This is a genomic window from Aestuariivirga litoralis, from assembly GCF_015714715.1.
Lineage (GTDB): Bacteria > Pseudomonadota > Alphaproteobacteria > Rhizobiales > Aestuariivirgaceae > Aestuariivirga > Aestuariivirga litoralis_A.
In genome coordinates this window covers 1,005,404-1,236,089 of sequence record NZ_WAHS01000001.1, presented here as the reverse complement: position 1 = coordinate 1,236,089, position 230,686 = coordinate 1,005,404, and the positions used below count along the sequence as shown (strand labels likewise).

The 230,686-nt window shown below is 57.8% G+C and carries 219 protein-coding genes, 5 tRNA genes and 1 pseudogene (2 of these 225 cut by a window edge); 133 read left to right on the top strand and 92 right to left on the bottom strand.

Features of this window, described 5'->3' with window-relative positions:
* The 3 genes from ftsA to F8B91_RS06390 form a co-directional block, all read left to right on the top strand.
* On the top strand, positions 1–1,096 hold the 3' portion of the coding sequence (gene ftsA / locus F8B91_RS06400; RefSeq protein WP_196502848.1) for a cell division protein FtsA. 191 nt of this gene lie to the left of the window's left edge; only the last 1,096 of its 1,287 coding nucleotides appear in the window; its start codon lies beyond the left edge, outside the window; the stop codon is at positions 1,094–1,096.
* Positions 1,097–1,219: 123 nt separating this feature from the next.
* Positions 1,220–2,737 carry a cell division protein FtsZ gene (gene ftsZ / locus F8B91_RS06395; RefSeq protein ID WP_196502847.1) on the top strand — a complete coding sequence of 506 codons (1,518 nt, stop codon included), beginning with the start codon at positions 1,220–1,222 and terminating at the stop codon, positions 2,735–2,737.
* Positions 2,738–2,870: 133 nt separating this feature from the next.
* Positions 2,871–3,746 (top strand): outer membrane protein assembly factor BamD, encoded by an 876-nt coding sequence (locus F8B91_RS06390; RefSeq protein ID WP_196502846.1) that lies wholly within the window; start codon positions 2,871–2,873, stop codon positions 3,744–3,746.
* A gap of 160 nt (positions 3,747–3,906) precedes the next feature.
* On the opposite strand, the gene F8B91_RS06385 is transcribed toward F8B91_RS06390, so the two are convergent.
* From F8B91_RS06385 to F8B91_RS06360, 6 genes are all read right to left on the bottom strand, one after another.
* Entirely contained in the window at positions 3,907–5,022 is a 1,116-nt protein-coding gene (locus F8B91_RS06385; RefSeq protein WP_196502845.1) for a branched-chain amino acid ABC transporter substrate-binding protein, read from the bottom strand.
* A gap of 131 nt (positions 5,023–5,153) precedes the next feature.
* On the bottom strand, positions 5,154–5,495 hold the full coding sequence (locus F8B91_RS06380) for a DUF6867 family protein (RefSeq protein WP_196502844.1): 342 nt from the start codon (positions 5,493–5,495) through the stop codon (positions 5,154–5,156).
* Positions 5,495–6,214 carry an ABC transporter ATP-binding protein gene (locus tag F8B91_RS06375; protein WP_196502843.1) on the bottom strand — a complete coding sequence of 240 codons (720 nt, stop codon included), beginning with the start codon at positions 6,212–6,214 and terminating at the stop codon, positions 5,495–5,497. The genes F8B91_RS06380 and F8B91_RS06375 overlap by 1 nt, the downstream gene beginning before the upstream one ends.
* Positions 6,211–7,236: an ABC transporter ATP-binding protein gene (locus tag F8B91_RS06370; RefSeq protein ID WP_246714979.1), complete on the bottom strand. Its 1,026-nt coding sequence runs from the start codon at positions 7,234–7,236 to the stop codon at positions 6,211–6,213. Before F8B91_RS06370 ends, F8B91_RS06375 begins: the two co-directional genes overlap by 4 nt.
* A complete protein-coding gene (gene livM / locus F8B91_RS06365; RefSeq protein ID WP_246714978.1) occupies positions 7,236–8,876 on the bottom strand; it encodes a high-affinity branched-chain amino acid ABC transporter permease LivM in 1,641 nt (546 codons plus the stop codon). The genes F8B91_RS06370 and livM overlap by 1 nt, the downstream gene beginning before the upstream one ends.
* A 3-nt stretch (positions 8,877–8,879) precedes the next feature.
* Complete coding sequence (locus tag F8B91_RS06360; RefSeq protein ID WP_196502842.1) at positions 8,880–9,815, bottom strand: ABC transporter permease subunit; 936 nt, start codon at positions 9,813–9,815, stop codon at positions 8,880–8,882.
* Between the two features lie 237 nt (positions 9,816–10,052).
* On the opposite strand from F8B91_RS06360, the gene F8B91_RS06355 reads away from it, so the two are divergent.
* From F8B91_RS06355 to F8B91_RS06345, 3 genes are read left to right on the top strand one after another with little or no spacing between them, the layout of a single operon-like run.
* A complete protein-coding gene (locus tag F8B91_RS06355; RefSeq protein ID WP_196502841.1) occupies positions 10,053–10,598 on the top strand; it encodes a PadR family transcriptional regulator in 546 nt (181 codons plus the stop codon).
* 10 nt (positions 10,599–10,608) lie between these two features.
* Complete coding sequence (locus F8B91_RS06350) at positions 10,609–11,649, top strand: efflux RND transporter periplasmic adaptor subunit (protein ID WP_196502840.1); 1,041 nt, start codon at positions 10,609–10,611, stop codon at positions 11,647–11,649.
* A gap of 11 nt (positions 11,650–11,660) precedes the next feature.
* The gene (locus F8B91_RS06345) at positions 11,661–15,002 is read left to right on the top strand and encodes an efflux RND transporter permease subunit (protein WP_196502839.1); all 3,342 of its coding nucleotides are present in this window, start codon (positions 11,661–11,663) and stop codon (positions 15,000–15,002) included.
* An 81-nt stretch (positions 15,003–15,083) separates the two neighbouring features.
* On the opposite strand, the gene F8B91_RS06340 is transcribed toward F8B91_RS06345, so the two are convergent.
* On the bottom strand, positions 15,084–15,920 hold the full coding sequence (locus tag F8B91_RS06340) for a L,D-transpeptidase (RefSeq protein WP_246714977.1): 837 nt from the start codon (positions 15,918–15,920) through the stop codon (positions 15,084–15,086).
* A gap of 99 nt (positions 15,921–16,019) precedes the next feature.
* On the opposite strand from F8B91_RS06340, the gene F8B91_RS06335 reads away from it, so the two are divergent.
* Positions 16,020–17,327 (top strand): NAD(P)/FAD-dependent oxidoreductase, encoded by a 1,308-nt coding sequence (locus F8B91_RS06335; RefSeq protein WP_196502838.1) that lies wholly within the window; start codon positions 16,020–16,022, stop codon positions 17,325–17,327.
* On the opposite strand, the gene F8B91_RS06330 is transcribed toward F8B91_RS06335, so the two are convergent.
* From F8B91_RS06330 to F8B91_RS06315, 4 genes are all read right to left on the bottom strand, one after another.
* Positions 17,324–18,634, bottom strand: coding sequence for an SAM-dependent methyltransferase (locus F8B91_RS06330; protein ID WP_196502837.1), 1,311 nt, complete (start codon positions 18,632–18,634; stop codon positions 17,324–17,326). The two genes, F8B91_RS06335 and F8B91_RS06330, sit on opposite strands and share 4 nt — an antisense overlap.
* A gap of 51 nt (positions 18,635–18,685) precedes the next feature.
* Positions 18,686–19,945 (bottom strand): SAM-dependent methyltransferase, encoded by a 1,260-nt coding sequence (locus F8B91_RS06325; RefSeq protein ID WP_196502836.1) that lies wholly within the window; start codon positions 19,943–19,945, stop codon positions 18,686–18,688.
* A gap of 69 nt (positions 19,946–20,014) precedes the next feature.
* A complete protein-coding gene (locus F8B91_RS06320; RefSeq protein WP_196503908.1) occupies positions 20,015–21,352 on the bottom strand; it encodes an SAM-dependent methyltransferase in 1,338 nt (445 codons plus the stop codon).
* 120 nt (positions 21,353–21,472) lie between these two features.
* Entirely contained in the window at positions 21,473–21,826 is a 354-nt protein-coding gene (locus tag F8B91_RS06315) for a hypothetical protein (RefSeq protein ID WP_196502835.1), read from the bottom strand.
* A 59-nt stretch (positions 21,827–21,885) separates the two neighbouring features.
* Between F8B91_RS06315 and F8B91_RS06310 the strand changes: the two genes are divergently transcribed.
* Genes F8B91_RS06310 through F8B91_RS06300 form a run of 3 tightly spaced genes read left to right on the top strand, consistent with a single transcriptional unit; the run spans position 21,886 to position 25,679 of the window.
* A complete protein-coding gene (locus tag F8B91_RS06310) occupies positions 21,886–23,109 on the top strand; it encodes a pyridoxal phosphate-dependent aminotransferase (protein ID WP_196502834.1) in 1,224 nt (407 codons plus the stop codon).
* Positions 23,110–23,159: 50 nt separating this feature from the next.
* On the top strand, positions 23,160–24,965 hold the full coding sequence (gene aspS, locus F8B91_RS06305; protein WP_196502833.1) for an aspartate--tRNA ligase: 1,806 nt from the start codon (positions 23,160–23,162) through the stop codon (positions 24,963–24,965).
* Between the two features lie 42 nt (positions 24,966–25,007).
* Positions 25,008–25,679, top strand: coding sequence for a L,D-transpeptidase (locus F8B91_RS06300; protein WP_196502832.1), 672 nt, complete (start codon positions 25,008–25,010; stop codon positions 25,677–25,679).
* A 605-nt stretch (positions 25,680–26,284) separates the two neighbouring features.
* Here the strand turns inward: F8B91_RS06300 and F8B91_RS06295 are convergent.
* The 7 genes from F8B91_RS06295 to F8B91_RS06265 form a co-directional block, all read right to left on the bottom strand.
* Positions 26,285–27,814, bottom strand: coding sequence for a glycosyltransferase (locus F8B91_RS06295; protein ID WP_196502831.1), 1,530 nt, complete (start codon positions 27,812–27,814; stop codon positions 26,285–26,287).
* Positions 27,815–27,999: 185 nt separating this feature from the next.
* The gene (locus tag F8B91_RS06290) at positions 28,000–31,707 is read right to left on the bottom strand and encodes a vitamin B12-dependent ribonucleotide reductase (protein WP_196502830.1); all 3,708 of its coding nucleotides are present in this window, start codon (positions 31,705–31,707) and stop codon (positions 28,000–28,002) included.
* A 482-nt stretch (positions 31,708–32,189) separates the two neighbouring features.
* Positions 32,190–33,743, bottom strand: coding sequence for a DHA2 family efflux MFS transporter permease subunit (locus tag F8B91_RS06285; RefSeq protein WP_196502829.1), 1,554 nt, complete (start codon positions 33,741–33,743; stop codon positions 32,190–32,192).
* Between the two features lie 151 nt (positions 33,744–33,894).
* A complete protein-coding gene (locus F8B91_RS06280; protein WP_210324332.1) occupies positions 33,895–34,272 on the bottom strand; it encodes a GFA family protein in 378 nt (125 codons plus the stop codon).
* Positions 34,269–35,180, bottom strand: a complete 912-nt coding sequence (locus tag F8B91_RS06275; RefSeq protein ID WP_196502828.1) for a homocysteine S-methyltransferase family protein — start codon at positions 35,178–35,180, stop codon at positions 34,269–34,271. Before F8B91_RS06275 ends, F8B91_RS06280 begins: the two co-directional genes overlap by 4 nt.
* On the bottom strand, positions 35,177–35,803 hold the full coding sequence (locus tag F8B91_RS06270) for a hypothetical protein (RefSeq protein WP_196502827.1): 627 nt from the start codon (positions 35,801–35,803) through the stop codon (positions 35,177–35,179). Before F8B91_RS06270 ends, F8B91_RS06275 begins: the two co-directional genes overlap by 4 nt.
* Positions 35,804–35,819: 16 nt before the next feature.
* On the bottom strand, positions 35,820–37,382 hold the full coding sequence (locus tag F8B91_RS06265; protein WP_196502826.1) for a trimethylamine methyltransferase family protein: 1,563 nt from the start codon (positions 37,380–37,382) through the stop codon (positions 35,820–35,822).
* Between the two features lie 164 nt (positions 37,383–37,546).
* On the opposite strand from F8B91_RS06265, the gene F8B91_RS06260 reads away from it, so the two are divergent.
* From F8B91_RS06260 to F8B91_RS06245, 4 genes are all read left to right on the top strand, one after another.
* The gene (locus F8B91_RS06260) at positions 37,547–38,449 is read left to right on the top strand and encodes a LysR substrate-binding domain-containing protein (protein WP_196502825.1); all 903 of its coding nucleotides are present in this window, start codon (positions 37,547–37,549) and stop codon (positions 38,447–38,449) included.
* Positions 38,446–39,999 carry a trimethylamine methyltransferase family protein gene (locus tag F8B91_RS06255; RefSeq protein ID WP_196502824.1) on the top strand — a complete coding sequence of 518 codons (1,554 nt, stop codon included), beginning with the start codon at positions 38,446–38,448 and terminating at the stop codon, positions 39,997–39,999. Before F8B91_RS06260 ends, F8B91_RS06255 begins: the two co-directional genes overlap by 4 nt.
* A gap of 77 nt (positions 40,000–40,076) precedes the next feature.
* The gene (locus F8B91_RS06250) at positions 40,077–40,943 is read left to right on the top strand and encodes a carbohydrate kinase family protein (RefSeq protein WP_196502823.1); all 867 of its coding nucleotides are present in this window, start codon (positions 40,077–40,079) and stop codon (positions 40,941–40,943) included.
* Positions 40,940–41,851 carry a pseudouridine-5'-phosphate glycosidase gene (locus tag F8B91_RS06245; RefSeq protein WP_196502822.1) on the top strand — a complete coding sequence of 304 codons (912 nt, stop codon included), beginning with the start codon at positions 40,940–40,942 and terminating at the stop codon, positions 41,849–41,851. The genes F8B91_RS06250 and F8B91_RS06245 overlap by 4 nt, the downstream gene beginning before the upstream one ends.
* Here the strand turns inward: F8B91_RS06245 and F8B91_RS06240 are convergent.
* Positions 41,833–42,591, bottom strand: a complete 759-nt coding sequence (locus tag F8B91_RS06240; protein ID WP_196502821.1) for a TSUP family transporter — start codon at positions 42,589–42,591, stop codon at positions 41,833–41,835. The genes F8B91_RS06245 and F8B91_RS06240 overlap by 19 nt on opposite strands.
* A 104-nt stretch (positions 42,592–42,695) precedes the next feature.
* Here F8B91_RS06240 and F8B91_RS06235 point away from each other — a divergent pair, with 104 nt between their 5' ends.
* From F8B91_RS06235 to F8B91_RS06220, 4 genes are read left to right on the top strand one after another with little or no spacing between them, the layout of a single operon-like run.
* Entirely contained in the window at positions 42,696–44,699 is a 2,004-nt protein-coding gene (locus F8B91_RS06235; RefSeq protein ID WP_196502820.1) for a VTT domain-containing protein, read from the top strand.
* A gap of 55 nt (positions 44,700–44,754) precedes the next feature.
* Positions 44,755–45,153 carry an NADH:ubiquinone oxidoreductase subunit NDUFA12 gene (locus F8B91_RS06230; protein ID WP_196502819.1) on the top strand — a complete coding sequence of 133 codons (399 nt, stop codon included), beginning with the start codon at positions 44,755–44,757 and terminating at the stop codon, positions 45,151–45,153.
* Entirely contained in the window at positions 45,150–45,767 is a 618-nt protein-coding gene (mlaD, locus tag F8B91_RS06225) for an outer membrane lipid asymmetry maintenance protein MlaD (RefSeq protein WP_196502818.1), read from the top strand. The genes F8B91_RS06230 and mlaD overlap by 4 nt, the downstream gene beginning before the upstream one ends.
* Positions 45,764–46,216, top strand: coding sequence for a DUF2155 domain-containing protein (locus F8B91_RS06220; protein WP_196502817.1), 453 nt, complete (start codon positions 45,764–45,766; stop codon positions 46,214–46,216). The genes mlaD and F8B91_RS06220 overlap by 4 nt, the downstream gene beginning before the upstream one ends.
* Here F8B91_RS06220 and aat read toward each other — a convergent pair.
* From aat to F8B91_RS06185, 7 genes are all read right to left on the bottom strand, one after another.
* Positions 46,213–46,869: a leucyl/phenylalanyl-tRNA--protein transferase gene (aat, locus tag F8B91_RS06215; protein ID WP_196502816.1), complete on the bottom strand. Its 657-nt coding sequence runs from the start codon at positions 46,867–46,869 to the stop codon at positions 46,213–46,215. The two genes, F8B91_RS06220 and aat, sit on opposite strands and share 4 nt — an antisense overlap.
* Positions 46,870–46,881: 12 nt before the next feature.
* Complete coding sequence (accC, locus tag F8B91_RS06210) at positions 46,882–48,228, bottom strand: acetyl-CoA carboxylase biotin carboxylase subunit (protein ID WP_196502815.1); 1,347 nt, start codon at positions 48,226–48,228, stop codon at positions 46,882–46,884.
* 3 nt (positions 48,229–48,231) lie between these two features.
* On the bottom strand, positions 48,232–48,729 hold the full coding sequence (gene accB, locus F8B91_RS06205) for an acetyl-CoA carboxylase biotin carboxyl carrier protein (protein ID WP_196502814.1): 498 nt from the start codon (positions 48,727–48,729) through the stop codon (positions 48,232–48,234).
* Positions 48,729–49,178 carry a type II 3-dehydroquinate dehydratase gene (aroQ, locus tag F8B91_RS06200; RefSeq protein ID WP_196502813.1) on the bottom strand — a complete coding sequence of 150 codons (450 nt, stop codon included), beginning with the start codon at positions 49,176–49,178 and terminating at the stop codon, positions 48,729–48,731. Before aroQ ends, accB begins: the two co-directional genes overlap by 1 nt.
* Before the next feature lie 71 nt (positions 49,179–49,249).
* Positions 49,250–50,005 (bottom strand): DsbA family protein, encoded by a 756-nt coding sequence (locus F8B91_RS06195; protein WP_196502812.1) that lies wholly within the window; start codon positions 50,003–50,005, stop codon positions 49,250–49,252.
* Positions 50,006–50,084: 79 nt separating this feature from the next.
* Positions 50,085–51,467, bottom strand: a complete 1,383-nt coding sequence (locus tag F8B91_RS06190) for a M48 family metalloprotease (RefSeq protein WP_196502811.1) — start codon at positions 51,465–51,467, stop codon at positions 50,085–50,087.
* A gap of 56 nt (positions 51,468–51,523) precedes the next feature.
* Positions 51,524–54,277 (bottom strand): Rne/Rng family ribonuclease, encoded by a 2,754-nt coding sequence (locus F8B91_RS06185; protein ID WP_196502810.1) that lies wholly within the window; start codon positions 54,275–54,277, stop codon positions 51,524–51,526.
* A 623-nt stretch (positions 54,278–54,900) separates the two neighbouring features.
* Here F8B91_RS06185 and F8B91_RS06180 point away from each other — a divergent pair.
* The 3 genes from F8B91_RS06180 to prfB all read left to right on the top strand — a co-directional run bounded on the left by F8B91_RS06180 (position 54,901) and on the right by prfB (position 59,848).
* On the top strand, positions 54,901–56,022 hold the full coding sequence (locus tag F8B91_RS06180; protein WP_196502809.1) for an N-acetylmuramoyl-L-alanine amidase family protein: 1,122 nt from the start codon (positions 54,901–54,903) through the stop codon (positions 56,020–56,022).
* 124 nt (positions 56,023–56,146) lie between these two features.
* Positions 56,147–58,681 (top strand): penicillin-binding protein 1A, encoded by a 2,535-nt coding sequence (locus tag F8B91_RS06175; RefSeq protein WP_196502808.1) that lies wholly within the window; start codon positions 56,147–56,149, stop codon positions 58,679–58,681.
* A gap of 38 nt (positions 58,682–58,719) precedes the next feature.
* Positions 58,720–59,848 (top strand): peptide chain release factor 2 gene (gene prfB / locus F8B91_RS06170; RefSeq protein WP_196502807.1). Its coding sequence is split into 2 segments (ribosomal slippage): positions 58,720–58,788 and positions 58,790–59,848, totalling 1,128 coding nucleotides; the frame shifts between segments, so codons are not numbered across the junction.
* A gap of 2 nt (positions 59,849–59,850) precedes the next feature.
* Here the strand turns inward: prfB and F8B91_RS06165 are convergent.
* Entirely contained in the window at positions 59,851–60,312 is a 462-nt protein-coding gene (locus F8B91_RS06165) for a bactofilin family protein (RefSeq protein ID WP_196502806.1), read from the bottom strand.
* 222 nt (positions 60,313–60,534) lie between these two features.
* Between F8B91_RS06165 and F8B91_RS06160 the strand changes: the two genes are divergently transcribed.
* Entirely contained in the window at positions 60,535–63,903 is a 3,369-nt protein-coding gene (locus F8B91_RS06160; RefSeq protein ID WP_210324331.1) for a DUF3971 domain-containing protein, read from the top strand.
* Between the two features lie 59 nt (positions 63,904–63,962).
* On the opposite strand, the gene tyrS is transcribed toward F8B91_RS06160, so the two are convergent.
* A complete protein-coding gene (gene tyrS / locus F8B91_RS06155; protein WP_196502804.1) occupies positions 63,963–65,207 on the bottom strand; it encodes a tyrosine--tRNA ligase in 1,245 nt (414 codons plus the stop codon).
* A 21-nt stretch (positions 65,208–65,228) separates the two neighbouring features.
* Here tyrS and F8B91_RS06150 point away from each other — a divergent pair, with 21 nt between their 5' ends.
* Entirely contained in the window at positions 65,229–66,329 is a 1,101-nt protein-coding gene (locus tag F8B91_RS06150; RefSeq protein ID WP_348641719.1) for an anhydro-N-acetylmuramic acid kinase, read from the top strand.
* Here F8B91_RS06150 and F8B91_RS06145 read toward each other — a convergent pair.
* Together F8B91_RS06145 and F8B91_RS06140 are read right to left on the bottom strand one after the other, a co-directional pair.
* On the bottom strand, positions 66,326–67,231 hold the full coding sequence (locus tag F8B91_RS06145; protein WP_196502802.1) for a DMT family transporter: 906 nt from the start codon (positions 67,229–67,231) through the stop codon (positions 66,326–66,328). The genes F8B91_RS06150 and F8B91_RS06145 overlap by 4 nt on opposite strands.
* 91 nt (positions 67,232–67,322) lie before the next feature.
* Positions 67,323–67,967: an alpha/beta hydrolase gene (locus F8B91_RS06140; RefSeq protein ID WP_196502801.1), complete on the bottom strand. Its 645-nt coding sequence runs from the start codon at positions 67,965–67,967 to the stop codon at positions 67,323–67,325.
* A gap of 180 nt (positions 67,968–68,147) precedes the next feature.
* Here F8B91_RS06140 and F8B91_RS06135 point away from each other — a divergent pair, with 180 nt between their 5' ends.
* Genes F8B91_RS06135 through F8B91_RS06090 form a run of 10 tightly spaced genes read left to right on the top strand, consistent with a single transcriptional unit; the run spans position 68,148 to position 75,837 of the window.
* Complete coding sequence (locus F8B91_RS06135; RefSeq protein ID WP_196502800.1) at positions 68,148–68,615, top strand: Rrf2 family transcriptional regulator; 468 nt, start codon at positions 68,148–68,150, stop codon at positions 68,613–68,615.
* Positions 68,616–68,634: 19 nt separating this feature from the next.
* Positions 68,635–69,717 carry a cysteine desulfurase family protein gene (locus F8B91_RS06130; protein ID WP_196502799.1) on the top strand — a complete coding sequence of 361 codons (1,083 nt, stop codon included), beginning with the start codon at positions 68,635–68,637 and terminating at the stop codon, positions 69,715–69,717.
* Positions 69,714–71,231, top strand: a complete 1,518-nt coding sequence (gene sufB / locus F8B91_RS06125; protein ID WP_196503906.1) for a Fe-S cluster assembly protein SufB — start codon at positions 69,714–69,716, stop codon at positions 71,229–71,231. The genes F8B91_RS06130 and sufB overlap by 4 nt, the downstream gene beginning before the upstream one ends.
* On the top strand, positions 71,228–71,551 hold the full coding sequence (locus F8B91_RS06120) for a hypothetical protein (protein ID WP_196502798.1): 324 nt from the start codon (positions 71,228–71,230) through the stop codon (positions 71,549–71,551). The genes sufB and F8B91_RS06120 overlap by 4 nt, the downstream gene beginning before the upstream one ends.
* On the top strand, positions 71,551–72,306 hold the full coding sequence (sufC, locus tag F8B91_RS06115; protein WP_196502797.1) for a Fe-S cluster assembly ATPase SufC: 756 nt from the start codon (positions 71,551–71,553) through the stop codon (positions 72,304–72,306). The genes F8B91_RS06120 and sufC overlap by 1 nt, the downstream gene beginning before the upstream one ends.
* On the top strand, positions 72,303–73,469 hold the full coding sequence (gene sufD, locus F8B91_RS06110) for a Fe-S cluster assembly protein SufD (protein WP_196502796.1): 1,167 nt from the start codon (positions 72,303–72,305) through the stop codon (positions 73,467–73,469). The genes sufC and sufD overlap by 4 nt, the downstream gene beginning before the upstream one ends.
* Positions 73,451–74,686: a cysteine desulfurase gene (locus tag F8B91_RS06105; RefSeq protein ID WP_196502795.1), complete on the top strand. Its 1,236-nt coding sequence runs from the start codon at positions 73,451–73,453 to the stop codon at positions 74,684–74,686. The genes sufD and F8B91_RS06105 overlap by 19 nt, the downstream gene beginning before the upstream one ends.
* A 15-nt stretch (positions 74,687–74,701) precedes the next feature.
* The gene (locus F8B91_RS06100; protein WP_196502794.1) at positions 74,702–75,097 is read left to right on the top strand and encodes an SUF system Fe-S cluster assembly protein; all 396 of its coding nucleotides are present in this window, start codon (positions 74,702–74,704) and stop codon (positions 75,095–75,097) included.
* Positions 75,098–75,106: 9 nt separating this feature from the next.
* A complete protein-coding gene (locus F8B91_RS06095) occupies positions 75,107–75,472 on the top strand; it encodes a HesB/IscA family protein (RefSeq protein ID WP_196502793.1) in 366 nt (121 codons plus the stop codon).
* Between the two features lie 38 nt (positions 75,473–75,510).
* Positions 75,511–75,837, top strand: coding sequence for a TfoX/Sxy family protein (locus F8B91_RS06090; protein WP_196502792.1), 327 nt, complete (start codon positions 75,511–75,513; stop codon positions 75,835–75,837).
* A 1-nt stretch (position 75,838) separates the two neighbouring features.
* On the opposite strand, the gene F8B91_RS06085 is transcribed toward F8B91_RS06090, so the two are convergent.
* From F8B91_RS06085 to katG, 3 genes are all read right to left on the bottom strand, one after another.
* The gene (locus tag F8B91_RS06085) at positions 75,839–76,132 is read right to left on the bottom strand and encodes a PilZ domain-containing protein (protein WP_196502791.1); all 294 of its coding nucleotides are present in this window, start codon (positions 76,130–76,132) and stop codon (positions 75,839–75,841) included.
* Positions 76,133–76,257: 125 nt separating this feature from the next.
* Entirely contained in the window at positions 76,258–77,736 is a 1,479-nt protein-coding gene (locus F8B91_RS06080; protein WP_196502790.1) for a DEAD/DEAH box helicase, read from the bottom strand.
* Positions 77,737–77,960: 224 nt separating this feature from the next.
* On the bottom strand, positions 77,961–80,150 hold the full coding sequence (katG, locus tag F8B91_RS06075; RefSeq protein ID WP_196502789.1) for a catalase/peroxidase HPI: 2,190 nt from the start codon (positions 80,148–80,150) through the stop codon (positions 77,961–77,963).
* 156 nt (positions 80,151–80,306) lie between these two features.
* Between katG and F8B91_RS06070 the strand changes: the two genes are divergently transcribed.
* Genes F8B91_RS06070 through F8B91_RS06060 form a run of 3 tightly spaced genes read left to right on the top strand, consistent with a single transcriptional unit; the run spans position 80,307 to position 82,499 of the window.
* The gene (locus F8B91_RS06070; RefSeq protein ID WP_196502788.1) at positions 80,307–80,867 is read left to right on the top strand and encodes a GNAT family N-acetyltransferase; all 561 of its coding nucleotides are present in this window, start codon (positions 80,307–80,309) and stop codon (positions 80,865–80,867) included.
* Positions 80,868–80,873: 6 nt separating this feature from the next.
* A complete protein-coding gene (locus tag F8B91_RS06065; RefSeq protein WP_196502787.1) occupies positions 80,874–82,007 on the top strand; it encodes an NAD(P)/FAD-dependent oxidoreductase in 1,134 nt (377 codons plus the stop codon).
* Between the two features lie 21 nt (positions 82,008–82,028).
* Entirely contained in the window at positions 82,029–82,499 is a 471-nt protein-coding gene (locus F8B91_RS06060) for a BA14K family protein (protein ID WP_196502786.1), read from the top strand.
* Here F8B91_RS06060 and F8B91_RS06055 read toward each other — a convergent pair.
* The gene (locus tag F8B91_RS06055; RefSeq protein WP_432432024.1) at positions 82,496–84,124 is read right to left on the bottom strand and encodes a GMC family oxidoreductase; all 1,629 of its coding nucleotides are present in this window, start codon (positions 84,122–84,124) and stop codon (positions 82,496–82,498) included. The two genes, F8B91_RS06060 and F8B91_RS06055, sit on opposite strands and share 4 nt — an antisense overlap.
* A 121-nt stretch (positions 84,125–84,245) precedes the next feature.
* On the opposite strand from F8B91_RS06055, the gene F8B91_RS06050 reads away from it, so the two are divergent.
* The 5 genes from F8B91_RS06050 (at position 84,246) to F8B91_RS06030 (ending at position 88,469) form a co-directional block, all read left to right on the top strand.
* On the top strand, positions 84,246–85,442 hold the full coding sequence (locus tag F8B91_RS06050; RefSeq protein ID WP_196502785.1) for a mandelate racemase/muconate lactonizing enzyme family protein: 1,197 nt from the start codon (positions 84,246–84,248) through the stop codon (positions 85,440–85,442).
* Positions 85,439–86,338 carry an NAD(P)-dependent oxidoreductase gene (locus F8B91_RS06045; RefSeq protein WP_196502784.1) on the top strand — a complete coding sequence of 300 codons (900 nt, stop codon included), beginning with the start codon at positions 85,439–85,441 and terminating at the stop codon, positions 86,336–86,338. The genes F8B91_RS06050 and F8B91_RS06045 overlap by 4 nt, the downstream gene beginning before the upstream one ends.
* Before the next feature lie 86 nt (positions 86,339–86,424).
* Positions 86,425–86,769: a hypothetical protein gene (locus tag F8B91_RS06040; protein ID WP_196502783.1), complete on the top strand. Its 345-nt coding sequence runs from the start codon at positions 86,425–86,427 to the stop codon at positions 86,767–86,769.
* A gap of 291 nt (positions 86,770–87,060) precedes the next feature.
* Entirely contained in the window at positions 87,061–87,366 is a 306-nt protein-coding gene (locus F8B91_RS06035; RefSeq protein ID WP_196502782.1) for a hypothetical protein, read from the top strand.
* A gap of 86 nt (positions 87,367–87,452) precedes the next feature.
* A complete protein-coding gene (locus tag F8B91_RS06030; protein WP_196502781.1) occupies positions 87,453–88,469 on the top strand; it encodes a sterol desaturase family protein in 1,017 nt (338 codons plus the stop codon).
* On the opposite strand, the gene F8B91_RS06025 is transcribed toward F8B91_RS06030, so the two are convergent.
* Positions 88,428–89,075 (bottom strand): LysE family translocator, encoded by a 648-nt coding sequence (locus tag F8B91_RS06025; RefSeq protein WP_196502780.1) that lies wholly within the window; start codon positions 89,073–89,075, stop codon positions 88,428–88,430. The genes F8B91_RS06030 and F8B91_RS06025 overlap by 42 nt on opposite strands.
* Positions 89,076–89,116: 41 nt before the next feature.
* On the opposite strand from F8B91_RS06025, the gene F8B91_RS06020 reads away from it, so the two are divergent.
* Positions 89,117–89,192: transfer RNA gene (locus F8B91_RS06020), tRNA-Val, on the top strand.
* A 19-nt stretch (positions 89,193–89,211) separates the two neighbouring features.
* Entirely contained in the window at positions 89,212–90,171 is a 960-nt protein-coding gene (locus tag F8B91_RS06015; RefSeq protein ID WP_196502779.1) for a DMT family transporter, read from the top strand.
* Here the strand turns inward: F8B91_RS06015 and F8B91_RS06010 are convergent.
* The 4 genes from F8B91_RS06010 to sbmA all read right to left on the bottom strand — a co-directional run bounded on the left by F8B91_RS06010 (position 90,164) and on the right by sbmA (position 93,238).
* Complete coding sequence (locus F8B91_RS06010) at positions 90,164–91,084, bottom strand: DMT family transporter (protein ID WP_196502778.1); 921 nt, start codon at positions 91,082–91,084, stop codon at positions 90,164–90,166. The genes F8B91_RS06015 and F8B91_RS06010 overlap by 8 nt on opposite strands.
* Positions 91,085–91,154: 70 nt before the next feature.
* Entirely contained in the window at positions 91,155–91,394 is a 240-nt protein-coding gene (locus tag F8B91_RS06005; protein ID WP_196502777.1) for a hypothetical protein, read from the bottom strand.
* Positions 91,395–91,559: 165 nt separating this feature from the next.
* Positions 91,560–91,766 (bottom strand): cold-shock protein, encoded by a 207-nt coding sequence (locus F8B91_RS06000; RefSeq protein ID WP_196502776.1) that lies wholly within the window; start codon positions 91,764–91,766, stop codon positions 91,560–91,562.
* A 227-nt stretch (positions 91,767–91,993) separates the two neighbouring features.
* On the bottom strand, positions 91,994–93,238 hold the full coding sequence (sbmA, locus tag F8B91_RS05995) for a peptide antibiotic transporter SbmA (protein ID WP_196502775.1): 1,245 nt from the start codon (positions 93,236–93,238) through the stop codon (positions 91,994–91,996).
* 84 nt (positions 93,239–93,322) lie between these two features.
* On the opposite strand from sbmA, the gene F8B91_RS05990 reads away from it, so the two are divergent.
* From F8B91_RS05990 to dnaE, 9 genes are all read left to right on the top strand, one after another.
* Entirely contained in the window at positions 93,323–94,279 is a 957-nt protein-coding gene (locus F8B91_RS05990) for a small ribosomal subunit Rsm22 family protein (protein ID WP_196502774.1), read from the top strand.
* Positions 94,273–95,625: a mechanosensitive ion channel family protein gene (locus F8B91_RS05985; protein WP_196502773.1), complete on the top strand. Its 1,353-nt coding sequence runs from the start codon at positions 94,273–94,275 to the stop codon at positions 95,623–95,625. Before F8B91_RS05990 ends, F8B91_RS05985 begins: the two co-directional genes overlap by 7 nt.
* Entirely contained in the window at positions 95,622–96,002 is a 381-nt protein-coding gene (locus F8B91_RS05980) for a RidA family protein (RefSeq protein ID WP_196502772.1), read from the top strand. Before F8B91_RS05985 ends, F8B91_RS05980 begins: the two co-directional genes overlap by 4 nt.
* A complete protein-coding gene (locus tag F8B91_RS05975; protein WP_196502771.1) occupies positions 95,999–96,898 on the top strand; it encodes an EamA family transporter in 900 nt (299 codons plus the stop codon). The genes F8B91_RS05980 and F8B91_RS05975 overlap by 4 nt, the downstream gene beginning before the upstream one ends.
* 247 nt (positions 96,899–97,145) lie before the next feature.
* Positions 97,146–98,471 (top strand): proline--tRNA ligase, encoded by a 1,326-nt coding sequence (proS, locus tag F8B91_RS05970; RefSeq protein WP_196502770.1) that lies wholly within the window; start codon positions 97,146–97,148, stop codon positions 98,469–98,471.
* Positions 98,472–98,479: 8 nt separating this feature from the next.
* Positions 98,480–99,787: a lipoprotein-releasing ABC transporter permease subunit gene (locus F8B91_RS05965; protein WP_196502769.1), complete on the top strand. Its 1,308-nt coding sequence runs from the start codon at positions 98,480–98,482 to the stop codon at positions 99,785–99,787.
* Positions 99,784–100,467, top strand: coding sequence for an ABC transporter ATP-binding protein (locus F8B91_RS05960; RefSeq protein WP_196502768.1), 684 nt, complete (start codon positions 99,784–99,786; stop codon positions 100,465–100,467). Before F8B91_RS05965 ends, F8B91_RS05960 begins: the two co-directional genes overlap by 4 nt.
* Positions 100,445–101,299, top strand: coding sequence for a lytic transglycosylase domain-containing protein (locus F8B91_RS05955; RefSeq protein WP_196502767.1), 855 nt, complete (start codon positions 100,445–100,447; stop codon positions 101,297–101,299). Before F8B91_RS05960 ends, F8B91_RS05955 begins: the two co-directional genes overlap by 23 nt.
* 44 nt (positions 101,300–101,343) lie before the next feature.
* Positions 101,344–104,775, top strand: coding sequence for a DNA polymerase III subunit alpha (gene dnaE, locus F8B91_RS05950; RefSeq protein ID WP_196502766.1), 3,432 nt, complete (start codon positions 101,344–101,346; stop codon positions 104,773–104,775).
* 4 nt (positions 104,776–104,779) lie between these two features.
* Here dnaE and F8B91_RS05945 read toward each other — a convergent pair whose 3' ends face one another.
* Both F8B91_RS05945 and F8B91_RS05940 read right to left on the bottom strand, forming a co-directional pair.
* Positions 104,780–105,376 carry a PilZ domain-containing protein gene (locus tag F8B91_RS05945; protein WP_196502765.1) on the bottom strand — a complete coding sequence of 199 codons (597 nt, stop codon included), beginning with the start codon at positions 105,374–105,376 and terminating at the stop codon, positions 104,780–104,782.
* Between the two features lie 94 nt (positions 105,377–105,470).
* Positions 105,471–106,082, bottom strand: coding sequence for a PAS domain-containing protein (locus tag F8B91_RS05940; protein ID WP_196502764.1), 612 nt, complete (start codon positions 106,080–106,082; stop codon positions 105,471–105,473).
* A 105-nt stretch (positions 106,083–106,187) separates the two neighbouring features.
* On the opposite strand from F8B91_RS05940, the gene F8B91_RS05935 reads away from it, so the two are divergent.
* The 3 genes from F8B91_RS05935 to F8B91_RS05925 all read left to right on the top strand — a co-directional run bounded on the left by F8B91_RS05935 (position 106,188) and on the right by F8B91_RS05925 (position 109,158).
* The gene (locus tag F8B91_RS05935) at positions 106,188–106,943 is read left to right on the top strand and encodes a rhomboid family intramembrane serine protease (protein WP_196502763.1); all 756 of its coding nucleotides are present in this window, start codon (positions 106,188–106,190) and stop codon (positions 106,941–106,943) included.
* 96 nt (positions 106,944–107,039) lie between these two features.
* Positions 107,040–107,474, top strand: a complete 435-nt coding sequence (locus F8B91_RS05930) for a CBS domain-containing protein (RefSeq protein WP_196502762.1) — start codon at positions 107,040–107,042, stop codon at positions 107,472–107,474.
* Positions 107,475–107,553: 79 nt separating this feature from the next.
* On the top strand, positions 107,554–109,158 hold the full coding sequence (locus F8B91_RS05925) for a hypothetical protein (protein ID WP_196502761.1): 1,605 nt from the start codon (positions 107,554–107,556) through the stop codon (positions 109,156–109,158).
* Between the two features lies 1 nt (position 109,159).
* Here F8B91_RS05925 and hisI read toward each other — a convergent pair whose 3' ends face one another.
* Entirely contained in the window at positions 109,160–109,531 is a 372-nt protein-coding gene (gene hisI / locus F8B91_RS05920; RefSeq protein WP_196502760.1) for a phosphoribosyl-AMP cyclohydrolase, read from the bottom strand.
* A 72-nt stretch (positions 109,532–109,603) separates the two neighbouring features.
* On the opposite strand from hisI, the gene F8B91_RS05915 reads away from it, so the two are divergent.
* Complete coding sequence (locus tag F8B91_RS05915) at positions 109,604–110,074, top strand: iron-sulfur cluster assembly scaffold protein (protein WP_196502759.1); 471 nt, start codon at positions 109,604–109,606, stop codon at positions 110,072–110,074.
* A gap of 52 nt (positions 110,075–110,126) precedes the next feature.
* Entirely contained in the window at positions 110,127–110,510 is a 384-nt protein-coding gene (locus tag F8B91_RS05910; RefSeq protein ID WP_246714974.1) for a cupin domain-containing protein, read from the top strand.
* On the opposite strand, the gene F8B91_RS05905 is transcribed toward F8B91_RS05910, so the two are convergent.
* Positions 110,480–111,634: an MFS transporter gene (locus F8B91_RS05905; RefSeq protein WP_196502757.1), complete on the bottom strand. Its 1,155-nt coding sequence runs from the start codon at positions 111,632–111,634 to the stop codon at positions 110,480–110,482. The genes F8B91_RS05910 and F8B91_RS05905 overlap by 31 nt on opposite strands.
* A 123-nt stretch (positions 111,635–111,757) precedes the next feature.
* On the opposite strand from F8B91_RS05905, the gene F8B91_RS05900 reads away from it, so the two are divergent.
* The 3 genes from F8B91_RS05900 (at position 111,758) to F8B91_RS05890 (ending at position 113,953) form a co-directional block, all read left to right on the top strand.
* Positions 111,758–111,834 (top strand) — tRNA-Asp (locus tag F8B91_RS05900).
* A gap of 684 nt (positions 111,835–112,518) precedes the next feature.
* A complete protein-coding gene (locus tag F8B91_RS05895; protein ID WP_196502756.1) occupies positions 112,519–113,487 on the top strand; it encodes a hypothetical protein in 969 nt (322 codons plus the stop codon).
* Between the two features lie 154 nt (positions 113,488–113,641).
* Positions 113,642–113,953 carry a hypothetical protein gene (locus F8B91_RS05890; RefSeq protein ID WP_196502755.1) on the top strand — a complete coding sequence of 104 codons (312 nt, stop codon included), beginning with the start codon at positions 113,642–113,644 and terminating at the stop codon, positions 113,951–113,953.
* Positions 113,954–114,202: 249 nt separating this feature from the next.
* On the opposite strand, the gene F8B91_RS05885 is transcribed toward F8B91_RS05890, so the two are convergent.
* Positions 114,203–114,496: an HdeA/HdeB family chaperone gene (locus F8B91_RS05885; protein ID WP_196502754.1), complete on the bottom strand. Its 294-nt coding sequence runs from the start codon at positions 114,494–114,496 to the stop codon at positions 114,203–114,205.
* Positions 114,497–114,732: 236 nt separating this feature from the next.
* Between F8B91_RS05885 and F8B91_RS05880 the strand changes: the two genes are divergently transcribed.
* From F8B91_RS05880 to parC, 21 genes and pseudogenes are all read left to right on the top strand, one after another.
* Entirely contained in the window at positions 114,733–115,098 is a 366-nt protein-coding gene (locus tag F8B91_RS05880; protein WP_196502753.1) for an NADH-quinone oxidoreductase subunit A, read from the top strand.
* A gap of 23 nt (positions 115,099–115,121) precedes the next feature.
* Positions 115,122–115,613, top strand: a pseudogene (locus F8B91_RS05875) (NuoB/complex I 20 kDa subunit family protein); the annotation flags it as partial.
* Between the two features lie 4 nt (positions 115,614–115,617).
* On the top strand, positions 115,618–116,220 hold the full coding sequence (locus tag F8B91_RS05870) for an NADH-quinone oxidoreductase subunit C (RefSeq protein WP_196502751.1): 603 nt from the start codon (positions 115,618–115,620) through the stop codon (positions 116,218–116,220).
* 38 nt (positions 116,221–116,258) lie between these two features.
* Positions 116,259–116,630, top strand: coding sequence for a four helix bundle protein (locus F8B91_RS05865; RefSeq protein WP_281432902.1), 372 nt, complete (start codon positions 116,259–116,261; stop codon positions 116,628–116,630).
* A 54-nt stretch (positions 116,631–116,684) separates the two neighbouring features.
* Positions 116,685–117,875, top strand: a complete 1,191-nt coding sequence (locus F8B91_RS05860; RefSeq protein WP_196502750.1) for an NADH-quinone oxidoreductase subunit D — start codon at positions 116,685–116,687, stop codon at positions 117,873–117,875.
* Entirely contained in the window at positions 117,872–119,041 is a 1,170-nt protein-coding gene (gene nuoE / locus F8B91_RS05855) for an NADH-quinone oxidoreductase subunit NuoE (protein ID WP_196502749.1), read from the top strand. Before F8B91_RS05860 ends, nuoE begins: the two co-directional genes overlap by 4 nt.
* A gap of 3 nt (positions 119,042–119,044) precedes the next feature.
* Entirely contained in the window at positions 119,045–120,361 is a 1,317-nt protein-coding gene (nuoF, locus tag F8B91_RS05850) for an NADH-quinone oxidoreductase subunit NuoF (protein ID WP_196502748.1), read from the top strand.
* A 2-nt stretch (positions 120,362–120,363) separates the two neighbouring features.
* The gene (locus tag F8B91_RS05845; protein WP_196502747.1) at positions 120,364–120,819 is read left to right on the top strand and encodes a DUF3291 domain-containing protein; all 456 of its coding nucleotides are present in this window, start codon (positions 120,364–120,366) and stop codon (positions 120,817–120,819) included.
* A gap of 12 nt (positions 120,820–120,831) precedes the next feature.
* The gene (nuoG, locus tag F8B91_RS05840) at positions 120,832–122,913 is read left to right on the top strand and encodes an NADH-quinone oxidoreductase subunit NuoG (RefSeq protein WP_196502746.1); all 2,082 of its coding nucleotides are present in this window, start codon (positions 120,832–120,834) and stop codon (positions 122,911–122,913) included.
* Between the two features lie 3 nt (positions 122,914–122,916).
* Entirely contained in the window at positions 122,917–123,954 is a 1,038-nt protein-coding gene (gene nuoH / locus F8B91_RS05835) for an NADH-quinone oxidoreductase subunit NuoH (RefSeq protein WP_196502745.1), read from the top strand.
* Positions 123,955–123,987: 33 nt separating this feature from the next.
* Positions 123,988–124,482, top strand: coding sequence for an NADH-quinone oxidoreductase subunit NuoI (nuoI, locus tag F8B91_RS05830; protein ID WP_196502744.1), 495 nt, complete (start codon positions 123,988–123,990; stop codon positions 124,480–124,482).
* A 12-nt stretch (positions 124,483–124,494) separates the two neighbouring features.
* Positions 124,495–125,130 (top strand): NADH-quinone oxidoreductase subunit J, encoded by a 636-nt coding sequence (locus F8B91_RS05825; RefSeq protein ID WP_196502743.1) that lies wholly within the window; start codon positions 124,495–124,497, stop codon positions 125,128–125,130.
* Complete coding sequence (locus F8B91_RS05820) at positions 125,127–125,438, top strand: hypothetical protein (RefSeq protein ID WP_196502742.1); 312 nt, start codon at positions 125,127–125,129, stop codon at positions 125,436–125,438. Before F8B91_RS05825 ends, F8B91_RS05820 begins: the two co-directional genes overlap by 4 nt.
* Positions 125,435–125,740 (top strand): NADH-quinone oxidoreductase subunit NuoK, encoded by a 306-nt coding sequence (nuoK, locus tag F8B91_RS05815; protein ID WP_196502741.1) that lies wholly within the window; start codon positions 125,435–125,437, stop codon positions 125,738–125,740. Before F8B91_RS05820 ends, nuoK begins: the two co-directional genes overlap by 4 nt.
* Positions 125,741–125,742: 2 nt before the next feature.
* Positions 125,743–127,788, top strand: a complete 2,046-nt coding sequence (gene nuoL, locus F8B91_RS05810; protein ID WP_196502740.1) for an NADH-quinone oxidoreductase subunit L — start codon at positions 125,743–125,745, stop codon at positions 127,786–127,788.
* Positions 127,788–129,302, top strand: coding sequence for an NADH-quinone oxidoreductase subunit M (locus tag F8B91_RS05805; protein WP_196502739.1), 1,515 nt, complete (start codon positions 127,788–127,790; stop codon positions 129,300–129,302). The genes nuoL and F8B91_RS05805 overlap by 1 nt, the downstream gene beginning before the upstream one ends.
* 5 nt (positions 129,303–129,307) lie before the next feature.
* Complete coding sequence (gene nuoN / locus F8B91_RS05800) at positions 129,308–130,750, top strand: NADH-quinone oxidoreductase subunit NuoN (RefSeq protein ID WP_196502738.1); 1,443 nt, start codon at positions 129,308–129,310, stop codon at positions 130,748–130,750.
* Between the two features lie 3 nt (positions 130,751–130,753).
* Complete coding sequence (locus tag F8B91_RS05795; RefSeq protein ID WP_196502737.1) at positions 130,754–131,449, top strand: biotin--[acetyl-CoA-carboxylase] ligase; 696 nt, start codon at positions 130,754–130,756, stop codon at positions 131,447–131,449.
* Complete coding sequence (locus F8B91_RS05790; protein WP_196502736.1) at positions 131,446–133,110, top strand: ribonuclease J; 1,665 nt, start codon at positions 131,446–131,448, stop codon at positions 133,108–133,110. The genes F8B91_RS05795 and F8B91_RS05790 overlap by 4 nt, the downstream gene beginning before the upstream one ends.
* Before the next feature lie 34 nt (positions 133,111–133,144).
* Positions 133,145–133,954: a class I SAM-dependent methyltransferase gene (locus tag F8B91_RS05785; protein WP_196502735.1), complete on the top strand. Its 810-nt coding sequence runs from the start codon at positions 133,145–133,147 to the stop codon at positions 133,952–133,954.
* Positions 133,955–134,004: 50 nt separating this feature from the next.
* Positions 134,005–136,248, top strand: a complete 2,244-nt coding sequence (parC, locus tag F8B91_RS05780; RefSeq protein ID WP_196502734.1) for a DNA topoisomerase IV subunit A — start codon at positions 134,005–134,007, stop codon at positions 136,246–136,248.
* A 52-nt stretch (positions 136,249–136,300) separates the two neighbouring features.
* Here parC and F8B91_RS05775 read toward each other — a convergent pair whose 3' ends face one another.
* The 3 genes from F8B91_RS05775 to F8B91_RS05765 all read right to left on the bottom strand — a co-directional run bounded on the left by F8B91_RS05775 (position 136,301) and on the right by F8B91_RS05765 (position 138,243).
* Positions 136,301–136,519, bottom strand: a complete 219-nt coding sequence (locus F8B91_RS05775) for a hypothetical protein (RefSeq protein WP_196502733.1) — start codon at positions 136,517–136,519, stop codon at positions 136,301–136,303.
* A gap of 125 nt (positions 136,520–136,644) precedes the next feature.
* A complete protein-coding gene (locus F8B91_RS05770) occupies positions 136,645–137,376 on the bottom strand; it encodes a hypothetical protein (protein WP_196502732.1) in 732 nt (243 codons plus the stop codon).
* A 135-nt stretch (positions 137,377–137,511) separates the two neighbouring features.
* Positions 137,512–138,243: an arginyltransferase gene (locus tag F8B91_RS05765; protein WP_196502731.1), complete on the bottom strand. Its 732-nt coding sequence runs from the start codon at positions 138,241–138,243 to the stop codon at positions 137,512–137,514.
* Between the two features lie 96 nt (positions 138,244–138,339).
* On the opposite strand from F8B91_RS05765, the gene F8B91_RS05760 reads away from it, so the two are divergent.
* On the top strand, positions 138,340–139,212 hold the full coding sequence (locus F8B91_RS05760; protein WP_196502730.1) for an NAD(P)-dependent oxidoreductase: 873 nt from the start codon (positions 138,340–138,342) through the stop codon (positions 139,210–139,212).
* On the opposite strand, the gene hemB is transcribed toward F8B91_RS05760, so the two are convergent.
* Complete coding sequence (gene hemB, locus F8B91_RS05755) at positions 139,202–140,200, bottom strand: porphobilinogen synthase (protein ID WP_246714973.1); 999 nt, start codon at positions 140,198–140,200, stop codon at positions 139,202–139,204. The genes F8B91_RS05760 and hemB overlap by 11 nt on opposite strands.
* Before the next feature lie 142 nt (positions 140,201–140,342).
* On the opposite strand from hemB, the gene F8B91_RS05750 reads away from it, so the two are divergent.
* The 3 genes from F8B91_RS05750 to F8B91_RS05740 all read left to right on the top strand — a co-directional run bounded on the left by F8B91_RS05750 (position 140,343) and on the right by F8B91_RS05740 (position 142,006).
* Positions 140,343–141,077, top strand: coding sequence for a hypothetical protein (locus tag F8B91_RS05750; RefSeq protein WP_196502728.1), 735 nt, complete (start codon positions 140,343–140,345; stop codon positions 141,075–141,077).
* A gap of 212 nt (positions 141,078–141,289) precedes the next feature.
* Entirely contained in the window at positions 141,290–141,805 is a 516-nt protein-coding gene (gene ldtR, locus F8B91_RS05745; RefSeq protein ID WP_196502727.1) for a transcriptional regulator LdtR, read from the top strand.
* 111 nt (positions 141,806–141,916) lie between these two features.
* A tRNA-Ser gene (locus F8B91_RS05740) sits at positions 141,917–142,006 on the top strand.
* 383 nt (positions 142,007–142,389) lie between these two features.
* Here the strand turns inward: F8B91_RS05740 and F8B91_RS05735 are convergent.
* Positions 142,390–146,925 (bottom strand): IPT/TIG domain-containing protein, encoded by a 4,536-nt coding sequence (locus F8B91_RS05735; RefSeq protein ID WP_196502726.1) that lies wholly within the window; start codon positions 146,923–146,925, stop codon positions 142,390–142,392.
* Positions 146,926–147,309: 384 nt separating this feature from the next.
* On the opposite strand from F8B91_RS05735, the gene F8B91_RS05730 reads away from it, so the two are divergent.
* Together F8B91_RS05730 and F8B91_RS05725 are read left to right on the top strand one after the other, a co-directional pair.
* On the top strand, positions 147,310–148,359 hold the full coding sequence (locus F8B91_RS05730; protein ID WP_196502725.1) for a helix-turn-helix domain-containing protein: 1,050 nt from the start codon (positions 147,310–147,312) through the stop codon (positions 148,357–148,359).
* Between the two features lie 54 nt (positions 148,360–148,413).
* On the top strand, positions 148,414–148,674 hold the full coding sequence (locus tag F8B91_RS05725; protein ID WP_348641786.1) for a heme-binding protein: 261 nt from the start codon (positions 148,414–148,416) through the stop codon (positions 148,672–148,674).
* Between the two features lie 8 nt (positions 148,675–148,682).
* Here the strand turns inward: F8B91_RS05725 and F8B91_RS05720 are convergent, their stop codons facing one another.
* The 5 genes from F8B91_RS05720 to F8B91_RS05700 all read right to left on the bottom strand — a co-directional run bounded on the left by F8B91_RS05720 (position 148,683) and on the right by F8B91_RS05700 (position 153,762).
* Positions 148,683–149,093, bottom strand: a complete 411-nt coding sequence (locus F8B91_RS05720; RefSeq protein ID WP_196502723.1) for a thiol-disulfide oxidoreductase DCC family protein — start codon at positions 149,091–149,093, stop codon at positions 148,683–148,685.
* Between the two features lie 175 nt (positions 149,094–149,268).
* Positions 149,269–150,558, bottom strand: a complete 1,290-nt coding sequence (locus F8B91_RS05715) for an ATP-grasp domain-containing protein (protein WP_196502722.1) — start codon at positions 150,556–150,558, stop codon at positions 149,269–149,271.
* A 257-nt stretch (positions 150,559–150,815) separates the two neighbouring features.
* Entirely contained in the window at positions 150,816–151,277 is a 462-nt protein-coding gene (locus tag F8B91_RS05710) for a tripartite tricarboxylate transporter TctB family protein (protein WP_196502721.1), read from the bottom strand.
* The gene (locus F8B91_RS05705) at positions 151,274–152,773 is read right to left on the bottom strand and encodes a tripartite tricarboxylate transporter permease (protein WP_196502720.1); all 1,500 of its coding nucleotides are present in this window, start codon (positions 152,771–152,773) and stop codon (positions 151,274–151,276) included. The genes F8B91_RS05710 and F8B91_RS05705 overlap by 4 nt, the downstream gene beginning before the upstream one ends.
* A complete protein-coding gene (locus F8B91_RS05700) occupies positions 152,770–153,762 on the bottom strand; it encodes a Bug family tripartite tricarboxylate transporter substrate binding protein (protein ID WP_196502719.1) in 993 nt (330 codons plus the stop codon). The genes F8B91_RS05705 and F8B91_RS05700 overlap by 4 nt, the downstream gene beginning before the upstream one ends.
* Before the next feature lie 70 nt (positions 153,763–153,832).
* Between F8B91_RS05700 and F8B91_RS05695 the strand changes: the two genes are divergently transcribed.
* The gene (locus tag F8B91_RS05695) at positions 153,833–154,750 is read left to right on the top strand and encodes a class I SAM-dependent methyltransferase (protein ID WP_196502718.1); all 918 of its coding nucleotides are present in this window, start codon (positions 153,833–153,835) and stop codon (positions 154,748–154,750) included.
* A 56-nt stretch (positions 154,751–154,806) separates the two neighbouring features.
* Complete coding sequence (locus F8B91_RS05690) at positions 154,807–155,406, top strand: outer membrane protein (RefSeq protein ID WP_196502717.1); 600 nt, start codon at positions 154,807–154,809, stop codon at positions 155,404–155,406.
* A 648-nt stretch (positions 155,407–156,054) separates the two neighbouring features.
* Here F8B91_RS05690 and F8B91_RS05685 read toward each other — a convergent pair.
* The 6 genes from F8B91_RS05685 to F8B91_RS05660 form a co-directional block, all read right to left on the bottom strand.
* Positions 156,055–157,146, bottom strand: a complete 1,092-nt coding sequence (locus F8B91_RS05685; RefSeq protein WP_196502716.1) for a tyrosine-type recombinase/integrase — start codon at positions 157,144–157,146, stop codon at positions 156,055–156,057.
* Positions 157,127–157,630: a helix-turn-helix domain-containing protein gene (locus F8B91_RS05680; RefSeq protein ID WP_196502715.1), complete on the bottom strand. Its 504-nt coding sequence runs from the start codon at positions 157,628–157,630 to the stop codon at positions 157,127–157,129. The genes F8B91_RS05685 and F8B91_RS05680 overlap by 20 nt, the downstream gene beginning before the upstream one ends.
* Positions 157,631–157,846, bottom strand: a complete 216-nt coding sequence (locus tag F8B91_RS05675; RefSeq protein ID WP_196502714.1) for an AlpA family phage regulatory protein — start codon at positions 157,844–157,846, stop codon at positions 157,631–157,633.
* A gap of 109 nt (positions 157,847–157,955) precedes the next feature.
* Positions 157,956–158,768 (bottom strand): hypothetical protein, encoded by an 813-nt coding sequence (locus F8B91_RS05670; RefSeq protein WP_196502713.1) that lies wholly within the window; start codon positions 158,766–158,768, stop codon positions 157,956–157,958.
* Positions 158,769–158,919: 151 nt separating this feature from the next.
* Positions 158,920–160,032 (bottom strand): tyrosine-type recombinase/integrase, encoded by a 1,113-nt coding sequence (locus tag F8B91_RS17065; RefSeq protein ID WP_348641785.1) that lies wholly within the window; start codon positions 160,030–160,032, stop codon positions 158,920–158,922.
* Positions 160,033–160,308: 276 nt separating this feature from the next.
* Entirely contained in the window at positions 160,309–161,100 is a 792-nt protein-coding gene (locus F8B91_RS05660; RefSeq protein WP_196502712.1) for an SDR family NAD(P)-dependent oxidoreductase, read from the bottom strand.
* A gap of 96 nt (positions 161,101–161,196) precedes the next feature.
* Between F8B91_RS05660 and F8B91_RS05655 the strand changes: the two genes are divergently transcribed.
* The 5 genes from F8B91_RS05655 (at position 161,197) to nrdR (ending at position 167,268) form a co-directional block, all read left to right on the top strand.
* Positions 161,197–162,105 (top strand): LysR family transcriptional regulator, encoded by a 909-nt coding sequence (locus F8B91_RS05655; RefSeq protein ID WP_196502711.1) that lies wholly within the window; start codon positions 161,197–161,199, stop codon positions 162,103–162,105.
* 84 nt (positions 162,106–162,189) lie between these two features.
* Positions 162,190–163,143, top strand: a complete 954-nt coding sequence (locus tag F8B91_RS05650) for a hypothetical protein (RefSeq protein WP_196502710.1) — start codon at positions 162,190–162,192, stop codon at positions 163,141–163,143.
* A gap of 242 nt (positions 163,144–163,385) precedes the next feature.
* Entirely contained in the window at positions 163,386–165,338 is a 1,953-nt protein-coding gene (locus tag F8B91_RS05645) for a L,D-transpeptidase family protein (protein ID WP_196502709.1), read from the top strand.
* A 94-nt stretch (positions 165,339–165,432) separates the two neighbouring features.
* Positions 165,433–166,797 carry a serine hydroxymethyltransferase gene (gene glyA / locus F8B91_RS05640; RefSeq protein ID WP_196502708.1) on the top strand — a complete coding sequence of 455 codons (1,365 nt, stop codon included), beginning with the start codon at positions 165,433–165,435 and terminating at the stop codon, positions 166,795–166,797.
* 9 nt (positions 166,798–166,806) lie between these two features.
* Positions 166,807–167,268, top strand: a complete 462-nt coding sequence (nrdR, locus tag F8B91_RS05635; protein ID WP_196502707.1) for a transcriptional regulator NrdR — start codon at positions 166,807–166,809, stop codon at positions 167,266–167,268.
* 1 nt (position 167,269) lies between these two features.
* Here nrdR and F8B91_RS05630 read toward each other — a convergent pair whose 3' ends face one another.
* The gene (locus F8B91_RS05630; RefSeq protein WP_196502706.1) at positions 167,270–168,172 is read right to left on the bottom strand and encodes a DMT family transporter; all 903 of its coding nucleotides are present in this window, start codon (positions 168,170–168,172) and stop codon (positions 167,270–167,272) included.
* A gap of 98 nt (positions 168,173–168,270) precedes the next feature.
* Here F8B91_RS05630 and nusB point away from each other — a divergent pair, with 98 nt between their 5' ends.
* From nusB to F8B91_RS05600, 6 genes are all read left to right on the top strand, one after another.
* Positions 168,271–168,741, top strand: coding sequence for a transcription antitermination factor NusB (nusB, locus tag F8B91_RS05625; RefSeq protein WP_196502705.1), 471 nt, complete (start codon positions 168,271–168,273; stop codon positions 168,739–168,741).
* Entirely contained in the window at positions 168,738–169,925 is a 1,188-nt protein-coding gene (locus tag F8B91_RS05620; protein ID WP_196502704.1) for an MFS transporter, read from the top strand. The genes nusB and F8B91_RS05620 overlap by 4 nt, the downstream gene beginning before the upstream one ends.
* Entirely contained in the window at positions 169,922–171,130 is a 1,209-nt protein-coding gene (locus tag F8B91_RS05615; protein ID WP_196502703.1) for an MFS transporter, read from the top strand. The genes F8B91_RS05620 and F8B91_RS05615 overlap by 4 nt, the downstream gene beginning before the upstream one ends.
* A 187-nt stretch (positions 171,131–171,317) precedes the next feature.
* Complete coding sequence (locus F8B91_RS05610; RefSeq protein ID WP_196502702.1) at positions 171,318–173,429, top strand: sodium-translocating pyrophosphatase; 2,112 nt, start codon at positions 171,318–171,320, stop codon at positions 173,427–173,429.
* Between the two features lie 272 nt (positions 173,430–173,701).
* On the top strand, positions 173,702–175,597 hold the full coding sequence (locus F8B91_RS05605; RefSeq protein ID WP_196502701.1) for a methyl-accepting chemotaxis protein: 1,896 nt from the start codon (positions 173,702–173,704) through the stop codon (positions 175,595–175,597).
* 49 nt (positions 175,598–175,646) lie between these two features.
* On the top strand, positions 175,647–176,108 hold the full coding sequence (locus tag F8B91_RS05600) for a chemotaxis protein CheW (RefSeq protein ID WP_196502700.1): 462 nt from the start codon (positions 175,647–175,649) through the stop codon (positions 176,106–176,108).
* 19 nt (positions 176,109–176,127) lie between these two features.
* On the opposite strand, the gene F8B91_RS05595 is transcribed toward F8B91_RS05600, so the two are convergent.
* Positions 176,128–176,580, bottom strand: a complete 453-nt coding sequence (locus F8B91_RS05595) for an outer membrane protein assembly factor BamE (RefSeq protein ID WP_196502699.1) — start codon at positions 176,578–176,580, stop codon at positions 176,128–176,130.
* 195 nt (positions 176,581–176,775) lie between these two features.
* Here F8B91_RS05595 and F8B91_RS05590 point away from each other — a divergent pair, with 195 nt between their 5' ends.
* The 7 genes from F8B91_RS05590 (at position 176,776) to F8B91_RS05560 (ending at position 180,846) form a co-directional block, all read left to right on the top strand.
* Positions 176,776–177,168, top strand: coding sequence for a ubiquinol-cytochrome C chaperone family protein (locus F8B91_RS05590; protein WP_196502698.1), 393 nt, complete (start codon positions 176,776–176,778; stop codon positions 177,166–177,168).
* The gene (locus F8B91_RS05585) at positions 177,165–177,623 is read left to right on the top strand and encodes a YceD family protein (protein ID WP_196502697.1); all 459 of its coding nucleotides are present in this window, start codon (positions 177,165–177,167) and stop codon (positions 177,621–177,623) included. Before F8B91_RS05590 ends, F8B91_RS05585 begins: the two co-directional genes overlap by 4 nt.
* Before the next feature lie 69 nt (positions 177,624–177,692).
* Complete coding sequence (gene plsX, locus F8B91_RS05580; protein WP_196502696.1) at positions 177,693–178,751, top strand: phosphate acyltransferase PlsX; 1,059 nt, start codon at positions 177,693–177,695, stop codon at positions 178,749–178,751.
* Entirely contained in the window at positions 178,748–179,707 is a 960-nt protein-coding gene (locus tag F8B91_RS05575) for a beta-ketoacyl-ACP synthase III (protein WP_196502695.1), read from the top strand. The genes plsX and F8B91_RS05575 overlap by 4 nt, the downstream gene beginning before the upstream one ends.
* Positions 179,708–179,817: 110 nt before the next feature.
* On the top strand, positions 179,818–180,129 hold the full coding sequence (locus F8B91_RS05570; RefSeq protein WP_196502694.1) for an integration host factor subunit alpha: 312 nt from the start codon (positions 179,818–179,820) through the stop codon (positions 180,127–180,129).
* 50 nt (positions 180,130–180,179) lie between these two features.
* Positions 180,180–180,671, top strand: a complete 492-nt coding sequence (locus F8B91_RS05565; protein WP_196502693.1) for a MerR family transcriptional regulator — start codon at positions 180,180–180,182, stop codon at positions 180,669–180,671.
* Positions 180,672–180,769: 98 nt separating this feature from the next.
* Positions 180,770–180,846, top strand: a tRNA-Pro gene (locus F8B91_RS05560).
* Positions 180,847–180,878: 32 nt separating this feature from the next.
* Here F8B91_RS05560 and F8B91_RS05555 read toward each other — a convergent pair.
* The 4 genes from F8B91_RS05555 to F8B91_RS05540 all read right to left on the bottom strand — a co-directional run bounded on the left by F8B91_RS05555 (position 180,879) and on the right by F8B91_RS05540 (position 185,777).
* Positions 180,879–182,276 (bottom strand): lipopolysaccharide biosynthesis protein, encoded by a 1,398-nt coding sequence (locus F8B91_RS05555; protein WP_196502692.1) that lies wholly within the window; start codon positions 182,274–182,276, stop codon positions 180,879–180,881.
* A 42-nt stretch (positions 182,277–182,318) separates the two neighbouring features.
* Positions 182,319–183,845, bottom strand: coding sequence for an undecaprenyl-phosphate glucose phosphotransferase (locus F8B91_RS05550; protein WP_246714972.1), 1,527 nt, complete (start codon positions 183,843–183,845; stop codon positions 182,319–182,321).
* Between the two features lie 136 nt (positions 183,846–183,981).
* Positions 183,982–185,067 (bottom strand): glycosyltransferase family 4 protein, encoded by a 1,086-nt coding sequence (locus tag F8B91_RS05545; RefSeq protein WP_196502691.1) that lies wholly within the window; start codon positions 185,065–185,067, stop codon positions 183,982–183,984.
* Between the two features lie 8 nt (positions 185,068–185,075).
* Positions 185,076–185,777: a polysaccharide biosynthesis/export family protein gene (locus tag F8B91_RS05540; RefSeq protein WP_196502690.1), complete on the bottom strand. Its 702-nt coding sequence runs from the start codon at positions 185,775–185,777 to the stop codon at positions 185,076–185,078.
* 141 nt (positions 185,778–185,918) lie between these two features.
* Here F8B91_RS05540 and F8B91_RS05535 point away from each other — a divergent pair, with 141 nt between their 5' ends.
* Positions 185,919–188,249 carry a GumC family protein gene (locus F8B91_RS05535; protein ID WP_196502689.1) on the top strand — a complete coding sequence of 777 codons (2,331 nt, stop codon included), beginning with the start codon at positions 185,919–185,921 and terminating at the stop codon, positions 188,247–188,249.
* 17 nt (positions 188,250–188,266) lie between these two features.
* The gene (locus tag F8B91_RS05530) at positions 188,267–189,319 is read left to right on the top strand and encodes a polysaccharide deacetylase family protein (protein ID WP_196502688.1); all 1,053 of its coding nucleotides are present in this window, start codon (positions 188,267–188,269) and stop codon (positions 189,317–189,319) included.
* Here the strand turns inward: F8B91_RS05530 and F8B91_RS05525 are convergent.
* On the bottom strand, positions 189,316–189,534 hold the full coding sequence (locus tag F8B91_RS05525; RefSeq protein ID WP_196502687.1) for a DUF2842 domain-containing protein: 219 nt from the start codon (positions 189,532–189,534) through the stop codon (positions 189,316–189,318). The two genes, F8B91_RS05530 and F8B91_RS05525, sit on opposite strands and share 4 nt — an antisense overlap.
* Positions 189,535–189,602: 68 nt before the next feature.
* Between F8B91_RS05525 and F8B91_RS05520 the strand changes: the two genes are divergently transcribed.
* On the top strand, positions 189,603–190,604 hold the full coding sequence (locus F8B91_RS05520) for a COX15/CtaA family protein (protein WP_196502686.1): 1,002 nt from the start codon (positions 189,603–189,605) through the stop codon (positions 190,602–190,604).
* Here F8B91_RS05520 and F8B91_RS05515 read toward each other — a convergent pair.
* From F8B91_RS05515 to F8B91_RS05500, 4 genes are read right to left on the bottom strand one after another with little or no spacing between them, the layout of a single operon-like run.
* Positions 190,593–191,129 (bottom strand): cytochrome b, encoded by a 537-nt coding sequence (locus tag F8B91_RS05515; protein ID WP_196502685.1) that lies wholly within the window; start codon positions 191,127–191,129, stop codon positions 190,593–190,595. The genes F8B91_RS05520 and F8B91_RS05515 overlap by 12 nt on opposite strands.
* Positions 191,130–191,187: 58 nt before the next feature.
* On the bottom strand, positions 191,188–191,616 hold the full coding sequence (locus tag F8B91_RS05510) for a CoA-binding protein (RefSeq protein ID WP_196502684.1): 429 nt from the start codon (positions 191,614–191,616) through the stop codon (positions 191,188–191,190).
* Positions 191,613–192,041, bottom strand: coding sequence for a VOC family protein (locus F8B91_RS05505; RefSeq protein WP_196502683.1), 429 nt, complete (start codon positions 192,039–192,041; stop codon positions 191,613–191,615). The genes F8B91_RS05510 and F8B91_RS05505 overlap by 4 nt, the downstream gene beginning before the upstream one ends.
* A complete protein-coding gene (locus tag F8B91_RS05500) occupies positions 192,038–192,823 on the bottom strand; it encodes a hypothetical protein (RefSeq protein ID WP_196502682.1) in 786 nt (261 codons plus the stop codon). Before F8B91_RS05500 ends, F8B91_RS05505 begins: the two co-directional genes overlap by 4 nt.
* A 255-nt stretch (positions 192,824–193,078) precedes the next feature.
* Between F8B91_RS05500 and rplM the strand changes: the two genes are divergently transcribed.
* A complete protein-coding gene (gene rplM / locus F8B91_RS05495; protein ID WP_196502681.1) occupies positions 193,079–193,543 on the top strand; it encodes a 50S ribosomal protein L13 in 465 nt (154 codons plus the stop codon).
* A gap of 2 nt (positions 193,544–193,545) precedes the next feature.
* Positions 193,546–194,034, top strand: coding sequence for a 30S ribosomal protein S9 (rpsI, locus tag F8B91_RS05490; RefSeq protein WP_196502680.1), 489 nt, complete (start codon positions 193,546–193,548; stop codon positions 194,032–194,034).
* Between the two features lie 58 nt (positions 194,035–194,092).
* On the opposite strand, the gene F8B91_RS05485 is transcribed toward rpsI, so the two are convergent.
* The gene (locus F8B91_RS05485; RefSeq protein WP_246714971.1) at positions 194,093–195,919 is read right to left on the bottom strand and encodes a PHA/PHB synthase family protein; all 1,827 of its coding nucleotides are present in this window, start codon (positions 195,917–195,919) and stop codon (positions 194,093–194,095) included.
* Positions 195,920–195,985: 66 nt separating this feature from the next.
* Between F8B91_RS05485 and F8B91_RS05480 the strand changes: the two genes are divergently transcribed.
* The 6 genes from F8B91_RS05480 to F8B91_RS05455 all read left to right on the top strand — a co-directional run bounded on the left by F8B91_RS05480 (position 195,986) and on the right by F8B91_RS05455 (position 201,035).
* A complete protein-coding gene (locus tag F8B91_RS05480; RefSeq protein WP_196502679.1) occupies positions 195,986–197,293 on the top strand; it encodes a homoserine dehydrogenase in 1,308 nt (435 codons plus the stop codon).
* Complete coding sequence (recJ, locus tag F8B91_RS05475) at positions 197,280–199,067, top strand: single-stranded-DNA-specific exonuclease RecJ (protein ID WP_196502678.1); 1,788 nt, start codon at positions 197,280–197,282, stop codon at positions 199,065–199,067. The genes F8B91_RS05480 and recJ overlap by 14 nt, the downstream gene beginning before the upstream one ends.
* A 47-nt stretch (positions 199,068–199,114) precedes the next feature.
* Positions 199,115–199,189, top strand: a tRNA-Glu gene (locus F8B91_RS05470).
* 217 nt (positions 199,190–199,406) lie between these two features.
* Positions 199,407–200,414 (top strand): sensor histidine kinase, encoded by a 1,008-nt coding sequence (locus tag F8B91_RS05465; RefSeq protein ID WP_196502677.1) that lies wholly within the window; start codon positions 199,407–199,409, stop codon positions 200,412–200,414.
* Positions 200,414–200,821: a response regulator gene (locus F8B91_RS05460; RefSeq protein ID WP_196502676.1), complete on the top strand. Its 408-nt coding sequence runs from the start codon at positions 200,414–200,416 to the stop codon at positions 200,819–200,821. Before F8B91_RS05465 ends, F8B91_RS05460 begins: the two co-directional genes overlap by 1 nt.
* 43 nt (positions 200,822–200,864) lie before the next feature.
* Positions 200,865–201,035, top strand: a complete 171-nt coding sequence (locus F8B91_RS05455) for a hypothetical protein (RefSeq protein WP_196502675.1) — start codon at positions 200,865–200,867, stop codon at positions 201,033–201,035.
* Between the two features lie 61 nt (positions 201,036–201,096).
* On the opposite strand, the gene F8B91_RS05450 is transcribed toward F8B91_RS05455, so the two are convergent.
* Positions 201,097–201,684, bottom strand: a complete 588-nt coding sequence (locus tag F8B91_RS05450) for an NADPH-dependent FMN reductase (protein WP_196502674.1) — start codon at positions 201,682–201,684, stop codon at positions 201,097–201,099.
* Between the two features lie 174 nt (positions 201,685–201,858).
* Between F8B91_RS05450 and F8B91_RS05445 the strand changes: the two genes are divergently transcribed.
* Genes F8B91_RS05445 through F8B91_RS05435 form a run of 3 tightly spaced genes read left to right on the top strand, consistent with a single transcriptional unit; the run spans position 201,859 to position 203,799 of the window.
* The gene (locus tag F8B91_RS05445) at positions 201,859–202,812 is read left to right on the top strand and encodes a glycosyltransferase (RefSeq protein ID WP_196502673.1); all 954 of its coding nucleotides are present in this window, start codon (positions 201,859–201,861) and stop codon (positions 202,810–202,812) included.
* A gap of 1 nt (position 202,813) precedes the next feature.
* Positions 202,814–203,200 (top strand): GtrA family protein, encoded by a 387-nt coding sequence (locus tag F8B91_RS05440; protein WP_196502672.1) that lies wholly within the window; start codon positions 202,814–202,816, stop codon positions 203,198–203,200.
* On the top strand, positions 203,197–203,799 hold the full coding sequence (locus F8B91_RS05435; RefSeq protein WP_196502671.1) for a hypothetical protein: 603 nt from the start codon (positions 203,197–203,199) through the stop codon (positions 203,797–203,799). The genes F8B91_RS05440 and F8B91_RS05435 overlap by 4 nt, the downstream gene beginning before the upstream one ends.
* Positions 203,800–203,850: 51 nt before the next feature.
* On the opposite strand, the gene F8B91_RS05430 is transcribed toward F8B91_RS05435, so the two are convergent.
* The 9 genes from F8B91_RS05430 to F8B91_RS05390 form a co-directional block, all read right to left on the bottom strand.
* Entirely contained in the window at positions 203,851–205,452 is a 1,602-nt protein-coding gene (locus F8B91_RS05430) for an ABC transporter substrate-binding protein (RefSeq protein WP_246714970.1), read from the bottom strand.
* A gap of 117 nt (positions 205,453–205,569) precedes the next feature.
* Positions 205,570–206,319 (bottom strand): ABC transporter ATP-binding protein, encoded by a 750-nt coding sequence (locus F8B91_RS05425; RefSeq protein ID WP_196503900.1) that lies wholly within the window; start codon positions 206,317–206,319, stop codon positions 205,570–205,572.
* Positions 206,320–206,336: 17 nt separating this feature from the next.
* Entirely contained in the window at positions 206,337–207,173 is an 837-nt protein-coding gene (locus F8B91_RS05420) for an ABC transporter ATP-binding protein (protein ID WP_196502669.1), read from the bottom strand.
* Positions 207,170–208,087 carry an ABC transporter permease gene (locus F8B91_RS05415; RefSeq protein WP_196502668.1) on the bottom strand — a complete coding sequence of 306 codons (918 nt, stop codon included), beginning with the start codon at positions 208,085–208,087 and terminating at the stop codon, positions 207,170–207,172. The genes F8B91_RS05420 and F8B91_RS05415 overlap by 4 nt, the downstream gene beginning before the upstream one ends.
* Complete coding sequence (locus F8B91_RS05410) at positions 208,084–209,157, bottom strand: ABC transporter permease (protein WP_210324328.1); 1,074 nt, start codon at positions 209,155–209,157, stop codon at positions 208,084–208,086. Before F8B91_RS05410 ends, F8B91_RS05415 begins: the two co-directional genes overlap by 4 nt.
* Position 209,158: 1 nt before the next feature.
* Positions 209,159–209,650: a GAF domain-containing protein gene (locus tag F8B91_RS05405; RefSeq protein WP_210324327.1), complete on the bottom strand. Its 492-nt coding sequence runs from the start codon at positions 209,648–209,650 to the stop codon at positions 209,159–209,161.
* Positions 209,651–209,717: 67 nt separating this feature from the next.
* Positions 209,718–209,948: a tautomerase family protein gene (locus F8B91_RS05400; protein WP_196502667.1), complete on the bottom strand. Its 231-nt coding sequence runs from the start codon at positions 209,946–209,948 to the stop codon at positions 209,718–209,720.
* Positions 209,949–209,957: 9 nt separating this feature from the next.
* Entirely contained in the window at positions 209,958–210,695 is a 738-nt protein-coding gene (locus tag F8B91_RS05395) for an SDR family oxidoreductase (RefSeq protein ID WP_196502666.1), read from the bottom strand.
* A gap of 13 nt (positions 210,696–210,708) precedes the next feature.
* The gene (locus F8B91_RS05390; RefSeq protein ID WP_196502665.1) at positions 210,709–211,116 is read right to left on the bottom strand and encodes a (R)-mandelonitrile lyase; all 408 of its coding nucleotides are present in this window, start codon (positions 211,114–211,116) and stop codon (positions 210,709–210,711) included.
* A 113-nt stretch (positions 211,117–211,229) separates the two neighbouring features.
* Between F8B91_RS05390 and F8B91_RS05385 the strand changes: the two genes are divergently transcribed.
* From F8B91_RS05385 to F8B91_RS05370, 4 genes are all read left to right on the top strand, one after another.
* A complete protein-coding gene (locus F8B91_RS05385) occupies positions 211,230–211,976 on the top strand; it encodes an SDR family NAD(P)-dependent oxidoreductase (protein WP_246714969.1) in 747 nt (248 codons plus the stop codon).
* Positions 211,973–212,362: a cupin domain-containing protein gene (locus F8B91_RS05380; RefSeq protein WP_196502663.1), complete on the top strand. Its 390-nt coding sequence runs from the start codon at positions 211,973–211,975 to the stop codon at positions 212,360–212,362. The genes F8B91_RS05385 and F8B91_RS05380 overlap by 4 nt, the downstream gene beginning before the upstream one ends.
* A 77-nt stretch (positions 212,363–212,439) precedes the next feature.
* Entirely contained in the window at positions 212,440–212,754 is a 315-nt protein-coding gene (locus tag F8B91_RS05375; protein ID WP_196502662.1) for an SH3 domain-containing protein, read from the top strand.
* A 7-nt stretch (positions 212,755–212,761) separates the two neighbouring features.
* Positions 212,762–213,604, top strand: coding sequence for a DUF4344 domain-containing metallopeptidase (locus F8B91_RS05370; protein WP_196502661.1), 843 nt, complete (start codon positions 212,762–212,764; stop codon positions 213,602–213,604).
* 21 nt (positions 213,605–213,625) lie between these two features.
* Here F8B91_RS05370 and F8B91_RS05365 read toward each other — a convergent pair whose 3' ends face one another.
* Together F8B91_RS05365 and F8B91_RS05360 are read right to left on the bottom strand one after the other, a co-directional pair.
* The gene (locus tag F8B91_RS05365) at positions 213,626–213,964 is read right to left on the bottom strand and encodes a hypothetical protein (RefSeq protein WP_196502660.1); all 339 of its coding nucleotides are present in this window, start codon (positions 213,962–213,964) and stop codon (positions 213,626–213,628) included.
* A 114-nt stretch (positions 213,965–214,078) separates the two neighbouring features.
* Positions 214,079–214,483 (bottom strand): Crp/Fnr family transcriptional regulator, encoded by a 405-nt coding sequence (locus F8B91_RS05360; RefSeq protein ID WP_196502659.1) that lies wholly within the window; start codon positions 214,481–214,483, stop codon positions 214,079–214,081.
* Between the two features lie 31 nt (positions 214,484–214,514).
* Between F8B91_RS05360 and F8B91_RS05355 the strand changes: the two genes are divergently transcribed.
* From F8B91_RS05355 to F8B91_RS05345, 3 genes are read left to right on the top strand one after another with little or no spacing between them, the layout of a single operon-like run.
* Positions 214,515–215,456, top strand: a complete 942-nt coding sequence (locus F8B91_RS05355; protein ID WP_246714968.1) for a hypothetical protein — start codon at positions 214,515–214,517, stop codon at positions 215,454–215,456.
* A 26-nt stretch (positions 215,457–215,482) separates the two neighbouring features.
* Complete coding sequence (locus tag F8B91_RS05350; RefSeq protein WP_196502658.1) at positions 215,483–216,472, top strand: diacylglycerol/lipid kinase family protein; 990 nt, start codon at positions 215,483–215,485, stop codon at positions 216,470–216,472.
* Complete coding sequence (locus F8B91_RS05345) at positions 216,459–217,124, top strand: phosphatase PAP2 family protein (RefSeq protein ID WP_196502657.1); 666 nt, start codon at positions 216,459–216,461, stop codon at positions 217,122–217,124. Before F8B91_RS05350 ends, F8B91_RS05345 begins: the two co-directional genes overlap by 14 nt.
* A gap of 85 nt (positions 217,125–217,209) precedes the next feature.
* Here F8B91_RS05345 and F8B91_RS05340 read toward each other — a convergent pair whose 3' ends face one another.
* From F8B91_RS05340 to F8B91_RS05320, 5 genes are all read right to left on the bottom strand, one after another.
* A complete protein-coding gene (locus tag F8B91_RS05340) occupies positions 217,210–217,878 on the bottom strand; it encodes a hypothetical protein (protein WP_196502656.1) in 669 nt (222 codons plus the stop codon).
* Between the two features lie 105 nt (positions 217,879–217,983).
* Positions 217,984–218,607 (bottom strand): sulfotransferase family protein, encoded by a 624-nt coding sequence (locus F8B91_RS05335; RefSeq protein ID WP_196502655.1) that lies wholly within the window; start codon positions 218,605–218,607, stop codon positions 217,984–217,986.
* Between the two features lie 313 nt (positions 218,608–218,920).
* Positions 218,921–220,117, bottom strand: a complete 1,197-nt coding sequence (locus tag F8B91_RS05330; RefSeq protein ID WP_196502654.1) for a hypothetical protein — start codon at positions 220,115–220,117, stop codon at positions 218,921–218,923.
* Between the two features lie 294 nt (positions 220,118–220,411).
* Positions 220,412–222,709, bottom strand: a complete 2,298-nt coding sequence (uvrB, locus tag F8B91_RS05325; protein ID WP_432432023.1) for an excinuclease ABC subunit UvrB — start codon at positions 222,707–222,709, stop codon at positions 220,412–220,414.
* A gap of 78 nt (positions 222,710–222,787) precedes the next feature.
* On the bottom strand, positions 222,788–223,135 hold the full coding sequence (locus F8B91_RS05320) for a hypothetical protein (protein ID WP_196502653.1): 348 nt from the start codon (positions 223,133–223,135) through the stop codon (positions 222,788–222,790).
* A gap of 191 nt (positions 223,136–223,326) precedes the next feature.
* On the opposite strand from F8B91_RS05320, the gene F8B91_RS05315 reads away from it, so the two are divergent.
* Both F8B91_RS05315 and F8B91_RS05310 read left to right on the top strand, forming a co-directional pair.
* A complete protein-coding gene (locus F8B91_RS05315) occupies positions 223,327–224,757 on the top strand; it encodes an NCS1 family nucleobase:cation symporter-1 (RefSeq protein ID WP_196502652.1) in 1,431 nt (476 codons plus the stop codon).
* 97 nt (positions 224,758–224,854) lie between these two features.
* Positions 224,855–225,196 (top strand): DMT family protein, encoded by a 342-nt coding sequence (locus tag F8B91_RS05310; RefSeq protein WP_196502651.1) that lies wholly within the window; start codon positions 224,855–224,857, stop codon positions 225,194–225,196.
* Position 225,197: 1 nt separating this feature from the next.
* Here the strand turns inward: F8B91_RS05310 and F8B91_RS05305 are convergent, their stop codons facing one another.
* Both F8B91_RS05305 and serB read right to left on the bottom strand, forming a co-directional pair.
* Positions 225,198–226,352, bottom strand: coding sequence for an MFS transporter (locus F8B91_RS05305; protein ID WP_196502650.1), 1,155 nt, complete (start codon positions 226,350–226,352; stop codon positions 225,198–225,200).
* 7 nt (positions 226,353–226,359) lie between these two features.
* The gene (gene serB, locus F8B91_RS05300; protein WP_196502649.1) at positions 226,360–227,214 is read right to left on the bottom strand and encodes a phosphoserine phosphatase SerB; all 855 of its coding nucleotides are present in this window, start codon (positions 227,212–227,214) and stop codon (positions 226,360–226,362) included.
* 1 nt (position 227,215) lies between these two features.
* On the opposite strand from serB, the gene miaA reads away from it, so the two are divergent.
* From miaA to ilvN, 3 genes are all read left to right on the top strand, one after another.
* Positions 227,216–228,094 carry a tRNA (adenosine(37)-N6)-dimethylallyltransferase MiaA gene (gene miaA / locus F8B91_RS05295; protein ID WP_246714967.1) on the top strand — a complete coding sequence of 293 codons (879 nt, stop codon included), beginning with the start codon at positions 227,216–227,218 and terminating at the stop codon, positions 228,092–228,094.
* A 225-nt stretch (positions 228,095–228,319) separates the two neighbouring features.
* A complete protein-coding gene (locus tag F8B91_RS05290; RefSeq protein WP_246715121.1) occupies positions 228,320–230,074 on the top strand; it encodes an acetolactate synthase 3 large subunit in 1,755 nt (584 codons plus the stop codon).
* Positions 230,075–230,097: 23 nt separating this feature from the next.
* A complete protein-coding gene (gene ilvN / locus F8B91_RS05285; RefSeq protein WP_196502646.1) occupies positions 230,098–230,661 on the top strand; it encodes an acetolactate synthase small subunit in 564 nt (187 codons plus the stop codon).
* Between the two features lie 2 nt (positions 230,662–230,663).
* Here ilvN and F8B91_RS05280 read toward each other — a convergent pair whose 3' ends face one another.
* A protein-coding gene (locus F8B91_RS05280) for a hypothetical protein (protein ID WP_196502645.1) crosses the window boundary here: on the bottom strand, positions 230,664–230,686 show its 3' portion. 361 nt of this gene lie beyond the right edge of the window; only the last 23 of its 384 coding nucleotides appear in the window; its start codon lies off the right edge, out of view — the gene reads right to left on this strand; it ends in the stop codon at positions 230,664–230,666.

Sequence of the window (230,686 nt, the reverse complement as noted above, 5' to 3'; positions counted from 1 at the left end):
CAATGAAGCCGAATGCGCCATTCGCATCGCCGTAGATGCCGCTGAACGTGGCGCGCAAACTTCGATCTCGGAAGTCATCGTTGCGATCTCTGGCGGCCGGCCATCATCCGCCACCATTTCCGGCCGCGTGCGCACCCAGACAGGTGTGGTCGGCCCCTTCGATCTCGATTTCGCCGTCGCCGAGGCTCTGGCCTCAGTGCATATGGGCAACCGTAAGATCCTGCATTTGAGCCCGGTCGATCACGCGCTCGATGGCGTATCAGGCATCGGCCAGCCACTTGGCCTGCATGGCGAAGAGCTGCAGATCGATGTCGGCGTCACCACCGTGGCACCCGCCTATCTGCGCAACATCTGCCATGCCGTGGAACGTGCCCATCTGGGTATCTCCGGCTTTGTCCTGGCTCCCTATGCAGCTGGCAAATCTGCCTTGACGCCGGACGAGCGCGCTTTGGGCGCCGTCGTCATCGACATGGGCGGTGCTGTCACCTCCTGCGCCTTCATTCGCGGCGACCGTTTGGTTGCGGCCAGGTCGACAAATCTCGGCGGCCACCACCTGACCAACGACGTTGCGCAAGGCCTTGCGACCTCTGTGGCACATGCCGAACGCATGAAAACCCTCTGGGGCTCCTGCATTCCAGGTGGCCATGGCGACCGTGAAATGCTGGCGGTTCCACTGCTCGGCGAACGCGGCACCGATGCCGTTACCCGGGTCCCAAAAGCCCATCTGACCAATATCTTGCGGGCGCGTCTTGAGGAAATCCTTGAACATTGCGCCAAGGATCTGGCGCAGGGCCCATTTGCCGCCAGCGCTGGCATGCGCGTGGTGTTGACCGGCGGCACCAGCCAACTGCATGGCGTGGCCGATCTCGCCTCGCATATCCTCCAGCGCCAGGTGCGGGTGGGGGCCAGCGCATCGCTGAACGGTATTAATGAATACCAGCGCCATGGCGGCTTTGCCGTGGCCACCGGAGCTCTGGTTCATGCTGCAAAACCCGATGTAAATTATGCCGTCCCACAGGAAACCCAAGATGCCTTGGCGCGCCAACAGGTGGGCTTTGCCCGCCGCATGGGCCGATGGTTGAAAGAGGCTCTTTAACCCGCTGATTCAATTCGGAACAAATTTCGTCGAATCGCGAGTGTAATGGTTAGCTTTCGTTAACCAGTTTTTAAGGTTTGGGTAAGAAAGTCGGGCAATCTCAACTCAGCGTTTGGATTGACCATGACAATCAAGCTCACCGTGCCCAACCTCTCAGAATTGAAGCCGCGGATCACCGTTTTTGGTGTCGGCGGGGCCGGTGGCAACGCAGTCAACAACATGATCGAAAGCCGCCTTGAAGGGGTGGAATTCGTCGTCGCCAACACTGATGCACAAGCCCTGCTGCAAAACGCAGCCACCCGGCGCATCCAGATGGGAACTGCGCTGACGCAAGGCCTCGGCGCTGGCTCGCATCCGCAAATTGGTGCTGCTGCCGCTGAAGAAGCACTGCAGGAAATTGTCGATCACCTTGCTGGCTCACATATGGCTTTCATCACCGCCGGCATGGGCGGTGGCACCGGCACGGGTGCTGCACCTGTCATCGCGCGCGCCGCGAAAGAGCAGGGCATCCTGACTGTCGGTGTCGTCACCAAGCCGTTCCATTTTGAAGGCGTGCGCCGTCAATCCACCGCTGAAGCCGGCATCGAAGAACTGGCCCGTTATGTCGATACGCTGATCGTCATTCCGAACCAGAACCTGTTCCGCGTCGCCAACGAAAAAACCACCTTCGCCGCCGCCTTCGCGATGGCTGACCAGGTGCTCTATTCGGGCGTTGCATCGATCACTGAATTGATGACCAAGGAAGGCCTGATCAATCTCGACTTCGCCGACGTCCGCGCCATCATGAGCGAAATGGGCAAGGCAATGATGGGCACCGGTGAAGCCTCGGGCGACCGCCGTGCCATCGAAGCTGCGGAAGCAGCGATCTCCAACCCTCTGCTTGATGATGTGTCGATGCGCGGCGCACGCGGCCTGCTGATCTCGATCTGTGGCGGACCTGATCTCACCCTTTATGAAGTGGATGAAGCCGCAACGCGCATCCGCGAAGAAGTTGACCCCAACGCCAACATCATCCTCGGTGCTACTTTCGATGAAACGCTGGAAGGCACGATGCGGGTTTCCGTGGTCGCCACCGGCCTCAATATCGAAGCCATGGCCCATGCTCCGGTGCGCGAAGAAATCGCTGAGCCGGTGAAGGCCGAGCGCAAGACCTACAGCATTCCGCAGCCATCCTCACAGGCCCGCGCCAACATGCGCGCCAATCCCATTCCGCCGATGATGGAACTGGAAGAAGCGGCGATGGAAGAGACCCACGAAGCCGAAATGGAGCAGGAAGAAGCACCTGTCGCCCATGTGCCAGCATCGCGCGCCAATCCGCGCATTCCGCCGATTGAACAATTTCCGCGCATCGCCCAGGAGCAGGTGGCCGCCCAACAGCAGCGCATCAGCGAGATTGCCACCCAGGCCAACAAGAAGCGCAGCATTTTTGACCGCCTTGCCAATGTTGGCCTTGGCCGCCGCAGCGAGCCGCAGATTGAAACCGAAGCCGCACCGCAAGCGCCCAGCCGCCGCGCCGAACCCCGCATCCAGCGCACTCCGGCACCTGCCTATCAGGAACCGGCACCCATGCAGCCGGAAGCCAGCTACGATGACGATCAATTGGCCATTCCCGCTTTCCTGCGCCGCCAGGCAGCAGGTTGATTTCCCCACTGATACAAGTGGATCGACAAGACGCCCGGCAGCCACAGTTCTGCCGGGTTTTTGTTTGAATCGGGGGCTACCTGCCTCCGGGGCCTAGTGCTATGAGGCTGACGAATTAAGGGTCAATCGTTCCGTGCTGAAACTGTCTGTTCCCAAAGCTTTCGTTACAACTGCGCTTGCCGCTGTCATGGTATTTTCTGCCGTGCCAGCCCAGGCTGGCATGTTTGACTTCTTGGGTCTTGGCAAGAAGAAACAGGATGATGCGCTCTCGCCTGATCTCGGCCGCTCTGACGATCAGCAGGTTGCCGCCCTTTATAACGGCGCCCTCGATCAGATGACCAAGGGCAATTACAACAATGCTGCCAAAAAGTTCGCTGAAGTGGAGCGTCTGCATCCCTATTCAAAATGGGCCACCAAGGCCATTCTGATGCAGGGTTTTTCCTTCTATCAGTCCAACAAATATGCCGATGCGATTGATGCCTGCCAGCGCTTTATCACGCTGCATCCGGGCCACGAGAATATCGACTATGCTTATTACATGGTCGCCCTCTCGCAATATGAGCAGATCAACGACATCACCCGCGACCAGAAGCCGACGCAGGAAGCGCTTGATGCATTGGAAGAAGTGCAGCGCCGCTTCCCGCAATCACGTTATGCCGCCGATGCCGGGCAAAAGGCATTGCTGGCGCGTGACCATCTGGCCGGCAAGGAAATGGAAATCGGCCGTTACTATTTCAAAAAGGGCGACTGGATGGCCGGCATCAACCGCTTCAAGACGGTGATCACTGGCTATCAGCAAACCTCGCAGGCACCAGAAGCGCTCTACCGTTTGACGGAAGGCTACATGGCGCTGGGTATTCGCTCGGAAGCGCAAACGGCGGCCGCCGTGCTGGGCCACAACTTCCCGCGCTCAAGCTGGTACAAGGACGCCTACCAGCTGGTCTCCACTGACGGCCAGGCACCAGTGGGCAACAACACCAGCTGGATCTGGAAAGCGTTCGGGCTGTAGTTCCAAAAGCACTTTTTCGTTTTCATTGCCCACGTCGTTTTCGCTAGACGACGATGGGGAGGGGAATGAGCATTCTTCCCCAACTTCGCGCACCAGCCACAAACAAAGACCCCCGCGAAGTTTCCTTCGCGGGGGCTCATTTCAACCGAAGTTGAAAATCTTAGTTGATTGAATCGTCTTCGGCATAGTTGCCGCCGTGGAACTTGTACCAGACATACTTGGCGCCAACGAGGTCGCCCTTCTTGTCCAGCGTGATGTCGCCCAGCACCGTCTTGGTGGTGTTGCCTGCGCGCAGCCACTCAGCCAGCTTCTTCGGGTCAGTGGACTTGGTGCCTTCAGCGGCAGCCTTGTACATCTGGAAAGCAGCATAGGTGTAGAGCGTGTAGCCTTCTGGGTCATAACCAGCAGCCTTGAACTTGGCCACGATTTCCTTGGCGGCCGGGTTCGTGCGGGGTTCCGGAGCGAAGGTGAAGATCATGCCATCGGCAGCTTCGCCAGCGATCGTCCAGAATTCGACGTTGTTCATCGAGTCACCCGAGAGCATCTGAGCCTTCGAGCCCTGCTCACGCAGCTGCTTCAGGATCAGGGCGCCTTCCGGATGATAGCCACCGAAATAGATGGCTTCGATGCCGGCTTCCTTCAGCTTCGAAACGAGAGCTGAGTAGTCCTTTTCACCGGGGTTGATCGATTCAACAACGGCAGCTTCAAGGCCAGCGGCCTTGGCAGCAGCGTTGGTGGCATCAGCCAGACCCTTGCCGTAAGCCGACTTGTCGTCAACGATGGCGATCTTCTTGCCGGCGTAATGCTTGGCGAGGAAGCTGCCAGCCACGAGGCCTTGAGCGTCGTCACGGCCGCAAACGCGAGCCACGTTCCAGCCACCTTCATCGGTGAACTTGGGGTTGGTCGAAGCAGGCGAGATCTGCAGGATGCCTTCTTCTTCGTAAACCTTGGAAGCAGGAATCGAGGAGCCCGAGCACAGATGGCCAGCAACGAACTGGACCTTCTTGGAAGCGAGCTGGTTGGCAACGGCCACAGCCTGCTTCGGATCGCAAGCGTCGTCGCCGATTTCAAGGACGAGCTTTTCGCCATTGACGCCGCCGGCAGCGTTGATGTCATTCACTGCCATCGTTGCGCCTTGCTTGTACTGTTCACCCAGAGCAGCGAGCTGGCCGGTGATCGGGCCGGCGGTGGCTACTGTGATGTCGGCCAGGGCCGAGTGTGCCGAGAGGGCAGCAGCAAAGCTGAATGCAATCCCGGTGAGGATGAGTTTCTTCATAGATGATGTCTCCCTTACTGTGACAATGGCCAGGTTTATGGCCGGGGGTTCGCTACCCCTTGGGCAAATACTGCCCAAAAGGGATAGGATTGGAAAGGAAAAATCGACATTCCCTCCGCCAATTTCGATAATTATGCTTTCTGCCGCCAGCTCAGTGGGCTGGTCCGCTCATAGAGCCAGGGGTACTTTTCGGTCATCTGCTTGGCCAGCGTCGTGCGGTAACCGACAAAGGCGAAGATCATCACGACCAGGCCGTGGCTCAGGTAATAATGCAACGAAGTAAGCTGGGCCTGGAACAGCGCAAAATGCAGGAAGCGGATGCCAGCTGTAAAGATCAGCATGTAGAAGAACAGCAGGATCGGCGATTTCCACCCGCGAGCCAGCGAGCGCCCGGCCAGGAAGGCTGCGCCCCCGCCCAGGATGATGGTGATGCACAGGAATACGTAGGGGCTTCCTTCGATAAACAACGACATTAGTGGCCCCCTTCCAGATAGGCAGCGCGCACTTCAGGCCGCTTCAGCAATTCCTGGCCTGTGCCCGACATGGTGATCTTGCCGTTGACCATCACATAGGCGCGGTGCGCCAGCTTCAGGGCATGGAAAGCGTTCTGTTCAACCAGCAGTACGGTTGTGCCTTCTTCCTTGTTGAGCATCTTGATGGCCGAGAAAATCTGCGACACGATGATCGGTGCGAGACCCAATGACGGCTCATCCAGCAGGAGGAGGCGCGGGCGGGCCATCATGGCGCGGCCAATGGCCAGCATTTGTTGTTCGCCGCCCGACAATGTGCCGGCGCGCTGGTCCTTGCGTTCTTCAAGGCGCGGGAACAGCTTGAAGATCTTTGGCAGGTCTTCCGCGAAATTCTTCAGCTGGTTGACGGTGGCACCCATCTGCAGATTTTCATAAACCGTCATGCGCGGGAAAATGCGACGGCCTTCAGGTGACTGCGCGATGCCCAGATGCGCGATTTCATAAGTCGGTTTCTGGGTAATGTCTTTGCCGTCGAAAATGATCTTGCCTGCGCGCGCGCGGGGCGTGCCAAATATAGTCATCATCAAGGTAGATTTGCCGGCACCGTTGGAGCCGATCACCGTGGCGATTTCGCCCTGATGCACTTCGAAGTCGATACCCTTCAGCGCCTGGATTTTGCCATAGAAGGTTTCAACGCCTTGGCCTTGCAGGAGGATGCTCATTTACGGCCTCCTTTTTTAACAGCCTTTTTAGCGGCCTTCTTCGGCGGCGGAGGCGGCGCTTTCTTGGGCGCAGCCTTTTTGGTTGCAGCAGCCTTCTTCAAGCCGGGTGTTTCCATGGCGGCATCAAGCGCAGCTGCGGACACCGGCTTATGGTCAATGGCTTCCTTCACCACGGCCTCTGCCGCAGCACCTTCAGCCACGTCTTCATCATCTTCATCCACGCCGAGATAGGCGCGGATCACCGCCGGGTCAGCCCGCACTTCGGCAGGTGTACCGTCGGCAATTTTGCGGCCGTAATCGAGAACGACCACATGGTCGGAAATGCCCATCACCACGCTCATGTCATGCTCGATCAGCAGGATGGCCACGTTGTGATCATCGCGGATCGACAGCAGCAATTTGTTGAGTTCGTCTGATTCACGCGGGTTCAAACCAGCTGCCGGCTCGTCGAGGCAGAGCAGGCGTGGATTGGTGCACATGGCACGCGCAATCTCCAGGCGGCGCTGGGCACCGTAAGGAAGATCACCAGCCGGATCATCAGCACGATCAGTAAGGCCCACCTTGTCGAGCCAGTATTTGGCAGTCTCAAGGGCACTCGCAGCGGCGCGCTTGTAACCGGCCATGCCGAGCAGGGCGCCGAAGGTCATGCCGGAGGCACGCATCAGCTCGTTGTGCTGGGCCACCATCAGGTTTTCCACCACCGTCATGCCGGAGAACAGGCGGATGTTCTGGAAGGTACGCGCCACCTTGGCATCACGGTTCACCAGAAAGTCGGCCATGCGTTCCAGCAGGAACGTCTTGCCGTCTTCGTGCGTGAGCTTCAGCATGCCTTCCGTAGGCTTGTAGAAACCTGTGATGCAGTTGAACACCGTGGTCTTGCCGGCACCGTTAGGACCGATCAGTGCGGTGATCTGTTTCCGCGCCGCATTGAAAGAGAGATCGCCGATGGCGGTCAAGCCGCCAAAGCGCATGGTGAGGTGCTGAACTTCCAGCTCAGCGTTGCTGTCCCACATAGTTGCCATCAGCCGTGACCCTGCGCAACGAGATCGCCCGAGATGGACTTCTTCTCTTTGAGGAACACAGTCGGTTCACGCTTGGTGACGAAGCCGCGCGGACGGAAGCGCATCATCAGCACCATCGCAAGGCCCACGGCCAGCATGCGGAACTGCACGGGCTCGGTGCCATCCGGCAATATGTAGGTAAGGAAATTCATTTCACGGAACAACTCGAAAGCGCCAATGATGGCGAGGGCAGAGAACACAATGCCGATCTGTGAACCAAGGCCGCCCAGCACCACGATGGCGAGGATCAGCGCAGACTCGATATAGACAAAGCTTTCCGGCGAGACGAAGCCCTGGCGGGCGGCGAAGAATGAACCAGCCAGACCGCCGAAGGATGCGCCGATGGAGAAGGCTGTCAGCTTCGTCGAGGTGGTGTTGATACCCAACGAACGGCAGGCAATTTCATCTTCACGCAAAGCTTCCCAAGCGCGGCCAATGGGCAGCCGGCGCAGCTTGCGCGTCACGAAATAAGTGAGGAGCGCGAGGGCAAGGATCACGAAATAGAGAAAGATGTAAGAGTGAATACGATTGTATTCGAGACCGAAGAATGACGAGAAGCTACCTTCACCATCCTTGAACGGCAGGCCGAAGAAAGTGATCTTCGGCACATTGATGCCCTGTGGACCATTGGTAAAAGAGAACCAGTTGATCAGCACCAGGCGGATGATTTCACCGAAAGCCAGCGTCACGATGGCGAGATAGTCACCACGCAATCGTAGTACCGGGAATCCAAGTATGATCCCCCATGTCGCCGCCAGCAAACCAGCCACCGGCAAGGTGATATAGAAGGCCCAGGGCACAATGCCGGGGCCGAACCACATTGGGAAATAGACCGTCGAGAGCAGGGCGTAGGCATAGGCACCCACGGCGTAGAAGGCGACGTAGCCCAGATCGAGCAGGCCGGCGAGGCCCACCACGACGTTAAGACCCCAACCCAACATGACGTAAATCAGGATGGTGATCGCGAAGTCGATGCCGCGCTTGTCCCAGCCAGGGAAGAGACCCGACTTGTTGCCGATCAGCAGCAGGATGAACGGGAGCGCCAAAGCTAAAATCAGCAGCGTTGATGCAACACGCTGTTCGCCGTCTTTGCCCTGGCTTCCGGTCAGGCGAGAATACTTCTGGCCCAGCGAGAAATGCCCGGCAAGCCATTCTGCGGCAATAGCAAGGGGAATGACAGCCAGCGCTTCATAAGAAACATCAATTTCCGGAAGCAGGGGGCGGATGATTGGCAAGACGATGAAGAAAAGCAGCGCGAACCAGAAAGCCACGCGGCCCATCCACCGGAATACCGGAACGAGGGTCGTCCAGATGGATTTGACGACGTCTGAAACGCCCTTGGCAGCAGGCGAGGGGCTCCACACAAAGACGTGCATGAACCCGCGGAACAGCAAGACGCCGGCTAGAATGAGGGCGGCCTTGTCCACGCGCCAATGCCAGGTCAACGAACCCTGGTCGAGCTTGGTGCGGATGATCACGATGGGGGTCAGAATGAGAAGTGTGATGATGGCGGTGAAGAACAGGTCCTTCAAGATTCCGAAGGTATCAAGTGGCTTCTTCTCGGAATCGACCGACGATGAATTTTTGACGGGTGCGGACATGGATCAGACTTTCTCGGTTTCGGGCTTGCCCAGAAGGCCTTGCGGCATGAAAATCAGCACCAATACGAGGATGCCGAATGAGGCAACGTCCTTGTATTCCACTGAAAAATAGGCTGACCACATCACTTCGATAAGGCCGATCATCATTCCTCCCAGCATTGCGCCGGGGATGGAACCGATGCCGCCCAGAACCGCAGCCGTGAATGCCTTGATGCCGGCTGCAAAGCCGATGAAGAAGTCCGTCACGTTATAATAAAGGAAGAACATCATGCCGGCGAAAGCCGCAAGAGCCGCACCGAGAATGAAGGTGATGGCAATCGTGCGGTCCACATTGATGCCCAGCAGCGAGGCCATCTTGGTGTCCTGTTCGCAAGCGCGTTGGGCGCGGCCCAACGAAGTGCGCTGGATGATCAGGGTAAAGACGGTCATCAGGGCCAGCGTGGACAGGATGATCATGATCTGCATGTAAGAGAGAGTGACGACGAATTGCTGGTCGCCCACCATTTTCGACATGATTGGAATATTGCCCGTAATGATCGGCTGGATGGGCTTCGGGCGGCCTTCCTGCGCAATACGCACGAATTCCTGCAGCACGATGGACATGCCGATGGCTGAAATCAGCGGTGCCAAGCGGAACGAACCGCGCAAGGGCCGGTAGGCCAGCCGCTCAATGGTCCAATTGTAGGTCGCGGCGATAAACATCGCGATTACGACGACCAGAGCCAGGGCCAGGATGATCCAGAACACACCTGAGCCCCCGGTCAGGCCCAGCATCAGGACCACAATGAATGAAGTGACACTACCCACCATGAACACGTCACCATGGGCAAAGTTGATCATGCCGATGATGCCGTAAACCATCGTATAGCCGATGGCGATCAATCCATAAATGGAACCGAGAGTTAACCCGTTAATCAGCTGCTGGAGGAAATACTCCAATGCGGCCCCCTTTTACTCTGTTAGTTGCCCACGTATTTTCGTCCCTGTTATGCTCAGGGCTCATACTAGGCATAACCAAGGATCGGGGTGATGACAAGTGGTACATTGTTGATCGCGCTGCGTTCCATGCCCAACTTTTGAGCCTGACTGCCTCTTGACGCAGCGCAACATAGCCTATAACAATCCGGCATATATCGATTTAGCATATATCAAGTTGGAATAGGCTGATCCTTTAAGATGAACATCCGCACGCTGTGCCTCGGCATCCTCTCGATGAGGGAAGCCTCTGGCTATGAAATCAAAAAAGAACTCGAAGACGGCAAATTCAGCCACTTCGTGGAGGCCAGTTTCGGCTCGATTTACCCGGCCCTTACCCAGATGAATGCGGAAGGCCTGCTGTCGGTGCGCGCTGAGGAACAATCAGGCAGACCCGACAAAAAAGTTTATGCGATCACCGAAGCTGGCAAGGCTGCACTGGCCAAAAACCTTTCGGTGATTCCGGCCCGCGACAAATTCAAAAGCGAATTTCTCTTTGAAATGCTGTTCCAGGAAATTTTGACTCCGGACCATGTCGACCTTGCAATCGACAAACAGCATGCCGATTTGACCGAGGATCTGGCGCGCATTGCGGAAAAGCGGGTGCTCAAGGGCGGCTGCGACCAGATCGGGGAAGGGCCGAGATTCGTAATGGGTTACGCCGAGAGCATTTTGCGCGCGGCGGTGGAATTTCTCGAGGCGCAATGCCCTCGTTTGAAGAAATCAAAAATCAAGGCTGCGGAATAGGGGTATGCAGATGAAACAGAAATTGATCACCGGCCTTTTTGCTGCAGCCTTGTTGGCCAGCACGAGCAAGGCCTTCGCTGAAGATGCGGCACCGGCGCCTGCCGCGGCACCGCCTTCGATCTCGGTCCTCGTGGCCCAGAAGCAGGCGATTGCTGAAGACCTGGACGTGACGGGAAGCATCGCCGCTGGCGAAATGGTTTTGGTCAGCAACGAGACCGAAGGTCTCGCCATTACTGACTTTCAGGCCGAGGAAGGCGACGATGTGAAGAAGGGCCAGGTTCTGGTTCATCTCAACGCCGCCGCCATTGATATTCAGATCAGGCAACAGCAGGCCAATGTGGACAAAGCCAAGGCCGATCTGGCCCGTGCCAACACATTGATTGAAACCGGCATCGCCACCAAGGCCACCATCGACCAGCTCAAGGCCGCCAATGACGTGGCCCAGGCGCAGCTTGATGCGTTGAAGCTCACCAAGGCCCGCACCGAAATCAAGTCTCCGGTCGATGGCTATATCGCCTCGCGCACCTTGCAGATCGGCCAGATCGCTTCGGCTGCCAAGGGCCCGCTCTATCAGATCGTGCTCGATGGCAAGGTTGAACTCGTGGCCGAAGTGCCGGAAGCAGACTTGCCACGCGTAAAGCTGGGGCAGAAGGCTGACATCACCATCAATGGCTACAACGAACCCATTACCGGCGAAGTGAAATTGATTTCTCCGGAAGTGAATCAGCAGACCCGCATTGGTCTGGCTCATATTGAAGTGACCAGTGGCCAGCGCCTGCCCATCGGTGCCTTTGGCCGCGCTAAGGTGGCGCTGGCTGCCGCTGAAGGCATTGCTTTGCCGATGACCGCTGTGACCTTTGGAGACGGCGGCCCCTCTGTGCAGGTCGTCAAGGACGGCAAGGTTGAAGAACGCAAGGTCAAGACCGGCCTTGTTGGCGTCAGCACGATTCAGATCGTCTCCGGCGTCGCCGAGGGCGAAACTTTCGTGGCCCGCGCCGGCTCATTCGTTCGCAACGGTGACCCTGTCACCCCCGTTCCGCTCACACAGTAAGGCCGAACCCCATGTTCAATTTCTCTGCCTTCTCAATCAGAAATCCGGTGCCCGCCGTTCTCGGATTCATCGTGCTGTTTCTTTTGGGCCTGGTGAGCTTCCGCTCCATGGCTATCGAGCAGTTCCCCAATATTGACGTGCCGGTGATCGCCGTCACCGTCTCTGAAGCGGGTGCTACACCTGCTGAGCTTGAATCCCAGGTCACGAAAATCATTGAGGATTCCATTGCGGGTGTCTCGGGTGTGAAACACATCACGTCCACCATGTCGGACGGCAGATCGGTCACGGCCATTGAATTCCGTCTCGAAGTGCCCACCGCCAAGGCGCTGCAGGACACCAAAGACGCCGTCACCAAGGTCAGAAGCCAGCTTCCCGCTGGCGTTGATGAACCAGTGATCTCCAGCGTTGATGTGGAAAACCAGGCCATTCAGACCTACGCCGTGAAAGCCCCGGGCATGACGCTCGAGCAGCTGTCATGGTTTGTCGATGACACCGTGAAGCGTGGGCTGCAGGGCACCGCCGGCGTGGGCCGGGTAGAACGCTACGGCGGCGTTGAGCGCGAAATCCGTATCAACCTTGATCCATTGAAACTGCGCGCCTTTGGCGTGACGGCAGCCCAGGTCAACGCGCAGATTGCTGCCACCAACACCGATACGGGTGCGGGCAAAAGCAATGTTGGCGGCCAGGAACAGGCCATCCGCACTTTGGGTGGTGCACGCGGCCTTGAAAATCTCAAGGCCACGAAAATCCTGCTCTCCAATGGCCAGGCTGTAAAACTGTCTGACCTCGGTGATGTGGTGGATAGCGCCGCCGAGCAGCGCACCTTCGCACGCGCCGATGGCCAGAGCGTTGTGTCCTTCTCGGTGTTCCGTGCCAAGGGTGCGAGCTCCACCGACACCGCCACCCGTGTGCAGAACAAGATTGCCGAAATCACCGCAGCCTCGAAAGGTGCGGCCAGCTTTACGCTGGTCGATGACACGGTCTATTTCATCTACGGCAACTACAAGGCTGCGATGGAAGGCCTGATCGAGGGTGCCGTCCTGGCCGTGATCGTGGTGTTTGTGTTCCTGCGCAATTTCCGCGCCACCATGATTTCCGCGATATCCCTTCCGCTCTCGGCTTTCCCGGCTTTCTGGATCATGTATCAGTTGGGCTTTTCACTCAACCTCGTGTCCTTCCTCGCCATCACGTTGGCGACGGGTATTCTCGTCGATGACGCGATTGTGGAAATCGAAAACATTGCGCGCCACATGCGCATGGGCAAAACGCCATACCGGGCCGCGATGGAAGCAGCTGACGAAATCGGCCTCGCCGTGATTGCCATCTCCTTCTCGATTATCGCGATCTTTGCGCCCGTGTCCTTCATGAGCGGCATCGCCGGACAATATTTCAAGCAGTTCGGCATGACGGTGGCGATCGCGGTCTTTTTCTCATTGATCGTCGCGCGCCTCATCACCCCGATGATGGCCGCCTATCTGATGAAGCCCATCCCGCATGAAGAACATGTGCCGGGCTTCCTGATGCGCACTTATATCGGGCTGCTGCATATCCTCAACCACACCATCAAGATCGGCAAGTTCCGTCCGAACTTGATGAGCTATGTGACGGTCTTTGGTTCGTTTGCCATTGTGGCTCTGTCGGTGTTCGGCTTCGGCTTCCTGCCATCGGGCTTCATACCGAAGGATGATAGCTCGCGCTTTGTGCTGTCGGTGGAGTTGCCGCCGGGTGCCACGCTTGATCAAACGCGTGTGGCCACCGATACGATGGCAGACATCATCCGCGACAATAAGGAAGTGACCCAGGTTTTCGTGCTTGGCGGTTCATCGCCCACCGGCACGGTGGAGGCGCGCCGCGCCGCCATCTTCGTGAACCTGCGCCACCGCGACGTGGAGCTGACGCATAATCTGTGGAACCCGCTTGCCAGCCTGCTGCATCTGCCGCAATTCGCGTGGCATGGCCGCATCCTGCCGCAGTCTGCGGTGGAAGGTGAAATCTTGCCCAAGCTCTCCGGCATTGCCGATGTGCAATGGGCCAAGATCAATCCGCGCGGTGACCGCGAGGTGCAGTTCAACATGCTGTCCAATGACGGCGTGGCGCTGACCAATGCCGCCGCTGACCTTGTGGCCGAATTGCGCAAGAACCCCAAACTCCGTGCGCCGGAAGCGCAGGGTGCCTTGAATCGCCCGGAAATCCAGATCACGCCAAAGACGGCTGAGGCTTCTGCCCTCGGCATCACTGCGGCGCAAATCTCGCAAGCCGTGCGTGTGGCCACCATTGGTGACTTTGACCCGCTGCTGGCCAAATTCTCGGTGGATGGGCGCCAGGTGCCGATCCGCGTGCAGATTCCGGAAAGCGAACGCTCCTCCTTCTCGCAACTCGCCAATCTGCGCATTCCGGTGCAGGGCGGACTCACCGCAGCGCCGACAACCGTGCCCTTGAGCTCGGTTGCGGAAGTGAAACTGTCGGAAGGCCCGGCTTCGATCCGCCGCTATGATCGCCAACGCCAGGCCACCATCGGTGCCGATTTGCCCGAAGGCGTGGAACTGGGCGACGGTACCAAGATCATCGAAGACACCGCGTTGAAAATGAACTTCCCCAAATCGGTGAAGATTCAGGCCGGTGCCGACGCTGAAATCCAGGCCGAAGTGGGTGCTGGCTTTGCGCAAGCCGGTGGCTTTGGCGTGTTGCTGATGCTGGTGATCCTGATCCTTCTGCTCGGCAACTTCTTCGTGCCATTGTCGATCGTGCTCTCGCTGCCGCTGTCTTTGGGTGGCGTGGTGCTGGCACTTTTGCTCACGCACCAGGCCTTCTCCATGCCGGTATTCATCGGCATGCTGATGCTCATCGGCATCGTGGCCAAGAACGCCATCATGCTGGTGGACTTCGCGGTAGAGCGCAAAAAGCACGGCATGGAACGCGTGGAGGCGGTGATTGACGCTGGCCTCAAGCGCGCCCGGCCCATTGTGATGACCACCATCGCCATGGGTGCCGGTATGTTGCCGACAGCGCTTGGCATCGGTGAGGGTGGTTCATTCCGCTCGCCCATGGCAACGGCCGTGATCGGCGGCCTGATCGTGTCCACCTTCCTCAGCCTGATCTTTGTTCCGTCTTATTATATCGTGATGGACGACATAGCCCGCTTGTTCGGTTGGATCTTCGGCCGATTCGTCGGCAAGACGGACGAGCCAGCGATCCAGGACCCGGCACTGGCCGCGGTGGATGCCAAGGTCGAGCATGTCGGCACCGAGGTCGATGGCCTGGCTGCCAAGATCGACACGCTGGAAGAAAAGCTGCAGAAACTCATATCGAAGCCATCAGGCAGTGTGACCAAGTTCAAGACAGCGGCAGAGTAGGGCGAAGCGCTCTCATCGACTTCTACAAATAAAAAGGGCGGGAGAAATCCCGCCCTTGAACTTTTCAAACCAGACTGAAACTCAGCCTTCGGCTCCGCCAGTTGCGGGGACCAATTTCTTCTTCTTCACGTCCTTGACGATCGGCTTCTTCACGGCAGCGGCCGGCTTTTCGCTATCAGCCACCTTCTTGTCGGTCACCACTTTTTTGATGGCAACAGCTTTCTTGTCAGTTGGCTTCTTCTCGACAACAACCTTCTTTACCGGCTTTTTCTTGCCGAAGATCGAGAATGGCTCATCCTTGGCCACCTTTTTCTTGGAGAATGCCGAAGGCTGGTCGTCTACCTCCTGGCGCTTCTGCGGCTTCACCCACCAGAACAGGCTCTTGCGGGGGCCTGGATCGTAGGAGGCGGTTTGCCTGAGGTCATCCGACGACATCTTGAATGTGTCGGCGGTGGTCAGGTTCTGGCTGTCGAAAAGCCCGCCCTTGATCGAAACAGTATTGTTCTTGATTCCGGCCTCGGTGACGAGGTCCCACAGGATGGCGGCATTTTCAGGGGCCAAACGCACGCAGCCATGGCTGGCCGGGGTGCCGAGGCGGCTGATATGTGACGAGCCGTGAATGGCATGGCCAAGTGCCGTGAAGAACATCGCGTTCGGCATCGGCGCATCGTCCCATTCCTTGCTGAAATGGTTCTTGTCGAAACGGAAAATATGGAACTTACCTGACGGTGTTTCATGGCCGGGACCGCCGGTCGAAACCAGCCAGTTATATTTTTCGACGCCGTCGACCTTCACATGCATGTGCTGGGCAACCTTGTCGACGACGATATCGACCTGCATGGCAAAGCCTGCGCCAGCACTCAAAGCCAGTACTGCAGATGCCAGGACGGCCCGCTTGAAGTTATTGATGAAAGCCAATGGAATCTCCCGCAAAAAATGTCGTCCCCTGCTGGCACTCCCATAAACCTTATGTCATCCTTGGGCAAGAAATACGGACGGTTTTCACTCGTGTCGGCCATGCAAAACATTTTTCATAGTGATTTCAAACTGCAACCCTTCTGGTGGGAGGCCTACAAGCCCCAAAGTCTGCCCGAAACAGCGCTTCCTAAGGACGTGTCTGTGGCTGTGATCGGCGCTGGCTATGCGGGCCTGAGTGCGGCCCTCGAATTGGCCAAGGGCGGGGTTGATGTGCTGGTGCTGGATGCCGCCGAGCCCGGCTTCGGCGCTTCCACCCGTTCCGGCGGTATGGTTTCGGGTGGTGTGAATGTCGGCAAGCGCTATTTCACCAAGGCCATGAGCGACGAAGAGGCCGTACCCTTCCTCAACGACGCATCGGATGCATTCGCACATGTTGAAAACCTGATTGCGCAGCACAAGATCGATTGCGGCTGGCACAAGATGGGCACCTTCCAGGGCGCCTGGTGCGAAGCGCATTACAAGAACATGGCGAAGAAGGTTGCGCTGCTCAACGCCGAGGCCGGCTCGGGCTCTTATGTCGTGCCACGTGAACAGCAGCGCGAGCAGATTGGTTCTGATTACTATCATGGCGGCATGGTGGTGGAGCGCGCCGCGCATTTGCATCCCGCACTCTATTTCAAGGGCCTGCTCGATCTCGCAACCAAGGCCGGTGTGAAAATCGCGGCGAAGACGGCGCTCGAATCCATGAGCCAGAATGCCGATGAAAGCTGGACGCTGAAAACCTCGCGCGGCGAATTGCGCTGCCGCGACGTGATTGTGTGCACCAATGGCTATACTGGCAACGCCACGCCGGAATTCAAACGCCGCGTGGTTCCCATCGGCTCTTACATCATCGCCACCGAGGAACTTTCGCCTGATCTCGCGGCATCGCTGTCACCCAAGAACCGCTCCTTTGCAGATAGCCGCCGCGTGCTGACTTATTATCGCTTGTCACCCGATGGAAAGCGGCTGATCTTTGGAGGTAGGGCGAAGTTCGGCTTCACTGATCCGCGCGAAACAGCACCCTTGCTCTATCAATTCATGATTGACCGATATCCGCAATTGAAGGGCACCAAAATCACCCATTCATGGACTGGCAATGTGGCTTTCGGCCTCGATGAAATGTCTCACATGGGCAAGCTCAGGGGCATGCACTATGCGCTGGCCTGCAATGGCTCCGGCATCGCCATGCTGAGTTATCTCGGCCACCAGACCGGTCTGAAAATCCTGCGCAAGAGCAACCGAATCTGCGCTTACGACAGGGACGAATTCCCCACGCATCCGCTTTACACGGGCAACACCTGGTTCCTGCCGCTGCTCGGCGCCTATTTCCGCAGTCGCGACTGGATCGACCGGAAGTTTAACTAGCGCTTCTTCTTCGCTGCCTTCTTCACCGGCTTCACCGGATCCGGATAAATCGCCTTGGCATTATAATGCTTTGACTTGGCCTCGATCTTGGCCAGCCTGGCTTCCTCGGCGATCATGTAATCACGAGTGATCGGCAGATAGTGCTGATCATGCGCAAACTGAATCTGGAAATTGTTCATGCTGATATAGCGGAACGAAAGTTCTGAACTGACCAGATAGAATTCCCACATCCGGCAGAAGCGCTCATCATACAGCGCCTTGGCCTTGTCCCAATTGGCCATGAAGCGCTTGGTCCATTCGCGCAGCGTGCGTGCGTAATGCATGCGCAAAATTTCAATGTCGGTGATGTAAAGCCCGTGGCGCTCCAGATGCGGAATCACTTCCGAAAGGGCGGGGATGTAGCCGCCCGGGAAAATATATTTGTTGATCCACGCGCCGGTAGCACCCGGCCCGTCGGCCCGGTTGATGGAGTGGATCAGCACTGTGCCATTGGGCTTCAACAGCTCGGAGCATTTCTTGAAGAACTCTTCAAAATGCCCAATGCCCACAGCCTCAAACATGCCGACGGAAACGATACGGTCAAACTTCTCGGTAACGTGCCGGTAGTCCATCAATTTGAACTGTGCAGTCTTTTCCATGCCGCGCTCTTTTGAACGCGCCACTGCGACAGCCTGTTGTTCTTCAGACAGCGTAACGCCGGTCACCTTGGCTCCGCAAACTTCTGCGAGATAAAGCCCCAGCCCGCCCCAGCCGCAGCCGATATCCAGCACCGTCATGCCGGGCTTGATGTCCAGCTTGGCCGCCACATGGCGCTTCTTGGCCAGCTGCGCATCTTCCAGCGTGGACTTGTCATTCTCAAAATAGGCGCAAGTATATTGCTTGTCTTTGTCCAGGAACAATTCGTAGAGATCACCCGAAAGATCATAGTGAACTTGCGTGTTCTTCTTGGCGCGCGTCTCGGTATTGCGCTGGGTGATGCGCCTTGTGGCCACGCGCGCACCATAAGCCAACTTGTGTACCAGCGTAGTGCCATTGATGTTGCGCGAACCGTTGCCGGTATTGATCAGCAGCAGCTCAAGGAAATCGTAGAGCGAACCTTCCAGCACCTGGAGGTCGCCTGACATGTAGGCTTCGCCCAGCTGCAGATCAGGGTCCATGGCGATCTTCATCGCGCCGCCGAAACTGTTGAATTTCACATGGCTTTTGGGCTTGGTGCCGTCGCCATAATGGGCTACGCGGCCCTTCCAGTCAGTGACGGTGAGGTCGCCGGTCTTGACCAGCTTTTTGAGGACATTGTTCAAAATCATGGCGTGCTTAAAGCACTGCCAAGATCAATCATCAAGCGGGTGATTCAGCTTTTAGACTATGGACTTGTATTGAGGCGACTTGCGTTCAAGTTTCCTCAAACGGGCTTCCTCGGCCACCATATAGTCGCGGGTGACGGGCAGGAAATGCTGGTCATGCCCGAACTGGATCTGGAAATTATTGGCGCTCATGTAACGAAAAGTAAGCTCGGCACCGACGAGGTAAAATTCCCACATCCGGCAGAAGCGCTCGTCATAGAGCGCCTTGGCTTCTTCCCGGTGCGCCATGAAGCGAGTCGTCCACTCCCGCAACGTCCGGGCATAATGTGTACGCAGGATCTCAATGTCGGTCACATAAAGATCGTTGCGTTCGAGATGCGGAATCACTTCAGAGAGGGCAGGCGCATAGCCACCGGGGAAGATGTATTTATTCATCCACGCGCCCGTTGCTCCCGGCCCATCTGCGCGGTTGATGGAATGCAGAAGTGCCGTGCCATCGGGCTTCAGTAGATGCGAAACTTTCTTGAAGAACTCGGCAAAGTGGCCCACGCCCACATGCTCGAACATGCCGACAGACACGATCCGGTCAAACTTCTGGTCAAGCGCCCGGTAGTCTTCCAAAAGGAAGCGCACGCGGTCTGAAACGCCCAGCGCCTTGGCTTGCGCATTAGCATCGCCTACTTGCTCATCCGATAACGTGACACCGGTGACATCGGCACCATACATTTCCGCCAGATAAAACCCCATGCCGCCCCAGCCAGAGCCAATGTCGAGGATTTTCATGCCGGGCTTGATATCAAGCTTCGCTGCGATGTGGCGCTTCTTGGCGAGCTGCGCCTGTTCAAGCGTGGCGGTGTCATTCTCGAAATAGGCGCAGGAATATTGCTTGTCCTTGTCAAGAAACAGGTCATAGAGCTTTCCGGAAAGATCGTAGTGAACCTGCACATTTTTCCGCGAGCGTATTTTGATATTGTGCTGGGTCAGCTTGCGGCCTGCGATGCGCGCCTGATAGGCCATCTTGTGCATGAGCGTTGTGCCATTCACATTGCGCATGCCATTGCCGGTATTGATCAGGATCAATTCCAGAAAGTCATAAAGCGTGCCGTACAGAATTTCGAGATCGCCGGACATATAGGCTTCGCCAAGGCGCAGGTCGGGATCGAGTGCTGCTTTCGTCGTGGCGGTGAGAGACCCAAATTTCACATGGGATTTGGGGGCGCCGCCATTGCCGAATTTCGAAATCCGGCCATTCCAGTCGGTGACCGTCAGATCACCCTTCTTAATCAGTTTTTTAAGTACATTTTTCCAGATCATCAGCCCACCCAATCACGCTATAACGCGAGGGTGGGCTTGCATGTTCCGCCGAACACGTAAGTGTGATGATCAGGCTGTTTCAAGTTTGCGGTGCGGTTTGAGTGCGATGCGTTTACGCGGCGCTTCGGCCACGGGTGGCATGATGGCCTTGGCATTATAGTATTTCGACTTCGCCTCCAGTAAGCGCAGCCGCGCTTCTTCCGCCATGATGTAATCGCGGGTGAAGGGCAAATAGTGCTGGTCACGGCCGAACTGGATCTGGAAATTGTTCATGCCGAGGAACCGGAAAGCCGTTTCCGACGACGCCAGATAGAACTCCCACAACCGGCAGAACCGCTCGTCATACAGCGCTGCGGCTTTGTCGCGGTTGGCCATGAATCGGTCTAGCCAGTGCCGCAGCGTCTTGGCATAATGCAAGCGCAGGATTTCAATATCGGTGACGTAAAGCCCATGCCGCTCAAGCTGCGGCATCACTTCGGAAAGGGCAGGGATATAGCCGCCCGGGAAAATGTATTTCTTGGTCCAGGCACTGGTGGCCCCCGGCCCATCCGAGCGCCCGATGGAATGCAGCAGCATGGTGCCATCCGGCTTCAACAGCTCGGAGCATTTCTTGAAGAATTCCGGGAAGTGCCCCACGCCCACATGCTCGAACATGCCCACCGAAACGATGCGGTCAAACTTCTGCGTCAGCGTGCGGTAGTCCTCCAGCAGGAAGCGCACCCGGTGGGCCAGCCCGCGGTCTTTGGCGCGCGCATTCGAGAGAGCGAATTGCTCATCCGATAGGGTCACACCGGTAACATCCGCACCATACATCTCGGCGAGATAAAGCCCCATCCCGCCCCAGCCCGAGCCAATGTCGAGGATTTTCATGCCGGGCTTGATATTCATCTTGGCGGCGATGTGGCGCTTCTTGGCCAGCTGCGCTTCCTCGAGCGTCTGATCGTCACTCTCGAAATAGGCGCAGGAATATTGCCGGTCCTTGTCGAGGAACAGGTCATAAAGCTCGCCCGAAAGGTCATAATGGCTGTGCACATTGTGCCGCGAGCGTGTCAGCGAATTGCGCTGGTCCAAACGGCGCAGCGCGATGCGGCTTTTGTAAAGCAAATTGTGCATGAAATGGGTCTTGCCCATCGTAGCAGAACTGGCCCCCATATTCTCCAGCGCGATCGCCAGGAAATCATAAATGCGCCCACGCCGCATCTTGAATTCACCCGAGGTAAACGCTTCGCCGAGATACTGATCAGGGTCGAGACCTATCTTGCGCGCGGCGGAGGCAGAGGTGATTTCGATATGGACTTTGGGGCCCGTGCCGTCGCCATAATGCGACTGGCGCCCCTTCCAATCGGTCAAGGTCAGGTCGCCCCGGGCGATGAGCTTCTTGAGGATGCCATGTACCAGCATGGCCATAAGATAAGCACCGCCGCGCAGGAGCGACAATGCCCGCCTTCATTTATCGTTAACCAACATCAGCATGCCCGGCATGCAGAAAAAGCAAGGGTTGCGTGGAGTTTGCTCAGCTGGGTTGGATTACCCGCAGCGGCCGCTGGTCTTCCAGGCGCCACCATCGAATGTGGCAGGGCCGCTCATCATCGCCTTCTGGCTGTCCTTGCAGGCGAAGTGATGCAGCACGGAAGACGACATTGCCGTGGCATCCTTGCCTTGGCCGGCACTCATGCCCGCGATGCTGAGATTCATCGCGCCATCGCCCGAAGGCGTAATGCTCACCTGATAGGTTTTGCCGTTATAGAAGACCGGTTCAACCCGCGCATTCACCTTCACATCCTGCGGCACGGAATCGCGCGTGAGGCGCACCCCCGACGGGTCCTGCGAACAAGCGGCCAGGAAAAGAGGAACAATGAGAACAACGCGAGTCAGCTTCATGACGCGGCTTTAAGCCTCTCAGACTTGGCGGCGCAAGCAGAAGATGGCATAGGGGAACCATGACTGAAAACGCTTCGAAATTTGACGCTTCCGCCCTTCTTTCGTCTCGTGCCAATGCGGCCGACGAGGGCGCCATTATCCGCCTGTCCCAGCGCACCCGCGAGATGCGCACCAAGGGCCATGACGTGGTATCGCTTTCGCTGGGCGAGCCGGATTTTGACACGCCGGAAAACATCCGCGACGCAGCCAAGCAGGCGATGGACAAGGGTCTCACCCACTATGCGCCCGTGGCTGGCATTCCGGAACTGCGCGAGGCCTTGGCTGAAAAGCTGCGGGTGGAAAACAAGCTGGATTACAAACCCGCCAACATCGTGCTGGCCAACGGCACCAAGCAGGCCATCAACAATGCGCTGCTGGCGCTGATAGAGCCCGGCGACGAAGCCATCATCATGGCCCCTTACTGGGTGGCCTATGAAGCCAGCATGAAATTCGCCGGCGGCAAATGCGTCTTCGTCACCGCTTCGGTGGCGGAGAACTACAAGCCGCCGATTGAGCGCATCGCCGCCGCCATAACGCCCGCCACCAAGCTGATCTTCCTCAACTCACCTTCGAATCCCACGGGTGCCGTCTGGACGCGCAAAGAGCTTGAGGCACTGGCCGAACTGGTGCGCAAGCACCCGAAGCTGATGGTGCTGTCGGACGAGATCTACGAATACATCCTTTTTGAAGGCGAGAATGTCAGCTTCGGCTCCTTGCCCGGCATGCTTGAACGCACCATCACGCTCAACGGTTTTTCCAAGGGCTTCGCCATGACCGGCTGGCGCCTGGGTTATGCGGCAGCACCGCTGCCCGTCGCCGTTGCGATGGGCCGCATGCAATCCATCGTCAGTGCGGGTGCCAATTCCTTCGTGCAGCACGCCGCCGTCGCCGCCCTCAAGGGCCATCGCGACGATGTGGAAATGATGCGCAAGGCCTATCAAAAGCGCCGCGACATGGTGCTGGCTGGTTTGAAGGCCATTCCCGGCGTCACAATCGGCCCCATCCCCGGCACCTTCTATGCCTTCCCGGATGTCTCGTCCTTCCTCGGCAAGAAGGCCGGCAATCATGTAATCGACACGACGGACCAGCTCTGTGATTGGCTGCTGGAAGAGCAGGGCGTTACGGTGGTGCCCGGCACGGCCTTCGGTTCCCCCGCCTCGATCCGCCTGTCCTTCGCCGCCAGCGAAGCCGATATCGAAAAAGCGCTGGAACGGCTGAAGAAGGGCCTTTTGGCCCTTTCTTGACAAACCGCCACATCCGTGGCCTTTAGCGCCAAAATCTGAGGACTTTGACGATGACTCACGCCTATCGCAGCCACACCTGCGGCCAGCTTCGCGACACCGATGCGAATGGCACCACCCGCATTTCGGGCTGGGTGCACCGCGTGCGCGACCATGGCGGCGTGCTGTTCATCGACCTGCGCGACCATTACGGCATCACCCAGGTGGTGGCCGATCCGGATTCAGCCTGCTTTAAGGCCGCTGAAAAAGTGCGTTCCGAATGGGTGATCCGCGTGGATGGCAGCGTGCGCGCGCGCCCCGCCGGCACCGAAAACAAGGACATGCCAACGGGCCTGATCGAAGTCTATGCCACCGAGATCGAAGTGCTGGGCCAGGCAGCCGAATTGCCGCTGCCGGTATTCGGCGAGCCGGATTATCCGGAAGACACCCGCCTCAAATACCGCTTCCTCGATCTGCGCCGCGAAACGCTGCACAAGAACATCATGACGCGCACCAAGGTAGTCGCCGCCTTGCGCAATAAGATGAACGGCATCGGCTTCAACGAATTTTCAACCCCGATCCTCACGGCATCATCGCCTGAAGGCGCACGCGACTTCCTAGTGCCGTCGCGCATTCACCCCGGCAAGTTCTTCGCCCTGCCGCAGGCCCCACAGCAATACAAGCAGCTGATGATGGTGGCTGGCTTCGACAAATATTTCCAGATCGCCCCATGCTTCCGAGATGAAGACCCGCGCGCCGACCGCTTGCCGGGCGAGTTCTATCAGCTCGATCTTGAAATGAGCTTCGTGACGCAGGATGATCTCTTCGCCACCATGGAGCCCGTGATCCTCGACGTGTTCAACACCTTCAAGGGCACCAAGAGCGTGCGCGCTTCAGTGCCGCGCATTCCGCACAGCGAAGCCATCCGCAAATACGGCTCCGACAAGCCCGACCTGCGCAACCCGCTCGAAATGCAGGCGGTCACCGAGCATTTTGCCGGCTCCGGTTTCAAGGTTTTCGCCGGCATGATCGCCAATGATCCGAAGGTCGAAATCTGGGCGCTGCCCGCACCCAAGGGCGGCAGCCGCGCATTTTGCGACCGGATGAATGGCTGGGCGCAGACCCAAGGCCAGCCCGGCCTCGGCTATGTGTTCTGGCGTGACGGCGAAGAAGGCGGCGCTGGCCCCATCGCCAAGAATATCGGACCCGAACGCACTGAAGCCATCAAGAAGCAGATGGGCCTTGGCGTTGGCGATGCCTGCTTCTTCGTGGCTGGCCGCCCGGAGAAGTTCTACCGCTTCGCCGGCGACGCGCGCATTTTGGTGGGCAAGGAGCTGAACCTCGTCAACGAAAACGAATTCGCTTTCGCCTGGATTGTGGATTTCCCCTTCTATGAATGGAGCGAGGAAGAAAAGCGGGTGGATTTCGCGCATAACCCATTCTCGATGCCGCAAGGCGGGATCGACGCGCTGAACAGCCAGGACCCGCTGACCATCAAGGCCTTCCAGTACGACATGGTGTGCAATGGCTATGAGATTGCCTCAGGCTCGATCCGTAACCATTCACCAGATACCATGGTCAAAGCCTTCGAACTGACGGGCAAGAGCAAGGCCGAAGTGGAAGAACAATTCGGCGGCATGTACCGCGCCTTCCAATATGGCGCACCGCCGCATGGCGGCATGGCCTTTGGTGTGGACCGCTTGGTGATGCTGCTCGTCGGCGCCACCAATCTGCGCGAGATTACTTTGTTCCCGATGAACCAGCAGGCGCAAGACTTGCTGATGGGCGCACCGTCTGATCCGACCCCGAAGCAGCTGCGTGAACTTCACATTCGGTTAAACTTACCGGAAGCTAAAACGACGAAGGTAAATGCGGATTAAGTTTTACGCTGAATGATGCGGGCTTCTCGCGAGGTCCGTATCATGCGTAAAGTTTTCCTGTTTGCCGCTGCAGCCGCTCTGGCTTTCACTTCCATCTTGCCTGCCGAGGCCGCGCAGAACCGGCCGGGCCAATGCGCCGATTTCTTCGGCTGCCTCTTCAATGGCAGGCACCGCGGATTGGAGCCGCCGGGTGGCTACGCACCGCAAGCCCAGCCGCAAGTGGCCTCACAATCGCCTGATCAGCCCGTACTCTCCGGCCTATCGCGCCGCGAAACGGTGGAGTGGACCGATACAAAATATAAACCCGGCACCATCATCGTGCGCACGCCTGAACGCGCACTCTATTATGTACAGGGCGATGGCACGGCGCTGAAATATGCAGTGGGCGTAGGCCGCGAGGGGTTCCAGTGGAGCGGCACGTCGAAAGTAGCAGCCAAGGCCGAATGGCCGGGTTGGACACCGCCTGCTGAAATGATCGCGCGTGAAGCCAAGAAGGGCCACATCATTCCACCGCATATGGATGGCGGTCCGGGCAATCCCTTGGGCGCGCGTGCCATGTATCTGGGCGGGCGCATGTACCGCATCCATGGCACCAACAATGAAGCATCAATTGGCGGCGAGGTTTCTTCTGGCTGCATCCGCATGATGAATGCCGATGTGATCGACCTTTATGACCGCGTGAAGATCGGCGCCAAGGTCATCGTTCTTCAGTAAGGCGTCTTCACAACAATAAACCCCAAAAACAATAAACCCCAGTGGCGAGGGCCGACTGGGGTTTGATTCAGTTTTGAAACTGAAGAAGAAGTGAGTTACTTCTTCTTGGCCTTCTTAGCGACCTTCTTAGCGGCCTTCTTGGCGGTCTTCTTTGCAGCTTTCTTAGCAGCCATAGTGGTGTTCTCCAAAATTGATTTGTTATGCCCCACAACGCGGGCCCGACTGACAGGAACAGGCTTCAACAAATTTATTTTTTTATTTCCACCCGTAACTGATTGGTTCTTGTGAACCTCATTGTGTGATTCGGCAATATGTCGAACCATATGTTGTGTATGGCCGCAGCGCGGTTAACAAAATACAAATGAATTGGCGGTTGAAAGTATCGTCCGTAGACGGATCAATTTCAAAATTCAAAATATCCTTATAAAACGGCGGAAAATCGAATTGATCAGTATACTGATTAAGCAGGAAACGTCTCCACTGGGGCGCTCGAAGCGGGCATTGCATCTATGCTTCGTCCAAAAATATTTGCATCGAAGTCCACAACAGAGTGATTTTGCAGGTTTTGGGCAAGCTCTGTCGTGGTGATTGAGGCCTCAATCGCGTCACCTGTCGGGATGAATGATCTCGATATTGGGCACGCCGACGGGCACGACGCCGAGATCTCGCGCTAGCAGGCCGAAGGCTTCCGTCTCAATGAGGAAACGATAGGGCGTTGCTGGAAAAACAACGCCGGCACGGTGCACATTCGCATCCACCAGGAGCATCGTACCGCCTACACCGTGCAATGGTACGCGCTGAAGATAGCGCAAATCCTGCAAATGACGTCTGACCCAGTGATTCTTGGGAGGTTGATAAAGGCCGTAGGAAAGATGCGGCCGTAATTCTTCAGCTTTCGGATCGACGGCATATAGAAATGTGTTGAGATCAAAAGTCTCGCCATTTGCCTCCTTCACGCAATGCGGAGCCACAATCTTTTCGCGTAGAGCGAGGAGATCGCGCAGCACGGAAGCTGGATAGTGCTCCACATCGGAATCAATCCACAAAAACCAGTCGGCATTGCGTGAAAGTCCTGCAGCCAGCAGTTCGTTGCGTGCCAAAGCCAAGCCGGCGCGGCGCTTGAGTTGGTATTTTGCTTTCCACCGCACGTTACGCGCCAGGCGGGGTGCATTTTTTGTAATGTTGATCAACGCCACTTCACAGAAGGAGGAGCCTTGCGTGGCGATAAAGTCCTGGATGAGCTTCGCAGTGCCATCTTGGCTGTCCCCGTTTCCGAAGAGAATGCGCAAGTTCTGGCGCGGATAATCGAGACTGAGCAGGGCTGCAAAGCAATGCGGAAGATATGCTTCTCCATCGCGCACCGGAATGAGGATGGTGACGGACGGTTTTTTCTTGTTTGCCAATGGTTTTGATAAAAGCTCCAGATCGATGCGGGATTTGATACGCGCCAGCGTCTCGCCGCGTCTTTGATATAAAGTGCTGATCGCGTTGCGCATCGCACGAGCAATGGCGATGGGAAGCGGGCGCCTCTTCCACGGTTCAAACCAGCTGCCCTGCCAAAGATGTTCCGAAAGCCGCAGATGGCTATGGTCTCCATAAAGCCTGGCCTTGGATTTCCAGTGATGTGAGTTCACCGGTGCAAAGAGATGACAGGAATTGATCGAGAACTGCTGCTGGTCAGGCCATTGTACAATCGCCGCCGTCATCAGGAATGGCCCGGTGTTGTCCAACACCTCTATATTTTTGCGCGGATACATGGCGACGCATTTGGCAATGACATCATCCCAGAAGGGATGTTGCGCAGGGCTCGCCATGGTGCCGTTGAAGAGGAGGAAGGGAAGGCCGCGCCTTTTGGCGCCCTTGGCGTGTTCAGGCGGCTCTTCACACACAACAATGCGTGTCTCGCCAGCCAATGGCTCAAGCGAAGCGAGGCAAATGGTGTCGATGTCGGCATAGACGCCGCCGAAACGCCTCAGCAGGCAGTAGCGGGCAAGATCGGCCCGCTGCACAGGGTTGGGATAGCCGCGGTAGATCTCCATCAGTTCCGGAAATTCGGCCTGCATGAAATTTTCAAGATCGGCGTCGGTCCAGAACCTGTAATCCCAGTCCGGGTTGAGGCGTCGCCAACTTTTCACGTCACCCTTCGTTTGGGAAAGGTCACGCGTTTTCCAGGTTTGATGGATGATGCGGGGAATGCCCGTGATGGCCTTCTCTCGTGCTTTCGTTTTTCGGATCATCTCCATCCGAGGTTATCATGCAGCGCTTCAAAATCAAAAGGCCGGGATGTCTCCCGGCCTTTGCAACTTTTAGTAAGAGACGCTTACGAGCAACCGCTCGTCGAACCGCAGGTGTCGCATTTCAGGCAGGTGCCGTTGCGCACCATGGTGAAATTACCGCATTCCGAGCAGCTTTCGCCTTCATAGCCCTTGAGGCGTGCTTCCATCCGCGCATCCATGGCTTTCACCGGCTTGGCAGGCTCGTAAGCAAGTGCCGAAGTGATCACCGGAGCAGGGGCTTCCGCCAATGCGCCATGCACCATGACGGGTGCTGCTGAAACATGCTCAGCTGCGCGCATCTGCAAGGCATGGGCGGGTGAGCCACCCTGGCCCATCGCACCTTGCGGCATCACCACCACATTGGCCATGTTCTGCCGGCGCACAAAGCCGGTCGAAACAAAGCGTTGGGCCGGAGCAGCGGTTGGCTTCGGGGCTTCTTCAGGATTCTCACCACGGCCCAGCGAGTCAAAGCGCAATTCCGAAGGTTCGACATGCGCCAGGTCATGGCGGCCCAGATAGGACACAGCCAGTTCGCGGAACACATAATCGAGGATCGAGGTTGCGTTCTTGATCGAGTCATTGCCCTGCACCATGCCCGCAGGCTCAAATTTGGTGAAGGTGAAGGCATCGACGAACTCTTCCAGCGGAACGCCATATTGCAGGCCGACGGAGATCGCGATGGCGAAATTGTTCATCATGGCGCGAAGGGCAGCGCCCTCCTTGTGCATGTCGATGAAGATTTCGCCCAGCTTGCCGTCTTCATATTCGCCGGTGCGCAGGTAAACCTTGTGCCCGCCCACGATCGCCTTCTGGGTATAGCCCTTGCGGCGGCCCGGAAGTTTGTCACGCGCATGCTCACGCTCAATGATGCGTTCCACGATGCGCTCGACAACAGTTTCCACCCGGTTCGGGATGGTCTTGGCGACCAGCGTGTCCACCGCATCATCCGCATCATCGTCATTATCGGCGATGAGCTGCGAAGACAAAGGCTGCGAGAGCTTGGAACCATCGCGGTAGAGAGCATTGGCCTTGATGGCCAGCTTCCACGACAGCATATACGCCTCGGAGCACTCTTCTACTGTAGCATCATTGGGCATGTTGATGGTCTTGGAAATCGCACCCGAGATGAAGGGCTGCGCGGCAGCCATCATGCGGATGTGGCTTTCCACCGACAGGTAACGCTTGCCGATACGTCCGCAAGGATTGGCGCAATCGAAAACCGCCAGGTGTTCTTCCTTCAGGCCAGGTGCGCCTTCCAGTGTCATCGCACCGCAGACATGGATATTTGCGCGGTCAACATCAGCCTTGGAGAAGCCCAGCGAGCCCAGCAGGTCAAAGCTGAAATCATTGAGCTGATCATCCGACAGCTTCAAGACGTTCTTGCAGAACTCTTCGCCCAGCACGAACTTGTTGAACACGAACTTGATGTCGAAGGCCGACGCCAAACCAGCTTCAACCTTGGCAATTTCCGCATCGCCAAAGCCCTTGGACTTCAGTTGGGCATGGTTGAGTGCGGGCGAGTCAGCCAGCGAGCCATGGCCCACAGCGTAATTGATGATCTCTTCGATCTGTTCGGCATTGTAGCCCAGCGTGCGCAAAGCATCCGGCACGGCCTGGTTGATGATCTTGAAATAGCCGCCACCGGCCAGCTTCTTGAACTTCACCAGAGCAAAATCAGGCTCGATGCCAGTCGTGTCGCAATCCATGACGAGGCCGATCGTGCCGGTCGGAGCAACCACGGTGGCTTGCGCATTGCGGTAGCCATGGGCTTCGCCCAGTTCTACGGCTTTGTCCCAAGCCTTGCGGGCGGCAGCAGCCAGCGACTTGTCGGTCAGGTCATTGTCGTCCAGCGGCACTGGAGCAACATTCAGGCCTTCATAGCCAACCGCAGCACCATAAGCCGCGCGGCGATGGTTGCGCATCACGCGCAGCATGTGTTCGCGGTTCTTGGCAAAGCCAGCAAAGGGGCCATGTTCCTTGGCCATTTCAGCCGAGGTGGCATAGGAAATGCCGGTCATGATCGCCGAGATGGCAGCGCAAATGGCGCGGCCTTCATGGCTGTCATAAGGAATACCAGCCTTCATCAACAGGCCGCCAATATTGGCAAAGCCCAGACCGAGCGTGCGGTATTCATAAGACAGGCGGGCAATTTCCTTGGACGGGAACTGCGCCATGAGAACCGAGACTTCCAAAACCATCGTCCACAGGCGGGTGGCATGTTCGAACGAGGCAATGTTGAACTTGCCAGTATCCGCATCGCGGAACTGCAGGAGGTTCAGCGAGGCGAGGTTGCAGGCCGTATCGTCCAGGAACATATATTCGGAGCAGGGGTTTGATGCACGGATCTCGCCTGAACCAATGCAAGTGTGCCAGTCATTGATCGTGGTGTGGAACTGGATGCCCGGATCAGCCGAGGCCCAGGCCGCATGGCCGATCTTGTCCCACAGGTCGCGGGCTTTCAACGTCTTGGTCACCTTGCCGGTGATGCGGCCGGTGAGGTTCCAATCGCCGTCTTGTTCAACAGCGCGCAGGAAGTCATCGGTCACGCGGACTGAATTGTTGGAATTCTGGCCCGACACCGTGCGGTAAGCCTCGCCATCCCAATCCGAGTCATAAGTGTCGAACTCGATTTCAGTATAGCCCTGCTTGGCGAACTGGATGACGCGCTTGATGTAATTGTCGGAAACCTGGGCGCGACGCGCTTCCTTGACGGAACGCTTGAGGGCCGGGTTCTTTTCGATTTCGTAGCAATCACCGCCCGGGCCTTCGCAATTCACGCAAGCCTTCATGATGGCGGTGAGGTGCTTCTTCACCGTCTTGGAACCGGTGACGAGGGCAGCAACCTTCTGCTCTTCCTTCACCTTCCACTCGACATAGTTTTCGATATCCGGATGATCGACATCAACGACGACCATCTTGGCCGCACGGCGCGTGGTGCCGCCCGACTTGATGGCGCCCGCAGCACGGTCACCAATCTTGAGGAAGCTCATCAGGCCAGACGAACGGCCACCGCCCGAAAGCTTTTCGCCTTCGCCGCGAAGGAAAGAGAAGTTGGAACCAGTGCCGGAGCCGTATTTGAACAGACGAGCTTCACGCACCCACAGGTCCATGATGCCGCCTTCATTCACCAGATCGTCTGAGACGGACTGGATGAAGCAGGCATGCGGCTGCGGATGCTCATAAGCCGTCTTCGACTTGGTGAGCTTGCCGGTTTCGAAATCAACATAATGATGGCCCTGGCTCGGGCCGTCGATGCCATAAGCCCAATGCAAGCCGGTATTGAACCATTGCGGGCTGTTCGGCGCGCAGCGCTGGGTGGCCAGCATGAAACACATTTCATCATAGAAGGCGCGCGCGTCTTCTTCGGTGTTGAAGTATTTGCCCTTCACCCCCCAATAGGTCCAGGTGCCGGCCAGACGGTTGAACACCTGCTTGGCGGAACGTTCGCCAATGATGCGCTCTTTCGCGGGCAGGTCCTTCATGGCTTCATCATCAGCCACCGAACGCCACAGCCACGACGGGATCGAGGTTTCTTCAACCTTCTTCAAAGCGGCGGGCACGCCGGCTTTGCGGAAATATTTCTGTGCAAGAATGTCGGTCGCCACCTGGCTCCAGGCCGATGGCACTTCGATGTCATCCAATCGAAATACTATTGAGCCATCAGGGTTCTTGATCTCACTTACCGCAGAGCGGAAATCCAGCCCTGTGTAAGCGTCCTGTCCTGCCTTGGTGTAGAAACGTTCAATCCGCATTTGCCTTGTCCCGATATAAAATGTGCCCAATTCCACCCGCGCGCAAAAATACGCACGGGTAGCCTAGCCCCGTGTTTGACAACTCTTCTGTTTGGCGAAGGTTCTCGCCCCCAACGCGTTGACGCCTTAAGTATCTGTGGCGTCTTCACTAACGGGGCTTTCTCGCGGAAAAACCGCTGCAAAACCCGCTGCACACCTTGGAAATCTAAGGTAATGCAGGCCGCTTCAAACGTCAATACTTAGTGTGTAAACGAAAGGTTAACCACTACATATTGTGTTAACGGCCCATACGAGCCTGCGGTGAAGTCCATACTCATCCGATTCTGGCTTTAAGCTCAAGAACTCTCCGCTTAAAAATCACAGCCAAAGTTTGTTTGTGGAGGAGGGGGTGCGAGCCTTGACTCTGTCGTCAAGAGCCGGAAGCGGCAGAATGCAAAAATATAGTGGCGCGCCGCGAAGGGTCCCACAGGTTGCGCCGGGCCCTAAACCTCAGGGTTCTGGTTGAGTTTGCGCACCGGCAAGGCACTTTTGACCGGGCCCATCCACAGAATCACCGGCAGGGCCACCAGCGAAACAATCCCCAGCAGGATCCATGATTCGTTGATCGAAAAGGTGAGAGCGGCCGACTGCACCAAATCCGAGATCCCCATAAAGGCCATGGCATCATCGGGCGCAGGCACATCTGTCACCGGAATCTGCATGGCGGCCGCCGCCTTGTCCGGCGCAGTCTTCACCCAATCCAGGATCTGGTCAGCATGAATGGGGGTGCGCGAGAAAATCAGCGTATCGACAACAGCAATCCCCAGTGCACCGCCAATATTGCGCGACACGTTGAAGAGTCCGGAGCCCTCGCTCACCTTGTCGAGCGGCAAAAGCGCCATCGCCATGCGGATCGGTGGCAGCACACACATGGTGGAGGCGATGCCGCGCAGCACCTGCGGCCAGAAAAACGCGTCATAGTCAGAGTTCACATTCAGATGCGCATTCATGAACAGGCCAATGCCGAACGCGGTAAAGCCGATCGCCGCCAGCCAACGGGCATTGAACCAGCGGTCAATCTGCACCGCAAAAGGCGCGAAGAACAATTGCGACAGGCCCATGACCAAAGTGGTGATGCCGATTTCCAGCGGCGTATGCCCGCGCACGAAAGACATGAAGACCGGGATCACATAGATATTGGCATAAAGCGCAAAGCCAATGATGAAACTGAGCACACAGCCAAAGAACAGCGAACGGTCTTCCAGCAGATGAAACATGATGGCCGGATTGGGCCGCCGCCACAGCCAGAACAATGACCCCAGCGACAGCGCAAACCAGAACAGCACGAGGGGATGCAGCCAGCCATCTTTCGGTGCATATTTAAGCCCGATCAGCAGTGCTGCCAGTCCAACCGCGAGCAGCACGAGCGAAAGCCAATCCAGACCTTTAAAGAGTTCCATCCTCTTTGCCACAAATGGCAAAGCCCACAGGCCCGCAAACATGGCTAAAATGCCTGGCGGAATATTGATCAGGAAAAGCCAGTGCCATGAATAATGATCAGTCAGCCAACCGCCAATCAAAGGCCCAAGCGTGGGTGCCAGCACGGCAAGGAACGCTGCCAGCGTGGTGGCAACCGATTGCTGGATGCCAGGAGGAAAGAGAAAGAAGATCGCCGAAAACACAATCGGGATCAGCACGCCGCCAGCCGCACCTTGGATCGAGCGTGCCACCAGCAGTTCAATAAAATTGCTGGAAAACGCACAAGCAATCGATGCCAGCGTGAAAGCGAGCAACGCGGCAAGCAGCAAACGCTTGAGGCCAAATACACGTGTGAGCAAGCCAGTGAGCGGAATAGCGATCACTTCAGCAATCAAATAAGAAGTCTGAACCCAGCTCATCTGGTCCGCGCCGATATTCAGCGCCTGCTCGATGACCGGAAGCGAGGTGACGACCACCTGGATGTCCAGGATCGCCATGGCCATGCCCGTGCACAGGGCCGCAAAGCCCAGCCACCGCGGAAAAGCGGCAAGATGCAGCCGCTCACTGTCATTGACCATAGAAGGGATCAAAAGTTCACCCTGGCGAAACTCCAAATCACGCAACGCATGAAAGCCTTATGCCAAATTCGCTCGCGCGATCAAAGGCAACAATTAAGGCGCAAACGCCCGTGGAAAACGCCGGATTATGACGCTTGTTCCGTCTCTGGCGTTATCGGCGCGGTGCATCCGCCGCGATTTCGTAGTAATCGCCCTTGTCTTCCTCGAACAAATGCGCGCTGATCTGCAGGCCCGTCTTGCCGTCAATCGTGCCGGCACTGATCGAGATGATGCCGTCATCCGGAAGCTTCTTCCAGAACAGGGTGGAACCGCATTCCTTGCAGAACCCGCGCTTGGCCATGTCAGAGGAATGAAACCATTTCAACCCGTCCTGCCGGACGAACTTCAAATCCTTGTCGGTGCAATGGGTCGAGGCCCAATAATGCCCGGTCTGCTTGCGGCATTGGGTGCAATGGCAAACCAGAATGTCATCCAGTGGGCCATGCACTTCGTAAGCCACTGCGCCACACAGGCAGGAACCAGTCTTCAAGATGCAAACTCCGTAGCAAGCGCTTTAATATGTGTAGGCCCAATCCCGCAGCAGCCGCCAAAAATGGAAGCACCAAGCTTCTGCCAGTCATGCGACTTGGCAATCAGGTCCTCTGGCGAAATTACATCTTCAAACACCCAGTTGGGCGCTTTGTAATAGCCGCATTCCGGATAGGCGCCGATAGGACCTGAGAAGCTCTTGCGCAAAATCTGCAGCGCCTCATCCGTGTCATTGGCGGATGTGTGCATGATGCACATGGCGGCAGGTTTCAGCGCGGCAAGGGCAGGGGCAATTTCGGAGAGCTTCTGATCGGTGCGGCCAAAGCCTACCAACTCGCCCTCAACACGTTCCACCGAAATGCCGATCCACACGGGCAGGCCCATCTCCATCGCCGCCTCGCAGGCCCAGAGCGAGTAATCCGTATCGCGCATCATTTCCATCATGATGAGATCAACGCCGAGTGCCTTGAGATTATCGGCCTTACGCTTGAACAGCGCCTTGGCCTCATCGCGCGTCCAGCTTCGGCTCATATTGGTGCGGTCAGTCCCGGCAATCACTGGACGCTGGGTGGAGAATGATCCCGCCACCGCAACCTTGCGACCCTTAGCAGCCTCTTTGGCAAAGCCGACCGCCACCGCGTCCAGCGCCAAGGCTTCGTCAGCACGGCCATAGGCATCAAAGGACAGCATGGAGGTGGCAAAGGTATTCGCAGCAATAATGTCGGCCCCCGCCTTCACATAATCCGCATGAACCTCGCGCACGATATTGCCATGGGTGGCGTTGACATCCGCACACCAGGTGGCCGTGCTCATCGGCGCACCGCGCCGCTCGATGTCAGTGCCCGTGCCACCATCCAGGATGATCGGTAATCCGGCTTTCAGTTTTTCGGCAATGAAGGCGTAACTCATATCGGGTGGGCGTCCTTGAAGGCTTTCATGTGGAATTGGATCTGCGCAGGCTGATAGCGGTAGCGCACACCAACCGGGCAGGCAAGCCGCGCCTTGCAGCCGTTTTCCATGCAGGTGTTATCGCCATGAATATGCGTGGCGCAGGCCTCCACATCATAATGCGTGCCATCAAAGGCCGAAACCGGGCAAGCATGCAGGCAGGGCTTGCCCTCACAAGTCTCGCAAGGGTGAGCACCAGCAGAGGCACGCGGCAGATCAAACGCCACCGGGAATAAAAGTGCCGCCCGAAAGGCGTGCCACAGGCCGTAAGTGTTATGCACATTCAGGCCCAGAGGCGATTGATGCCCCACGCCAGCCGCCCGCGCCCATTGCTGGAACGGCTGGTAAGGTTTCTCGAAAGGATAAACGGCCCGCGCGCCCAGATCGTCCGCCAGCGGCGCCACCACACGCCGCGTCCAGTCATCCATCACGCCGCCGCCATCACGGGTGAAGCGGCGGAACATGTCGGGTCCGGCATTGCCGATCAGGATCACAAAGCGCGTGTCATCCATCCCCTTCGGCTCAAACCAGCCGAGCGGAGCGAAACTCTCCTGCCGGATGCGGTTGAGGATCGGATGTTCCATACCGCCTTTTAGAGTTTCAGCCCTTCGGCTGCATGTAGGAACGCGGCAGTTTGATGTCGTGGTTGGCGCGGATCAGATCATCAATTTCCCTGGAGATCGTCTCCGGGAAATGCGTGCTCAGGATTTCATTTTTCTTGGCGATGGCGCGTTCCAGAATGTCGGGCTTGCCGGCCTCGTTCCATTCTTTCGGGCTCATGCGGTTGCCCAGCTTGGGATACATATATTCGCTCTGCATCATGGAAAGCGTCTGGTCGCTGCCCAGATAATGTCCCGGCCCAACCAGGCACACATCCGAGATCACCTCGAAAGACAAGGTTGCGTCATTGACTTCGATGCCGCGCACATTGCGGTTGATCGAGCCCAGCATGTCATTGTCGATCAGCAGGCTCTCAAGGCAGAAGCCGAGCAGCGAAGCATGCATGCCGGCTGATTCATACATCAGGTTGATGCCCGTCATCGCCGAGATGCCGGCGGTGACACCTTTTTCATAACCGGCCTGGATGTCTGGCATCTTTGAATCGCACATGCCGGCCGCAGAGCCCACGGTGAGATCATAGAAATGGCCCATCTGTGCGCAGGCCGATGTGATCAGCGCCTGTTCACCCGAGCCGCCGCTCATTGCACCGGTGCGCAAATCAGAAACGAAGGGCCAGGGTCCCCAGATCGCTTTCGCACCCGGCACGACCGCATTGATGTAGCAAAGGCCCATCAGGCATTCAGCGACCGCCTGAACCACAGTGCCGGCAAGCGCTGCCGGCGCCGTGGCACCCGCTTGCGCTGCCGAGAGCAACAGCACGGGCATGCCACCGCGTGCGGCGACTTCGAGGCACTTGCAGGCGTCCTCGGCAAATGTCAGCGGCGGAACCACAAAACAATTGGATTGCGAAACGAAGGGGCGCTCGCGCCACTTGTCTTCACCGCCGGCAACCAGATGCAGGATCTTCAGGCATTCTTCCACATGCACGGGATCCACCATCGAGGTGCCCACATGTTTGGTGGTGCCTGCAATGCTGCCATAAAGCGTGTTGATGTCGAGGTCATGACCCGTGATCATGTCGCGCGCCGTCAGCACGCGCTGAAAGAAGTGGATGTGCTCGCAGGTGTCGACGATGCGCGCTGCATCGTAAAGGTCAGCGAGGAAGGATTCGCGGTATTCGCGCTTCTCGATATCCACCACATGAACGGCCGCACCCGCAGTGCCGAAGTAAACCTTGTTGCCCCATGGCTCGAGGTCATGTTTCGGGTCACGGGCATAAAGCGGAAAGTGGCGCGCGGCCTTGGCAATCGTATCTTCCACCAGAGTGCGCGGCAGGCACAATCTGCCATTCTTGAGGAAGGCGCCCTTGGCGGTCAGTGCTTCAATACACGACGGGATAGGCGAGCCGAAACCAACTGTTTCCAGAAGTTTCAGCGCTGTTTCATGAATGCGTTCCATATCCAGTTGGGTAAGGGGCTTGTATTGCCCACCCACCATGCCTGGGCGCACTGCACCTTCAGCGAGGGGAACTGGCTTTGCACGCATTGCTTGCCTGGCCTCGCGGCCACCACGCCTGCGGCTTTGATTTTCGGCCAGACTCATGATCTTGAACTCCCTTGGAATGGTGTTAGTTTGCGCCAGCGGCGGGCAGTTTGCCAAGATGCCATGCTTCATCCGTGGTTAAAAAATGTCACCACCCCCTTGCGGGCTTAGCTGCACAAAATCTATGCTAATCCCGTCCCTGAACTTGTGATTGGTGAATTTCCTTGGCCCGTCGTGATCTGCCGCCGCTCCGCGCGTTGACTGCCTTTGAGGCCGCTGCACGCTTGGGTTCTTTCCGCATGGCGGCCGGTGAACTGGGCATCACCCGATCTGCCGTCAGCCACCAGATCAAGCTTTTGGAGCAGCGCCTCGATGTGCAGCTGTTCCGCCGTGATGCGCGCCGTGCCGAACTCACCACCCATGGCCAAAGCTATTTCCCCGCCGTGCGCGAAGCCTTCGACCAGATTGAAGCGCAGACCCGCGCCCTCAGGCCCGCGAATACCGACAAGGAATTGACCATCCAGGTCTATGTGACCGTGGCATTGAAATGGCTAATTCCGCGCCTGCATGATTTCGAGCGCCGCTTCCCGGATGTGAAGGTACGCCTCTCAACATCATACTTCGATTGGAACTTCGACGAGCGCAATGTCGATGTCGGCATCATCCTCGCCCGCACCAAGCTGCCCGGCCATTATTACCGCCCGCTCTTCAAATCCTATCTCGTGCCGGTCTGTTCGCCCAAGATGAAGCTGACCAAGCCGCAAGACCTGGCCAATGCCAAATTGATTGACGTCTATACCGCCGAGGAAGACTGGCACATCTGGCTCGAAGGGGCAGGGGTCACGGGCGTGAAACCCGCCAACCGCCTCACCGTGGACAGCTACATCCTGGCTCAGGAAGCTGCAGTTGAAGGCCGTGGTGCCGCCATGACCATCGGCCCCTATGCCGCCGAAGAAATCAAACTGGGCCGCCTGGTGCAGCCCTTTCCCTTACGCGTTCCGCACAAGCACAATTGGTATTTTGCCTGCTCAACGGCGAACCGCAACAAGAACAAGATCAAGAGATTCGAAGACTGGCTGGTGAAGCAGGTTGCTGCCGACCCCGCCTTGGAGGCAATAAAAGAATGAGTACTTTGGAAACTGAACCACGCCGCCGCCGGGGCGGAGCTCGCGCCAATCCTGGTGCAGGCGGCGGATCCGGCTTGCAGCAATTGCCCGAGCGTAAAGTGCAGCGCCGCTTTGCGCCCACCGAGATTATTTCAGCCGATGAGCTGGAATCGATCCACCGCGCCTCGCTGAAAGTGCTCTCCGAGATCGGCATGGATTTCAACCATCCGGAAGCCCACGCGCTGCTGAAGGCGGCGGGCGCGCAGATTGATGGGGAGCGCGTGCGCTTTGACCCGGCCATGATCGAGGAATTGGTCGCCCACGCGCCGGAAACCTTCATGCTTCACGCCCGCAACCCGGCCCACAGCCGTGTCATCGGCGGCAACAACATCATGTATGGCACGGTGGGCTCGCCGCCCAACGCCCATGACATGGAAGGCGGCCGCCGCACCGGCAACCGCGCCGACTATCAGAACTTCCTGAGGCTCGGCCAGTATTTCAACACGATCAATTTCTCCGCTGGTTACCCTGTGGAGCCGGTGGATATCCACGCCTCGATCCGCCATCTCGATGCGCTCTATGACATGGCTACCATCATGGACAAGCCGCTCACCGCTTATGTACTGGGCGAGGAGCGCACCCAGGATGCTTTGATGATTGCCAAGCTGATGCGTGGCATTGATGATGAGCAGTTCCACCGCGAACCATCGGTGATGACCATCGTCAACACCAACTCGCCGCTGAAGCTTGATTTCAACATGCTGAATGGCATGTTGCGTTTCTGCCGCGCGGGCCAGATTGTCTGCGTGACTCCGTTCACGCTGGCGGGTGCCATGGCTCCGGTGACGATGGCAGGCGCGCTCGTATTGCAGAACGCCGAAGCTCTCGCGGGCATCGCTTTCTGCCAATTGGTCAAGAAGGGTGCCCCGGTCATCTATGGTGGCTTCACGTCCAATGTGGACATGAAGTCAGGTGCGCCAGCTTTCGGCACGCCGGAATATATGAAGGCGCAAATTGTCGGCGGACAGCTCGCAAGACGCTACAAAGTGCCGTACCGCACCTCCAACACCAACGCCGCCAACACGGTGGATGCACAGGCCGCGTATGAAAGCGTGTTCTCACTGTGGGGCCTGACACAGGGCGGCGGCAATTTCATCATGCATGGCGCCGGCTGGCTGGAAGGCGGGCTTGTGGCCAGCTTCGAGAAATTCGTGCTCGACGTGGACCTCATCCAAATGGTCACAGAGTTCCTTCAACCACTTGAAATCAATGAAGATGCACTCGGCTTCGAAGCCATCAAGGATGTCGGTCCTGGTGGCCACTTCTTTGGCACGCAGCACACATTGAACCGCTACACCAATGCCTTCTATTCGCCGCTGATCTCGGACTGGCGCAACAACCAGCAATGGGTCGCCGCTGGTTCGCCCGATGCCTACAAGAAGGCCAATCAGGTTTATAAACAGGCACTTAACGAGTATGTGAAGCCGCCCATGGATGAAGGCGTGCACGAAGCGCTGAAGGATTTCGTCGAGCGCCGCAAGCGCGAAGGCGGCGCCCCCACCGACTTCTAAGTCCAACCTGTTGAAATAAAAAGATTCCTTCCGGTAGTCATACCACCGGAAGGAATTCTGCGCTAGGATCACAACCCATGGACGGCGTTCTGGTGATCGGGGGCATCAATTTGGATATCAAGGCCAAGACACTTGGCCCCCATGTTGCCGCGACTTCGAATCCGGCGCTGATCAGTTCGAAGCCCGGCGGTGTGGGCCGCAACATCGCACATAACCTTGCGGTACTCGGCGTGCCGACGCGCCTTCTCAGTGTGATCGGCAATGATGCCCACGGCGAGACCGTATTGGCGGCGACGAAGGTCATGGGCGTCGATGTCTCTCCCGTCATTAAGTTGGAAGGCCCGACCGGCGTTTACCTCGCCGTGCTGGACACCTCCGGTGAATTGGTCACTGCCGCTTCAGATATGGCCGCCCTCGAAGAGCTCACACCTGCAGTGATCGCCAAGCACGCAGAAAGCCTTGCCGCCAGCCGCTACATTGTGGCGGATTGCAATCTCCGACTCGATACATTGGATGCGATTGCCAGCATGGCAGGCGGCAAGATGATCGTTGAACCTGTGTCGGTTTCAAAGAGCCAGAAGCTCACGGCACTTCTTGAAGCCCATGAGATTTTTCTCGCCACGCCCAACCTGGACCAGATGATCGCATTGACCGGAAAATCCGATCCGCTGGCCGCCGCGCAAGCGCTGCAGCGCGCCGGGCTCTTAAGCTTGATCATTCACCATGGAGCCAAAGGTGCTTATGCATTTGACGGCAGCGTGATGCATCATGTACCCAGTCAGGCAAGGGGAATTGTTGACGTGACAGGGGCAGGGGACGCCGCGACCGCAGGTCTGGTCGCTGGTTTGATGCAGAACCTTTCTTTGGCTGAAGCCGCAGCACTCGGTCAGCGCGCGGCCGCGCAGGTCATCGCGTCAGAGTTTTCAACATTGGTGGGACCATGAAAGTCAAATTCAGCGCGCCCGTAAAAAGTGCTTTGCAACGCGGAGGTCCCGTCGTGGCGCTCGAATCGACCATCATCGCCCATGGCATGCCCTTTCCGCAGAATCTGGAAATGGCCGAAAAGGTCGAAGCGCTGATCAAGATGAATGGCGCAACGCCGGCTACCATCGCCATTATCGACGGCGAATTGCGCGCAGGCCTCAACTTCGAAGAATTGATCCATCTGTCGCAGCACGGTACCGAGGTGATGAAAGTCTCCACCCGTGATCTGCCTTTTGTCGTGGCCAAGGGCATGAGCGGTGCGACGACCGTCGCCTCGACCATGTGCATTGCCGCACTGGCGGGCATCGCGGTGTTTGCGACGGGCGGCATTGGCGGTGTGCATCGCGGTGCTGAAGAAACTTTCGACGTTTCCGCCGATCTCACCGAATTTGCCACCAGCAATGTGGCGGTGGTGACGGCGGGCGCCAAAGCGATTCTGGATCTCGGCCTCACGCTGGAAAAGCTCGAAACATTGGGCGTTCCCGTTGTGGGCTATGGCACCGATGAATTTCCTGCCTTCTATTCGCGCAAATCCGGTTTCAAGGTTCCGATGCGGATGGACTCGCCCAAGGAAGTGGCCCAGTTGATGAAGGCCAAATGGAAGATGGGCCTGCAGGGCGGTGTCGTCGTCGCCAACCCCATTCAGGCTGAAGCGGAAATTCCGTCATCCGAAATCTCGCCGGTGATTGAGAAAGCTCTCACTGCGGCCAAGCGCAAGAACATCTCCGGCAAGGAAACCACGCCTTTCCTGCTCAAGCATCTGGCCGAGGCCACCCAGGGCCGTTCGCTGAAGGCTAATATCGCTTTGGTGGAAAACAACGCCGTTGTGGCGGCGCGGATCGCCGTGGCCTACAGCCAGAAACGATAAACATAAACCAGCGTCATCACACAGCCGCAGGCGGTGATGATGCCACGCACCAGTTGCGGCGGCAGCACTTTGACAAGCTTGCCGCCCGACAATCCGCCGATACCGGCACCGATCATCATGATCAGCCCGTGATGAAACGAAATCGCACCGGAAAATAGATAGATCACCACACCGCCGATATTCGACATGAAGGTCAGCGCATTCTTGAAGGCATTGGTTGTGCGTAAAGTTTCATGCCCAGTGGCGGCCAGCGTGGCAAGGAAGATGACGCCCACGCCAGCGCCGAAATAGCCATTATAGATTGCGGCGATGAACAGCAGCACCAGCCGCAGCGTCGGATGTGCCTCACCCTCCATCAAGGCCGAAAGCCCCAAGCGAATCTGCTTGGAGAAAGTGAAGATCAAGGTCGCGGCACCGATCAGGGCAGGGACCAGCAGGGCGAACACGCGCGCCGATGTTGCGAGCAAAAGAATCGCACCACATAGCCCACCTGCAACCGCCAACGCGATTGCTGCCCAGAACAGCGCCGTGCGGGGTGGAAAACTTTCACGGTCCGCAATCGCACCGAGTGAATTGCCGGGCAATAATGCAAAACTGTTGGTGGCATTGGCGGTGACCGGGGGCAGGCCGATGAACAGCATCGCTGGAAAAGTGAAAAGCGAAGCACCACCTGCCATTGAATTGGCAAGCCCGCCCAATATGCCTGCCACAATCAGTAGGGCCACCGTCCAAAGCTCCACGAAAACACTCCAATCAGATGTCTAAAAGGTAAGGATGGAAATTGCCGCAATTCTCACCTACCTATGACGTCAACCACGAATAAGAAGCAAGCCTAGCGTTTTTAATGGACCAGATTCAGCCCTATCTCGATTATTTCGCGCAGCATCCCAGCTGGGCTCTCATTATCGTCTTCCTGATCTCCATGGGTGAAGCCCTGCTGGTGATCGGGCTGTTCGTGCCCTCAACTGCTGTCCTCGTAGGTGCGGGCACGCTGGTGGGTGCCGGCAAGCTGGATTTCTGGCCCGTTATGGCCGCCACGACACTCGGTTGCATTGTGGGTGACCAGCTGTCTTTCTGGGCCGGGCGGTTTTTTGGTGACCGGCTGAAAACCATGTGGCCGCTCAAGAACTATCCGCAATTGCTGGCCAAGGGCGAAGCCTACGTGAAGCAGCATGGCGGCAAATCCATTGCCATTGGCCGCTTCGTGCCCGGCGTTAAAGCCGTGGTGCCAGGAATCGCCGGCATGCTGGGCATGGGCGAAGCGTTCTTCCTGATGGTCAATATCACCTCGGGCATTTTCTGGTCGCTGATGCATCTGTTGCCTGGCGTTCTCCTCGGCCATGCATTGTCGCTGGCAGGTGAACTCAGTGGGCGCCTGCTTGTGGTGCTGCTCGTTCTGCTTGCCATTCTCGCTGTTGCGGGCTGGCTGGTGCGCCTGCTGGCACAAAGCCTCACGCCTTATCGCAAGGCGGTGCAGCGCAAGATTGCTGGTTGGGCGGGAGAGAGCCGCTTCCGTTCGGTGCGCCGCTTCGGCCGCGTAATGGCGCCAGACAATCCCAACTCCGTGCTTCTACTGCTCTTCATCATTCTGGGCCTCGCCGCCATTGTGGGCCTGATCGATTTGGTCTCCGGCCTGTTGATCCGCCATGCGGTGGGTGATTTTGATTTTGCGCTATTCAATTTCTTCAGTGAACTGCGCTCGGTGCCCGGCGATGAAATCTTCGTGCGCGTCACCATGCTGGGCGATGAATATGTGCTCTATGCGGTGGCTCTGGTTCCCATCCTGTGGATGGCGTTTCGCCGCAACTGGCGCGCCGCCGCTGCCATGTTGGCCGCGGTCGTGGCGGCCAAGATCGTCACATTGGCGTTTTCTTTTGGCACGCCCGCACCGGGGTTGGGTTCACTGCGATCTGATTTTCGCTTTCCCTCGCCACATGTCTTGATGGCGGGCACAGTGTTCGGCACGCTCGCCGTCATCACCTCGCGCGGCTTGCAGCGCTGGACGCAGGCGCTGATCGCCGCCTGCCTTGCCATGCTGGTGATCGCCATTGCCTTTTCCAGACTCTATCTGGGCGTCAATTGGCTGAGCGATATTCTGGGCGGCATACTGATCGCCAGCATCATTGTGGTGCTGTTCTCAGTGGCAGTGACCACCATTTCCTTTGGTCGCTTTCGCCCGCTGGCGCTGCTTGCGGTTTCGGTGGCGACCTTGCTGATCGCTACTGGCATTGACAGCGACCGCGGCTTTGAACGCCGCCTGGAACGCTACCAGCCGGTCAACAAGATCGCGACCTATTCGATTGAAGATTACATGGCCAAGGGTTGGACCAATGTGCCCGGCCAGCGCATCAATCTGGCGGGCCGGCCCAGCGATATTTTTGTGCTGCATTGGATAGGCCCAGTGGCCGCCTTGCAAGACATTATCGCAGGCGAAAATTACACGGTGTGGAACCGCTGGGGCTGGAAAGATGCTTTGCCTTACTTGAGCCCGGACTCGCAGCTGGACGCACTCGCCCCAAATCCTGCCGTGCATGAAGGCTTGCGCGCCAAGATGACGGCGAGCGTGCCGGATCCAACCGTGCCAAACACCCGCAACGTGCTGCGCGCTTTCCAGTCCAACACTGTGGTCACTGACACGACCGGCAATTACCGCGTCTATCTGGTGGGCATTACCCACGAATCTGTGAAACGCAGCGTGGGCCTGTTTGCGGTGCCCAGCGACCGTGCCGCAGCGCCTGCTGATGTGCAGGCGATGATCGACAAGTTGAAGGCCGATCCGCGCGTGGAAACGGTAGGTTCATTGAGCGTGGGCGGGCAGGTGGTGACCATATTGAGGCCCAAATCCTGATTGAACTTGAGCCTGCCTTCCGGCATATTGCGGCGCAATCAACAGAGTCCCTCGCATGCAGTTTTTGAAGCAGATTTTCACCTGGTGGAACGGCCAAAGCTTGAACACCCGCTTCTATACGTGGCGTAAGGGAACCTTCGTCGGTGAAGACGAACTGGGCAACCGTTACTACAAGGCCAAGTCCGCCGTGCCGGACTCGATTCCGGAACGCCGCTGGGTGATCTACAAGGGCTATTCCGATGGCTCCAAGGTCGGCCCCGGCTGGCATGGCTGGCTGCATCACCGCGTCGATGTTGCTCCCGTGCAGGAAAATTACGCACCGCGTGAGTGGCAGAAGCCGCATCAGGAAAATCTGACGGGCACATCTGGTGCCTATCATCCGCCGGGCTCTATCGCTGTGGGCGGCAAGCCGATGAAGCGCGTGCCTGACTACAAGGCCTGGCGCCCGGAATGAAGGCCAATGCCTTAGAGACGCTGGTAGGCGCTGCGGTGATTGCCGTGGCGGCGATTTTCTTTTTCTTCGCCTATCATGGCGCAGGCCTTGGCGGGCCGGGTGGCGGCTATCATGTGCTGGCGCAATTCGACAATGCGTCGGGCGTGAATGTCGGCACTGATGTGCGCGTGGCGGGTATCAAGGTAGGCACGGTTGTCAGCCAGACGCTGGACCCTAAATCCTATCAGGCCCGCGTGGACATGTTGTTGCAGCCTAACGTGCAGCTGGCTGATGATACGTCAGCCAAGGTCACCTCTGAAGGTCTGTTGGGCGCGACATTCGTGGCTCTCGATCCAGGTGGCTCAGATACCAAGCTTGTTGACGGTGGCGAGATTTCTTACACCCAGGGTGCTGTCGATATCTGGTCGCTTATCAGCCAGGCGATGTTCTCGTCCAAGGGCAGTTCCAAGCCTGCCGATGGCGCAGCACCTGCTGCTCCAGCTCCGGCGCCTGATGCGACCGCACCTGCACCTGCACCTGATGCTCCTGCGCCAGATGCAGCTCCGGGGAAGGGTGACGCCCCGGCCGCCGGTCAAGACAATGGCCAAGATTCTGGGACGCCACCCAAGCAATGAAAGCAAAAGCCGGCGCGCTGGCGTTACTGGCTCTGTTGACGGGGCCGGCCGCAGCCGAAATCATCCAGAACCCGATTGCTGTGTTCTCTGGCCTCGACAAGATCATGGGCCAGACGACAAGCTTTGACGCCAACATTGGCGAAGAAAAGAAATTCGGTAGTCTGGTGGTGAAGGCTGAAACCTGTGACACGCGCCCGATCACTGAAGACCCCAAGACAGTCGCCTTCGTAGAAGTCGATGAAGAACGCACCGACGGTTCAAGGAAGCGTATTTTCTCAGGCTGGATGTTTGCCGAAAGCCCCGGCCTCAACGCGGTGGAGCACCCGCTCTATGACGTGTGGCTGACCGGCTGCCGCGACCCGAACGCGCCGCCGCCGCCAGTGGAACAACCACCGGATCCGAGCAAGACGCCTGAAGACGACAGCGCCGATCAAGCCCCGCCAGACTAAGCCGGGTTTTTCGGTGCGGCCAAAGCCAGTACCGCCTCAGGATCACGATCTGATTTGAACGCGAAGAAATCCGCAGTGCCATCCATCGCCTGATCTAGCAGCTCGCGGTATTGCGGCTTCTTCAGTGTGTAGCAGCCGAATTGCTGCAGATGTGAATTCAGGAACTGCGCATCCAGCAGGTTGAAGCCGCCGGCGTTGAGCCGTGCAACCAGATGCACGAGAGCCACTTTGGACGCATCAGTGGCACGGCTGAACATGCTTTCTCCAAAAAACGCGCTGCCCAAGCGCACGCCATAAAGCCCGCCCACCAATTCGCCCTCACGCCACGCCTCAACCGAATGGCAGCAGCCCATCCTGTGCAGCTGGGTATAGAGCTTGAGGATGCGCTCATTGATCCAGGTCTCGTCGCGGTCCGGCGTTTTCTCGGCACAGCGCCGCATCACCTGTTCAAATGACGTATCTATGCGGATTTCAAATCCGGCATGGCGTACGGATTTCTTCAGCGAATGTGAGATGTGAAAGGCATCCAGCGGGATCAGCCCGCGCTCGTCCGGCTCTACCCAATAGAGTGATGGATCATCAGCACTCTCCGCCATCGGGAACACGCCCACAGAATAGGCCTTGAGCAGAACCTGTGGCGTGATCACCGTCATCGCGAGAAGCCGCTATGCTTGCAGCTTGGCCAGGTATTTCTCCAGCCAGTGGATGTCGTAATGGCCATCGATGATGTCCCGCTCGCCCAGCAATTTCTGGAACAGCGGAATGGTGGTTTCCACCCCATCGACCACAAATTCAGACAGGCAGCGGCGCAGGCGCATCAAGCATTCCGAGCGTGACTTTCCCGAGACGATCAGCTTGCCGATCAGCGAGTCATAATAGGGCGGAATGCGGTAGCCGGAATAAAGTGCGCTATCGACACGCACGCCAAGCCCACCGGGGAAATGCACCGAGTCAACCCGGCCCGGCGAGGGCACAAAGGTCATCGGGTTTTCCGCATTGATGCGGCACTCAATGGCATGGCCGGAGAATTGAATATCACTCTGCTCATAAGGCAGCGCTGCGCCCGAAGCCACGCGGATCTGTTCTTGTACGAGGTCAAGCCCGGTGATTGCTTCCGTCACCGGATGTTCCACCTGCAGGCGGGTGTTCATTTCAATAAAATAGAACTCGCCGTTCTCGTAGAGGAACTCGATGGTGCCCACACCTTCATATTTCATCTCCTGCATGGCACGCGCCACGCGGCCACCAATCTCATCGCGCTGGGCGGCGTTGAGGGCAGGGGAATGCGCTTCTTCCCAGATTTTCTGGTGGCGGCGCTGCAGCGAACAATCGCGTTCACCCAGATGCACCGCACGGCCTTGCCCGTCACCCAGAACCTGGATTTCGATATGACGCGGCTTCTGCAGATATTTCTCGATATAAACTTCGCCATTGCCGAAGGCGGCCTTGGCTTCGCTTTGCGCTGTCGAAACGGCAATCTCGAGTTCAGATTCGTTCAGCGCCACTTTCATGCCGCGACCGCCGCCGCCTGCCGTGGCCTTGATGATCACCGGATAGCCAATGTCCTTGGCCACCTTGCGCGCGGTGGCCACGTCAGCCACGCCACCTTCGGAACCCGGAACAACCGGAATGCCCAAAGCTTTTGCCGTGCGCTTGGCCTCGATCTTGTCACCCATGGTGCGGATGTTCTCGGGCGAGGGGCCAATGAACTTGATGTTGTGCGCTTTCAGGATGTCGGCGAATTTGGCATTCTCCGAGAGAAAGCCGTAACCCGGATGCACCGCTTCTGCCCCGGTGATTTCGCAGGCCGAAACGATCGCCGCGACATTGAGATAGGAATCCTTGGCAGGCGGCGGGCCGATGCACACGCTTTCATCCGCCAGCTTCACATGCATGGCCTCGGCATCGGCGGTGGAATGTACCGCCACAGTCTGAATGCCGAGTTCCTTGGCCGCGCGCAGCACGCGCAGCGCAATTTCACCCCGGTTGGCAATGAGGATTTTGTCGAACATCGCCTATTCAATCACCATCAGCACTTCGCCGAATTCAACCGGCTGGGCATTCTCCACCATCACTTGCACCAGCTTGCCGGATTTCGGTGCCGCGATCTGGTTCATCGTCTTCATGGCTTCGATGATCAGCAAGGTCTGACCTTGCTTCACCATCGAACCGATAGCGGCAAAAGCGGGCGCTTCGGGCGAGGGCGACAGATAGGCTGTGCCTACCATTGGTGATTTCAGCGGCGTACCAGCCATTTCAACGGCAGCAACAGGCGCTGCCGTTGCAGCATGGCTATGCGGCGTGGGCGAGGAGGGGGCGTGATGCGCAGGGGCAGCCACATGCACCATCGGGGCAGCATGCAGCGTCTTGCTGACGCGCACCTTGGCACCTTTGTGATCCAGCTCGATCTCGGAAAGGCCGGTATCATTTAGGATTTCAGCCAGCTTGCGGATGAGGCTGAGCTCGGCGGATTCTGACGGTGCCGCTGCTGCGGGCTTCTTCTTTGCGGGCATTATGCCTTTCCCTTTTTCTTCAAGATGGCAGCCAGCCCTTCCAGGGCCAGCTCATAGGATTGCGGGCCAAAGCCGCAGATGACGCCTTCCGCCACCGGCGAGAGATAGCTGTGATGGCGGAAAGCCTCACGCTTGTAAACATTGCTGAGATGCACTTCGATGGTAGGCAGGCCAACCGCTTTCACCGCGTCATGCAAAGCCACCGATGTATGGGTATAGGCCCCGGCATTGATGACGAGCCCCTTGGCTTTTTCGCGCGCCTCATGGATGTGGTTCACCAGTTCGCCTTCAATATTGGTCTGGCGGAAAACGATATCCAATCCCAGGCCCTTGGCCTTGGCACGGCACATGGCTTCAATCGATGCCAATGTGTCATGGCCATAGACTTCAGGCTCACGCTGGCCCAGCAAATTCAGATTGGGCCCGTTCAGGATGTAGATGACTGTCATGGCCGCAACTTATAGCCACGCAAGCCTGCTTTGAAAACAGACGATTGGGGCAGTGTTAATTCAGCTGTTGATCAGCAGAACTTGCAGCCGCCCTCGGCCCGGGTCGCCGCGATGCTGGCGATGATATTGTCCTGCTGGGTAAAGCCCGGGAAAATCTTGTCGCCCACGATGAAGCCCGGTGTGCCCGTGAATTGCAGAGACTTGGCCAGCGCCTGCGTCTTGTCGATATTGGCGTTAATCTCCGGGTCCTTCATGTCGGCCTTCAGCTTGGTGATGTCGAGTCCTACGGACTGCGCCACCTTGTCGGTCACCGCAGCGTCGATCTTGCCCTTGGTGGCAAACATCGCCTGATGGAATTCCCAGTACTTGCCTTGCTTTTGCGATGCCATGGCGGCGCGGGCGGCATATTCGGAACCTTCACCGAAAATCGGGAATTCCTTCAGCACCAGGCGTACATTCTTGTCCTTGCCGATGACGGCTTGCATCTCAGTCACGCTCTTGTGGCACCAGCCGCAATTGTAATCCATGAATTCGACGACGGTCACATCGCCCTTGGGGTTGCCGGCCACACCGTCCAGCGCGTTGTGGAAGATATCTTTCGAAGCGGATGACAACACATTGCCGCGCGCTTCATCGGCAGCCTGCTTGTCCGCTGCGTCGAGCTTCGCCACCATTTCCTTGAGAACATCCGGATGCTCCATCAGGTAGCTGTGGATGATGTCTTCCATCTCCTTTTTCTGGTCATCGGAAAAAGAACCGGCAAAGGCGGCGGCGGCAACAACCGACGCCAGCAAAAAGGCGCCAAGACTGATCAGAATACGCTTCATAGCCAAACTCCAGAATTATTTTCATTGTGCCGCAACTGGGGGCCTCGGCACAAGCCCATTTGCTCGTACGAAATGGTGATCATTTCTTGGCGGAAAAGCTCGCAATGTCGCTGGCGCGCAACCATTCGGGCGTGCCTTTCTTGAGGTATTTCATGGCCACCGCAGCCTTTTCTCCGGCCAACTTTGCATCGCCGGTGGCATAGGCATATTCGGCCGTGGCAAGCTCGGCGCGGGCAATGTCGTTCTTGGCGCCGTAAGCCTGAGCCATGAATTTGTAGATGCTGGGTTCTTGGCCCTCACTCATGCGGGCCTGCTTGAGCAGGGTGATCGCTTGGTCCGCCATGGCGGGGTTCTCAGTGCCCAGCAGGATCTGGGCATTGAGGATTTGCAGCAGGCCATTATTCGGCAATATGGCGCGCGCTTTCTGGATGAAGGGCAGGCCCTGTGCCGCCTTGCCATTTTCAAGATAGGCCTGAGCCTTCAATTCCCAGAAATACGGGTCCTGCGGGACTTCCGCCGTCAGGCTGTCGATCACCGGAATGGCGGATGCCAGATCGCCGCGGCGGAAAAACGCAATTGCGCGCGCATAGCGGGCAGGCAGCGAATTGTCGGAGGAGGGATATTTCTGGAACACCTGCTGCGGCTGCAGGAAGCCGATCAGCTTGGCCTGCGCCAGCTTGTGCCGCAGCATCAGCGCGGCATCATCCTGCCTGTTATACCATTGCGAGGCCTGGGCCGTGGCCTCCAGCGTGCGGATACGGTCAAACGGCATCGGATGCGAATACGCATAAGGATCAGCGCCGGTGGTGGAGGCCAGGGATTCATTGGCCAGCACACGGAATAGATCGAGCATGCCCTTTGCACTTTGATGCGTGGCTTCGAGATAACGCATCGCCGATTCATCGGCGGTGGATTCCATCGCGCGGGCATAAACCAGGAAGGAGCGTTGCGCGGCACCCTGCGAGCCCATGATCACTCCTTGGCCGGCGCGTGCTGCGGTGGTGCTGCCCGCCATCGCACCGCCCACCATGGCGGCAATGCCGAAGATGGTGCCGATGATGGCGTTGGTGCTGGCCTCTGCCATGGCGCTATTCATTTTCGCCAGATGCCCGCCCGCGATGTGGCCGGATTCATGTGCCAGAACGCCGATCACTGTGTTGGGGTTGGGGGCGCGGGTGATCAAACCGGCATTGACAAAGATGCGCTGGCCACCAGCGACGAAGGCATTGATGGACGGGTCACCGATCACCACCACCTTGGCCGCTTTTGAATTGATGCCGGCGGCCTTGAAAATCGGCCCCGAGTAAATCCGCAGGAGGCCTTCGATCTCAGCATCACGGATGACGGCGGGGCCTTGGTTCCGGTTGCGCTTGTCGCTCTGGTCAGGAACAGCCATCCCCGACTGCACCGTTAGAACGATGCCGCAGACCAAAGCCACGCCGCGCAGGAAAGATTTTCTCATCACGCCCCTATAACTGGAGCAGGTGATGCCGCGCGATTGCGGCATCACCATGGCTGTTATTTCTTGCTCCACCAGCCGCCCTTGCGCGCGGCGGGTTCAGCGGGTGCAACCGTGGGTGCCGGCGGCTGCCACTTGCGGACTTCCGGCTCAGGGATGAAATCAGGAATATTGATCACCACCGGGGCGGGAGCAGGCGCTGTCTGTTCACGGGGCTCGCGGTCGCGGCGCGGTTCGCGTTCACGCCGTGGCTCACGTTCACGGCGAGGTTCACGTTCGCGGCGTTGCTCGGGTTCGCCTTCGCCGTGCGGCTGCTCGGATGACTCACCCCGCGGTTCACTGCCATTGGTCTCTTCGCTGCCATTGGCACCGCCTTCACGCGGACCACGGCCACGGCCGAACTTGCCACGGCGGCGGCCACCACGGCCGCGGTCGCTCCGGTCATTGCGGTCACGGCGCGGGCCACGATCACCTTCAGCGCGTTCTTCGCCTTCACCGGAACCACCAATGGTTTCCACCTGGTCGTCGCCGCCAAAGTCATTGTCGCCCTGCGGGTCTGCCGAAGCGTCACGCTGGCCTTCAGAGACTGAGGGAGCCTCGTCTTCGGAGGTTTGCCCATCAGCGGAACGCGGTTTGTCACCACGTTCTTCCCAACGCTGGCCACGGCGGCCGCGTCTGCGGCGGCGGCCACGATTGCCGTCACGGCGCTGGCCATCTCCATCACCGCCTTCAGCCCGTTCTTCGCCATTGGCTTCTGCGGACTCTTCGGTTTCTTCAACCTCTTCTTCGATGACCTCTTCTTCCACTTCCTCTTCAGTAGTGAAAGCAGAGTCCATCTGAACGGCAGCAGCGGTCACGCGGCGCTTGATCTGGCCACGGTCAGGCGCGCGCTCGATCATGGCTTGCGTGCCCTTCACATCTTCGCCGCCAGGGACGAGGAAGATCGAAATGCCATATTGCGTTTCAAGCTCAAGCAAGCTGTCGCGCTTTTCGTTGAGCAGATAGAAGGCCACATCACGCGCACATTTGACGGTAAGGTTTTCCGAACGGCCTTTCTGCAGATAGTCTTCGATCTGGCGCAAAACACCAAGGCCGCAAGACGGAACCGAGCGTACGATGCCTTTGCCTTCGCAATGCGGGCAGGGGCGGAACGTGCCTTCGATCAGGCCCGGACGCAGGCGCTGGCGCGACATTTCGAGCAGGCCGAAATGCGAGATCCGTCCCACCTGGATGCGGGCGCGGTCATTCTTCAGCGCGTCCTTCATCCGCCGCTCAACCGACCGGTTGTTGCGGTTTTCTTCCATGTCGATGAAGTCGATGACCACGAGGCCGGCCAAGTCGCGCAGGCGCAACTGGCGGGCAATTTCATCGCAGGCTTCGAGATTGGTCTTCGTCGCCGTGTCTTCGATATTGTGTTCGCGCGTCGCCTTGCCGGAATTGATGTCGATCGACACCAAAGCTTCCGTCTGGTTGATCACCAGGTAACCACCTGATGGCAGGTTCACCGTGGGCGAATACAACGCGTCAAGCGCGCCTTCCAGCTGATAGCGCTGAAGCAGTGGCTTGGGGTCCTTGTAGAGCTTCACATTCTTGGCATGTGAAGGCATCAGCATTTTCATGAAGTCTTTGGCATCCTTGTAGGCGGCATCGCCGTCCACAATGATCTCGTCCACATCCTTGGTATAAAGGTCGCGGATAGAACGCTTGATCAGATTGCCTTCTTCATAGACCACGCAAGGCGCCTGGGATTGCAGCGTCATCTCGCGCACGCTTTCCCACAGGCGCATCAGATAATCGAAGTCGCGCTTGATTTCGGTGCGGGTGCGTTGCGCGCCCGCGGTGCGCACAATGACGCCCATGCCCTTCGGCACTTCGACGTCCTTGGTCACTTCCTTCAGGCGCTTGCGGTCACCCGCGTCAGTGATCTTGCGGGAAATGCCGCCACCGCGCGCAGTGTTGGGCATCAACACGCAATAACGGCCAGCGAGTGAGAGATAGGTAGTGAGCGCAGCACCCTTGTTGCCACGTTCTTCCTTGATCACCTGCACCAGCAGGATCTGCCGGCGCTTGATGACTTCCTGGATCTTGTAATGGCGGCGGCGCGGGCGGTTGCTCCGGCTGCTGCGGCGCTTCGGCACTTCTTCCAGAGCATCGTCTTCGCCTTCGCCAATGGTTTCAACCTTCTGGCTTTCAGCATCAATTTCCACCTCGACGAGTTCGCCTGAAGGGGCGGCCTCGGGAGCAGGGTGGTCTTCAGCGGCAGAAACTGTGGCTTCTTCGACGGGTTCCGAAGCAAGCACCGGTTCCGGCTCAGCCAACATCGGCATCTCGGAAGGCATTTCGTCTTCCGATGCCACTTCCTCTTGCGCTTCTTCAGCGGCGGAGGCTTCTACAGCGTCGTCGTGATGATCCTCGCCCTCGGCGTGATCATGGTCGTGGTGATCATGATCATGATCATGCGTTTCGTCTGCTTCATGATGATCGTCGTGATGATCTTCTTCATCATGATCATCTTCTTCCGCCTCTTCAGCTTCCTGCTCGGCAAGAAGCGCCATGCGGTCGGCGATGGGGATCTGATAATAGTCGGGATGGATTTCGGCGAAGGCCAGGAAGCCGTGCCGATTGCCGCCATATTCAACAAAGGCAGCCTGGAGCGAAGGCTCCACACGGGTCACTTTGGCGAGATAGATATTGCCCTTTAGAGGGCGGCGGGACGCGCTTTCGAAATCGAATTCTTCAAGCTTGTTTCCGCGAGCAACGACAACCCGGGTTTCTTCCGGCTGGCTCGCGTCGATGAGCATTTTTGAGCCCATGATGGGTGTAATCCTTGGCTCAATTCGCAATGTCCGATCATGCGCATGCCCTCCGGAACCGGCGCAACATGATGTTCAGTGGAATTGGGAGCGATTGTGGACGTGTGCCTGATGGCATCTGACACAGGGCCGTAAAACCGGTGCCGCTGTCGCGGGTAACCTGTCTTCCATGGGGCGCTGTTGCCGTGGACACGTCGAAGTTGACCTTTGCCCAGTGAAGGGCGGTTAAAGCGTTTGGCCATGCCAAACTTCATAAGCCACTAGGGCCGGTGAAAACGCAATCTTTTCAAGTGGGTAAACGCACCGGAGACCTGAAAAGCGCGAAACTGTCGCCGTTGCAATCTAAGAGTTCAATCTTGAGTCTGCGCACGGACGATTAATAACTAGGCGCTTCCCGCCGCTAATGCAAGCAGCCGCTTGGTGGCGCAGTAAATGCCAACCGATTCAACCCTCTCTTAACCATGTGCGGCTAGGTTGGATGCCTGTTTGTGAGTTGTGTCCCGGTGTTCAAGTCAGCGTCTGTTTGTGTGTTGTCCACCAATTCATTTGGCCGCGCCCCTGCCTTTCGCAGGGCTATGGTCCAGGGCGCTGCTTTGCTGGTTTCCATTACTTCAATGATGTCTATGGCTTTGGCCGCTGAATTGCGGCTGAAGGAAGCTGCCTTTGCAGTGGCCAAGGGTCACACCAAGTTTGAAGTGGCGGTCTCAGAACCCGTCAGCTTCAGCGCGATGGTGGTGAACAACCCAGGGCGCGTGATCATTGATCTGCCCAAGCTCGATACCGATGTGGCGCCTGGGGCGGGCGGCACTGGCGCAGGCATTGTGTCGTCCTATCACTATCAACAGGCACCCGATGGCAAGGCGCGGATCATTCTCGAGACCCGCACTCCTACGGTGATCTCCTGGTCCACTGTAAAGCCCGCCGAACCCGGCAAATCGCCCCGCCTGATGCTCGACCTGGTGGCTGCCGATGCCACGCTGGATATCAAAAAGGCCGATGACCTGCAGACCGGCTCAGTCACGAAAGCACCGGCTGCGCCCAGCTTGCCCAAGCATGTGATCGTGCTCGATCCCGGCCATGGCGGCATTGACGGTGGTGCCGTTAGCCATGATGGGGTCAAGGAAAAGGACGTGGTCTTCGCCTATGCCCAGTCACTCAAGGCAGCCCTTACTGAAACCGGCCGCTTTGACGTCCTCTTGACCCGTGACGACGACAAACTCATCAAGCTTGAAGACCGGGTGAAATTCGCCCGCGATCACAAGGCCGATCTCTTCGTCGCCATCCATGCCGACATGCTGCGTGACCAATCGGTGCGCGGCACCACGGTCTATACCGTTTCTGACAAAGCTTCCGACGATGTGGCTGAAGCCTTGGCCCAGAAGGAAAACCGCGCCGATCTTTTGGCTGGCGTTGATCTGGGCAAACAGAAAGAGGAAGTGGCCTCCACCCTCATTAATCTGATGCAGCGCGAGAGCAAGGCGCAGGCCCTGCATTTTGCCAAGCTCACGGTCAGCGCCATCCGCCCCGTGACGGAATTCACCGGCCAGCCGATGCGAGCTGCCAATTTCGCAGTCCTCAAGGCGCCGGACGTACCTTCCGTACTGATTGAGCTCGGCTATCTTTCAAATACTGCCGACAAGGGCATGCTGACGTCAAATCAGTGGCGCAAGGAAATGTCGGAGTCGATGACCAAGGCTGTCATCGGCTATTTCAAGCAAGACGCCACCGCCGCCGTCACGCCCTGATTTCCCGAACACGTCTTCGCCACATTCTGCCGACATTCAGGCCTTGGACAATCGTGGGCAATTAAGTTTTGCCTGCGGTTGAATCGTGCTAGTTGGCGCGTCAGGTGGAACTTTAAGGGATAAGATGCTCCGGTTCTTCGGTTGGCTTTTTGGCGCAGCCTTTGTCATAGCGATCGCACTTGCGGGTGCGGCGCTTTACATCATCTGGGATGTCTCCAAGGACCTGCCGGATTACAAGGCGCTCGCCTCCTGGGAGCCGCCGGTGATGACGCGCATGCACGCTTCGGATGGTTCCTTGCTGGCTGAGTATGCCCAGCAACGCCGCCTGTTCGTGCCCGTCAACCTGATCCCAAAGCTGGTGATCGAGGCTTATGTTTCAGCCGAAGACAAAAATTTCTATACCCATGCGGGGCTTGACTGGCACGGCATCGCCAAGGCCGCCATCCGCTATGTGCAGGTCAAGCTGTCGGGCCATGGCCAGGTGGTCGGCGCATCGACCATCACCCAGCAGGTCGCCAAGAACTTCCTGCTCTCCAATGAACGCACCATGTCGCGCAAGCTGAAAGAAGCGCTGATCGTGCAGCGCATCGAGACAAGCTTCAGCAAGGACCAGATCCTTGAGCTTTACCTCAATGATATTTTCCTGGGCTTCAATTCTTACGGCATAGCCGCAGCCTCGCTCAATTATTTCGGCAAGCCGCTGGATGAGCTTTCGCTGGAAGAAGTGGCCTATCTCGCCGCACTGCCCAAGGGCCCGAACAACTACAATCCCTTCACGCACTACGACCGGGCCATCGAACGGCGCAATTATGTGCTGAACCAAATGCTGGAAAACGGTTACATTTCGCAGGACCAGCTGAATGCCGCCATCGCCAAGCCGCTGAAGGTGAATCCGCGGCCCTTCGGCGCCCAGCTGTTCTCCGCCGAAAGCTTTGCCGAAGAAGCGCGCCGCGAACTGATTGCCAAATATGGCAAGGATGAATTGGAGCGCAGCGGTTATTCGGTGCGCACCACGCTTGATCCCAAGCTGCAGATTTTTGCCAGGCAGGCTGTGGCCCGTGGCCTCATTGGCTTTGACCGCCGGCGTGGCTGGCGCGGGCCGCTGACTCATGTCACCGATTTGAGTGGTGATTGGGAACGTTATCTTGAGAAGTATCATATTCCTCCTGACCAGCAGCCGTGGCGCGTGGCCGTGGTGCTGCAGGTCGATGAGGCGGGTGCTAATGTGGGCCTGCAGCCCAAAGTCATGGCCGATGGCAAATGGGGCCCGGAACGCGATCAGGGCTACGTGCCGCTCAATCTCGTGCAATGGGCGCGCAAATATGTCGATGGCGTCAAGCTGGGCCCCGAAGTCAAGAAAGCTACGGATGTGCTCCAGCCGGGTGACGTGATCTATGTCGCCCCATCCGGCAATGGCAATGAATATCACCTCTTGCAGCTGCCCGATGTGCAGGGCGCCATGGTGGTGATGGACCCGCATACTGGCCGCGTGCTCGCCATGGTGGGCGGCTTCTCTTATGGCCAGAGCCAGTTCAACCGCGCAGTGCAGGCCATGCGCCAGCCGGGCTCATCCTTCAAACCGATCGTCTACGCGGCCGCCCTCGACAATGGCTATTCGCCGGCTTCGGTGGTGCTCGACGCGCCGCTGGAAATCAAGATGCCGCATGGCGAAGTGTGGAAGCCGAAGAATTATGAAAAGGATTTCTTCGGCCCCTCAACGTTGCGCCGCGCCATCGAGCAATCCCGTAACACCATGACGGTGCGCCTGGCCGACGCCATGGGCATCACCAAGGTGGCTGACTTGGCCGAGCGCCTTGGCATCTATGACCGCATGCCGCATGAACTGGCGATGGCGCTGGGTGCTGGCGAAACCACGCTCCTCAAGATGACCACCGCCTATGCCGTCATCGCCAATGGCGGCAAGAAGGTGGATGCTACGCTGATTGACCGCATCCAGGACCGATTTGGCCGCACCATCTACCGCCATGACACGCGCGATTGCACCGCCTGCAAGGTCGATAAATATACGCCGGGCCTCGCCGAGCCTGATCTCCCGGATGACCGCGAGCAGGTGATGAACTCCTACACCGCCTACCAGATCACTTCGATGATGGAGGGCGTGGTTGAGCGCGGCACGGGCCGCAAGCTGCAAGTCGTCGGCAAGCCCATCGCCGGCAAGACCGGCACCACCAATGATGAAAAAGACGCGTGGTTCATCGGCTTCACGCCGGACCTCGTCGTCGGCACCTATATCGGCTTCGATAACCCCAAGCCCATGGGCACCGGCCGCACGGGTGGCGAACTTGCAGCCCCAGTGGTTGCTGATTTCATGACGCTGGCTCTGCGCGGCAAGGCCGCCGTGCCGTTTCGCGTGCCGCGTGGCATTGAGCTGATCCCGATCAGCGTGAATTCCGGCCGCCGCGGCGTGTTCGGCGACAAGGGCGTTATTCTTGAAGCCTTCAAGCCCGGCGATGAGCCGCCGGCCAATGGTCAGGTGATCGGGCAGGGCCAGGCATCATCCCAGGGGTCGGGCGTTGTGCTGGTGCCGGCCAATGCCGATCAGGGTGCCACGGCGCAGCCCGACTTGCCCCAGCAACAGCCACAACAGCAGCCCCAGGATGGCGGCGGGTTGACGAATGGCAGTGGCGGCCTTTATTGAGCGGCCAGACATTCCCATATTTGATTTGAAAGACCATCATGCGCGCAGAAACCATCAAGGCCATTTCCGAGATCGAGCAGTCCCTGGGCCTGCTCAGGAGGCATCTTTGACTGGGATAATTCCGTTCGGGAACTCGCTGAACTGAATGCCAAGGCCGAGGATTCCTCGCTCTGGAATGATCCGCAAAAAGCGCAAGAAGTCATGCGCAAGCGCCAGGACCTCGACAACCGCATCAACGGTTTGCTGAAGGTCGAGCAGGCGCTCAAAGACAATGTTGAGCTGATCGAAATGGGTGAAGCCGAGGGCGACCAGGGCATCGTCACCGAAGCCGAGCGTGCCATCGTGGCCCTGAAAACCAATGTCGCCCAGGTGGAGCTTGACGCGCTTCTGTCAGGCGAGGCCGACGCTAATGACAGCTACCTGCAGATCAATGCGGGTGCCGGAGGCACCGAAAGCCAGGATTGGGCCTCGATGCTGATGCGCATGTATGTGCGCTGGGCCAACCAGAACAAATACAAGGTTGAAGTGCTGGACCAGCATGACGGTGAAGAAGCCGGCATCAAATCCTGCACATTGCAGATCAAGGGCCACAACGCCTACGGCAAGCTCAAGACCGAGAGCGGGGTGCATCGCCTCGTGCGCATCTCGCCCTATGACTCGAACGCGCGCCGGCACACGTCATTCTGTTCAGCCTGGGCTTATCCAGTGATCGACGACAATATCGAAATTGAAATCGTCGAAAGCGATTTGAAGATCGATACCTACCGCGCCTCAGGCGCCGGAGGCCAGCACGTCAACACCACCGACTCGGCGGTGCGTATCACGCATATTCCCACCAACATCATCGTCGCCTGCCAAGCCGAACGCTCGCAGCACAAGAACCGCGCAACAGCGTTGAAAATGCTGAAAGCCCGGCTTTATGAATTGGAACTGCAGAAGAAGCAGGAAAAGGTGGATGCCGCCAATGCCACCAAGACCGAGATCGGCTGGGGCCATCAGATCCGTTCTTACGTGCTGCAGCCCTATCAGCTGGTGAAGGATTTGCGCACCGGCTTCACGTCAACGAATCCGGATGCAGTGCTGGATGGCGGTGTGGATGATTTTATCCAGGCGTCACTCGCTTCGAAAATCCACGGCGCTGCCGGCGACGTATCAGATATCGAGTAAGTTCAGCTCTTCTTGTCTGGCCGTGGCGGCAGCAGGCTGAAATTTGAGATGTTCAGGGTCGCCGTGCCGGGTGCAACCAGGCTGCCATTCTGGCTGATATTGCCCATGACGAAAGCCCCGTGTTCAACGCTCAGGCCGTCATGGATCACATCGCCTTCAACATGCGCACCCTTCTGGATGGTCACGCGTGATGCGGTGATAGCGCCGTAGACGCGTCCGCGCACCAGCACGAACTGCGCTGTCACCGGGCCGTTGACCTGGCCTCTTGCATCTACAAGGCAGGTATGGGCCCTCACGGAGCCGCGCAATTCACCATCGATATGGATTTCACCTTCGGTGACGATATTGCCTTCAATGACCACGTCTGAGGCCAGATAGGACGGCTCATCAGAGCTTCGGCCCAAGGGCTTGCCAGCCTTGGAAATATCCGATTCGGCAGATGCCTTTTTCCGATTGAAAATCATGGCCCGTCAATGCGTTGAAAGACTGTGCATTAAAGGGTTTTTATCTTCATGTCATCCTATTTTGGGTTGTGCCACGGCAGCGCCCGCGCCATGGTAATGCCGTAGTTTTCTGAGCATAAGTCTTTGATGGCAACAGGCGCTTCGGCGCGTTAATGAAATAAACGGGCAGGCGGAGTCCGGTGGGATGCAGGCACTAGCAGTGAACGGTTCGGGTCGCGCGATTTGAAATTGAACTATCTCAAGATCGCCGGAATCGCATGTGCCGTGCTCGTGGGCGCGGTGCTGCTGCTGTGGGGTGGTTTGTATTTGCGCCTGTCGCAAGGCCCTCTTGCTGTGCCCTTTGTCGACCGTCAGATCACGCAGGCCATTGCCTCCAAACTTCCCGGCTATCAGGTTTCAACGGGCGAGGCTTTCATCGAGATTGACCCGGTTTCAGGTCGCCCGCGTGTCGCGGTGAAAAACATCGTGGTGAGCGACAGTGGCGGCAACCAGATTGCCAGTGCGCCACAGGTTGCCGTCAGCCTCAGTGGCTGGGCGCTGCTCTTTGGGCAGGCAAAGGCCAAGGGCATCGAAGTCATCGGCCCTTCGATTTCCATTCGCCGCAATCTGGGCGGCGCGCTCGTGCTGGGCTTCAATGCCAGTTCCGATCAGGCCGCTGATGACGATGGCGCCGATAAGCCGGTCAAAACCTCAACCGAGGTGATCCTTAATGTGCTGAACGGCCAGGCCGCCGATAATCCGCTGTCCAGCCTTGATGACATCAGGATCAGCGATGCCAAATTCCGTTTCTATGATGATGGCAATGCTGCCACGTGGATAGCACCGCGCATCGCCTTCGATTACCGCAAGACCGCGGATGGTTTCGTCATCCTCGCCAATGGCGATATCGCCACCACGGGCGATCCCTGGCACACTGAAGTGTCCGCCACCTATCATCATGCCGCCAAGCAATTTGAAATCAGCTCGCGGGTGGACAATGTGGTCCCGGCCTCGGCAGCCCGCAAGATTTTCGCGCTTTCGCAATTTGCCGCCGTGACCACACCGCTCTCCGGCCATGTCGATATGGTGCTGGATGAAACCGGTAAGATCATCAGTGGCAGTGGCGAGTTGCAGGCCGCCAAGGGTTCGATCAACCTGCCGGATTATTTCGCCGAACCGATCCAGATCGATGAGGGTGCTTTTAATATCAGTTTCGATCCCGCTGTCGAGGCGCTCAACCTGGCCAACTCATCGGTCAATATCGGTGGCCGCCGCTTCGAATTAAGTGGCAGCGTCGGTGCTATCCGCGATGATGCAGCGAAGCTTTCGGCGCTGGCCATCAAGCTGATCAGCCAGACCGGGCCACAACCCAAGACCAGTATTGAGAAGAGCGACATGAAGCCAAGCTCGGTAGTGGATAGGGTGGAGTTTTCAGGAAAGGCTGGGATCACCAAAGCGGGGCTTGATATTGATGACCTTGTGGTTCTATCCGGCAGCAGCGGCCTGCGCCTGCGCGGCAATGTGACGGGCGGTGGAAAATCCCCGGCCATTCACATGGCGGGCCGCCTGCGTGACATCAATCTCGACATTATGCGCAGCCTTTGGCCGCCAGTTGTGGCGCCCAAATCACGCCTTTGGGTCTTCACCAACGTGGCGGCCGGCGAAATTCCTGAAGGCACGTTCCAGGTCAATTTCGATCAGGACCAATTGGCCCAGGCCAGGGAAGACCACCGCAACCCGCCAGGTTCAATCGATTTCACTTTCTCGCTCAAGAATCTGGACACGCACTATTTCAAGTCGCTGCCCAATTTGCAGAACGGCTCCGGTCAGGCGCATGTGCTGGATAACTCTTTCGCCCTCGATCTGGATGGTGGCTCATCTTCTTTGGAAAACGGCGATGTGATCACACTGAACTCGGGCCGCTTCGAGGCAAACGACATTCAGGCGCCGCAGGTACTGGCCAAGTTCAATTTTGAAATGGATGCACCGGTCTCAGCCATGTTGGCCATCGCCACCAATCCCGATCTCAAGATGATGAACCAGGACAATCCGATGGCGCTGCCGCAAGCCACCGGCAGCGGCCACATCAAGCTCTCCCTGCAGATGCCGCTGATCAAGGATCCGCCGCCGGATCAAGTGCAGATTGCCACGCAGGTGACCACCCAGGATGTCAATGTAAGCGGCCTCGCACCAGGCGTGGAAGTGACGGGCGGTGCCTTCACCATCAATCTTTCGCAAGACAAGATCGATATTTCCGGCCCCGCCAAGATCAATGGCCTGCCAGCCAAAGTGAGCTGGACGAAACCCCGCCAGGGCGGCACTGCAATCACCCAGGTTTCGCTGCGCATGGATGAAAAATCGCGCAGCAAGCTGGGCATGAAACTCGATGATTACCTGTTGGGGCCGGTGGATGCCGATGTGACCATCAGCAAGGACGCACAGGGCAAGACGCTTTATGACGTGAAGGCCGATCTCTCCAAGGCCACACTGAAACTGGCCACGCTGAGCTTCACGCGCCCGCCGACGGACGGCACCAATGTCAGCTTCAAGATGAGCAGCGACGAGCAGGGCCGCAATATTGATGATTTCAAGCTGGATGGTGACGGCCTGCATCTGCGCGGCGCCATTGATCTCTACAAGGACGGCAAGCTGAAATCGGTGACGATGCCGGAAATCCGCCTGGCCGATGACAGTGTGTTCAGCGTGCGTGCCATTCCCAATGATGGCGTGACTGATCTGGTGGTCAGCGGCACCAACCTCGATGCCAGACCCTATATCAAGGCGGTCCTCTCGCCGCCGGTGAAGCAGCCGGGCAGTGCCAGCGCCGACAGCACCTCGCAGGATTTCACCTTGCGCGCGCATTTCGACAAAGTGACCGCAAACAGGGGCGAGGCGCTGACCAATGTAACCGCGCAATTGCGCGCCCGCGCCGGCAAGATTGCCGAAGCCAATATTCAGGGCAGCTATTTGAACGGCCAGCAGATCACCGCAACCATCGTGCCCTTGCCGGATGGCAGGCAGATGCAGGTGAAGAGCAATGACGCCGGTGCCACCATGCGTGCTGCCAATCTCTATTCCAAGGTAGCTGGAGGCACGCTGAATTTCTCCGCGCTGATCGGCAATGAGGAAGGCTCGCCGATGAAAAATGGCAACCTCACCATCCGCGACTTTGAAGTGCGCAATGAAGCCACGCTGGCGGAAGTGGATAAGCGCGGCAAGCCCACCAAAACCGGCCCGCGCAGTGACTCGGTGTTCTTCAACACGCTGTCAGTTCCGGTGAGTGCGGATGAAAAATTCCTGCGCATCAAGGATTCCAGTGTGCGCGGCCCTTCGATGTGCGCCACCGCCGATGGCGTGATCCGCAAGTCCGACAATGCGATTGATATTTCCGGCACCATCGTGCCCGCCTGCGGCCTCTCGCGCGCCTTCAACAATGTGCCTTTGCTGGGCGATCTTCTGAGCGGCGGCAATTACAATGAAGGCATTTTCGGGCTCACCTATGCGATGGGCGGAACTTTCGCGGCGCCCAAGATCCAGATGAACCCGCTGTCATTCCTCGCCCCCGGCATTTTCCGCCGGCTGTTCGATTTCAATCCGAAAGCGCAGAACTAGAGCGTGTTCCGCAAAAGTTGTTCGACTTTTGCGAATAGAACACGCGCCCTTGAATAAACCTATTTCTGCTTCAGCAAAACGTGTTTCTTCTTGCCCATGGAAAGCTTGATCGCGCCATCGGCATTGAGAGCTGACGCATCCAGCACCAGCTTGTCATTGCTGACCGCAACGTCATTCACCTTGATGGCGCCGCCCTGGATGTTGCGCTTGGCATCGCCATTGGACGAGGCGAGGCCCGCCAGAACCAGCGCCTGCAGAATGCCAAGCCCGCCAGCCAGATCAGTTTCGACGGTGGGCAGGCCTTCGGCAGCACCACCTTCCTCGAAGGTTTTGCGCGCGGTTTCAGCCGCAAGCTCGGCCGCTCCCGCACCATGGATCAGCGCCGTGGCGGCATTGGCCAAGGCCTTCTTGGCCTCATTGATTTCAGCACCGCCCAAGGCTTCCAGCTTGGCAATCTCGCTCATCGACAAAGTTGTGAACAGCTTGAGGAAGCGCCCCACATCAGCGTCTTCGGTGTTGCGCCAGAACTGCCAGTATTCATAAGGGCTGCGCATATCGGCATTGAGCCACACAGCGCCCGAAGCCGTCTTGCCCATCTTGGCGCCAGAGGCCAGCGTGATCAGCGGCGAGGTGACTGCGTAAAGCTGATGCGTGCCCATGCGGCGGCCCAGATCGATGCCATTGATGATATTGCCCCACTGGTCTGATCCGCCCATCTGCAGATTGCAGCCATGGCGCCGTGCCAGTTCAACAAAATCGTAAGCCTGCAGAACCATGTAGTTGAATTCAATGAAGGAAAGCTCGTGCTCGCGGTCCAGCCGCAGCTTCACCGAATCCATCGCCAGCATACGGTTCACGCTGAAATGCCGGCCGACATCGCGCAACATGTCGATATAATTCAGCGCTGCCAGCCAATCAGCATTATCCAGCATCGAGGCTTTGTTGCCACTGTCGCCAAATGCCAGGAACTTGTCGAACACCTGCTTGATGCCGTTCTTGTTGCTTTCGATATCTTCCAGCGTGAGGATCTTGCGGCTTTCATCGCGCCCCGATGGATCGCCCACGCGCGTGGTGCCGCCACCCATTAGAACGATCGGTTTGTTGCCGCTCTGCTGCAGCCAATGCAGCAGCATGATCTGAACGAGAGACCCCACATGCAGCGACGAGGCGGTGCAATCAAACCCGATATAGCCGACCAGCTTTCCGGCCAGCGCCTGGGCATCAACGCCCGCAAGATCGGAGCATTGATGGATGAAGCCACGTTCGGAAAGCGTGTTAAGGAAATCTGATCTAAATTGGGTCATGGTTTGGCGCTCTTAACATAGGTGTTTCACTTGTCAAAAGTCCTCCGCGTCTTGGGTTTGATGTCCGGCACCTCGCTGGACGGGATTGATGTGGCTTTCCTCGAAACCGATGGCGAGGCCATTGTGAAGCGCGGCCCTTCGGCCACTTACGCCTATGATGCCAAACAGCAGGCGCTTCTGCGCCAGGCACTGGCCGATGCCGAAGGCATGGAGGAGCGCAACGAGCGCCCTGGCATTCTGGCGGAAGCTGAAACGGCTCTCACCGATTGGCATGCCAAAGCGGTTGAATCATTTTGTCAGCAGCACGGCCTAAGTGATTCAAAACCAGACCTGATTGGCTTCCACGGTCAAACCGTTCTGCACCGCCCCGACAAACATCTCACCGTGCAATTGGGCGATGGTGCAGCGCTGGCGAAGGCCACCGGCATTGAAGTGGCTTACGATTTGCGCGCCGCTGACATCGCCGCAGGCGGGCAGGGCGCACCGCTGGTGCCGATCTATCACGCAGCCCTCAGCCCCGAACGCCCCACAGCCTTCGTCAATATAGGAGGTGTGGCCAACATCACTTACATCAGCAAGACGGGCGAACTCCTCGCCTTCGACACCGGCCCCGGCAACGCTTTGCTCAATGACTGGATGCTGAAAAAGCAAGGCACAGACTTTGATGAGGGCGGAGCATTCTCGTCATTCGGCACCGTCTCACCGAAGTACCTCGCCACCATGATGGCGCATCCTTACTTCGCCGTGCCGCCACCCAAATCGCTGGATCGCAACACCTTCGCGCTGGTCTATCTCGGCGGCCTCTCGTCCGAAGATGGCGCCGCAACACTCGCCGCGTTCACAGTCGCAGCCATCGCCAAGGCCGCAGCACATCTGCCCGACAAGCCGAAGCAATGGGTCATCTGCGGCGGTGGCCGGCATAATGCAGCCATGATGCAAGGCCTGCGGGCCAGCCTCTCAGGTGTTGTCTCAGCCGAAGACATCGGCCTGAACGGCGACAGCATGGAAGCCGAAGCTTGGGCTTATCTAGCGGTGCGCGCCAAGCGCGGCTTGCCGATCACATTCCCCGGCACAACAGGCGTCGAACACCCAATGACCGGCGGCGTCTTCGCCAAACCCTAGGTGAGCTTCAGCCCGATCCTTCGCACCAACCGCCCATCGATGATGATGAGTGCGAGCCCGATGATCAGCGCGCCGATCACTTCGTTTAGCGTCAGCACTTCGCCGAGGAAGGCGACACCCAGAATGATCGCCGACACCGGCACCAGCATGGTCACCAGAATGGTGAAAGAGGGTCCCGCCGTGTTGAGAATGCGGAAGAAGATGAGATAGGCCAGCGATGTCGAAATCGCAGCAAGACCGATCAGTGCAGCCCAGACATGGGCGCTGACATTCAGATATTGTGACGGCGTCGAAAAGACAAACGCCACCACCGCCATAATCGCGGATGAACAGACGAGCTGGCAAGTGGCCGTGGTGATCGGCGGAATGCCGATCAGCCGCTTCTTCGACCAAGGCGCTGAAAGCCCGTAACAGACCGAACCGAAGGTGCAGGCCAGAATGCCAAGGATTGCGGCATTGCCAGTAAGGCTGCCAAGGCTCAGCACCACGACACCTACAAAACCGAGCACCAGCGCAATCACCTTGCGCGTGGTGAGGCCTTCGACCTGGAACAGCGCCATGAACAACGCACCAAACATTGGCGATGTGGCATTCACCACCGCCGCAAGCCCGCTGCTGATCACCGTCTCGCCATAGGAAATCGCCGTGAAGGGCAGGGCATTATTGAGGATCGCCATGCCCAGGCAAGAAATCCAGGTGCGCGCGTCACGCGGCAATGCGCCTTGCACGATGAAATGAATGGGAAGCAGGATGGCCGCCGCAATCGCCACGCGCGCGAAGACCACCAAAATGGCCGGCAGCTCTTTCACGCCAACGGCGATGAAGAAGAACGAGCCGCCCCAGATGAGCGACAGCAGACCCAGCAAGATCCAGCTCTGTGTTGTGATTTTCTGCTCAGCCATGATTCCCCTCCAGTGTTTTGAAGAGGATTAGCTCATGCCTAAAAATGCACCACCCGCTTTACGCTCAGGCGCACCTTCCGCAAACGCGCGGCTATTCGAGAGTGAGACGTTTGTCCAAGTAGTCCGAGCAAACCTTGGTCAGCTCTTCGATCCGGTCCTGGAAGAAGTGGTTCGCATCCGGCAGCACCTTGTGCTCGATGGCAATGCCCTTCTGCGTCTTCAGCTTGGAAACCAGCGTATGCACAGCCTCAGGCGCCGTCACCGTATCCTTGCCGCCATTCACGAACAGGCCGGAGGCCGGGCAGGGTGCCAGGAACGAGAAGTCATAATGCTTGGCCAGCGGGGCCACCGAGATGAAGCCGGAAATTTCCGGGCGGCGCATCAGTAGCTGCATGGAAATCCACGCGCCGAATGAAATGCCGGCAATCCAGCAGATCTTGGATTCGCGGTTCAGCGTCTGCAGCCAGTCGAGAGCTGATGCCGCATCGGCCAATTCTCCGGCGCCATTGTCAAACAGACCCTGGCTCCGGCCCACGCCGCGGAAATTAAATCGCAGCACCGAAAAGCCGCGAGACTGGAAAAGCTGATACAGCGAGTGTACAATTGGATTGTTCATCGTGCCGCCGAAGCTCGGATGCGGATGAAGCAGAATGGCGATGGGAGCACCCGCCACTTTGGCCTGGTGATAACGGCCTTCGATGCGGCCTGCGGGTCCGTTGAAAATGACTTCTGGCATGTCTCTAGATTTTGAACTCAAAAACCGGTCTGGGCGGATTCAAATAGTTGACTCCCGAAGTCGGTTATTCTATTACACTTTAGAACAGTTCCAAACAACTGCCCCACCTGCTAAGCCGCGCTTTAGCACGAGGCGGGGGGCAAAAAGCAAGCTTTTCGTGAGGCTTGGGAGTCTGATGCGATGAAATTAAGCACCAAAGGCCGTTACGCCGTCATGGCCCTGATTGATATTGGATTGAATAGCAACGGAAAGCCGGTCTCGCTGGCCGATATTTCCGAGCGCCAGGATATCAGCCAGGAATATCTGGAACAGCTGTTCGGCAAGCTGAGGCGTTCTGGGCTGGTCACTTCGGCGCGCGGGCCGGGTGGTGGCTATGTGCTGGCGCGGGCGCCGGCAGAAATCTGCATGTCGGATGTCATTCTGGCGGTGGATGAAGAATTGCGCGTCACCCGCTGCGACGGCGATGCCGTCAATGGCTGCGTGAAGGGCGAGCGTTGCTGCGCCCATGACCTGTGGTCATCGCTGGGCCGGCAGATGATGTATTTCCTTGAAAGCGTCTCGCTTGAGGATGTGGTGCAAAAACGAAATCTTGCTCTCGCCGCCTCAATCAAGCAGACCACCGCGCGCCATGTGCGCCCGCTGATGTAGGACAAGTGAGCCTGAAGCCATGCGTACCTATCTCGACCATAATGCCACCAGCCCGCTTCGCCCATCGGTGAAGGCGGCAATGCTGACGGCCATGGACAAGGGCGGCAATGCGTCGTCGGTCCATGCCGAGGGCAGGGCGGCGCGCAAGCTGATCGATGATGCACGCCAGACTTTGGGTTTTGCCTTGGGTTGCCTGCCGGAGATGATCATCTTCACCAGCGGGGGCACCGAGGCCAACAACATGGCATTGCGCGGCGTTGATGTGGAACGCATCCTCGTCCCGGCAACTGAGCATCCGAGCGTGCTGGAAGCCGCCAAGGCCAGCGGCACGAAAGTCGAGATCATCCCCGTTGATGGCCACGGCATTGTCGATCTCAAAGCACTTGAGAAAATGATCATCGGCCAGAAGGTGCTTGTGTCTGTCATGGCCGTGAACAACGAAACCGGCGTGATCCAGCCATTGCATGAGATCGCGGCCATCACCAGCAAGGCTGGCGCCTTGTTCCATGTTGATGCGGTGCAAGCCTTCAAAAAGACGCTCACGAATTTCGGCCTCATCGGTTGTGATCTGATGACGGTGTGCGCCCACAAAGCGGGTGGCCCCACCGGCATCGGCGCGTTGATTGTGCGCGATGGCTTGCCGATTGAGCCCTTGCTGCTAGGCGGCGGCCAGGAATTGCGCCGCCGTGCCGGCACCGAAAACATCGCCGCGATTGCTGGCTTCGCGGCTTTGGCGCGCGAACCGCAGCTTGATCTCTCACCCCTGCAACGCAAGCTGGAAGCAGCACTGCCGGGCGCCATCATTTTCGGGCAGGGCGCACCGCGCGTGTCCAACACCACCTGCTTCGCCATTCCCAGCCTTTCTGCAGAAAGCCTGCTGATGAATTATGATCTGGACGGTATCGCCGTCTCATCGGGTTCGGCCTGTTCCTCAGGCAAGGTGCAGCAGAGCCACGTGCTGAAAGCCATGGGTGTCGCCCCCGATTTGGCCAAGGGTGCCATTCGCGTTTCGCTGGGCTGGAATACAACAGAACAAGATATTGAGCACTTCGTCGCCGTGACCCACAAGCTGGTCGCACGCGCGAAGGCAAAGGCAGCATAATGGCAGACCAGGAAACCATCGATCTCGTCAAGACGATCGAAGTCGATAAATACAAATACGGCTTCGAAACCGATATCGAGAGCGAATACGCGCCGAAGGGCCTGAACGAAGACATCGTTCGTTTCATCTCGGCCAAAAAGGGCGAGCCGCAATGGATGCTGGATTGGCGCCTTGAGGCCTACCGCGTCTGGCAGACGATGGACGAGCCCAACTGGGCCCGCGTGAATTATCCGAAGATCAATTATCAGGATCTCTACTACTACGCCGCACCCAAATCTTCCGCTGCGCCCAAGTCGCTAGACGAGATCGATCCAAAGCTGCTTGAGACCTACGCCAAGCTCGGCATTCCGCTCAAGGAGCAGGAAATCCTGGCGGGCGTGCGAAAGCAGGGCGAGAAAAGCCAGCTCGACGAAGACGGCAATGAGATCCGTGAATCACGCGTGGCCGTGGATGCTGTATTTGACTCGGTCTCGGTGGTCACCACCTTCAAGGATGAACTGGCCAAAGCCGGCGTGATCTTCTGCTCTATCTCGGAAGCGTTGCGTGAGCATCCCGATCTGGTGAAGCAATATCTCGGCTCCGTGGTGCCGCAGGCCGATAATTATTTCGCGGCACTCAACAGCGGCGTCTTCTCCGATGGCTCGTTCGTTTACGTGCCGCCCGGCGTGCGCTGCCCGATGGAGCTTTCCACCTATTTCCGCATGAATGCGAGGAACACCGGCCAGTTTGAGCGCACGCTCATCATTGCCGACAAGGGCTCCTATGTCAGCTATCTCGAAGGCTGCACCGCACCCACCCGCGAGGAAAGTCAGCTCCACGCCGCCGTGGTCGAGCTGATCGCGCTGGAAGGTGCCGAGATCAAATATTCCACCGTGCAGAACTGGTATCCTGGCGATGCTGAAGGCAAGGGTGGCGTCTATAATTTCGTGACCAAGCGCGGCGATTGCCGTGGCGCCCATTCCAAGATTTCATGGACACAGGTTGAAACCGGTTCGGCCATCACCTGGAAATATCCGAGCTGCATTCTGCGCGGCGATCATTCGCGCGGCGAGTTCTATTCAATTGCCATTTCCAATGGCCGCCAGCAGGTCGATAGCGGCACCAAGATGATCCATTTGGGTAAGAACACATCAAGCCGCATCATCTCCAAGGGCATCGCCGCCGGCCGCAGCGACAACACCTATCGCGGCCTCGTCTCAGCCCACCGCAAGGCGCTCAATGCCCGCAACTTCACCCAGTGTGACTCATTGCTGATCGGCGACAAATGCGGCGCACACACTGTGCCCTATATCGAAGCCAAAACCTCGACCGCCCAGTTCGAGCATGAGGCAACGACTTCGAAGATCAGCGATGATCAGATGTTCTACTGCATGTCGCGCGGCCTCTCGCAGGAGGAAGCCGTGGCCCTTATCGTCAATGGCTTCGTGCGCGATGTGCTGCAGCAATTGCCAATGGAATTCATGGCCGAAACGCAAAAATTGATCGGCATCAGTTTGGAAGGAAGTGTTGGATGATTACGGAATTGACCACTTATTGGACCGCGCAGACTCAAGGCCTGGCGCAGTTTTTTGAAAAGAGCGCGCGCGTCTTCGGCAGCGGCAATACGTCTTATGGATTTTACCTCGGCACGCTGGAAGTGTTCACCGCCACGACGCGCGGCGGCTACACGGCCATTTCTTATTCTGATTGGGGCACCGACGGTTTCAAAGTGAAGCGTCAGGACGACCGCACTTCGAAAAGCCTGCTTGAAGCCGTGACGAAGTTTGCGCCTTCGGCGGTGGAAATCATTGAACTCAACAAGCAGTCGATCAAGACTGGCAAGGCAATCCGATAATGTTGAAGATCGAAAACCTCCACGTCAAACTGGCGGACGAGGGGCGCGAAATTCTGAAAGGTCTCACGCTCACCGTAAAACCAGGTGAGGTGCATGCCATCATGGGTCCCAACGGCTCCGGCAAGTCCACTCTGTCTTACGTGCTCTCGGGCCGTGAAGGCTATGAAGTGACGCAAGGCAGCGTGACTTACAATGGCGAAGACATGCTTGCACTCGACCCCAATGAGCGCGCCGCCAAGGGACTCTTTTTAGCGTTCCAGTATCCGATTGAAATCCCCGGCGTGCAGACCATGCAGTTCCTGAAGGTCGCACTCAACGCCCAGCGCAAAGCGCGCGGCGAAAAGGAATTGTCGATTCCGGACTTCATGCGCTTTGTGAAAGAGCGCGCGGCCAAGCTGAACATCAGCCAGGACATGCTGAAGCGCCCCGTCAATGTGGGCTTCTCCGGCGGCGAAAAGAAGCGCGCCGAAATCCTGCAGATGGCGGTTCTGGAACCCACGCTCTGCGTGCTTGATGAAACCGATTCCGGCCTTGATATCGATGCGCTCAAAGTGGTGGCCGAAGGCGTGAACGCTCTGCGCTCACCGGAACGTTCGATGATCGTCATCACCCATTATCAGCGTCTGCTCGATCACATCGTGCCGGATGTTGTGCATGTTCTGTCGGATGGCAAGATCGTGAAAACCGGCGGCAAGGAATTGGCGCTGGAACTCGAAAAGAACGGCTATGCCGACTTTGCGGAGAAGGCGGCGTGAGCACAGCCTTGGAATTGACCTCGGCCGAACAGGCCCTGGGCGTATCTTTGCCGCACCGGCGCATGGAGGAATGGCGCTGGACCGATGTGCGCGCGCGTCTCACCAAGCCCTATCCGCCGGCCAAAGTAGAGGCGGCGGCCAAGGATGTTGAGCGCCTGCTGGCCACTTCACCCTTCACCAAAGCCGCCAAGGCGCGCGTGGTGTTTGTGAATGGCGTGTTCGATGAGAAGCACTCCCGTCTCGCAGGATTGAAAATCAGCGACAACACCGAAGAATCCCACGCCAAAGGCGAACTGATCGAAATCAACCGTGCTTTGAAGGCCAGTGGCAAGGTGCTCGACTTCCAGGGTCAGACCGAACACTTGACCGAGATCATCCACATCGCCACCAACGCGGCTCCGCGCGCCATGGGGTTGCACAACCGCATCACGGTTGCTGAAGGCGCATCCGCCTCGATCATCGAGACCTTTGTGGGTGAGGGCGATTACGTCATCAACAGCGTCACCGAAATTGATCTCGGCAAATCCGCCAAGCTGGACCGGCTGAAGCTGCAGAATGATGCTTCCGCTGCAACGCATCTCTCGCATGTGAACGTGAACCTGCATCAGGATTCGCATCTGAATGACGTGACGGTGCATCTCGGCGCTTTGCTCACCCGCCAGAATGGCAAATGCAACTTTCATGGCCAGAACGGCGACGCAAAAATCAGCGGCGCTTACTTGCTGCGCGACAAGCAGCATGTGGATACGGCGCTGGTGATCAATCACGCCCAGCCGCATTGCACCAGCCGTGAATTATTTAAGTGTGTGATGGACGACAACGCCCGCGGCATTTTCCAGGGCAAGGTTGTCGTAGCACGCGATGCGCAGAAGACCGATGGCAAGCAATCCAGCCACGCGCTGTTGTTGTCAGAGACTGCTGAATTCGACGCCAAGCCGGAGCTTGAGATTTTCGCCGACGACGTGGTCTGCGGCCACGGCGCCACTGCGGGTGATCTCAATCACGATCATCTGTTCTATCTGAAATCGCGCGGCATACCGGAATCGGAAGCCAAGTCGCTGCTCATCGCCGCCTTCGTCGGAGAAGCCTTCGACATGGTGGCGCAGGATGATCTGCGTGAAGCTTTGGCAGCCTTGGCTGAAAAATGGGTGATCCACGGATGACGTTTGACGTCACCAAAATCCGTGCCGATTTCCCCATCCTCGCCCGCGAGGTTTATGGCAAACCGCTGGTCTATCTCGATAACGCCGCCTCGGCGCAAAAGCCCACGGCCGTCATCGATGCGATGACCAAGGCGATGATCGAGACCTATGCCAATGTGCATCGCGGCCTGCATTTCCTTTCCAACGCCTCCACTGACGCGTTCGAAGCCGCGCGCGAAAGCGTGCGCCGGTTCATCAATGCGCCGTCCAAAGACCAGATCATCTTCACCCGCAACGCCACCGAGGCGATCAACCTGGTCGCTCAAAGCTACGGCAACAGCGTGATCGGGGAGGGCGATGAAATCATCATCTCCATCTTGGAACATCATTCCAATATTGTGCCCTGGCATTTCCACCGCGAGCGTCGCGGTGCTGTGATCAAATGGGCGCCGATTGATGATGAAGGCAATTTCCTGATCGAGGAATTCGCCAAGCTCATCACCAAGCGGACCAAAATGGTGGCCATCACCATGATGTCGAACGCGCTGGGCAGCGAAGTGCCTGCGGCTGAGGTGATCAAGATCGCCCATGCCCATGGCGTGCCGGTTCTGCTCGATGCCAGTCAGGCCGCCGTCCATGGCAAGATCGATGTGCAGGCGCTCGGTGCAGATTTCCTCGTCTTCACTGGCCACAAGACCTATGGCCCCAGCGGCATCGGCGTGCTTTACGGCAAGGCTGAGTTGCTGGAGAAAATGCCGCCTTATCAAGGCGGTGGCGAGATGATCTCGGAAGTTACTTTAGACAGTATCACCTACAACCACCCGCCGCACCGTTTTGAAGCCGGCACGCCGGCCATCGTGGAGGCCATCGGCCTCGGCGCAGCGCTCGATTACATGCAGTCCGTCGGCCTTGATGCCATGCAAGCCCATGAAAAGGCGCTGCATGATTACGCCATGGAGCGCCTGAGCAAGATCAATTCGATCAAAATCTTCGGCCGCGCCAAGCACAAAGGCCCCATCATTTCCTTCGCCATGCAGGGTGCTCATCCTCATGACATATCGACCATTATCGACCACCAAGGCATTGCTGTGCGCGCCGGCACCCATTGCACCCAGCCGCTGCTGCAGCGCCTCGGTGTCACCGCTACCGCCCGCGCCAGCTTCGCCATGTACAATACGATGGAAGAGGTTGATAAACTGGCGGTAGCGCTTATCTCTGCACAAAGAGTATTCAGTTAAATTGTGGATCTTTAATTGAGCGAAGCATCGACCATAGCGGCCCCCGAAGTGGCGAATGCCACCGGCGAGAACGCCCCGAACCCGTCGGCCATCCCGGCGGATGAACTGGCGCGGCTGACCGATGACATCGTTTCGGCCTTGAAGACGGTTTACGATCCGGAAATCCCCGTCGATATATATGAGCTGGGCCTGGTCTATAAGGTGGATATCGATGATGACCGCAACGTCGCCATCGAAATGACGCTGACTGCTCCGGGCTGCCCCGTGGCCGGCGATATGCCGATGTGGGTAGAAAATGCCGTATCGACAGTGCCGGGCGTGGCATCCGCCAAAGCCCGCATAACTTTTGACCCGCCCTGGGATCATTCGCGCATGAGCGAAGAAGCCCGCATGGCGATGAATATGTGGTAGGATGAAGTCATGGCTACAGCTATTGCACGCCCCCGTCCGTCAATCTTGAAAATCACCCCCGCGGCGATTTCGCGCCTGCTTGAGCTGATGGCCAAACAAGAAGGCGTGGGCCTGCGCGTCGGTGTCAAGAATGGCGGCTGCGCCGGCATGGAATACACCATGGAATGGGCAGTCGAGCAGGGTAAGTTCGACGAAGTGGTGGAGCAGGATGGCGCGCGCGTGCTGATCGAAAGCAAGGCCGTGATGTTCCTGCTGGGCACCGAAATGGATTTCCAGAGTGGCACTTTGAAGTCCGGTTTTGTGTTCAACAACCCGAACCAGATTTCGGCCTGTGGCTGCGGCGAAAGCGTGCAGCTGGTTGCCGCCGCGCAATGAGCGTAACACCCGGCGTCGCCGATCAGGTTCTGGACCTGATGGCGGGCCTGGGCAAAGTCACTACCAAAAGAATGTTCGGCGAAATGGGGCTTTATCTGGGGCCGCAGATTTTTGCGTTGATCATTGATGACGAATTCTATCTCAAGGCCACAGGCAGCCTCGCTGATGAATTGAATGCGCTGGGCGGCAAGCAGTTTACCCCGGGAAATCCCGACGGCAGGCATATAGCCATGCCTTATTGGACGGCACCTATTTCTTGCCTCGATGATCCCGCAGAGATGGAAACTTGGTGCCGTAAGGCATTGATTGCGCTTGCCGCAACACCTGTCAAAAAGAAACCGGCTCGGACTCAGAGAACGAAATAGTTTACGCCATGCTCAACTTGTCGCCGTCCAGCATCTTCATGCGCGGCGTTTCCGTCTTTTCCGAAGTGAACGCGATGCCCATCTGGTTGCCCTTGCGCCATACGACGCGGGCGCTGCGGATTGAATGGTCCCATGGCGTGTAGAGGCGAAATTCATTGGGAATGTAGGATTGCTCGCCACAGATGAGCTTGGCGCCGCCGGCCGAAATATCACGGATTGTGCAATCGTAGAATCGCCAATCGTTCAGCATCACGATCTTGGCCGTCTTTAACACCCGTTGGCGGGGCGCACGCAATTTCTGAGTTTTGCTCTCGGACGACATGCCAAGAGACTAGCGTCCATTGGTGAACGAAAAGCAAAACTCGTCCGTTCACGGATAATGATCCGTTACGAAGTTGCGAAGTGATTGAAATAACTGATTTAGCGCTTTGTCAGAAAGGCCGGCATATTGCCTTCGTGGAACCCCGAAGAATCCTGCACCGCATCATCGCGGCCCTGCTCATTGCGAGGCGGGCGGCGAGAATTGCGTTCACGGCGCTCAGCAGCTTCAGAACGTCCCTTGCGCTCAGGGCGTGGTGCTGCCGAGGTTTGCTCATCCTGTTGCACGGTTTCAGCAAGCGCAGCCTGTTCAACCGGCTCGGCACGAGAGGGCCTCGGCGCACGATCGGCACGCGGCTCACGCTCGCGGCGCTGTTCACCACCACCGCGGGACCGGCCATGGCCACCACGCTCGCGGCGCGGCGCATCGCCGTCAGCGGAGGAAACTTCAGGAGCACCTTCCAGCGTGAAATAGGGGATGTCTTTCTTGATCAGCGAGGTAATGGCGTTGAGCTGTTTGCTCTCCTCGCGCGTCACCAGCATGAAGGCATGGCCCTCGCGCCCGGCGCGGCCCGTACGGCCTATGCGGTGCACATAATCTTCCGAATGAATAGGCACATCGAAATTGAACACATGGCTCACATCAGGAATATCAAGCCCGCGCGCAGCAACATCCGATGCGATCAACAGTGTCACTTCATTGGCGCGGAAAGCGGCCAGCATTTTGGTGCGGGCCGATTGGTCCATGTCGCCGTGCAAGGCACCGGCATTGAAGCCATGCTTCTGCAGCGACTTTTCAAGCAGCGCCACTGTGGTCTTGCGGTTGGCAAACACAATGCCGTTCTTGATGTTGGTTTGTGTCTGCAGCAGGCGGCGCAGCGTATCGCGCTTGGCCTTGGGGTCATGCGGGGTTTGTACCAATTGCTGCGTGATGGTTTCCACCGTGGAAGAGCGCGCGGCGGTTTCGATCTTGACTGGATTATGCAGGAACTGCGCGGTGAGGCGCTGGATTTCCGGCGGCATGGTGGCCGAGAAGAACAGCGTCTGGCGCGTGAAGGGCAGCAGCTTGCAGATGCGCTCAATGTCAGGAATGAAGCCCATGTCGAGCATGCGGTCAGCCTCGTCGATCACCAGCATTTCAATACCGGTCATCAGCAGGCGGCCGCGTTCAAAATGGTCGAGCAGGCGGCCCGGTGTGGCGATCACCACGTCAGCGCCACGGTCAATTTTGGCGGCCTGCGGATCAAAGGCCACGCCGCCAATAAGCAGTGCAACCGTCAGCTTGTGATTCTTGCCCAGCGTGGCGAATGATTCTTCGACCTGTGCCGCAAGTTCGCGGGTGGGTTCCAGAATGAGTGTGCGTGGCATGCGGGCACGGGCGCGGCCCTTTTCCAGCATGGAGAGCATTGGGAGCACGAAAGCTGCGGTCTTGCCGGAGCCCGTTTGGGCCAGGCCCAGCACATCCTTGTGCAGCAAGGCATGGGGAATGGCTTCGGCCTGAATGGCGGTCGGAGTGGTATAACCAGCCGACGTAACGGCCTCAAGCACTTTGGGGCTCAGCCCCAGTTCGGCAAAACTCATCGAATGAAAAAACCGTTCTGGCGAATGCGAGTGATCCAATGCTCCGGAAAAATCTCGCCAAGCCCGGAAAGCATGGCCCCGCAATTACGTTTTTGCGCTGCAAAAGTCAATTCCTGCCTCGGTGCGGAAACCGGCATCTATACTCAAGGTTGCGAGGACGTAAATGGTTCGCCAGCACCTCGGTTTGAAGATAAAAAGGGCGGGAAAAATCCCGCCCTTAACGCTTACTTGGCGAGATCGAACCGATCCGCATTCATCACCTTGTTCCACGCGGCCACAAAGTCTTTCAGGAACTTTGGCAACGAGTCGCTCTGGCCATAAACTTCCGCCAACGCACGCAGTTGCGAGTTTGAACCGAACACCAGGTCCACACGCGTCGCAGTCCAGGTCGGCTTGCCCGTGCTGCGGTCTGTGCCCTGATAGACTTCGCCCTTGTCGTCTGTGGGCTTCCACACATTGCCCATGCCCAGCAGGTTGATGAAGAAGTCATTGCTGAGCTGGCCCACATTGTGCGTGAACACACCATGCTTGGTGCCGCCCGCATTGATGCCGAGCACGCGAAGTCCACCGATCAGTACCGTGAGTTCAGGCGCAGTGAGTGTGAGCAATTGCGCCCGGTCAATCAGCAGCTTTTCAGCCGGAATGGCCGAAGTGCTCTTCTGATAATTGCGGAAGCCGTCTGCCGTGGGTTCCAACACGGCGAATGACGCCACGTCAGTATGCTCCTGCGAGGCATCAGCGCGGCCCGGCGTGAAGGGAACCTCCACCGCATGACCGGCTGCCTTGGCCGCTTGTTCCACACCCACAGCACCGCCCAGCACGATCAGATCAGCCAGCGACACCTTGATGCCAGCGGTGCCAGCGTCTTTCTGCACGCCTTCCAGCGACTTCAGAACCTTCGCCAGCTTGGCCGGCTCATTCACCGCCCAATCCTTCTGCGGGGCCAAGCGGATGCGTGCGCCATTGGCCCCGCCGCGTTTGTCAGACCCACGGAAGGTCGAGGCTGAAGCCCAGGCGGTCGAAACGAGTTCCGAGACCGAAAGCCCGGTCGCTGCGATCTTGTCCTTCAGCGCGGCAATATCAGACGGCGCAAGGGTAGGGCCGGTGGCAGCCGGGATCGGGTCCTGCCAGATCAGGTCTTCCTTCGGCACTTCAGCCCCCAGGTAACGCACCTTCGGGCCCATGTCGCGGTGCGTGAGTTTGAACCACGCGCGCGCAAAGGCATCGGCAAACTGATCCGGATTCTCAAAGAACCGGCGCGAGATTTTCTCGTAAGCCGGATCCATGCGAAGCGCCAGGTCAGTCGTCAGCATCGACGGCGCAATCTTCTTTGATGGATCATGCGCCGAGGGAACCGTGCCCGCGCCGCCGCCATTCTTGGGCGTCCACTGGTTGGCGCCTGCCGGACTCTTGGTCAGTTCCCATTCGAAGTTGAACAGATTGGAAAAGAAGCCCTGGCTCCATTGCGTAGGCTTGGCCGTCCAGGTCACTTCAAGGCCGGAGGTGATAGCATCGCCGGCGATACCCGAGCCATGGCTGCTCATCCAGCCGAGGCCCTGATTTTCCAGGTTCGCACCTTCCGGCTCAACGCCCACCAGCTTGGCATCGCCCGCACCATGGGTCTTGCCGAAGGTGTGGCCGCCAGCAATCAGCGCCACCGTTTCTTCGTCATTCATCGCCATGCGTGCGAAGGTCTCGCGGATGTCGCGCGCCGCAGCCACCGGGTCTGGCTTGCCATTCGGGCCTTCCGGATTGACATAGATCAGGCCCATCTGCACCGCACCCAGATGGCCTTCGAGCTGGCGGTCGCCGGAATAGCGCTTGTCCTCAAGCCACTTGTCCTCAGCGCCCCAATAAACGCTTTCCTCAGGCTCCCAGGTATCAGCCCGCCCACCCGCGAAACCAAACGTCTTGAAGCCCATCGATTCCAAAGCAACATTGCCGGTGAGGATCATCAGATCCGCCCAGGACAGCGCGTTGCCGTACTTTTCCTTGATCGGCCAAAGCAGCCTGCGCGCCTTGTCGAGATTGCCATTGTCCGGCCAGCTGTTCAGCGGTGCGAAACGCTGCTGGCCACCGCCTGCACCCCCGCGGCCATCGCCCACGCGGTAAGTGCCGGCTGAATGCCAGGCCATGCGGATGAAGAGTGGGCCGTAGTGTCCGAAATCCGCCGGCCACCAATCCTGTGAATCCGTCATCAAAGCGGTGAGGTCTTTCTTCACCGCGGCCAGATCAAGCTTCTTGAATTCTTCAGCATAATTGAAGCTGGGGCCCATCGGATTGGAGAGGGCGGAATTCTGATGCAGGATTTTCAGGTTCAGCTGGTTCGGCCACCAATGATGGTTGGCCTGAGCGCCTGCTGATGTGTGAACAACCGGGCATTTTCCGGCTTTTGAATCTGCTGCGTCTGACATCTTTTCTCTCCGCCTTTAAAGTCTTTAGAAACGTTCTAAGTGGTGAACGGCCTATCGCAAGAATGCCGATAATTGTCCACAGTCAGTTGAGCCCACATTGAGGCTCAAGAAAACTGGGTATTTATCACCGCCCGCTTTTAGGTCTAAGCTTCATCTATGCTGTCGCTCGCCACCTTGAAAGACCTCGAAACACAAAATCTCATCCTGCGCGAAATGCGCGTGGGTGATGGCAAGGATTTGGCCTGTTACATGACGCAGCCGCGTTACCAGCGCTTCATCGCCCAGCGCCTGTCCGATGAAGCCGAGGTGAAGGCCTTCGTCACGCGCCAGGTTTCTGTCCAGGGCGAGAGCGGCCGCAAGATGTTTCATCTGGTGGCCGAAGAACGGTATTCCGCAGAAGTTGTGGGCGATGCATTCCTGATCGCCAGGATGGATAGATCGGTTGAGATTGGCTGGGGTTTGCACCCCGCACTCTGGCGCGTAGGATTTGGCACTGAAATTGGCCGTGCCCTTCTGGCCTTGGGTTTTGAACGCCTGCGCGCCGACAAACTGTGGTGCAAAGTCATGCGCCCGAATGTGGCCTCGGCCTCCCTGGCCAAACGCATCGGCATGGAACAGGCCGATCAGCGCGAGCATTTTGCCGTGGCGCCTGGCCGTTCCGAAGCCGTTGATTTCTATCAGATGGATGCTGAAACCTATTTCAATCTTCCCTATTAGGGGTTGATGAAGAAAACGGTGACAGTGGTAGGGGCAGGCCCTGCCGGCTTGATGGCGGCTGAGGTTCTGGCAAAAGCCGGGCTGAGCGTAACCGTGCTCGATCACAAATCATCGCCCGCCCGCAAATTCCTTTTGGCCGGGCGCGGTGGCCTGAACCTCACCCATTCCGAACCGCTCGATAAATTCCTCGCCCGTTATGGCGAGGCACGCAATTACCTCGAACCGATGATCCGCGCCTTTCCTCCGGATGCGCTCGTGGCCTGGGCGAATGAACTTGGTCAAGAAACATTCACTGGTTCATCAGGACGCATCTTTCCGAAATCAATGAAGACCTCGCCGCTGTTGCGCGCCTGGCTGCAGCGGCTCGCAGGGCAGGGCGTTACATTCCAGTTCAATGCGCAATGGCAGGGTTTTGATGGCACACCGAAAGTGCTGGCACTGGGTGGAGCAAGCTGGCCGCATCTGGGCTCGGATGGTGGCTGGGTGCCTCTGTTCCGCCAGGCTGGCATTACGGTCGATGACTTGCAGCCCGCCAACTGCCGGGTGATTGTTCCGTGGACGGCGCATTTTACCGAACGTTTCGCCGGTCAACCGCTCAAGAATCTCGAACTGCGCTATGGTGCGGCCGAGGCCAAGGGCGAGGTCATCATCTCGAAACAAGGCCTCGAAGGTGGCGCCATCTATGCCTTGTCACGCTACATCCGCGATGAGCCGGGCAAGCCGCTGATATTCGATTTGAAGCCTACGCTGTCGGGTGATGCGATTGCCCAGCGCTTGTCCAAGCCGCGCGGTGCCATGAGCCAGGCCAACTTCCTGCGCAAGGCCGTGGGCCTTACCCCGGCAGCGATTGCCCTCCTGCATGAAACCAAAACGCCACTCACCGCCGAAGGTATCAAGGCGGTGAAACTAATGCCGCAAGGCCTCGCCGGCATCGCACGCGCCATTTCAACTGCCGGAGGCGTGGCGCGCGAAGAGCTTGATGCAAACGGCCAACTCAAAAAGCAACCACTCTGTTACTGCGTCGGCGAAATGGTATCGTGGGAAGCGCCCACCGGCGGCTATTTGCTGCAAGCCTGCTTCTCGTCAGCAGTTGCCGCCGCGTGTGATCTGGCCGTCAGGCTTGCCCCATCCACGCCATAATTGCGCTCTTGATTGCACTACATGAAAAGATTTTTGGTTGTGTGTGTGAGTTTGGCTGCCCTGGCGGCCCCGGCCTATGCCGACAGGCAAGCGTATTGCCAAGCCTATGCAAGAGATTTTGCCGATCAGGCCGCGACTGATCAAGCCACTTGGGATCACAAGTTCCAGATTTCGTTGGCTTCGTGCCTTCAGCCGAAAGCCGTAAAGGCCGAAGCACCGCCACCCGTTCCCAAGCCTAAGGCGGTCGAGGCCAAGGCCGTGCCGGTGAAAGCACCCGCACCTCCCGCGCAAGAAACCGCGGCGCCGCAGGATAACGCGACAGCCGAACCTGCTGCGCCCAAGTCTGCCAGCGAAAAACCGCTTCCCGGCACAGAGGCCTTCAACGATTATTGCGCGAAAAAATACACATCCTTTGATCCAAAGACGGGCAAGTATCTTTCACACAATGGCGTGAAGCGCCCCTGTCTGGTGACCAAGGATTTCAAAGGTTAATTCGCGGAATCTTGTAGGATCATCTCCGCGCCGCGCCAGCCGATCATCATCGAGGGGCCATTGATATTGCCGGAGACGATTCCGGGCATCGCCGAGGCATCGATAACCCGCAAACCGTCAACCCCATGCACGCGCAGTCGCGGATCAACCACGCCATCTTTCGCGGTCGGCGCCATGCGGTTGGTACAGCACGGATGGAAGGTGGTGCCACTGCGCTGGCGGAAATCAGCGATGACGTCCTTGTCGCTTTGCACGGCAGGACCGGGGCGCAGCTCTTCGACGATCAGATTCTTCAGAGGCTCCTGCGCTGCGATCTTGCGCAGGAATTTCACCGCTTCCAGCATCTCCTGCACGTCGTGATCGGTCGAGAAAATATTGGCGGTGATTTTAGGCTTGTCCAAGGGATCAGCTGATTTGATCATGATCTCGCCGGTTGACGTAGGCCTACAGTTCGACAAGCCCAACGACATGCCGGAGAACGGATCGGGCGAGAGGATAGGCCGTTCGTTGTTCTTCGGGATCAACGTCGAGAACGCCTGGTAGTAAAGTTGCATATTGGGGCGTGTACGCTTTTCGTTGGTGCGGAAGAAACCACCGCCCTGGTTGATGCTGAGCGATAGCGGGCCGCCGCGCGTGGCAAGATATTGCAGGCCAAACCACAGCTTGCCGTACCAGGGGCGCAAGCTGTCATTCAGCGTCGGCACTTTCAGCCGGTAGGTATAGTTGATGCCTTGATGGTCTTTCAGGTTGCGGCCCACATTGTTGTTGGCCACCAGCACATCAATGCCGAGACCCTGGAGATGCTTGGCATCGCCGATGCCGGCAAGCTGCAGGAGTTGGGGCGAGTTCACCGTGCCGCCGGAGATGATCACTTCACGGCCCGCCTTGGCGGTGAGCAGCGAAGCCCCTCGCTTGTATTCCACGCCAACGGCGCGCTTGCCTTCAAACAGAATGCGGGTGACTTGCGCATTCGAAACCACGGCGAGATTGGAACGCTTGCGGGCCGGCTTCAGGAAAGCGCGTGCGGCCGAATTGCGCATGCCGCCTTGCGTGGTCAGCTGGAAGGACGTCGCCACACCTTCCTGTGCCGCACCATTGTAGTCTGCATTCAACTTCATGCCTGCCGCCATGGCGGCCTCGCGGAACGGCTTGTTGGTCCAGTGCAGGTAATTTTTGTTGGCAGAAATATACAGCGGCCCACCGCTCCCGCGCCATTGATCGCCGCCGCCCTCATAGTCTTCCATCGCTTTGTAGGCGGGCAACACATCATCCCAGCCCCAGCCCGTGTTACCGGCGGCCTTCCAGTCTTCGTAGTCAGACGCATCGCCGCGCACATAAACCATGGCGTTGATCGCGCTGGAGCCACCAATCACCTTGCCGCGCGGCCAGTAGTCCACCTGGCCATTGAGGCCGGGATCAGCCTCAGCCGAATACATCCAGTTCAGCTTGGGATCATAGAACGTCTTGCCATAGCCCATCGGCATAGTGATGTAGAACCGCCGGTCACTGCCGCCCGCTTCCAGCAGAAGCACCTTGTAACGCCCGTTCTCGGTCAATTTGTAGGCCAGTGCGCAACCTGCGGCACCAGCGCCCACAACGATAAAATCAAAATCACCTTGCATCATGTTGCTGTGGCGGAATTCCACCTTGTTTGGCAAGTTACCAATGGTTGAAAAAAACTAATCCACCGGCGTTTGCAGATCAACTGGCGGTGCAATAGGCTGTCACAAAGTTGAGGGAGCAATCATGAAAATCAAAGACCTGAAAGTGTTCATCGTCGGGACGCCGCCGCCCCATTTTGGCGGCGCGTATTTCGTGTTCGTGAAGCTGACCACTGACAACGGCATTTCAGGCTATGGCGAGGTCTATTGCGACACGTTCGGCCCCAAGGCCATGACGGCGATGATCGAGGATACATTCGGGCGCTATGTTGAAGGCATCAGCCCGTTTGATCTCGAAAGCATGTGGCGCAAGGCCTATTCGTCCGGCTACACGCAGCGCCCCGATGCTTCGTTGCAGGGCGTCATGTCGGGCCTCGAAATGGCTTTGTGGGACATCAAGGGCAAGGCCTTGGGCCAGCCCGTCTACAACCTCATGGGTGGCAAGGTGCATGAGAAGTTGCGCTCCTACACCTACATCTATCCCGACGTGAGCAAGGGCCAGGACAGCTCGATCTACTGGAACGCCGAAGCCTCTGCCGAGCGCGCCGCTTACTATGCAGGCCTCGGCTTCACAGGCATCAAGTTTGACCCGGCGGCCCCTTATTCGGCTTTTGATCCGCGCCAGCCTTCGCTCGAGTCGATGGAGCTGTGCCGCAAATTCTGTAAGCTCATCCGCGAAGCCGTCGGCAATAAGGCTGACTTGCTGTTCGGCACCCATGGCCAATTCACCACCGGCGGCGCCATCCGCTTTGCCAAGCAAGTGCTGGAGCCTTTCAACCCCCTGTGGTTCGAAGAACCCACCCCGCCGGAAATGCCGGAAGAGATGGCATTGGTGGCGCGCAGCACGTCCGTGCCGATCGCCACGGGCGAGCGCTTGGTCACCAAGTATGAATTCGCCCGCGTCCTGGAAAACCGCGCAGCGTCCATCCTGCAAATGTCTCTGGGCCGAATCGGTGGTCTGATGGAGGCAAAGAAGGTCGCCGCCATGGCAGAAGCCCATTACGCGCAGATCGCGCCGCATCTTTATTGCGGCCCACTCGAAGCGCTGGCCAATATTCAATATGCTGTGACGCTGCCCAACTTCCTCATTCTGGAATCGATTGAACGTTTCGAAGGATTCCACAACCAGCTGCTCACCAAACCGATCAAGTGGGAGCAGGGCTATGTGATCCCGTCGAACGAGCCGGGCATGGGTTCCGATCTCAATGAGGAAGTCGCTCTGGCCCATCCCTACACCGGCAACAGGCTGCATCTCGAAATGACCAACACGGTCGTACAATGAGATACGGCTATATCGGCCTCGGCAATCTTGGTGGCCATCTGGCGATGAGCCTGGTGCGCGGTGGGTTCGATGTCACCGTCTATGACCTCGACCCGAAGAATGCAGTTCGTCATGTGGAAGCTGGCGCCAAACACGCCGCCACCATTGGCGAATTGGTGGGGCAGGTGGATCATGTTTTCACCTGCCTGCCGTCACCGGTGATTTCCGAAAAGGTGCTCGACGAGATTCTGAAACACGCCAAACCCGGCATGTGCTGGATCGAAAATTCCACTTTGGGCCGCGACGATATATTGCGCCTAAGCGCACTCGCTACCCAGAAGGGCCTGAAAGTTCTCGAAGCCCCCGTCACTGGGGGGGTACATTTGGCGGCGCGCGGCGAGATCACCGTTCTGGTCGGCGGCGATGAGGCGCTGTTCAACACACACAAGGCAGCGCTGGAAAAAATCGGCAACCGCATGTTCTTCATGGGGCCGCTGGGCTCAGCCGCCGTTATCAAGGTCATTACCAACATGCTGGCCTTCATTCATCTTGTGGCCGATGCCGAAGCTTTGATGCTGGCCAAGCGCGGCGGGCTGGATCTGGCTCAATCCTGGCGGGCCATCACGGCCTCCAGCGGCACCAGCTTTGTGCATGAAACCGAAGGCCAACTGATTCTAAACGGCAGTTACGACATTGCCTTCACGATGGATCTCGCTTTGAAAGACCTTGGTTTCGCCATGAAGTTCGGCGAGGACTTCGGCGTTCCGCTGGATTTGGCGAAACTGACCCAGGATACGTTCATCAAGGGCAAGGCAGCCTATGGCGGCCATGCCCAGTCCACACAGATTGCCAAGTTATTGGAAGATAAGGTGGGAACTGATTTGCGGGCGGATGGTTTCCCTTCCAGATTGACCTGATTGGACTGGTTCTGGTTCATATTCGGTTCAGCTTCGGGCTGTTACAAGCTCATTCAAGTTCAACAGACCAACAAGGAGTCATCATCATGAACCGCATTTTCAAAATCTCGCTTGCTGCCCTGCTTGCCGCCAGCACACTGGCCTTGTCGGTGGGCGATGCCTCGGCAATGTCCAAGAAGCAGTATTGCAAGTCCTATGCCTCTCAACAGGCCCGTCATGCTCAAGGCAACAGCGTGGGCACGGGTGCCGCACTCGGCGCCGGCGCAGGCGGCCTTTACGGCGGTCTCACCGGCCATGGCGCTGGCAGCAACATTATCACTGGCCTTGCCTTGGGTGCGGTGGGCGGTGCCATCCTCGGCGGCGCCAGCGGCAACCAGAAAGCCAAGCAGGTCTATTGGTCCGCTTTTCATGATTGCATGGAAAACATGTAATCTGTCCAATCTGTAACAAATTCTAACATTTTTCAGGTGGCTAAATCCTTTTGAAACAAGGATTTAGTCATTCTTTTTGCGCATGGCTGCTGAGCCTTGTTTTTGCCCTGTATGAGGCCCAATGATAGGGCCTGCAATGCCGGGGTGAGTCCAGCCTCGAACGCGGATGAGCATTGCAGGAACAATGGCCCTGGCTTCGGCGTTAGATGACGAGTTGCTAGGTTCAGGGCCTGTTGGGCGTTGGATAACGCCTGGCAACATCAACAGGGTAGTCCATAAAGGAGTGATACCATGAACCGTGTTTTCAAAATCGCATTGGCAGCTTCGCTGCTGGCCAGCACCGTGATCGCTGCTGCACCGGAAGCTTCGGCAGCCTCAACCAAGCATAAGTGGAAAGAAGCCCATTACGCCTGTGACGGCGGCCCAGGCGTTCCGCTGCTCATCGTGGGTGCCGTTCTCGGCGCTGCCACGGGTGGAATTGGTGCAGGCATTGCCTATGGCGCTGCTTACGCTGTGGGTGGCGCTGCCATTGGCGCAGGTGCGGGCGGTTCGCTCGGCCTGATCCATGGCGATCTGACCCACCGCAATTGCTATTGATAGTGCAATTCGCGCTCCGTTAATCTTCGCTTAACCACGAGGGTTTTCAATACCCCGGTCTGGAATGTTCCAGGCCGGGGTTTTTCATGATGAATTGGCTGAGCCAGGCATTCGCTTATCTTCTTTTTCCATTCTATTACGTCACCCAGCCAGACTCGCAATATTACTGGCCCACTTACGTCACCGCGGCTGCCACCTGCATCATCGCTTACATGTTCATCAATGGCCGTGCGCGTGTCAGCCTGCGCCGGATGAAAGAGCTCATTCTGCCCAGCCGCCTGCTGGCGCATGAATCCTCCAAGCTTGATGCCAAGATGTTTTTCGTCGGCCTCTATTATCTGGCGCTGCAAGTTCTGCTGGTCGGCGGCACCACCGTTCTGTCGGTGGCTGGTACCGTGGCGTTCATGAACGACACTTTCGGCGCACCACCAGCCCCCATTGGTCCGAGCTGGATCATCACCGGCATCACCATGCTGCTCGTCTTCCTCGCAGTGGAATTCGGCTACTGGTTCTCGCATTTCATGATGCACAAAATTCCCTTCTTGTGGGAGTTCCACAAGGTGCATCACTCCGCCGAAGTTCTCACCCCGCTCACCGAGTGGCGCCAGCACCCGATTGAGCTGGCGCTGTTCCCCATCTTGATGAGTGGTGCGGCCTGCCTCGTACAGGGCCCAATGGTTTGGTATTTCGGAGCAGGGGCGCAGGTGATTGACCCGATGAAGGCCAATCTGATCTCGATGGCCTTCTGGTACACCATTCTGCATCTGCGCCATTCGGAGCTGCCATTCTATGCCACTGGCCTGCTCGGAAAGATCATCCAGTCGCCCGCACATCACCAGGTGCATCATTCCACCAACCCCCAGCATTTCGATACCAATCTCGGTTATTGCCTGTCGGTCTGGGATTGGGCTTTCGGCACGCTTTACGTGCCCAAGAAAGGCGAGAAGTTTGATTTCGGGCTCGGCCACAAGGACGACGCGTTGGAAACAGTAGTTGGAAGTTTGCTCACGCCGATTGGCCGTGCCTTCAGTGTGATTGCAGCAACCTTCAGACCCAAGCCCTCAATGCCGCCCCTCAGTGAAGGCGATCTTCAGGGCGAATAGGGCAAACACGCCTGCAAAGGTGAAATCGATGCCGCGCAGCACGCGTGGCCGCGCCTTCAGCCAGTTCACCAGCTTTTCCGCCACCAAAACGGTGATGATGCTGAGCGGTATGTTCAGCAGCACAAAGTACAGGCCGAAGAACAGCAGCTTGCCGCGCACATCCGGATCACCCGCCGTGATGAATTGAGGAAGGAACGTGATGAAGAAGATCACCACTTTCGGATTGGTCATATTGACCAGCACGCCCATGCCGAAACTCTGCAGCGTATCGGCCTTGGCATTTCCCTGCGCCGCCACGTTGAGCGAGGATCCGTGACGGATCGCATCCACCGCCAGCCATAGCAGATAGCCCGCGCCAACGATTTTCAGAATCAGAAAGCCGGTATGTGAAGCGGCAATCAGTGCAGAGACGCCGAACGCCGCCAGCAGCGTATGCACCACGCAGCCCATATTGGAGCCCATGGCCGAGGCAATGCCCGCGCGCCGCCCGGATGAAATGGTGCGCGAGAGAAACAGGCTCATATCCGGCCCCGGTGTGGCAAACAGCAGGATCGACGCGGCCGTATAGGCCAGGAAAACCGGCAGGCTGGGGAGGAACGTCGTCATGCTTGCAATGCACCCGTGAAGCCGCTAATTCCGCGCCAGTTGCGGGATTAGCTCAGTTGGTAGAGCGCTTCGTTTACACCGAAGATGTCGGCGGTTCGAGTCCGTCATCCCGCACCATCCACATTCAAGAGGTCGCATGTCCGGCAATTCCAGCGTGATCCCGGCGGGCGCATTGCCGAACCGGCGGGCAGGGGCCATCCTCGCCGTCAGCGCCGCGTGTTGCCTCACCACCTTGCAGGATGTGGGGATCAAATGGATCAGCGGCGCCTATCCCTTCCACGAAATGCAAACAATCCGCTGTGCGATTGGCTTGTGCATGATCCTTCTCGTGGTGGTCAGCCGGCGCGGCCTTCGTTCGCTGACCGTGCCTGATCTGCCACTTGCGCTGTTGCGCGGCGGGCTTCTCGCAATGGCCAGCGTGCTGTTTTATCTGGCACTGTCGGGGATGAATTATCCCGAAGCAGTAGCCATGTATTTCACCATGCCGCTCTGGGTCGTGCCGCTGGCCGCACTGTTTTTCCATGAGCGTGTACCCGCCTTCCGCTGGCTGGCCGTGGCCGTGGGCTTCATCGGCGTGCTGTTCATCCTGAAACCCGGCACAGCATTGTTTGCGGCGATTGCCATCCTCGCGTTGCTGGCCGCATTTTTCTATGCACTAGGCAATGTGTTGACGCGCCCGCTGTCACGCACCACCGATGCCGTGTCCGTGGCCTTTTGGCAGAACGTCATGTATCTCGCCGCCGCTGTGATCCTGGCGGCGATTTTCGGCTCCGGCAAACTGCATATGACAGGGCATGTCAGCCTTGATTATCTCACCCGTGGCTGGCTGTGGCCCAGCGCCCGGGATTTCGTGATCATGGCCTTGATAGGCTGCTGCACCGGCGTGCTCATGGTGCTGATGACTTACGCTTACCAACTGGCCGACAGCAGCTTTGTGGCACCCTTTGAATTCTCGCAGATGGTATGGGCCATTGCCCTCAGCTTTCTCATCTGGCGGCAATTGCCAGATGTTTATGCCTTCATCGGCATCGCGCTGATTTTGGGGTCAGGAATTTTGGTGGCGCTGTGGGAGCGGCGTAAGGGCCGGCTCAGTTAAGGCTAATTACTGCCGTGCCGATCACGGCGAGAACGGCCCCGCACCAGGCCATGGCGGACGGCATTTTGCGGCTGACGATCCACACCATTGGCAGGATGACGACGGGCGTGATTGAAGACAGCGTGGAGACAATACCCACATTGCCAAGCTTTAACGCGGCCATAAGCAGCACCATGCCAACTGTGGTGCCCGAAAATGCGGAAGCCGCAATGATGCTGAAGTCCTTCACCCGGAAGGCTGCATCTTGCTTTCGAATTTGGGGCAGGGCCGCCAATGCCCAGAAGAATACAACCGCAAGGCTTATCCGCACCGACATGGCCGCAAAAGGTTCCACGCCGGATGCCATGGCGGGCCGCGCCAGCAATGTACCCAAAGCCTGCCCAATGGCCGTGACCACGCCCAAGCCGATGCCAAGCCATGGGCGAGCCTTGGCCACAGGCAGGGGCTTTGGAGCGTTTTCATCGGAGCCCAATGCATCGGGTGCGGCATGCGGTGACGGAAGGCCCACGGCCACCGCAAGCCCGATGAGAATCAACACAATGCCGAAGCCTTGCTTCAGATCGATCGTCTCACCCAAAGCCAGATAGCCCAGGAAAAGCGCAAAGGGTGACGTGAGCGAAAACAGCAAGGCAGTCAGCCGGGGGCCGACCGTCAAAATGGTGGCGAAATAGGTGGTGCTGGCAAGAACAATGCCCGCAACGCCCGAAGCCATGAGAGCAAGGATCTGCCAATGCCCCAACGTGCCCCAGCCGCCATTCAGGGTCGCACCGATAGACGTCATAACGAATGAAGCGCTGAGCTGCCAGCGGACCAACTGAAACAGCGGAATGCGGTTATGCAATGCTGCGGTGAACATCGCACTGAGAGCGATGGCAATGGCAGCACCAATGGCAAGGGATTCTGAAAGGAACAAGATGTTGATCCGGGTGTTGGACGGGAATCGCCGCGATCAGCTTAGGGGAGGCGTAAGCACAAGTCTCAACTCACGCAGACAGCCAGCGCACTGTTTTCAACGCTGCTGCCCACGCATCCTTTTCGGATTGAAATGCTTGGCCGGAAAAATAGCTCACCGGAGTCCACGCCCCTTGGTCTTCAATATCTCGGCGAAATTCTTCAAAGCCGAATGTACCGTCGGGTCGGCTGAAAAGATCGACACATCTGTCGTGTGCGTCATTCTCAACGCTCTTGAAAACCAGCCAGCTTGGATCAATGCGTCGCGACATGGATTGAGTGACTTACAGAATCAAAAAGGGCCCCGAAAGGGACCCCATTTTTTTGTCCATGCCACCAAGCTCGAGCTTGATGGCATAGACTTCATGAAGGAATTCATCCGCGACACCGCCAGTACATCCGTGGCTCGCATCAGAATCGGAGAATTGCCTACGGCCTTAGAGGGCCTTCAGGTTGCCAGCGGATTGCTTGCCGGTGCGACGGTCCTTTTCGAGATCAAAAGAAACCTTCTGACCTTCGTTGAGACCGGACATGCCGGCGCGTTCCACGGCGCTGATGTGAACGAACACATCGGTGCTGCCGTCTTCAGGCTGAATGAAACCAAAGCCTTTTTGGCCGTTGAACCACTTTACAGTGCCTTGCATAGTAACTCCTTGCGAAATGCAATATGTGCTTTGTTCAAGCGTTTTGAAGCACTTGAACGGTCTATCGATGTCTTGGTGAAATTAAAGGGCTTATGCACTTGCATTTAACAGCGCGGAGCCAACCAACCGGCCGAAACTCGATAGGCGGGATGTAGGGGTAATTTCAGCCAATTGCAAGGGCTAAGTGAGACCAGGTCGAAATTTCGTTTCCGACCTGTTCTCCTGGATCAAACCACTTTTTCCGTATGCACATCATCCACCGGCACCACATGGTGGCCGGCAATCGTAGCTTCAAACCCGCGCAGACGCTTGAAGATCGACATCAGTTCCACAATGTCGGTCCAGCTGTTGACCAGATATTGGAACGAACTGCGCACCTGGTCGAAGGCATTGAGGATCTGCTGCATCGGCCCCAGCGTGATCTTGCCGGCCACGATGGTGAGCGACAGAACGATATAGGGGAAGATGTTGTCGGTTTGCAGGTAGATGATGCGGCCCACGTTGAAATACATGTAGTTGAAATAGAGCCGGAAGTAATTCTTCCGCACATCGGCGAACAGTTCCTTCACCGTCTGCGGCTGGGCGCGGTCGGCATGGTCTTCGCCATAAACCAGTTCCTTGCGGTAGGCGGCCTCGACGCGCTGGTTGTTGAATTGCAGGCCAGGCAGCCTGATGCCGATCAAGGCAAGGAAGCCAGTGCCAACCAGCGACCAGAGGATGGCGACCGTCACCAGAGGGTAGGGGATGCTGCCCAGTACTGGAACCTCGGTGACCGTGCCTTCCAATGCATGCAGCACGGGGAGGAAGGCGATCAGCGTCATCACTGAACTCACAAAGCTCACGCCCAGGTCTTCGGTGTTGCTGGCAAAGCGCATCGTGTCTTCCTGCACGCGCTGTGCGGCACCTTCGATGGAGCGCAGCTTGGACCAGTGCGACATGTAGAATTCATTCATCGCCGTGCGCCAGCGGAAAATCCAGTGACTGACGAAGTAACGGTTCAGCACGCCCACGATCACCGCCAATGTGGCAATGCCGCCAAAGCTGGCCAGCCCGCCGAAGAATTCATCCAGCGTCACCGGCCGCGATTTGGAAAGCGCCGCCTGCACCATGTCGTAGAAGGGCCCATACCAGTTGTTGATGGCCACACTCACTTCCACCTGGAAGTAGGTGACGAACATGATCAGGGCAGCACCCAGCACCGACCACCAGAACCATGGATGCGGGCTCAGCGTGCGCCAAACAGCAGCGAAGATGCCAACCACAAAGATGTAGTAAATGTAAAACCAGATGAAAGGTGCGGACCAGAACACCTGTACACCGATCAAGGGTGGAGCTGCCGGATCAGGATTGGGCAGGCCAATTGTGGCACCTAGATTTTTGAACACAAAGAACCACAGCAGCACCGCAGCCAGCGCCCAGACGGCGGCGGAGCTGAAGAACAATCGTGGATTCGGGAAGAAGGAAACAAACATGAAAACCGTCGCTCTCTGTGTTAAGGCCGCAATGTCAAACCCAGCCCTTATGAAGCGGAATGAGACGCTTGTCACTCAACCACGATGTCTTTTGAATTTCCATCCGATTTGCGCAGTGCGGTGGAAACACTCACACAAGCCTTAAGTTCCGGGCCTGTTGCAGTGCGGGAAAACGCGGCCTCGCTCAGCGCGTCTTATGTGCAAGGGCGAAGCTCTTCCAACGTCGATGTTGCCGCCTATCTCGTGGCGCGCATGCCGGCCACCTATGCTGCGATCTCCTCCGTCTTCAATTACGTGGCAGAACTGATGCCGGATTACGCGCCTCGTAGCATTCTCGATATAGGCGCGGGGCCTGGCACAGCCAGCCTGTCCGCCACGCGCTTCTGGCCCTCACTGACGGATTTAGAATTGCTAGAGCGCGATCCGCGTTTCGCCGCCACTGCAACGGAACTCACGGCAGCGCTGAACTTGCAGGCTAAGATCACCCAAACAAATTTGCAGAACAATTCCTCCAAGGCGCAAATGGTAGTCGCGGCCTATGTGATGGCTGAACTGCCGGAGAACGATGCTGCCGCTGCAGCCTTAGGCCTCTGGGAAGCAGCGCAAGACGTGCTGGTCATCGTCGAACCCGGCACGCCGCAAGGCTTCGCGCGCATCCGCCATGTACGTGCGGCCCTCCTGAAGGCGGGCGCTCACATCATTGGCCCATGCACCCACGTTAATCCTTGCCCAATGGAAAGCGGCGACTGGTGCCATTTCAAAACCCGCCTGGCGCGCAGCAGGGCGCATATGCAGGCCAAATCCGCCGTCGTGCCCTTCGAGGATGAATCCTTCTCGTGGATTGCAGTCTCACGCCACCCGGTGAACACACCGCGCGCCCGCATCATCGCCCCGCCGCTTGCCACCAAATTCTCGGTGTCGCTGCCGCTTTGCAGCGCCGCAGGCCTCACCACCGAAACATTTGCCTCCCGGGACAAGGCCACCTACAAGCAGGCCCGAAAACTGAACTGGGGCGACGCCCTCGACTTTGAGCCATGTTAGATTTTCCGACATTCGGTGAGCTGCAGCTCGAGATCAATGACCTGCTGACCACTTGGCTGGGCTGGCTGAGGACACCGCATTTCTACGCGCAGGTGATTGCCGCCATCGTCGCCATGATCGCCGGGCGGCTGATCTCGTATGTGCTGGTCGAGCTGATGCCGGTCTTCGCCCGTGAACCGACGGAGGGCCGGCTTTTCAAACTGCGCAAGACGCTGCACTCGCTGCGCACCCTCATCACGCCCGCCGTGCGCATCGTGGCGCTGGCCTTTGCAGCGCAGATCTGCGACCAGCAGTTCGGTTCATCCTGGTTCGTGCGCCTGGTACTGACGGGCGCAGCCATCATTCTGCTTTATGCGGTGATCAACCGCTTCGTGCAGCATCCGATGTTCAATGCCACGGCGCGTTGGATCGGCATCCCTGCGGCCACGATCTACGCCTTCGGCTTCATGCCGCTGATCTCTGAATGGATGGATGGCACCGCTTTCGAGGCCGGCAATATCCGCATCTCGCTGCTCACTGTGCTGAAGGCCGTGCTGTTCGGCGGAGCTTTGTTCTGGCTGGGCCGCGTCTCGTCGAATGCCGGCCAGCGCATCATCCGCCAGCAGAAGAATGTCGATGTCCAGACCAAGGAACTGGCGGCGAAAAGCTTCAACGTGCTGATCATCAGCTTCGCCGGCATCCTGCTGCTCAATTTGCTGGGCATCAATCTGTCAGTCTTCGCGGTATTCTCTGGCGCAGTCGGCGTGGGCCTCGGTTTTGGCTTGCAGCAGATCGCTTCCAACTTTGTCTCCGGCATCGTGATCCTGCTGGAGCGTTCGCTCGAAGTGGGTGATTTCCTTGAGCTCGATGATGGACGAAGCGGCACCCTGAAGGAGATCAACATGCGCTCTTCGACACTGGCCACCTTCGACGGCAAGGATATCATGGTGCCGAACACGCTGTTCATCACCAACCGGGTGATCAACTGGACGCACCGTGATTTCCGCCAGCGCTACGAAGTGAATTTCACCACCGCTTATGATTCCGATCTGCGCCGCGTGCCCGACATTGTTCAGAAAGCCGTATCCAGTGTGAAGGGCGTGCTGAATGTCCCCGAGGGACCGGAATGCCTGCTGCGGAATTTCGGTGCCTCAACCTGCGAATTCAGCGTGCGCTTCTGGGTGGAAAGCATCGAGAACGCGATGCGCTACCGCTCCACCGTGTCCTTCGCCATCTGGGAGGCGCTGCAGCGTGAAGGCATCCCGATGCAGCCGCCCGCCGCAGCGCCTGCACCTCTGCACATCGTTATGGAGCCAACCGCACCACCACCTGACGCAAAGCCAAAACCACGAAAGAAAGCAAAATGAGAAAGCTCATTTCATCCGGCTCCACTTTCGAGAAGGACATCGGCTATTCCCGCGCCGTAGTCGATGGTGACTGGTGCTTCGTCTCCGGCACCACCGGCTATGACTACGACAAGATGGAAATCTCGGATGACGTGGTGGCGCAGGCTGAGCAATGCTTCAAGAACATAGCCAAGGCGCTGGAGCAGGGGGGCTTCACGCTTGCTGATACTGTCCGTGTGCATTACTTGCTTCCGCAGGCTTCCGACTTTGAAAAATGCTGGCCGGTAACGCGCAAATACTTTGGCGACATCAGACCGGCGGCAACCATGTTTGAAGCCAGGCTGGCCAGCCCCGCCATGAAGATAGAAATCGAAGTCACCGCCAAGAAGAGTTCATGAAACCCGCCCACTTAGCACTCGCCATTCTGATTGCCGCGATCTGGGGCTTCAATTTCATTCCGATAAAACTGGCGGTGAACGAAGTGCCGCCTTTCATGCTGACGGCGCTGCGGTTTTTCTTCGCGGCCATTCCGGCGATCTTCTTTATCCCGAGACCGAAGGAGAGCTTCTCCTGGGTCGCAGCTTTTGGACTGATGCTGGGTATCGGGCAGTTCGGGTTCCTGTTCCTCGCCATCAAGCTGGGCTTGCCTGCCGGTCTCACCTCGCTGGTCATGCAATTGCAGGCCTTCTTTACCATCTTCTTCGCCTGGATGATCATGAATGAAGTGCCAAAGCCTCAGCAGACTGTGGGCTCCCTGGTGGCCTTCGCTGGCATGGGCGCCATTGCTTTTGATCGCTGGACGGGTTCGCAGGTTCTGCCGCTTCTCCTTTGCATCACCGCTGCGGCGGGCTGGGCGGCTGCCAACATCATTTCCAAAATGATAAGGCCGCAGAATACGACGTCCTTCGTCATCTGGTCGGGCCTCGCCGTGCCAATTCCCATGCTCATCCTGTCCTGGTTCTTTGAAGACCATGCACAAGCTCTGGCCGTGTTCACCCATCCGAGCCTGACGGTTGTCCTGTCACTGCTGTATCTGGTCGTGCTTTCCACCATCTTCGGTTATGCGGGCTGGAATTATTTGTTCAACCACTACACGGCCTCGACGGTGGCGCCGTTCTCGCTGCTCATCCCGCTGTTCGGTGTGTTGAGTGCGGCAGTCGTTTTCGGCGAGCGTTTCGACAGTTTCGAAATCGCGGGTGCGGTTTTGATTGTGCTGGGCCTTCTGGTCAGCAATTTCGGCCAGAAGCTGTGGCCAAAAGCAAAATTGGCGGAGCCCGAAAGCTCCGCCAGCTAAATTGGATTCCTCGTTTTAACTGGCGCTTCTTGGTCGCCAGCTTGGCGGTCACTTTCCGTGATCTGCCTAGCTCCTCCCTAAACCTGGACCCATATCGACCCTGGTCTATGCGCGCGTTTGTGACATATCGGCGACGGACTGCCAAGTGGAAAATATGCAGCTAATTTTGCTGCATCGCAAAAGTCTTCATCTTTTGCAGATGTGCCTCTAAAAGGGCGACCAGTTTGAACTTCATCGAGATTCTTCAATGCGCCTGTCCCAATATTTCATGCCGATCCTCAGGGATGATCCCAAGGAAGCCGAGATCGCATCGCACAAATTGATGTTGCGTGCCGGCATGGTGCGCCAGGAAGCGGCGGGCAGCTATTCCTGGCTACCGATGGGCTTTCGTGTCTTGAAAAAGATCGAGCAGATCGTGCGCGAAGAACAGGACAGGGCAGGTGCGATTGAAGTGCTGATGCCTACACTGCAATCAGCAGACCTGTGGCGCAAATCTGGCCGTTACGACGCCTATGGCAAGGAAATGCTGCGCATCAAGGACAGGCAAGACCGTGACCTTCTGTTCGGCCCCACCAACGAGGAAATGATCACCGACATTTTCCGTTCCGGCGTGCAGAGCTACAAGGACGTGCCGCGCAACCTCTATCACATCCAGTGGAAGTTCCGCGATGAAGTCCGCCCGCGTTATGGCGTGATGCGTGGCCGCGAATTCCTGATGAAGGACGCCTACAGCTTCGACCTCACGCGTGAGGCCGGTCAGCATTCCTACAACAAGATGTTCGTGAGCTACCTCAAGACCTTCGCCCGCATGGGCCTGCAGGCCGTGCCGATGCGCGCTGAAACCGGCCCCATCGGCGGCAAGGACAGCCACGAGTTCCTCATTCTCGCCCCAACCGGTGAAAGCGAAGTTTTCTTCGACAAGGGCTTCCATGACTTTGATTGGACCAACTTCGAAATCGATTTTGATGACGTGGCGGCCGTAGCCGGCACCGTCGAGAAGTTCACCTCGATGTATGCCGCAACATCCGAAATGCATGATGCTGCCGACTATGAAAAGCGCGTGGGCACGGATCGCCGCATGACCGGCCGCGGCATCGAAGTGGGCCACATTTTCTTCTTCGGTGACAAATACTCGCTGCCGCTGGGCTGCGAAGTGCAGGGCCAGGACGGCAAGAAAGTCACTCTGCAATCGGGCTCTTACGGCATCGGCGTATCGCGCTTGGTGGGTGCCATCATCGAAGCCAGCCATGACAAGGATGGTATCATCTGGCCGGAAGCGGTTGCTCCTTACAAAGTCGGCCTGATCAACATCAAGTCCGGCGATGCCGAGGCTGATGCCGCGTCAGATAAAATCTACAAGGCCCTGCAAGCCAAGGGCGTTGAGGTTCTCTATGACGACCGTGCCCAGCCGGGCGGCGCCAAATTTGCCACCATGGATTTGATCGGTCTGCCTTGGCAGGTGATCATCGGCCCACGCGGCCTCAAGGAAGGCATTGCCGAAGTCAAACACCGCAAGACGGGTGCACGCGAAAACGTGCCGCTCGACCAAGTGGTAGAGAAGCTGGCTGGGTGATCCACTGAATGGCATCCGCATCCGGCAGTACCAGAGCCTTTGCCCCCTTTGAGTGGATGCTGGCGCTGCGCTATTTGCGCGCGCGCCGCAAGGAAGGCTTCATCTCGGTCATTTCGCTGTTCTCCTTTTTGGGGATCATGCTGGGTGTGGCCACGCTGATTGTCGTCATGTCGGTGTTCAATGGCTTCCATCAGGAATTGCTGGGCAAGATTCTGGGTTCCACTGGCCATGCCATGATTTTCCGTTCTGACGGTACGCCGGTTCAGGATTATAAGGCGATTGCAGGCAAGGTGGCCAAGGTGCAAGGTGTCACCAGCGTCATCCCCATTGTCGAGGGCCAGGTGCTGGCATCCTCTCAGCGTGCTTCAACGGGCGCTCTGGTGCGCGGCATGAGCGAGAAAGATTTGCTCTCACTCACCGAGATCAACAATAGCGACCTGAAAACCGCGCTCACCAATTACCCCAATATCGACACCAAGCCGACCTTGGTGGGTTTCGAGAAAGCCAAGGGCGTGCTGGTGGGCGAGGGCATGGCACGGCAGCACGGTCTGATCCTTGGTTCCAATTTTTCGCTCATCACGCCCGATGGCCCCGACACGCCCATCGGCAACACGCCGTCCTCGCGCACTTATCCGGTGGTCGGCATTTTCAAGGCCGGCATGTCGGATATCGATGAGAATGTGATTTTTCTGCCGCTGGACGAAGCCAATGATTTCTTCTCCCGCACCGGCGCATCGCTGCTGCAGGTGATGGTGAAGGATCCTGATCTCGTGCAGTCACAGGTGGCCGCCATGCTGGCCGCAACCGGGCCGGACATGCTGGTGCAAACCTGGCAGGCCCGCAACGTGGCCTTCTTCAATGCGCTGGCCGTGGAACGCAACGTGGTCACCATGGTGCTTTCGCTGGTGGTGATGGTGGCAGCACTTAACATCATTTCGGGGCTGTTCATGCTGGTGAAGGACAAGGGTTCCAACATCGCCATCCTGCGCACCATGGGTGCCACCAAGGGTGCGATGATGCGCGTGTTCTTCATTACGGGTGCAGCCATCGGAACGCTGGGCACGTTCGCCGGCGTGATCATCGGCGTACTCATATGCTGGAATGCCGACAATATCCGCCGCGGTATCCAGTGGCTCTCGGGCGTCGACCCGTTCAATCCGGAATTCTATTATCTGGCGCAGTTGCCCGCGAAGATCAGCTATACAGAGACTTTCTATGTCGTCGTGTTCTCGCTGGTGATTTCTTACTTGGCGACACTTTATCCCAGCTGGAAGGCCGCCCGCCTCGATCCCGTTGAAGCGCTGCGCTACGAATGAAGTTCCGGTCCACATTGGAGCTGCAATCAATCTCCCGCGTCTATGGCACAGGAGAAACAGCCCTTGAGATTTTCCGCAATCTCTCCCTCGTGGTGAATCCCGGTGAGATCGTGGCGCTGATCGGCCAATCGGGTGCCGGCAAATCCTCGCTGCTTCATATTGCTGGATTGCTCGAAAAGCCCACCAGCGGTCAGGTCGTCATCGCCGGGCAAAACTGTTCCGACATGGATGACAAGACGCGCACCGCCGTGCGCCGCGTCGGCATCGGCTTCGTCTATCAGTTCCATCATCTGCTGCCGGAATTCTCCGCCGTTGAAAATGTGATGATGCCGCAGCTGATCGCTGGGGTTTCGAAGCCCGCCGCCCGCAAACGCGCCATGGAATTGCTGGAGCGCCTCAAGATGGCCCATCGCCATCATCACCGCCCGGCCGAGCTTTCAGGTGGCGAGCAGCAGCGCGTCGCCATCGCCCGCGCCATCGCCAACCGGCCGCTGTTGCTGCTGGCCGATGAGCCCACCGGCAACCTCGATCCACCGACCGGCGAAATGGTGCACCAGGAATTCGTGCGCCTCATCCGCGAAGAGGGCCTCGGCGCACTCGTCGCCACCCACAATCTTGATTTCGCCCAGCGCATGAGCCGGGTCGTAAGGCTGTCCAATGGCGCGCTGGTGGAAGATTAGTTTCCTCGCCTTGGCGCTCAGCCTGTTTGCTACAGCCAGCTCCAATTCAGCTCCAAATCGCTCCGATTTGGCCACCCAAATCTGCACCAGCGCGGAAGCCGAAGCCAAGGCCAATGGCATAGATCCATCCTTCTTCGTGCGCCTTCTGTGGCGCGAAAGCCTGTTCGATCCCAACGTGGTATCCGACAAGGGCGCGCAAGGAATCGCGCAATTCATGCCAGGCACCGCAGCTCAGCGCGGCCTGAAGAATCCGTTCGATCCCGTAGAGGCTGTGAAAGCCTCCGCCGCTTACCTCTCCGATCTCAAAAAACAGTTCGGAAACATAGGCCTGGCAGCTGCCGCCTATAATGCAGGTGAAAAGCGCATTACCGATTGGCTGGCCGACAAAGGTGGCCTTCCATACGAAACCCGAGACTATGTGGCCTTCATCACCGGCCACGAGGCTACCGATTGGCGTAAACCCGATGCCACATTCGTCATCCCCGCCGTCGGCACCGATGCCGACTTCAACAAGAACTGCGTAGCATTAGCCCTGCGCAAACAAGACCTCGCAGGAACACCCATTGCCTCCGCCCCCCGCCAACCCTGGGGCGCGCTGCTGGCCGTCAACTTCAGCGAGGCGCGCGCCATCGGCCAGTTCCGCCGCTTGAAGCTGCGCTTCCCCGCAGAACTCGCCAATCGTGATCCGATGGTTCTGCGCAAGCGCAACCTGTCGCGCGGCACACGGCGCATGGTCTATGTGATGCTGGGTGAAGATAGCCGCGCCGCTGCCGAGAAACGCTGCCAGATGCTCAATGGGGCAGGTGCCCCCTGTATTGTGCGGAGAAACTGAAGCAGCGGTTTTAAAACCAATCTCAACCGGGTAATCTCCCACCCATGCCCGCTCCTCTCTTCGTTCACCTCCGCAACCATTCTGCCTTCTCGCTGTCGGAAGGCGCATTGCAGGTCAAGCTCTTGGCCAAGCTGGCCAAGGAAGCGAAGATGCCGGCCCTCGCCATTACTGATTCCAACAATCTCTTCGGCGCGTTGGAATTTTCCGAAGCTCTGTCTGAAAAAGGCATCCAGCCGATCATCGGTCTTGATCTCAAGGTGGATTGCGCCGCCGAGGCCAAGGACCAGAACCGCTTTCAGCAGGACGCAGGAATCAGGCGCTTTCCCTCACTCGTCCTTCTGGCCAAGGACGAGCAGGGCTATCTGAACCTGATGAAGCTCTCCTCCTCGGCGTTCCTCGATGTCGCCGATAATGCTGAGCCGCATGTAAGCTTTGCCAATCTGGCCGCGCATTCTGCGGGCCTAATCTGCCTCACCGGCGGCAGCACTGGCCCAGTCAGTCAGGCGCTAACGAACGGCCAGCGCGGCAAGGCTGAGGAAATTCTCGCCAAGCTGAAATCCGCATTCGGCACCAACCTATATGTCGAATTGCAGCGCCACGGCATGGAGGCCGAGCGCGCCAGCGAAGCAGCACTCATCGAACTGGCCTATGAAAATGATCTGCCGTTAGTCGCCACCAATGAGTGCTATTTCGCAACGCCGGATGATTATGCCGCGCATGACGCGCTGATCTGCATCGCCGAAGGTGAAGTGCTCAGCGAGCAGAACCGCCGCCATATGACGCCGGAACATTACTTCAAAAGCCAGCAGGACATGGCGGCGTTGTTCGCTGATGTGCCCGAGGCGGTTGAAAACACCATCGAGATTGCTCGACGTTGCGCCTTCTGGGTGAAGGGCCGCAAACCCATCCTGCCGCGCTATGCCGAAGGCGATGAAGCGGATATGCTGCGCCGTGAAGCCATGGATGGCCTCAACATGCGCCTCGCCACCACTGGCTTGGCGCCGGGCTTCACCCGCGAAGATTATGACAAGCGCCTGGATTTTGAGCTCAGCGTCATCATCAAGATGCAATATCCCGGCTACTTCCTGATCGTGGCTGATTTCATCAAATGGGCCAAAGCCCAGTCAATTCCGGTAGGCCCGGGCCGTGGCTCGGGTGCCGGCTCGCTGGTGGCCTATTCGCTCACCATCACCGATCTGGACCCGCTGCGCTTCGGCCTTCTGTTCGAGCGCTTCCTCAATCCAGACCGCGTGTCCATGCCTGACTTCGACGTGGACTTCTGCCAGGATAGACGTGACGAAGTGATCACCTATGTGCAGCAACGCTATGGCGCGGACCGCGTGGCACAGATCATCACCTTCGGCAAATTGCAATCTCGCATGGTCACCCGCGATGTGGGGCGAGTGCTGCAATTGCCTTATGGCCAGGTGAACCGCCTGTCGCAGATGATCCCCAACAATCCGGCCAATCCTATTTCGCTGCAACAGGCCATCGACATGGAGCCGCGCCTGGCGGAGGAACAAGAGCGCGAACCCAATGTGAAGGCGCTGTTCGATATTGCCCTAAAACTTGAAGGCCTCTACCGCAACGCCTCCACTCACGCCGCTGGCATCGTGATCGGTGACAGGCCGCTGACCGAATTGGTGCCGCTTTACCGCGATCCGCGTTCCAGCCTGCCGGCAACGCAATTCAACATGAAATATGTTGAGAAGGCCGGCTTGGTGAAGTTCGACTTCCTCGGCCTCAAGACTCTTACAGTGATCGACAAGGCACAAAAGCTGATCCGTAAGCGCATCCCGGATTTTGATGCAGGCAAAATCCCGCTCGATGATGCAGCCACCTTTGCCATGCTGGCCCAGGGTGAAACAGTGGGCGTGTTCCAACTGGAAAGCGCAGGCATGAAGGACGCTGTGCGCGCCATGCGCGCCGACCGGCTGGAAGATTTGATCGCCCTTGTGGCGCTCTACCGTCCGGGCCCGATGGCGAACATCCCGACTTATTGCGCCCGCAAGCTGGGCAAGGAGAAGGTGGAGTATCTGCACCCGGTGCTGGAGCCGATCCTGAAGGAAACCTTCGGCGTCATCACCTATCAGGAGCAGGTGCAGCAGGCCGCGCGTGACATGGCAGGCTACACACTGGCCCAGGCCGATCTTCTGCGCCGCGCCATGGGTAAGAAGATCAAGTCGGAGATGGATGCCCAGCGCGAAAACTTCATGAAGGGTGCGCTCGCCAACAACATTCCTGAAGATATTGCCAAGGCCACCTTTGATGCCTGCGCGAAGTTCGCCGAGTATGGCTTCAACAAATCGCACTCTGCCCCTTACGCCTATATCAGCTATCAAACGGCTTACCTGAAATCGAACCACCCCGCGGAATTCCTGGCCGCCTCGATGACGCTCGATCTTGGCAATACCGATAAACTGATGCTGTTCCGCCGAGAGGCCCAGCGCCTCGGCATCAAGGTGCTGCCGCCTTCGGTGAATGCCGGTGGTGTGGATTTCGCCGTGAAGGACGGCGCCATTCTCTATTCCATGGCGGCGCTGAAAAATGTGGGCGCGGGTGCTGTTGCCGAGATTGTGAAAACGCGCGACGAGGGTGGTCCCTTCAAGTCGCTCTCCGATTTCTCGCGCCGTGTGGATGCCAAGGCCCTGAACCGCCGTGCGTTGGAAAGCCTGGTCAAGGCAGGTGCGTTCGATGTTTTGAACCCCAACCGCGCGCAAGTGTTGGAAGGCACGGATACGATCATCGGCGTCGCCAACCGCACGGCCAGCGAGGCTGCTGCAGGCGAGATCGATATGTTCGGCGCGCTGGCTTCGGCGCAGGATGACATTGTGTTGCCGCGCCGTGATGCGTGGTTGCCGATGGAACGCCTTGGCCATGAATTCGATGCCGTGGGCTTTTATCTTTCCGGCCACCCGCTGGATGAATATGCCAAGCCTTTGGCGCGCATCGGCGCAGAATCCATTGCCGTGTTCCGCGAGAAAGTTTTGAAGGGCGCTACTGCGGGCAAGCTCGCAGGCACCATCACCTATCGTCAGGAACGCCGCTCCAAATCCGGCAACAAATTCGCCTTTGTCGGATTCTCTGATCCCACTGGCCAATATGAAACCATCGTCTTCTCCGACACGCTGGTCAATCTGCGTGACCAGCTGGAACCGGGCAGGGCCGTCGTCATCCGCGTCGAAGCCGAGGTGAATGGCGAAGAAGTGCGCATGAGCCTGCAAGGGATGGAACCCCTAGACAAGGCCGCAGCCGCCGTAGTGCAGGGCATCAAGATTTTCGTGCGCGATGCGAGCGCGGTGGACTCGATTGCCAAACGCCTTCAGCCGGGCGGCAAAGCACCGGCCACACTCACACTGATGACAGAGAGTGGCCGTGAGATTGAAATCAGCCTGGGCTCAAGATTTGCGATTACGCCACAAGTGAAGGGCGCCATAAAAGCCATTCACGGCGTGGTGGATGTGCACGATCTTTAGGGCGTCAGTGCGCCGCCCGGCCGGTCACGGCGGGCAGCTGCGATGAATCAAGCTGCTTCATGAATTCGATCGCAATGCCTTCATCGAGATAGCGCACCACGCGGCCACGCATTTTTCCGAGCATCAATTGCGTGCCGATCGAGGGCATAATGTCGGTCTTGACGCCAGCACCCGATGTTGAAATGTCGATGACTTCGCAAGGATAGACGCGTCCATCCGGCAAGGTCAGATGCAAAGCACGGTCAACCGGTTCAAAGCGCGTATGGCGGCGCTGATCCGATCGGTCACCAGAGCTGCGTTGTTGCAGCCATTCGATGCGCTGCTGCAAGCGTTCCAGCCGCGCTCCCTTCAGGGCATAGAGCACGGTAAAACCATGGTGCGTGGCTTCTCCCGTAACGGCTTCGATGCGCCCCAATTCTTCGATATAGGCAATGACAATCTGGCCCGCTTCTGGGACCACATCAGCGAGAAAAGTTGCGCCTTCAAGAGTGAGATCGCGGACCTGGCAGACGTGTTCACTCTGGTCCGGCAGCATGAAACGGGCCGTCAACAGGTTCGTCTGTGATGCGGAATCGAGTCGGGTGGTTTCTATCAGGCTCATGGCGGAAGGCCCTCAGCTGCGCACGCTTGCGTGGCGGCCAACGTTAAAGTTGTAAACAAGCCTTTAAATTAACGCTGAGCTACTTAATTTGCCGTTAATGGCTGGACCGCGCCAAGCCGCCGTCGATGACACGCAAATGTGGGGCAATATCACTGGCAGGTGCTGTGCCATGTTCTGTCCAGATCAGGCGGGCTGAAAGCAGCTCACGGCGGACGAGGGGCGCGCCACTTACTATCAGTTCTGTATTGAAGCCAAACAGGCCGGAAAACAGCTGAACCGCGTTTTTGCGCGTGTCCAGAACCGGAAGCACCAGCAATTCCGCCGGGGTCACATGGTGTTGGCCGATCAGGCGCAGACGAACGATGGCGGGCTGCAGCTTGGCAATGGATGTTTCGAGCAACCGGACCATGACGTCATGGGCGGAATGATCAAACCCCTTCAGGGCATCACGGCCAGTCACCTGCTCACACAGCAATTCGCACACAGCGCTGCCTGCCATGCGGTGGCGCCAATGCCCACGGCTTTCTTCATCTAAAACGGTAATACTAGGCAAGATATTGGAAATCTTCGCCAATTCAATCTCATCACGGGTCGGGCAGGGCCGTTCAGCGCGCAAGGCCTCCCAATAGCGGAACAGCTGGCGGCTGCCCGGATGGATCATCCGAATTCCGGCCTGCTCGATATCGTTGCGGTCATTGGGCAGCATGGCGTAACCTCTGTGCGGGACAGGTTCTGTCCCAAATTTGTATCTTGGCCCATGCCGTTGCACACGCTGTGCCAGCCGGTGGACCAAGCGAGTCGGAGCGCAGGATTGGATAACGAAAGCCAAATGAAGCCGGGTGAGCAGCCCTACGGAGCCAGTGCCAGGGAGCCCGCCATTAACCTTCCGGTGGTGGTCTGGGCCATCATCGCCGTGTTGCTGCTGATCCATCTGGTGATTCAAATGGGTGGGCCGCACTGGCAGGCTTTCGCCGCCTATAATTTCGCCTTCATCCCGGCGCGCTTCGGGCCTGCTCCTTTTCCGCAGTATCCCGGTTCTGCCTGGTGGAGCATGCTGACCTACGGCCTCCTGCATGCCGACTGGATGCATGTAGGCACCAACAGTCTGTGGCTGGCGATCTTCTCAAAACCGGTGCACGCCCATCTGGGCAATTGGCGTTATCTGGCGCTGCTCGCCGTGTCGATCATTGGGGGCGCTGTGGTCACGCTGATTGTGCATTGGGGCCAGGATTTCATCCTGGTCGGCATTTCAGCCGGTGTATCGGGCCTTCTGGCCGGAGCTATCCCGCTGATGTACGGCCGGCATGATGAACTCTACGGGCCAGATCACATCCGCCCCCTGAAGCCGCTGCAGATCCTGAAGGACCGGCGCGCGCTCACCTTCACCATCATGTGGCTGGGCCTCACGCTGCTCACGGCATCTTCGCAATTCCTCACCGGGCAGGCGCTGCTCGAGAAGCAGGTGGTGGCCTGGGATGCCCATTTGGGAGGTTTTGCGGTCGGTTTGGTGACATTTTATCTGCTGGCCGCTGGCGTGAAGCGCAAGCCCGTTCACACGCTGCATTAAACGTGTTATTCCACGTCACGTTGCGTGGTGGCCAGAAGGTGGCCTCAACCTCCCAAGCGCGCCACTGACGTTATCGTTGTCATGTGGAGGAAAAGCATGAGTGTCGCCCATATCCTGAAGCAGAAGGGCCGTGATGTCATCACCGCAGCCCCATCCGACGCCGTGAAGGCGGTGGCCAAAACCCTGGCGGAAAAACGCATCGGTGCGATTGTGATTCTGGGTGCTGCTGGCGCCATCGAAGGCATCGTCAGCGAACGTGACATTGTGCGCGCCGTTGCTGACGAGGGTGCGGCCGCGCTGGCCAAGCCGGTCTCCGCCATCATGACCCGAGGTGTCAAATCCTGCGCCGAACATGACAATGAATCAGCGCTCATGGCCTTGATGACTCAACACCGCATCCGCCATCTGCCGGTGGTGACCAATGGCAAGCTGACCGGCATGATTTCAATCGGCGATGTGGTGAAATTCCGCATCGAGGAAATCGAACGCGATGCGGCCGACATGAAGGCATACATCGCCGGGGCTGCATAAGCAGTTGCCCTGAAGCTTCTTCTCTATTAGCAGGCGGGCAGGGCCCGCATCATCTGCGTGCTTTGATGATGCGGGGAACATGAAGCAAGAAATTAAATCCAATCTTTTGCCGCTTGCTTTGTTTCTGGTGGCGGCGTTGGGCCTGGTCACCTGGGCCATTTCCGGCCAGGCCGATATCAAGGCCTATGGCTGCGACCAGTTCGGTTATCTGCGTCAGGCAGAGCTGTTCCGTCACCAGGGCTATGTGTCGGGACTTGATACGCGGGTGAGAGACCCTGAAGCCGCCGAACTTATCGGCATCGCCAAGGAGATATTCATCGCGCCCGCTGATGGCCGCGAAATCGTGGCGCCGCAATGCCACCACTGGGACCGCGATGCCGATGCGGTGATCCTGCAATATCCGCCCATCTCCGGATTTTTCCTGTCGCTGCTGCCTGAACCTTGGGCAGGGCCGGGGCTCTATGTCGCTCTTATGGCGGTGATTGGCGCATGTTTCATGTGGCCGGTGATCAAGGCAGGGCGGTTGAGCTGGTGTGCCGCAATTGCGGGTGCGGGCTTCCTTGCCGTGATCTACCGCACGCTGATCCACTACGGTATGATCCACTCGGTTTCGGTTCCTTGTTCGATTGCGCTTGTGGCATTCATGGCCGTTCTGTCCGCCAAGCTGTTGCGGAGTGAGAGCGGCTTGCGCATTCTTGTCTGCGTTGTCTTGGGCCTGTTGGCAGGCCTGCTCGCGGGAACCCGCATCGCCAATGGACTGATCGTGCTGGCGGTGATCTTCCTGGCGCTGGTGATGCCCGGTGGTGTATTTAACAAGGTGAAGGCCGCGCTTGCCGGTGGCGTTGGCCTGTTGCTCGGGCTGGCGCCGCTGTTGGTTTCCAACACGATCAATGCTGGAAGCCCACTCCACACAACTTATAACAACATCGATGCCAGCGCGCCTTTCTTCGTGCCGATCATGTTCTATCACCATGGCCGGTATTATTTTATGGACGCGTTCTCTGGTCCGCTGCTTTGCACCGCCTTCATCGCGGTGATCGTGCGCCTGGTCATGCTGCGCTGGCAGCGCGCACCATTCAGCGCCTACCGCCTGGCCATCGCAGCAGGCCTGCAGTTACTAGCGGCCTTCGTATTCTTCATGACGCATTGGGTGCGCATTGATTACTACCAGGTGCCCGCGGCCTGCTTTGCGTTGTTCCTGATCTTCTTCGATCTCGTGTCTCAGCCCGCCGGCGCGGCCAGCCCGTGGCCGAAGCGCATGGGGGCCGCAGCATTGGCCGTCCTCGCCGTGATCGACGTCGCACGCCTAGCAATGCTGCAGCCCAGAACGTATGAGGCCAGTGCGCCGCCCGCTATGCTCAAGGCTGACGCCCGCGTCTGGTCTGACATGGTGACAGGGTCGATTTATTATTACCTCGGCAAATACGCGGCCAAGATCACCTTCGGTGATGATTGCATGCAGCCCGCCATGCTGAGCGCCGTCACCGCCAAGGGCCATGATCAATATCTGGTCGTCGATACCGATGCTGTGAAACACACAGTGGAATTGATTGCACCTCTGGTGAAGGTCGAAGACGCAGGCACAATGCGTTTCGATGGCAATGAATACCCGGTAAAACTGATCCCCGCGACAGCGACGTGGTCAGCTGATACGCCCAAAACCTGCAACAAGCCGCCGTGGTGAGCTAACCCACCATCTCCAGCCCATCAGTCTTGACCTGCCGATAAAAGCAACTGTGCCGCCCGGTATGGCAGGCATTGCCCTTGCCTTCCGGTTTCACCTTGATCAGCAGGCAGTCCTGGTCGCAATCGATCAGAAGGTCGACCACCGCAAAGGTCTCGCCTGAACTTTCGCCTTTCATCCACAGCTTCTGGCGCGAGCGGCTGAAAAAATGGATGCGCCCGCTCTCGCGGGTGCGGGCGAAGGCTTCGGCATTCATATGGGCGAACATCAGCACGGTGCCGTCGGCGGCATCCTGGATGATGGCACTGATCAGGCCGTTGGCGTCAAAGCGGGGCTGAAGCTCCAGCGTTTTGTCAGCATCTGAGTCGGACATTTGGCATGCCTTTTCAAGTTGAAAGCGTGATATGCTTTTCCCATATCAGCTTTCGAACGAAGCCCCAAATCGATGATTGACGAAATCTATAATCGCAAAATTCTGGCCTTTGCCGCAAACATCCCGCTGCTGGCCCGGCTTGCCCATCCCGACGCGACGGCAGTGGCCCATTCCAAACTCTGCGGCTCCAAGGTGACGATCGATTTGGAAATGAAGGACGGCGTGGTCACCGGCTTTGGTCATGACGTGAAGGCCTGCGCTTTGGGTCAGGCGTCGAGTTCCATCATGGCGCGCCATGTGGTGGGTTCAACCGCGGATGAACTGCGCGCCGTGCGAGGCGAGATGTACAAAATGTTGAAAGAGCAGGGCGCATCTCCAACCGGCAAATGGGCAGACCTGGAAGCGCTGCTTCCGGTGCGCGAATTCAAAGCGCGCCACGCGTCGACATTGCTTACTTTTGATGCGGTGGTTGACGCCATCAACCAGATTGAGGGCAAGAATGACACAGAGCCAAAAACCGCCGCGCTTTTTGGCAGCCATTGACGCGCCGCTGAGATCTGGCTCGCGCTATCCCGAACCACACAATGCGGTTTGCATGGCAAAGACCAAGAACATTCTCGGTGATGTGTTTGGCCTCAGCCAATTTGGCGTCAATCTCGTCTCATTGCCTCCGGGCACATGGTCCAGCCAGCGCCACTGGCATGAGAACGAGGAAGAATTCATTTATGTGCTCTCTGGCGAATTGACGCTGGCAACCGATGATGGCGAGCATCTGCTGAAGCCCGGCATGTGCGCCGGTTTCAAGACCGGCCCCGACAGCGGCCACTGCCTCAAGAATCTGAGCGATGCGCCGGCACAATATCTTGAAATGGGCACGCGTAAGAACGATGAAGTGGCCTGGTACAATGATATCGATTTGAAGGTCGAAATCAAAAACCGCCAGGCGCGCTATTTGCGCAAAGATGGCTCAGCCGCCTGATAGCTGCGCCTGATCACCAGCCCGACAATGACGATGCCGATAAGCGCCAGGCTGATCGTGGTGGCAAAGCCGAAGCCCGCATAAAGCAGGGCAGCGCCAACCAAACAGCTGAGTGATGTGCCAAGATCCCAGCCGCCTTCGCCGCTCACATGGAAACGCAAGGCATCACCTGATTCCTGGGCCAGGTCATAGATCCGCGAATTGAAGGCCGAACTGTAAATCGGCGCCGCAATGGCGCCCGCGGCCAAGGCAACGAAGACAAAGACTGGGCTTGAAAACAGGCTGGCCTTGCACAGCACCGAAACCGTCATTGCGACAAGGCCGATGGCGGCACTGCGCTTTGGATGGCCGCCATCAATCAGCCGGCCGAGAGCAATGGCCATGCCTGCGCCCACGAGTGCCGCCGCCGCTTGCGCCAGGCCGTAGGACTGGAATTTCTCGCCCAGCGTAATGAACAGCGCCATCGACCAGGAAAACACGTTACCGGACGACAGGATGCCGTCTCCAAAGTAAGCCAAGGCAGCCGTGCGGCTGGCTTCAGGATGCAGCATGGGGGTGGATGACACGGGCATGCGGGGAAGGCCGGCGCAGGGAATAATGGCAAGCACTTGCATGGCGGCGGCCGTGAAAAAGGCCGCCTTGGGTCCAAGAAGTGCAAGGGCAAACCCGCCGGCAATAGGCCCCACCACGCTGGTGAGCGCATAAACCAGTTGGATAGCGCTGGCCTGCGCACCGCGCGCGTGGGAATCCCCCAGGCTTGCCACCGTGGCATGAAAGCTGGTCCAGTAAAACGCTTCGCCGAAGGCGGCCAGAAGCATGAACATCATCAGCCGGGCATCAATCCCATCGACGTAAGCCAACGCTACGAAACTTCCGGCAATAAAGGCCGCGCCCAGCATCATGGCGTTGCGCACGCCAAAGATTTTGGCAAAGGGCACCACCGCTTGCCGGAGGAGCAACCGGCAGCCAATAAGTCCGGCGACCGTGACCAACACCATCGGCACGCTCAAGCCGGCGCGCAGCAAATAAACGAAGATGAAAACCCCGCCGATATTCTCGGCAAACCCATGCAGCAGCGAATGGCTGTAGATGCGGTTGAGGTCGCGGTTGGCAAAGTAAACCATCGGCGCTTGTTAGCGGTCGCAGGCGATTCCGCCCAGCAGGCCAGCGCACTTTTTCAATCAAGCAGATTGGCTTGACAGGGCGGGGAGCGTTCTCTAAGTGCGGCCCCGACGATACGTCTTTGCGCGGATGTAGCTCAGTTGGTTAGAGCGTCGGCCTGTCACGCCGAAGGTCGCGGGTTCGAGCCCCGTCATTCGCGCCATTTTCCCTCCCAAAATCATTCGCCAGACTTGCTGGCTATTGCGACGTTGTCATGCCGATTCGGCATTTGATTTTTGATCGAATTGGATGGGTAATTCCCACATATCTTCGAATTCGCGATATCAAAAATGCGCTTATTGCAAGTGCAAAACAATTCAACGCGCAAGTTGTTAACCTCATTGTCAATGAAGTATTAATTAGGTGTTGCATTTATCCACAGGTTGTGCACAAATAAACGCCAAGAAACCGCCCTACGATTGAGTGGAGTACGTTTCTGCCACCGCCGCTTGTGCGGGGGCGCCGAAACCCGAGGCCGGGATAACGGCAAAAATGCGGACCTGTTTTAGCGATTGAGGCTCACCTGAGTGAGCGAGCCAGTCGTGAACTTGAGCACTGTCGTCTGGACACCTGTCCGGACTGGTTGTTTGGCTTGACGAGGATCGCTGAAAGCAAGGCTGGCATGCCGCACTGATCAGCAATTTTCGAACGGGGTCTGTCTTTTGGCGGCTGCTGGCGTTTGCTAACGCTGCTGGGAAACAGGCTAGGGAACGCTACGCATTATTCTGCAAGTCCGAATGGATGGCAGAATCTGCTGCCGAGCACGATTCGGCAACCGCGCTACCTCTCACAACCGGTCTCCAACCCTTTGTGAGTGAGTTGTGTCATGAGTAAGCAAATTGATATCTTGAAAGGCCTGCAGACGTCAGCGGCGGTAGCGGCGCTGGCGTTTACTCTTGGGGCAATCACCCCCACCAGCGTTTTGGCCGATTCGGCCAAGAGTGGCGGCGGCAATGGCGGATCTGCCAAAGCTGGTGGGGATGGAAGCTCCAAGGGTGGCTACGCTGGCGGCTCAGTGGCGGGCGCAACGGCCAAGCCTCAATCTGCAAAAGCTTTCGCAGTCTCTGTGGCTGCAGCTGAATCCAGCCAGCACAGTCGCCGCTCCAGCACCAGAGTTGGGGGCATTGCGATTGCAAAAGCCGAAGCAAAATCCAAGAATGGCAGGTTGTGGGCTCACGCTGAGGCAACGGTTATCGTCGCTGGACAGGCCCAGACCCAATCCGCCAATGCTGTGGCACTTAATGTCGGGCATTCCCAAGCCACGGCCATTAGCAGCAAACACCAAACGATCGCGTATGCGGAATCAGCGAGCGGCGGCTATGCGGCAGCTCAGGCCGGGTTGAGAGGCTATCGTATCGCCAGTGTTCCGAACGGCGTCGTGCAAGACGGCAATATGAACGGTCACGCCTACGAAGTCGCTTACGATGCCGAGGGCAATTTCAGCTTCGCCATGACGGCGGACAAGACGGCCGCTGCCTTTGCGGGATCGACCTCCGAGGTTGGTGCTTTCGCAGATGGCAACGTTCAGGTCGCTCTCTCTTCAGCCACCTTTGCGGGTGCATTTGCCAGCCCCCGCGTGGCCTGGGCCTTTGCCAGCGCCTGGTTTGGTGGATTGGCTACCGCATCTGGAGGGATGGCGGACGCAAGGATTGCCATGCCAACTGGAGGTTTCTCCAGCGTGCAAGGTGGCGCATGGGCTTTTGCCATGGTGGAACATGTTCCCACGGTGCAAAACTCCCAATGCTCGCGAAACTTCTGGCCCGATCGCAAAAAGCTGCAATTTGAGCGTTGTGATTGGGTTGAGCCAACAAAATGATCGTCGCTACGCCCAAGTTCGCGAATTTTCTTCGCGATACAATGGGCACGCGCCGGTTCAAGTCTGCCCTGGGCTTTTGCGGGGCAAAAGGAATTAGCTGGGCAATGAGGTCTGGCTAATAGTCGAGTAAGTAAGTCTGTACAGGAGTACTAATATGAAGTTGTTCATCAAGTCTACGGTTGCAGCATTGGCCATCGTTTCCAGCGTTGCCATGCTTTCTACCGCTTCCGAAGCCAAGGGTTCTTCGAACTCGGCCGGTGCGGTCAGCGTATCGATCGGCTACGCCAGCAGCGAACATCATGAATCGACTGCCGCTGGCGGCAATCTTTCGGCCGTTGGTGCCACTGGCAATTCCGCTGCTGACGCAGGCGGCGGCGGCCACGGCAAGGTTTCGAAGTGGGGCGTTTCGGCTGGTGGCGGCGGTCACGCATCTGCTTGCGCCGGCTCGGGCTGCAGCAGCTACTAATAAGACGCAAGTCTTATGACAGGGCCGGCGGAAACATCCGCCGGCCCTTACTTTTGAATCACACGCCGACGAGCAATGGCCAAGCGCAAACGGCCGTTTGATCCCGTTGGCGAGGTCGAGCTGAAACTTACCCCCGGCCTTTGCCAAAATATCTTTGAAGTTCTTCCAAAACCGAAAAGCCGCAAATTATGTCAGAGCTCCGCCATATGTGCCCGGCTCTCAAATCCACGGCAAACCGCCTGCCAACGATTACTTCTCTTCGAGAACCGCACCCATGACGGTGAGCAATCCGAGATCCGGATTTTCATCACACTTCTTGACGATCTTGTCGGCGATTTTTGTATAGCCGTCGATGTCAATGGTGGTGTCGTCAGCCTTGCCGTTCAGAAAGCCGTACATCCAGAACAGGATGTAGGACAGGTCTTCCTTGGCGATCGTCGTGCGTTCCGAACATTTGATGGTGGCGGCGTCAATCGCACCTGCATTCGCGGTGCCGGCACCGAAGGCACAGGCGAGCGCGGCGAGGATCAGAATCTTCTTCATGTTGCATCTTTCTCGTTGGCCCCCAGTGACCTGAGGCTACACAGCAAGTGCGGGATATGGCCAGCGGAATATAACAGGAAAGTCACGATCCAAATACCTGAGTAAATCAATCGGTTTTAAGCCGCTGGCAGCCATGCCCCGGAGTGCCCTGCGGCAAGCTATTACTTGCTTCAAATGCTGCGCTGCGCTACCACCGCGAGAAGAAGAATAACGGCGCAAATCGCGCGAGGCGGACCATGACTGACCTGCTTTTTTCCTATCTGCCCATCGTGATTTTCATGGGGCTGGCCGGCGTCATCGCACTGGCTTTGATGATTGCTCCACTGGTCGTTGCCTTCAAATCTCCGGACCCTGAAAAGCTCTCCGCCTATGAATGCGGCTTTGACGCTTTCGACGATGCGCGCATGAAATTCGATGTGCGTTTTTATCTCGTTTCCATCCTCTTCATCATCTTCGATCTGGAAGTGGCCTTCCTGTTCCCCTGGGCCATCAGCCTCGGCAAAATCGGGGTTTTTGGCTTCTGGTCGATGATGGTCTTCCTCGGAATCCTCACCGTGGGTTTCATTTATGAATGGCGCAAAGGTGCTCTCGAATGGGATTGATTGAAACTGCAACCCCGGCCCAGCGCGCCTTCTTCAGCGACGTCAACAACGAGTTGGCGGACAAGGGCTTCCTGGTCACTTCGACTGATGATCTGATCAACTGGGCCCGCACCGGTTCGCTGATGTGGATGACCTTTGGTCTGGCCTGCTGTGCAGTTGAAATGATGCACACCTCGATGCCGCGTTATGACGTGGAGCGATTCGGTTTCGCACCCCGCGCTTCGCCCCGTCAGTCGGATGTGATGATTGTGGCCGGTACGCTCACCAACAAGATGGCACCGGCGCTGCGCAAGGTTTACGACCAGATGCCGGAGCCGCGCTACGTGATCTCCATGGGCTCCTGCGCCAATGGCGGTGGCTATTATCACTATTCCTATTCGGTGGTGCGCGGCTGCGACCGCATCGTGCCCGTCGATATCTATGTTCCGGGCTGCCCGCCCACCGCCGAGGCGCTGCTCTACGGCATCCTGATGCTGCAGAAGAAGATTCGGCGCACCGGCACGATTGAGCGGTAGAGCCATGACTGTTGATCTTTCTGCATTGGGTTCTGCCATCCAGGCCAAACTGGGCGACGCCATCACCGGCAGCGTAATCGCCTTCGATGAATTGACCGTGCATGCCGAACCGTCGCGCATTCTTGAAGTGCTCAGTGTGTTGAAAAGCGACGGGGATTTCCGCTTCGTCTCATTCGTTGATATCTGCGGTGCTGATTATCCCGAACGCGAAAAGCGCTTCGATGTGGTTTACCACTTGCTCAGCCCCACCACGAATGCGCGCGTCCGCATCAAGGTGGCGGTGGATGAGTCCACCGATGTGCCCAGCGCTGTGGAAGTCTTTCCGGCCGCTGATTGGTTTGAGCGCGAAGTGTTTGACCTTTACGGCGTGGCATTCACCGACCATCCCGATTTGCGCCGCATCCTGACGGATTATGGTTTCTCCGGCCATCCGCTGCGCAAGGACTTCCCCGTCACTGGCCATGTTGAAGTACGCTACGACGACGAAAAAAAGCGCGTTGTCTATGAACCAGTGAAGCTGGTCCAGGAAATGCGCCAGTTCGATTACCTCTCACCCTGGGAAGGTACGGAATACATCCTGCCCGGCGATGAGAAGGCGAAGCAGTAAGCGAATAGTGCGTAGCGAATAGCGAATAGGGAAAATGTTTGACGGAAAACAAAATCAACTCGTACCGGGATCTGAAGGTCTGGCAACTTGCCATGGACCTTGCGGAAACCTGTTACGCATTGACGGGCGATTTTCCCAAATCCGAAATCTTCGGAATGACCTCGCAGATCAGACGCGCATCCGTGTCAATCGCAGCCAATATAGCAGAGGGGCACGGACGGGAAACGTCGCCGCTTTTTGTTCAATTTCTACGCGCGGCCCAAGGTTCGTTGAAGGAAACCGAAACTCATTTGATCATTTGTCAGCGCGTCGGTTTGGGAAAGGTATCGCAGCTTTCACTCGCACTATCGAAATGCGACGAGATCGGGAAAATGCTTCGTTCGCTCATCAGGTCGATCCAGGAAAAATGATGAACTATCTATTCGCTATTCGCTATTCGCTATTCGCTTTGGAGCTCCGCTCCAATGGCTGAACAGACCCTCCGTAATTTCACGCTTAACTTCGGGCCCCAGCATCCGGCCGCGCACGGCGTGTTGCGCATGGTGCTGGAGCTTGACGGTGAAATTATCACCCGCGTTGATCCGCATATCGGCCTTCTTCACCGCGGCACCGAAAAACTGATCGAACAGAAAACCTATCTGCAGGCTGTGCCTTATTTCGACCGGCTCGATTATTGCGCGCCGATGAACCAGGAGCACGCCTTTGCTTTGGCGGTGGAAAAACTGCTGGGCATCACCGTACCCCGGCGTGCGCAGCTAATCCGCGTGCTCTATTGCGAAATTGGGCGCCTGATGTCGCATCAGATGAACATTCTGACCCAGGCGCTGGACGTTGGTGCGCTGACCCCGATCCTCTGGGGCTTTGAAGAACGCGAAAAGCTGATGGTATTTTATGAGCGCGCTTCTGGCTCGCGCATGCATGCGGCCTATATTCGCCCCGGTGGTGTGCATCAGGACCTGCCGCAAAAACTAATCGATGACATCGGCCATTATTGCGAAGCCAATACCAAGGCCATTGATGATATTGAAACGCTGCTGACCGACAATCGCATCTTCAAGCAGCGCAATGTGGATATCGGCATTGTTTCGCTGGATGACGCCTTTGCTCACGGCTTTTCCGGCGTAATGGTGCGCGGCTCAGGTGCTGCCTGGGACCTGCGCAAATCGCAGCCTTACGAATGCTATGCTGAAATGGATTTCGACATTCCGATTGGCAAGAATGGCGATAATTACGACCGCTACCTGATCCGCATGCAGGAAATGCGTGAATCGCTGAAGATCATGAAGCAGTGCGTGGCCAAGCTGTCAGCACCCGAAGGGCAGGGGCCGATCTCGTCGGTTGACGGCAAGGTGGTACCGCCCAAGCGGCCGGAAATGAAACGCTCGATGGAAAGCCTGATCCATCATTTCAAGCTTTACACCGAGGGCTACAAGGTTCCTGCGGGTGAGGTTTACGCCGCCGTGGAAGCGCCCAAGGGCGAGTTTGGTGTCTATCTGGTGTCCGATGGATCGAACAAGCCTTACCGCTGCCGCTTGCGTGCGCCCGGCTTTGCGCATTTGCAGGCCATGGATTTCCTGTGCCGTGGCCACCAGCTGGCCGACGTGACCGCCGTGCTCGGCTCTCTCGATATCGTGTTTGGTGAGGTGGACCGGTGAGTGTTCGTCGTCTAGATCCGGTTCAACCCGCAAACTTCATGTTCAGCCCGGAAAATCAATCCTGGGCCCGCAAGACCGTGGCCAAATTCCCGCCCGGCAAGCAAGCCTCTGCGGTGATCCAGCTGCTCTGGCGCGCCCAGGAGCAGGAAGGCTGGGTGTCGAAACCCTGCATCGAATATGTGGGCAAGATGCTCGAGATGAGCTTCATCCGCGTGCTCGAAGTGGCCACCTTCTATACGATGTTCCATCTCTCGCCAGTGGGCCGCAAGGCGCACTTTCAAGTGTGCGGAACAACGCCTTGTCAGCTGCGCGGCGCGGAAGATTTGATCGCTGTTTGCCAGCGCAAGATTCATCACGATCCGCATCATTTGAATGCCGATGGCACGATGAGCTGGGAAGAGGTGGAATGCCTCGGCTCATGCGTGAATGCGCCGATGATGCAGGTGTTCAAGGACACCTATGAAGACCTGACACCGCAATCGCTCGAAAAGATCATCGATGATTTCGCCGCTGGCCGCGCTGTAACTCCGGGCCCGCAGAATGGCCGCCATTTCTCGATGGCGATCACCGGGGCAACGTCGCTGACGGATAAGGCTCTCTACGGCAAGCAGCGCACCTTCAAGCGCGTCGAAGCTCCACCGCCGCCGCCGCCGGCAGCACCTGCTGCCGCTGCGCCAGCGCCCGCTGCTCCGGCCCCAGCACCCGCACCCGCCGCAGCATCATCTGCGCCCGCAGCACCGGCAGCTGTATCAGCCCCCGTTGCTCCGGCACCGGCTCCCAACGCACCCGCCGTCACCCGCGTGGCGAAAGTGGCTGATGTGCCTGCAGCCAAAGCTCCGGCAAAGAAGGTGGCTCCGGCCAAGAAGGCCGCCCCGGTAAAATCCGCTGGCCCAGAACTTCTGAAAAAGCCGCGCGGCAAGGCCGATGATTTGAAGTTGATCTGGGGCGTCGGCCCATCCTTCGAAAAACTGCTCAACAAAGTGGGCGTCTGGCATTTTGACCAGGTGGCCTCGTGGAAGTCGGCAGACATTGATCACGTCGATGCGTTGCTCAAGGGCTTCCATGGCCGCATCCGCCGTGACGATTGGGTGCCGCAAGCCAAGAAACTGGCCAAGGGCTGGCGCCCCGATAATGACGTGGGCGAGAAGCCCAAAGGAAAGAAGTAAGCCATGCTTGCTGATAAAGACCGCATCTTCACCAATCTCTATGGCCTCCACGATTGGGGCATCGAAGGCGCCAAGCAACGCGGCTGCTGGGTCGATACCAAGTCCTTCATCGACAAGGGCAGGGATTGGATCGTCAATGAAATGAAGGCATCCGGCCTGCGTGGCCGTGGCGGCGCTGGCTTCCCCACCGGCTTGAAGTGGAGCTTCATGCCCAAGGTGGTGGGCGAGCGCCCACATTACCTCGTCGTGAATGCCGACGAATCCGAACCGGGCACTTGCAAGGACCGCGAGATCATGCGCCATGATCCGCATCTGCTGGTCGAAGGCTGCCTCATTGCAGGTGCAGCCATGGCCTGTACCGCCGCCTACATCTATGTGCGTGGCGAATATATCCGCGAGCGGGAACGCCTGCAGGCGGCGATTGACCAAGCCTATGAAGCGCGCCTGATCGGCAAGAACAACATCCATGGCTATGACATGGATATCTATGTCGCCCATGGTGCCGGCGCTTACATTTGCGGCGAAGAAACTGCGATGCTCGAAAGCCTGGAAGGCAAGAAGGGCCAGCCGCGCATGAAGCCGCCATTCCCGGCCAATGTCGGCCTTTATGGCGCGCCCACCACGGTGAACAATGTGGAATCGATTGCGGTTGCCGGAACGATCCTGCGCCGTGGCGCCACCTGGTTCAATTCCATCGGCCGCCCCAACAATGTGGGCACCAAGCTGTTCTGCATTTCGGGCCATGTGAATGCGCCCTGCAACGTCGAAGAAGAGCTGGGCATCACCTTCCGCGAGCTGATTGAAAAGCATTGCGGCGGCGTGCGCGGCGGCTGGGATAATCTGCTCGCTGTGATCCCCGGCGGCTCATCGGTGCGCATGGTGCCGGCTGAACTGATCATCGACACGCCGATGGATTTTGACTCGCTGTCGAAGCTGCGCTCCGGCCTCGGCACAGCTGCGGTGATCGTGATGGATAAATCCACCGATCTCATCAAGGCCATCCAGCGCCTGGCCAAATTCTACATGCATGAATCCTGCGGCCAGTGCACGCCGTGCCGCGAAGGCACGGGCTGGATGTGGCGCGTGATGACCCGCATGGTCGAAGGCCGTGCCGAAAAGCGCGAGATCGACATGCTGCTCGATGTGTCCAAGCAGATTGAAGGCCACACCATCTGCGCGCTGGGCGACGCAGCGGCCTGGCCAATCCAGGGCCTCATCACCCATTTCCGCCCGGTCATCGAAGCGCGTATCGACGCCTACACCTATCGCTCCAGCAAAGACGGCGCCGTGCGTGCGCCAGAAGATATGGCGGCGGAGTAAGCATGCACCTCGCGGAGCTCAACATCGGCATGTTCAAATATCCAACCTCGGACCCGCGCATGGCCGAGTTTATGGATAATCTTGACCGGGTGAATGCTCTGGCGGAACGCAGCGCTGGTTTTGTCTGGCGCTTGAAGGGCGACAATAACAACGCCACTGAAATGCGTATTGGCGACGACATGGCAGTGAACCTCTCGGTCTGGGAAAACGCCAAGAGCCTTGAGAACTATGTGTTCAACACCGTGCATGTGCAGTTCTACCGCAAGAAGGAACAGTGGTTCGGCCTGATGGAAAAGCCGCATATGGTGTTCTGGCCGGTGGCCGAAGGCCATATCCCCACGCTCGAAGAAGCCTGGAGCCGCCTGCAGGATTTAGAAAAGAATGGCCCCTCCGAACGCGCTTTCGGCTGGGCTGAAGTGATGGATCAAGAGCGCATGCGCAATCTGCGCTGTGCTTGAGGAACTGAGACGATGCCTAAGATCAAGATAGACGGCCAGGAACTCGAAGTTGAAAACGGCACCACGCTGTTGCAGGCCTGTGAGCTGGCCGGCAAGGAAGTGCCGCGCTTCTGTTTCCATGAGCGCCTGTCGGTGGCCGGCAATTGCCGCATGTGCCTTGTCGAAGTGAAGGGCGGCCCGCCCAAGCCGCAAGCCTCTTGCGCCATGTCGGTCAATGATCTGCGCCCAGGGCCGAATGGTGAAGCACCGGAAGTGTTCACCAATTCGCCGATGGTGAAGAAGGCCCGTGAGGGCGTGATGGAATTCCTGCTGATCAACCACCCGCTGGATTGCCCGATCTGCGACCAGGGCGGTGAATGCGATCTGCAAGACCAGGCGATGGCCTACGGCATCGACAAGAACCGCTTCAATGAAAACAAGCGCGCCGTTGAAGACAAATATCTGGGCCCGCTGGTCAAGACCGAGATGAACCGCTGCATTCAGTGCACGCGCTGTGTGCGCTTCACCACCGAGGTGGCGGGCATCGAGGAAATGGGCGCCACCGGCCGCGGCGAGGATATGGAAATCACCACCTATCTCGATAAGGCGATTTCTTCCGAGCTGCAGGGCAACATCATTGATCTCTGCCCGGTGGGTGCATTGACCTCGAAGCCCTATGAATTCAAGGCGCGTCCCTGGGAACTGCGCAAGACTGAATCCATCGACGTGATGGATGCTGTCGGCTCCAACATCCGCGTGGATGTGCGTGGCCGCGAAGTCCTGCGCATCCTGCCGCGCATCCATGAAGACGTGAACGAGGAATGGATTTCCGACAAGACGCGTTTCGTCTGGGACGGCCTGCGCAACCAGCGCCTCGACCAGCCCTATGTGCGTGACCTCGGCAAGCTGCGCCCGGCCTCATGGCATGAAGCGCTGCAGCGTGCCTCATCGAAGCTGAAGGCCGCTGACAAGTCGCGTGTGGGCATCCTGCTCGGCGATCTCGTCGCCACCGAAGAAGCTTTCGCACTGAAGGAAATGGCGCTCAAAATGGGCGTTGCCAATATTGATTGCCGCCAGGATGGATCGCCGTTGGGCGAGCATGGCGGCCGCGCCGGTTATCTTTTTAACAGCACCATTGCCGGTATCGAAGAAGCCGATGCGATCCTGCTCGTCGGCTGCAATCCGCGCCTTGAAGCGCCTGTGCTCAATGCACGTATCCGCAAGCGCCTCTCCAAGGGTGGCTGTGTCATCGGTGTGGTCGGCGAACAGGCCGACCTGACTTACAAGTATAATTACCTGGGCGCAGGCGCAGACAGCCTGAAAGACCTGTTGTCCATGGACAAGGATGCATCAGCCAAGAAGCCGATGGTGATCGTGGGGCAGGGCGCACTCGGCCGTGCCGATAGTGCGGCGATTCTTTCTCTCGCTTATCAACATGCCCTCAAGCAGGGCGCCATTGCCGAAGGCTGGAACGGTTTCAACATTCTGCACACGGCTGCAGGCCGCGTGGGCGCGCTTGATGTCTGTGCCATTCCGGGCGACGGCGGCAAGAACACTGCTGGCATTCTGGATGCCGCAGGCAAGGGCGAACTCGATGTGGTGCTGCTGGCCGGTGCCGATGAAATCGACATGACCAAGCTGGGCAACAGCTTTGTGATCTATATCGGCAGCCACGGCGATGCCGGTGCGATGCGCGCCGATGTGATCCTGCCGGGCTCCGCCTATACCGAAAAAAATGCGACTTATGTGAACACCGAAGGCCGCCCCCAGATGGCCATGCGCGCAGCATTCCCACCGGGTGAAGCGCGTGAGGATTGGGCGATCATTGCGGCACTTGCTGAAGAAGCGGGTGCGGGCATCGGCTTCAACAGCATGCCTGAACTGCGCGCCGCCATGTATAAGATCGCGCCGCAACTCGCTGCCATCGATCAGGTTGCCAAGGCTGATGCTGCGGGCCTCGCCGAGTTGACGCAAGCCACGGGCGCGCCGGGGAATGCGGCCTTCGTATCGCCGGTCAAGGATTTCTATCTCACCAACCCGATCGCGCGCGCCTCCGCCATCATGGCTGAATGTTCAGCTTTGAAGAATGGCCGGCAATTGCAGGCGGCGGAGTAAAAGATGTTTGAACTCCTCATCACGCTGCTGCTGATCGTCATCGAAAGCCTCGGGCTTCTGGTGGCGGTTCTGATCTGTGTGGCGTTTCTCATTCTGTTTGACCGCAAGGTCTGGGCCGCCGTGCAGATGCGCCGTGGTCCCAACGTCGTCGGCCCCTGGGGCTTGCTGCAGTCCTTTGCCGACTTGCTGAAATTCGTATTCAAGGAACAGATCATTCCGGACGGCGCCAACAAGGGCGTGTTCCTGATCGCCCCTCTGGTCACTTCGGTTCTCGCACTTTCCGCCTGGTCGGTGGTGCCGCTGAATGAAGGTTGGGCTGTCGCCAATATCAATGTCGGCGTGCTGTTTCTCTTCGCGCTTTCATCGCTGGGCGTTTACGGCGTCATCATGGGGGGCTGGGCCTCCAACTCGAAATATCCGTTCCTCTCGGCGCTGCGCTCCGCCGCGCAGATGGTGTCCTATGAAGTCTCCATCGGCTTTGTGATCATCACCGTTCTGCTCTGCGCCGGATCGCTGAACCTGTCGGACATTGTTCACGCGCAACAGCATGGTCTGGGCACCAAGCTGGGTCTGCCGAACTCGTTCCTTGATTGGTATTTCATCCCGCTGTTCCCGATGTTCGTGATCTTCTTCATCTCGGCTCTGGCGGAAACCAATCGGCCGCCTTTCGATCTGGTTGAAGCGGAATCGGAACTCGTCGCCGGCTTCATGGTGGAATATTCCGCCACCGGCTATCTGTTGTTCATGCTGGGTGAATATGTGGCCATCACCACCATGTGCGCGATGACCGCCACGATGTTCATGGGTGGCTGGCTGCCCATCATCAATATTGCTCCCTTGAGCTGGGTGCCCGGCATCGTCTGGTTCCTGATCAAGGTGGTCTTCGTGTTCTTCGGATTCGCCATGGTGAAGGCAATTGTGCCGCGCTACCGCTATGATCAACTGATGCGCCTGGGCTGGAAAGTGTTTTTGCCGATTTCGATGGCCTGGGTGGTCATCACCTCCGGCGTTCTGGTTTACATGGGGTGGCTGCCGCAATGACACGCCACACCCACATGATGAAGGTAGGCTGACATGGCTCTCGCTCTCGACCGCGCCGCAAAGCAGCTGTTCCTCAAGGAATTCCTGTCCGCCACTTGGCTCGCGCTGAAGTATCTGGTGGCGCCCAAAGTCACGCTGAACTACCCGCATGAAAAGGGCATCCTCAGCCCGCGTTTCCGTGGGGAACATGCTTTGCGCCGTTACCCCAATGGCGAAGAACGTTGCATCGCCTGCAAGCTGTGCGAGGCCATCTGCCCGGCGCAAGCCATCACCATTGAAGCCGGCCCGCGCCGCAATGACGGCACGCGGCGCACCACGCGCTATGACATCGACATGACCAAATGCATCTATTGCGGCTTTTGCCAGGAAGCCTGCCCGGTGGATGCCATTGTCGAAGGTCCGAATTTCGAATTCGCCACCGAAACCCGCGAAGAACTGATGTTCGACAAGGACAAGCTGTTGAACAATGGCGACCGTTGGGAACGTGAAATTGCCCGCAACCTCGCGCTCGACGCGCCGTATCGCTGAGGGGAGACAAGCATGATCGCAACTGTTGTCTTCTTCTATCTCTTCTCGCTGATGGCTGTGGCATCAGCCGTGCTGGTGATCACCGCGCGCAACCCGGTTCACTCGGTGCTGTTCCTCATCCTGTGCTTCTTCAACGCGGCAGGGCTGTTCGTGCTGCTGGGTGCTGAATTCCTCGCGATGATCCTGGTCGTCGTCTATGTCGGCGCCGTCGCCGTGCTGTTCCTGTTCGTCGTGATGATGCTCGACGTGGACTTCACTGAATTGCGTTCCGGCATGCTGAATTATCTGCCCATCGGCGGCACCATCGGCATCATCCTGCTGGTGGAACTGGTGCTGTTGTTCGGTACCTGGGCTGCCCCCGCCAATCTCGTCACGGCCACCGCCGCCCCGGCATCGCCCGCGGTGGAGAACACCCGCGCACTGGGCGAGGTCATCTACACCCAATATGTCTATTACTTTGAAACCGCTGGCCTGATCCTGCTGGTCGCCATGATCGGCGCTATCGTTCTCACGCTGCGTCACCGCACCGGCATCAAGCGCCAAGTGATCGCGGTGCAGGTGGCCCGCAATCCCGCCACTGCGATGGAAATCGTCAAAGTTGAAAGCGGCGCTGCTCTCACACTGCCGCCGAAAGATCAAAAGCCATGAGCGATATCGGCATCATGGATGACACCTTTTTCTACGAGGTTTGGGGTGTGATTGCACTTGTCGGCGCGGCGATCGCTCTGATCGAGCGCTACCTGCTGGGCCGCCATCTGTTCTGGATTTTGCTGGTTGTAGCCGCCCTCGGTGGCGCGGTCACAACCTGGGCCAGCCCCTTCACCTTCTCGGGCGACGACTATTACATGATAGGCATCATCGTTGCGGCCGCCGCATCGCTAATGCTTGCGGGCTATCTGGTCGCAGCACTCGCCACTGGCGCCTATCTCCATTTCAAGAAAAGGGGCAACGCATGATCGGCCTTGCACATTATCTGACCGTTGCCGCAATCCTTTTCACCATTGGCATTTTCGGCATCTTCCTCAACCGCAAGAACGTCATCGTCATCATGATGTCGATTGAGCTTCTGCTGCTGGCGGTAAACATCAATCTGGTGGCCTTCTCCTCTTACCTGCACGATCTGGCAGGGCAGGTGTTTGCGCTGCTGATCCTCACTGTGGCGGCAGGCGAAGCAGCCATCGGCCTTGCCATTCTTGTCACTTACTTCCGCAACCGCAATTCCATCGCGGTTGAGGATATCAACATGATGAAGGGTTGATCATGGTTCAGGCCATTGTTTTCCTCCCGCTGATCGGCGCCCTCATTGCCGGCCTGTTCGGCACCTTGGCGTTCAAGCAACTGGGCCGTGACGCGGATGTCTATACCGATCACGCCCATGCGCATGACGACCATGGCGATCACGGCCACGACGATCACGGTGGCCACTATCACGGCCCGCGTTGGCCGATGCTGCTGACCACGGGATTGCTGGTGATCGGCGCCGTTCTGTCTTGGATCATTTTCGTGGGCTTCCTGAATGAAGGCCACCCGCAGGAAATCAACCTGCTCACCTGGATCAATTCTGGAACACTGCAAGCCTCATGGGCCATCCGCCTCGATGCCTTGACCGCCGTCATGCTGGTGGTGGTGAACACGGTGTCGGCACTCGTGCACATCTATTCGCTCGGCTACATGAGTCATGACGAGCATCAGCCACGCTTCTTTGCGTATCTGTCGCTCTTCACCTTCGCCATGCTCATGCTGGTCACCGCCAACAATCTGATCCAGATGTTCTTCGGCTGGGAAGGCGTGGGCCTCGCATCCTATTTGCTCATCGGTTTCTGGTACACCCGTGAAAGCGCCAATGCCGCCGCCATCAAGGCCTTCGTGGTCAACCGCGTGGGTGACTTTGGCTTCGCGCTCGGCATCTTCGGCGTCTTCATGGTCTATGGCTCGGTGGAATTCCCGGTCATCTTCGCGCACGCGCCGGACGCTGTCGGCAAGACCATTCACTTCCTTGGCCATGACTTCGACACGCTGACCACGCTCTGTATGCTTCTGTTCATGGGCGCCATGGGCAAGTCGGCCCAGTTCCTGCTGCACACCTGGCTGCCGGACGCGATGGAAGGCCCAACACCTGTGTCGGCCCTCATCCACGCTGCCACCATGGTCACCGCCGGTGTGTTTCTTGTCGCCCGCATGTCGCCGCTGTTTGAACTTTCGCCCGACGCCCGAATGGTTGTAACCTTGGTAGGCGGCATCACCGCCTTCTTCGCGGCAACCGTCGGCCTGGTGCAGAATGACATCAAGCGCGTCATCGCCTATTCCACGTGTTCGCAGCTCGGCTACATGTTCGTGGCGCTGGGGGTAGGGGCTTATGGCGCGGGCGTGTTCCATCTTTTCACCCACGCTTTCTTCAAGGCCTTGCTGTTCCTCGGCGCAGGCTCTGTCATCCACGCCATGTCGGGCGAGCAGGACATGCGCAAGATGGGTGGCCTCGCACCGCACATCCGCATCACCTGGCTGATGATGCTGATCGGCACCTTCGCGCTCACCGGCGTCGGCATTCCCGGTGTCGGCGGCTTTGCCGGCTTCTATTCCAAGGATGCCATCATCGAAGCCGCCTGGGCCGCTGAAACCGCGTCGGGCCATTTCGCCTTCGCGTTGCTGGTCATCGCCGCTTTCTGCACCTCATTCTATTCCTGGCGCCTCGCTTTCATGACCTTCAATGGCCCCACGCGCGCCGACAAGGACGTGATCGCGCACAGCCATGAAAGCCCGCCCGTCATGCTGGTGCCGCTCTTCGTATTGGCGGCTGGTGCCGTGATCGCCGGTGTGGTGTTCGAACATTGGTTCATCGGCGAAGGTCAGGAGCATTTCTGGAACGGTGCCGTCTCCGCGGCGCAAGAACACATTTTCCACGCCATGCATGAAGTGCCGCTGTGGGTGAAATGGTCAGCCACCGTGGCGATGGTCTCCGGCTTCGGGCTGGCCGTGCTGTTCTACCTCGTCAACCCCGCGCTGCCCAAGCAGCTCGCTGCAGTCAACGAACCGGCTTACAAGTTCCTGCTCAACAAATGGTACTTTGACGAGCTCTATGATGCGATCTTCGTCAAGCCGGCCTATTGGATCGGCCGCCTGTTCTGGAAGGGTGGCGATGGCGCAATCATTGACGGCCTCGGCCCTGACGGCGTCTCGGCCCGCGTGGTCGATGTTACCCGCGGCGTGGTGCGCCTGCAGACCGGCTACCTTTACCACTATGCCTTTGTTATGCTGATCGGCGTGGCCGCCATCATATCCTGGTTCTCATTCGGGGGTTCTCACTGATGTCCGGCTGGCCCTTGCTTTCCGTTGTCACCTTCCTGCCGCTGCTCGGCGTGCTGGCCATTCTCTTCGCCCGTGGCGATGATGAAGCCGCCGCGCGCTATGCCCGCTGGGCCGCATTGTGGACCACGATTGTCACATTCTTAGTCTCGCTGCTGATCCTGCCGAATTTCACTGCAGGCCAGCCCGGCTTCCAGCTGGTTGAAAATCATCAATGGCTCGGCATGGCCGCCTACCGCATGGGTGTGGATGGCATTTCCATGCCCTTCGTGCTGCTCACCACCTTCCTGATGCCGATTTGCATCGCGGCGTCTTGGTTCGTGAAGATGCGCGTGCGCGAATACATGATCGCCTTCCTGGTTCTGGAATGCCTGATGATCGGCGTGTTCTGCGCGCTCGATCTGGTGTTGTTCTATGTCTTCTTCGAAGCCGGCCTGATCCCGATGTTCCTGATCATCGGCATCTGGGGTGGTCCGCGCCGCGTCTATGCCAGCTTCAAGTTCTTCCTCTACACGCTGCTGGGCTCGGTGCTCATGCTGCTGGCCATCATTGCGATGTATTGGCAGGCCGGCACGACCGACATTGCCGTGCTGCTGACGCGTGAACCTGGCTTCCCGGTGGCCATGCAAACCTGGCTGTGGCTGGCCTTCTTCGCATCCTTCGCGGTGAAGATGCCGATGTGGCCGGTCCACACCTGGTTGCCGGATGCCCACGTTGAAGCGCCAACCGCTGGCTCAGTGGTGTTGGCCGCCATTCTCTTGAAGATGGGTGGCTACGGCTTCCTGCGCTTCTCGCTGCCGATGTTCCCCGATGCCAGCCATTACTTCCAGCCGCTGGTCTATACGCTTTCGGTCGTCGCCATTGTGTACACCTCGCTGGTGGCGCTGGTGCAGGAAGACATGAAGAAGCTGATTGCTTACTCATCGGTTGCTCACATGGGCTTCGTCACCATGGGCATCTTCTCATTCACGAGACAGGGCATTGACGGCGCCATCTTCCAGATGATCAGCCACGGCTTTGTGTCGGGCGCGCTCTTCCTCTGCGTCGGCGTGGTCTATGACCGCATGCATACGCGTGAGATCTCGGCCTATGGCGGCCTTGTAAACCGCATGCCGCTCTATGCCTTTGTGTTCCTGTTCTTCACCATGGCCAATGTCGGCCTGCCTGGAACATCGGGCTTCGTCGGTGAATTCATGTCGCTGCTGGGCACCTTCCAGAACTCCACCTGGGTCGCCTTCTTTGCTACGCTGGGCGTGATCCTGTCGGCCGGTTATGCGCTGACGCTTTACCGCAAGGTTACGCTTGGCAAGCTGGTGAAATCCTCCCTGGCGCATATTCCAGACATGACGCCGCGCGAATTGGCAACGCTGGCACCGCTGGCGCTGCTGGCCTTGTTCTTCGGCATCTATCCGTCGCCCATTCTCAATCTCCTTGGCGTTCCGGTGGAAAGTCTCCTCAAAACCCTGCAAGTCGCCCAGGCCCATTTGGGTGACGCAGTTTCAATCGCAATGCGGTAAAACACATGACCATCTTGCAGCAACTCGGCGCAGCCGCAGTCCTTCCTGAAATCGTCCTAGCCATTTTGGCGATGGTGCTGCTGATGGAAGGCGTGTTCGTGAAAGCCCACACTCCCGGCACCATCCGATGGGGCGCCATCGCCAGCCTGGTGGCCGTGGGCCTCCTGGTCCTGTGGAAATCTGGCTCCGGTGCCGTCACCGCATTTGATGGTGCATTGGTCGTGGACAGCTTTGCGCGCTTCATGAAGGTGCTGGCGCTGATCGGTGCTGCCGTCACGCTCGCCATGAGCGGCCGCTATCTCGCGCGCAACAAGATGGATTCGGAAGAATATCCGGTGCTCGTCATGCTGGCCACCGTCGGCATGATGCTGATGATCTCCGCCAATGATTTGATCTCGCTCTATGTCGGCCTCGAACTGCAATCACTGGCACTCTACGTGGTCGCCGCCATCAACCGCGACAGTGCCAAATCATCGGAAGCGGGATTGAAATATTTTGTCCTCGGCGCGCTCTCGTCGGGCATGCTGCTCTATGGCGCATCGCTGATTTACGGCTTCACCGGTCACACCGGCTTTACCGAAATCGCCGCAGAATTAACGAAATCGGGCCCGAACCTGGGCGTGATCTTCGGCATCGTCTTCATCATGGCGGGCCTGTCCTTCAAGGTCTCCGCCGTGCCATTCCACATGTGGACGCCGGATGTTTATGAGGGCGCACCCACACCTGTCACCGCCTTCTTCGCCTCGGCCCCAAAAGTGGCCGCCATTGCGCTTTTCGCCCGCACTATGGTGGGCCCCTTCGCGCATATCACCGACCAGTGGCAGCAAGTGGCGGTCTTCGTCTCCGTCGCTTCCATGGCGCTCGGCGCCTTCGCCGCCATCGGCCAAACCAATATAAAGCGCCTGATGGCCTATTCCTCTATCGGCAATATGGGCTTCGCTTTGGTCGGCCTCGCTGCTGGCACGCCGGAAGGCGTGCAGGGCTTGATCGTCTATATGTTGATCTACATGGCCACCACGCTGGGCACGTTCGCCTGCATCCTCGCGATGAAGCGCAAGGGCATTTATGTGGAGCAGATTTCCGATCTCGCCGGGCTATCGCGCCGCGACAAGGGGCTGGCCTTCATCTTCGCCATGCTGATGTTCTCGCTCGCAGGCGTTCCGCCGCTGGCCGGGTTCTTCGGCAAGCTCTTTGTGTTCATGGCTGCTGTGAAAGCCGGGCTTTATGTTTTCGCCGTGCTGGGCGTGATCGCTTCGGTGGTGGGTGCTTATTACTACCTGCGCATCGTGAAGATCATTTATTTCGATGAACCCGCCGAAGCCTTTGATGGTGCAGCACCGGAGATCGCCGTGGTCGCCTATGCCTCCTGCGTCTTCGTGCTGGGCTTCATCATCTTCGCCCATCCGTTGATCACGCTGGCGGCTGGCGCTGCCAAGAGCCTGTTCTAACTGTTGCGCATCGAGCGTCTCTCCAGCATCGATTCCACCAATCTGGAGGCGCAGCGACGCGCCGTTGCGGGCGAGCCGGGGCCACTCTGGCTGGTGGCGGTGGAACAGACGGCAGGCAAGGGCCGACTGGGCCGCACCTGGATTTCAAAGCCCGGCAATCTCTATTCGACGCTGATCTGGCCCACCGCGGCAGCGCTGCGGGATTTGAGCCAGCTCAGTTTTGTGGCCGCACTGGGCGTATCCGATGCCGCCAGCAAATTTGCACCTGCCAATTCTGTCTCGCTGAAATGGCCTAATGACATTCTGCTCAATGGCAGCAAATTCTGCGGCATTCTGGTGGAAAGCCTGAAACCCGGTCTGGTCGCGATCGGCATCGGCATCAATATCGCCCATGTGCCCGATGGGTTGCCCTACAAGGCCGAAAAGCTGACCGGCGCAGCAGATGATACCGTATTTGAACAGTTGAACCTAAGTCTCTCGTATTGGCTGAAAATATGGGACGAGGGGGAGGGCTTCGCAGCTATTTCCGCCGCTTGGGAAAGCCGCTGCCACCACATCGGCAAGGCCGTCAGCGTGGATGGCCTGCAAGGCACCTTCAAGGGGCTGGGGCCCGATGGTGCGCTGTTGCTTGAGAAATCGACTGGCGAAACCAAACCCATCTATGCAGGGGACGTGCGGGTGGAGTATCAGGCCCCATGAACGCAAAACGCCGCCGCGACGACACTTCCGATCTGGTTCTGCTGCCCTTAGGGGGCACCGGCGAAATCGGCATGAACTGCTATTGCTACGGCGTGGGACCAGCCGCCGCACGCGACTGGATGATGGTCGATCTCGGCGTCAAATTCGGTGACGAGCGCGATCCGGGCATTGATGTGATCATGCCCGACGTTGGCTTCATCACCAAGAACCGCAAACGCTTCCACGGTCTCGTTATTACCCACGCCCATGAAGATCACATCGGCGCCGTGGCGCATCTCTGGCCGCAGCTGGAATGCGAAGTGCATTGCACGCCCTTTGCTGCCGAAATTCTGAAGCTCAAACTGATCGAGCACGGCCTTGATGAAGACGTGCCGATCATCAAGCACAAGCCGGGCTCGAAGTTCAATCTCGGCCCGTTCAAACTTGAATTCATACCCGTTACTCATTCCATTCCGGAATCCTGCGCGCTTTACATTGACTCAGGCGATGGCACGGCGCTGCATTCCGGCGACTGGAAGATTGATCGCCACCCGCAGCTAGGCCACCACATCGCTGAAGAACGTTTCCGCCAATTGGGCGAAAAGGGTGTCGATGCGTTGATCTGCGATTCCACCAATGTGCTGCGCGAAGGTCTTTCGCCGTCTGAAAAGGATGTGGCGGCGGGCCTTGAAGACATCATTATGAATGCCAAGGGCCGCGTGGCCGTCACCACCTTTGCCAGCCATGTGGAACGCATTTCCTGCGCCGTGCGCGCCGCGCGTGCGGCGGGCCGCGAAGTTGTCATCGTAGGCCGCGCCATGCGCAACACCATCGAGGCCGCGCGCAAATGCGGCTATCTCAAAGATGCCGGCGCTTTCCTCGACATGGAAGAATTCGGTTATCTGCCCAATGACCGTGTGTTGCTGCTCTGCACCGGCAGCCAGGGCGAGGCGCGTGCCGCCTTGGCCCGTATCGCCGAAGACAGCCATCCGCAAATTGCTCTCGAAAAAGGCGATCTGGTGATCTTCTCGGCCCGCACCATTCCGGGCAATGAAAAGGAAGTCGGCGCCGTCATCAACAACCTGGCCAAGCAGGATATTGATGTGATCACGCCCGATGAAGCCATGGTGCATTCGTCAGGCCATCCGCGCCAGGGTGAACTCAAGCTCATGTATGAATGGGTGAAGCCCAAAGTGCTGGTGCCCATGCATGGCGAGCCGCGCCACTTGCGCGCCCATATCAATTTCGCCCGCGCCAACGGCATCGCCGAAGCCGTGATGCTGGAAGATCTGAAGATCGTGCGGTTGAAGCCTGGCGCTGCCGGCATCATCGATGAAGCACCCGGCGGCCGCCTCCATCTCGATGGCAAGCTGATCGTTGATGGCGAAGACGGCCCAGCCCGCATCCGCCGCAAACTGTCTTTTGCGGGCTGCGTATTCGCGTCGCTCCTGATCGATGAGAAGGGTGAGTTGGAGAACCTAGAAGTGACCACTGAGGGTGTGCCCCTGGGCCTGTCAGGCGAGTTGAGCGACATCGCCGGGGATGCTTTCCTCGCCATGCCGCGCGCACGCCGCAAGGATGATGCCACCGTGGCAGAAGCCATTCGCAACGCGCTGCGCCGGGCGTGTGACCAAGCCTGGGGCAAGAAACCTATCTGCAAGGTAACTGTCTTCCGCTACTAGACTAGGCTATCTTTCGTTGAAACGGGAGATCGTGATGGCTCAAACTGACAAGGTTTTTTCAAGCCCGATCGCCAGGCTCTACGACAGTCAGATGGGGCCCGTGTTCTTTGAACCCTATGCCAAGGAATTGGCTGGGCGCATCGTTAAGCTCAAGCCCGACACCATTCTGGAAACAGCGGCTGGCAGCGGCATATCTACTGCGGCCATCGTTGCCGCCTTGCCCAATGCGCAGATCGTGGGCACCGATCTCAACCAGGCGATGATCGATGTGGCGAGCCAAAAACCTGAATTGCAATCCGTCACATGGCAGGCTTGCGACGCCACCAAACTCCCATTCGCAGATCAGGCCTTTGATTTGGTGGCGTGCCAGTTCGGTGTCATGTTCTTTCCGGACCGCGTTGTGGGATACAAGGAAGCGCGCCGCGTGTTGAAGCCAGGCGGGCACTTCATCTTCAATGTCTGGGGGTTCTTTGATGAGCGAAACCCTACGCCGGTCGCACTCCTCGAAGCTTTAGCTGATATTTTCCCCGACGATCCTCCAACATTCCTCAAGCGGCTGCCGCATGGATATCACGATGTTGATCTGATCAAGAAAGACCTTGAGGCGGCTGGCTTCCGCGATATCCAATCGGCGAGTGTAAGTTTGCCGTGCCACGCAGCATCGGCGCATCAACTCGCCGTCGCTTTATGCCAGGGCACGCCGACGCGGGGCGAGATCGAAACGAGAGACCCGCAAGGCCTGGAGCGTGTCACCGAATTGGTCGCCAAAGCGTTTGCGGCAAAGTTTGGCCACGGCACGATTGAATCGACCATGCAAGCCTTTGTCATTTCAGCCGCAAATTAGGTAAATCTGCTGTTTGCACAATGAATCCCTGATGGTTTACACGGCTATTCATGGCCAAACGTGATTCTGCCCCGCCTGCACCTCCCGCTCCCATCGAAGGCATTGAGCTGAAAACAGCTCTTGAAGAGCGTTATCTCGCTTACGCGCTTTCGACCATCATGCACCGTGCGCTGCCGGATGTGCGCGACGGCCTGAAGCCGGTGCACCGCCGGCTGCTGCATGTGATGCGCCTGCTGCGCCTTGATCCCAACACCGCCTTCAAGAAATCCGCCAAAATAGTGGGTGACGTGATGGGCGGCTATCACCCACATGGCGACCAGGCGATCTATGAAGCCATGGTGCGTTTGGCACAGGATTTTTCCTCGCGCTATCCGCTGGTCGATGGCCAGGGCAATTTCGGCAATATTGATGGCGATGGTGCGGCCGCCTATCGTTACACCGAAGCCCGCCTCACCGAAGTGGCCCGCCTGCTGCTGCAGGATTTGGAAGAGGCCACAGTCGATTTCCGCCCGAACTATGACGGCACGCTGGAAGAGCCGATTGTGCTGCCCGGCGCCTTCCCAAATCTCTTGGCCAATGGCGCCACCGGCATTGCCGTGGGCATGGCGACCTCGATCCCGCCGCACAACGTGGCCGAGATTTGCGATGCGGCCCTGCATCTGATCAAGACGCCGGGAGCAGGGGTGGAGAAGCTCTGCCAGTTTGTGATCGGCCCTGATTTCCCCACCGGCGGCATTGTCATCGATAGCCGCGAAGACATCGTCAATGCCTACCGCACTGGCCGTGGTGGTTTCCGCCTCCGCGCCAAGTGGGAGAAGGAAGATCTGCCGCGTGGCGGATGGCAATTGGTGATCACCGAGATTCCCTATCTGGTGCAGAAGAGCCGCTTGATCGAACGTATCGCCGAGCTGTTGACAGACAAGAAGCTCACGCTGCTGGGTGACGTGCGAGATGAAAGCGCTGAAGACGTGCGCATCGTGCTGGAGCCCAAGTCGCGCAACACTGAGCCCGATCTGTTGATGGAGCAGCTGTTCCGCAACACCGAGCTGGAAAGCCGCATTTCCCTCAACATGAATGTGCTGTCGGGCGGCAAGGTGCCGCGCGTCATGTCACTGAAGGATGTGCTGCGCGAATGGCTGGATCACCGCCGTGAAGTGCTGCAAAGAAAGTCGCAGCACCGGCTGGATGAGATTGCACGGCGTCTCGAAATCCTGGGCGGTTACCTCATCGCCTATCTGAACATTGATGAAGTGATCAAGATCATCCGCGAGGAGGATGAGCCGAAGCCAGCTTTGATGAAGCGCTTCAAGCTCTCGGATGTGCAGGCCGAAGCCATCTTGAATCTGCGCCTGCGCGCTTTGCGCCGGCTTGAGGAGATGCAGATCAAGACCGAGCATGATGATCTGGTGAAAGAGCAGGCGGGCCTGAAAGGGCTGCTTGGTTCCGAGGAAAAACAGTGGAACTCCGTATCCGATGACATCAGGGCGCTGAAGGAAACCTTCTCGAAGAAAACGCCGCTGGGCAAGCGCCGTACTGAATTTGCCGAGGCTCCGGAAATCGAAGCTGATTTCGATGCCGTGATGATCGAGAAGGAACCTGTCACGGTGGTCCTCTCTGACAAGGGCTGGATTCGCGCAATGAAGGGCCATCTCGAAGACACAAACACACTTACTTACAAAGAGGGTGACGAAGGAAAATTTGTGGTCAAGGCGCAGACCACCGACAAGATCATGCTGTTCTCGTCATCGGGCAAGTTCTTCACGCTGGATGCTTCGAAGCTGCCCGGTGGCCGCGGCAATGGCGAGCCGGTGCGCCTGATGGCCGATATCGATGCAGCCGATACGATTGTGGCGCTGTTCCCGCTAGTGCCTGGAACCAAGCTCCTCGTAGCTTCAACCGAGGGTGATGGTTTCGTGGTCCCCGCCGATGAATGCGTGGCCACGACGCGCAAGGGCAAGCAAGTGTTGAATGTGAAAGCGCCGGTGGAAGCGATCACCTGTGTGGAAGTGCCGCCGGATGCCGATCACGTCGCCACCGTAGGGGACAATCACAAGATGCTGGTCTTCAAGCTGGCCGAGCTGCCGGAAATGTCGCGCGGCAAGGGCGTGCGCTTGCAGAAATTCAAGGATGGCGGACTGGCTGACGCACGGGCTTTCAAACTGGCCAGCGGCATGAGTTGGACGGATTCATCGGGCCGTAATTTCAACGTTACTGAACTTGCGGAATGGATTGGTGAACGGGCCCAGGCGGGCCGTTTGCCTCCGCGCGGTTTCCCGAAGAACAACAAGTTCTGAAGCAAATAAAACGCCCCGGCACCTATTCATGCCGAGGCGTTTTATGGTCTGACTATGAGCGGTCGACTTCGGGTGTCGGTGTATCGTGCGGCACCGGCTGCGAAGAAATTTCTTTGTGCTTGCTGCCGACACTTTGGACATCGGGGCAGGCAAACAGCGGCGCATTGGTCCAGTTACCGATATAGGGGCACTTCTTATCGACGGGACCGGCATGCGCCGAAACGGTCATCAAAAGCGTTGCGGCGAGGGATGCAAGGGTGAGGGACTTCATCGGGGCACTTCCTTTTTTCACGCCGCGTAATTGCGTTCGTGATGTGCACCTTTTGCCACCTGTGTTTTGAACCTGTTGTTAACCAGTTGTTCACCACGCATTCATGCGTGCGGGCAGTCTGAAACCTAAAAATCCTGCAGTTCAGGCACTTTCGTCAACGGCGAAGTATGCTTCACCAGACCGCCGCTCAGGCTTTGCCCATCGCGTGCTTCCGCCACCGTCTGCTCAATGAAGTCGCGTTCGGCTACCGCGAGATATTCGACGTCTTCGACATTCTCGGAATGCCATTGCCAGCGCAGGAAGCCGCGTTCAATATAGGGATAGCCCATGCGGCTGGCATAGCCGCGCGTGGCCATGTGAAAGCCTGTCAGTGCCCAGATCGCATCGGGATTCCATTTCAGAAAAGCAAGCAGGGCGCCCAGCCTGGAGAACAGCTCGATCACCTTGCGGCTCTTGAGTTCTTTCTCGACCCACAGCTCACCGTGATAGACCAGCTTGCCGCGCAACCGCCAGGCAATCGAACCTTCCGGTGGCTTCGCATGGGCCGGTACCATTAGTTCCTGCCGGCGCATGTAAACGCCGATCATGTAATTGCTGCACCATTCGGCGAGATTTATATCGACGAAATCGCAGCGATAGGCTTGCAGGCCCACAATTGTGCCATCGGCCATGCTCAGCGCCGTCCAGAAACCGCGTTCGCCGGAAAACTCGCATACGGTATGGTCGTGCATGGGACCAGGCTCAAGCCCGCGTGTTTTGCGCTTGGCCGCAGCAAAACCCGCCATGTCACCGCTGGTGGAAAGGCTCAGGCCGTAAGATACGAGAATCTGCTGAAGGGCAGCGGCTTGCTGGGCCACGGCCAAAGGATCTTTTATTCCGCGACAGACTGACATAACGCACTCGAAACCATGACTGGACTGGCGCAATCATGCCCATGAATGGTTAATTTTTGGCATATGGAAATTAACGATTGAGCGCCCGCAAAGCAGGTCTCAGTTATGCAAAACCCAGCCCGTGCGGTCCAGGCGTTCCTGCGGCTTGAAGCGGGCTTTGTAGGCCATCTTGGTGGAGCCGGGCACAAAATAGCCGAGATAGACATAAGGCAGGTTCAACCGCTTGGCGCGCTGGATGCAATCCAGAATGATGAAGGAGCCGAGGCTGCGCTGCGGCAGGCCGGGGTCATAGAAGGAATAGATCAGCGACAACCCGTCCATCAGCACGTCCATCAGCACGCAGGCGGCAAGTTGGCCGGCATCCTCATGGCCCTTGGGGAAGCGATATTCCACCAGGCGCGTGTCCACGACAGTCTCATCAATCATCGAGGCAAAATCGATGACCGACATATCCGCCATCCCACCATCCGAATGGCGCGTGTCGATATAGGCGCGGAACAGATCATAGTGTTCAGACGTGGCCACCGGCTGCGCCAGCGACGGTACCAGATCCGCATTGGCCTTTATCACCTTGCGGAATGAGCGTGACCAATCAAAACTTTCCACCGGCACGCGCACCGAAACACAGGCATTGCAGGCATCGCAGGCCGGCCGGTAGGCAATGTTCTGGCTTCGGCGGAAACCGGAATGAATAAGCTGGGTGGAAAGCTGCTTGGCGTCGTTGCCCACCAGATGCGTAAAAACCTTCCGCTCCTTCTGGCCCGGAATATAGGGGCAGGCGCTGGGTGCCGTAATGAAGAATTGTGGAAAGTTGCGGCGTTCGGCAGTCATGGGCGAATTATGAGTCTTTGCAGGCTGCGTTGCAAGGGGCTCATTGGCAAAGTCCGCACCATCGCCTAAAGCCTAAAATTATTGGAGGAGACGATTATGGCTTTGTCATGTGCATGGATTGGTTTGGGTGTGATGGGCTTCCCAATGGCAGGCCATCTGGCGGCCAAAGGCGGGGCCGATGTCACGGTCTATAACCGCTCATCCGCCAAGGCTGAAAAGTGGACAGGCGCCCATAAGGGCGGCCGTGCGGCAACGCCCGCTGCCGCCGCTAAGAATGCTGATTTCGTTTTCGCCTGTGTGGGCAATGATGATGACCTGCGTGAAGTGACCATCGGCGAGAATGGGGCGTTCCACGGCATGAAGAAGGGTGCGATCTTCGTCGACCACACCACAGCCTCCGCCGATGTGGCGCGCGAACTGGCGGCGGAAGCTGAGAAGCGCGGCTTTGGTTTTGTTGATGCGCCCGTCTCTGGCGGTCAGGCCGGCGCCGAGAACGGCCTGCTCACGGTCATGTGCGGCGGCGACGAGGCAACCTATGCCAAGGCCGAACCGCTGATCATGTCTTACGCCCGCATGTCCAAGCTGCTTGGCCCCGCTGGCTCCGGCCAGCTCGCCAAGATGTGCAACCAGATCGCCATTGCCGGCCTTGTTCAGGGCCTGGCCGAATGCGTACAATTCGGCATGAAAGCCGGGCTGAACATGGAAGACGTGATCGCAGTCATCTCCAAGGGTGCCGCAGGTTCCTGGCAAATGGAAAACCGCCACAAGACCATGATCGCCGGTAAATTCGATTTCGGCTTCGCTGCCAATTGGATGCGCAAGGATTTGGGTATCTGTCTCGATGAGGCCAACCGCAATGGCGCACTGCTACCAGTTACGGCATTGGTCGATCAATTCTATGCCGAGGTCCAGAAAATGGGCGGTGGCAGATGGGATACGTCGAGCTTGATCGCGCGCCTTACGCGCTGAGATTCTTCGCCACATCCAGCGCAAAATACGTCAGCACGCCATCCGCGCCCGCGCGCTTGAAGGCCAGCAGGCTTTCCGTGACCACCTTATTGGAATCAAGCCAGCCGCGCTCGATGGCCGCCATCAGCATCGCGTATTCGCCGGACACTTGATACGCAAAGGTTGGCACAGAGAACTCTCGCTTCACCCGTGACACGATATCGAGATAGGGCATGCCGGGCTTCACCATTACCATGTCGGCACCCTCGGCAATGTCCATTGCCACTTCGCGTAGCGCCTCATCAGTGTTGCCGCCATCCATCTGATAAGTGCGCTTGTCGCCGACCAGCAGGCCCCCAGACCCCACGGCCTCACGGAACGGCCCATAGAAACCCGAAGCATATTTGGCTGAGTAAGCCATGATGGCCACATCCTGCAGCGTGGCAGCGTCCAGCGCTGACCGGATGGCGCCGATGCGCCCGTCCATCATGTCGGAAGGTGCGATCACATCGCAGCCAGCCTGCGCCTGCACCACGGCCTGTTTCGCCAACACGGCCACACTCTCATCATTGAGAATGCGCCCATTTGCCATCAGCCCGTCATGGCCATGCGACGTATAGGGGTCGAGCGCCACGTCACACATGATGCCTATCTCCGGTACTTCTTTCTTGATGGCGCGCACGGCCCGGCAAACGATGTTCTCCGGGTTGAGCGCCTCAGCGCCGTCCTCGGTGCGCAGCTTCGGATCGGTGTTGGGAAACAGCGCGATCATCGGGATGCCAAGCGACGCCGCTTCCTTCGCTGCCTTCACGGCAAGGTCGATGGAGTAGCGTTGCACACCCGGCATAGAAGAAATGGCCTCAGTCTTATCTTTGCCGTCGATCACAAAGATCGGCCAGATCAGGTCAGCGACGGTCAGCGTGTTTTCGCGCACCAGATCACGCAGCCAAGGTGTGCGGCGGTTGCGGCGCAGGCGGGTTGCCGGAAAGGAGCCAGAAAAGCTTGTCATGGGCGCCAGCCATAATCCCCAGCCGCGCATTTGGCAACGTAACCCCTTCTTAACCAAGCTGCGGCCTTTTCACCCGATATTCAGCCTGTTTTAGCACCCAGCGGGTGAAATGGCGGCTTGGGTTTGGGTTGGGACAGTGGCGATGACGCAAGCAATCGGCAAGACATGGATTTTGGCGGGATTATTTTTGAGCACGGCGGCCAGCGCCGCCTGGGCCGAGGACCCGCCGGCCATACGCGCTGCGGAAATGCTGGCCAGGGCCGGTGCCGTGGATGGCAAGTGCCATTACTTGAAGGGTGCCGACCGTGACGCCTTGTCAGGCCTGGTGGCACGGGCAGAGCTGGCGCTGGCGCAACAGGAATCGGTAGAAGCCACCAAAGCCACGATGCAGCGGGGCCGAGCGGCAGGCAATGCCGCGCCCTGTACCTCTGCCGAGAAAGAAAATGTCCAGGGCGTTCTGGGTGCGGCCCGTCAATCCGCCGATGCCAGCGATGCGAAGGCAACAGCGAAAGCCGAGTCACCCGCGCAGCAAAAGGCGGCCAACACGCGTGAACCCATCATCCATCAGCGCGATGCATCGGCCTGGAATACGCAGCAACCATCACAGCCTGTGAACAAGAAAAAGCCAATCATCAGGCAGACGCAGAATGACGCGCCCCGTGGTATGGGAAGCTCAGATCCCAGGCTTTCACGTTACTCGATGATGACCGAGACTTACTTCCGCAGCCTGCGCTGTCGCCGTGGGCCCGATCTCGGCGATCTCTATCAGGACATCCGCGTCACCCATGACCAGCTGATGCAGAGCCATGAACCGGGTGAGCTTTCCTTTGTCATTCGCCGCGCCAAGATGCGCGCTGCCGGCCGCGGTTGTTTGTAAACTTCTTGTTCACCACGCCACACAACACCGCGTTAAGTGCAAGCTGACTCCAGAAATAAACCTTGACTATCGACCTTTCTCTGTAAGGTCTAATTTACCGAGAGTTTTCAGCTGAACTTAAATTCCGGGGGCTAACTTCATCAATATCAAAAGGGCACCCACCCAAGCAAAAGAGGCGGGACCCTGAAACAGGAAGTTGATGAGGTTGTGAAATGAACACGCAAGTTGCAGTGGCGGAGAAACCCGTTTCCATCGATGGCCCGCGCCAGGACATCAAGACCCGCTATCTTGAAAGCCTGACGCTGATTGAGCGCCTGCATCGCCGCCTCCTTGATCTGATCAAGGACGACTTTGAACGCACTGGTGAGCGCGACGTGAACCCGGTTCAGGCGCTTCTCCTGTTCAACATTGCCGACAGCGAATTGACCGCCGGCGAATTGAAGAGCCGCGGCCACTACCAGGGCTCCAATGTGTCCTATAATCTGAAGAAGCTGGTGGAGCAGGGCTACGTAAACCACGAGCGTTCCACTTCGGACAAGCGCTCGGTGCGCATCAGCCTCACCGACAAGGGTGAACATATCCGCACCCGCGTGGATGCTCTCTATAATCGCCAGCTGGCCGCCATCGAGCAGGTCGTCGGTCTGTCGGTGGATGAATTTGAAAAAGTGAACAAGGCGCTTGCCCGCCTGGAACGTTACTGGACCGACCAGATCCTTTACCGCCTGTAATCAAAACAAGAATCTAAGTGCTGTAGTGAGCCCGCCCGATCATGATAAATGGCCGGGCGGGTTTTTGCTTGCTCAAATCGGGCAGCTTGCCTATGGCTCGTTCGGCTTTGCGGAGAGGTGGCAGAGTGGTCTATCGCGACGGTCTTGAAAACCGTAGGGGGTGCAAGCCCTCCGGGGGTTCGAATCCCTCCCTCTCCGCCAATATATGGAAATAATATAAATAAAAACAGAAGCCTAGTAGAGTAAAAAAATATTCATACCACAAAATATACCACATCTGGATAGTGACTATTCTTTGCCACTTGTTTCCAAACTAACAATATGAGGCTGGGCAGCTTTCATGCTTCATCGCAATTGATCATCCTCTCCTCCAAAGCTTGAACAAGCAGAACCGTTTTCTACATCTGCTTTATAGCTTTAAGCCGGCATGCAAACCCCAGCTTATGGTGTCTGAATCTGACCTATCGCAGACATCAGCAGTAATTCCTGCAAGGTCCGCTTTGCGCGCACGAGCCGCCAGTTTCTTGTTGGTCATCGCCTTCAGCTACGGGCCAGAATCGGCCATCGATCGCGGCATCTTCCGATCAGTTGAGCGGAACGGTGACCGTCGCGTGGCCCGAGATTGCTGAATAGCTACCGGAACCGATTCCGTCGTAGCTGCCCGTGGCGCCAATGGCGATGCCCGATAGCATTCTGACATTGAGTCCGGCCTTCACGCGGCCACGTAGGCCGGTTGGTCCCGTTGCATCGCCATTAAGGCTGCCAAGCCCATCAACATTAGTGGAAGTGAAGTTCCAGATGAATTCAGTCGCGAGACTAGGCTCAATCCAAAGATCATTGTCGGTCATGAAGCCATAGCTCAATTCGGGGGAGAGTTTGAGCTGGCCCAGATTGGTATCAACACTGGGGATCGTAGTTCCAAAATGATCGACATAGGCCTCTGACCGGTCATCAAAATAGGTGAAGCTGGCGGTGGGGGCAAAGGCCCAGCCATCGCCAAACGTCCACTTGCCCGACAGCGAGGAGGAGACGAGCCAGCGTGTGGTGCCGAAATTATCGGTGCCTGCCGGAGAGGGCGTGATGTCATTGGAGGATTTGCCCCAGCCCGCCCGGCCCTGCCAGAACACATTCTCGCCAAGTCGAGCCGTGGCATAGGGGCCGATCATCCAGCCTTTGCCTGAAAGGGCCGTACCACTGGTTTGGCTCATCAAATCGAACTGGCCGTAAAACCCAGCAAGGAAATTGGGGTTAAATACATAGTCGGCGCCGAGTGTCGCCATACCAAAGGCACCGCTGCGTGCACCTGAATAGCTGGAGTAGACGCCTTCCGTCCAAATATCCAAGGGCATAGAATTGCCCGCACCGCCGCTCTTGCCAAACCCCAGGGCCGCCATCTCCTTTTGGTCGCGTTGCTGCTGCCATTCCATCATTTTGGAAAGGCTGGCCTTGAAGGCGGCGTGGCCGCCATCTGCGCCAAAATTGGCCTGCATCTCCATAGGACCAGAGAAGTTGAACTGGCCGAGATTGCCGCTCTCACCGGACGTCTTCAGATAGTTATAAAGGAAAGACTGGAAGCCCATCATGTCCTGCTCACCCACGCTGGAGGGGCCGAGGGCAGAACCCGCTGAAGTGCCAAGTCGCGCGGCGGTAATTGAGGTTCCCGTTGGACCACTGCCCAGCCGCGATGGGTTGAGCATCAGATCCCCTTTGTCTGCCGCAGCAAAATTGGATGGAGTGTCCGAGCCAGCTTGCGCCTGCTGCGCGGCATTCAAGCGATCGATCTGGCGGTCCATTCCGGGGAGATTGGTGATGAGCTGATTGGCCCGGTCCGACAGGAAGCCACCAATGGCGGTTGAGTTGGTCACGGCCTGATTAGTGGTCGCGACGATCACCTGATTTGAAGTCACCGCAACTGCATTGATGTTGCTGTTGTTGACCTTGGCCGAGAATGAATGTTGACCCGCCACCGCTGTCCACGGGCAAATGGCCACATTGTTGCTGCCGAGCGGGACTTGGGTGCAACCCGCAATCGGATTGCCATCCATGAAGAAGGCGACCGTAGCCGCTGGAGGCGGGGCAATCCCCGCCAGTTGCAGCAAGGGGGCAACAGGCGAAATGACGGCGAACATGTGCAAAGGCTGCAAGCTGCCAGATTGCGTGCCTATCAGTGTGAAGATCAGATCATTCACCTGGCCGGTGACGGGATTTGGTGTCTGCAAAGCCAGTGTCGCGGTGACCGGCTGGTTCACTGTCACCTTCACCGTGGCAACACTAGTTGAACCCGTGTCATCTGCCACGGTGAGTTCAAACGTCAACTCTTCGCTGGTGATGCCAGTTGCCAAGATCGGGGCAGCAAAAGTCGGCATGGCGGCAGTTACATCCGACAGGGTTGCAGTCGTACCCACAGTTTGCTTCCAGCTATAGGTCAACGTGCCATTTTCTGGATCGCTCGACTTGGAACCATCAAGCGTCACCAAAGCGCGCGTGGTCACGGACTGGTTACTACCAGCATCGGCGACCGGCGGTTCATTTTTACCAACGGTAATGGACTGCTGAATTTGAGTTGCAGCCTCGTATTTGTCATCACCCGCTTGGTCAGCACTCACCGTGCAGACACCAGCGGAAACAAACGTCACCACGCCGCCAGCAAGTGAGCATGCAGTGCCACCGACGGAAAATGCAACGGGGGCTGACGATCCGCCGCCGGTAGCTGTCGGCGAATATGTTCCGCCAACGATGGGTGATGCAGGGGCTGTCGAGGTGAATGCCACAGTCTGTGCAGCTTTGCCGACCGCAATGGACTGTTGAACCTTGGTTGCAGCCGAATAATTCGTATCAGCGGCCTGATCAGCCGACACAATGCAGGTGCCTACGCCCGTGAAGCTCACCACGCCGCTCGAAACTGAGCAAGCAGTGCCCCCGACGGAAAACACAACAGGCGCTGATCCTGCCCCGCCTGTGGCAACTGGGGTGTAGGTGCCGCCCACGATGGGCGACGTTGGCGCGGTCGATGTGAAGGCTACCACTTGGGCTCCCTTCACATATTGGAACAGCGCATTGTCGGCATTACTGCCCGCTGGTGTCACCACCTGTACATTCATTTTGGAACCAGCATCGCCCGCCGGGGTGACGATGGTGATGGTGGTGTCATTCACAAAGGTGAAAGCGGAAAGCGGTGCACCATCAAAGGTCACGGATGTGGCACCTGTGAAACCCGTGCCTGTCAGCGTTACCGACGTGCCGCCCGATGGCAGACCCGTGTTGGGCGCGATGCTGGTGACTGTGGGCGCTCCCACAGGAGGCGGAACTGTGATGACCTGCTGCACTTGTGCTGCAGCTTCATAATTGCCGTCGCCCGCTTGATTGGCGCTCACCACACATGGGCCGGCAGCGTTAAATGTAACAACCCCATTGGCCAAGCTGCAAAGGTCCGAAACCGAGAGCACCACCGGCGCTGTGCCTGCCCCGCCGGTGGCTGCTGGCGTATATGTTCCACCGACCAACGGGTTGGCTGGAATGGCGCTCGTAAACGCCACTGTCTGCATGGCCTTGGCATAGGTGAAGTGATCGGCAGCACTGGTGCTGCTGGTGCCAGTGGCACTGGTGACCGTGATGTCCACCATGCCAGCAACACCTGCGGGCGATGTGGCTGTGAGGCTGGTTGCCGAATTAAACACAACAGCCGTGGCATCAAGCGCACCGAATTTCACCGTGCTGGTGGCGGTGAAGCCTGTGCCTGTTACTGTCACCACAGTTCCGCCAGAGGGCAAGCCCGTGGCGGGGCTGATGGCGGTGACGGTGGGGGCTGTGGGGGCGGTTGGATCAGCGGTGACATTAAACACTTGTGTGCCAGCGGCGGCATCCAGCGGGCCGTAGGTTCCTCTGTGCACGCCATCGGTGGCGGAGAAATTCACGCTGCATTGGCCCACAAAACCTGCGGCGGGGGTGAAGCTCATCTCCGTGTCGCTGGTTTTGGCGATGCTGCCGCAGTTTGCGGGCGTGAGCGTGGGAATGGCTGCGAAACTCAGCGGATCGGCATCAGGATCGCTCGCCAGATCATCCACCTTCAAACTTCGCGCCACTTGCGCATTGGTGATGGCGATGGGGGCCAAGGGTTTGAGAACCGGGGCCGTGTTGGTGACGAAGACATAGACTGCTAAGGTTTCCGCAAATGGCGGGAGACTTACTGAGAGATGGAATGTGTCGGAAAAGACTGTTTTCAGGTTTTGAGGAACAGGCGTGTATTCGAAATTGTAGTTATTCAAGTCATCTGTATCAGGGTTATGTGCCTGAACCAGCACAACTGATCCCAAGGCGGGCGGTTTTTCAATAGAGTCGATAAATCCATATCCATCCTGGTTCTGAAAAGGAAAATCCGATGGCTTGTAACCCGTTTGCACATCACGCCAATGCTGGGTGATGATCAAAGGGGGAAACGAGGAAAAGCCGCCGTCTAGCACAAACCTGAATTCATTGGATGTGGCTTGCGGGGTGCTGACTGAAAAAAATACGATATCGTTGCCATAGCCATAAGGTGTGATCGATGCGTCTCCATGATCTATGACGATGATCGTATTGTCGTCCTGCACAACGAAGTCGCCGGGGGCCGGAGTGGATCCAGCCGATATAAGTCCACGAAACGAAAGCGATGTCGCCCCGGTAAAATTCCGCCCCGAGACTGTGGTGACCAACCGGCAATCGTTGCCGGCACAGCTATGGACGTTCGGATGATTACTAGCAAATACGAAGGTCACCCCGGTAATCACCGGCGTGTTGAAATAGCTGAACAAGCTGTTGGCGGTGTTGCTGCCGTTTGCTGTGGTGACGACAACGCTGGCTGTGCCCAATCCTCCGGCTGGTGCGCTTCCGGCTGGTGTGGTGGCGGTGATGGTGGTGTCGTTCACCACGGTCACACCCGTTGCCGCAGCACCACCGATCGTCACACCCGTGGCCCCCGTAAAGCCCGTTCCCGAAATCGTCACCGCCGTGCCACCCAGCGCATCGCCCGTGGCTGGCGTGATGGCTGTTACAGTGGGGGCTGGGTTGATGGAATTGGCCTGAGCCGCATTTGGCGGAGACAGAGCTGTCGCAACGCAGGCAAGCGCGAACGCTAGCAACACGCGACGCGCAACGGCCCACGACTCCAAAAAAGCCTCTCCCAATCTCAAATCCATGATCCCCAAAGACTTGCCGTCCGCCAAAGCCACCATGCAAATTGCGGGTGGCTGCGGGCCGTTATTCCCATCACTATAACCCATTGGTTTTGCAGCCACTGTGCCGGGAATCTCAATTGCTTGGCGCTGCGTCTCAATTTCTGAATTTTGGTTAATTTTTTTTAAGGGTCTATTAACCATGATCGAGATCATGTCCTGCCCAAGCGCAAACCTTGGGGGTGAGGGGCCTTTGTTTTCCGGCTCAATATCGCGCTTTGGCGCTGGCTCTAGCCAATCCGAAAACCGGGTGTTAGCGTTGGTGAAACAAGTACGATCCGTGAAAGTGGCGCCGTGAATAACCCGCCTGCAAATTCAGGACTGCCCGGACTGATTCTGCCATACGGACAAACGTCTGGCGAGGAGGCGTTTCAGCAATGGTCTGAAACCGTAGCCACGGTCTATGACCTTGATGTTGCGCGCGATGAGATTGCAGACTTTCGCTTTGGCTTTTCCGCCTGGCATTTTGGCTCGCTGGTTCTCGGCGTCAGCGAAACCGACAATATCGAATTTTGGCGTTCACCGCAAACCATTGCCCGCAGCGGCATCGATCATTACCTGGTGCAAGTATATGAAGAAGGCAGCTTTCACAGCAGCGTTGAAGGCAAGGACATGGTGGTGGACACAGGTGACGTGTGGATTGTTGATCTCTCGCGCCCAGTTAAAAACGATCAGGTCTCCTTTCGCAGCACCAACCTGGCCATTCCGCGCAGCGTGCTCGCACCCCTGTTGACGGACCCCGATTCACTGCATGGGTTGAAACTCTCGAAAGACAGCCCGACGGGCGGCTTGCTCAGCCGCTATCTCACCGATCTTTCCAAGAAGGCCCAGATGATGACGCCTGACGAGGCTGCATCTGTGGCTCAGTCAACAGTTCATTTGATTGCCGGATGCGCCGGGCCTTCGATTGATGCCGCGGAACTGGGGCGTGATGGCCTGAGCGCCGCCTTGCTCAGCCGGATCAAAACCGGGATCGACAGTGAACTTGCAAACCCTGAACTGGGCGCTGACTATCTGTGCGGCAAGTTCGGCGTTTCGCGCGCTACGCTTTACCGCCTGTTCAGCTCCCATGACGGTGTCAACACCTATATCCGCCAGCGCCGCCTGGCGCGTTGCTTCCAGGAACTTTCAACCCCCCAAGCCGTGCCAAGGCGCGTCTCCGAAATCGCGGAGAAATGGGGTTTTGCCAATGAAGGCTCATTCAGCCGGACTTTCAAACAGACATTCGGCATTTCGCCATCCGATGCGCGCGACGCCGCCCGCCGCTATTCCTCCATCAAAACCGACGCCTTGGGCGTCGACAGCGAATTGAGCCAATGGCTGAAGCACCTGATGAAGGTATAAAAAGTGGCGTTAGGTTCTGGCTGTGCATGCAGTTGGTGCTCGGGGGTTTTTTGAATTTTCCCATGGACGAATGACTTCGGTCGCCCCCGTCACGCAGCAAGGGAATCGGGAGCAAGCGAGCGCGTTGCGATGATCCGCTTCTCCGGGATGGCTAGCCAAGCGAGTCTCACGGTTTACACCGACGAATTACACAAATTCATCACCAACAAGAAACTGAATGTTCTGTCGCCGCCCAGTTACGCCTTCTACAATCCGCCTTGGACGCTGTCATTCTTTCGCCGCAACGAGGTCATGATCGAAGTCACGTCGCAATAGTTATCCAGTTATGGTTGTCCAGGCGCCGCTGGCGGCGCGGCCATGGCCTTCTTACGAAGGCGGCGCAAGTGCCAGCGGTAAATGACAGGAGCCAAAACAAAGTCATACACCACCGAAGCAACCTGTTTTACGCCCGGCACATCCACAATCCGGACCAGCCACTTGTATTTGGGCATTTGCGCCCAAAGTACTAGAAATGCCGGAATGCCTGAGGTCAGCGTACCCTGATGCAGGACATAAAGCCGCCTGGCGGCAGTATCTGCATCAAGTCCCCATTGGGCAAGTGCCTCCGAATTTAGATCGTCGAACCGAATGGGCAGGCTGTTATCACCCGCATATTGCGCATAGTGACCAATCTCGAAATTGCAGACTGGGCATCTGGCATTATACAGAACTGCCGTTGTGGGTGCTTGCTTCATGGCAGTGGATTAGCCCTCAGCAATGCCAAATCCAACACCTGCTTTGTCGCAGAATGATCTGCGCCAACTCGCGACGCAGGTGGCATATGGTGTGCGGTCAAATTTGCGGTTGGTGAATGTCGCATAAGTCCCGTGTGTGTACGAAACGAAATGGCGGCGTGGGTCCTTTTGCCTACTAGGTTCCAATTTTGCGCTTGATGAGATCAAGCATCGCCGCCTGCATCCCGCCACGCATTACCGCCTTACTCTTGTCATTTACACTGAAACTTAGATTCATCGCGGCATTGGCTTCGAAGAATAGCAGGCGGCCATCCGGCATAACGTCGAAATCGACGCCGAAGAAATCCAGCGGAATTTTCCGGCAAAGGTTTTGCAGCCGCTGCCAGACACGCTTGTTTTCAGGCGTTTCCAAGTGATGCATGAGGCTTTCGGCCTGCGCCATGTTGCTGACCGCGGTGTCAATCTGGCCCTGCTGCGCCTCGTCCCTGATACGGTGCACGCTCCAGCTGTTGTTGAAACGGACATGGGAAATGAAAATCTGCGAACCAATCACCGCTGCCCTGTATTTCCGGTACAGGCCCGGCTTCAGTGGGTTGTCAATGAAGGCAATGGCGTAAAATTCAGAGTTGCCCAATGAAGGTAGCAGCGCCAGCAAATCATCAACCGTGTCGATCTTGAAAACACCGCGGCCCATTTGCTGAAAGGGATCCCGGATGATCAGGGGAAATCCGATTTCCCGTTCCAAAAGCAAGGCAACGGCGATTCTCTCGCCATGATGGTTCTGAAACCGCAGGATTTTCGGTACAACAACCCCATCGGTTCCCTGCAAAACCTCAGCATTGCGTTGCCGCGTGGTCTGCAGGACCTGGAATGGCGCATTCAGTACCGGAGCTCCCGTCCAATCCAGCGCGGCCTGTACTTTAGCCAACGTGCCAGGCGTAGCCAGAATTTCGGCCGTGGCCCAATTGTTGATAACGATGTCGGGCGTGGGCACGAACGACGCGCCGCCCGCAGCGGCCGGAAAATATGAGATGAGCCGCAGATCACCGGACATCTGCTTGAACAGGCTGGCAGGGGTGTTCTCATGGAAATGAAACTCAGCGAGCGACTGCGCCTTGGTCACCGTGGAAGGTGGCGCATTGAGAACCGCCACGACATAGCTCTGACTATCACCACGCGCAGTCACATAAACCGGTGCCTGTGATGCCAACCTTTCGGCAACGCGTCCGGAAGCCTCCGCGTCTCTTTTCAAATAAGCTCCAGCGCCGCGCATAAGTGAGAGTTCAATATCTTCGTTCTCGTTCACATCAATCTGGCTCAGGAAACCAGGCAGCAACCGTTCCACATCCCGGTGGCATCCTGAATTTTCCAAGGCGATCATCAACGAGTGGGTCATCGAGATATCGGCACGTGTGGGCACAGTGTCAAAATCCCACGGCACGATGTTCGCACATTCAATGATCATTCCAGCACTGAGCTGGTTGTTGGCATTGCGCCAAACAATGCGGCTGGCGGCAGGAAGTGCAGCCGCCCTTTGCCAGGCGGCACCTGCCGCTGCGATGTCGCCTATCTGGAACAGACATAAAGCGTAAAGGCCCAGCGTGTCGGCATCCGCGTCATATTCCTCAAGAATTTTCAGATAGGCCGCTTGCGCTTCAGCAAGGGCGCCACCTTGATGCAACGCCTTGGCTTGCTCGCGCATTTTGTCCAACTCTTCCTGCATCAGAAACTCCGGATCCAGGCAATGAAAGCGGGCGTGAGCATACCCTCATAGAGCTGCGCACCGAACAGCCGGTCCAGAATGATGCTGACCGTTACATACGCCGCAGCGGCTGAAACCAGCAGGGTGATCAATTTTTCCCGCTGAACGAAGCGGTGATAGACTGCAACCATCAGCACAGTCGCCACATCAAATCCAAACAGGATGATCGCCACAACACAACTCACCAGCCAGATCGCGATGCGCCACTGCATCGGGTCCAGCAGCGGCTTTTCCTGTGTCCCGGTTGCGCGTTGCTTCACATCTGACCGTAGCTGCAAAATCGAAAGCGCCAGGCCGGGAATGCCGACCAACAGCGGCATGAGCCTGGCCTCCGGACCAAACTTGGCTGCTGCATAGGTCACAAAGGCAGCAAAAATCGCGACCATGGTGGCACTTGCGCCAATATGTGCTTTGCTACTCATGCGTCCACCCGCATCTCACGACGGCGGCGATAGAGGGATGACGCCACGGCACCACATGTCAAAACCAGAAGCATAAAGGTCCAGGGCCGCAACAGGAAGCTAGGACCCCAAATCGAAAGCGCCTGATGCAGCGATGTTTCTGCAATCGGCCCCAACACGATGCCCACCGCGAAGGGTGCGCGAGGCCAGTCTGCCAGCTTGAGCACCACGCCTACGCCGCCCAGAACGATGAAGAGGATCAGGTTCTGCCATGCCCCACCCGCAAGGTAGCTGCCCGCAATGGACAGCACGGCGATGCTGGGCAACAGCAGTTCGGAACGCAAGGACGCCAGCCGCCCGAAAAGTGGCGCCAGCGCTAGCATCACCAAGGCTGCCAGAATATTGGAAAGGGCCAGCGTCCAAACCAATACCCAGATGACCTTGCCGCCATCGGCCAGAATGGCAGGTCCGGGTGTAAGGCCAAGTGCGACGAGGCCTCCGCTTAATATCGCCATGCTGGCGCTGCCGGGCAGACCGAACAACAGGGTGGGGAGCAAGGCGCCACCCTCCTTCGAGTTGTTGGCGGTCTCCGGTGCAATCACGCCCTCTATGGCGCCTTTGCCGAAAAGCTCCGGTGTCTTCGAAGTATGAGCGGCATGGCCATAGCAAATCCAGGTGGCCACATCGCCGCCAAGGCCCGGTATCGTCCCGATGAAGGCACCGAGTATCGATGTGCGGATGGTCAGACCCCAATGCACGAAAACGTCTCTGCAGCCCTGCAGCAATCCTGCGAAGTCAGGCGCCACGATGCCTTTGCGTTCTGTGTCACCGTCACGCCGGCTGAAGAACAGGAATTCAGGCACTGCGAAAATGGCCATAACCGCCGTCACCGAGTCGATTCCGTCCCACAGAAAAAGCTGCCCGAAGGTGAAACGCTCTTCTGCTGTCAGCGGGTCCAGCCGCACGGTGGAGAGGAGCAGACCAAACAGGCCTACCACCGCACCCTTTGCAAAACTCCTACCGCTGAGCGAGGCAATGAAGGTGATGCCGAAAATCGAAAACATGAAAAATTCGCCCGGTCCGAAGGCCAAGATCAGCGGGCGTCCAAAGGGAATGAGCGTACTGAGATAGAGGGCTCCAATCACGCCACCCACGGCTGAGGCCATCAATGTCGCGCCAAGCGCACGACCCGCCTCGCCTTTCATCGCTAAAGGGAACCCATCGACGATGGTGGCCGCATCAGGCCCGGTGCCGGGCACTCCAAAGAGGATGCTTGGAAAGCCTCCCGATGTATGCACCACCGCATGCATGGCCAGCAGGAACACCGCCCCTTGCAACGGCTCCATGCCGAAAGTGAAAGGGATGAGAAACACCAACCCCAGTTTGCCGCCCAGCCCTGGCAGCACGCCGAAAAACAGGCCTATCCCTGTGCCCAGCAGCAGCAACCAAGCCATCTTCAGTGTAAAGAGGCTTTCGACCGGTCCGAAAAGCGTAGCGAGTTGGAGAATCGAAATCACTCCGGCTTGAGGATAGTCTTGACCAGCTCTACCAGTTCGGGAGCCTGAACCAACACAGAAGAAATCCCTTTCTGCACCTCTTCTCCGCCAGCTGGGTCAATTGGCAGATTGGCCTGAATGGCTTCGGCAAGCAGTTGGGGATCAGCAAGGGCAGCGTCATATGCCTGACGGAGTGTTGCGAGCACTTCAGGGTCCATGCCCGGCGGACCCGCCGTGGCGCGCGAGTAGCGGAGTTGGTTATCAACAAGAGCAAAGGCGGACTGGTCGGAAGGCGCAAGCTTCTTCCGGTCAAGCGTGGGAACATCACCTTTGGCCTCGCCGCCATATTCCAGCAGGAAGCGTGCATCACCCGCAACCACATAGTGCTGGGCGGCACTCCGCGACTCCACCAAAAAGTCCACGTCACCGCGCAACACTGCCAAATCGGTTTCAGTGCCTTGGAACCCAAAGATGGGTTTCAGGTTCCAGCCGAGAATTTTCGCAAGAAGCGCCGATTCAAAATGGGTTGCCCCGGTTTTCCCGGTAACAGCAATCTTCAAAGGCTCAACGGTGCCATGCAAGTCGTCGATGCTTTTCAATGGTGAGTCTTTTCGCACCATCACCACCCGCGATTCCGACTCGACCTTGCCTATCCAACTCAGTTTTCCAAAGTCGAGCTTGTCACCATAAAGCCCGGCGATCTGACCGTAGATAAGGCTCGTATTGAAAATGCCAATTGTCAGTCCATTCGGTTGCGAGGCGTATATATATTGCGCGCCCGCCAACTGGCCGGCCCCCGGCACATTCTTCACCACGATCGTGGAACCCGGCAGGTGCTTTTCCATATATTTCGCAATCAGCCGCCCATAGGAATCATAGCCGCCGCCAGGCTTGGATGCGATCACATAGGTAATGGTCTTGCCCGCAAAGTCGGTACCAAAGGCCGTGGTGGCAAAGGCCCCAAGAAGAACGAATGTGGCGGGCCATCGCCTGAGCTGTGTCAAATGCATGCGACCTCCCAGTCTGCGCTTTTAAGTCGGTGCTTTTGCCGGCCCCCAGCTTCGTGTTAGTCAAGCGCGTATGTCTGTGATTGGCAAGGACCTGCGCGATCCCGACTCGTTCGGCGAGGACCTGTTTGCTATTGCAAACCGCGCTGCCGAATTGGCCCCTATCTATTGCCAGGGTTGTGCCAGCTATCACTGGCGCATTCCCGCTCAGCGTGCTCTGGGCGTGATTGAAAGCTTGGGCGTTGACCGGTATAAACTGGTCAGTGAGGTGCGAGAAATCCTCGGCCCTCGATATCTGACGGCTGACGAAATTTCGATTGTTTTGGCTGGCTCGGCAGATACCGGCCTGTTAGCAACATTGGCACATGCGGTTGCATCACTTTCCGCGGATGCGGTGCGGCGCACCACATTCTTAGTCATGGATCTATGCGCCACGCCTTTACATCTGTGCATGGAATTTGCCGCCCAACAAGGCTTGGTCTGTGACGTCAGGCAGGGCAATCTTCTCAATCTTTCGATTGAGCAGCCGGTTGATCTGGTGGTCATGCATGGCATCTTGCGCTTTTTTCAACTCAATGAACGGACCATGGTCGTGCGTAACGCAACCTCTTGGCTGAAGCCCCAGGGCCGTATTATGATTTCGAACTCGTTCGAGGCGATGTCCGACAGGGAAAGCGCGCAAAAAAGACGTGACAAAGAATTGACGCAGCAGCGCCTTGCCGACGCGGTGGAGCAAGGCCTTTTGAAAAGCCCGTCTGCCATGGAAGGCTTTGCCGCGGAGATGAGACACTCGGTCAAAGTTTCGATGCAACGCGACCGGATTTTCCTCACACTATCTGATCTTATAAATCTCGCCGGCAATGCGGGGCTGATCGTACAAAATTGCAGTTTTGCTCAAATTTCTGAGGGCGACGGCAAGCTTCCGGAAAAAAAGAGAATTATCGCAGTATTGAGGCCAGAACCAACGGAGCAGGTATCTCAAAAGAATTAAATGATTGACCCCGCCCAGCGCTGCCGCCAAAATGCCATGATCCAAAGGGTTGGGCTATGAAAAAGAAATATATGCTTGGCTTGTTGCTCGGCAGCACCGCGATCAGTGGCGTGGCCATGGCAGATGATTGGAGCGGCTTCTACCTTGGTGCCCAAGGTGGATATCTTAATTTGCCCTCGACCACGAGCTCTGCCAGCTCTGATGCAATTTTAAGCGGCGGCCTGCTGGGCATTGATGTCGGCTTTGATCACCAGTTCTCCAATAACTTCGTGTTGGGCGCAGTCGGCGATTGGTCATTTGTAAATGCGACTGGGAACGGCGTAAGGCACGGTGACAATTTTGCGCTGACGCTGCGCAACCTGGGCCGCGCGCAGCTCCGCGCTGGGATGGCGGTGGGTGAATCGAACAATACGCTGATTTATCTGGGTGGCGGTCTCGCCGTAGCGAATCTTGAGCGCGGTGGAGATTATAATGGGTCCAATACCCATCTGGGCTTTGTGGTCAGCGCGGGCGTCGAGCATAAATTTACCCCAGCGGTATCGATCAAGGCTGAAGCCTCGTATCTGGGACTGGGCAACAAGTCATACGGCAACAATGGCGAGAGCGTTGGTCTCGGTGGGCTGATGGCCACCTTGGGTGTCAATTTCCACTTCTGATTCACTTCAAACTTAAACCCTGCAACCTACAAAGTCAGTGTTATCGGCTGATCGCGCATTTTCAAACATTTTGCCGAGGCAGAATTGTACCCGCAATCTCCTCACGGCTTAGTCATTAAAAACCACACCCCCGATTTAGCAATCATCTTTCCTCTCGCCACTAACGAGGAATTAAACTATAAGTCCTGGCTCGATAATAATCCAACTCCCTGCACAAATAGTCGCGCCCCCTCTGTCCTACATTTTCCCTGGATTTTCTACGATGCCCGCTGCGGTGGATACCATCTCGTGCGCCGATGCTTTGTTAAAAAAAGGCTGATGTGCGGTCTGGGTCAAAGGCGGACTTGTTTTGACGAAAACACCTAGTCCGCTATCGGGCGAACACCTGACTCATGCTACAAGCGTTTGCTGCCCTTCCGATGCACCTTAGATTGACTGTAAGTGCCTTAGCCTGGTTTTCCCCTGCCAAGTTTACTCGAGTGCCGTCAAGACTGTTGTCATATCACTAATTGCTGACAGGCTAGCTGACCAGTTTAGCAGGTTGACTGCCTAGTTAGGGTCTTCAGGTCAAATTTGAATTTCCAAAATTCCAGGCAGATGATCGACGATGCGGAGTGGCACAGGGCGCATAACCCTATTCCTAGATTCTCATCCCAATTCCCCAAGCCTCTTGATCAGCCTTTTACGCTCGTCAGCTTGCGTTTCGTTTTTGGACGGCTCAATCATGATATCTGTAAGGACTTGCCTTCTACGGTGGTCATCAAGATCACCATAGCTCGAAAATGTAGTCATCACGTCCTCGTGGCCGAGATTCTGTGACCAAGCCTTGAACTCTTCTGGAGTTTTGCAAAGTTGCTGGCCCAGGCGAACCAGGGTCTTGCGGAAACTGTGGGGGTTGAAGGGGGCAAAACCAGCTTTAAGAAAGGCCTCTTTGACGATCTTGCGGATCGGGCCGGCATTGGTCCAGCTCCGACGCTCAAGACCCGCGCCAATGAAGTGCAGGTTTGGACCATTTATCACCTTGCTGATTGGGAAGAGGGGATCATCGGGACCGTAGAGTTTATCATTTGCCAAATAGCCAATCCAACCGGTCACAACGTCCAACGCGTTGCCGCCGACCGGAAAGAACCAAGATCTAAAGGTCTTGGCAAATTTGGTTTTGACCAGTCTGGCATCTTGGAAGACACAAGCGTCGTCGAGGTTGACGAGCCCAATCCTCATGCTTGCAACTGCACCGTCGCGCATGCCCGTCAGCAGCAGGAAAGCGACCAGTGCACGGTCTCGCTTTTCGGTCTCAGTCCCGTAAGGCATCAGCCTTAGTACGTGGTGAATCTGTTCAAGGCTGGGGACCGGGCGATTGCGCTTGGCAGTGGCTACACGCACGTCTTTTTCCGAGAGGTTGAAATAGTCGGCATGGCTGTAGGTAATACGGGACCGATAGCCAGGTTCCGCCGAGAGCCATTGGAAAAAGGTTTTGAGGGCATTGGAAGTTTGATGCTGCGTGGCCTTGCTGAGTGGCTTGCCCGTTGTTGCATTTGCCCGCTTGGCAAGATGGGCTTTGAAACTCACCGCCTGTTCTGGCCTAAAGGTACGAAAATCCTTAAACTTTGTGTGTTCTTCAAACCGTCGCAGGGCCATTGAAACGCCATCAATGGTTGCATCATCGCGGCCCTTTGCCTGCTTGAGAAAGGCATAGTAGCGATGCTTTAGGCGTTCGTTGTCAGGGTTGTACTTTATCATGGGTGTCTCCAGGGTCTCCCAAGTCACAGTTCACACAAGGCTTGGGGATATCGCCTATGTCCAAAGTTGCTTGCGGCAGCTGGATCACCAATTTCCCGGAAAAAGTGCCCAAACGAGCGAAACTAACCCGCCTGAAAATGCGTTTGCCGCAATCAGGGCAGATACCTTGGAAGTTGCCTGAAGACTCCGTGAAAGGCATATATGCAACACGTTTGTCGAGTGGTTCCTTGGGTGCTTTGCACTTCAAACAGAACAGTTCATGCGGCTGGCACTTGGAATAAGCTGACTTACGCTGGGCTTGCAAAAACTCCCGCACGTCGGTGCCGTGCAACAGATACGGGCGCGAACCGTCGGTAGTCTTCAGGCCTTTTGTTATCCATCCACGAATTGTGTTGCGATGTGTTCCAAACAGGAGTGCGAGCTCGTGCACTTCGTAAGACCGATTGATCTTGACCAGACCTGGATTTGGATAACGGCGGGTCATTTACGGAGTGCTCTGAACGCCAGTTTCGATCAACGCCCAAATTTCTTCAGCGCGCCACACAGTGATGCGCGGACCCAGCTTGAGCGGCTTGGGATAGCGACCTTGCTTCACACCCAGCCACCAGGTGCTTTTGGAAACGGGGATTGGCCCTTGTGGTGCAAGGATTGCGTACAGCCGGACATGGCCACTGCGGGGAAACTCGGGTGTGTTCGGCACGGTGCGACTCCATCTGGTTGAGGTGATGAAGTCCTAACTCGTTGGATTGCCCTTCAGGCCGAAATCGGTTTTGGAAAAACCGAAATCGGTTTTCGGTCAGCAATTTCGGTTAGCTATCTTGTGGCCTGATATGTGGCACCGTATCGGCCGCTTCCGTCAGATATTTCCTGACAGTATCGGCTTCAATTTCGATACCCGCCCTATTCAACAGATTGACGATTTCCTGCGCGGTGGGCGATTTGGCTGCCTTCGGATCGTATCCTAATTCTGAGATTGCCAGTCCCAATACAATCTTCAAAAGGCTCACTCTGGCCTTTACGGGCATATCCTTTTTGGCTTGCTCTAGCTGTTTCAAAGCCTCTGCCAGCTTTTGTGTTAAGTCCTCATTTTGCGCCCTTAACTGAGCGACTTCCGCAATGGTGGGGGAGGGCTGCGAAGGTGGTGATTGCGAGACATGCTTAGATAACATGCCCTGTTTCGCTACCAGCTCACGAAGCTTGTCTGGCACGACAAACTCTTTGGAATCTGGCCATTTCAGCCAATTTTGCGGGCTTGAGGTCCGCCCGATTCCTCCAGCTTGGACCGCCCGAAAAGCTGTTTCCCTTCTCGCAACAAATTCCTTTGCAAGAGCAGACGCCTGCTGTTGGTAGACAGCCTTATCAAAAATCAGTTTCTCAGGGTCTTTGCCCAAAGATAGTGCCGCAGCCTCGTCGTAGTTCCAATAGTCTTGTCTACACCAATGAACCAGGTTTGCACTGTATGTCGGGTCCTCCGCGAGATGATCGCGTCTCTGGGCGCGTTGAGCTTCAATTTTTGCCTTCTCAATAGTCCGCTCTTTCTCGTATTCCGCTTGAAGCTGGTCATCATCAAGATTGGCTAACATCCGGGCATAATTCACAGGAATGTCGAAGGATTCGGCCAATGAAATTATGCCTGACTTAGACCTTTCCTTAAGTTCCTTCGCCTTCTCGGGCGTTACGGAACCGTTTTCCCAAACTTGCGATTTTGCAGATATTCGATCTGTAGGGCCCGAATTTCGACACTGCCAGGAAGTTTCGCCAATCTGAACGCCCCTATTTTTGACCGGAGCGAAGCTGGACCACATCTCCGATTTGGCCGATGACGAAGCGTGACCATTTTTCCATAAGGTCGCGTCTTTTCTCCAGTAGATCTCCTCTTCGATACGCGGCCTCTGCCTTACTCTTGATCGTATGCGCGAGCGACATTTCGCACACCTCCCGCGTAAAATGGGTGCGTTCAGAGGCCCAATCACGAAAAGCAGACCTAAAACCGTGAACGGTATATGGCTGCTGCATCCGACGCATCTTCATCAACATGGCCATGTTTGACAGCGGCTTGCCTTTGCGGAACCCCGGAAAGACAAATTCCGACGTGCTATTTAACTTCCTCGCTACACCGAGAATTTCAAGAGCTCGATTGGAGAGTGGAACGCGATGCTCCTTTGAAGCTTTCATTCGAGCGGCCGGGATTGTCCAAGTCGCCGCCTCGGCGTTAATTTCGGTCCAACGCGCCCCCAAAACTTCGTTGGTTCGGCATGCGGTTAAGATCAAAAACTCCAGGGCCAAATCAGGGGCCGTTGGAGCTGCATCATGGCGCATGGCTGTATCAACAAACGCGGGCACGTCCATATAGGGCATCGCGGCCATGTGAAGTTTGCCGCCAGTGTGTCGGGGAAGGACTTCGACGAGGCCTTCTACGGGGTTGTCTGTTGACCTGAATCCCGATGCTTTTGCCCAATCAAAGACTACACGGATGCGCTGCAATACCCTTCGCGCGGTTTCGGGCTTACTTTGCCATAGGTCCGACATGGCGGCTAACACATCATGAGACTGAATTTGGTCGATACGCCTAGCGCCCAATTTTGGGAAAATGTGCGAAACCAAAGTATTGAGCCACTGGCTTCCATGCTTTTCGTTCTTCCAAGACGCCAGACGCACCTGATGCACGGTCTCGGAAGCTTCACGGAAGGTTGGAATTTGAATTCTCAGGGCTTTTCTCTGTGCTAGGGGATCTTCACCGGCGCGCGCCACCTGCCTCATTCGCTGGGCCTGCATGCGGGCATCCGCCAACGACACGGTTGTCAGCCCTCCGAGGCCAATATCTGCCCGCCGGCCTTGGATGACTGTTCTAAGGACCCAGCGCTTTGAGCCTCGATCATCGACAATGAGGTAGAGCCCGTTTCCGTCGGCATGCGCCCTGGCACATCCAATGCCCTTATCTTAGGTGGTGTCAGGGCCTTCGACGGATGTTTTCCTTTTGTCCGAACTTCGCGCATACCACATTTTGTACCACATTTTCTGTGGGATGTAATGGGACTGTGTAGAACCTAGAAGAACACAAAAATGCAGCGCGGGGACCAATTCACGGCACAAATCGGCTTGGATAGGATTTGCTCGGTTACCAGTTAGGCGGACTCCCTCTCCGCCATTTCGCCAGCAAACTTAACTGATAGTAGTGATCAGCCCGCCTTCCACATGGATGCTTGATCCATTGGTGGCGGCAGACAGCGGGCTGGCCAGATAGGCCACGGTTGTTGCGATTTCCTGTGGTTCGATCAGGCGCTGCAGCAATGACGGTGCGCGGTATTTTTCGAAGAATTCGGCTTCGATTTTTGCCGCCGGGGCCTTGGGCTCACTGGCCACGCTGGCCAGGAAACCAACAATGCCCTCCGACCGCGTCGGTCCCGGCATCACGGCATTGACTGTGACGCCCGTGCCCTTGGTCAGATTGGCCAATCCGCGCGCCACTGAAAGCTGCGCGGTCTTGGTGGTAGCATAGTGAATCATGTCGGAAGGGATGGTGATCGCCGATTCACTGGAGATGAAAATCACCCGCCCCCAATTGCGTGCCAGCATGCGAGGGAAATACGCCCGCGAAAGGCGCACGCCGCTCATCACATTGATATCGAAATAGGAGAGCCAATCCTTGTCGGTGAGGTCGGCAAAGGCTTTGCTTTCGTAGATGCCCAGATTGTTGATGAGTATATCCACTTGCGGAAGCTCTGCCATAAGTGCATTCACGCCAGCACCCGAAACACTATCGCCCACAATGCCGCGCACGCCAGCGCCTCCTGACGCTTTGATTGAAGCTATAGCCTCATCGAGCTTCGCCTGGTCACGGCCGGTGATGACCACCTGCGCGCCTTCAACCGCAAGGCTTCGTGCGATTTCAAGGCCGATGCCTGCTGTTGATCCGGTGACCAATGCGGTTTTGCCGTTCAGTTTCAAATCCATGGTGAGCTCCTGTAATTGCTTCACTGAAACCTAGCGGTTGCAATCATTTCAAACTATTCCCATAACTTGACCAATATCTGTGAATGGGGTTCATCAATGAAACGTATTTTGATGGAGCGGTCCGGCGAGTTGGAAGTCTTCATCCAGGTCGTGGCGGATCGTGGATTTTCCGCTGCCGCACGCAGCCTGGGTCTCACACCTTCCGCAGTGAGCAAACTGATCAGTCGTCTCGAAACCCGCTTTGGGGCGCGGCTGTTCATGCGCACGACGCGTGCATTGACCTTGACGGAGGAGGGCGAGGCCTACTGGCGATCCGGCCAGCAGATCATTCGCGAGCTGAATGAGGCGGAGCAATCGGCTTCGGCGGGCTCCATTCGTGGCCGCCTGCGCATCAGCGCGTCCATCCCTTTCGGCACAATGTTTGCGGGTAAAATCATCCCCGGATTTATTGCCAAATATCCAGAAGTGCTGGTTGATCTCAGTCTCAGCGACGACGTGGTGGATCTCTTGGCGCAGCGCATGGATGTGGCCATCCGCATGGGAAACTTGCCGGACAGCACCTTGCTGGCCAAACGCCTAGGCCAAAGCCGCCGGGTGATCTGCGCGTCACCTGCTTATCTCAAACGCAAGGGCACGCCCATGCAGCCAAAGGATTTGCGGGAGCATGATTGCCTCACCTTCAACTTTCGCCGCGCCAACGCAGCGTGGCCGTTCCGTGAGAAGGGCACCCGGATCGATCAACCCATCTCCGGCAACCTGCAAGTCAACAATGGCGAGACCCTGAAGCAGATGATCCTGGCAGGGGCCGGCATCGGCCGCGTGGGCCTCTGGCACGTGGCTGATGAAATCCGAACCGGAAAGCTTGTTGCCCTATTGGAGAAATTCAATCCCGGCGATTCCGAGTTGATGCATGCCGTATATGTGGGCGGCGGCCACGTCCCCAATCGTGTTCGCGCTTTCATCGATTATGTCGCGGACAGTTTCAAGGCATCCCGGCTGAGCTGATTTCAGCGCTTGCCAGAATTGCCCCCAGGCTTCAAGATTACGAAAAAGCAATAGCTTGGGGTCGGCAATGGGAGCAGGGCAATCATGAAATTTTTGATCGATGTGGATGAACTGCAGGAGCAGGGGCTGATCGCGGCGGATACGGCTGCAATGCTCAAAGATCACGCGCAGCGCGACACCGGCACAACAGCCATCAATATGCTGCTGGCCTTTGGTGCCATCGCTGCGGCGGCAGGCCTTCTGGCGCTCACAGCATCAGCCAGCCTCTCAGCCGTTTTCGGTGTGATCTTTATCGGGCTCGGCTGGTGGATTTCGAAAAACTACGAATTGAGCTGGGGCAAGTTGGGCAGCATCTGGATGATCGTGGGCGCACTCACCTTGGTGGGCGCAATCGGCATCCTGATTAACAAGCCATTTGAAGCCGGAATCATGGGCGCCATCCTCCTGGGCGGCACTGCGTTTCTGGCAGGCAGCAAATTGCTGGCTGCCTTCGTTCCCTTGGCGCTGGAATCAGCCCTTGGCGGCAGCACCGGTTACTGGTCGGCCTGCTACGAAATCGTCGTCTCAGAACCGACTATCACAATTGTCCTGTTCGCGGTGCTGGCCTTGGGCGGCTGGCTGCTCACGCAGCGGCTCAAAGGCGTCTATCAGGCACTGGCGCTCAGTTTCACGCGCATCAGTATCATCCTCGTGAATATGGGATTCTGGATCGGCTCGCTTTGGGGTGACACCCCGGGCCGCACGTGGCGCGCGGTCGAAGGCAGCTGGTGGACCATCAGCCAGCAACAAATCTCGCCCAAAGTTTTTGTCATTTTATGGGCGCTGGCTCTGTTGGGCGCAGGTTTTTGGGGCGCACGCAATGGGCGGCGCTTCCTCGTCAACACCGTGGCCACCTTCGGTGCCATTCACCTCTATACCCAATGGTTCGAATGGCTTGGCGCTGATCCTTTGACCGTGATGATTGCTGGCATCATGACTATCGCCGTCGGCCTCGGCTTTTGGCGCTACAACAAGGCACAATTACAAGCCGAAAAATAGCGCGTTGAAACTCATCAGCGTTTCCGGTTGATGAAGCACTTAGATGCCGCTTTTGAGCTTTGATCAGGACGCAAATGCGCCTTGCGCACAATTTTGTCGAAATTCGGCGCTTTATCTGGCAGAAAGGCGATTCAGTGCGGGCAGCACTGGTACCAGCATAATGCAGGCATGAAGACTCCAAGCTTTTGACATGAAGTCGACGCTTGGCACTGAAGGTGGAGTATTGGGTTTTGAAGCGTTTGATGCAATCGGATTCGAATTTTTTGAACAAGCTGCGCCGCGCAGGTATGGCCTTGGCTTCCTGTGCGCTAGGCCTTTCGATTCTGGCCACGACCCCGGCCTTTGCCCAGGGCCTGATGGGCAACATGGATGATGATACCGGCGTCGGCTCGATCAACGATCACGAACAGCCGATCAATCCACAAGGCAAGCCTACCACCGCAACTGAAATCGTCGATGGTTTGCAACAGAGCCCGATGCTGCAATCCAATAGCGCCCAATTGCTGCAGAACTCGCTGGCCAAGTATCAGAACCTGGCCTCGCAAGGCGGCTTCCCCAAGGTTCCGGCCAGCTATTTCAAAAAGGGTGACAAGGGTGGCGGCGTTGCCGCGTTGAATACCCGTCTCTATCTTGAGGGCTATCTGCGCGTTGAAGGCACGCAGGGCCAGTTCGCCACCATCTTCACCACCGCCACGCAGGATGGCCTTGCCCGCTTCCAGCGCAACCACGGCCTCGCCGTGAATGGCCGTGTGGATGAACCTACGCTGGCAGAATTGAATGTGCCGATTGAAAAGCGCATCGCCACCATCCAGGCCAATATCGCGCGCTTGGCCACCTACGGCGAAGGCCTGGGCGAACGCTACATCGTCGTCAACATTCCTGCGCAGCAGCTTGAAACCGTGTCCGGTGGACGCGTCTATGAGCGCCACAACGTCATCGTTGGCCGCCCCGCGCGCCCGACCCCGGTTGTGATGACGCCGATTGATACGGTGAAGTTCAATCCTTACTGGAATGCCCCGCTGTCGATCGTGCGCAAGGACATCCTGCCGAAGCTCAAGAACGGCAATGACTATCTCGAGAAGATCGACATGAAGATCCTCGAGGGCGGCCCCAATGGCCCGGTGATTGATCCGGCCACGCTGAACTTCAACACCATCGTGGCGCAGAATTATTTGTTCCGTCAGGAGCCCGGTCCTGAAAACGCCATGGCCACTGCCAAGATCGAATTCCATAGCCCCTTCGGCATTTATCTCCACGACACGCCGGAAAAGCCGCTGTTCAACTACAACAACCGCTTTTTCTCCTCCGGCTGCATCCGCATCCAGAACATGCCGCAGCTGGTGAATTGGGTGTTGAACGGACAGGATGGTTATAATCCCGACAGCATCGCCAACATGGCCAAGACGCTTGAACGTCTTGACGTGCCCGTGCAGGGCGCGCCGCAACTGCGCGTGGCCTATCTCACGGCTTGGCCGGCAGCGGGTGGCACCGTGGCGTTCCGCAATGACATCTATCAGATGGATGGTTCGGGCTTCATTCTGGGACAGCCCATGCCGGTTGGCCAGATGAGCCCGGATGGCCAGCGCTTTGTGCTGAAGCCACTGCCCAACACACCTCCGATCGACGCGTCGGAAGCCGATGGCAAAGGCTTCTTCGGTTCGGGTAGCAAGGCACCCAAAGCCACCACCATTGCCAAGCCGGGCGTAGTCAATATTTCAGCTGAAAGGGCCACTGGTCCCGCCGTGAATAGCGGCAAGGCCAACAAGGGCTTGTTCGATTGGACCGCCTATCGCAAACAGCAGGCTGCAGCCGCCGCAGGCCAGACGAAGAAGCTGGTGAAAAAACCCAAGGCGGGTGATCCTGCTGTAAAGGATGCCGCCAAGACCGACCCTGCTAAGGATGCAACCAAGACTGCCATCGCCAAGAAGGACGTCAAACCCGCTGACAGCAAGACGGCCAGCGCAGATAAAACCAAGCCCGTGGACGCCACTGTAGCAGGTGCCAAGGCCAAAGTTGTGAAGCCGGTTGATCCCAAGGCGGTGGCGTCTGCTGCTAAGCCTGCCGTGAAGCCCGTGACCAAGAAGCCCGCCTGCGCTGCAGGTGTGACGACGGCAGCCTGCAAGGCCGCTGTTATCACTGCCAAGGCCGTTGTGCCCGCCGATGCTCCGGCGAATGACAACGTAAAGACTCCCTGAGCCATGCGCGGATCGTCTACGGACGGTCGCCAAATCAGTTTTGCGCCTGCGTTGAAGCCTGTATAGACAGGCTTCAATTGTTTTGAGGGCAAACATGGCGAAGTCGGCAAAGAAGGCATACAAGGCAAAGGCAAGGAAGCCAGCCACGAAAGCAAAGGCAAAGGGCGCGAAAGTAGCGAAGCCGCTGTTCCCCGGCTTCTTCAAGGATACCCTGAAGAGCAGCGATCCGAAGATCGCCAAGGCCATCGCCTCGGAACTCGCCCGCCAGCAGAACGAGATCGAACTGATCGCGTCTGAAAACATCGTCTCCAAGGCCGTGCTCGAAGCACAAGGCTCGGTGATGACCAACAAATATGCCGAAGGTTATCCGGGCCGCCGCTATTATGGCGGCTGCCAATATGTAGACCAATCCGAACAATTGGCGATTGACCGCGCCAAGGAATTGTTCGGCGCCACTTACGCAAACGTGCAGCCGCATTCCGGCGCCACGGCAAACCAGGGCGTGTTCTTCGCACTCCTGCAACCGGGCGACACGTTTATGGGTCTCGACCTCGCTTGCGGTGGCCATCTCACCCATGGCTCGCCCGTCAACCAGTCCGGCAAGTGGTTCAAGGTCGCGTCCTATCTCGTGCGCCAGGACACGTTGCAGATTGACTATGACAGCGTGGCCCAGCGCGCGCTGGAAACCAAGCCGAAGGTAATCATCGCCGGCGGCTCGGCCTATCCGCGCGCCATCAACTTCAAGAAGTTCCGCGAGATCGCCGACTCGGTGGGCGCTTACCTGATGGTGGATATGGCCCACTTCGCCGGCCTCGTCGCCGGTGGCCAGCACGCCAACCCGCTCGACTATGCCCATGTCGCCACCACCACCACACACAAGACGCTGCGTGGACCGCGCGGCGGCATGATCCTGACGCGCGATGAAGACCTGGGCAAGAAGATCAACTCAGCGATTTTCCCCGGCATTATCGGTGGCCCGCTGGAACATGTGATCGCGGCCAAGGCCGTGGCCTTCGGTGAAGCCTTGAAGCCCGCCTTCAAGAAATACGCAGCCAACGTTGTAAAGAACGCCCAAATTCTGGCGCAGACCATGATCGATGGCGGCTGTGACATCACAACCGGCGGTACCGATACGCATCTGATGCTGGTCGACCTGCGCAAGAAGGGTCTGACCGGCAAGGCAGCCGAAGCCGCCCTCGGCCGCGCATACATCACCTGCAACAAGAACGGTATTCCCTTCGACACTGAAAAGCCGATGATCACTTCGGGCATCCGTCTGGGTTCACCCGCCGGCACCACGCGCGGCTTCGGCGAAACGGAGTTCCGCGAAGTGGGAAATCTCGCGATCGAAGTGCTCGATGGACTTTCCAAGAATGGCGAAGACGGCAATGCCAAGGTGGAAGCCGGCGTGAAAAAGCGCGTTCTGGCTTTGACCAAGAAATTCCCGATCTACGGATAATACCACCCGATGAAATGCCCCTTCTGCGGCAACGCGGATACGCAAGTAAAAGACAGCCGCACCTCGGAAGATGGTGCGGCGATCCGGCGCCGCCGTGCCTGCCCGGATTGCGGCGGGCGCTTCACCACCTTTGAGCGGGTGCAGCTGCGTGAGCTTTCGGTGATGAAACGTTCAGGCCGCCGCACGCCATTTGACCGCGACAAGCTGGCCCGCTCTGTGCAAGTGGCCTTGCGCAAGCGCCCGGTCGAGGCCGAGCGCATAGAGCGCATGGTGTCAGGCATCGTGCGTCAGCTCGAAAGCCTGGGCGAAAGCGAAATCAAATCGGAGCAGATCGGCGAGCTTGTGATGGAAGGCCTCAAAAGCCTTGATGACGTGGCCTATGTGCGCTTCGCCTCAGTCTACCGCAATTTCCGCGAAGCCAAGGATTTCGAAAACATCATCGGCGAACTCGCCCAGGATGAAGACAAGTAGCTCACGCCGGTTGAGGCGCGAACTTGTCCTTGTTGCGTTCACGCCAGACCAGATAGGCCGAAGCGCCAGCGATCAGCGCAATGCCGAGCCAGAGATTGCCTTCCGGCAATTGCACGCCGAGGAACCAACTGACCGCCAGGTTGGACAGCAGCTTGAGATCATCAAACGGCTGCACGAAAGCCGCATCCGCCACCGCATAGGATTTGGTGAGCAGGAAATTGGCCAGGTAAGTGACCAGCCCGCCGATCAGCAGGTAAATCAGAATCTGCCCACCCGGCACTTCAAACCCGGCCTTCACTGAAAGCGCCAGATTGATCGGCGTCAGCAACAGCAGCAGCCACACGGTAATATTTTCCGATGGCTCTTCTGCCGTCAGCTTCTTGGTCATCAGCGAGACGATGCCCCACAGAATAGCGGCAACCACCGGCAACAGATCAGCCCAGGAGAAGCTTTGCGCCCAGGGCTGCACTACAACGAGCCCACCGAGGAAGCCCACGGCCGCAGCCACCCAGCGTTCCGGCCCGACCTTTTCGCGCAGGATAAGCCCGGCACCGAGCAAGATGAAGAACGGCGATGTCATCACCAGCACCACGATCTTCCACAGCGGAAGGCCGTAGGCGAAGCACATCACAAAGGCCTGCACGCCCAGCGCCGAAAGCACGGCGCGTACGACATTGATGCCGATATGTTTGGTCTTCAACGCATTGCGGCCATAGCGGAACAAGATCGGCAGGCCGATGATCAGCGCAATGGCATATTGGTAAAACGCGTCGGATTGCGGCTTGAAGCCCAGCCCGTAGACGATGGTCGAGGTCAAGCCATTGCCGATGGCAAAACACAGACCGGACGCCACCATGAATGCCGCACCAAGCAGCGGGGTCTTCTTTTGCAGGATCTGGTTCATGTCATTCCGGGGAAAGCCGGACCCATTCCGGCCAAGCTGGGATAGTATGAGCCAGCCGCGCTTGCAAGGGCAGGCTTGCCCCGCTAAGGCCTCAGCGCATGACCACCCCCCGCCAAAAGCCTACCGCCAAATCCGCCGCCAGGCTGGGTGCCGTTCAGGCGCTGTACCAGATGGATATAGCCGGCGCTGATGTTGGCGAGACCCTGGCGCAATTTGTTGCGCGCGCAGTAGGTGATAATTTTGAAGACGGCCAGTGCGGTGAGGCTGACTATAAGCACCTCCGCGATGTGGTCGAAGGCGTGGTGCGTGAGCAGCAACTGATCGACGTGACAGTGGACAAGCAGCTCGACAAGGATTGGCCGATCCACCGCATCAACGCAATCTTGCGCGCCGTGCTGCGGGCAGGGGCCTTCGAGATCATGTTCAAGGAAAATGTGCCCGCACGCGTGGCCATCAATGAATATGTGAATGTGGCTGCTGCCTTCTTTGATGCCGAAGAGCCGGCTCTGGCCAATGCCGTGCTGAACGCCTTGGCGCGGGTCAGGCGGCCTGAAGAGTTCGCGGCGTGAAAATCGCCGCATCGCGTCTGACCATTCTGCGCCTGGCGATTGCGCAGTCGCTCTATTCCAGCGTCATCATCATTGTGTTTGCGACAGCGGGCCTCGTCGGCCTGACCATAGCGCCGGAGCGTGCACTGGCCACGTTGCCGCCTTCGGCCTTCTATGTGGGCTCGATCCTGTCCACCCTTCCGGCTTCGTTCCTGATGCAGCGTTTCGGCCGCAAGCCGGTCTTCCTCACCGGGGCGGTGATTTCAGTCATCGGCTCTGGCCTTGCGGTCTGGGCGATTTTTCATGCGGCGTTTTATACTTTCTGTTTTGCCATCCTGCTGCACGGCGTGTTCCAGGCCACGAGCAATTTCTACAGCTTCGCCGCATCTGAAAGTGCCGCACCTGAAGACAAGTCACTGGCCATTTCCTGGGTGCTGACCGGCGGCGTGATTGCGGCCTTCATCGGCACATTGACCGCGAGCTACGCCGCAGACTGGTTTACGCCTTATACCCATGCTGGGGCCTATCTCGCTGCAGGTATCCTGGCCGTTCTCAACATGGGCGTGATTGCAACAACGCCGCTGCCGAAGCCCAAGCTGGCGGAAATATCCGGCCCTAGGCGCTCTTGGGGCGAACTCATCAGCCAGCCGCGCCTCGTCGTCGCGATGATCGCTGGTGCTGTCTCTTACGGCCTGATGAGCTTCATGATGACGGCAGGCCCCGTGGCCATGACCATCTGCGGCTTTGACCACACAGCTTCGTCGCTGGCGTTGCAATGGCATGTGCTCGGCATGTTCGTGCCCAGCTTCTTTACCGGGCTGCTGATCAAGCGTTTCGGCGTGGGCTTCATCACCGGCAGCGGCATGGTGATCCTGATCGCGGCCGGCGTTGTGGGCCTCACCGGCATCACCTTCATTCACTTCTCGGCGGCGATGATCCTGTTGGGCATCGGCTGGAATTTCGGCTTCATCGGCGGCACCACCATGCTCACCGAATGCTACCGCCCACAGGAGCGCTCCAAGGTTCAGGGCGTCAACAATTTCGGCGTAACCGTGCTGCAGACGATTGCGTCCTTCTCGTCAGGCGGAATGCTTGCTCTGTGGGGCTGGAACTCGGTGCCCACGCTGGTCATTCCGGTTTCGCTGCTCGTCCTCGGGCTGCTCACGCTGATGCTGTCGCGCAGGCAGGCTTCCGCAGCTTCGTGAAAAGACCAACACAGCTCGTTTGTGCCTTGGGGCTTACGCAGATCGCGGGCTATGGCTCGATCTACTATTCCTTTTCGATTTTAGCAGCTGACGTGGCCCGGGATTTCGGCCGCACTAGCAGCTGGTTCTTCCTCGTCTTCTCAGGCGCGCTGATCGCAGGCGGGCTGGTGATGCCCTTTGCCGGCAAACTGTTTGACCGTTTCGGCGCAGCCCAATTGATGGCGGCGGGCTCAATGCTTACCGGGCTTTTCCTGGTGTTCACATCCACCACGCATTCGCTTTGGGCCTTCGCCATCGGCATGGCGCTGATCCAGATCGTCTCGGGCTTCGTGCTCTACGATGCAGCCTTCACCACAATCGTCCAATCTGGCCTCGGCGGCAGCCAGAACATGATCATGTATCTCACGCTGATTGCAGGCTTCGCCTCAACGCTATTCTGGCCGCTCACCACAGCGCTTGACCATCAATGGGGCTGGCGCTGGACCATGGTGTTCTTTGCCGCCCTCAATCTGGCCTTCTGCTTTCCCACTCACGTCTGGCTGTCGCGCAATTTCCGCAAAGCCGCACATCCGGCCCAAGCCTCAACAGCCAGCGTCGCCGCAACCACAGAGCAACCGATGGACCGGCGTACATCTTTGCGCCTGATGATCATGGTCACCGCCGGTTTCGCCATCAGCGGCGTCACGCTCTCTGCCATCCTCTCGCAGATGGTGCCCATGCTGCATGAGCTTGGCCTGGGCAACATGGCATTACTCGTTTCAACCCTATTTGGGCCGGCTCAAGTGGCGATGCGTGCCGTCCAGATCTTCTTCGGCAAGTCGCAGCACCCGCTCACCATTACGATTTTCGCGCTCAGTCTGCTGCCACTGGCGCTGTTCATTCTCGCCATCACGGCGCCGTGGATCGCCGGCGCCGTGGCCTTCGCCATTCTGGTTGGCCTGGCCTCGGGCCTCAAAAGCATCGTGCAGGGCACGCTGCCCTTGGTTGTCTTCGGCCGCACTGGCTATGGCAGCCGCATCGGCATCATGAGCGGCTTCCGTTATGTGACGGCAGCACTTGCACCTTTCGCTTTCTCATTGCTGGGCGAAGTGACCACCACGCGCACCACTGCAATGATCTTCGCTGCCATCGGCGTCGTGGGCCTCCTGTGCTTCATCGACGTCATCTATGTCCTGCGCCGCCGGGGGCAGGGCGTGCCGCTCTGAAAGCTCAAAACCCCTCAGAATTCTGAGCATCGCCGCTCAATTCCATCAGGGCAAATCCCTCAAAACCGGGTTGCAAAAGTGTCGGAATTTTGGCAGTGGAAAGCTTCCTTCAGCACCGCCTCGTGAAGCGTGATTCCGTCGCGGCCATCGTCCCCTTGGTGCTGGGCAACAACATTTGAGGGAAATCATGAATTCAACTCTATGGCTGATTGCGCTGGCAGGCTTCCTGTCCATCGTTTACAGCATCGTCACTTACCGCGGCCTCATGGCCCAGGATGCAGGCTCGGCCCGCATGCAGGAAATCTCCGCTGCAGTGCGCGAAGGCGCGCAGGCTTATCTGAAGCGCCAATACACGACCATCGCCATTGTCGGCGTGGTGATCTTCATCATCGGCCTGGTGCTGCTGGGCTGGAAGGCCGCTGTCGGCTTCGCCGTGGGCGCCATCCTTTCAGGCCTCGCTGGCTTCATCGGCATGAATGTTTCGGTGCGCGCCAATGTGCGTGTTGCCCAAGCCGCCACCAAGTCTCTCGCTGGCGGTCTCGATCTCTCCTTCAAGGCCGGTGCCATTACCGGCCTTTTGGTTGCGGGCCTGGGCCTTCTCGGCATCACGCTTTACTTCTTGTTCCTCACTGCAGGTCTGGGCCTTTCGCCCACCAGCCGTGATGTGATTGACGCGCTGGTCGCCACCTCGTTTGGCGCTTCGCTGATCTCGATCTTCGCACGTCTCGGCGGCGGCATCTTCACCAAGGGTGCAGACGTGGGCGGCGACATGGTCGGTAAAGTCGAAGCCGGCATTCCGGAAGATGATCCACGCAACCCTGCGACCATCGCTGACAATGTCGGTGACAATGTTGGCGATTGCGCCGGCATGGCCGCTGACTTGTTCGAAACCTATGTGGTGACTTCGGTTGCCACCATGGTTCTGGCCGCCATCGCGCTGCCGGAAGCTTACAAGTTGGCCGGCATGGTTCTGCCGCTGGCGATTGGTGGCGCGTGCGTCATCACCTCGATCATCGGCACTTACTTTGTGAAGCTCGGTTCATCGAACAACATCATGAACGCGCTCTACAAGGGCTTGCTCGCCACCGGCGTGCTGTCGCTGATCGCGCTTTATCCCGTGCTGAACTACATGTTCGGCAACATGAGTGTTGAACTCGGCACCGGCGATCTGCACTTCACCCCGATGAGCCTGTTCTGGTGCGGTGTAACTGGCCTCGTGATTACTGCGGCCATCATCTACATCACCGAATATTACACCGGCACCGGCAAGCGCCCGGTGAACTCGATTGCCGAAGCGTCGATCACCGGCCATGGCACCAACGTCATCCAGGGCCTCGCGGTCTCGCTGGAATCGACGGCCCTGCCGGCACTGGTCATCGTGGTTGGCATTCTCGTCACTTATAACCTCGCTGGCCTCTTTGGCATCGCGTTTGCCGTCACCACCATGCTGGCTCTCGCCGGCATCATCGTGGCGCTGGATGCGTTTGGCCCTGTCACCGACAATGCCGGTGGCATTGCCGAAATGGCAGGCCTGCCCAAGGAAGTGCGCCACAACACCGACGCGCTCGACGCTGTGGGCAACACCACCAAGGCCGTGACCAAGGGCTATGCCATTGGTTCAGCCGGTCTGGGCGCTCTCGTGCTGTTTGCGGCTTACACGCAGGATCTGCACTCGTTCTTCCCTGACCTCAAGGTGAGCTTCGACCTCTCCAACCCCTACGTCGTCGTTGGCTTGCTGTTCGGCGGCCTGCTGCCTTATCTGTTTGGCGGCATGTCGATGACGGCTGTGGGCCGCGCGGCTCAGGCTGTGGTCGTTGAAGTGCGCCGCCAGTTCAAGGAAAACCCCGGCATCATGAAGGGCACGTCCAAGCCTGATTATGCTCGCGCGGTTGACCTGCTGACCAAGGCTGCCATCAAGGAAATGATCATCCCTTCCTTGCTGCCAGTGCTCTCGCCCATCGTGGTGTATTTCGTGATCAAGGCGATCGCCGGCCAGGCTGAAGCCTTCGCCTCTGTGGGCGCCATGCTCATGGGCGTGATCGTGACGGGCCTGTTTGTGGCCATCTCGATGACCGCCGGTGGCGGCGCCTGGGACAATGCCAAGAAGTCATTCGAAGATGGCTTCGTGGACTCAAAGGGCGTGAAGCACCTGAAGGGCAGCGATGCCCACAAGGCTTCCGTGACCGGTGACACCGTCGGCGACCCCTACAAGGACACCGCCGGCCCTGCCGTGAACCCGATGATCAAGATCACCAACATCATGGCACTGTTGCTGCTGGCCGTTCTGGCCGGGCACTAAGACAGCGCCAACAAGGTCAAGCCGGGGTGGCAACGCCCCGGCTTTTTGTTGTTCTTGCGCCAAATAGTTGCAAGTTATGGCGCCGATTCGAAATGAGTTCCTTATCATGTGCTCGCAGTCCATCCCACAAACACAAAACAAAGCAATCGCTTAGAAGCAGGCTTTAGCCTGCAACCTTCGCACACGCTTTGATTGCTAGCGAAGTGTCAGCTTTTGGGGAGAACGAAGTGGCCGGGTTCAAACAACTAAATCTCAATTTTAAGCTGTTGGGCATGAGCCTGTTTATCGGCGCCGTCGGCGTCGCATCTGCAGGTGCAGGTCTGTGGAGTGTGACCGCGCTGCAAGCCAGCCTGACCAAGCAGGACCGCCTGAATGACCTCGCCAATGTGCAGATGAACATCGACATGATGCATGATGCATTGCGCGCCGATGTATTGATCGGCCTCTCCACGTTGGAGCCTGACTCACAGATTTCGCTGGCAACGGTGAAGACGCAGTTTTCCGATCATGCCAAGAACATGCAGTCGCTTTCGGGGCGCGCCTCAATGCTCTCCACCACTGAAATTGTCGGTAACGACATTGTAAACGCGGTGGATGAAGCGCAGCACCCGCTGTTCAAATATACGGCGACCGCCCGCGAAATCATCGACGGTATCGATGGGCATGCAGCTGAAGCCAAGGCCAAGCTCCCCGATTTTCTGGATCAGTTCCATAAGCTCGAAGACCAGCTGGGTGATATGGGTGAGAAAATCCAGACGGCAGCTGGCGATCAGTCTACTCAATTGTCGGAATTCGCCAATTACAACCGCCTGCTCATGCTGGGCGTTCTGGTCTTCTCGGTCATCGCAGCGGCGCTCATGGGCCTGATGTTACGCCTGCAGGTGATCAACCCGCTAAACAAACTTGTCACGGTAATCCGCAAGCTCGCCGACGGTGATGTGAATGTGGATCCACCAGGCGTGAGGCGTGGCGATGAGCTGGGCATGATCGCCCGTGCGGTTGCCATTTTCCGCGATCATGAAATCACCTTGCGTGCCGAGCGTGAGGAGCAGGGGCGCGCCAAGCTGCAGGCTGATGAAGATCGCCGCAGTGCTGAAGCTGCAGCCATCAACAATGAACGCAGCCTGGTCATGAAAGCCATTGGTGGCGCCATGGAAAAACTGGCTCGGAAGGATCTGACCTATCGCCTGAAATCCGATCTGCCCGAGGCTTACAGGAAGTTGCAGGGCGATTTCAACGATGCCATCGGTGCCTTTGAAAGAGTGATCGAGAAACTTTCGCAGAGTTCCTCTGCCATCACCACCGGCACCCGCGAAATCACCACCGCGTCCGATGACCTGACCCAGCGCACTGAAATGCAGGCGGCCAATCTCGAAGAAACCGCCGCCGCCGTATCCGATATCACCAACAAAGTGCGAGCCACCGCCACCGGTGCTGGCCATGCCCGCGAAGTCGTTTCTGCGGCAAAGAATGAGGCCGCACAAAGCGGTGAAATCGTACGCCAGGCGATTGATGCCATGAACAGCATCGAAGGCTCGTCAAAGCAGATCACTCAGATTATCGGCGTGATCGACGAGATCGCCTTCCAGACAAATCTTCTGGCGTTGAATGCCGGCGTGGAAGCTGCGCGTGCTGGCGATGCTGGCCGCGGCTTTGCAGTGGTGGCGCAGGAAGTGCGTGCACTGGCCCAGCGATCGGCCGAGGCTGCCAAGCAGATCAAGACGCTCATTGCATCCTCGCATGCGCAGGTGCAGCACGGTGTGCGCCTTGTAGGCGACACCAGCACCTTGCTGGAGCGCATCGTGCGCCGCGTCGTTGAAATCAATGATGTGGTGGCCGATATAGCCACCGGTGCAGCCGACCAGGCCCAAAGTCTGGGCCAGGTAAACTCTGCAGTGGATAGCATGGACAAGGCCACCCAGCAGAATGCCGCGATGGTCGAAGAAACCACCGCCGCAACCCATCAGTTGGCTATCCTCTCGACAGAGCTGCATGACATCGTATCCACCTTCGCCATCAGCGGTGGGACAAAGCCGATCATGGCGCTCAAGCCGGCCAATCCGGTGGTTGCGCCCAAGGCTGCTTCGATGGCGCATTCTGAACCCGCTCAACGCACCTCCCGATCGCTTTTGGGCAAAACCGGCACGGACGATTGGTCAGAATTTTAACCTTTGTTCACTAGAAATTGAGTCTGTAGCGCAACCCAGGAGCGTAGGCATGGCTTTGTCCGGTAGCAATAATGGTGATCGCGAACTGGTCATTTTCAAGAATGGCGAGCTCGAATATTGCATCGATATCATGCAGGTTCGCGAAATCCGCGGATGGACCACGGCAACCCCGATCCCACGCGCACCGGATTACATGGTGGGCGTGATCAACTTGCGCGGAACAGTTTTGCCCGTGCTGGATCTGAAAATGCGCTTGGGCGGTGAAAAATCAGAGCCCACCGTGCGTCACGCCATTATCGTGGTTCAGGGCGGCGACCAACTAACCGGCCTTTTAGTTGAGGGTGTCTCGGACATCATCTCCATCAAGGAAGATATGTTGCATCCCACGCCGGATGTCAGCTCGGCCATTGCCCGCAGTTTTGTGACCGGCATCGTGACATTGGAGGGCCGCATGATCAGCCTTCTGTCGCTCGAAGAAATCCTGCCAAAGGCGGCGCTCGAAGCGGCGTAAATCCGCTTCTATAATGATATTACCTCGTGGGTTTCATGGCTGATGCGCCGGGAGTCGGCGTGCTATCTCCCACGCCCTTGAACAGCTCCACCAGCAACGAGAATTCTGAACCCGTTACCGGGCTCTTGCGGGTGTTCATGTCGATCACATGCCCGTCCTGCAGGCCATATTGAGCCACGCCTGAAACGCGGTCCTGCCGGTCAAATCGCACGGCGATCACCAATCTGTCGGTTTCCACTGGTTTGAAAAATGCCGTCTGCTGCGTGGTGGAAGAAATGTAATAATAGCTGTCGCCAGCAAAGTTGACTGAGGCCGTGGTGGTGGGCGAACCGAGATTGCCTTCCACTTCCACTTTCGACATGCCGGCATGAATCTGGTTGAAAACGCCGGGTTTGGGCAGATAGCCGCGGTGGTCGATTTCAGGGGTGCAACCCGCCAATGCGCTTGCAACAACGGCCGTTACAAGCCACATAGGGAAAAATTTGGACCCGTTCATTCTTGCTGGCATGTCTTATTCAACCCGTTTTTTGACCTTTTGCACGTGGCATGGATTCGAGGCAAGCCAATGCTAAGAAACCTTTTCAGACGCCGCCCCGATCCCAGTCAGCCCCTCTATGAAGCGATTGTGGCGGCGGCACGGCAGAAGTGTTTTTACCGTGATTTGGACGTGCCTGACACGATTGATGGGCGTTTTGACATGCTGGTGCTGCACCTGGCTCTGGTCATCGCGCGCCTCAAGCATGAGGAAAATGAACTTCGTCAGCATCTCGTCAACCGCTTCTGCAACGACATGGATGACAATCTGCGCGAGATCGGCGCCAGCGACATTGCGGTCGGCAAGAAAGTGCGCCGCATGGCCGAGGCATTTCAGGGCCGCTATGCCGCCTATGATGCCGCCACGGATGAGGCCACGTTAAAAGCGGCCCTGCAGCGCAATGTCTATGCGGGCAGGGATGTGAGTGGGGTCTCTACGTTGGCGCACTATGTGTTGACAGCACGAAGCGCTCTCGCGAAGCAACATCCGAACGTGATTGCATCCGGCAAGGTGCAATTCTCATGACCAGTAAAAAGATCACGAGCGTGGAATTCTCCCGGCCTCTGATCGTGGACCGGGTTCCGCGCAAGGGCTCGCATGAAGTATTCGAAGCCGATGAGACGGAGCGTACGCGCCTGGCCACGCGATTTGCGCTGCCACAGCTCCACAAGCTTTCTGCCAGGTTGCTTGCCATGCCCTGGCGCGGTGGCGGGCTCAAGGTCACAGGAACGGTGGAAGCGGATGTGACCCGGGTTTCAGTCGTCTCGCTGGAAGAGTTCCGCCAGACGACCAGCTTTCAGGTGGAGCGCTTCTTCCTCACCGCCAACAAGATCGATGAAAGCATCGAGGACGATGCCGACCCGATTGTGAATGGTGAGGTTGATCTCGGAGAAATCGTCTCGGAAGCGCTGGGTCTGGAGCTCGATCCCTATCCCCGAAAACCCGGCGAAGTCTTTGCTGCCGAGCCAGAAAATCCCTGAAAAAATTAGGTTGTTTCGAGGGCCAAAGCCTCTAATTTGCGAGGCACTCGGCCCGGAATCATAATGCTCATGACGTCAAAACTGAAAATCGCAATTGATGCCATGGGCGGTGACCATGGCCCGGACGTTGCGATTCCAGGGGCTGCTTTGGCCGCCAAGCGCCACCCCGATGTTGATTTCATTTTTTATGGTGACAGCGCGAAAATTTCTCCGATTGTCGCCGCTCAGAGCCACCTGTCGCAGCGTGCCGAAATCCGCAACGCCGATGTGGCGGTGGGGATGGATGAAAAGCCTTCGCAGGCGCTGCGCCGCGGCCGCAACAAAAGCGGCATGTGGCTGGCGATTGAAAGCGTGCGTGCCGGCGAAGCTGCGGCCGTTGTTTCCGCCGGCAATACCGGTGCTTTGATGGCGATGGCGCGCTTTATCCTGCGCACCATGCCCGGCATTGAACGCCCGGCCATTGCCGCCGTCTGGCCCACCATGAACGGAGAGTGCGTGGTGCTCGACGTGGGTGCCACGGTGGGCGCTGATGCGCATCAGCTGGTGGAATTCGCCATCATGGGCGAGGCGATGGCCTCGTGCCTGTTCGGCAAACAGCACCCGACCGTGGGCCTCCTCAACATTGGTGTCGAGGAAGTCAAAGGCAATGACAGCGTCAAGGAAGCCGGCCGCATGCTGCGCGAGCTGAAGTTGCCACTGAAATATGAAGGCTATGTCGAGGGTGACGACATTGGCAAGGGCAAGGTCGATGTGGTGGTGACCGAGGGTTTCACCGGCAACGTCGCCTTGAAGACGGCTGAGGGAACATCAAAGCAAATCACCAGCTTGTTGCGCAGTGCATTGCGCGCCAGCATCATCACCAAGATTGGTGCATTCCTGGCATCCAGCGCTTTCGATGCGCTGCGTGATCGGCTGGACCCGCGCAAGCACAATGGCGGCGTGCTCCTTGGCCTCAATGGCGTAGTTGTGAAAAGCCATGGCGGCACCGATGCCCTGGGCTTTGCCACCGCCATTGAAGTGGCGATCGACATGGTGCGCAATGGCCTGACCCAACGCATCGCCGCCGATGTTGCCGAAGTGCACAATGTTTTGCAGGCGGGACTTCCGAGCGCGGACACCGCGGCATGACACGTTCTGTGATTGCCGGCGTCGGCTCGGCCTTGCCGCGCCATATTCTCACCAATGATGATCTCTCCAAGATAGTGGACACCACCGATGCTTGGATCACCGAGCGCACCGGCATCAAGGCCCGCCACATCGCGGGTGATGATGAAACCACCAAGTCGCTTGCCGTCGAAGCCGCGCGCAATGCGCTAGCCCATGCCGGGCTTGAAGCCAGTGCCGTTGATCTGATCGTGCTGGCCACCTCGACACCGGATCATACGTTTCCCGCCACCGCAACTGAAGTGCAGGCCGAGCTTGGCATCACCAAGGGCGCGGCCTTTGACCTGCAGGCCGTATGTTCAGGCTTCATCTACGCACTGACAACGGCAGACGCCCTCATTAAGTCTGGCCAGGCCACATGTGCTTTGGTCATCGGCTCTGAAACATTCTCGCGCATCCTCGACTGGAACGACCGCGCCACCTGCGTGCTGTTTGGCGATGGAGCAGGGGCCTTCGTGATCACAGCGAATGATGGCGAGGAGGGCGGCATCATGAATTGCAAGCTGCGTTCCGATGGGCGCTATCAAAACAAGCTTTATGTCGATGGCGGCCCTTCTACCACGAAGACCGTGGGGCACCTGCGTATGGAAGGCCGTGAGGTTTTCAAACACGCTGTCACCAATATGCACGAGGTGATCGGAGAGATTCTCCGGGCTGCCGATGTCAAGGTTGCCGACATAGACTGGTTCGTGCCGCATCAGGCCAACAAAAGGATTCTCGACACAACGGCAGGCAAACTTGGCGTGCCGACCGAGAAATTTATTGTGACGCTGGACAAGCACGGCAATACTTCAGCTGCGTCGATCCCGCTCGCCTTTGATTACGGTGTAAAACAAGGACTTATTAAACGCGGCCAGCTCGTTTTGATGGAAGCCATGGGGGGCGGTTTCACCTGGGGCGGGATTTTGGCACGATTTTGATTCTCATTTAAATGAAGAAACGGCTTTAAGCCCTTGAGAACAGTCAAACTTGATTTGCATTATGTATTGAACCATTCTAGCTTGAAAGTGTTGAACAGGCGGAGATTCACATGAATACCAAAACCTTGACGCGCGCCGACCTGACTGAAGTTCTTCACCGTGAAGTGGGCCTGTCTCGTACAGAGTCAGCTGATATGGTGAATTCCGTGCTGGATCTGGTTTCAGATGCTTTGGTGGAGGGGCAGACAGTCAAGCTGTCATCTTTCGGTACTTTCATGGTACGCGCCAAAAGGCAACGTATTGGACGTAATCCAAAAACCGGTGTTGAGGTGCCAATCACCCCGCGCCGCGTGTTGGTGTTCAGGCCAAGCCAGATTATGAAGAATATCGTCAATGGCGAGGAGCCGGGCGACGTAGACTGATTGCAGGCGTGTGGGGACACCCGTGATCATTACAATTGGGGGATAGGGCTATGACGATCGAAAAGTCACCCGATGCGTTTCGCACAATCAGCGAGGTCGCGGAGGAATTGAACGTGCCGCAGCATGTGCTGCGCTTCTGGGAAACCAGGTTCACGCAAATCAAACCGATGAAGCGCGCCGGTGGGCGCCGCTATTACCGTCCCGCTGACGTGGAGCTGCTGAAGGGCATTCACGAGCTTCTCTACAAGAAGGGCTACACCATCCGTGGTGTGCAACTTGTGCTGAAGGAAGAGGGTGCGCCTTACGTATCGGGCATCGGCCGTGGCGAAGTCATGGCGCGCAAGAGCGAGCTGGCCATCCTCGGAGCACCGCAGCCGGGCACCGCAAAGGTGGCCCCGCGCCTGGGCCGTGCCACACCGGGCCGCAATGTGGATCAGGCCCCGAAAGTCATCCACAAGCTGTCCACCAATCAGTCCGACGCGCTGCGTGCAGCCCTGAAAGATTTGGGCGACGCCCGCAAATTGCTTGATCCACGCGGATAACAGCGCCGCCTAGCTTTGTATTGGACTTTGCGTTCAGGAATGCTAGACGGCCTCTAGAGCGTTTTGACTTTTCCTTGAAAAGTCAAAATCGCCTTAGTCGGAGCGTAGCGCAGCCCGGTAGCGCACTAGTCTGGGGGACTAGGGGTCGCAGGTTCGAATCCTGTCGCTCCGACCATTTCTTCTCACGCATCAAATAGAAATTCCAGCTCATGCCTTCGCGTGGGCCGTGGCGCGGATCAACTTGCGGCGCGGCTTCCGGCGCGCAGGTGTGACAACCAAAGCGGCGTCCACTGGCGCCTTCGGCGGCCAGATTACTCCCAGCAGTGAGGGATCCAGCCCCGCGCGCCTGCGCAGGATGCCGATGGTGATCACATTCCACAGCACAATGCCGCCAGCTGACGCAACCGCTGCACCCATCTGCCCATAATGCGGCACCAGCAATATCTGTGCGATCAGCGTGAGCGCATAGGAGCCGATCAGCACTTTGACATAGGGCTTCTCGAAATTGGTCATTTGCATCATGTAATCGGTAGGTCCTGCAATGGCATTGACCAGCGTGCCGAAGCCTACCACCAGCAGGACCGGATAGGCCGACACAAAGCTCGCATCAAAGAAGCCCAGCAGGATCTTGCCGCCCAGCACCAGAACCAGATAGCCAAAGGCCGTCGCCGCGAAAATCGCCAGTGCCAGCTTGCGGTTCAGTTTTTGCAACTCGGCGCGCTGGCCGGAATGATACAGTGCCGACATCAGAGGTGCGGCCACCAGGCCACCAGCAATCAGCACCAGGCTCAAAATCTGCGCGGTCTTCTGCGCCGCGAAATACGAGCCGGCATCTTCGGTATTCATCATCAGGCCCACCAGCACCACGTCAAACTGCTGGATCATCGCAAACACAACACTGGCCAGCCAAATTGGAAACAAACTGGACCAGATATTTCCCAGATTGCTGCGCGCCGCAACCACCGGCCCAAGCAGGTCGATATTCTTGAACGTCCGGTAGGCCTGCCAGCCATTGAGGGTGACCAGCACCAGTGCCGAAATTTCAAGCGCTGTGCCGCCGCCGACATGACCTTTCAGATAGAGCACCATGAACACCAAAGCAGGTGCAATGATGCGCCACACAACGTCGCGCGGAAGCATTGATGCTACAGTGCTGCCCTGCGCCCGCAGCAACGAAGTTGAATAGTCGCCCAGATTGATCATCATGCCCAAAAGGCCAATGCCAATGAAGAGGCAGAAGTGCTTTTCAATTCCGATGGCATCGAGGAAGAACCACAGTGCCAGGCAGGCACCAATCATCACGGCACCCCCGATCAGCGCCATCAGATAGCCCAGCTCCACCACCCCCTTTGCATGGGCTTTGTCGCCGCGTACCAGGTAAGAGGGCCAGTAACGCATGATGGAAACCGAGAAGCCGCAGCCACCCAGGGCCGCAATCACGATGGCCGCATTGAGGCCCAGCGCGTAATGGCCATAACCCTTGGCGGTGAGCAGATGGGCAAAGGCAATATTGCCGCCATAAGCAAGTCCGGCGCCCGCGACTTTGATCGCGAAGGAGATGAGTGCTGAGCGGCCCACCTTGGTATTCGTCAGAGCGGCATTCATGATTTGCTCTCCAGTCTTTTTGTTGTTCTTGTCAGGCAGGGTTCAATAAGCGTTTTCAGTATTCATCAGGGCCGCAGGCGTGCGCAGCAGGATGTAGATGTCAAACATCAGCGACCAGTTTTCGATGTAGAAAAGATCATGCTCGACGCGGCGTTCGATTTTTTCTGCCGTATCCGTCTCGCCGCGCCAGCCATTGATCTGCGCCCAGCCGGTAATGCCGGGCTTCACCCGGTGGCGGGCGAAATAGCCGTCAACCACATGCTCATAGAGCGCCTCGGCTGCCTTTGCCTGGGTGGCATGCGGGCGTGGGCCCACCAGTGAAAGGTCACCCTTCAGCACATTGATGAATTGCGGCAGCTCGTCCAGCGTGGTGCGGCGGATGAAGCGACCAATGCCGGTCACGCGCGCATCGCCCTTGGTCACCAGCTTGGTCGCGTTGGCATCGGTCTGGTTCACATACATCGAGCGGAATTTGTAAACTTCGATCAGTTCATTGTTGAAGCCATAGCGCTTCTGTTTGAAAAACACCGGCCCCTTGCTGTCCATCTTGATGGCAATGGCAATGACGGCCATGACGGGCGATAGCACCGCCAGCGCAACGGCAGCCATTGTCTTGTCCAGGACGGCCTTGAAATAGGGGCCCCAGTCGCCCAGCGGCCGATCATAGACATCAAGGCAGGGCAGGTTGCCGATGAAGGAATAGGCACGCGGGCGCAGGCGCAGGCGTTGGCTTTGTGCGCTGAGGCGAATATCAACCGGCAGCACCCAGAGCTTGCTCATGATCTGCGTCACACGATCTTCAGCAGCCGTCGGAAGCGTGATGATCAGCGTATCGACGCGCGTGGAACGCACGAAATCAATCAGGTCATCCATGCCGCCCAATTTGTAGAGGCCTTTGACTTCGGCGGCCGAGCGCGTGTCGTCGCGGTCATCAAAGATACCAATCAGATTGGCACCGCTATCGGGCGAGCTTTCGATGGCGGAAATCACCCGGGCAGCATTTTCACCGCCACCCACCAGCACCACGCGCTTGTTGAAGCGGCCATCGGCATTGAGCTTGCGCAGGAACCCGCCCAGCAGGAAACGGCAGGCAACAAACAGAAACGCGCCGGAGATGGACCACGAGATCAGCCACACGCGCGACAGGTCTTCACCTGCCTTGAACAGGAAGATGGCCGCACTGAGCAGCAGGAAGGAAAGCGCCCAGGCAAAAATCAGATGCGGCAGCCGGCGGAACGGCGACAGGAGGTGGCTGAACGCGTAATCCCGCGTCAGAACGCTCACCTGTACCAAAATGAAACAACCCAGTGCCGCAAAGCTGGCATAGGGCAGCCAGTTCTGCAGGGCGGTCGAACCGGGGTAGTGAATGGCAATGGTGAATGCGCCAGCCAGCGTGACCACGATGTCGATGAAGGCGGCCAGCAGCATGGCGAGCTGCGGCGAAACAAAAGGCTTTCCGCGCACTGTCGTGCTGACAGCCGCGCGCATTTCAGGGCGTCGCTGCGCCGAAAGCAGCGTGTCGAGGTCAATCAGGGTTGCCTGCGCAAGGTCTTTGGGGTCGAGTTTCATTTTGCACCATTGCCGAGAAGGGGTCCCGGTTGGCGGAATTGATGCAACCGCTGCGCCATCACAAGGCGCGCCGAGGCCAATGAAAATATGGAGTTAATGCCAGGTTAATGCTGACAGTTGTGTCAGCTGAAACCCTTCAAACATTCAGGCTGGAATAGAATATGCAGATTTTCTCCGCCATGTTTTGCGCACTGAATTTGGTGCTGGCGATTTTCTGCAGTACGGCAGCGGCGTCCATCGTGGCCTTGGGCGCAGCAAGCGCTTGCTTCATCGCGGCGGCCAGGGCGTTCACGTCACCCGGCGGCACCATGCTGGCCGCGGGCAGGGCCTCGGGAATGCCGCCCACATCGCTGGCGATCAGCGGAATCTGTGCCGCCATCGCTTCCAGCACCACATAGGGAAAGCTTTCATGCCGCGACGGCAGGATGAGCACATGGCCAAGCGCCATGGCCTCAGCCATCGGCATGCGGCCGGCAAAGACAGCGCGCCCGCCGAGGTTCAATTCCGCAGCCAGCTTTTCAAAGGAAGCCTGGTCGCGGCCATCACCCACCAGTGTCATCGTAGCGCCATCAATGCTGGCCAACGCGCGCAGCAAGACATCCACCCCTTTGAGGTTGCGCATCTCGCCGACAAACAGAAAGTCCCTGGCATCCTTGGCCAGTTTGCGCGGCTTGAATTCTTCCGGCCACAGGCCGTTGTAGACCACGGCGGATGGGTACGACCCTAGCCCGATCTTGCGGTCAAACAATACTTTTTCAAATTCGCAAACAAACACCGCACCTGTGCCGTGCCGTTTCAACAGGCGTTCGGCTCCAAGAAACGGCGCACCAATCGGGCTCAGCCATTCATAATGAAGACTGCCGCCATGCGGCGTGTAAACGCCTGCGATACCAAGCTTCGGTGCAGCCATCCGTGCGAATACGCCGCCTTTGGCACCGTGCCCATGCAGCACATCGGCCTTCACCAGGCGGGCAAAATCTGTGACTGCCTTGATCGCCCTGAGATCACCCAGCCCCGGCAATGTCGCCACGGGAATACGTGTGATGCCCAGTGTGCATTCGGCACTCATCGCCGCAAGCATGCGTGCCGCACCTTCGCCGCCTGTGCCAGAATCACAGATGATGCCGATTTCGTGGCCCAAGGCGCGTTGCCCGCGCACCAGGTCACGCACATGACGGAACAGCCCGCCAACCGGGCTGCGGAAAACATGGATGATGCGCATCTTGAGTTTTAGAACCAGCGTTCACGCACGGTGATGATGTCACCCGGGAAAATCTGCGTGGCCAGCGGCACCATCGTCGATGTTGTGCCGCGCGCATCGCGCCGCGTCAGCATCACTTTGCCCTTGTCACCGCGCGGCCCGAAGCCGCCGGCAATTGCAATCGCCTGCTGCACGGTGATGCCTGGCTGATAGGCGTAGGAACCACCCGCCGTCACTTCGCCGAGAATGTAGAACGGGCGCAAGGCAACGGCCTGCACCGAAACTTTCGGATCGCGCAGATAGCCCTGGCGCAACTTTCCCACGATCAGCTGTTCGATCTGCGGCGTGGTCATGCCAGCAACGGTTGCTGACTGCACATAAGGCATCGAAATCGCACCGGATGCATCCACTGGGAATTCGCCGGTCAGATCGGGCTCACCCGCCACGCGGATCTGCAGCTTGTCGCCGGCACCAACCTTGTAACCCGTCCCGAATTCATAGGCATTGGCGTGGCCGCGTGTGCCAAAGGGAGGGATCGGGCCATTTTCATTAGCGGCGGGAAGCTGGGTGATTGAAGATACGGTGCCCGGTCCATCGGCCACATCGCCGTTGGCCATCAGGCCCATGCCGCCGGGGGCGGCTTGCGGGCCACCATTCTGCCAATCGTTCACACAGCCTGAAAGCGCCAGGCTGGTGGCCACGAGAACGAGGCTAAGGGCTTGATTACGCATACGGACGCGACTTTCACAAACGATCAGCCTCCTTGCCTAAAGAAATATGGTGAAAAAGACCTTAAGGTACATCCCGAGCGCGAAATTAATCAATTGGTTACCATACCGGCGCGATAACCGGTCCCATCAGTGGGATGAATCATGGCGCGCATATCTGAATCACCATCGCAGATAAATCTGATGGACGTGATCCGAGGCATGTGGCGGTGGAAGCTGCTGCTCATTATGATGCCGCTGATCGGCCTTTTCGTGGGCGAAGGCGTACTGCTGGTCAATAAGCCGTCCTACCAGTCTGAAGCCCAGGTGATCGTGCAAAGCCTGGCCACTCCATTTGACAAGATTTCCAGTGTGGCCGAGCAAAGCGCAGGCGATGCCGGCCCGTCTGACCGTCTGGTGTTCAGCCAGGTCTCGGTGTTGAAGTCGCGTGATCTCGCCGCCCGCGTAGTGGATCAGCTGAGCCTCGATACCAAGCCGGAATACAACACCCAGCTCACCAAACGCAGCCTGGCGGGCACCGCGCTGATCATGCTGGGCTTCAAGGATGATCCCACGCTGTTCCAGCCCAAGGATCTCGCGATCAAGAATTTGACCGGTAAGGTCACGGTATATCCGGTGCCGGATTCAAACGTGATCGGCATCAAGTCCAATTCGGGTGACCCGGAAATCGCCGCCGCGATCGCCAATGCCTTTGCCGAAACCTATGTGCTCTCCACCCATGAAGTGGGCCAAACCGCAACCGACCGGGCCCGCAATTGGCTGAGCCAGCAGATTGATGATCTGCGGACCAAGGTTGCTGCCTCCGAAAACGCAGTTGAAAAATACCGCGCCGACAATGGCCTGCTGAAAGGTGCCAACACCACCATCAGCAAGCAACAGCTCACCGATATTAATGCGCAAATTGCCGTGGCAGATTCTGCCAAGGCCGAAGCCCAAGCGAAGGCCGATGAAATTAACCGTCTTCTGAAGGCCGGTGGCCGACTTGATATTTCGTCCGACGTGCTATCCTCCACTTTGGTCCAGGCCCTGCGCGAGCAGGAAGTGCAGGCCGAGCGCAAGGTGGCCGAACTTTCCGCCACCTATTTGCCGGGCCACCCCAAGATGATTGCGGCGATGAAGGAACTGAACGGCATCAACGCCCAGGTGCGCGCCGAGGCAATGCGTGTGGCGCAAAGTCTGCAGAGCCAGGCCAAGATTGCCGACCAACGCGCTGCGAGCGCCCGCGCCTCGCTCGACAAGTTGAAGACCGATCAAGCCACCGCGAATTTCTCTGATGTGAAATTGCAGGAACTTGACCGTGAGGCCGCAGCCAACCGCACACTGCTGCAGAACATGCTGGCCCGTTATGCCGATGCCAATGCCAGACAGGATGCCAGCCTGCAGCCCGGTTATGCCCGCGTGATCCAGAAGGCCTCGGTGCCATCGGTTCCCTATTTCCCGAAGCCCGGTCCGATCCTCTTGCTCAGCGGCCTCGGTGGTTTGATCATGGGCCTGGGCCTCGCTTTCTTCTTTGAAATTCTGTCAGCCGGCAGCAGCAAGAGTGTCGAAATCGTGCAAGCACCGCGAGCCAGGTCGGCGCCGGTATTGGAAGCGGATGAAGAAGACATGCCAGCTGTTGAGCCACGGCCTGCCCGTGAAACTCATATTCACAGCCACCCCCTCGGCAAGGCGCACGTTGATGATGTCGAAGTGCCACCGTTTGAATTCCCCAACAAGAACCAGCCCGCGGTGGATGCATTAGCAGCCACCGCTACCCAACGCGCTCCGGCCCCGGCAGCAAGCCTGATCGGCTCCATTCCCGGTGCTGTCACCCTGGGTGGTGCTTTCGCCATGCTGGGTGAATTGCGCTTAGGTGGTGCGGAAAGCCTCGATGCAGGTGCCAAGAAGATCGCCAGTATTCTGTCTGCGGTGAAGAATGAAAAGGGCCGCGCAGTCTGCGCCGTGGCTTCAATCGGCAGCCAGGTGCCCAATGCCGCTCTCAGCACCGCCGCCGCCGCGCGTGAACTGGGCCAGCGCGGCGAAAAAGTCATTGCCCTCGATTTCTCGCCCGCCGTGAACAATCTTGAAACCTTGCTCGACGTGCCGCAGGGCCTTGGCCTGATTGAGCTTGTGGCCGGCGATGCTGATTTCACCAAGGTGGTCACGCGGTGCTCATCGATGGGCTTCCACATGATCCGCCTGGGCCAGCCCCGCGGGGCCGAACAGCTGCAGGCCGTGGCCGACAAGCTGCCCTCGTTCCTGAATGCCCTGGGGAAGATCTACGGCTATATCTTCCTGCACGTCGGCGAAGGCGGCCCCAAAACCGTGACGCATATGACCGCTTCGGACGTAGCAGTATTGTTAGCCCCACAAGCCCGCATCCTGGACGCCAAGGCTGCGGCAGCGGGCCTGGAAGAACGCAGCGCTACCCGCGCGCTTGTAATGCGTCTGGAGTCTGAAACCACCCACCGCCCGCTTGCGGCGGTTCCGGCCTGATCGCGTAACAGCTGCGCATGGGCAAGACCGCGATCCTCCGCAGCGCTTTGGATATGATGCATTTTAGCGGCGCGACAGGCATTGTGCGCCGCAGACTCCAGGGCCTGGGCAGCATTTTCTGCCTGCATCAGATTTTGCCCGGTGGCGGCCGCCAAACTGGCTTTGCTCCCAACAGCAAACTGGAATGCGAACCGGAATTCCTCGCCGGCATGATCCGCCTGGCCCGCTCGCGTGGGCTTGAAACGATTTCACTGGCTGATGCAGTCGCGCGCATGCGCAATGGCGACACCAGGCCCTTCGCCGTGTTCACGCTGGATGATGGCTACAAAGATAATCAGCTTTTCGCCCAGCCCGTGTTTGATGCCCTGCAATGCCCTTACACCATATTCGTCGCCCCGCGTATCGTCGAGGGCACCAGTGAATTGTGGTGGCGTTTGCTGGAACTTGTCATCAAGTCCGGGGATCATTTCAAGGCTGAGATTGCAAGGCAGGGTTACAGCCTCGCTACGGCAACCAACGCCGAGAAATGGCAGGCCTTCAACACACTGTTCCCCGTGCTCGAAAATCTCGAGCAGCAAGAACAACGCGTGGTCATCCGCCGACTCTGCGCCGCAGCGAAGGTTGATCCGGATGCCTATTGTCGCAGCGTGGCGATGGATTGGAATGATTTGAAGGCCATCAACCGCGATCCCCTCTGCACCATCGGTGCGCACACCATGAACCATCATGCGGTGGGGCGGATGCACGAGGCTGATGCCTTCTTTGAATTGAACCAGTCCCGCAAGGATATTTCCAAGGCGCTGGATGAAGACATCCTGTTCAACGCTTATCCCTATGGCGATGAGCCCAATGCCATCGCGCGCGATTTCGTGCTGGCGGAAAAGGCGGGATACGCAGCCTCTGTCACCACTCGCAAAGGCGTCATCTTCCCCGGCCATGCGCAGCATCTGCAGGCGCTGCCCCGCATCATGGTGTCCGGCCGGTTCCAGCAATTGCGTTACGTGGATGCAATGATGTCAGGCCTGCCCACGGCGCTGTCCAATAAATTCAGTAAGGTGAATGTGGCTTAGGCGGGATCTGGTTTCGACATCCAGCGGATGATCACCATCACCACCGGCAGCCAGGCCAGACCGGCCAGGATGTAAAAGGCCAGCTCAAACACCACGCCCTTGCCCAAGATGAACACGCCGCCAAACGCCATGGCGACAAGGCAATAGACCATGACAAAGCCGACAGTCAGAAGCGTACCGATGAATTTGCGGGTGCGGATGTTCATGTGCGCCATATAAACCGCCTTCCCCCTGCGGCCAAGAGGCACTTGAAGCGGGGCACTCTTTCCGCGAAACAGCGCCCATGCTGATGCAACAGGCCGCCAAACCCGTCTCGCACTGGGTCACTTCCTGGCTTATTCTCATTGCGCTGATGATCGCCACGATGGTGGTCGTTGGGGGTGCCACGCGCCTCACCGGCAGCGGGCTTTCAATCACGGAATGGAAGCCGATCATGGGCGCCATTCCGCCGCTCAACTCGGCAGATTGGGAACTGGCCTTCTCCAAATACCAGCAGTCCTCGCAGTTCAAGCTGCAGAACAGCGCCATGACGCTGCAGGAATTTGAATTCATCTTCTGGTGGGAATGGGCGCACAGATTATTGGGCCGCCTCATCGGTGTGGTCTTCTTCCTGCCCTTCGTCATTTTTGCTGCATTGAAAATGTTGCCAAAGCGCATCTGGCCGCAACTCATCGGCATCTTCATTCTGGGCGGCCTGCAAGGCGCGCTCGGCTGGTACATGGTGGCTTCCGGACTGGTGGACCGTGTAAGCGTCAGCCAATACCGCCTGGCAGCACATCTCACCCTGGCGGCCATCATCTTCGCTTTTGTGCTGTGGGTGGCCTTCGCGCTCAACCGCCGACATCACCGGCCAAAGTCAGGCGCTGCCTGGTTAGGCTTGTCGCTGGTGCCGCTGATCCTGCTGCAGATAGCGGCGGGCGGCTTCGTCGCGGGCCTTGATGCCGGGCAGGGCTACAACACCTGGCCTCTTATGGAAGGCGCTCTGCTGCCTGCCGGGCTGGGAACCATGCAGCCCTGGTGGGCCAATCTGTTCGAGAATGCCCTCACCGTACAGTTTGATCATCGCCTGCTGGCCTATCTGATCTGCGTGTTGGTGCTGGTGCGGGCTTTCATCGCCCGCAATACTTCATCCTTGGTTCTGTTGGCATTTGTGCTGATCCAGATCGGGCTGGGCATCACCACGCTGCTGCTGCATGTGCCGCTGGATCTGGCACTGCTGCACCAATCCGGCGCGATGGCTTTGCTGGCCGCTTCCGTTTGGAACTTGAGCCGACTAACGCGGTAGCATCCGATTGATCAGGCCGTCGCGGTCAATGAACTGGTGCTTGAGTGCCGCCAGCACATGCAGCGCCAGCAGGCCGATCATCAAATTGGTCATCAGCCCATGTGCTGCGCCCAAAGGCCCAAGCGAAAAATGTGGAACCGTGAACAGCCCAAAGAATGTCAGGCTGGCAAATTCCGGATGCCGCCCGGCGATCTCCTGATCCAGCGCCGCCATGCCACTCAGTGGAATGAGAATCAGCAGCCCATAGAAAATCCAATGTAAGACATGCCCCGCCAAGGCCTGCCAGCGCGGCATGGGCACATCGGGCGGAGGCGGCTTGGCGAAGCGCCAGGCCAGCCTCGCAATCGTCAGGACAAGGATGGAGAAGCCCAGCGAGGCATGAAGTGCGGGATTGGCTGGCGTGCGGCCCCGGATCAGGTCCTCACCCCAGAACAGCATGTAAATGACGACCACGGCCGTCACCCAGTGAAGGATGACGGCCACTGCGCTATACTTCACACTACTTACGTTCCCAGTCGCAGCCATAAAATCTCCTGTCAGATGATAAGACGGTCCTGTGCGGCCATTCCGTCCCGAAAAAATATCAAATATGCAGGCGCGGGATTTCGATGGCCGGGCATCGGTTCATCACCACCTTGATGCTCTTGGCCTGGGCTAGCGCCGCCGCCGCGGTATCCGAAACGCCCAGCTGCATCCAGATCACCTTGGGCAAGGTTGCCAGCGCCAGCACTTCGTCGACCAGTTTCGGCACTTCGCTGCTGTTGCGGAACACATCCACCATATCGACCGGATGCGGCAGATCGGCCAGCGTAGCCACGACCGTCTTGCCGTGGATTTGCTGCCCCGCAAGGCCGGGATTGACCGGCACCACATCATAGCCGCGCCCCAGCAGAAAGCGCATCACGCCGTAGGATGGCCGCTCCGGCTTTGGTGATGCACCCACCAAGGCAATGGTTTTCACCGAGGTCAGAATGCCACGGATATAATCGTCGTCATAGGAAGCATGGTTCATGGCAACACCAGCGCGCCTTGCGCGTCAAAAGGGAAGAACGGATTATGCGCCACTTCCCAGAGATTATCTTCAGGGTCCGCGAAGTAGCCGGAATACCCACCCCAGAACACTTTCTCTGCCGGCTTCAGGATTTTCGCACCCGCCTTGCGGGCCAGTTCCAGCCCGGCATCAACTTCAGCTTCCGAAGCGCAGTTCCAGGCCAGCGAGCTGCCCTTGAAGCGATTCTGTTTCTCGAAAGGAAGATGCGCATCCTCGGCCAAGGCCTCTTGCCCAAACAGGCCCAGTACAACGGGCCCAAGCTGAAAGAAACTCACGCTTTCATTGCCAGCAGAAGAGGCTTTGAGCCCCAGCCTTTCATAGAAAGCACGTTGGGCAACCAAATCCTTCACGCCCAAGGTGATGAGCGTAATACGTGGGCCGCTCACTCTTCGGTGGTCTCGAGCAGCTTGATCTTCTCGCCGTAAGCCTTGTCCTTCATCACGTCCTGGATGATCTTGGTATTGTTCTCGGACGGCAGCGAGGCCTGCAGCGACTTGATGGTGCGGTCCTTCATGTCCTGTGCCATGTCGGTGCTTTTCTGCACATCCTCGATCTGCTGCTTGATGTCGGCGGTCTGGTCATCAAGAAGATTGTTATAGGCAATGCTGACCGAGGTGACGGCGATGTTCCACTCGTTCACCGAAGTAAAGCCAAAGGACTTGATGTCGGTTTCGAACTGCTTTCCCTTCGGGTCCTTGTCCACGAAATCCTGCAAGTCTGAATAGTCTTCCAGCGGCGAGTCCTGATACTTGTCGTGCACCAACTGATAGCCATCAATGGCTTTCTTGGCCATGTCGGCATTGAGCTCGACGGTCTGAACGTCGGGGATTTCACCGATCGACACATCGCCTTCACCATTCTCGTCACCGGCATTGGGATCATCGGTGGCAGGTGCGGTCGCATCAGGCGCAGGGGCTGTCGTAGTAGCATCGGGTGCTGGCGCAGGAGCAGGGGCTGTCGTAGTCGCATCTGGCGTCTTGGGAGGCTCGGTGGTCTTCGGCGCCTCGGGAGTCGTCGCCGGCGTTGTGGCAGGTGCGGTTGCCGTTGTGCCCGCTTTGGGATCAGGCGTTGTGGTTGTCGTTGCCTGTTGTGCCACGGCGGCACCTCCGGCGACCACAAACAGTGCCAGCACGGATGTGAAGACAGGTGACAAAAGCTTGACGCGCATGAAAAACCTCGTGGATACAGCCAAATTACGGCAAGGGCTTCGATTCATCCAGCAAATTGTGATTGTCTTGTGGCGTGGTGATGTCTTTCACGTCAATGTGGTATTATAAAACCACACAAGAAATAAGCACTGAAACACCATATTTTCTTGACACTCACTGACGCAATACCTATTCACCGGCTCAACAGCGCCCCATCAAACGGGCGCTTTCGTTTGAACTATGTCGTTACTTTAACCTTTGGATCACAGACAGCCATGAAGACTTACTCGGCGAAAGCCAGTGAAATTCAAAAGCAGTGGGTTTTGATCGACGCTGAGGGTTTGGTTGTGGGGCGCCTTGCCGCCATCATTGCCAACCGTTTGCGCGGCAAGCACAAGCCCACCTTTACGCCGCATATGGATTGTGGTGACAACATCATCGTCATCAACTGCGAAAAGATTGCCTTCACCGGCAAGAAGCGCGACCAGAAGCCGTATTACTGGCACACAGGCTTCCCGGGCGGCATCAAGGAACGTACTGCCAAGCAGTTCCTCGACGGCAAGCGCCCAGAGCGCGTGCTCGAACTCGCCGTGCAGCGCATGCTGCCGGGTGCTTCGCTGAAGCGCCAGCAGATGACCAATCTGCGCATTTTCAAGGGCCCAACGCATACCCATGAAGCGCAGAACCCGGTCGTGCTCGACATCAAGGCAATGAACCCGAAGAACGTGGTCAGGGGATAACAATGGCTGAAGCAACAACACTCGCCGATCTCGGCAAAGCCATGGGCGTGGCTTCATCGCCGGCAGCCGCCGTCGTGGCCGATGCCAAGCCGAAGCTGGATGCCAAGGGCCGTGCCTATGCCACGGGCCGCCGCAAGAACGCGATTGCTCGCGTCTGGATCAAGCGCGGCAAAGGCAAGATCACTGTCAATGGCAAGCCGATCGAGACGTATTTTGCCCGTCCCGTTCTGCGCATGCTCGTGCAGCAGCCTGCGATCTCGGTCAACCGCAACACGGAATTCGACGTTGATTGCACCGTTGTCGGTGGCGGCCTCTCCGGCCAGGCCGGCGCTGTGCGTCACGGCATCGCCCGCGCGCTCTGCAATTTCGAACCGCCGCTGCGCCCCGCGCTGAAGAAGGGCTCCTTCCTCACCCGGGACAGCCGCGCCGTGGAACGCAAGAAGTATGGCCGTGCAAAGGCACGTCGCCGCTTCCAGTTCTCGAAGCGCTAATTCGGGATACAAATTTTACGGAAAAGGGCCGCTGCAAAGCGGCCCTTTTTGTTTGTGGCTACTCGCCCTTGGCCTTCACATATTCGCCCGGCGCATCACCCAGTGCGGGCAGGGCGCCTTCACCCGGCACCAGCGCCTTTACTTTGGCGCCACTCTTAGGCCCGACCCATTCGAGCCAATCCGGCCACCAGGAGCCTGCAGTTTCTTTCGCGCCAGCCATCCATTCTTCCAGCGTGTCGGCATGGGTCTCGTTGGTCCAATGCTGATACTTATTGGCAGCGGGTGGATTGACCACCCCGGCAATATGCCCGGAACCTGAAACCACTAGCTTCACCGGCCCGCCGAAATGCTCTTGCAGTCGGAACACGGAAGGAAGGGGCGCGATGTGATCATCGCGCGCCGCGAGATTGTAGATCGGGATCTTCACCTTGCTCAGGTCAATCCGCGTATTTTCTAGCACCATGTTGCCATGGCTCAGGCGGTTGTTGAGATAGCATTCGCGCAGATAGAACGAATGCACGCCCGCCGGCATGCGCGTTGAATCGCTGTTCCAGTACAGAAGATCAAACGGCATCGGGTCTTTGCCGAGGAGGTAGTTGTTCACCACGCAAGACCAGATCAGATCATTGGAGCGCAACAGGTTGAAGGCATCGGCCATGCGCGAACCGGGCAGATAGCCCTTGTCCTCCATCCGGCCTTCGATCCATTTCACCTGCTCTTCATCGACATAGACGCAGAGATCGCCGGCCTTTTCAAAATCCACCTGGGTGGTGAAGAAGGTGGCGGCATTGACGCGCGCATCATTCTTCGCCGCCATATAGCCAAGTGCGGCCGAAACCAGCGTGCCGCCAATGCAGAAGCCAACAGTGTTGACCTTCTTGGCGCCAGAAGCTTTCAGTGCAGCATCAACCGCGGTGAGGAATCCTTCGCGCATATAATCCGAGAAACTCTTGCGCCCCTGCGCTTCGGAGGCGTTGATCCAGGACACCATAAAAACGGTAATTCCGTTTTCAACACAATATTTTACGAAGCTCTTCTGCGGATTGAGATCAAGAATGTAAAACTTGTTGATCCAGGGCGGCACGATCAGCAACGGAATTTCGTAAACCTGCTCAGTGGATGGCGAATATTGAATCAGCTCGAATACATCATTGCGGAACACCACCTTGCCAGGCGAAAGCGCTAGATCACGGCCCACTTCGAAAGCGTTCTTGTCGGTCTGGGTGATGCGCAACCGGCCGTCGGGCGATCTGAAATCAGCTTCCAGCTTGTCCATACCGCGCAGTAGGTTCTGCCCGTTGCTGGCCAGCGTGGCCTTCAGCACTTCCGGATTTGAAATCGGGAAGTTGGAAGGTGAAAACGCGTTGACGATCTGCTCCACATAGAATTTCGCCTTGAGCTTTGTGTGCTCATCAAGCTCCGCCCCCGCCACCATGTCCTGCATCCATTTGGCGGAAATCAGATAGGCCTGCTTCATGAAATCAAAGACCGAGTTTTCTTGCCAGTCCCTGTCCTTGAACCGCTTGTCGGAGCGCGATGGCGCAATCATCGGCGCGATCTGCTGGCCCAGCGCCTTGGCCCATGAAGCGTGCCACAGCATGGTCAGGCTCTGCCACAGCTGCATCTGAGCGGCCATCATCCGGGCCGGGTTTTCCTTGTAGTATTCGTAAACCTCACCCAGCGTCTTGGCCACTTGTTCCATCGGCAGGATCTGGATTTCTGATTCCCTTTGCTGCAGGTCCGGCCGCGCCGCGATGGCGCCAAAAAGCTCCGCCCCGCGCTCGAACACTTTCGTCATGTTCTGCGCCAGTTGCAGCATGTCCGGCAGCTTGAATTCGTTAACAGGTGGCTTCTGGTCGCTCATGCCCATGAATATAACACTCAATTCTGAAGATTTCACCGGGTGACGCTTTCTGGACAAATCAGGGTGAAGCCGCCATAAGCCCCCGTTATGACAAACGCTTTGAGATTGGGCATTGCAGGCCTGGGCACCGTGGGCACCGGCGTGCTGGATATGCTCTCTACCCATGCCGCCTTGCTGGCTGAACGCGGCGGCAAGCCCGTATCAGTCACCGCCGTTTCGGCACGCTCCAAGGGCAAGCCGCGCGGCAACCATGATCTGTCGAAGCTCGAATGGCACGATGATCCGGTGGCGCTGGCAAATTCCGCCAACATCGATGTGTTCATCGAACTGATCGGCGGCGATGAAGGCCCGGCCCGCAAAGCGGTTGAAGCTGCCATCGCCGCAGGCAAGCATGTCATCACTGCCAACAAGGCCTTGCTGGCCAAACATGGCACGGCGCTGGCCCGCGCCGCCGAAGCCAAGGGCGTGGCGCTGAATTACGAAGCGGCTGTGGCTGGCGGCATCCCTGCCATCAAGGTGGTGCGTGAAGGTCTCGCGGGCAATGCGCCGCGCAAAGTCTTCGGCATCATGAACGGCACTTGCAATTACATCCTCACCAAGATGGGCAATGAAGGCCGCAGCTTCGCCGAGGTGCTCAAGGAAGCCCAGGCGTTGGGCTATGCTGAGGCTGACCCGACTTTTGACGTGGGCGGTTTCGATACGGCGCACAAGCTGGCCGTTCTCACCGCGCTGACATTCGGCACGGAAGTCAATCTTGATGCCATCACCATCGAAGGCATTGAAAATGTCACGCTGGAAGATATCCGCAACGCTGCTCAGCTGGGTTACAAGATCAAGCTGCTGGGCGTTGCGGTGCGTCATGACAGCGGCATCGAGCAGCGCGTGCATCCGACTTTGGTGCCCAAGGGCTCGCCGGTCTCCGATACCGATGGCGTATTCAATGCCGTGGTGGTCGAAGGTGATTTCGCCGGTGACCTGCTGCTGGAAGGCCGGGGTGCCGGTGCGCATCCCACGGCTTCAGCTGTTCTGTCTGACATTGTCGATATCGCACGCGGCAACATGCGCCCGGCCTTCGGTGTTCCTGCTGCAAGCCTGAAGAAATACCAGCGCGCGCCGGAACAGGCGCATCGTGGCGGCTTCTATGTGGCCTTGCAGCTGCATGACAAGCCGGGTGCGGTGGCGGCCATTGCCTCCATCCTGGCCGAAGAAGGCATCTCGCTCGAAAGCATCGTGCAGCGCGGCAAGACCGATCACAGTACCGAACGCGATACGGCGCAATTCATCCTGATCACGCATGACACGCTGGAACCTTCGATCCGCAAGGCGATGGGCAAGATCGCAACGGGCGGCTTTGTGGCCGATGCCCCCCGGGTGATCCGCATTGCCCGCATCTGACGACGCGTTTCTGAACATCACCCGCTCGGCCAAGGGCCAGCGCTGGGAATCGCGCCTGAAGGACCAGCGCCTGGCCCAGGCGATCGCCGAAAAGCATGACCTGCCGGAAATCCTCGGCCGTGTCATGGCGGCGCGCGGCGTGGCGGTGGAAGACGTCGAAGCCTATCTCAACCCCACCATCCGTGGCCTGATGCCCAAGCCGTCTGATCTGATGGATATGGAGAAGGGTGCTTTGCGCCTGGCCGAAGCGATCATCGCCAAGGAAAAAATCGGCATCATCAGCGACTATGATGTGGACGGTGTCACATCAGCCGCACTGCTGCTGCGCTTCCTGCGCGCCGTCGGCCACGACGCCATCACCTACTTGCCGGACAGGCTCACCGAAGGCTACGGCCCCAGCGAAAAAGCCGTGGCCAGCCTGAAAGAGCAGGGTACCGAAATGCTGCTCACGCTGGATTGCGGCGTGCTCTCGCATGATCCGCTGGCCCATGCCGCAGACCTTGGCCTCACCACCATCATCATCGACCATCACCAAGCGGGCGTGGAACTGCCCCATGCCTGGGCGGTGATCAACCCGAACCGGCAGGATGATATGTCGGGCCAGGGCCATCTCTGCGCCTGCGGCATCGTCTTCCTTGTCATCGCCACCACCAACAAGATCCTGCGCGAGAAGCGCTTCTATGCCGAAGGGCAGGAGCCCAATCTGCTGCAATGGCTGGATCTCGTGGCATTGGCCACCATTGCAGACGTGGTGCCACTCAAGGGCCTGAACCGCGCTTACGTCACCCAAGGCTTGAAGGTGATGGCGCGACGCGACAATCTGGGTATCGCCGCTCTATGCGATGTAGGCGGCGTAAAGCGCCGGCCTGATGCCTACGCCCTGGGCTTCATCCTCGGGCCGCGTATCAACGCTGCAGGCCGTGTCGGCCATGCCGATGAAGCACTGGCGCTGCTCACCACAACAGACAAGGGCGATGCCGCAGCCCTCGCGCATCACCTGAACGAAATGAACCGCCACCGCCAGGCGGTGGAACTGCGCGTGGTCGACGAAGCCGTGGCGCAAGCCGAACTCGCTTTGGGCGCAGAGAGGCAGGCATCCGCTCTCGTGGTGGCCGCAGAAAACTGGCATCCCGGCGTGGTCGGCCTCGCCGCCTCGCGCCTGAAGGATCGTTACGGCGTGCCATCGCTGGTGCTGGCCCTCAACAAGATCACTATGCTGGCCACAGGTTCAGGCCGCTCGATTGCCGGAGTCGATCTCGGCAAGGCCGTGCGCGCCGCGCTCGAAGCGGGCCACATCACCAAAGGCGGCGGCCACGCCATGGCTGCGGGCATGACGCTAGAGATCGAAAAACTCGCAGCCCTGCGCCAATTCATGGAGCAATATCTCTCGTCAGCAGTGGAAGCCAACCGCACCCGCTCATTGCTGGTCGATGGCGCCTTGTCCGCTAGCGGCGCCACGCTTGATCTCATCGAACTGCTGGAACAAGCCGGGCCCTATGGCGCCGCCAATCCATCGCCGCTCTTCGTCTTCCCGGCACACAAGATCACCTATGCCGACCGGGCCGGAACAGACCATGTGCGCTGCACCTTGGTGGCGGGTGATGGCACAAGGTTGAAAGCCATTGCATTCAGGGCCTTGGGCACCGAATTGGGCGAGTTGCTTCTGTCCGAACGCCAGCACCCGATCCATGTGGCAGGCCGCCTGGTGGCTGACGAATGGGGCGCAAAACGTGTGCCCGCCTTGCAAATCGAGGATGCCGCTCTCATGGTTTGAGAGCACTTGCAATATCGTCCGAACTTATCTAAGCACCGCTCCGAAACGCGCCCTTCGTCTATCGGTTAGGACGACAGCCTTTCACGTTGTAAAGACGGGTTCGACTCCCGTAGGGCGCGCCAATCTGCATAATTTTTTGTTCTATTCGAACACCTTACAATTAATTTTGCGATGGTTGGAACTATTCCAGCACTCGCGCGTTTGCGTTCTGTGCGCGATGCACAATATTTCTCGGTCACTTTCCGGTTGACCGCTTTCGCCTAACCCGTTCCGGCGAAAGAAAGCTTAGCTTTGGCCACCCCAACAGATACTCGCTCACTCGCAACAGGACTCAGCCTGATGTTAGCGGTGATTGGTGCATCAAATGCCCCCGTGGTCTTGCTTGATGGCAGTTTGAACATTATCGCGGCCAGCACCTCGTTCTGTGATGCCTTTAAGATTGATCCGTCAACTGTTCCGGGGAAGAAGTTTTCGTCTCTGGGCAGCGGCGAATGGGACAATCCACAACTCAATGCGCTCCTTGAAGCCACGGCTTCGGGTGCAGCAGATGTGGATGCGTACGAGTTCATCCTGAATCGTGAAGGACAGGATCAAAGGTTTCTCGTTCTCAATGCCCGCAAATTGGAATACGAAGACAAGGGCCAAACCCGGCTGCTGCTGGCGGCAGCGGATGTCACCGAAGCGCGCGCCACTGACAAGCTCAAGGACAACCTGCTGCTCGAAAAAGCCGTCCTCTTGAGCGAAGTGCAGCACCGCGTTGCCAACAGCCTTCAGATTATCGCCAGCATCCTTTTGCAAAGCGCCCGACGCGTGCCGAATGATGAAACCCGGGGGCACCTTAAAGACGCGCACAGCAGGCTGATGTCCATTGCGGCGGTGCAACGGCAGCTTGCTGCTTCAACCCAAGGGCAAGTTGAACTTCGTACCTATTTTGCGCAGCTTTGTAAGAGTCTTGCGGCATCGATGATCCCTGATGACCAGGTACTTTCAATCGAAGTAGAAGTTGACGACGCTGTCACCAGCGCCAAGGAATCCGTGAGTCTGGGGTTGATCGTGACAGAATTGGTGATCAATGCACTCAAACATGCATTCCCCGGCAATCGCACGGGAAAAATCGTCGTAGATTATAAGGCGAAGGGCGAAGACTGGACTTTGTTGGTCAGCGATAATGGAGTGGGGATGCCGCCCGCTTCAGACAATCCCAAACCGGGCCTCGGCACCAACATCGTAGAGGCTCTTGCAAAGAGTTTGGAGGCTGAAGTTCAGGTCGCCAGCGCAAATCCCGGCACCGCCATCTCGATTATCCATGTGCAAGTTGCTGCCGCTCCAGTGGCCAGGATTGTCTGATGATTTTAAGTAGAGCGGTTGTTTTGGTGGTCGAAGATAATGCACTCATCAGGCTCAGCGCCATGGACTTGGTCGTCACCGCCGGCTTTGAAGCAGTTGAGGCTCAAAATGCTGATGAAGCCATCCGCATTCTCGAAGCCCGGACGGATATTCGCCTGGTATTCACCGATGTTGAAATGCCCGGCAGCATGGATGGCGTGAAACTTGTGCATTACATTCGAAACCGCTGGCCCCGCATATTCCTGATCGTTGCGTCGGGCCGGGCGATAATCGAAGAAAGCCAGCTTCCGACCGGTTCGCGATTTTTTACAAAACCCTACAACGATCATACCATCGTCGAAGAGATGACCAGGATGCTGGTCGCCATTGACCCAGAGCTTGGCGAACCGGGAAGTATCAGCCACTGACTTGCGCACTGGGCACGATGAATCAGTTGAATTGGAGCCAGACTTGGAATCGCACAGCAAGCGAATCGTAAAACTAGTTGAGGATCCTGAAGTTCCAGGCCACTACCGCGTTGAAATTTGGATTGGGGATGAACTCGAACTTGTCTTCAATTTTGACAATAAGCTGGAAGCGGAAAAGCGTTTCGACCAAGAACAGCAAATGCGGGGATTTTAGCCGGGGCTGTTAGGTTGAGTGATGCCTCGCCCTCACGGGCGAAGCATGATGCGTAGTTGTATCAGGCCTTGGCGGCCTTGGTGGCATTGGCCCACCAGACAAGGTCGTCCAGCGCAGCCTTGGCACCAGGCAGCAGATTGGCTTCAATGTCTTCCATCGATTTCTTGCCGCCGAAACCCGGATGCACGGCCATCAGATCGCCGCCCGCAACATGCACAGCCGAGCGCGTCGGTACCATCTGCAGTTCCACACCAATCGTGCGCAGATGCTCCAGCGCGCGCGCGCCGCCGACGCCACCATAGGCGATGGCGGTGAAGGGCTTGCGATTCCATTCCTTGTAGGCTTGGTCCAGCGCATTCTTCAAAGCACCGGTGATCGAACGGTTATATTCGGCAACCACGAAAATATAGCCATCATACTTGCCGATGGTTTCCTGCCAGCGCACGGCTTCGGGGTTCTTGCTGGGCATCCAGAGGTTGGACGCCATTTCATCAAAGAACGGCAGTTTGAAATCGCGCAGATCGATCAGATCGACTTCCATGTCGCTGCGGGCTTTTGCCTGTTTCAGCATCCACTGTGCCGGGATATCGGCAAAGCGGGTCGGGCGGGTGGAGCCGATGATAAGAGCGATTTTTGGCTTGGTGGTCATGAGAACCTCATTGGGGGTGGTTTTTTCAATTTCACCCGCTTACAGGAGTCTCGGAACACAGCCAGAAGGCACGTTGGCCATACTAGCTAACAGGGAGAATACCGTGCTATATTTGAACTGCGCTGGCCGTGGGCACGCGTGCCGGGGCAGCATTTTAATTCAGGTTTTTCAAGCGTGATCGACGCCAATCACTCTATCATCGTGGTCACGCCTGTATTCGAAGATGCCGAAGCCAGCACTAGGCTTTTTCAGGAGCTGGCGCAGCAATTCGGACCACGTGTTTATGTGGTGGCCGTCGACGATGGTTCAGTGCGTCAGCCCGTCCAGATCAGCGCGCTGCAGGCGGCTGGCCTGCAAGGTGCGGTTGTTCGGCTCCGGCGCAATGTGGGCCACCAGCGCGCCATTGCGATTGGCTTGGGCCATGTATCCGAATTCATTCAACCGCATCAGCGTGTAGTGGTGATGGACTCTGATGGCGAGGATTTGCCATCATCGGTTCCGGCCTTGTTGGCCGAGCTGGAAAAACCAGATCACGATATCGTCGTGGCCAGCCGCCGCAGCCGCGTGGAAACCTGGCGCTTCAAGCTGTTCTACATCCTGTACAAGCAGCTGTTCAGCGTGATGACTGGGCGCAATGTCAGCTTCGGCAATTTCATGGCGATGAAGGCCAGTGCTGCCATTCGCCTTGTAGCCATGCAGGAACTTTCGATTCATCTGGCTGGTGCTGTTCTGGTGTCAAAGCTCCGCACCGCGATCTGTGCGCTGGACCGCGGGCCACGTTATGCTGGGCGCTCGAAGATGAACTTCGTCGGCCTCGTGCTGCATGGCTTCAAAGGGCTGATGGTGTTTGCCGAAGACGTGCTGGTGCGTGTCGGCATTGCCTGCGCCTGCATCGGCGCTTTTGCAATCTTTGGCGTATGCCTCGCCATTGTTCTCAAATTGCTGGGCTTTTCCACACCCGGCTGGTTCTCGATTGCGCTGGGCGTATTGCTGCTGATCTTCCTGCAAACAGGTGCGCTGGCCTTGATGACACTGATGCTCACCGGCGTAGTCCGTGGCGGCACGGTCACCACGCAAGTGGCCTATCATCACTTCATCGATGAGGTGATCGAGACGAAGGGGGCGTGAGATGAAACAGCACGCCACGGAAGCCGTCCGTTACTTCATCAATGGCGTAGTTGCCGCAGCGGTCCACTATAGCGTGTTGAATTTCAATTTGCTGGTCCTCCACATGCAATCGGCGGGCATCGCGAATTTCATTGCAGCCTGCGTCGGCATCAGCGCGTCGTTCCTCGGCAGCCGCTATTTCGTCTTTCGCAACCACACCGGGAGCCTGGCCTCGCAGGCCCCCAAATTCGTGGTCTTTTATGGGCTGTTGGCCGTGATGCAGGGGGCGGTTCTGGCGGTATGGACGGATTGGCTGCATCTCGACTATCGCATCGGCTTTCTCGTGGCCTTGGTCCTGCAGGTGATCTGCAGCTATCTGGGCAACAAATTTGTGATCTTCAAAGCATGACAAAATTTTTCGTCAGCATCGGTATCAGCCTGCTGTTCGTTTTCCTGCTGGCTTGCATCTATCTCATCCATGTTAATTTCCTTGATGTGAATGTGGTCTTCTATGCAGCGCTTCTGGATGCAGCGATTGCTGCAGTGCTGGCGGGCCTTGTCCTGTTCGCCGGCATCCGTGCCCTGAATGGCTTTGAAAAGCTCCTGCTGGTCGTCATCTGGCTCATGGCGGGTTATGCGCTGGCCATTTCGCTGCCCACAGTGATTGACCGTTCACTCTCATTCTACATTCTGGAAAAGCTGCAGCAGCGCGGCGGCGGCATCAGGCAGGATAGCTTCGCGCGCGTCTTCAGCGACGAATATATGAAGGAATACCGCCTGGTCGATGTGCGCCTCACCGAGCAACTCGAATCCGGCACCATCACTATCAAGGATGGCTGCGTGCTGCTCACCCAGAAGGGCAATGTCATCGCCAGCTTCGGCCAGTATTTCCGCACTCACTTGCTGCCCAAGCACCGCCTGCTGATGGGTCAATACACCGGTGACTTGACCAATCCGTTCAAGAACAGTGCACCGGTTACTGACTACCAGTGCGGGCCAGCCCAATAAAAAAACCCCGGACCGCAAGGCCCGGGGCTGATGGTTTGAAAAGCGTTCTGCTTACTTGGTGGTCAGATTGTAATACACCACGTCAGCCGATGGGCCTTCGACATAGCCTTTCACATTGGCGCGCGAGGCCACTTCTTCGGTGTTCTGGAACATGATCACATAAGGGCCGGTATCAAGCACCTTCTTCTGCAGCTCGATATAATCGTCTTTGCGCTTGGCTTCGTCGCGTTCCTTTACGGCCGCATCGGTCAGCTTGGTTTCTTCCTCAGCCGGCCAGGCATTGCGCCAGGCCAAAGGCTTGGCCTTGGCATCATCCGCATTGTTGGTGTTGTGGACGAAACCATCGGCATTGGTATGCGGGTCCATGTAGTCCGGGCCCCAATAGATCATCAAAGCCTGATGCTGGCGGGCACGGTACTTGGTCAGCACGGCCTTCGTATCAGCCGGCAACAGCTCCACCTTGATGCCACCCTGAGCCAGCGTTGACTGAACGCTCTGGGCGATGTTGGTGAAGGGTGCCGAATTCGGAATATCCAGCTTCAGCGAGAACCCATCCGGATATCCGGCTTCCTTCAACAGCGCCTTGGCCTTCTCGACATTCAGGCTGTAGGGATTTTCATCATACGAAGCCCAGAAGCCAGAAGCCCAGAAGCTCTGATGCACTTGCATCGAGCCTTTGAGGAACGTGTCGGCCATGCCTTTGTAGTCCACCAGGTAACGAATAGCCTGGCGCACTTTCGGGTCCTGCAGTTCCTTGGTCTTTAGGTTGAGGCCGATATAGTAGAGCAGGGCCTGCGGCACGTCGGTGACGACAACATCCTTGTTGCCGGCAAGGCCGGCGATCTGGTCAGGCGTCAGGTTGCGGGCAATGTCGGCATCGCCCTTTTCAACCAGCAGGCGCTGGGCTGCCGGTTCAGCCACATGGCGGATCACCACGCGCTTCAGCTTGGCTTCGCCGCCGCGGTAATTTGGGTTGGCTTCCAGCGAAACGCTTTCATTGGCCTTCCATGATTTGACGACATAGGCGCCGCTGCCGGCCGAATTGGTCTTCAGCCAGGCGTAACCAAAGTCGCCATCCTTCTCATGTTCCTTGGCCACTTTGCTGTCGACCACCGAGCCCACCACGGAGGAAAGCAAAGCGTAAACCAGCGAAGGTGCGAAATCTTCGGTGATGGTGATTTTCAGCGTGCTGTCATCAGGCGCGGTCACCAGCTTGTCGACATTGTCCTTGGTCCAGCCCAATTGCGAGAGCAGGAACACCGGAGTCTTTTCCAGCTTGATCACGCGGGTCAGCGAGAACACGGCGTCTTGCGCCGTGACCGGATTGCCCGAGGCAAATTTCTGGCCGGGGCGAATCTTGAACGTGAAGGTCTTGCCGTCATCGCTTACCGAAGCGGTTTCAGCAACGCCGCCCACCAGCTTGGTGATGTCGGTGGGTTCAAAGCGCATGATGCGGTCATAGGTATTGGCCAGAACTTCGATGCCCGAAAGCTCATAGGCTTCTGCGGGGTCGAGCGAGATCAGATCGTCGATCTGCTTGGCAACAACCAATGTGTCCTTCGGGGTTTCGGCAAAGGCCTGATGCGCCAGTTGCGGCAATGTTGCGCTAACGATGGCGCCGGCGAGCAGAGCGAGTTTAAGGTGTTTAATCATTGATGCCTCCATTTTCCCTGTCTGTGATGAACAGTCTGAACCGAGATCACACACCTTTTTCAGATGGATGACAAGCAGCACAGATCAAACCTGACCCGCAAAAAATCTCATGCCTTATCAGGCAGGCGCATAGCCCTTGCTGGCGGCGATCAGCTGCTGGGCATATTTGGTATTGGCATTGCCCGCCTTCAATTGCGCCCGGTCGAGCACTTCCACAAACCGCCCCGCCTTCATTACGGCCACGCGCTCACACATATGCGCCACAACGGCGAGATCGTGGCTGACCAGAATGGAAGTCGTGCCCAGTGCCACCCGCAGGTCTGACAGCAGATTAAGGATTTCCGCCTGCACCGACACATCCAGCGCCGAGGTCGGCTCATCCAGTAGCAGGATCGGCGGTTTGAGAATAAGCGCGCGTGCAATCGCCACGCGCTGCCTCTGCCCGCCAGACAACTGGTGCGGGTAACGGAAGCGGTATTTCGGGTCCAGACCCACACTGGTCAGCGCCTCGGCAATGCGCGGGCTGGAAGCATCCAGCCCCTGAATGTTGAGCGGCTCGCGCAGAATGTCATCCACCGTGTGCCGGGGATGCAGCGAGCCATAAGGGTCCTGAAACACATACTGCAGCAGCTTGCGCTCAGCCCGCGTGCGCGGCTGTCCCAGAACATGTCCGTCAATCCCCAGCTTGGACGAGGTGAAACCCACCAGCCCGGCCACGGCCTTCAGCACGGTTGATTTGCCAGAACCGGACTCGCCCACAATGCCAAAGGTCTCGCCCTTGGCCACAGTGAATGACACGCCCTGCACCGCGTGATACGTCCGCCCCGTCACCCGGAATGTCACATCCAGATCCTTGACCTCGATCATGTCAGCCACGGCGGATTTCATGACAACCATGCGGGGTCTCGCTTCACGATGGCCAGTTTCTGCCCCGTCTCGCCCAACACGGGCGCGGAGCGCACCAGCGCCTGCGTATAGGGATGCTTGGCCTTGTGCAATTCCGAAGCCTTGCACTCTTCCACGATCCGCCCGCCATACATGACCAGTACGCGGTCACAGAACGACGATACAACAGTGAGATTATGGCTGATGAAAATCAGCCCCATGCCACGCTCGCGCACCAGCCTGTCCATGATGCGGAGCACTTGGTTCTGCACGGTCACATCGAGCGCGGATGTCGGCTCGTCGGCGATCAGCAGATCAGGCTCGGCGATCAGCATGGCAGCGATCATCACCCGCTGGCCCATGCCGCCGGAAAGTTGATGCGGATATTGCTGGTAAACCAGATCGGGATTGCGGATCTGCACCTCATTCAGCATCTGCATTGCGCGCGCCTTGGCCTCAGAGGAGGTGCATTTCTTGTGCAGGCGGTAGGCTTCCTCAATCTGCCACCCCACGGTCTTCACAGGGTTGAGCGAATATTTCGGGTCCTGCATCACCATGCTGATGCGGGTGCCGCGCAAGGCCTGCCAGCGCCACTCATAAGACTGCCGCAGGTCCATCCCATCAAAACTCAGCTTCTCCGCCGACACTTTCGCGGTGGGCGGCAAGATGCCAAGCAGGGCGCGGCCCAGCGTGGATTTGCCAGAACCGGATTCCCCCACAATCGCCAGCCGCTCATGGCCCAGCGTAAAACTGGCATCACGCACCGCGCGCGTCTCGCCGCCGCGTCCGGGGAAAGTGACGTTGAGTTTCTCGACCTCGTAAAGAATGTCGCTCATGAGGCCTTCGGATCGAACACGTCGCGCAGGCCGTCACCCAGAAGGTTGAAGCCAAGGCTGACAATGAAAATGGCAATGCCGGGCATCGTCGCCACCCACCATTGATCGAGAATGACTTCGCGGCCAGCGGATACCATCGCACCCCATTCCGGCGTAGGCGGCTGAGCCCCAAGGCCGAGGAAGCCAAGTCCAGCGGCGGTAAGGATGATACCGGCCATATCCAGCGTCAGCCGCACGATGACGGACGAGAGGCACAACGGCACAATATGCCGGATCAAAATGCGCCAGGTGGAAGCCCCCTGCAACCGCACCGCCGCGATAAAATCACTGCGCGCAATCGTGGCTGTCTCAGCCCGCGCAATGCGCGCATAAGGTGGCCAGGCGGTGAGTGAAATCGCAATCACCGCATTCTCAATGCCAGGCCCCAAAGCGGCAGCAAAAGCCAGCGCCAGCACCAGCCGGGGGAAGGCCAGGAAAATATCGGTGATGCGCATCAATACGATGTCGACAACGCCACCCAGGAAACCGCTCAGCGTGCCCACCGCCAGCCCGATCGGTGCCACCACGACGGAAACCAGGATCACGATGGTGAGCGTCACCCGCGCGCCGTAAACCGTGCGCACGTAAATATCGCGGCCCAATTCATCGGTGCCCAGCCAATGCGCGGCACTCGGGAAGGCAAGGCGATGCGCCAGATCCTGCGCGAGGGGCGATTGGCCGAAGGCCAGCAGCGGCGCAAACACCGCCATAAAAATCAGGGCCAGCACAATCAGCAGGCCCACCAACCCGGTCGGATTGCTGACAATCGCAACCAAGCTGCGCCAAGAACGTCCAGCCAGCGCTTGCCCGCGCGAAGCGGGTGCATCCGTCTCCAGCCAGCCACGCAGCGAAAGGGGGGGTGCGGTTGTATTCATGGCGCGCGCAGCCTCGGATCAAAAATCTTGTAGAGGAAATCACACACGGCATTGATGCCGGTATAGACCACGCCGACCGCCAGCGTGCCGCCCAGTACCGCATTCATATCAGCCGCAAACAGCGAATGCGTGATGTATAGCCCCAGCCCGGGCCAGGAGAACACCGTTTCGGTGAGCACAGCGCCCTCCAGCAGCGAGGCATAAGACAGGCCGACAACCGTAATCAGCGGTACCATGATATTCGGAAAGGCATGCCGCCACACGGCACCCCAAAAGCTCTGGCCTTTGACACGTGCCGCAATCACATATTCCTGGCTCAGTTGCTCGATCATGAAGCTGCGCGTCATGCGCGCAATGTAGGCGAGCGAATAATAGGCCAACAGCGCGCCGGGCAGCAGCAGATGGCTGAGCGCATTGTGCCACACATCCCATTCGCCCTGGATCGCGGCATCAATCAGCAAGATGCCGGTTTGTGGTGTGACGATATCATCATAACCCACATCCAGCCGGCCCGTGCCTGCTACCCAGCCCAGCTTGCCGTAAAACAGAAACAGCCCCACGAGCCCCAGCCAGAACACCGGCGTGGAATAACCGAACAGCGAAAAGATACGGATCACCTGATCGGGCCAGCGGTCCTTGCAGGCCCCGGCGACAACGCCGGCGGGAACACCAATCAGCACGCCAACCAGAATGCCCACCGTGGCCAGTTCAATCGTGGCCGGAAAGAATGAAGCCAGATCCTCCAGCACGGGATGCGAGGTCATCACCGATTGGCCAAGGTCGCCATGCAGCACCTTGTTCAGATAGATCAGGAACTGCATGTAGATCGGCTTGTCCAGCCCGATGGCGATGCGCGTGGCTGCATAGGTTTCCGCACTGGCATGATCGCCCACAATGGCGATGACCGGGTCAACCGGCACAAACCGCCCGATGCAGAAGGTGACAGCCGTGAGGCCCAGAAAAGTGATCGCTAGCGTCAGCAGAAACAGCCCGAAGCGCTGCGCCATGCGGCCGGCCCGGCTTTCCTGCGGGCCGGTGAATTGCGAGACGGGTTCTGTCGTGGCGCTCATCTCAGCCTTCAAGCTGCTGAGCGGCCAGCACCGCCAACATGGCGGGCACGGCCAGGAATGTCTCGGCCATCTCCACCCGCTGCGGCGTATAGTGATGCTCAGCATGCAGAATGTTGATGGTGGCAACCATATTGCCTTCCAGCACCACCGGAAGGTTGATCACTGAGCCCAGGCCCAGCGACCAGATCAATTCATGGTCGGGAAAAACCTCGGCGATGTCCTTGATCGTATTGGCCACGAAGCTCTTGTTCTGGCCATGCACAATGTCGAACCATTTGTTGCGTTCGATGGGCTTGGTGCCGGAAACGGGATAGTTCTTGGTGTCGCTTGAATAGGCCCGCCGTGCCAGGCCAGCTTTCATATCCGCCGTCATCACAGTGAACAGCTTCCAGCCGACCAGAACTTGCGTGTAATCTTCAAGCGCGTTCCACACGGCATCTGCCGTTTTTGCAGCCGAAACCGCCAGCCTGAATTCCACCAACGCCTTGTCCAAACGAATGCCCCGCAAATAACCCGTAAGGCGCAGCTTGGCGTTTTATGACGCAGCGATCAAGTGCAACTCACTCGGGCCCGTAGTCCGGCTTCTTGTAAAGCTTGTCCAGCACAGGTGCGATCTCAAGGTTGTAAACCTTGGGCATCCACTCGCTGTCAGGCACATCCTCAATCGCCACGGAAACATCACCTTCCGCCGACTTGGCATGTTCTATCACCGCCTTGGTGATGGCGTCGCTCAAGGCGCGCTTCTGCGCCTCGCTGCGTCCGGGGATCATTTTCACAATCACATGCGGCATGATGTGTCCTCAATAAACTTGAATGGTGGGACGGAACACGATTTCGTTGATGTCCACATCCTGCGGCTGTTCCATTGCAAAGGCAACGGTCCGCGCGAAGGAGTCCGCCGGGATGGCGTCGGTATAAACCTGATTGACGCGTTCCTTCGCCACCAGATCAGTGATCTGGTTGGGAAGCTCGGTCGCAACTGCACCGGGAGAAATAATCGTGGTGCGAATATTGTAGGGCTTCACTTCTTGCCGCACGCCTTCGGAAAAAGCCCGCACTGCAAATTTTGTCGCGGCATAGACCGCGCTGCCTGGCCCAACCTTGTGCCCTGCAACCGACGAGACATTGATGATATGCCCGCTTTTCTGCTCCATGAAATGGGGCAGGGCAGCGGCGAAGCCATACATCACGCCCTTGATGTTGACATCGATCATCTTGTCCCATTCGTCGACATGCAACTGATCAAGGCGTGACGTCGCCATCAGCCCGGCATTGTTGATCATCACATCAATCCGGCCATGCAGCTTCACCGCATGATCCACCAGCGCCTTCACCTGCGCACGATCGGCCACATCGGTTGCAAGAACGGAATCCTTGGGCAGCCCCAGTTCCTTTGCCAATGCCTCCAGCCGGTCGACGCGCCTTGCACCTAGGACAACCTTGGCACCCTTCTGCGCCAGCAATCGCGCTGCTGCTTCGCCCAGCCCGCTGCTCGCACCGGTGATGACAACAACTTTGTTTTCGATACCTTCACTCATATTCAAATCTCCATTATCCCTTGGGGCCGGCCGAGTAGGCGGCGTCTGCCACCTTCTCCATCCAGTCCACGAACTTGCCGTCGAGGCGTTCCTGTATGGCTATGTGGGTCATTGCGGTCGTTGCGGTGGCGCCATGCCAGTGCTTCTCATGCGGCGCAAACCACACCACGTCGCCGGGCCGTATCAGTTCAATCGGCCCGCCTTCACGTTGCACCCAACCGCTTCCGGCAGTGACGATCAGTGTCTGCCCCAGGGGATGCGTATGCCACGCGGTGCGCGCACCCGGCTCGAAGGTGACGGCATTGCCAGCTGTGCGCGCCGGATCGGGCGCTGCGAATAGCGGATCGATCCGCACTGTGCCGCTGAACCAGTCTTCCGGGCCTTTGCCCGAATTCTGCGTTCCTGCATGTTTGATTTCCATGTCTTCACCTCATTAACGATGAAGCCAATCTAGGGGGTCAGCACATATTTGATTAGGGGCAAAATCGGCATGTGCTTATTGCCGCCACGCATGAATGCTGCTTAGCTGAAATGATGAGTACAGATCTTGTGGGTAAAGTGGTAGTCGTCACCGGCGGCGTGACGGGTATCGGTGGTGCCGCCTCGCGTGGTTTCGCCAAGGCAGGCGCCAAGGTTCTGGCGCAGTATCATTCCGGCGGGCCGGAATTGGCCGAGGCCAAGAAGCTGGGGCTGATGACGCTGCAGTTGGACCTCACGGGTCCGGACGCACCGCAGAAACTGATCGATGCCGCCCTCACCGAATTTGGCCGTATCGATGTTCTGGTCAACAATGCCGGCAGCATGGTGGCGCGCACGCCGCTGGGCGATGTGACCGACGAATATATCGATCTCGTCTTCAATCTCAATTGCCGCCAACTGGTGCATTGCTGCCGCCTCGGCGCTGAAGCCATGAAAAAGCAGGGCAGTGGCAACATTATCAATGTCAGCTCGATTGCCGCGCGCAATGGCGGCGGCCCGGGCGCTTCGATCTATGCCAGCGCCAAAGGCTTTGTTTCGGCCTTCTCGAAATCCATCGCGCGCGAATTGGTGGATCACAAGATCCGCGTGAACTGCGTTTCGCCCGGCACCATCCACACGCAATTCCATGAACGCTTCTCGGATGAAAAGCGCCGCATCGCCATGGCAAAGACCATCCCGATGGGATACCTGGGCGCAGCCGACGACTGCACCGGCACCTTCCTCTATCTCGCCAGCGATGAAGCCTCTGGCTACATCACCGGCCAGGTGATTGAGGTCAATGGCGGGCAGTTGATGCCATGAGCACATTCTCAACGAAGCCGATTTCCGAAGAGCGTGATGACGTCGCACCAGACGGCATGGATGTGCGCATCCTCGCCGCCGGAGCAAAAGGCTCCATGGCGCATTTTGAACTGGCACCCGGCGAAACCAGCAAGGCCATGATGCACAAGACGGTAGAAGAACTCTGGTTCATCACCGCCGGTGAGGGCGAGCTGTGGCGCAAGCTGGGTGATGAAGAAGAAATCACCGAAGTGCATCCCGGCATGTCCTTCTGCATCCCGGTGGGCACGCATTTCCAGCTGCACAATGTGGATGACGAGGAGCCGCTGGAAGCCGTCGCCGTCACCATGCCGCCCTGGCCGGGCGCGGATGAAGCCGTACCGGTTCCCGGCAAATGGACCGACTGATCCCACCCCGTTGACAGGCTTACGGCCCCGAAGCATCGTGAGGACGACGGGGGCATGCAGGGTTTGGGGAAATACATATGCGAAAACTTTTGCCCGTGGGCGCTGTGACGCTTTCCATTGCCATGTTGGCCGCACCACAAATGGCCCAGGCGCAATATTGCCAGGGCACGGTTCATGGGCTTTCCGGCACCTATAATGCCGCCACCGGCGCCGGCTTCCTCGCGGTTCGTGAGGAGCCCAGCAGCTCAGGCGCCAAACTGGCAGAGCTGTTCAATGGCGACAAGGTCGAGATCACCGGCCGCCAGGGCAATTGGTATCAGGTGATGAAGGAAGGCGGCAGCGACGAAGGCTGGGTCAGCGTCCGCTGGATGCGCAACAGCTGTGGCTATTGAGGGGATCATGATGATGAAAAAATGGCTTACAATTGGCGCGCTTGCGCTCTCTCTTTCCCTCGGCAGCGCCGCCACCAGGGCGGACGACGCACCGGCAGATGGCGGCGCAGGGGCCAATGCCGACCGCATTGACATCGATGCCGACAGTTTCGTCGAAGGCAGCCTGTATTTCGTGGTCTATCACGAGCTGGGCCACGCCATGGTTTCGGAATTCAATCTTGCCGTGGTCGGCCGCGAGGAAGATGCGGTTGACGGCTTGGCCACCAAGCTGATGACGCCGGACGAGGATGAAACCACCCCCGACTATCTGCTCGGCGCCATGAAAAGCTGGTTCTTGTTCGGCTCGATGACCAAGGTGAATGACATCGCCTGGTGGGACGAGCATGGCACCGATAGCCAGCGCGCCTTCCGTATCGCCTGCTTGCTCTATGGCGCAGATGCCAAGAAATTCACTGACATTGCCGACACCGTGAAACTGCCGGAAGAACGGCGCGCCCGCTGCGAGCACGAGTCACAGATGAACTCCACCAGTTGGGACACGCTGCTCGATGAAGACAGCTATGGCGATGAAGACAAGGTGGCCGAGGATTCAGAGAAGCCGGAAATCACCTATGAGGAAACCAGCAAATTCCCGGACCAGGAAGCCTATCTGAAGAAGCTGGGTCTGCTGGAGGACATCGCCACCTTCATGCACGATAACTACAAGTTCAAAAACGGCATCAAGTTCACGGCCAAGGAGTGTGGCCAGATCAACGCCTTCTGGAGTCCCGGCGAGCGCACGCTCACTGTCTGCTATGAGATCGTGAATGCCTATCAGACTCTGGCCAAGAATATCGATACGGAAGAATAGGCCGCCAAGGCGCGGCGCAGATCAGTTGAGATTGATGGTCTGGCTGAACTTGTTGGGCAGGTAAAGGCCGTAGCATGCGCCCGAGATTTGGGTGACCACCCAGGGATGGGTGACGAATGTGTCGACACGGTAAGTCCTGCCGGGAGACAGGGTTGAATAGAGCTGGCGCATGCCCTGATAGTTGATCCAGTAGATGCGCTTGGTACTGCCGCTGCTGTTGATGAATTTCATATGCGTCCGGATGCTGTATTGTTCCGAATGCAATTGCCCTTCGCCCTGGCAGCCTGCGAAAGCAGCGCTCGCGCCAATCATCGTCACCATCGTAAGGGCCAGGCTTGCGGCCAGAATTGATTTAAGCATGATGAATTCGACCTTTTCGACTGCGGTGTAGGCTGCACATCAGCCAGATTGCTGCGCCAATGGAACGAAGTCAATCGCCCCACGGGACCGGCAAGCGTATTGAAATGAAGAAGTTCACCACACCCAGATATTGGACGCAAGCCGTGCGGTTTCATTCAGTTCGGTGATGAAGTCGTTTGCCCGGTGCAAGCGTGCTGCCAGGATCGCGGCGATTTCATAGGTGATGTCCGGATTGCTTTTGATGAAGGCTTGGGCGTCCGGAAAGAAATAGACATCGCACTGGCTTTTGGTTTGTACGGTCGCCGTATGTGCCGATCCCAGAAGAACGGATGTCTCCCCGAATACGGCGCCGGGTTCGGAAACCTGCGCCACTTCCACACCACCGCGGGATATGCCGATGACGCCGCGGGCCAGCACATAAAGCGTGCCGGTGTGACTGCCCTGTTCAAGCAGCACATTGCCTTTCGGGTAGGTCATGAGCTTTTCGGATTGGCAGAGGCGCAGGATGGCTTGGGACATGGTCACTCTCAACAATGGATGGAGCCCGATCATGCGCAAGTCTCGGGGCCGGATCAATCCCGGCATTGAAATGCAGTCGGAATCTGACTATCCATCATCCCCAGAACTTTTCAAGACAGGGAATACGATCATGGCTGACAAGAAACCCGTAGATGTGACCAAGGATTGGCAAGCCAGCCAGGGGCAGCAAAGCTCAGCCTTCAAGCTGCGCGCTTTCGCCATTTTGTCATGGGCGATTGCCATCGCTGCGGAAGGCGTTGGCATCTATTTCTTGATGCATCACAAATTCGACGCCGGCAACAATGGTGGCAACCTGCCGCTGATGATCGGCCTACTGGTCGGCATCGCCGTGTTCGCCATTCTCGGCAGCTTCCTGTGGAAGGCTGCCAACAGAAAGGATCCGGCCCAACGCTCTGACACGATCAACTTCTTCGTGCAGAACCAGCTCGGCGCCATCATCACCATTTTCGCGTTCCTGCCCTTGCTCGTCCTGATTTTCATGGACAAGGACATGGACCCCAAGAACAAGCAGATCGCCGGTGGCGCAGGCGCTGTCCTTGCGATCGTCGCGGTTCTGCTGGGCGTGAATTTCAAGCCGCCATCTGTCGAGCAATACACGCAGGACATGAATGCCTGCGCCGGCCAGATCAAGTCGGGCCAGCCCACCACGGCCTGCTCGCCGGAAGTTGCTGCCCAGGCTCAGGACATCGCGCGTGACACGACCGACATCGCCAATGCTACCAAATCCACCGCCAATCCGAACGGCCTGGACGTGGTTTATTGGATCGCCCCGGAAGCCGGCCAGAAGAAGTCATCTGAACCCCACGTCTTCCATCTCTGCGAAGCCGTAAGTCCGCTGAACGGCAAAACCATCAACCACGGCTCGGTGACGGAAGCCTACGCCGAAAACGCCATCCGCATCACCAAGCAGATCGACATGGAACAGAAGCAGTGCGGTTTCGCCGCGCAGTAATTTCTGAGCGGTTATAAACTTACCTAATGGCACAAAAGCGTTCCGCGCTGGTCCTGATTAACCAGAAGTCCGGCACGGTTCGCACTCTTGGCCCCGATGTGGTCAAGGCCAATGTCGAAAAGGCTTTGTCGGGCGCGTTCGAGCCCCTTGCTGTTGAATTGGTCGATGGCGACGTCACCACGCGGGCTCAAGCGGCGGCAAAATCCAAAGAATGCGACATCATCATCGCCGGGGGCGGGGATGGCAGCATTTCTTCTGTCGCCAATGTTCTGCGGGACAGCACGATCATCCTGGGCGCCCTGCCGCTGGGCACGATGAACACGTTCGTGCAGGATCTCGGCTTCTCCCCCAAGCTTGAATTGGCACTTCAGCAGCTGGCGGATGCGCGCGTCACCGAGATTGACGCAGGTGAAATCAATGGCCGGCTTTTCTTGCATCAGGTGTCGTTCGGCGTGCAGCCGCGCATGGCGCGCTTGCGCGAACGCCTGGGTTACAAGTCCCGCTTTCAAAAGATGCTGGGTGCCGCGCGCGCCTATCTCGCCATTTTCCGCCGTCCGCAAAACTTGCATGTGAATGTGAAGGCAGGCGAAACCGAGCATGAGATTTCGGCCCCCTTTGTCGCCGTCACCAACAATCCGGCAGCCTTGCCAAAGCAGGCCCGCGCGCTCGATCAGGGCATTCTCGGTTTTTATGTCGTTCATTCCATTTCGGCGTCCTCCATCCTGCGCCTGGCAGCGGCCTTTCTGACCGGCAAGCTTGATGAGGCAGAACAATTCGATCGCGCCACCTCTGCGGCACTGACCATGGAGGCGCGGGCCAGGCGATCCTTTCGCATCTGGGGCATCGCCAAAAAGCCAAAATCGATCCAGTCCTCCATTGATGGCGAAGTGGCCTTGCTGGATTTTCCGGTGAAGATGCAAAGCCTGCCGCGCGCCCTCCGGGTTCTGTCGGTAGCGCCGCAATATGCAAAGACCGATTTGCCGGTGAAGAAGAAAGCGCGCGATGCCAAAGTTTAGCAGGAACAGTGCAGCGCTGCTCTCCATCCTGCTCCTGTGCTTGGGTTTCGGCTTGCTGGCCGATGAAATGCGCGAAGGTGAAACCCTCGCTTTCGATCAGGCGATTTTGCAGGCCTTGCAAACCAGCGACGGCGGCACGATGCATCTCATCGGCCCCGTCTGGTTTCAGGAAGCCGCACGCGACGTCACCGCACTCGGCAGCTTCACTGTGCTCTTTCCGCTCGTCGCCTTCATTGCCATCTACTTGCTGCTGGAGGGCAAGCCGCGCAATGCCTGGGCGCTTGTTCTGTCCAGCGCCAGTGGCGCCATCCTGAGCACGATCCTGAAATCATTCTTCGACCGCCCAAGGCCTGACATTGTTTCGGCCACTCACGTCTTCACCTCCAGCTTTCCCAGCGGCCACGCTCTGTCCAGCGCAGTGATCTACCTGACCATCGGCACATTTCTGGCCCGCGCTGCGCCCTCGCGCAGCCTCGCCAGGTACGGCCTCGCGGTCGCTGCGTTCCTCACTGTCATCGTCGGCCTCAGCCGCATCTATCTCGGTGTGCATTATCCCACCGATGTGCTGGCGGGATGGATGATCGGATTGAGCTGGGCCATTGTGTGCTGGCTGGTGGCGGAGTGGTTGTTTCCGTCCAATCCGAAAGCTTGAACGCGGCCACACGATCCCGTCCGGCCAAGAGGCGGCGTTCCCCGGCACGGGGCCGGGGAAGGGGCAAAAACGGACTGCGATGACTTCAGGACGAGTCGGCGCGCAGGGCATCGAAGGCGAGGCCATGGCATTCGCGCAGCACATGGTCGATCTCGCGGCGCGGCGTGGCGCGCTGGCCCGGCGGCGGGCCGGGGCGCAGGGGTGAGGTGAATTTCGGACTGTCCGATTGCGCGCGGCGCAACCGCCAGCGGGCCAGGCGCCGGGCCTGACGGGGCAGGGTCTCCAATGCATATTTCAACGCCGCATAGCGGCGGCACAATGCACTTGCATCCATGCTGCGGGCGGGCGCTTCGCTCTGGGCCGGATTGAATTGCGGCACCAGCGGGCTCGCATCAAAGAAGCGAATGCGTGGACCAACGCTCGTGGAATTTTGTGCGGGTGTGCCTTCAGCGAAAGTCTTGCGCGTATCGAACAAAGCGAAACTGAGACGCCCTTCACCGCTGCTGGCAATCACCAGATCGTGCGGCATCGGGCGGGTAGGGCCCAGATTCACCTGCAGCCCGCGCGCCGCAATGACGATCAGCCGGCGCAGGGCGGATTCAGCGGGAATCAGCAGACGCTCAGCCTCGCTGTAAAGCAGAGGGGGCAGGCGGCGGAGCGGGCCTTCCAATGCCAATTCCAGCAACCCAAAAAGCTGCGCCACAACACGCGCCAGCGCGCTTCGGTTGATCTCAATTGCCCTGGTCCAGTCCATGAGCTTCTCCTGAAGCCCTCATAAGAACAAAGCAAGAACAATGTCAAGGGTCGTTGTGCTCTTTTGCCAGCGGTTGGCGCGCTGAAGCAAGAGCCTCAGCGGCTGTCAGGTGTGATGACCGGCATTCGGGTTTTGCAAATGCCTGGTGTTGAACGCCTCAGCGCTGTTGGCTGACGGGTAGTCAACGGCGGGCACGGGCACACCAAGATGGGCGCAGAGCGGTACCCAGCCATCGCCCAGCTCATGCACCAGAAGACGGGCGGCTGGTACGGTTTCCCGGATCGCTTTGATGTTGGCCTCATAGCAGGCCATGGCATGGGCCTTGTCATTCATCTTGCCGCCAAAAACCTTGTCCCGGATCAGCGCCAGCCCAACCGATTGAGGATCAGTGCTCTTGCTGAGGCCAGCCAGGATGGTCTTCTCAAAACTCGCCCACCAGCTTTCGGCGCTGCGATGGGTGAGGATAACCTTGGCTTGTGGATAGGCTGTGATCAGCTCACGCCAATAATAAGCGGAAGGCCAATCCACACAGGATTGGTAACCCGCAAAAAGCTCCTCCCAGCTGAGGGGCGCACCTTGAACCTTGGCCCGCCACATCTGCTTTTGCTGCTCATGTGCGATCACTTCATGCATGTGATGGCAGGGGCCAAACCCCAGAATGTCCAGCGCCTCGCGCATGGAATCCGTTCCCGTGCGGCCAAAGCCGGTGCCGATAACTTTAAGTGTCATGGATTGTCCCTCTGTCGTCACGCTAGGAGAAAGCAGAGGTAAGGGGAAGGGGCGTTGACACGCGTGCAATCCCATCGGTCCAGTGAAGGACAAGACCATCCATCAAGGTTCGGTGACCGAAGCCTATGCTCGAAAACGCCATCCGCATCACCAAGCAGATCGAAATAGAATAGCAGCAGTATGAGTTTGTTTAGTAAAAAGACTTAACAAACGGATATCTGCCACCACTCAATCCGTTCAAGGCTAGGGGCAACTTAATCTTCGGTGGTGAGAGAAGTTTCGCGTGGCAGTGGAGTTGTTGCTTAGACGATTTTCAAGCTTGGAGGCAAGCCATAACCCACTCTGCTCGATAGAGGGAGGTTGGGTGCATTAGCGTCACGTCTTCAAATTTTTCAGGCCAGTATAGCTGCCTACATCTTGCTCTGCCGGTTTGTAGGTAATCTAAAACGTCATCCTTGCGGAACACATACAACCGGCCCTCGTCATCTCTCTTCGTCTTATGTTCATCTTCCAATGCGCGTGATTTGACGACAAGTTCAGCAGCTGACAAGTTTATCTTCATGACACCAAATAGCGAAAAGTTGCCAACATCTTCCTCCAAAATGCCAGTCCATATCCTCTTGAATTCAACATATTGGGAGACGGCATCCCACGCCGCAGCTGGATTCTTTTCAAAGAACCCGGTTAGGGGAAAAACCTCTTCACAGATTGCTCGTTGAAACCAGTTTTCTGCTCGAAAGTCAGATCCCCTCTCAACATCTACCCGTGCAACCTGCTCTTCGAATGACACGGACATAGCATTGGGGTGATATTCTGTGGAGTTGTTTCGTTTTAGTGCGAGAAACTCGTTGTCTTTGGTCAGACACACAAAATGTAAGCAAAATGACGAGGGCACAGCATTTTTTGTTTTAAAATCGCTTTTCACGATTTTGTGCCTTAGCGGTTCGTCTGCCATTAGTTTGTCTTTTACGTTGACCAGATTTACCCAATCGGTCCGCCCAAGAGTTAGTCGCAGCTTTTCGCTATCATCAGCGAAGAGATGCCTAAAGGAACGAAGGAAGTATTTGTCGTTGTTGGCTCCAGGCACCACCTTATTTTTTTCTACAATGCCCTGAGAAGTGAAAAATTCCTTCTCCAATTCGATAACTACGTCGCCAGTATTCCATCCATTGTCGGACAAATCGCGATCTAGGAATGGGTGGGCAAATATTTCGATTGCACTCCCACTTCCACTATTAAGAATGCCATATTTTTCACAGTAGCGTTTTGTGCTTTCGAAAACAGACTTTACTACCGTTGCATCGCTTCTTCCTACTGGACGGCTCTCCCTAAAGTATCGCGTGAAATCATAGAGAAGTGCGATAGCTCTGAGACAAAACAGGCCGAAGGGGACGAGACTTATATAAGCTAGATTTCCAATCGAGATGAACTGAAGCTGGTTGTTTTCGAGTTGAATCGCTACGGTCAAGCCCAATAGAAGACAAAGTAAGTTTAGCAGCTTACCCATCATTCGAATCGACCAACTGGTAACGCGTCCAAGTAAAGTAGGTCTGTTATGGGCCCTTCCAAAGGCTCGTTTCGAGCGTTGCATAAATGTGGGTGACATCAGATGGCCTCACGCTCAATTGCAGACGAAAGGTTATATTGTGGTTATGTTCTACTCAATTGGCTCCACCTTAGGTTTGCTCAAATAGCCAAAAATTGCAAAGGGAAAGCTAGATCGTGCCAAGCAATTAGTAGAGTCGGGCTACTGTCGGTTGATTGACGATTTTCCGAACTGCCGGGTGACGGCGCGATAGCAGTTCTACTTCCGCTTCGGCCCCCGGAACGCCCGCGTCCCCGGTTTCCCCGCACTCGAACCCGCCTTGCGGTCCTTGCTCGGCTGCGGCCAGCTCGCTTCCGGGCCCTGGATGTTGCTGCTCTTGGCCAGCGGGTCGTCCATCACCGCCAGCTCCACCGCCTTCAGGCGCTTGACCTCGTCACGCAGCCTTGCGGCTTCCTCGAATTCCAGATTGGCCGCCGCCTCGCGCATGCGCTTTTCCATGTCGGCCAGCACCTTCGCCAGATTGTGCCCGATCAGCGGGCCGCTCTCCGACAGGCCGGTATCCACCTGCACATGGTCGCGCTCATACATCGAGCCCATGATGTCGCCGATATTTTTCTTGATCGATTGCGGCGTGATGCCGTTGGCCGTGTTGTAGGCCACCTGCTTGGCGCGGCGGCGGTTGGTTTCGGCAATGGCGCGCTGCATTGAGCCGGTCTCGCGGTCGGCATACATGATCACCCGGCCATCCACATTGCGCGCGGCGCGGCCGATGGTCTGCACCAGTGAGGTTTCCGAACGCAGGAAGCCTTCCTTGTCGGCGTCCAGGATGGCGACGAGCGCGCATTCCGGAATGTCGAGGCCTTCGCGCAGCAGGTTGATGCCGATCAGCACGTCAAACGCGCCCAGCCGCAGATCGCGCAGGATCTCGATGCGCTCCAGCGTGTCGATGTCGCTGTGCATGTAGCGCACGCGCACGCCTTGCTCGTGCATGTATTCGGTGAGGTCTTCGGCCATGCGCTTGGTCAGCGTGGTCACCAGCACCCGCTGGCCGGCCAGCGCCACGGCCTTGCATTCGGCGATCACGTCATCAACCTGCGTCTTCACCGGGCGGATGATGACGGGCGGATCGATCAGCCCGGTGGGGCGGATCACCTGTTCGGAAAACACGCCGCCGGTCTGCGCCATTTCCCAGCCACCGGGCGTGGCCGAAACATAAACCGTCTGTGGCCGCATCGCGTCCCATTCTTCGAAACGCAGCGGCCTATTGTCGATGCAGGAGGGCAGGCGGAAACCATATTCGGCCAGTGTGGCCTTGCGGTTGAAGTCGCCCTTGAACATGCCGCCGATCTGCGGAACGGTCACATGGCTTTCATCGGTGAACACAATGGCATTGTCCGGCAGATATTCAAACAGTGTCGGCGGCGGCTCGCCCGGTTTGCGGCCGGTGAGATAGCGCGAATAGTTTTCGATGCCAGCGCAGGAGCCCGTCGCCATCATCATCTCGATGTCGAACATCGTGCGCTGCTCAAGCCGCTGCGCTTCCAGGATGCGGCCAGCAGTGTTGAACTCGGCGAGTCTGATCTGCAGGTCGTTCTTGATCCGCATGACGGCCTGTTCCAGCGTGGGCTTGGGCGTCACATAATGCGAATTGGAATAGACTTTGACCTGCTCCAGCTCGGCCTTCTTCTGCCCGGTCAGCGGATCGAATTCCGAAATGCTTTCGATCTCGTCGCCGAACAAAGAGATGCGCCAGGCGCGGTCATCCAGATGCGAGGGGAACAGCTCAATCGTATCGCCGCGCACCCGGAACGAGCCGCGCACGAAATTCTGGTCATTGCGGCGGTAATGCAGTGACACGAGATCGCCGATCAGCGCGCGCTGGGCGATGCGCTGGCCCTTCTTCACGGCAAAGGCCATCGCCGAATAAGTCTCAACGTCGCCGATGCCATAGATGCAGGAGACGGAGGCGACCACGATGACATCGTCGCGTTCCAGCAGCGAGCGCGTGGCCGAATGGCGCATGCGGTCGATCTGCTCGTTGATGGCGCTTTCCTTTTCAATATAGGTGTCGGAGCGCGCCACATAGGCTTCCGGCGTGTAATAGTCGTAATACGAGACGAAATATTCCACCGCATTATTGGGGAAGAAATTCTGGAACTCGCCATAAAGCTGCGCCGCCAGTGTCTTGTTCGGCGCCATGATAAGGGCAGGGCGCTGGGTGGCCTCAATGATCTTCGCCATCGTATAGGTCTTGCCGGAACCGGTGACACCGAGCAGCACCTGGTTGCGCTCCTGCGTGTTCACACCCTCGACCAGTTCCTTGATCGCAGTCGGCTGGTCGCCCTTGGGCTCGTAAGGCGAGACCACTTCGAGCTTCTTGCCGCCTTCCGATTTCGGCATCTTGGTCGGCTTGTGCGGCGCAAACATCGGCAGCGATTGCACTTCGGGCCGCAAGCCCTCCAGCCCGGCGCGGGCGGATTCCGGCAGCGGTTGCAAATCGGTGATGGCTGGTTGTGGCGCTTCCGCGAAGCCGCCGTCTTGTCTTGAGTGACCCATGGGCCAGATATAGGCGCTGCAAGCTCATCCGCAAAGGGTGCCTGCTGACAACTACTGACAACCTCTGTCAGCAGACTGTCATTGGCGCAACCGGGCAGCGGCGAAGGGCGAGAGAAACGCCACCACAAGGCTCCACATCAGCATTCCGCCCGAGAACGGGTTGATCTCGTGAATCAATTGTGTCGCGTTCAAACCCTGCATCAGCCCGATGGCGATTTCAAACGCAAAGGTCAGCACCACCCACAAGGCGCCGAGTTGGAGCAGGGCCCGCGTGCCGCTAAGCCCCATCCAACGGCTGGTCAGCAATGTGATCCCAAACACGAGCGCGGCCGCAATGGGCCATCCGATCCTGTTTGACATCTCGATGCCAAGGCGTGGCACCAGAAAGATGCCGCGCAGAATCCCATGCACGGTCTCAAGGGCCATGAACCCTGCCCAAACAATGATGCCTCGCCACATGCCCATGCCTGACCTATAGGCCGATTCAGGTTCGCTGGTCAGGAAAGCGGTCTACATAAACCCGAAGTCAATTGCCGCTCTTTTAAAAGGCAGATAACGTGCATGTGAGTCGAATGCCCAAAAAGAAGGCATCGATTTGGCAACACAAGGGGACCAATATGAAACTCATTAATCCGTCACCGGCGTTACATAACGCCGACCTGGCGCCTGCGGAACAACGCAACTGGGGCGCCTTCTCAATCTTCAACGTGTGGACGTCGGACGTCCACTCGCTCTACGGCTACTTCCTCGCCGCCAGCCTGTTCCTGCTCTGCGGGAGCTTCCTCAACTTCGTCATCGCCATCGGCATTGGCTCAATCGTCGTCTTCGTGCTGATGAACATGGTCGGCATTGCTGGCGTGCGCACCGGCGTGCCCTATCCGGTGCTGGCCCGTGCATCCTTCGGCACCTTCGGCGCCAATATTCCAGCACTCGTCCGCGCCGTCGTCGCCTGCTTCTGGTATGGCGCACAAACCGCTGCTGCTGCTGGCGCCATCGTGGCGCTGCTCAGCCGCAATGCAGACATCGCCGCCTGGAACCAGTCGAGCCACATGCTCGGCCATTCCACGCTGGAAGTGATCTGCTTCGTGGTCGTCTGGGCTCTACAGCTGCTGATCATCCAGAACGGCATGGAAACCGTGCGCAAATTCCAGGATTGGGCCGGTCCCGCTGTGTGGCTGATGATGCTGTTCCTGGCCATCTACCTCACGGTCAAGGCGGGCACGATCTCCTTCGGCAGCGACATTCCGGCTGACAAGCTGGTGGAAGCCACCAAGGATGCCGGCGTTCCCGGTGCACCCGGTTCCTTCGGCGCTCTCGCTGCCGTGGCTGCCACCTGGATCACCTATTTCGCCGCCCTCTATCTGAACTTCTGTGACTTCACCCGCTACGCAACGGACGAAGCCGCAGTGCGTAAGGGCAATCTCTGGGGCCTGCCAGTCAACCTGCTGCTGTTCTGCCTGGTCGCCGGCGTGACCACCACGGCTGCCTTCACCGTCTACGGCGAACTGCTGCTGCATCCGGATCAGATCTCGGCCAAGTTCGACAGCTGGTTCCTCGCCTTGCTGGCCGCGCTCACTTTCGCGGTGGCGACTTTGGGCATCAACGTCGTGGCGAATTTCGTCTCGCCCGCCTTTGATATTTCCAACGTCTTCCCCAAGCAGATCGACTTCAAGAAGGGCGGCTATATCGCGGCCCTCATTGCGCTCGTTCTCTATCCCTGGGCGCCGTGGAATGGCGGTGCCGCACATTTCGTGGGCCTGATCGGTTCCACCATGGGTCCGATCTTCGGCATCATGATGGTGGACTATTATCTGATCCGCAAAGGCAAGATCGATGTGAACGCGCTCTATCAGGAAAATGGCGAGTTCAAGTTCCAGGGCGGCTGGCATGTAAATGCCTTCATCGCACTGATCATCGGTGGCCTGTTCTCGACGATCTTGCCGAACTTCACCACGCTGCTGCCGGCCTGGTGGGGCGTGTATGGCTGGTTCTTCGGCGTGGGCATCGGTGGTGCCGCCTATTACATCCTGCGCATGATCAACAAGTAAGAGACGCGAAAAAACTCGGGCATGGGAGCTTTGTTCCCATGCCCTTTTTTAATTTTACATGCCTTGACTCAAGGCCTGCCGCGCAGCAGGAAAAGTCATGGTTTTCGGTAAGATTCTCCCTATCCTTCTTCTCTGCGGCTCCAATCTGTTCATGACCTTTGCCTGGTATGGGCATTTGAAGTTCACGGACAAGCCGCTCTGGGTTGTCGTCCTGATTAGCTGGGGCATTGCCTTCTTTGAATATTGGCTCGCCGTGCCCGCCAACCGCTGGGGCGTGCAATATTACAGCCCCGCCGAACTGAAGACGATCCAGGAAGTCATCACCTTCACCGCCTTCATCCTGTTCGCGATCTTCTATCTCGGCTCCAGCATCACCTGGCAACATATTCTCGGCTTCGCCATCATCATCGTCGGCGCGACCGTGGTGTTCAGGGCGTAAGTCACGATATTGGTGCATCGGCGAATGCGTGGGCTTTGAATTTTATCGCCACTGCGAAACCAGCAAACAAAGCGGCCAGTCCGTAGAATATGCAGGCGCCGCCAAAACTGTTCATGATCAGGCCACAGAGAACCGATCCAGCGAGCATTCCTATTCCATAGATCGCCGAGAAGGCGGACGTGCCGACGAGGATCTGATTGCCGGAATAACGTTCTCCCAAGACCGCCAGTGCCAATGTGTAAAGGCCGGCGGAAGCTGCGCCGGCGATCGCCAGAATGGGCCATATCAAAACATTCAGGATCAACAACGGTATCGCGAGCAGCGCGATGGCAGTGCAGAGTGCACACCCCAGGAACACCCGGAATTTCCCATATTTGTGAGCCAGCCAACCAATGGGATATTGCAGGACAATGGGACCGCCGACGAAGGCCGAAACGAGGACAGCGGCCTGATCGGCATACAGGCCATTGAAGACGCCGAGCAGGGGCAAAAAACTCAAGGCCGCTGCCTCGCAAGCGGCGAAGAGCCCGACCGATGTTAACAGCATGGGCGATTCCCAAACAAAATTCAGAATGTCCGTCAGCGATACAGCAGACTCGATGCGGGCTTCCTCCGCTTTCACGAAGGCGATGGGAAGTGCCGCGACCAGAATGACGATAGCGGTGATGATAAACAGCGCGGACCCTTCAATACCGATTTGTGCCGGCAGAAGCGGCCCGGCCGCCATCGCCAATGCAAACAGCGACATGTAGATCGAGAGAATCCGTGACGCATAAGGACCAGTTGAATATTTGACCACCCATGCCTCGCTGATAGTGAACAGCGTGGTGAAGAAAAAGCCCTGGACGAAGCGAAGGACGAACCAATACCAGAACACCGGCAGATGCGGGTAGAGCAGCAAGGCCGCAATGATCATGACAACGCAAAGCGCGGCGACGCGCACCGCGCCAAATCTGCCGACAATCGGTGCCGTCAAAAATAACGTGGCAACAGTGCCTACCGGTTGGACAGCCGTATTGATCCCGATGAGCCTGGAGTCGATCCCCTGTTTTTCCATGAGAAGCGAAAGGACCGGAAAGATGAAGCCCAGCACGAATCCCAGGACCGTTATAGAAGACATTGCCGCAATCAGGTTGATGGTGTTCTGCCTGCTCATCGTCCCCTCACGGCAAGTTTTGATGCTCGCTCTGCGCATAGCCTTGCAAATATAGCAGTGCCGTCAGATCTCCGTGGTTGATCACATACTGCGCCTGTTCCTGCACCTTGGGCTTGGCATGTAATGCTACGCCTATCCCGGCGGCCTGCAGCATCGGGATGTCATTGGCGCCATCACCCACCGCGATCACATCGGCGGCTGATGTGCCCTGGGCTTTGGTGATGCGGTTCATCGCTTCCACCTTGGCGTCCTTGCCGAGAATGGGCATCGCAACTTCACCTTTTAGCTTGCCAGCTTCGATCAGCAAAGTGTTGGCGCGGTGCTCGTGAAAACCCAACGTGCCGGCCACGTGTGCTGTAAAGGCAGTAAATCCACCGGACACCAGCGCACAGTAAGCCCCATGCGCTTTCATCGTGGCCAGCAGCGTGGCACCTCCGGCCATGAAACTGATCCGTTCACGGATCAATGTGGCGATCACGCCTTCATCCAGCCCGCGCAGCAGCCCGACGCGCTCTTTCAGCGCGCCCTCAAAATCAAGATCGCCCCGCATCGAGCGGGCGGTGATGTCCTTGATCCGGTCACCCACGCCGGCCACCACGCCCAGTTCGTCGATGCATTCCTGCTCGATCATGGTCGAATCCATATCGGCCAGCAGAATGCGCTTCCGCCGCTTGGCCTCCGGCACAACATTGATATCGATCGGCAGTCCAGCGCAAAGCTCGCGTGCCTCGGCCTCAAACGCTGCATCCGCTTCCAGCGCATCGCCATGTGCCAGCCAGCGCACCGCGCCCAGTTCCTCGGCCAATCCGGCGGTGATTGCACCGGAGCCCGGCGCTGCTATGAGAACGAGAACGGAATCCATGATGTCTTCGAACACCCCAAAACGCGCCGTGCTTATTGCAGGCCCGACCGCCAGCGGCAAGTCGGCACTGGCGCTGGCCATGGCCCAGGCCGAAAACGGCGTGATCATCAACGCCGACTCGATGCAGGTCTATCGTGAGCTGCGCGTCGTGACGGCGCGGCCCTCTGCGGAAGACGAGGCGGCGGCTCCGCACAAACTCTACGGCCACATCGCCGCCAGCACCGATTATTCCGTAGCCCGCTGGCAGCGCGAGGCTATGGCTGAGGTGGAAACAGCCTGGGCGCAAGGCCAGTTGCCGATCATCTGTGGTGGCACCGGCCTCTATTTCATGTCTCTGATCAAAGGCTTGTCGGAGGTGCCTGAGATCGCGCCTGAAGTGCGCGACAAGTGGCGCAGCTTTACTGGCAATCATCACGCCGAACTCGCCACCCGTGACCCAGCCATGGCCTATAAGCTCAATCCCGCAGACCGCCAACGCCTGATCCGTGCGCTGGAAGTCATTGAAAGCACCGGCCAAAGTCTGTTGCACTGGCAGGCCTCCGCTTCTGCACCGTTGGCTGATGTAGCCTTGCGCAAACTGTTCAAATCCTTGCCCCGCGAAGAACTTTACACCCGCGCCGATGCACGCTTTGTTCAAATGCTGGAGCAGGGCGCGCTCGATGAAGTGAAGACCCTACCGCCACTTCACAAGGATCAGCCCTTGATGAAAGCCATCGGCGTGCCGGAACTGCAGGCCCATCTGCGCGGCGAGATCAGCCTTGATGAGGCACGCCTGCTGGCCCAGACCGCCACCCGCCAATATATCAAACGCCAGCTCACATGGTGGCGCGGCCAGATGGCGGATTGGGACGAGGTGACGGATGAATCTCCTGTCATTTGAGAGGCGTTCCTCACGCGCCCCTTGACAAGCAGCCCCCCGCATAGGCAAATATGCCCCATGAACAGCATTCTTGTAGTAGGACCGCGTAGCGCCAGGCAGGGTTAACCCTGCCGGATACTTGGTGCTACGCGAAACACAGGCTCCCCCGGGGGCCTTTTTTATTGGCAAAATTGCGTTTAGAGCGAACTGGAATTGAAGAGGGTTGAGATGGCTGAAGCAGAAATGATGACCGGCGCTGAAATGGTGCTCCGCGCTCTGGCAGACCAGGGCGTGGCGCATGTCTTTGGCTATCCCGGTGGCGCTGTGCTGCCGATCTATGATGAATTCTTCCAGCAGGAAAAAGTGAAGCACATTCTGGTGCGCCACGAGCAGGGTGCCACCCACATGGCCGAAGGCTATGCGCGCTCCACTGGCAAGCCCGGCGTGGCACTGGCCACATCAGGCCCCGGCGCCACCAATTGCGTGACCGGCCTGACTGACGCGATGCTCGACTCGATCCCGATGGTGCTGCTCACCGGCCAGGTGCCCACCCATCTGATCGGCAATGACGCGTTCCAGGAATGCGACACCGTCGGCATCACGCGCCCCTGCACCAAGCAGAACTGGCTGGTGAAGGATGTGAATGACCTCAGCCGCATCATCCACGAGGCCTTCTATGTCGCTACCCATGGCCGCCCCGGCCCGGTCGTTGTGGACATCCCGAAGGATGTGCAATTCGCCAAGGGCCGCTACACCGGCCCCGAAGGCGTGATCGTGAAATCCTATCAGCCGCGCACGTCTCCGCATGCGCAGGCGATCGAAGCTGCCGTGAAGCTCATCGCCTCCGCCAAGAAGCCGCTGTTCTATACCGGTGGCGGCGTCATTAACTCGGGTGTCGAAGCGTCCAAGCTGCTGCGCGAATTTGTGGGCCTCACCGGCATTCCGATCACTTCGACCTTGATGGGGCTCGGCGCCTATCCGGCCTCCGGCAAGGAATGGCTCGGCATGCTGGGCATGCACGGGACCTACGAAGCCAATCTGGCGATGCATGATTGCGACGTGATGATCAATGTCGGCGCGCGCTTTGATGATCGCATCACCGGAAGGCTCGATGCCTTCGCGCCCAACTCGAAGAAGATCCATATCGATATCGATCCGTCCTCGATCAATAAGACGGTGAAGATTGATATCCCGGTGGTCGCTGACGTGAAGGAAGCGCTCGCCGCCTTGCTGGCCGAATGGAAGAAGACAGGTGCCAAGCTCGACCAAGGCGCACTCGCCTCATGGAAAGAGCAGATCGCCAAATGGAAAGCGGTGGACTGCCTGAAGTACCGCGCCAACAAAGATGTGATCATGCCACAATATGCGATCCAGCGTCTCTATGAGCTGACCAAGGACCGCGACACCTACATCACCACCGAAGTGGGCCAGCATCAGATGTGGGCAGCGCAATTCTATCACTTCGAAGAGCCGAACCGCTGGATGACGTCCGGTGGCCTGGGCACGATGGGCTATGGTCTGCCAGCCGCCGTGGGCGTGCAAGCCGCGCATCCGAAATCCCTGGTGGTGGATATCGCCGGCGATGCCTCGGTGCAGATGACGATGCAGGAATTTTCGACAGCCATTCAGTACCGCCTGCCGATCAAGATCTTCATCTTGAACAACCACTATATGGGCATGGTGCGCCAGTGGCAGCAGCTTCTGCATGGCAACCGCCTGAGCGAAAGCTATTCGGAAAGCCTGCCGGATTTCGTCAAGCTGGCTGAAGCCTTCGGCGGGAAGGGTATCCGCTGCTCAAAACCTGCTGATCTTGATGCGGCGATCATGGACATGGTCAACACGCCAGGCCCGGTGATTTTCGATTGCGAAGTGGCCAACCTGGCCAATTGCTTCCCGATGATCCCATCAGGCAAGGCGCATAATGAAATGCTGTTGGGTGCCGATATCAGCGACGAGGAAGTGGGCTCGGCGATTGATGCCAAAGGCAAGCAACTGGTCTAATCAGGCGTGAGAAAGAAAACAACATGAACGCACAGCATCAGCAACCCACGGGCTCAGCCTATTTCATCGACGACACCAAGCCGGTGGCTGAAACCCACACGCTGGCCGTGGTCGCCGAAAACCAGCCGGGTGTCCTCGCCCGTATCATCGGGCTCTTCGCAGGCCGTGGTTACAATATCGACTCGCTCACCGTGTCAGAAACCGAACATGAAAAGCATGTCTCGCGCTTCACCATCGTGACCACCGGCACGCCGTCCGTCATCGCCCAGATCAAGGCGCAGCTGGACCGCATGGTGCCGGTGCATTCAGTAGCTGACCTAACGGTCGAGGGTGATTTCCTGGCGCGTGAACTCGCCATGGTCAAGGTGAAGGGCGAGGGCGACAAGCGCATCGAAGCCCTGCGCCTCGGCGATGCCTTCCGCGCACGCGTGGTCGATGCCTCAACCGAAAGCTTCGTTTTCGAATTGACCGGCAAGCCCGACAAGATCGACCAGTTCATCTCGCTGATGATGCCGCTGGGTCTGGTGGAAGTGTCCCGCACCGGCGTGGCCGCGATCTCCCGCGGCCGCGAACCGATGAAGGACTAAGTTCAGGCGCGGGCTTCAGAGCCCG

Coding starts and splice junctions, on each gene's coding strand:
- F8B91_RS05965 (WP_196502769.1), top strand. CDS start 98,480: ATGGCATCCGCATCCGGCAGTACCAGAGCCTTTGCCCCCTTTGAGTGG.
- F8B91_RS05320 (WP_196502653.1), bottom strand. CDS start 223,135: ATGGCCCTTGAGACCGTGCATGGGATTCTGCGCGGCATCTTTCTGGTG.
- F8B91_RS05500 (WP_196502682.1), bottom strand. CDS start 192,823: ATGCGCGTCAAGCTTTTGTCACCTGTCTTCACATCCGTGCTGGCACTG.
- F8B91_RS05790 (WP_196502736.1), top strand. CDS start 131,446: ATGAACGCAAAACGCCGCCGCGACGACACTTCCGATCTGGTTCTGCTG.
- F8B91_RS05450 (WP_196502674.1), bottom strand. CDS start 201,684: ATGACCACCAAGCCAAAAATCGCTCTTATCATCGGCTCCACCCGCCCG.
- F8B91_RS05345 (WP_196502657.1), top strand. CDS start 216,459: ATGCCAAAGTTTAGCAGGAACAGTGCAGCGCTGCTCTCCATCCTGCTC.
- F8B91_RS06290 (WP_196502830.1), bottom strand. CDS start 31,707: ATGCGGATTGAACGTTTCTACACCAAGGCAGGACAGGACGCTTACACA.
- F8B91_RS06285 (WP_196502829.1), bottom strand. CDS start 33,743: ATGGTCAATGACAGTGAGCGGCTGCATCTTGCCGCTTTTCCGCGGTGG.
- F8B91_RS06375 (WP_196502843.1), bottom strand. CDS start 6,214: ATGAGCATCCTCCTGCAAGGCCAAGGCGTTGAAACCTTCTATGGCAAA.
- F8B91_RS05370 (WP_196502661.1), top strand. CDS start 212,762: ATGATGATGAAAAAATGGCTTACAATTGGCGCGCTTGCGCTCTCTCTT.
- F8B91_RS05440 (WP_196502672.1), top strand. CDS start 202,814: ATGAAACAGCACGCCACGGAAGCCGTCCGTTACTTCATCAATGGCGTA.
- F8B91_RS05330 (WP_196502654.1), bottom strand. CDS start 220,117: ATGATGGGTAAGCTGCTAAACTTACTTTGTCTTCTATTGGGCTTGACC.
- miaA (WP_246714967.1), top strand. CDS start 227,216: ATGTCTTCGAACACCCCAAAACGCGCCGTGCTTATTGCAGGCCCGACC.
- F8B91_RS05885 (WP_196502754.1), bottom strand. CDS start 114,496: ATGAAGAAGATTCTGATCCTCGCCGCGCTCGCCTGTGCCTTCGGTGCC.
- F8B91_RS05550 (WP_246714972.1), bottom strand. CDS start 183,845: ATGAAACTCGACCCCAAAGACCTTGCGCAGGCAACCCTGATTGACCTC.
- F8B91_RS05680 (WP_196502715.1), bottom strand. CDS start 157,630: ATGACCCGCCGTTATCCAAATCCAGGTCTGGTCAAGATCAATCGGTCT.
- F8B91_RS05570 (WP_196502694.1), top strand. CDS start 179,818: ATGAATACCAAAACCTTGACGCGCGCCGACCTGACTGAAGTTCTTCAC.
- F8B91_RS06030 (WP_196502781.1), top strand. CDS start 87,453: ATGATGAATTGGCTGAGCCAGGCATTCGCTTATCTTCTTTTTCCATTC.
- nuoF (WP_196502748.1), top strand. CDS start 119,045: ATGCTTGCTGATAAAGACCGCATCTTCACCAATCTCTATGGCCTCCAC.
- F8B91_RS05915 (WP_196502759.1), top strand. CDS start 109,604: ATGATTGACGAAATCTATAATCGCAAAATTCTGGCCTTTGCCGCAAAC.
- F8B91_RS05420 (WP_196502669.1), bottom strand. CDS start 207,173: ATGAGCGACATTCTTTACGAGGTCGAGAAACTCAACGTCACTTTCCCC.
- rpsI (WP_196502680.1), top strand. CDS start 193,546: ATGGCTGAAGCAACAACACTCGCCGATCTCGGCAAAGCCATGGGCGTG.
- nuoL (WP_196502740.1), top strand. CDS start 125,743: ATGGTTCAGGCCATTGTTTTCCTCCCGCTGATCGGCGCCCTCATTGCC.
- F8B91_RS05360 (WP_196502659.1), bottom strand. CDS start 214,483: ATGTCCCAAGCCATCCTGCGCCTCTGCCAATCCGAAAAGCTCATGACC.
- F8B91_RS06230 (WP_196502819.1), top strand. CDS start 44,755: ATGCAGTTTTTGAAGCAGATTTTCACCTGGTGGAACGGCCAAAGCTTG.
- F8B91_RS05400 (WP_196502667.1), bottom strand. CDS start 209,948: ATGCCGCATGTGATTGTGAAAATGATCCCCGGACGCAGCGAGGCGCAG.
- F8B91_RS05515 (WP_196502685.1), bottom strand. CDS start 191,129: ATGGCTGCGACTGGGAACGTAAGTAGTGTGAAGTATAGCGCAGTGGCC.
- F8B91_RS05535 (WP_196502689.1), top strand. CDS start 185,919: ATGGCGCGCATATCTGAATCACCATCGCAGATAAATCTGATGGACGTG.
- F8B91_RS05700 (WP_196502719.1), bottom strand. CDS start 153,762: ATGCATTTGACACAGCTCAGGCGATGGCCCGCCACATTCGTTCTTCTT.
- F8B91_RS05870 (WP_196502751.1), top strand. CDS start 115,618: ATGACTGTTGATCTTTCTGCATTGGGTTCTGCCATCCAGGCCAAACTG.
- F8B91_RS06035 (WP_196502782.1), top strand. CDS start 87,061: ATGAACCGTGTTTTCAAAATCGCATTGGCAGCTTCGCTGCTGGCCAGC.
- F8B91_RS05350 (WP_196502658.1), top strand. CDS start 215,483: ATGGCACAAAAGCGTTCCGCGCTGGTCCTGATTAACCAGAAGTCCGGC.
- F8B91_RS06145 (WP_196502802.1), bottom strand. CDS start 67,231: ATGGCTGAGCAGAAAATCACAACACAGAGCTGGATCTTGCTGGGTCTG.
- F8B91_RS05340 (WP_196502656.1), bottom strand. CDS start 217,878: ATGGACTGGACCAGGGCAATTGAGATCAACCGAAGCGCGCTGGCGCGT.
- F8B91_RS05430 (WP_246714970.1), bottom strand. CDS start 205,452: ATGATTAAACACCTTAAACTCGCTCTGCTCGCCGGCGCCATCGTTAGC.
- F8B91_RS06175 (WP_196502808.1), top strand. CDS start 56,147: ATGCTCCGGTTCTTCGGTTGGCTTTTTGGCGCAGCCTTTGTCATAGCG.
- F8B91_RS06165 (WP_196502806.1), bottom strand. CDS start 60,312: ATGATTTTCAATCGGAAAAAGGCATCTGCCGAATCGGATATTTCCAAG.
- F8B91_RS05575 (WP_196502695.1), top strand. CDS start 178,748: ATGACACGTTCTGTGATTGCCGGCGTCGGCTCGGCCTTGCCGCGCCAT.
- F8B91_RS05715 (WP_196502722.1), bottom strand. CDS start 150,558: ATGATCATTGAATGTGCGAACATCGTGCCGTGGGATTTTGACACTGTG.
- F8B91_RS05595 (WP_196502699.1), bottom strand. CDS start 176,580: ATGTGGCTTGTAACGGCCGTTGTTGCAAGCGCATTGGCGGGTTGCACC.
- F8B91_RS05650 (WP_196502710.1), top strand. CDS start 162,190: ATGAAATTTTTGATCGATGTGGATGAACTGCAGGAGCAGGGGCTGATC.
- F8B91_RS05775 (WP_196502733.1), bottom strand. CDS start 136,519: ATGAAGTCCCTCACCCTTGCATCCCTCGCCGCAACGCTTTTGATGACC.
- F8B91_RS05660 (WP_196502712.1), bottom strand. CDS start 161,100: ATGGATTTGAAACTGAACGGCAAAACCGCATTGGTCACCGGATCAACA.
- F8B91_RS06315 (WP_196502835.1), bottom strand. CDS start 21,826: ATGAAGCTGACTCGCGTTGTTCTCATTGTTCCTCTTTTCCTGGCCGCT.
- serB (WP_196502649.1), bottom strand. CDS start 227,214: ATGGATTCCGTTCTCGTTCTCATAGCAGCGCCGGGCTCCGGTGCAATC.
- F8B91_RS05530 (WP_196502688.1), top strand. CDS start 188,267: ATGGGCAAGACCGCGATCCTCCGCAGCGCTTTGGATATGATGCATTTT.
- F8B91_RS06330 (WP_196502837.1), bottom strand. CDS start 18,634: ATGATTTTGAACAATGTCCTCAAAAAGCTGGTCAAGACCGGCGACCTC.
- tyrS (WP_196502804.1), bottom strand. CDS start 65,207: ATGACCCAATTTAGATCAGATTTCCTTAACACGCTTTCCGAACGTGGC.
- F8B91_RS05860 (WP_196502750.1), top strand. CDS start 116,685: ATGGCTGAACAGACCCTCCGTAATTTCACGCTTAACTTCGGGCCCCAG.
- proS (WP_196502770.1), top strand. CDS start 97,146: ATGCGCCTGTCCCAATATTTCATGCCGATCCTCAGGGATGATCCCAAG.
- F8B91_RS06055 (WP_432432024.1), bottom strand. CDS start 84,124: ATGATGCAAGGTGATTTTGATTTTATCGTTGTGGGCGCTGGTGCCGCA.
- F8B91_RS05510 (WP_196502684.1), bottom strand. CDS start 191,616: ATGAACCATGCTTCCTATGACGACGATTATATCCGTGGCATTCTGACC.
- aspS (WP_196502833.1), top strand. CDS start 23,160: ATGACTCACGCCTATCGCAGCCACACCTGCGGCCAGCTTCGCGACACC.
- F8B91_RS06185 (WP_196502810.1), bottom strand. CDS start 54,277: ATGGGCTCAAAAATGCTCATCGACGCGAGCCAGCCGGAAGAAACCCGG.
- F8B91_RS05750 (WP_196502728.1), top strand. CDS start 140,343: ATGACGCAAGCAATCGGCAAGACATGGATTTTGGCGGGATTATTTTTG.
- F8B91_RS05655 (WP_196502711.1), top strand. CDS start 161,197: ATGAAACGTATTTTGATGGAGCGGTCCGGCGAGTTGGAAGTCTTCATC.
- F8B91_RS05985 (WP_196502773.1), top strand. CDS start 94,273: ATGTTAGATTTTCCGACATTCGGTGAGCTGCAGCTCGAGATCAATGAC.
- plsX (WP_196502696.1), top strand. CDS start 177,693: ATGACGTCAAAACTGAAAATCGCAATTGATGCCATGGGCGGTGACCAT.
- nuoH (WP_196502745.1), top strand. CDS start 122,917: ATGTTTGAACTCCTCATCACGCTGCTGCTGATCGTCATCGAAAGCCTC.
- F8B91_RS05980 (WP_196502772.1), top strand. CDS start 95,622: ATGAGAAAGCTCATTTCATCCGGCTCCACTTTCGAGAAGGACATCGGC.
- F8B91_RS05960 (WP_196502768.1), top strand. CDS start 99,784: ATGAAGTTCCGGTCCACATTGGAGCTGCAATCAATCTCCCGCGTCTAT.
- F8B91_RS05540 (WP_196502690.1), bottom strand. CDS start 185,777: ATGCGTAATCAAGCCCTTAGCCTCGTTCTCGTGGCCACCAGCCTGGCG.
- accB (WP_196502814.1), bottom strand. CDS start 48,729: ATGCCCGCAAAGAAGAAGCCCGCAGCAGCGGCACCGTCAGAATCCGCC.
- nuoK (WP_196502741.1), top strand. CDS start 125,435: ATGATCGGCCTTGCACATTATCTGACCGTTGCCGCAATCCTTTTCACC.
- accC (WP_196502815.1), bottom strand. CDS start 48,228: ATGTTCGACAAAATCCTCATTGCCAACCGGGGTGAAATTGCGCTGCGC.
- F8B91_RS06135 (WP_196502800.1), top strand. CDS start 68,148: ATGAAATTAAGCACCAAAGGCCGTTACGCCGTCATGGCCCTGATTGAT.
- F8B91_RS06025 (WP_196502780.1), bottom strand. CDS start 89,075: ATGACGACGTTCCTCCCCAGCCTGCCGGTTTTCCTGGCCTATACGGCC.
- F8B91_RS05825 (WP_196502743.1), top strand. CDS start 124,495: ATGATCGCAACTGTTGTCTTCTTCTATCTCTTCTCGCTGATGGCTGTG.
- F8B91_RS06355 (WP_196502841.1), top strand. CDS start 10,053: ATGAACATCCGCACGCTGTGCCTCGGCATCCTCTCGATGAGGGAAGCC.
- F8B91_RS06370 (WP_246714979.1), bottom strand. CDS start 7,236: ATGGCAACTATGTGGGACAGCAACGCTGAGCTGGAAGTTCAGCACCTC.
- F8B91_RS05720 (WP_196502723.1), bottom strand. CDS start 149,093: ATGAAGCAAGCACCCACAACGGCAGTTCTGTATAATGCCAGATGCCCA.
- F8B91_RS06245 (WP_196502822.1), top strand. CDS start 40,940: ATGAAAGTCAAATTCAGCGCGCCCGTAAAAAGTGCTTTGCAACGCGGA.
- F8B91_RS05645 (WP_196502709.1), top strand. CDS start 163,386: ATGCAATCGGATTCGAATTTTTTGAACAAGCTGCGCCGCGCAGGTATG.
- F8B91_RS06015 (WP_196502779.1), top strand. CDS start 89,212: ATGTCCGGCAATTCCAGCGTGATCCCGGCGGGCGCATTGCCGAACCGG.
- F8B91_RS05610 (WP_196502702.1), top strand. CDS start 171,318: ATGAATTCAACTCTATGGCTGATTGCGCTGGCAGGCTTCCTGTCCATC.
- F8B91_RS06320 (WP_196503908.1), bottom strand. CDS start 21,352: ATGGCCATGCTGGTACATGGCATCCTCAAGAAGCTCATCGCCCGGGGC.
- F8B91_RS06270 (WP_196502827.1), bottom strand. CDS start 35,803: ATGGAACATCCGATCCTCAACCGCATCCGGCAGGAGAGTTTCGCTCCG.
- F8B91_RS06000 (WP_196502776.1), bottom strand. CDS start 91,766: ATGCAAGGCACTGTAAAGTGGTTCAACGGCCAAAAAGGCTTTGGTTTC.
- F8B91_RS06105 (WP_196502795.1), top strand. CDS start 73,451: ATGGGTGATCCACGGATGACGTTTGACGTCACCAAAATCCGTGCCGAT.
- F8B91_RS05695 (WP_196502718.1), top strand. CDS start 153,833: ATGTCTGTGATTGGCAAGGACCTGCGCGATCCCGACTCGTTCGGCGAG.
- nrdR (WP_196502707.1), top strand. CDS start 166,807: ATGAAATGCCCCTTCTGCGGCAACGCGGATACGCAAGTAAAAGACAGC.
- F8B91_RS05380 (WP_196502663.1), top strand. CDS start 211,973: ATGAGCACATTCTCAACGAAGCCGATTTCCGAAGAGCGTGATGACGTC.
- F8B91_RS05785 (WP_196502735.1), top strand. CDS start 133,145: ATGGCTCAAACTGACAAGGTTTTTTCAAGCCCGATCGCCAGGCTCTAC.
- hemB (WP_246714973.1), bottom strand. CDS start 140,200: ATGACAAGCTTTTCTGGCTCCTTTCCGGCAACCCGCCTGCGCCGCAAC.
- F8B91_RS05480 (WP_196502679.1), top strand. CDS start 195,986: ATGACAAACGCTTTGAGATTGGGCATTGCAGGCCTGGGCACCGTGGGC.
- F8B91_RS05375 (WP_196502662.1), top strand. CDS start 212,440: ATGCGAAAACTTTTGCCCGTGGGCGCTGTGACGCTTTCCATTGCCATG.
- F8B91_RS05880 (WP_196502753.1), top strand. CDS start 114,733: ATGACTGACCTGCTTTTTTCCTATCTGCCCATCGTGATTTTCATGGGG.
- F8B91_RS06080 (WP_196502790.1), bottom strand. CDS start 77,736: ATGAGTTTTGCCGAACTGGGGCTGAGCCCCAAAGTGCTTGAGGCCGTT.
- F8B91_RS06385 (WP_196502845.1), bottom strand. CDS start 5,022: ATGAAGAAACTCATCCTCACCGGGATTGCATTCAGCTTTGCTGCTGCC.
- F8B91_RS06300 (WP_196502832.1), top strand. CDS start 25,008: ATGCGTAAAGTTTTCCTGTTTGCCGCTGCAGCCGCTCTGGCTTTCACT.
- F8B91_RS05820 (WP_196502742.1), top strand. CDS start 125,127: ATGAGCGATATCGGCATCATGGATGACACCTTTTTCTACGAGGTTTGG.
- ftsZ (WP_196502847.1), top strand. CDS start 1,220: ATGACAATCAAGCTCACCGTGCCCAACCTCTCAGAATTGAAGCCGCGG.
- F8B91_RS06250 (WP_196502823.1), top strand. CDS start 40,077: ATGGACGGCGTTCTGGTGATCGGGGGCATCAATTTGGATATCAAGGCC.
- F8B91_RS06350 (WP_196502840.1), top strand. CDS start 10,609: ATGAAACAGAAATTGATCACCGGCCTTTTTGCTGCAGCCTTGTTGGCC.
- F8B91_RS05415 (WP_196502668.1), bottom strand. CDS start 208,087: ATGAATACAACCGCACCCCCCCTTTCGCTGCGTGGCTGGCTGGAGACG.
- F8B91_RS05520 (WP_196502686.1), top strand. CDS start 189,603: ATGCTGATGCAACAGGCCGCCAAACCCGTCTCGCACTGGGTCACTTCC.
- sufC (WP_196502797.1), top strand. CDS start 71,551: ATGTTGAAGATCGAAAACCTCCACGTCAAACTGGCGGACGAGGGGCGC.
- F8B91_RS05545 (WP_196502691.1), bottom strand. CDS start 185,067: ATGCGCATCATCCATGTTTTCCGCAGCCCGGTTGGCGGGCTGTTCCGT.
- F8B91_RS05805 (WP_196502739.1), top strand. CDS start 127,788: ATGTCCGGCTGGCCCTTGCTTTCCGTTGTCACCTTCCTGCCGCTGCTC.
- F8B91_RS05910 (WP_246714974.1), top strand. CDS start 110,127: ATGGCAAAGACCAAGAACATTCTCGGTGATGTGTTTGGCCTCAGCCAA.
- F8B91_RS06220 (WP_196502817.1), top strand. CDS start 45,764: ATGAAAGCAAAAGCCGGCGCGCTGGCGTTACTGGCTCTGTTGACGGGG.
- parC (WP_196502734.1), top strand. CDS start 134,005: ATGGCCAAACGTGATTCTGCCCCGCCTGCACCTCCCGCTCCCATCGAA.
- F8B91_RS06310 (WP_196502834.1), top strand. CDS start 21,886: ATGACTGAAAACGCTTCGAAATTTGACGCTTCCGCCCTTCTTTCGTCT.
- F8B91_RS05605 (WP_196502701.1), top strand. CDS start 173,702: ATGAGCCTGTTTATCGGCGCCGTCGGCGTCGCATCTGCAGGTGCAGGT.
- F8B91_RS05925 (WP_196502761.1), top strand. CDS start 107,554: ATGAAGCAAGAAATTAAATCCAATCTTTTGCCGCTTGCTTTGTTTCTG.
- F8B91_RS06045 (WP_196502784.1), top strand. CDS start 85,439: ATGAGATACGGCTATATCGGCCTCGGCAATCTTGGTGGCCATCTGGCG.
- F8B91_RS05435 (WP_196502671.1), top strand. CDS start 203,197: ATGACAAAATTTTTCGTCAGCATCGGTATCAGCCTGCTGTTCGTTTTC.
- F8B91_RS05765 (WP_196502731.1), bottom strand. CDS start 138,243: ATGACTGCCGAACGCCGCAACTTTCCACAATTCTTCATTACGGCACCC.
- uvrB (WP_432432023.1), bottom strand. CDS start 222,709: ATGGGTCACTCAAGACAAGACGGCGGCTTCGCGGAAGCGCCACAACCA.
- F8B91_RS06095 (WP_196502793.1), top strand. CDS start 75,107: ATGGCTACAGCTATTGCACGCCCCCGTCCGTCAATCTTGAAAATCACC.
- F8B91_RS06195 (WP_196502812.1), bottom strand. CDS start 50,005: ATGAAGCGTATTCTGATCAGTCTTGGCGCCTTTTTGCTGGCGTCGGTT.
- hisI (WP_196502760.1), bottom strand. CDS start 109,531: ATGTCCGACTCAGATGCTGACAAAACGCTGGAGCTTCAGCCCCGCTTT.
- F8B91_RS05710 (WP_196502721.1), bottom strand. CDS start 151,277: ATGAGTAGCAAAGCACATATTGGCGCAAGTGCCACCATGGTCGCGATT.
- F8B91_RS05290 (WP_246715121.1), top strand. CDS start 228,320: ATGACCGGCGCTGAAATGGTGCTCCGCGCTCTGGCAGACCAGGGCGTG.
- F8B91_RS05385 (WP_246714969.1), top strand. CDS start 211,230: ATGAGTACAGATCTTGTGGGTAAAGTGGTAGTCGTCACCGGCGGCGTG.
- F8B91_RS05585 (WP_196502697.1), top strand. CDS start 177,165: ATGACCAGTAAAAAGATCACGAGCGTGGAATTCTCCCGGCCTCTGATC.
- mlaD (WP_196502818.1), top strand. CDS start 45,150: ATGAAGGCCAATGCCTTAGAGACGCTGGTAGGCGCTGCGGTGATTGCC.
- F8B91_RS05760 (WP_196502730.1), top strand. CDS start 138,340: ATGGCTTTGTCATGTGCATGGATTGGTTTGGGTGTGATGGGCTTCCCA.
- nusB (WP_196502705.1), top strand. CDS start 168,271: ATGACCACCCCCCGCCAAAAGCCTACCGCCAAATCCGCCGCCAGGCTG.
- F8B91_RS06065 (WP_196502787.1), top strand. CDS start 80,874: ATGAAGAAAACGGTGACAGTGGTAGGGGCAGGCCCTGCCGGCTTGATG.
- F8B91_RS06190 (WP_196502811.1), bottom strand. CDS start 51,467: ATGAGAAAATCTTTCCTGCGCGGCGTGGCTTTGGTCTGCGGCATCGTT.
- F8B91_RS06345 (WP_196502839.1), top strand. CDS start 11,661: ATGTTCAATTTCTCTGCCTTCTCAATCAGAAATCCGGTGCCCGCCGTT.
- F8B91_RS05390 (WP_196502665.1), bottom strand. CDS start 211,116: ATGGAAATCAAACATGCAGGAACGCAGAATTCGGGCAAAGGCCCGGAA.
- F8B91_RS05685 (WP_196502716.1), bottom strand. CDS start 157,146: ATGATAAAGTACAACCCTGACAACGAACGCCTAAAGCATCGCTACTAT.
- F8B91_RS06325 (WP_196502836.1), bottom strand. CDS start 19,945: ATGATCTGGAAAAATGTACTTAAAAAACTGATTAAGAAGGGTGATCTG.
- aat (WP_196502816.1), bottom strand. CDS start 46,869: ATGACGGTGATCACGCCACAGGTTCTGCTCAAGGCCTATTCTGTGGGC.
- F8B91_RS05975 (WP_196502771.1), top strand. CDS start 95,999: ATGAAACCCGCCCACTTAGCACTCGCCATTCTGATTGCCGCGATCTGG.
- F8B91_RS05355 (WP_246714968.1), top strand. CDS start 214,515: ATGCGCAAGTCTCGGGGCCGGATCAATCCCGGCATTGAAATGCAGTCG.
- F8B91_RS05335 (WP_196502655.1), bottom strand. CDS start 218,607: ATGACACTTAAAGTTATCGGCACCGGCTTTGGCCGCACGGGAACGGAT.
- F8B91_RS05365 (WP_196502660.1), bottom strand. CDS start 213,964: ATGCTTAAATCAATTCTGGCCGCAAGCCTGGCCCTTACGATGGTGACG.
- ilvN (WP_196502646.1), top strand. CDS start 230,098: ATGAACGCACAGCATCAGCAACCCACGGGCTCAGCCTATTTCATCGAC.
- F8B91_RS06140 (WP_196502801.1), bottom strand. CDS start 67,967: ATGCCAGAAGTCATTTTCAACGGACCCGCAGGCCGCATCGAAGGCCGT.
- F8B91_RS05465 (WP_196502677.1), top strand. CDS start 199,407: ATGTTAGCGGTGATTGGTGCATCAAATGCCCCCGTGGTCTTGCTTGAT.
- nuoI (WP_196502744.1), top strand. CDS start 123,988: ATGGCTCTCGCTCTCGACCGCGCCGCAAAGCAGCTGTTCCTCAAGGAA.
- sbmA (WP_196502775.1), bottom strand. CDS start 93,238: ATGTTTGTTTCCTTCTTCCCGAATCCACGATTGTTCTTCAGCTCCGCC.
- F8B91_RS05930 (WP_196502762.1), top strand. CDS start 107,040: ATGAGTGTCGCCCATATCCTGAAGCAGAAGGGCCGTGATGTCATCACC.
- F8B91_RS06235 (WP_196502820.1), top strand. CDS start 42,696: ATGGACCAGATTCAGCCCTATCTCGATTATTTCGCGCAGCATCCCAGC.
- F8B91_RS06335 (WP_196502838.1), top strand. CDS start 16,020: ATGCAAAACATTTTTCATAGTGATTTCAAACTGCAACCCTTCTGGTGG.
- F8B91_RS05890 (WP_196502755.1), top strand. CDS start 113,642: ATGAAGTTGTTCATCAAGTCTACGGTTGCAGCATTGGCCATCGTTTCC.
- katG (WP_196502789.1), bottom strand. CDS start 80,150: ATGTCAGACGCAGCAGATTCAAAAGCCGGAAAATGCCCGGTTGTTCAC.
- F8B91_RS06060 (WP_196502786.1), top strand. CDS start 82,029: ATGAAAAGATTTTTGGTTGTGTGTGTGAGTTTGGCTGCCCTGGCGGCC.
- F8B91_RS06255 (WP_196502824.1), top strand. CDS start 38,446: ATGAGTACTTTGGAAACTGAACCACGCCGCCGCCGGGGCGGAGCTCGC.
- F8B91_RS05990 (WP_196502774.1), top strand. CDS start 93,323: ATGTCTTTTGAATTTCCATCCGATTTGCGCAGTGCGGTGGAAACACTC.
- F8B91_RS05425 (WP_196503900.1), bottom strand. CDS start 206,319: ATGATCGAGGTCAAGGATCTGGATGTGACATTCCGGGTGACGGGGCGG.
- F8B91_RS06180 (WP_196502809.1), top strand. CDS start 54,901: ATGGCTTTGGCCGCTGAATTGCGGCTGAAGGAAGCTGCCTTTGCAGTG.
- F8B91_RS06120 (WP_196502798.1), top strand. CDS start 71,228: ATGATTACGGAATTGACCACTTATTGGACCGCGCAGACTCAAGGCCTG.
- F8B91_RS05395 (WP_196502666.1), bottom strand. CDS start 210,695: ATGAGTGAAGGTATCGAAAACAAAGTTGTTGTCATCACCGGTGCGAGC.
- F8B91_RS05945 (WP_196502765.1), bottom strand. CDS start 105,376: ATGAGCCTGATAGAAACCACCCGACTCGATTCCGCATCACAGACGAAC.
- F8B91_RS05905 (WP_196502757.1), bottom strand. CDS start 111,634: ATGGTTTACTTTGCCAACCGCGACCTCAACCGCATCTACAGCCATTCG.
- ldtR (WP_196502727.1), top strand. CDS start 141,290: ATGAACACGCAAGTTGCAGTGGCGGAGAAACCCGTTTCCATCGATGGC.
- F8B91_RS05310 (WP_196502651.1), top strand. CDS start 224,855: ATGGTTTTCGGTAAGATTCTCCCTATCCTTCTTCTCTGCGGCTCCAAT.
- F8B91_RS06130 (WP_196502799.1), top strand. CDS start 68,635: ATGCGTACCTATCTCGACCATAATGCCACCAGCCCGCTTCGCCCATCG.
- F8B91_RS05845 (WP_196502747.1), top strand. CDS start 120,364: ATGCACCTCGCGGAGCTCAACATCGGCATGTTCAAATATCCAACCTCG.
- nuoG (WP_196502746.1), top strand. CDS start 120,832: ATGCCTAAGATCAAGATAGACGGCCAGGAACTCGAAGTTGAAAACGGC.
- F8B91_RS06050 (WP_196502785.1), top strand. CDS start 84,246: ATGAAAATCAAAGACCTGAAAGTGTTCATCGTCGGGACGCCGCCGCCC.
- rplM (WP_196502681.1), top strand. CDS start 193,079: ATGAAGACTTACTCGGCGAAAGCCAGTGAAATTCAAAAGCAGTGGGTT.
- F8B91_RS05565 (WP_196502693.1), top strand. CDS start 180,180: ATGACGATCGAAAAGTCACCCGATGCGTTTCGCACAATCAGCGAGGTC.
- F8B91_RS06275 (WP_196502828.1), bottom strand. CDS start 35,180: ATGAGTTACGCCTTCATTGCCGAAAAACTGAAAGCCGGATTACCGATC.
- dnaE (WP_196502766.1), top strand. CDS start 101,344: ATGCCCGCTCCTCTCTTCGTTCACCTCCGCAACCATTCTGCCTTCTCG.
- F8B91_RS05600 (WP_196502700.1), top strand. CDS start 175,647: ATGGCTTTGTCCGGTAGCAATAATGGTGATCGCGAACTGGTCATTTTC.
- F8B91_RS06005 (WP_196502777.1), bottom strand. CDS start 91,394: ATGTCGCGACGCATTGATCCAAGCTGGCTGGTTTTCAAGAGCGTTGAG.
- F8B91_RS05305 (WP_196502650.1), bottom strand. CDS start 226,352: ATGAGCAGGCAGAACACCATCAACCTGATTGCGGCAATGTCTTCTATA.
- F8B91_RS05940 (WP_196502764.1), bottom strand. CDS start 106,082: ATGCTGCCCAATGACCGCAACGATATCGAGCAGGCCGGAATTCGGATG.
- F8B91_RS05690 (WP_196502717.1), top strand. CDS start 154,807: ATGAAAAAGAAATATATGCTTGGCTTGTTGCTCGGCAGCACCGCGATC.
- F8B91_RS05955 (WP_196502767.1), top strand. CDS start 100,445: ATGGCGCGCTGGTGGAAGATTAGTTTCCTCGCCTTGGCGCTCAGCCTG.
- aroQ (WP_196502813.1), bottom strand. CDS start 49,178: ATGACAGTCATCTACATCCTGAACGGGCCCAATCTGAATTTGCTGGGC.
- F8B91_RS05555 (WP_196502692.1), bottom strand. CDS start 182,276: ATGAATGCCGCTCTGACGAATACCAAGGTGGGCCGCTCAGCACTCATC.
- F8B91_RS05525 (WP_196502687.1), bottom strand. CDS start 189,534: ATGGCGCACATGAACATCCGCACCCGCAAATTCATCGGTACGCTTCTG.
- F8B91_RS06040 (WP_196502783.1), top strand. CDS start 86,425: ATGAACCGCATTTTCAAAATCTCGCTTGCTGCCCTGCTTGCCGCCAGC.
- nuoN (WP_196502738.1), top strand. CDS start 129,308: ATGACCATCTTGCAGCAACTCGGCGCAGCCGCAGTCCTTCCTGAAATC.
- glyA (WP_196502708.1), top strand. CDS start 165,433: ATGGCGAAGTCGGCAAAGAAGGCATACAAGGCAAAGGCAAGGAAGCCA.
- F8B91_RS05315 (WP_196502652.1), top strand. CDS start 223,327: ATGAAACTCATTAATCCGTCACCGGCGTTACATAACGCCGACCTGGCG.
- livM (WP_246714978.1), bottom strand. CDS start 8,876: ATGTCCGCACCCGTCAAAAATTCATCGTCGGTCGATTCCGAGAAGAAG.
- F8B91_RS06265 (WP_196502826.1), bottom strand. CDS start 37,382: ATGAGTCTGGCCGAAAATCAAAGCCGCAGGCGTGGTGGCCGCGAGGCC.
- F8B91_RS05630 (WP_196502706.1), bottom strand. CDS start 168,172: ATGAACCAGATCCTGCAAAAGAAGACCCCGCTGCTTGGTGCGGCATTC.
- F8B91_RS05410 (WP_210324328.1), bottom strand. CDS start 209,157: ATGAGCGCCACGACAGAACCCGTCTCGCAATTCACCGGCCCGCAGGAA.
- F8B91_RS06090 (WP_196502792.1), top strand. CDS start 75,511: ATGGCGGGCCTGGGCAAAGTCACTACCAAAAGAATGTTCGGCGAAATG.
- F8B91_RS05460 (WP_196502676.1), top strand. CDS start 200,414: ATGATTTTAAGTAGAGCGGTTGTTTTGGTGGTCGAAGATAATGCACTC.
- F8B91_RS06070 (WP_196502788.1), top strand. CDS start 80,307: ATGCTGTCGCTCGCCACCTTGAAAGACCTCGAAACACAAAATCTCATC.
- F8B91_RS06380 (WP_196502844.1), bottom strand. CDS start 5,495: ATGTCGTTGTTTATCGAAGGAAGCCCCTACGTATTCCTGTGCATCACC.